Origin of the sequence: Crocosphaera watsonii WH 8501 (assembly GCF_000167195.1) — a bacterium.
GTDB lineage: Bacteria > Cyanobacteriota > Cyanobacteriia > Cyanobacteriales > Microcystaceae > Crocosphaera > Crocosphaera watsonii.
Window position 1 is genome coordinate 461,119 of the sequence record NZ_AADV02000002.1, and the last position, 230,686, is coordinate 691,804.

The 230,686-nt window shown below is 36.8% G+C and carries 191 protein-coding genes and 25 pseudogenes (2 of these 216 running past the window's edge); 102 read left to right on the top strand and 114 right to left on the bottom strand.

Annotation, left to right across the window (positions count from 1 at the left end):
- The 5 genes from CWATDRAFT_RS05850 to CWATDRAFT_RS05870 all read right to left on the bottom strand — a co-directional run.
- A protein-coding gene (locus tag CWATDRAFT_RS05850; RefSeq protein WP_007304139.1) for an ABC transporter ATP-binding protein crosses the window boundary here: on the bottom strand, positions 1-585 show its 5' end (the start). It extends 1,230 nt beyond the left edge of the window; only the first 585 of its 1,815 coding nucleotides appear in the window; the start codon lies at positions 583-585; its stop codon lies off the left edge, out of view.
- 252 nt (positions 586-837) lie between these two features.
- Complete coding sequence (locus CWATDRAFT_RS05855; RefSeq protein ID WP_007304140.1) at positions 838-1,179, bottom strand: hypothetical protein; 342 nt, start codon at positions 1,177-1,179, stop codon at positions 838-840.
- Between the two features lie 172 nt (positions 1,180-1,351).
- Complete coding sequence (locus CWATDRAFT_RS05860) at positions 1,352-1,870, bottom strand: Spy/CpxP family protein refolding chaperone (RefSeq protein ID WP_007304141.1); 519 nt, start codon at positions 1,868-1,870, stop codon at positions 1,352-1,354.
- A gap of 41 nt (positions 1,871-1,911) precedes the next feature.
- Positions 1,912-2,316 carry a hypothetical protein gene (locus tag CWATDRAFT_RS05865; protein ID WP_007304142.1) on the bottom strand — a complete coding sequence of 135 codons (405 nt, stop codon included), beginning with the start codon at positions 2,314-2,316 and terminating at the stop codon, positions 1,912-1,914.
- On the bottom strand, positions 2,316-2,888 hold the full coding sequence (locus tag CWATDRAFT_RS05870; RefSeq protein WP_007304143.1) for a sigma-70 family RNA polymerase sigma factor: 573 nt from the start codon (positions 2,886-2,888) through the stop codon (positions 2,316-2,318). The genes CWATDRAFT_RS05865 and CWATDRAFT_RS05870 overlap by 1 nt, the downstream gene beginning before the upstream one ends.
- 130 nt (positions 2,889-3,018) lie before the next feature.
- On the opposite strand from CWATDRAFT_RS05870, the gene recJ reads away from it, so the two are divergent.
- From recJ to CWATDRAFT_RS05890, 4 genes are all read left to right on the top strand, one after another.
- A complete protein-coding gene (gene recJ, locus CWATDRAFT_RS05875; RefSeq protein ID WP_007304144.1) occupies positions 3,019-5,364 on the top strand; it encodes a single-stranded-DNA-specific exonuclease RecJ in 2,346 nt (781 codons plus the stop codon).
- A gap of 277 nt (positions 5,365-5,641) precedes the next feature.
- Positions 5,642-6,217, top strand: coding sequence for a L,D-transpeptidase (locus CWATDRAFT_RS05880; RefSeq protein ID WP_007304145.1), 576 nt, complete (start codon positions 5,642-5,644; stop codon positions 6,215-6,217).
- A 178-nt stretch (positions 6,218-6,395) separates the two neighbouring features.
- Positions 6,396-7,094, top strand: coding sequence for a Mo-dependent nitrogenase C-terminal domain-containing protein (locus CWATDRAFT_RS05885; protein WP_007304146.1), 699 nt, complete (start codon positions 6,396-6,398; stop codon positions 7,092-7,094).
- Between the two features lie 212 nt (positions 7,095-7,306).
- On the top strand, positions 7,307-8,737 hold the full coding sequence (locus tag CWATDRAFT_RS05890) for a cryptochrome/photolyase family protein (RefSeq protein WP_035829368.1): 1,431 nt from the start codon (positions 7,307-7,309) through the stop codon (positions 8,735-8,737).
- A gap of 39 nt (positions 8,738-8,776) precedes the next feature.
- On the opposite strand, the pseudogene CWATDRAFT_RS05895 reads toward CWATDRAFT_RS05890, so the two are convergent.
- From CWATDRAFT_RS05895 to carB, 8 genes and pseudogenes are all read right to left on the bottom strand, one after another.
- Positions 8,777-9,604 (bottom strand): annotated as a pseudogene (locus tag CWATDRAFT_RS05895) (IS5-like element ISCwa2 family transposase); the annotation flags it as partial.
- 297 nt (positions 9,605-9,901) lie between these two features.
- Positions 9,902-11,398 (bottom strand): annotated as a pseudogene (locus tag CWATDRAFT_RS05900) (IS66-like element ISCwa4 family transposase).
- Between the two features lie 65 nt (positions 11,399-11,463).
- Positions 11,464-12,435 carry an AlbA family DNA-binding domain-containing protein gene (locus CWATDRAFT_RS05905; RefSeq protein ID WP_007304151.1) on the bottom strand — a complete coding sequence of 324 codons (972 nt, stop codon included), beginning with the start codon at positions 12,433-12,435 and terminating at the stop codon, positions 11,464-11,466.
- 108 nt (positions 12,436-12,543) lie between these two features.
- Positions 12,544-13,038 (bottom strand): AAA family ATPase, encoded by a 495-nt coding sequence (locus CWATDRAFT_RS05910; protein ID WP_007304152.1) that lies wholly within the window; start codon positions 13,036-13,038, stop codon positions 12,544-12,546.
- A complete protein-coding gene (locus tag CWATDRAFT_RS05915; RefSeq protein WP_042711211.1) occupies positions 13,028-13,237 on the bottom strand; it encodes a hypothetical protein in 210 nt (69 codons plus the stop codon). The genes CWATDRAFT_RS05910 and CWATDRAFT_RS05915 overlap by 11 nt, the downstream gene beginning before the upstream one ends.
- 2 nt (positions 13,238-13,239) lie before the next feature.
- Positions 13,240-13,431, bottom strand: coding sequence for a DUF6887 family protein (locus tag CWATDRAFT_RS05920; protein ID WP_007309546.1), 192 nt, complete (start codon positions 13,429-13,431; stop codon positions 13,240-13,242).
- Positions 13,428-13,607 (bottom strand): annotated as a pseudogene (locus CWATDRAFT_RS41655) (DUF6888 family protein). Before CWATDRAFT_RS41655 ends, CWATDRAFT_RS05920 begins: the two are co-directional and overlap by 4 nt.
- Before the next feature lie 74 nt (positions 13,608-13,681).
- Complete coding sequence (gene carB / locus CWATDRAFT_RS05925) at positions 13,682-16,927, bottom strand: carbamoyl-phosphate synthase large subunit (protein WP_007304153.1); 3,246 nt, start codon at positions 16,925-16,927, stop codon at positions 13,682-13,684.
- A gap of 283 nt (positions 16,928-17,210) precedes the next feature.
- Between carB and CWATDRAFT_RS05930 the strand changes: the two genes are divergently transcribed.
- The 7 genes from CWATDRAFT_RS05930 to CWATDRAFT_RS05960 all read left to right on the top strand — a co-directional run bounded on the left by CWATDRAFT_RS05930 (position 17,211) and on the right by CWATDRAFT_RS05960 (position 20,379).
- On the top strand, positions 17,211-17,429 hold the full coding sequence (locus CWATDRAFT_RS05930) for a transferase hexapeptide repeat containing protein (RefSeq protein ID WP_042711212.1): 219 nt from the start codon (positions 17,211-17,213) through the stop codon (positions 17,427-17,429).
- Positions 17,426-17,854, top strand: a complete 429-nt coding sequence (locus CWATDRAFT_RS05935) for a type II toxin-antitoxin system VapC family toxin (protein WP_007304154.1) — start codon at positions 17,426-17,428, stop codon at positions 17,852-17,854. The genes CWATDRAFT_RS05930 and CWATDRAFT_RS05935 overlap by 4 nt, the downstream gene beginning before the upstream one ends.
- A 133-nt stretch (positions 17,855-17,987) precedes the next feature.
- Positions 17,988-18,458 (top strand): DUF29 domain-containing protein, encoded by a 471-nt coding sequence (locus CWATDRAFT_RS05940; protein ID WP_007304155.1) that lies wholly within the window; start codon positions 17,988-17,990, stop codon positions 18,456-18,458.
- A 19-nt stretch (positions 18,459-18,477) separates the two neighbouring features.
- Positions 18,478-19,275, top strand: coding sequence for a DUF2934 domain-containing protein (locus tag CWATDRAFT_RS05945; RefSeq protein WP_007304156.1), 798 nt, complete (start codon positions 18,478-18,480; stop codon positions 19,273-19,275).
- Complete coding sequence (locus CWATDRAFT_RS33000) at positions 19,160-19,729, top strand: pentapeptide repeat-containing protein (RefSeq protein ID WP_071892162.1); 570 nt, start codon at positions 19,160-19,162, stop codon at positions 19,727-19,729. The genes CWATDRAFT_RS05945 and CWATDRAFT_RS33000 overlap by 116 nt, the downstream gene beginning before the upstream one ends.
- Positions 19,730-19,883: 154 nt before the next feature.
- Positions 19,884-20,102 (top strand): hypothetical protein, encoded by a 219-nt coding sequence (locus CWATDRAFT_RS05955; protein WP_007304157.1) that lies wholly within the window; start codon positions 19,884-19,886, stop codon positions 20,100-20,102.
- Positions 20,095-20,379: a type II toxin-antitoxin system RelE/ParE family toxin gene (locus tag CWATDRAFT_RS05960; protein WP_007304158.1), complete on the top strand. Its 285-nt coding sequence runs from the start codon at positions 20,095-20,097 to the stop codon at positions 20,377-20,379. Before CWATDRAFT_RS05955 ends, CWATDRAFT_RS05960 begins: the two co-directional genes overlap by 8 nt.
- Positions 20,380-20,484: 105 nt before the next feature.
- On the opposite strand, the gene CWATDRAFT_RS05965 is transcribed toward CWATDRAFT_RS05960, so the two are convergent.
- From CWATDRAFT_RS05965 to CWATDRAFT_RS05975, 3 genes are all read right to left on the bottom strand, one after another.
- On the bottom strand, positions 20,485-20,736 hold the full coding sequence (locus CWATDRAFT_RS05965; RefSeq protein WP_007304159.1) for a ParE family toxin-like protein: 252 nt from the start codon (positions 20,734-20,736) through the stop codon (positions 20,485-20,487).
- Positions 20,733-20,939, bottom strand: coding sequence for a hypothetical protein (locus tag CWATDRAFT_RS05970; protein WP_007304160.1), 207 nt, complete (start codon positions 20,937-20,939; stop codon positions 20,733-20,735). Before CWATDRAFT_RS05970 ends, CWATDRAFT_RS05965 begins: the two co-directional genes overlap by 4 nt.
- 95 nt (positions 20,940-21,034) lie before the next feature.
- Entirely contained in the window at positions 21,035-21,256 is a 222-nt protein-coding gene (locus CWATDRAFT_RS05975; RefSeq protein ID WP_007304161.1) for a hypothetical protein, read from the bottom strand.
- 239 nt (positions 21,257-21,495) lie between these two features.
- Between CWATDRAFT_RS05975 and CWATDRAFT_RS05980 the strand changes: the two genes are divergently transcribed.
- The 5 genes from CWATDRAFT_RS05980 to CWATDRAFT_RS05995 all read left to right on the top strand — a co-directional run bounded on the left by CWATDRAFT_RS05980 (position 21,496) and on the right by CWATDRAFT_RS05995 (position 23,463).
- Positions 21,496-21,759, top strand: a complete 264-nt coding sequence (locus CWATDRAFT_RS05980; protein ID WP_007304162.1) for a type II toxin-antitoxin system Phd/YefM family antitoxin — start codon at positions 21,496-21,498, stop codon at positions 21,757-21,759.
- On the top strand, positions 21,760-22,095 hold the full coding sequence (locus CWATDRAFT_RS05985) for a type II toxin-antitoxin system RelE family toxin (RefSeq protein ID WP_007304163.1): 336 nt from the start codon (positions 21,760-21,762) through the stop codon (positions 22,093-22,095).
- A gap of 228 nt (positions 22,096-22,323) precedes the next feature.
- Positions 22,324-22,527 carry a type II toxin-antitoxin system HicB family antitoxin gene (locus CWATDRAFT_RS05990; RefSeq protein WP_007304164.1) on the top strand — a complete coding sequence of 68 codons (204 nt, stop codon included), beginning with the start codon at positions 22,324-22,326 and terminating at the stop codon, positions 22,525-22,527.
- An 87-nt stretch (positions 22,528-22,614) separates the two neighbouring features.
- Positions 22,615-22,734 carry a type II toxin-antitoxin system HicA family toxin gene (locus tag CWATDRAFT_RS41660; RefSeq protein WP_412093204.1) on the top strand — a complete coding sequence of 40 codons (120 nt, stop codon included), beginning with the start codon at positions 22,615-22,617 and terminating at the stop codon, positions 22,732-22,734.
- Positions 22,735-22,899: 165 nt separating this feature from the next.
- Entirely contained in the window at positions 22,900-23,463 is a 564-nt protein-coding gene (locus tag CWATDRAFT_RS05995; protein WP_007304165.1) for a Uma2 family endonuclease, read from the top strand.
- Positions 23,464-23,503: 40 nt separating this feature from the next.
- On the opposite strand, the pseudogene CWATDRAFT_RS06000 reads toward CWATDRAFT_RS05995, so the two are convergent.
- Positions 23,504-23,919, bottom strand: a pseudogene (locus CWATDRAFT_RS06000) (universal stress protein).
- A gap of 559 nt (positions 23,920-24,478) precedes the next feature.
- On the opposite strand from CWATDRAFT_RS06000, the gene CWATDRAFT_RS06010 reads away from it, so the two are divergent.
- The 5 genes from CWATDRAFT_RS06010 to CWATDRAFT_RS06025 all read left to right on the top strand — a co-directional run bounded on the left by CWATDRAFT_RS06010 (position 24,479) and on the right by CWATDRAFT_RS06025 (position 28,188).
- A complete protein-coding gene (locus CWATDRAFT_RS06010) occupies positions 24,479-25,681 on the top strand; it encodes a phosphoglycerate kinase (RefSeq protein WP_007304168.1) in 1,203 nt (400 codons plus the stop codon).
- A gap of 146 nt (positions 25,682-25,827) precedes the next feature.
- The gene (locus tag CWATDRAFT_RS06015; RefSeq protein ID WP_007304169.1) at positions 25,828-26,652 is read left to right on the top strand and encodes a carbohydrate ABC transporter permease; all 825 of its coding nucleotides are present in this window, start codon (positions 25,828-25,830) and stop codon (positions 26,650-26,652) included.
- 201 nt (positions 26,653-26,853) lie between these two features.
- Entirely contained in the window at positions 26,854-26,997 is a 144-nt protein-coding gene (locus tag CWATDRAFT_RS38275; RefSeq protein ID WP_007304170.1) for a hypothetical protein, read from the top strand.
- An 11-nt stretch (positions 26,998-27,008) separates the two neighbouring features.
- Positions 27,009-27,470: a type II 3-dehydroquinate dehydratase gene (gene aroQ, locus CWATDRAFT_RS06020; protein WP_007304171.1), complete on the top strand. Its 462-nt coding sequence runs from the start codon at positions 27,009-27,011 to the stop codon at positions 27,468-27,470.
- A 19-nt stretch (positions 27,471-27,489) separates the two neighbouring features.
- Positions 27,490-28,188 (top strand): LapA family protein, encoded by a 699-nt coding sequence (locus tag CWATDRAFT_RS06025; RefSeq protein ID WP_007304172.1) that lies wholly within the window; start codon positions 27,490-27,492, stop codon positions 28,186-28,188.
- A 9-nt stretch (positions 28,189-28,197) separates the two neighbouring features.
- Here the strand turns inward: CWATDRAFT_RS06025 and CWATDRAFT_RS06030 are convergent, their stop codons facing one another.
- Positions 28,198-30,723, bottom strand: a complete 2,526-nt coding sequence (locus CWATDRAFT_RS06030) for a mannose-1-phosphate guanyltransferase (protein WP_007304173.1) — start codon at positions 30,721-30,723, stop codon at positions 28,198-28,200.
- 159 nt (positions 30,724-30,882) lie between these two features.
- On the opposite strand from CWATDRAFT_RS06030, the gene CWATDRAFT_RS06035 reads away from it, so the two are divergent.
- The 3 genes from CWATDRAFT_RS06035 (at position 30,883) to CWATDRAFT_RS06045 (ending at position 33,883) form a co-directional block, all read left to right on the top strand.
- Positions 30,883-31,656 (top strand): ABC transporter ATP-binding protein, encoded by a 774-nt coding sequence (locus tag CWATDRAFT_RS06035; protein WP_007304174.1) that lies wholly within the window; start codon positions 30,883-30,885, stop codon positions 31,654-31,656.
- 125 nt (positions 31,657-31,781) lie between these two features.
- The gene (locus CWATDRAFT_RS06040; RefSeq protein ID WP_007304175.1) at positions 31,782-33,497 is read left to right on the top strand and encodes an ABC1 kinase family protein; all 1,716 of its coding nucleotides are present in this window, start codon (positions 31,782-31,784) and stop codon (positions 33,495-33,497) included.
- Between the two features lie 23 nt (positions 33,498-33,520).
- Complete coding sequence (locus tag CWATDRAFT_RS06045; RefSeq protein ID WP_007304176.1) at positions 33,521-33,883, top strand: hypothetical protein; 363 nt, start codon at positions 33,521-33,523, stop codon at positions 33,881-33,883.
- A 53-nt stretch (positions 33,884-33,936) separates the two neighbouring features.
- Here the strand turns inward: CWATDRAFT_RS06045 and CWATDRAFT_RS06050 are convergent, their stop codons facing one another.
- A complete protein-coding gene (locus tag CWATDRAFT_RS06050) occupies positions 33,937-34,278 on the bottom strand; it encodes a histidine triad nucleotide-binding protein (RefSeq protein ID WP_007304177.1) in 342 nt (113 codons plus the stop codon).
- Positions 34,279-34,420: 142 nt separating this feature from the next.
- Here CWATDRAFT_RS06050 and CWATDRAFT_RS38280 point away from each other — a divergent pair, with 142 nt between their 5' ends.
- The 6 genes from CWATDRAFT_RS38280 (at position 34,421) to CWATDRAFT_RS06075 (ending at position 40,202) form a co-directional block, all read left to right on the top strand.
- Positions 34,421-34,567: a hypothetical protein gene (locus CWATDRAFT_RS38280; RefSeq protein WP_007309568.1), complete on the top strand. Its 147-nt coding sequence runs from the start codon at positions 34,421-34,423 to the stop codon at positions 34,565-34,567.
- A gap of 111 nt (positions 34,568-34,678) precedes the next feature.
- Positions 34,679-37,705 (top strand): exonuclease subunit SbcC, encoded by a 3,027-nt coding sequence (gene sbcC / locus CWATDRAFT_RS06055; protein WP_007304178.1) that lies wholly within the window; start codon positions 34,679-34,681, stop codon positions 37,703-37,705.
- An 82-nt stretch (positions 37,706-37,787) separates the two neighbouring features.
- Positions 37,788-38,363: a Uma2 family endonuclease gene (locus CWATDRAFT_RS06060; protein WP_007304179.1), complete on the top strand. Its 576-nt coding sequence runs from the start codon at positions 37,788-37,790 to the stop codon at positions 38,361-38,363.
- 36 nt (positions 38,364-38,399) lie between these two features.
- The gene (locus tag CWATDRAFT_RS06065; RefSeq protein WP_007304180.1) at positions 38,400-38,975 is read left to right on the top strand and encodes a Uma2 family endonuclease; all 576 of its coding nucleotides are present in this window, start codon (positions 38,400-38,402) and stop codon (positions 38,973-38,975) included.
- 36 nt (positions 38,976-39,011) lie between these two features.
- A complete protein-coding gene (locus tag CWATDRAFT_RS06070; RefSeq protein ID WP_007304181.1) occupies positions 39,012-39,587 on the top strand; it encodes a Uma2 family endonuclease in 576 nt (191 codons plus the stop codon).
- A gap of 36 nt (positions 39,588-39,623) precedes the next feature.
- Entirely contained in the window at positions 39,624-40,202 is a 579-nt protein-coding gene (locus CWATDRAFT_RS06075) for a Uma2 family endonuclease (RefSeq protein ID WP_007304182.1), read from the top strand.
- A gap of 81 nt (positions 40,203-40,283) precedes the next feature.
- Here the strand turns inward: CWATDRAFT_RS06075 and CWATDRAFT_RS06080 are convergent, their stop codons facing one another.
- From CWATDRAFT_RS06080 to CWATDRAFT_RS06095, 3 genes and pseudogenes are all read right to left on the bottom strand, one after another.
- The gene (locus tag CWATDRAFT_RS06080; protein WP_007304183.1) at positions 40,284-40,487 is read right to left on the bottom strand and encodes a DUF433 domain-containing protein; all 204 of its coding nucleotides are present in this window, start codon (positions 40,485-40,487) and stop codon (positions 40,284-40,286) included.
- A gap of 531 nt (positions 40,488-41,018) precedes the next feature.
- Positions 41,019-41,660: pseudogene (locus tag CWATDRAFT_RS06090) on the bottom strand (transposase).
- 64 nt (positions 41,661-41,724) lie between these two features.
- Positions 41,725-42,306, bottom strand: a pseudogene (locus CWATDRAFT_RS06095) (helix-turn-helix domain-containing protein).
- A gap of 66 nt (positions 42,307-42,372) precedes the next feature.
- Between CWATDRAFT_RS06095 and CWATDRAFT_RS37055 the strand changes: the two are divergent.
- Together CWATDRAFT_RS37055 and CWATDRAFT_RS06105 are read left to right on the top strand one after the other, a co-directional pair.
- On the top strand, positions 42,373-42,660 hold the full coding sequence (locus tag CWATDRAFT_RS37055; protein WP_007304185.1) for a hypothetical protein: 288 nt from the start codon (positions 42,373-42,375) through the stop codon (positions 42,658-42,660).
- A gap of 377 nt (positions 42,661-43,037) precedes the next feature.
- Entirely contained in the window at positions 43,038-43,622 is a 585-nt protein-coding gene (locus tag CWATDRAFT_RS06105) for a PEP-CTERM sorting domain-containing protein (RefSeq protein WP_232287020.1), read from the top strand.
- A 206-nt stretch (positions 43,623-43,828) separates the two neighbouring features.
- Here CWATDRAFT_RS06105 and CWATDRAFT_RS06110 read toward each other — a convergent pair whose 3' ends face one another.
- Entirely contained in the window at positions 43,829-44,524 is a 696-nt protein-coding gene (locus CWATDRAFT_RS06110) for an aldehyde oxygenase (deformylating) (RefSeq protein WP_007304187.1), read from the bottom strand.
- 182 nt (positions 44,525-44,706) lie between these two features.
- Here CWATDRAFT_RS06110 and CWATDRAFT_RS06115 point away from each other — a divergent pair, with 182 nt between their 5' ends.
- On the top strand, positions 44,707-45,552 hold the full coding sequence (locus CWATDRAFT_RS06115; protein ID WP_007304188.1) for an alpha/beta fold hydrolase: 846 nt from the start codon (positions 44,707-44,709) through the stop codon (positions 45,550-45,552).
- Between the two features lie 44 nt (positions 45,553-45,596).
- Here the strand turns inward: CWATDRAFT_RS06115 and CWATDRAFT_RS06120 are convergent, their stop codons facing one another.
- Positions 45,597-46,442: an Hpt domain-containing protein gene (locus CWATDRAFT_RS06120; protein ID WP_007304189.1), complete on the bottom strand. Its 846-nt coding sequence runs from the start codon at positions 46,440-46,442 to the stop codon at positions 45,597-45,599.
- A 180-nt stretch (positions 46,443-46,622) separates the two neighbouring features.
- On the opposite strand from CWATDRAFT_RS06120, the gene CWATDRAFT_RS06125 reads away from it, so the two are divergent.
- On the top strand, positions 46,623-48,248 hold the full coding sequence (locus CWATDRAFT_RS06125; protein WP_007304190.1) for an IS1634-like element ISCwa1 family transposase: 1,626 nt from the start codon (positions 46,623-46,625) through the stop codon (positions 48,246-48,248).
- Positions 48,249-48,394: 146 nt separating this feature from the next.
- Here the strand turns inward: CWATDRAFT_RS06125 and CWATDRAFT_RS06130 are convergent, their stop codons facing one another.
- The gene (locus tag CWATDRAFT_RS06130) at positions 48,395-49,075 is read right to left on the bottom strand and encodes an amino acid ABC transporter substrate-binding protein (RefSeq protein ID WP_198138934.1); all 681 of its coding nucleotides are present in this window, start codon (positions 49,073-49,075) and stop codon (positions 48,395-48,397) included.
- A 452-nt stretch (positions 49,076-49,527) separates the two neighbouring features.
- Between CWATDRAFT_RS06130 and metG the strand changes: the two genes are divergently transcribed.
- Together metG and CWATDRAFT_RS06140 are read left to right on the top strand one after the other, a co-directional pair.
- On the top strand, positions 49,528-51,135 hold the full coding sequence (metG, locus tag CWATDRAFT_RS06135; protein ID WP_007304192.1) for a methionine--tRNA ligase: 1,608 nt from the start codon (positions 49,528-49,530) through the stop codon (positions 51,133-51,135).
- A gap of 133 nt (positions 51,136-51,268) precedes the next feature.
- Positions 51,269-51,870 (top strand): annotated as a pseudogene (locus CWATDRAFT_RS06140) (LabA-like NYN domain-containing protein).
- A gap of 27 nt (positions 51,871-51,897) precedes the next feature.
- Here the strand turns inward: CWATDRAFT_RS06140 and CWATDRAFT_RS06145 are convergent.
- Positions 51,898-53,433: a bifunctional ADP-dependent NAD(P)H-hydrate dehydratase/NAD(P)H-hydrate epimerase gene (locus CWATDRAFT_RS06145; protein ID WP_007304195.1), complete on the bottom strand. Its 1,536-nt coding sequence runs from the start codon at positions 53,431-53,433 to the stop codon at positions 51,898-51,900.
- A 145-nt stretch (positions 53,434-53,578) separates the two neighbouring features.
- Between CWATDRAFT_RS06145 and CWATDRAFT_RS06150 the strand changes: the two genes are divergently transcribed.
- Complete coding sequence (locus CWATDRAFT_RS06150; protein WP_007304196.1) at positions 53,579-53,818, top strand: hypothetical protein; 240 nt, start codon at positions 53,579-53,581, stop codon at positions 53,816-53,818.
- Positions 53,799-54,080, top strand: a complete 282-nt coding sequence (locus CWATDRAFT_RS06155) for a type II toxin-antitoxin system RelE/ParE family toxin (RefSeq protein WP_007304197.1) — start codon at positions 53,799-53,801, stop codon at positions 54,078-54,080. The genes CWATDRAFT_RS06150 and CWATDRAFT_RS06155 overlap by 20 nt, the downstream gene beginning before the upstream one ends.
- Before the next feature lie 711 nt (positions 54,081-54,791).
- Here CWATDRAFT_RS06155 and CWATDRAFT_RS06165 read toward each other — a convergent pair.
- From CWATDRAFT_RS06165 to CWATDRAFT_RS06175, 3 genes are all read right to left on the bottom strand, one after another.
- The gene (locus CWATDRAFT_RS06165) at positions 54,792-55,433 is read right to left on the bottom strand and encodes a transposase (protein WP_007304198.1); all 642 of its coding nucleotides are present in this window, start codon (positions 55,431-55,433) and stop codon (positions 54,792-54,794) included.
- Between the two features lie 64 nt (positions 55,434-55,497).
- Positions 55,498-56,079 (bottom strand): helix-turn-helix domain-containing protein, encoded by a 582-nt coding sequence (locus tag CWATDRAFT_RS06170; RefSeq protein ID WP_007303150.1) that lies wholly within the window; start codon positions 56,077-56,079, stop codon positions 55,498-55,500.
- A gap of 215 nt (positions 56,080-56,294) precedes the next feature.
- The gene (locus CWATDRAFT_RS06175) at positions 56,295-57,821 is read right to left on the bottom strand and encodes an IS5-like element ISCwa2 family transposase (RefSeq protein ID WP_007304199.1); all 1,527 of its coding nucleotides are present in this window, start codon (positions 57,819-57,821) and stop codon (positions 56,295-56,297) included.
- Between the two features lie 243 nt (positions 57,822-58,064).
- Between CWATDRAFT_RS06175 and CWATDRAFT_RS06180 the strand changes: the two are divergent.
- The 4 genes and pseudogenes from CWATDRAFT_RS06180 (at position 58,065) to CWATDRAFT_RS06195 (ending at position 63,278) form a co-directional block, all read left to right on the top strand.
- Positions 58,065-59,689, top strand: a pseudogene (locus CWATDRAFT_RS06180) (IS1634-like element ISCwa1 family transposase).
- 395 nt (positions 59,690-60,084) lie between these two features.
- Positions 60,085-61,569 carry an IS1380-like element ISCwa5 family transposase gene (locus tag CWATDRAFT_RS06185; RefSeq protein WP_007303318.1) on the top strand — a complete coding sequence of 495 codons (1,485 nt, stop codon included), beginning with the start codon at positions 60,085-60,087 and terminating at the stop codon, positions 61,567-61,569.
- 421 nt (positions 61,570-61,990) lie between these two features.
- The gene (locus CWATDRAFT_RS06190) at positions 61,991-62,572 is read left to right on the top strand and encodes a helix-turn-helix domain-containing protein (protein WP_007304202.1); all 582 of its coding nucleotides are present in this window, start codon (positions 61,991-61,993) and stop codon (positions 62,570-62,572) included.
- A 64-nt stretch (positions 62,573-62,636) separates the two neighbouring features.
- The gene (locus CWATDRAFT_RS06195; RefSeq protein ID WP_007304203.1) at positions 62,637-63,278 is read left to right on the top strand and encodes a transposase; all 642 of its coding nucleotides are present in this window, start codon (positions 62,637-62,639) and stop codon (positions 63,276-63,278) included.
- A 49-nt stretch (positions 63,279-63,327) separates the two neighbouring features.
- Here the strand turns inward: CWATDRAFT_RS06195 and CWATDRAFT_RS06200 are convergent, their stop codons facing one another.
- The 3 genes from CWATDRAFT_RS06200 to CWATDRAFT_RS06210 all read right to left on the bottom strand — a co-directional run bounded on the left by CWATDRAFT_RS06200 (position 63,328) and on the right by CWATDRAFT_RS06210 (position 64,906).
- Positions 63,328-63,753, bottom strand: a complete 426-nt coding sequence (locus tag CWATDRAFT_RS06200) for a MerR family transcriptional regulator (RefSeq protein ID WP_007304204.1) — start codon at positions 63,751-63,753, stop codon at positions 63,328-63,330.
- 124 nt (positions 63,754-63,877) lie between these two features.
- On the bottom strand, positions 63,878-64,093 hold the full coding sequence (locus tag CWATDRAFT_RS06205; RefSeq protein ID WP_007310759.1) for a hypothetical protein: 216 nt from the start codon (positions 64,091-64,093) through the stop codon (positions 63,878-63,880).
- 36 nt (positions 64,094-64,129) lie between these two features.
- Complete coding sequence (locus CWATDRAFT_RS06210; protein ID WP_007304205.1) at positions 64,130-64,906, bottom strand: hypothetical protein; 777 nt, start codon at positions 64,904-64,906, stop codon at positions 64,130-64,132.
- Between the two features lie 152 nt (positions 64,907-65,058).
- Here CWATDRAFT_RS06210 and CWATDRAFT_RS37060 point away from each other — a divergent pair, with 152 nt between their 5' ends.
- The 4 genes and pseudogenes from CWATDRAFT_RS37060 (at position 65,059) to CWATDRAFT_RS06230 (ending at position 68,375) form a co-directional block, all read left to right on the top strand.
- On the top strand, positions 65,059-65,238 hold the full coding sequence (locus tag CWATDRAFT_RS37060) for a hypothetical protein (RefSeq protein WP_042711219.1): 180 nt from the start codon (positions 65,059-65,061) through the stop codon (positions 65,236-65,238).
- A gap of 8 nt (positions 65,239-65,246) precedes the next feature.
- Positions 65,247-65,828 carry a helix-turn-helix domain-containing protein gene (locus CWATDRAFT_RS06220; RefSeq protein WP_007304206.1) on the top strand — a complete coding sequence of 194 codons (582 nt, stop codon included), beginning with the start codon at positions 65,247-65,249 and terminating at the stop codon, positions 65,826-65,828.
- 64 nt (positions 65,829-65,892) lie between these two features.
- Positions 65,893-66,534: pseudogene (locus tag CWATDRAFT_RS06225) on the top strand (transposase).
- A 314-nt stretch (positions 66,535-66,848) separates the two neighbouring features.
- Entirely contained in the window at positions 66,849-68,375 is a 1,527-nt protein-coding gene (locus tag CWATDRAFT_RS06230; RefSeq protein ID WP_007304207.1) for an IS5-like element ISCwa2 family transposase, read from the top strand.
- 368 nt (positions 68,376-68,743) lie between these two features.
- Here the strand turns inward: CWATDRAFT_RS06230 and CWATDRAFT_RS06235 are convergent, their stop codons facing one another.
- The 6 genes from CWATDRAFT_RS06235 to CWATDRAFT_RS06260 all read right to left on the bottom strand — a co-directional run bounded on the left by CWATDRAFT_RS06235 (position 68,744) and on the right by CWATDRAFT_RS06260 (position 73,679).
- On the bottom strand, positions 68,744-69,049 hold the full coding sequence (locus CWATDRAFT_RS06235) for a hypothetical protein (protein WP_007304208.1): 306 nt from the start codon (positions 69,047-69,049) through the stop codon (positions 68,744-68,746).
- A 54-nt stretch (positions 69,050-69,103) separates the two neighbouring features.
- Positions 69,104-69,553: a chromophore lyase CpcT/CpeT gene (locus CWATDRAFT_RS06240; protein ID WP_007304209.1), complete on the bottom strand. Its 450-nt coding sequence runs from the start codon at positions 69,551-69,553 to the stop codon at positions 69,104-69,106.
- Positions 69,554-69,583: 30 nt separating this feature from the next.
- Positions 69,584-70,123, bottom strand: a complete 540-nt coding sequence (locus tag CWATDRAFT_RS06245; RefSeq protein WP_007304210.1) for a phycobiliprotein lyase — start codon at positions 70,121-70,123, stop codon at positions 69,584-69,586.
- 442 nt (positions 70,124-70,565) lie between these two features.
- Entirely contained in the window at positions 70,566-71,333 is a 768-nt protein-coding gene (locus CWATDRAFT_RS06250) for a phycobilisome rod-core linker polypeptide (RefSeq protein ID WP_007304211.1), read from the bottom strand.
- Positions 71,334-71,520: 187 nt separating this feature from the next.
- Entirely contained in the window at positions 71,521-72,396 is an 876-nt protein-coding gene (locus CWATDRAFT_RS06255) for a phycobilisome linker polypeptide (RefSeq protein WP_007304212.1), read from the bottom strand.
- Between the two features lie 254 nt (positions 72,397-72,650).
- Positions 72,651-73,679, bottom strand: coding sequence for an IS701 family transposase (locus CWATDRAFT_RS06260; protein WP_071892168.1), 1,029 nt, complete (start codon positions 73,677-73,679; stop codon positions 72,651-72,653).
- Between the two features lie 119 nt (positions 73,680-73,798).
- Here CWATDRAFT_RS06260 and CWATDRAFT_RS33040 point away from each other — a divergent pair, with 119 nt between their 5' ends.
- The gene (locus CWATDRAFT_RS33040) at positions 73,799-74,824 is read left to right on the top strand and encodes an IS701 family transposase (RefSeq protein WP_071892171.1); all 1,026 of its coding nucleotides are present in this window, start codon (positions 73,799-73,801) and stop codon (positions 74,822-74,824) included.
- Between the two features lie 145 nt (positions 74,825-74,969).
- Here CWATDRAFT_RS33040 and CWATDRAFT_RS33045 read toward each other — a convergent pair.
- Positions 74,970-75,400, bottom strand: a pseudogene (locus CWATDRAFT_RS33045) (transposase); the annotation flags it as partial.
- 139 nt (positions 75,401-75,539) lie between these two features.
- Between CWATDRAFT_RS33045 and CWATDRAFT_RS06270 the strand changes: the two are divergent.
- A complete protein-coding gene (locus CWATDRAFT_RS06270) occupies positions 75,540-77,165 on the top strand; it encodes an IS1634-like element ISCwa1 family transposase (protein WP_007304215.1) in 1,626 nt (541 codons plus the stop codon).
- Positions 77,166-77,446: 281 nt separating this feature from the next.
- On the top strand, positions 77,447-77,761 hold the full coding sequence (locus CWATDRAFT_RS06275; protein WP_007304216.1) for a hypothetical protein: 315 nt from the start codon (positions 77,447-77,449) through the stop codon (positions 77,759-77,761).
- On the opposite strand, the gene CWATDRAFT_RS06280 is transcribed toward CWATDRAFT_RS06275, so the two are convergent.
- Complete coding sequence (locus CWATDRAFT_RS06280; RefSeq protein WP_007303384.1) at positions 77,745-78,386, bottom strand: transposase; 642 nt, start codon at positions 78,384-78,386, stop codon at positions 77,745-77,747. The genes CWATDRAFT_RS06275 and CWATDRAFT_RS06280 overlap by 17 nt on opposite strands.
- A gap of 64 nt (positions 78,387-78,450) precedes the next feature.
- Positions 78,451-79,032: a helix-turn-helix domain-containing protein gene (locus CWATDRAFT_RS06285; RefSeq protein WP_007304217.1), complete on the bottom strand. Its 582-nt coding sequence runs from the start codon at positions 79,030-79,032 to the stop codon at positions 78,451-78,453.
- A gap of 4 nt (positions 79,033-79,036) precedes the next feature.
- On the opposite strand from CWATDRAFT_RS06285, the gene CWATDRAFT_RS06290 reads away from it, so the two are divergent.
- A complete protein-coding gene (locus CWATDRAFT_RS06290) occupies positions 79,037-80,497 on the top strand; it encodes a tetratricopeptide repeat protein (protein WP_198138950.1) in 1,461 nt (486 codons plus the stop codon).
- 13 nt (positions 80,498-80,510) lie between these two features.
- On the opposite strand, the gene CWATDRAFT_RS06295 is transcribed toward CWATDRAFT_RS06290, so the two are convergent.
- Positions 80,511-85,223, bottom strand: coding sequence for a type I polyketide synthase (locus tag CWATDRAFT_RS06295; RefSeq protein ID WP_007304219.1), 4,713 nt, complete (start codon positions 85,221-85,223; stop codon positions 80,511-80,513).
- Between the two features lie 14 nt (positions 85,224-85,237).
- Positions 85,238-88,597 (bottom strand): non-ribosomal peptide synthetase, encoded by a 3,360-nt coding sequence (locus CWATDRAFT_RS06300; protein WP_007304220.1) that lies wholly within the window; start codon positions 88,595-88,597, stop codon positions 85,238-85,240.
- Between the two features lie 152 nt (positions 88,598-88,749).
- Between CWATDRAFT_RS06300 and CWATDRAFT_RS06305 the strand changes: the two genes are divergently transcribed.
- From CWATDRAFT_RS06305 to CWATDRAFT_RS06325, 6 genes are all read left to right on the top strand, one after another.
- Positions 88,750-92,763, top strand: coding sequence for an AMP-binding protein (locus tag CWATDRAFT_RS06305; protein WP_007304221.1), 4,014 nt, complete (start codon positions 88,750-88,752; stop codon positions 92,761-92,763).
- 107 nt (positions 92,764-92,870) lie between these two features.
- Positions 92,871-100,679 carry a type I polyketide synthase gene (locus CWATDRAFT_RS06310; RefSeq protein WP_007304222.1) on the top strand — a complete coding sequence of 2,603 codons (7,809 nt, stop codon included), beginning with the start codon at positions 92,871-92,873 and terminating at the stop codon, positions 100,677-100,679.
- Positions 100,679-104,731, top strand: coding sequence for a type I polyketide synthase (locus tag CWATDRAFT_RS39410; RefSeq protein WP_007304223.1), 4,053 nt, complete (start codon positions 100,679-100,681; stop codon positions 104,729-104,731). Before CWATDRAFT_RS06310 ends, CWATDRAFT_RS39410 begins: the two co-directional genes overlap by 1 nt.
- Entirely contained in the window at positions 104,683-108,561 is a 3,879-nt protein-coding gene (locus tag CWATDRAFT_RS39415; RefSeq protein ID WP_007304224.1) for an SDR family NAD(P)-dependent oxidoreductase, read from the top strand. Before CWATDRAFT_RS39410 ends, CWATDRAFT_RS39415 begins: the two co-directional genes overlap by 49 nt.
- The gene (locus tag CWATDRAFT_RS06320) at positions 108,554-113,179 is read left to right on the top strand and encodes a type I polyketide synthase (RefSeq protein ID WP_007304225.1); all 4,626 of its coding nucleotides are present in this window, start codon (positions 108,554-108,556) and stop codon (positions 113,177-113,179) included. The genes CWATDRAFT_RS39415 and CWATDRAFT_RS06320 overlap by 8 nt, the downstream gene beginning before the upstream one ends.
- Positions 113,180-113,239: 60 nt before the next feature.
- Positions 113,240-114,277 (top strand): LLM class flavin-dependent oxidoreductase, encoded by a 1,038-nt coding sequence (locus CWATDRAFT_RS06325; RefSeq protein ID WP_007304226.1) that lies wholly within the window; start codon positions 113,240-113,242, stop codon positions 114,275-114,277.
- Positions 114,278-114,392: 115 nt separating this feature from the next.
- On the opposite strand, the gene CWATDRAFT_RS06330 is transcribed toward CWATDRAFT_RS06325, so the two are convergent.
- The 8 genes and pseudogenes from CWATDRAFT_RS06330 to CWATDRAFT_RS06365 form a co-directional block, all read right to left on the bottom strand.
- Entirely contained in the window at positions 114,393-114,857 is a 465-nt protein-coding gene (locus tag CWATDRAFT_RS06330) for a hypothetical protein (protein WP_007304227.1), read from the bottom strand.
- A 15-nt stretch (positions 114,858-114,872) separates the two neighbouring features.
- Positions 114,873-115,544: a vWA domain-containing protein gene (locus tag CWATDRAFT_RS06335; protein WP_007304228.1), complete on the bottom strand. Its 672-nt coding sequence runs from the start codon at positions 115,542-115,544 to the stop codon at positions 114,873-114,875.
- A pseudogene (locus tag CWATDRAFT_RS37065) lies at positions 115,526-115,843 on the bottom strand (transposase); the annotation flags it as partial. The gene CWATDRAFT_RS06335 and the pseudogene CWATDRAFT_RS37065, both read right to left, overlap by 19 nt.
- A 232-nt stretch (positions 115,844-116,075) precedes the next feature.
- A complete protein-coding gene (locus CWATDRAFT_RS06345) occupies positions 116,076-117,581 on the bottom strand; it encodes a hypothetical protein (protein ID WP_232287021.1) in 1,506 nt (501 codons plus the stop codon).
- A gap of 198 nt (positions 117,582-117,779) precedes the next feature.
- Positions 117,780-118,421, bottom strand: coding sequence for a transposase (locus tag CWATDRAFT_RS06350; protein ID WP_007303371.1), 642 nt, complete (start codon positions 118,419-118,421; stop codon positions 117,780-117,782).
- Between the two features lie 64 nt (positions 118,422-118,485).
- Positions 118,486-119,067: a helix-turn-helix domain-containing protein gene (locus CWATDRAFT_RS06355; protein ID WP_007304231.1), complete on the bottom strand. Its 582-nt coding sequence runs from the start codon at positions 119,065-119,067 to the stop codon at positions 118,486-118,488.
- A gap of 8 nt (positions 119,068-119,075) precedes the next feature.
- On the bottom strand, positions 119,076-119,816 hold the full coding sequence (locus CWATDRAFT_RS06360) for an RNA-guided endonuclease InsQ/TnpB family protein (protein WP_007304232.1): 741 nt from the start codon (positions 119,814-119,816) through the stop codon (positions 119,076-119,078).
- A 187-nt stretch (positions 119,817-120,003) separates the two neighbouring features.
- The gene (locus CWATDRAFT_RS06365) at positions 120,004-120,399 is read right to left on the bottom strand and encodes a hypothetical protein (protein ID WP_007303072.1); all 396 of its coding nucleotides are present in this window, start codon (positions 120,397-120,399) and stop codon (positions 120,004-120,006) included.
- Between the two features lie 79 nt (positions 120,400-120,478).
- On the opposite strand from CWATDRAFT_RS06365, the gene CWATDRAFT_RS06370 reads away from it, so the two are divergent.
- Both CWATDRAFT_RS06370 and CWATDRAFT_RS06375 read left to right on the top strand, forming a co-directional pair.
- Positions 120,479-121,918 carry an NF041680 family putative transposase gene (locus CWATDRAFT_RS06370; protein WP_007304233.1) on the top strand — a complete coding sequence of 480 codons (1,440 nt, stop codon included), beginning with the start codon at positions 120,479-120,481 and terminating at the stop codon, positions 121,916-121,918.
- A gap of 141 nt (positions 121,919-122,059) precedes the next feature.
- Positions 122,060-122,302: a globin domain-containing protein gene (locus CWATDRAFT_RS06375; protein WP_007304234.1), complete on the top strand. Its 243-nt coding sequence runs from the start codon at positions 122,060-122,062 to the stop codon at positions 122,300-122,302.
- 64 nt (positions 122,303-122,366) lie between these two features.
- On the opposite strand, the pseudogene CWATDRAFT_RS06380 reads toward CWATDRAFT_RS06375, so the two are convergent.
- Positions 122,367-122,913, bottom strand: a pseudogene (locus CWATDRAFT_RS06380) (Uma2 family endonuclease).
- 556 nt (positions 122,914-123,469) lie between these two features.
- Between CWATDRAFT_RS06380 and CWATDRAFT_RS06385 the strand changes: the two are divergent.
- Positions 123,470-124,402, top strand: a complete 933-nt coding sequence (locus tag CWATDRAFT_RS06385; RefSeq protein WP_007304236.1) for an SDR family oxidoreductase — start codon at positions 123,470-123,472, stop codon at positions 124,400-124,402.
- 10 nt (positions 124,403-124,412) lie between these two features.
- Here the strand turns inward: CWATDRAFT_RS06385 and CWATDRAFT_RS06390 are convergent, their stop codons facing one another.
- A complete protein-coding gene (locus CWATDRAFT_RS06390; RefSeq protein WP_007304237.1) occupies positions 124,413-125,201 on the bottom strand; it encodes a DUF3598 family protein in 789 nt (262 codons plus the stop codon).
- Between the two features lie 98 nt (positions 125,202-125,299).
- Here CWATDRAFT_RS06390 and CWATDRAFT_RS06395 point away from each other — a divergent pair, with 98 nt between their 5' ends.
- Positions 125,300-126,136, top strand: a complete 837-nt coding sequence (locus CWATDRAFT_RS06395) for an SDR family NAD(P)-dependent oxidoreductase (RefSeq protein WP_007304238.1) — start codon at positions 125,300-125,302, stop codon at positions 126,134-126,136.
- 10 nt (positions 126,137-126,146) lie between these two features.
- Here the strand turns inward: CWATDRAFT_RS06395 and CWATDRAFT_RS06400 are convergent, their stop codons facing one another.
- Together CWATDRAFT_RS06400 and CWATDRAFT_RS38285 are read right to left on the bottom strand one after the other, a co-directional pair.
- Positions 126,147-126,926, bottom strand: a complete 780-nt coding sequence (locus CWATDRAFT_RS06400) for a hypothetical protein (protein WP_198138935.1) — start codon at positions 126,924-126,926, stop codon at positions 126,147-126,149.
- 17 nt (positions 126,927-126,943) lie between these two features.
- The gene (locus CWATDRAFT_RS38285) at positions 126,944-127,174 is read right to left on the bottom strand and encodes a hypothetical protein (protein ID WP_050018336.1); all 231 of its coding nucleotides are present in this window, start codon (positions 127,172-127,174) and stop codon (positions 126,944-126,946) included.
- Positions 127,175-127,239: 65 nt separating this feature from the next.
- On the opposite strand from CWATDRAFT_RS38285, the gene CWATDRAFT_RS06405 reads away from it, so the two are divergent.
- Together CWATDRAFT_RS06405 and CWATDRAFT_RS06410 are read left to right on the top strand one after the other, a co-directional pair.
- On the top strand, positions 127,240-127,977 hold the full coding sequence (locus tag CWATDRAFT_RS06405) for a DUF3598 family protein (RefSeq protein WP_007304240.1): 738 nt from the start codon (positions 127,240-127,242) through the stop codon (positions 127,975-127,977).
- Positions 127,978-128,016: 39 nt separating this feature from the next.
- Entirely contained in the window at positions 128,017-128,820 is an 804-nt protein-coding gene (locus tag CWATDRAFT_RS06410; protein WP_007304241.1) for an SAM-dependent methyltransferase, read from the top strand.
- 214 nt (positions 128,821-129,034) lie between these two features.
- Here CWATDRAFT_RS06410 and CWATDRAFT_RS06415 read toward each other — a convergent pair whose 3' ends face one another.
- The 3 genes from CWATDRAFT_RS06415 to CWATDRAFT_RS06425 form a co-directional block, all read right to left on the bottom strand.
- On the bottom strand, positions 129,035-130,681 hold the full coding sequence (locus CWATDRAFT_RS06415; protein ID WP_007304242.1) for an alpha/beta hydrolase: 1,647 nt from the start codon (positions 130,679-130,681) through the stop codon (positions 129,035-129,037).
- 122 nt (positions 130,682-130,803) lie between these two features.
- The gene (locus tag CWATDRAFT_RS06420; protein WP_007304243.1) at positions 130,804-131,922 is read right to left on the bottom strand and encodes an acyl-CoA dehydrogenase family protein; all 1,119 of its coding nucleotides are present in this window, start codon (positions 131,920-131,922) and stop codon (positions 130,804-130,806) included.
- A gap of 115 nt (positions 131,923-132,037) precedes the next feature.
- On the bottom strand, positions 132,038-133,384 hold the full coding sequence (locus CWATDRAFT_RS06425) for an amidase (RefSeq protein WP_007304244.1): 1,347 nt from the start codon (positions 133,382-133,384) through the stop codon (positions 132,038-132,040).
- A gap of 108 nt (positions 133,385-133,492) precedes the next feature.
- Here CWATDRAFT_RS06425 and CWATDRAFT_RS06430 point away from each other — a divergent pair, with 108 nt between their 5' ends.
- A complete protein-coding gene (locus CWATDRAFT_RS06430) occupies positions 133,493-134,725 on the top strand; it encodes an aminotransferase class I/II-fold pyridoxal phosphate-dependent enzyme (RefSeq protein ID WP_007304245.1) in 1,233 nt (410 codons plus the stop codon).
- Between the two features lie 42 nt (positions 134,726-134,767).
- On the opposite strand, the gene CWATDRAFT_RS06435 is transcribed toward CWATDRAFT_RS06430, so the two are convergent.
- The 3 genes from CWATDRAFT_RS06435 to CWATDRAFT_RS06445 all read right to left on the bottom strand — a co-directional run bounded on the left by CWATDRAFT_RS06435 (position 134,768) and on the right by CWATDRAFT_RS06445 (position 138,009).
- Complete coding sequence (locus CWATDRAFT_RS06435; protein WP_007304246.1) at positions 134,768-135,286, bottom strand: pentapeptide repeat-containing protein; 519 nt, start codon at positions 135,284-135,286, stop codon at positions 134,768-134,770.
- Positions 135,270-136,775, bottom strand: a complete 1,506-nt coding sequence (locus CWATDRAFT_RS06440) for an LCP family protein (protein WP_042711224.1) — start codon at positions 136,773-136,775, stop codon at positions 135,270-135,272. Before CWATDRAFT_RS06440 ends, CWATDRAFT_RS06435 begins: the two co-directional genes overlap by 17 nt.
- Before the next feature lie 85 nt (positions 136,776-136,860).
- The gene (locus CWATDRAFT_RS06445) at positions 136,861-138,009 is read right to left on the bottom strand and encodes a Na/Pi symporter (protein WP_007304248.1); all 1,149 of its coding nucleotides are present in this window, start codon (positions 138,007-138,009) and stop codon (positions 136,861-136,863) included.
- Between the two features lie 106 nt (positions 138,010-138,115).
- Here CWATDRAFT_RS06445 and CWATDRAFT_RS06450 point away from each other — a divergent pair, with 106 nt between their 5' ends.
- Positions 138,116-138,376 carry a TIGR02450 family Trp-rich protein gene (locus tag CWATDRAFT_RS06450; protein ID WP_007304249.1) on the top strand — a complete coding sequence of 87 codons (261 nt, stop codon included), beginning with the start codon at positions 138,116-138,118 and terminating at the stop codon, positions 138,374-138,376.
- Positions 138,377-138,387: 11 nt separating this feature from the next.
- Here CWATDRAFT_RS06450 and CWATDRAFT_RS06455 read toward each other — a convergent pair whose 3' ends face one another.
- Positions 138,388-139,032 (bottom strand): FkbM family methyltransferase, encoded by a 645-nt coding sequence (locus tag CWATDRAFT_RS06455; RefSeq protein WP_007309624.1) that lies wholly within the window; start codon positions 139,030-139,032, stop codon positions 138,388-138,390.
- 163 nt (positions 139,033-139,195) lie between these two features.
- Positions 139,196-140,023 (bottom strand): FkbM family methyltransferase, encoded by an 828-nt coding sequence (locus CWATDRAFT_RS06460; RefSeq protein WP_007304251.1) that lies wholly within the window; start codon positions 140,021-140,023, stop codon positions 139,196-139,198.
- A 235-nt stretch (positions 140,024-140,258) separates the two neighbouring features.
- Between CWATDRAFT_RS06460 and menD the strand changes: the two genes are divergently transcribed.
- Together menD and CWATDRAFT_RS06470 are read left to right on the top strand one after the other, a co-directional pair.
- Positions 140,259-142,007 (top strand): 2-succinyl-5-enolpyruvyl-6-hydroxy-3-cyclohexene-1-carboxylic-acid synthase, encoded by a 1,749-nt coding sequence (menD, locus tag CWATDRAFT_RS06465; protein ID WP_007304252.1) that lies wholly within the window; start codon positions 140,259-140,261, stop codon positions 142,005-142,007.
- A gap of 43 nt (positions 142,008-142,050) precedes the next feature.
- On the top strand, positions 142,051-143,262 hold the full coding sequence (locus CWATDRAFT_RS06470) for a M20 metallopeptidase family protein (RefSeq protein WP_007304253.1): 1,212 nt from the start codon (positions 142,051-142,053) through the stop codon (positions 143,260-143,262).
- A 551-nt stretch (positions 143,263-143,813) separates the two neighbouring features.
- Here CWATDRAFT_RS06470 and CWATDRAFT_RS06475 read toward each other — a convergent pair.
- Together CWATDRAFT_RS06475 and CWATDRAFT_RS06480 are read right to left on the bottom strand one after the other, a co-directional pair.
- Positions 143,814-145,439: pseudogene (locus tag CWATDRAFT_RS06475) on the bottom strand (IS1634-like element ISCwa1 family transposase).
- A 126-nt stretch (positions 145,440-145,565) separates the two neighbouring features.
- Positions 145,566-145,766 (bottom strand): annotated as a pseudogene (locus CWATDRAFT_RS06480) (hypothetical protein); the annotation flags it as partial.
- A gap of 79 nt (positions 145,767-145,845) precedes the next feature.
- On the opposite strand from CWATDRAFT_RS06480, the pseudogene CWATDRAFT_RS38290 reads away from it, so the two are divergent.
- Positions 145,846-147,284, top strand: a pseudogene (locus CWATDRAFT_RS38290) (NF041680 family putative transposase).
- A gap of 532 nt (positions 147,285-147,816) precedes the next feature.
- Here the strand turns inward: CWATDRAFT_RS38290 and CWATDRAFT_RS06490 are convergent.
- Positions 147,817-149,466 (bottom strand): nucleoside recognition domain-containing protein, encoded by a 1,650-nt coding sequence (locus tag CWATDRAFT_RS06490; protein ID WP_007304259.1) that lies wholly within the window; start codon positions 149,464-149,466, stop codon positions 147,817-147,819.
- A gap of 100 nt (positions 149,467-149,566) precedes the next feature.
- Here CWATDRAFT_RS06490 and CWATDRAFT_RS06495 point away from each other — a divergent pair, with 100 nt between their 5' ends.
- Positions 149,567-150,157, top strand: a complete 591-nt coding sequence (locus CWATDRAFT_RS06495) for an HXXEE domain-containing protein (RefSeq protein ID WP_007304260.1) — start codon at positions 149,567-149,569, stop codon at positions 150,155-150,157.
- 39 nt (positions 150,158-150,196) lie between these two features.
- Here CWATDRAFT_RS06495 and CWATDRAFT_RS06500 read toward each other — a convergent pair whose 3' ends face one another.
- On the bottom strand, positions 150,197-151,318 hold the full coding sequence (locus CWATDRAFT_RS06500) for an NAD(P)/FAD-dependent oxidoreductase (RefSeq protein WP_007304261.1): 1,122 nt from the start codon (positions 151,316-151,318) through the stop codon (positions 150,197-150,199).
- Between the two features lie 156 nt (positions 151,319-151,474).
- Between CWATDRAFT_RS06500 and CWATDRAFT_RS06505 the strand changes: the two genes are divergently transcribed.
- Positions 151,475-152,524: a CobW family GTP-binding protein gene (locus CWATDRAFT_RS06505; protein WP_007304262.1), complete on the top strand. Its 1,050-nt coding sequence runs from the start codon at positions 151,475-151,477 to the stop codon at positions 152,522-152,524.
- A 192-nt stretch (positions 152,525-152,716) separates the two neighbouring features.
- Positions 152,717-152,866 carry a metallothionein gene (locus CWATDRAFT_RS33060; protein ID WP_412093205.1) on the top strand — a complete coding sequence of 50 codons (150 nt, stop codon included), beginning with the start codon at positions 152,717-152,719 and terminating at the stop codon, positions 152,864-152,866.
- A 29-nt stretch (positions 152,867-152,895) separates the two neighbouring features.
- On the opposite strand, the gene CWATDRAFT_RS06510 is transcribed toward CWATDRAFT_RS33060, so the two are convergent.
- Together CWATDRAFT_RS06510 and CWATDRAFT_RS42110 are read right to left on the bottom strand one after the other, a co-directional pair.
- Positions 152,896-153,411: a hypothetical protein gene (locus CWATDRAFT_RS06510; protein ID WP_007304263.1), complete on the bottom strand. Its 516-nt coding sequence runs from the start codon at positions 153,409-153,411 to the stop codon at positions 152,896-152,898.
- A gap of 258 nt (positions 153,412-153,669) precedes the next feature.
- Positions 153,670-154,302: a group II intron maturase-specific domain-containing protein gene (locus CWATDRAFT_RS42110; RefSeq protein ID WP_459538828.1), complete on the bottom strand. Its 633-nt coding sequence runs from the start codon at positions 154,300-154,302 to the stop codon at positions 153,670-153,672.
- A gap of 224 nt (positions 154,303-154,526) precedes the next feature.
- Here CWATDRAFT_RS42110 and CWATDRAFT_RS06520 point away from each other — a divergent pair.
- A pseudogene (locus tag CWATDRAFT_RS06520) lies at positions 154,527-154,733 on the top strand (DUF4079 domain-containing protein); the annotation flags it as partial.
- Positions 154,734-154,799: 66 nt separating this feature from the next.
- On the opposite strand, the gene rpoD reads toward CWATDRAFT_RS06520, so the two are convergent.
- From rpoD to hetL, 4 genes are all read right to left on the bottom strand, one after another.
- On the bottom strand, positions 154,800-156,083 hold the full coding sequence (gene rpoD, locus CWATDRAFT_RS06525; protein WP_268742207.1) for an RNA polymerase sigma factor RpoD: 1,284 nt from the start codon (positions 156,081-156,083) through the stop codon (positions 154,800-154,802).
- Positions 156,084-156,620: 537 nt separating this feature from the next.
- A complete protein-coding gene (locus CWATDRAFT_RS06530) occupies positions 156,621-157,136 on the bottom strand; it encodes a DUF2752 domain-containing protein (protein WP_007304267.1) in 516 nt (171 codons plus the stop codon).
- Between the two features lie 233 nt (positions 157,137-157,369).
- Entirely contained in the window at positions 157,370-157,738 is a 369-nt protein-coding gene (locus CWATDRAFT_RS41310) for a DUF5684 domain-containing protein (RefSeq protein WP_042711225.1), read from the bottom strand.
- Positions 157,739-157,859: 121 nt separating this feature from the next.
- The gene (gene hetL / locus CWATDRAFT_RS06545; RefSeq protein ID WP_042711285.1) at positions 157,860-158,573 is read right to left on the bottom strand and encodes a heterocyst differentiation pentapeptide repeat protein HetL; all 714 of its coding nucleotides are present in this window, start codon (positions 158,571-158,573) and stop codon (positions 157,860-157,862) included.
- A gap of 172 nt (positions 158,574-158,745) precedes the next feature.
- Between hetL and CWATDRAFT_RS06550 the strand changes: the two genes are divergently transcribed.
- Both CWATDRAFT_RS06550 and CWATDRAFT_RS06555 read left to right on the top strand, forming a co-directional pair.
- The gene (locus tag CWATDRAFT_RS06550) at positions 158,746-159,153 is read left to right on the top strand and encodes an ArsR/SmtB family transcription factor (RefSeq protein WP_007304269.1); all 408 of its coding nucleotides are present in this window, start codon (positions 158,746-158,748) and stop codon (positions 159,151-159,153) included.
- Positions 159,154-159,316: 163 nt separating this feature from the next.
- Positions 159,317-159,610, top strand: a complete 294-nt coding sequence (locus CWATDRAFT_RS06555; RefSeq protein WP_007304270.1) for a hypothetical protein — start codon at positions 159,317-159,319, stop codon at positions 159,608-159,610.
- 22 nt (positions 159,611-159,632) lie between these two features.
- On the opposite strand, the pseudogene CWATDRAFT_RS39430 reads toward CWATDRAFT_RS06555, so the two are convergent.
- Together CWATDRAFT_RS39430 and CWATDRAFT_RS06560 are read right to left on the bottom strand one after the other, a co-directional pair.
- A pseudogene (locus CWATDRAFT_RS39430) lies at positions 159,633-159,734 on the bottom strand (Uma2 family endonuclease); the annotation flags it as partial.
- Positions 159,735-159,868: 134 nt separating this feature from the next.
- Complete coding sequence (locus CWATDRAFT_RS06560) at positions 159,869-160,264, bottom strand: hypothetical protein (protein WP_007303072.1); 396 nt, start codon at positions 160,262-160,264, stop codon at positions 159,869-159,871.
- Positions 160,265-160,343: 79 nt separating this feature from the next.
- Here CWATDRAFT_RS06560 and CWATDRAFT_RS06565 point away from each other — a divergent pair, with 79 nt between their 5' ends.
- A complete protein-coding gene (locus CWATDRAFT_RS06565; protein WP_007304271.1) occupies positions 160,344-161,783 on the top strand; it encodes an NF041680 family putative transposase in 1,440 nt (479 codons plus the stop codon).
- Positions 161,784-162,023: 240 nt separating this feature from the next.
- Positions 162,024-162,230, top strand: coding sequence for a hypothetical protein (locus tag CWATDRAFT_RS31595; protein WP_007304272.1), 207 nt, complete (start codon positions 162,024-162,026; stop codon positions 162,228-162,230).
- A gap of 155 nt (positions 162,231-162,385) precedes the next feature.
- Here the strand turns inward: CWATDRAFT_RS31595 and CWATDRAFT_RS06575 are convergent, their stop codons facing one another.
- The 4 genes from CWATDRAFT_RS06575 to CWATDRAFT_RS06590 all read right to left on the bottom strand — a co-directional run bounded on the left by CWATDRAFT_RS06575 (position 162,386) and on the right by CWATDRAFT_RS06590 (position 165,012).
- Complete coding sequence (locus tag CWATDRAFT_RS06575; RefSeq protein WP_007304273.1) at positions 162,386-163,246, bottom strand: NifU family protein; 861 nt, start codon at positions 163,244-163,246, stop codon at positions 162,386-162,388.
- Positions 163,247-163,466: 220 nt separating this feature from the next.
- Positions 163,467-163,691, bottom strand: a complete 225-nt coding sequence (locus tag CWATDRAFT_RS06580) for a hypothetical protein (RefSeq protein WP_007309638.1) — start codon at positions 163,689-163,691, stop codon at positions 163,467-163,469.
- A 12-nt stretch (positions 163,692-163,703) separates the two neighbouring features.
- On the bottom strand, positions 163,704-163,973 hold the full coding sequence (locus CWATDRAFT_RS06585; protein ID WP_007304275.1) for a hypothetical protein: 270 nt from the start codon (positions 163,971-163,973) through the stop codon (positions 163,704-163,706).
- Between the two features lie 61 nt (positions 163,974-164,034).
- Entirely contained in the window at positions 164,035-165,012 is a 978-nt protein-coding gene (locus CWATDRAFT_RS06590) for a tetratricopeptide repeat protein (RefSeq protein ID WP_007304276.1), read from the bottom strand.
- Between the two features lie 651 nt (positions 165,013-165,663).
- On the opposite strand from CWATDRAFT_RS06590, the gene CWATDRAFT_RS06595 reads away from it, so the two are divergent.
- The 3 genes from CWATDRAFT_RS06595 to argC all read left to right on the top strand — a co-directional run bounded on the left by CWATDRAFT_RS06595 (position 165,664) and on the right by argC (position 168,475).
- Positions 165,664-166,713, top strand: a complete 1,050-nt coding sequence (locus CWATDRAFT_RS06595; protein WP_007304277.1) for a Rieske 2Fe-2S domain-containing protein — start codon at positions 165,664-165,666, stop codon at positions 166,711-166,713.
- Between the two features lie 55 nt (positions 166,714-166,768).
- Positions 166,769-167,266 (top strand): DUF427 domain-containing protein, encoded by a 498-nt coding sequence (locus CWATDRAFT_RS06600; RefSeq protein ID WP_007304278.1) that lies wholly within the window; start codon positions 166,769-166,771, stop codon positions 167,264-167,266.
- Positions 167,267-167,416: 150 nt separating this feature from the next.
- A complete protein-coding gene (gene argC / locus CWATDRAFT_RS06605) occupies positions 167,417-168,475 on the top strand; it encodes an N-acetyl-gamma-glutamyl-phosphate reductase (protein WP_007304279.1) in 1,059 nt (352 codons plus the stop codon).
- A gap of 23 nt (positions 168,476-168,498) precedes the next feature.
- On the opposite strand, the gene CWATDRAFT_RS06610 is transcribed toward argC, so the two are convergent.
- From CWATDRAFT_RS06610 to CWATDRAFT_RS06620, 3 genes are all read right to left on the bottom strand, one after another.
- Entirely contained in the window at positions 168,499-168,987 is a 489-nt protein-coding gene (locus CWATDRAFT_RS06610) for a crossover junction endodeoxyribonuclease RuvC (RefSeq protein WP_007304280.1), read from the bottom strand.
- Positions 168,988-169,070: 83 nt separating this feature from the next.
- Positions 169,071-169,625 (bottom strand): NUDIX hydrolase, encoded by a 555-nt coding sequence (locus CWATDRAFT_RS06615; RefSeq protein WP_007304281.1) that lies wholly within the window; start codon positions 169,623-169,625, stop codon positions 169,071-169,073.
- 20 nt (positions 169,626-169,645) lie between these two features.
- The gene (locus tag CWATDRAFT_RS06620) at positions 169,646-170,314 is read right to left on the bottom strand and encodes a Fe2+-dependent dioxygenase (RefSeq protein ID WP_007304282.1); all 669 of its coding nucleotides are present in this window, start codon (positions 170,312-170,314) and stop codon (positions 169,646-169,648) included.
- Between the two features lie 143 nt (positions 170,315-170,457).
- Here CWATDRAFT_RS06620 and CWATDRAFT_RS36585 point away from each other — a divergent pair, with 143 nt between their 5' ends.
- Positions 170,458-170,724, top strand: a complete 267-nt coding sequence (locus tag CWATDRAFT_RS36585; protein ID WP_007304283.1) for a hypothetical protein — start codon at positions 170,458-170,460, stop codon at positions 170,722-170,724.
- Between the two features lie 172 nt (positions 170,725-170,896).
- Here the strand turns inward: CWATDRAFT_RS36585 and CWATDRAFT_RS39435 are convergent, their stop codons facing one another.
- From CWATDRAFT_RS39435 to CWATDRAFT_RS06645, 4 genes and pseudogenes are all read right to left on the bottom strand, one after another.
- Positions 170,897-171,133 carry a hypothetical protein gene (locus CWATDRAFT_RS39435; RefSeq protein WP_021833289.1) on the bottom strand — a complete coding sequence of 79 codons (237 nt, stop codon included), beginning with the start codon at positions 171,131-171,133 and terminating at the stop codon, positions 170,897-170,899.
- Positions 171,134-171,390: 257 nt separating this feature from the next.
- Positions 171,391-172,888: pseudogene (locus tag CWATDRAFT_RS06635) on the bottom strand (TM0106 family RecB-like putative nuclease).
- Between the two features lie 18 nt (positions 172,889-172,906).
- A complete protein-coding gene (locus CWATDRAFT_RS06640; RefSeq protein ID WP_007304286.1) occupies positions 172,907-174,784 on the bottom strand; it encodes a phosphodiester glycosidase family protein in 1,878 nt (625 codons plus the stop codon).
- A gap of 80 nt (positions 174,785-174,864) precedes the next feature.
- The gene (locus tag CWATDRAFT_RS06645) at positions 174,865-175,794 is read right to left on the bottom strand and encodes a LysR family transcriptional regulator (RefSeq protein WP_007304287.1); all 930 of its coding nucleotides are present in this window, start codon (positions 175,792-175,794) and stop codon (positions 174,865-174,867) included.
- Positions 175,795-176,000: 206 nt separating this feature from the next.
- Between CWATDRAFT_RS06645 and CWATDRAFT_RS06650 the strand changes: the two genes are divergently transcribed.
- Entirely contained in the window at positions 176,001-176,210 is a 210-nt protein-coding gene (locus CWATDRAFT_RS06650) for a hypothetical protein (RefSeq protein WP_021830211.1), read from the top strand.
- Positions 176,211-176,242: 32 nt separating this feature from the next.
- On the opposite strand, the gene CWATDRAFT_RS06655 is transcribed toward CWATDRAFT_RS06650, so the two are convergent.
- A complete protein-coding gene (locus tag CWATDRAFT_RS06655; protein WP_007304288.1) occupies positions 176,243-176,575 on the bottom strand; it encodes a hypothetical protein in 333 nt (110 codons plus the stop codon).
- A 152-nt stretch (positions 176,576-176,727) separates the two neighbouring features.
- Between CWATDRAFT_RS06655 and CWATDRAFT_RS06660 the strand changes: the two genes are divergently transcribed.
- From CWATDRAFT_RS06660 to CWATDRAFT_RS06670, 3 genes are all read left to right on the top strand, one after another.
- Entirely contained in the window at positions 176,728-177,522 is a 795-nt protein-coding gene (locus tag CWATDRAFT_RS06660) for a M15 family metallopeptidase (protein ID WP_007304289.1), read from the top strand.
- A 17-nt stretch (positions 177,523-177,539) separates the two neighbouring features.
- Positions 177,540-178,400, top strand: coding sequence for an SWIM zinc finger family protein (locus CWATDRAFT_RS06665; RefSeq protein ID WP_007304290.1), 861 nt, complete (start codon positions 177,540-177,542; stop codon positions 178,398-178,400).
- A gap of 139 nt (positions 178,401-178,539) precedes the next feature.
- Positions 178,540-180,066, top strand: coding sequence for an IS5-like element ISCwa2 family transposase (locus CWATDRAFT_RS06670; RefSeq protein ID WP_007304291.1), 1,527 nt, complete (start codon positions 178,540-178,542; stop codon positions 180,064-180,066).
- On the opposite strand, the gene CWATDRAFT_RS33070 is transcribed toward CWATDRAFT_RS06670, so the two are convergent.
- The 4 genes from CWATDRAFT_RS33070 to CWATDRAFT_RS06690 all read right to left on the bottom strand — a co-directional run bounded on the left by CWATDRAFT_RS33070 (position 180,026) and on the right by CWATDRAFT_RS06690 (position 184,577).
- Complete coding sequence (locus CWATDRAFT_RS33070) at positions 180,026-180,310, bottom strand: DUF6883 domain-containing protein (RefSeq protein ID WP_232287024.1); 285 nt, start codon at positions 180,308-180,310, stop codon at positions 180,026-180,028. The genes CWATDRAFT_RS06670 and CWATDRAFT_RS33070 overlap by 41 nt on opposite strands.
- Before the next feature lie 600 nt (positions 180,311-180,910).
- On the bottom strand, positions 180,911-181,243 hold the full coding sequence (locus tag CWATDRAFT_RS06680) for a hypothetical protein (protein ID WP_007304292.1): 333 nt from the start codon (positions 181,241-181,243) through the stop codon (positions 180,911-180,913).
- A 75-nt stretch (positions 181,244-181,318) separates the two neighbouring features.
- Complete coding sequence (gene acs, locus CWATDRAFT_RS06685) at positions 181,319-183,298, bottom strand: acetate--CoA ligase (protein ID WP_007304293.1); 1,980 nt, start codon at positions 183,296-183,298, stop codon at positions 181,319-181,321.
- A gap of 349 nt (positions 183,299-183,647) precedes the next feature.
- On the bottom strand, positions 183,648-184,577 hold the full coding sequence (locus CWATDRAFT_RS06690; protein ID WP_007304294.1) for a 2-keto-4-pentenoate hydratase: 930 nt from the start codon (positions 184,575-184,577) through the stop codon (positions 183,648-183,650).
- Between the two features lie 222 nt (positions 184,578-184,799).
- On the opposite strand from CWATDRAFT_RS06690, the gene CWATDRAFT_RS06695 reads away from it, so the two are divergent.
- On the top strand, positions 184,800-187,286 hold the full coding sequence (locus tag CWATDRAFT_RS06695; protein WP_007304295.1) for a phospholipid carrier-dependent glycosyltransferase: 2,487 nt from the start codon (positions 184,800-184,802) through the stop codon (positions 187,284-187,286).
- 35 nt (positions 187,287-187,321) lie between these two features.
- Here CWATDRAFT_RS06695 and CWATDRAFT_RS06700 read toward each other — a convergent pair whose 3' ends face one another.
- Positions 187,322-188,308, bottom strand: coding sequence for a glycosyltransferase (locus tag CWATDRAFT_RS06700; protein ID WP_007304296.1), 987 nt, complete (start codon positions 188,306-188,308; stop codon positions 187,322-187,324).
- Between the two features lie 229 nt (positions 188,309-188,537).
- On the opposite strand from CWATDRAFT_RS06700, the gene CWATDRAFT_RS06705 reads away from it, so the two are divergent.
- On the top strand, positions 188,538-189,392 hold the full coding sequence (locus CWATDRAFT_RS06705) for a lysophospholipid acyltransferase family protein (protein ID WP_007304297.1): 855 nt from the start codon (positions 188,538-188,540) through the stop codon (positions 189,390-189,392).
- Here the strand turns inward: CWATDRAFT_RS06705 and CWATDRAFT_RS06710 are convergent.
- The 3 genes and pseudogenes from CWATDRAFT_RS06710 to CWATDRAFT_RS06720 all read right to left on the bottom strand — a co-directional run bounded on the left by CWATDRAFT_RS06710 (position 189,384) and on the right by CWATDRAFT_RS06720 (position 193,091).
- Positions 189,384-190,202: a hypothetical protein gene (locus CWATDRAFT_RS06710; RefSeq protein ID WP_007304298.1), complete on the bottom strand. Its 819-nt coding sequence runs from the start codon at positions 190,200-190,202 to the stop codon at positions 189,384-189,386. The two genes, CWATDRAFT_RS06705 and CWATDRAFT_RS06710, sit on opposite strands and share 9 nt — an antisense overlap.
- Positions 190,165-191,691 (bottom strand): annotated as a pseudogene (locus CWATDRAFT_RS33075) (IS5-like element ISCwa2 family transposase). The gene CWATDRAFT_RS06710 and the pseudogene CWATDRAFT_RS33075 overlap by 38 nt, the downstream one beginning before the upstream one ends.
- A 485-nt stretch (positions 191,692-192,176) precedes the next feature.
- Positions 192,177-193,091, bottom strand: a complete 915-nt coding sequence (locus CWATDRAFT_RS06720; protein WP_081450921.1) for a histone deacetylase family protein — start codon at positions 193,089-193,091, stop codon at positions 192,177-192,179.
- Between the two features lie 112 nt (positions 193,092-193,203).
- Here CWATDRAFT_RS06720 and CWATDRAFT_RS06725 point away from each other — a divergent pair, with 112 nt between their 5' ends.
- Complete coding sequence (locus tag CWATDRAFT_RS06725; RefSeq protein ID WP_198138936.1) at positions 193,204-194,049, top strand: hypothetical protein; 846 nt, start codon at positions 193,204-193,206, stop codon at positions 194,047-194,049.
- A 100-nt stretch (positions 194,050-194,149) separates the two neighbouring features.
- On the opposite strand, the gene CWATDRAFT_RS06730 is transcribed toward CWATDRAFT_RS06725, so the two are convergent.
- Positions 194,150-194,545, bottom strand: coding sequence for a hypothetical protein (locus CWATDRAFT_RS06730; RefSeq protein WP_007303072.1), 396 nt, complete (start codon positions 194,543-194,545; stop codon positions 194,150-194,152).
- 79 nt (positions 194,546-194,624) lie between these two features.
- On the opposite strand from CWATDRAFT_RS06730, the pseudogene CWATDRAFT_RS39440 reads away from it, so the two are divergent.
- Positions 194,625-196,063, top strand: a pseudogene (locus tag CWATDRAFT_RS39440) (NF041680 family putative transposase).
- 77 nt (positions 196,064-196,140) lie between these two features.
- Here CWATDRAFT_RS39440 and CWATDRAFT_RS06740 read toward each other — a convergent pair.
- Entirely contained in the window at positions 196,141-197,184 is a 1,044-nt protein-coding gene (locus CWATDRAFT_RS06740) for a hypothetical protein (protein WP_007304304.1), read from the bottom strand.
- 273 nt (positions 197,185-197,457) lie between these two features.
- Here CWATDRAFT_RS06740 and CWATDRAFT_RS06745 point away from each other — a divergent pair, with 273 nt between their 5' ends.
- The gene (locus CWATDRAFT_RS06745; protein ID WP_081450922.1) at positions 197,458-197,715 is read left to right on the top strand and encodes a helix-turn-helix domain-containing protein; all 258 of its coding nucleotides are present in this window, start codon (positions 197,458-197,460) and stop codon (positions 197,713-197,715) included.
- A gap of 291 nt (positions 197,716-198,006) precedes the next feature.
- On the opposite strand, the pseudogene CWATDRAFT_RS33080 reads toward CWATDRAFT_RS06745, so the two are convergent.
- Positions 198,007-199,491: pseudogene (locus CWATDRAFT_RS33080) on the bottom strand (IS1380-like element ISCwa5 family transposase).
- A gap of 154 nt (positions 199,492-199,645) precedes the next feature.
- A complete protein-coding gene (locus CWATDRAFT_RS37075; RefSeq protein ID WP_007304307.1) occupies positions 199,646-200,059 on the bottom strand; it encodes a hypothetical protein in 414 nt (137 codons plus the stop codon).
- Between the two features lie 388 nt (positions 200,060-200,447).
- Between CWATDRAFT_RS37075 and CWATDRAFT_RS06765 the strand changes: the two genes are divergently transcribed.
- Entirely contained in the window at positions 200,448-202,148 is a 1,701-nt protein-coding gene (locus CWATDRAFT_RS06765; RefSeq protein ID WP_007304308.1) for an IS200/IS605 family accessory protein TnpB-related protein, read from the top strand.
- 80 nt (positions 202,149-202,228) lie between these two features.
- Positions 202,229-203,362: a small ribosomal subunit biogenesis GTPase RsgA gene (gene rsgA / locus CWATDRAFT_RS06770; protein WP_007304309.1), complete on the top strand. Its 1,134-nt coding sequence runs from the start codon at positions 202,229-202,231 to the stop codon at positions 203,360-203,362.
- 58 nt (positions 203,363-203,420) lie between these two features.
- Here the strand turns inward: rsgA and CWATDRAFT_RS06775 are convergent, their stop codons facing one another.
- Positions 203,421-203,957: a peroxiredoxin gene (locus CWATDRAFT_RS06775; protein ID WP_007304310.1), complete on the bottom strand. Its 537-nt coding sequence runs from the start codon at positions 203,955-203,957 to the stop codon at positions 203,421-203,423.
- A 250-nt stretch (positions 203,958-204,207) separates the two neighbouring features.
- Here CWATDRAFT_RS06775 and CWATDRAFT_RS06780 point away from each other — a divergent pair, with 250 nt between their 5' ends.
- The 5 genes from CWATDRAFT_RS06780 (at position 204,208) to CWATDRAFT_RS06800 (ending at position 211,020) form a co-directional block, all read left to right on the top strand.
- Positions 204,208-204,405, top strand: a complete 198-nt coding sequence (locus CWATDRAFT_RS06780; protein ID WP_007304311.1) for a hypothetical protein — start codon at positions 204,208-204,210, stop codon at positions 204,403-204,405.
- Between the two features lie 734 nt (positions 204,406-205,139).
- Positions 205,140-205,508 carry a response regulator gene (locus tag CWATDRAFT_RS06785; protein ID WP_007304312.1) on the top strand — a complete coding sequence of 123 codons (369 nt, stop codon included), beginning with the start codon at positions 205,140-205,142 and terminating at the stop codon, positions 205,506-205,508.
- A gap of 8 nt (positions 205,509-205,516) precedes the next feature.
- Positions 205,517-205,981, top strand: coding sequence for a chemotaxis protein CheW (locus CWATDRAFT_RS06790; RefSeq protein ID WP_007304313.1), 465 nt, complete (start codon positions 205,517-205,519; stop codon positions 205,979-205,981).
- A 77-nt stretch (positions 205,982-206,058) separates the two neighbouring features.
- Positions 206,059-208,635: a methyl-accepting chemotaxis protein gene (locus CWATDRAFT_RS06795; RefSeq protein WP_007304314.1), complete on the top strand. Its 2,577-nt coding sequence runs from the start codon at positions 206,059-206,061 to the stop codon at positions 208,633-208,635.
- 39 nt (positions 208,636-208,674) lie between these two features.
- Positions 208,675-211,020, top strand: a complete 2,346-nt coding sequence (locus CWATDRAFT_RS06800) for a hybrid sensor histidine kinase/response regulator (RefSeq protein ID WP_007304315.1) — start codon at positions 208,675-208,677, stop codon at positions 211,018-211,020.
- A gap of 7 nt (positions 211,021-211,027) precedes the next feature.
- Here the strand turns inward: CWATDRAFT_RS06800 and CWATDRAFT_RS06805 are convergent, their stop codons facing one another.
- Positions 211,028-211,489, bottom strand: coding sequence for an SRPBCC family protein (locus CWATDRAFT_RS06805; RefSeq protein WP_042711226.1), 462 nt, complete (start codon positions 211,487-211,489; stop codon positions 211,028-211,030).
- Positions 211,490-211,562: 73 nt separating this feature from the next.
- On the opposite strand from CWATDRAFT_RS06805, the gene CWATDRAFT_RS06810 reads away from it, so the two are divergent.
- Positions 211,563-211,769, top strand: a complete 207-nt coding sequence (locus CWATDRAFT_RS06810) for an alcohol dehydrogenase catalytic domain-containing protein (protein ID WP_042711227.1) — start codon at positions 211,563-211,565, stop codon at positions 211,767-211,769.
- 119 nt (positions 211,770-211,888) lie between these two features.
- On the opposite strand, the gene CWATDRAFT_RS06815 is transcribed toward CWATDRAFT_RS06810, so the two are convergent.
- Positions 211,889-212,284, bottom strand: a complete 396-nt coding sequence (locus CWATDRAFT_RS06815; protein WP_007303072.1) for a hypothetical protein — start codon at positions 212,282-212,284, stop codon at positions 211,889-211,891.
- Between the two features lie 79 nt (positions 212,285-212,363).
- Between CWATDRAFT_RS06815 and CWATDRAFT_RS06820 the strand changes: the two genes are divergently transcribed.
- A complete protein-coding gene (locus tag CWATDRAFT_RS06820) occupies positions 212,364-213,803 on the top strand; it encodes an NF041680 family putative transposase (RefSeq protein WP_007304317.1) in 1,440 nt (479 codons plus the stop codon).
- Positions 213,804-214,400: 597 nt separating this feature from the next.
- Here the strand turns inward: CWATDRAFT_RS06820 and CWATDRAFT_RS41315 are convergent.
- Positions 214,401-214,664: pseudogene (locus CWATDRAFT_RS41315) on the bottom strand (DUF433 domain-containing protein); the annotation flags it as partial.
- Positions 214,665-214,880: 216 nt separating this feature from the next.
- On the opposite strand from CWATDRAFT_RS41315, the gene CWATDRAFT_RS06830 reads away from it, so the two are divergent.
- A complete protein-coding gene (locus CWATDRAFT_RS06830; protein ID WP_042711229.1) occupies positions 214,881-215,105 on the top strand; it encodes a hypothetical protein in 225 nt (74 codons plus the stop codon).
- Here the strand turns inward: CWATDRAFT_RS06830 and CWATDRAFT_RS06835 are convergent.
- From CWATDRAFT_RS06835 to petG, 10 genes and pseudogenes are all read right to left on the bottom strand, one after another.
- Positions 215,089-215,730, bottom strand: a pseudogene (locus tag CWATDRAFT_RS06835) (transposase). The gene CWATDRAFT_RS06830 and the pseudogene CWATDRAFT_RS06835 sit on opposite strands and share 17 nt — an antisense overlap.
- Before the next feature lie 64 nt (positions 215,731-215,794).
- Complete coding sequence (locus tag CWATDRAFT_RS06840; RefSeq protein WP_007304320.1) at positions 215,795-216,376, bottom strand: helix-turn-helix domain-containing protein; 582 nt, start codon at positions 216,374-216,376, stop codon at positions 215,795-215,797.
- A 1,093-nt stretch (positions 216,377-217,469) separates the two neighbouring features.
- Positions 217,470-218,492, bottom strand: a complete 1,023-nt coding sequence (locus tag CWATDRAFT_RS06850) for a D-alanine--D-alanine ligase family protein (RefSeq protein ID WP_007304321.1) — start codon at positions 218,490-218,492, stop codon at positions 217,470-217,472.
- Between the two features lie 79 nt (positions 218,493-218,571).
- Positions 218,572-220,026 carry a sodium/proline symporter gene (locus CWATDRAFT_RS06855; RefSeq protein WP_007304322.1) on the bottom strand — a complete coding sequence of 485 codons (1,455 nt, stop codon included), beginning with the start codon at positions 220,024-220,026 and terminating at the stop codon, positions 218,572-218,574.
- A gap of 94 nt (positions 220,027-220,120) precedes the next feature.
- The gene (locus CWATDRAFT_RS06860) at positions 220,121-221,446 is read right to left on the bottom strand and encodes an ATP-grasp domain-containing protein (RefSeq protein WP_007304323.1); all 1,326 of its coding nucleotides are present in this window, start codon (positions 221,444-221,446) and stop codon (positions 220,121-220,123) included.
- A 171-nt stretch (positions 221,447-221,617) separates the two neighbouring features.
- Positions 221,618-222,451 carry an O-methyltransferase gene (locus CWATDRAFT_RS06865; protein WP_007311102.1) on the bottom strand — a complete coding sequence of 278 codons (834 nt, stop codon included), beginning with the start codon at positions 222,449-222,451 and terminating at the stop codon, positions 221,618-221,620.
- 11 nt (positions 222,452-222,462) lie between these two features.
- Positions 222,463-223,785 carry a sedoheptulose 7-phosphate cyclase gene (locus CWATDRAFT_RS06870; RefSeq protein WP_007304325.1) on the bottom strand — a complete coding sequence of 441 codons (1,323 nt, stop codon included), beginning with the start codon at positions 223,783-223,785 and terminating at the stop codon, positions 222,463-222,465.
- Between the two features lie 217 nt (positions 223,786-224,002).
- Positions 224,003-225,529, bottom strand: a pseudogene (locus CWATDRAFT_RS33090) (IS5-like element ISCwa2 family transposase).
- A gap of 448 nt (positions 225,530-225,977) precedes the next feature.
- The gene (guaA, locus tag CWATDRAFT_RS06885; RefSeq protein WP_007309693.1) at positions 225,978-227,606 is read right to left on the bottom strand and encodes a glutamine-hydrolyzing GMP synthase; all 1,629 of its coding nucleotides are present in this window, start codon (positions 227,604-227,606) and stop codon (positions 225,978-225,980) included.
- A gap of 291 nt (positions 227,607-227,897) precedes the next feature.
- Positions 227,898-228,014 carry a cytochrome b6-f complex subunit V gene (gene petG / locus CWATDRAFT_RS06890; RefSeq protein WP_008278251.1) on the bottom strand — a complete coding sequence of 39 codons (117 nt, stop codon included), beginning with the start codon at positions 228,012-228,014 and terminating at the stop codon, positions 227,898-227,900.
- Positions 228,015-228,462: 448 nt separating this feature from the next.
- On the opposite strand from petG, the gene CWATDRAFT_RS06895 reads away from it, so the two are divergent.
- The 4 genes and pseudogenes from CWATDRAFT_RS06895 (at position 228,463) to CWATDRAFT_RS42120 (ending at position 230,145) form a co-directional block, all read left to right on the top strand.
- Positions 228,463-228,837 carry a c-type cytochrome gene (locus CWATDRAFT_RS06895; RefSeq protein ID WP_021831887.1) on the top strand — a complete coding sequence of 125 codons (375 nt, stop codon included), beginning with the start codon at positions 228,463-228,465 and terminating at the stop codon, positions 228,835-228,837.
- A 44-nt stretch (positions 228,838-228,881) separates the two neighbouring features.
- Positions 228,882-229,076: an Ig-like domain-containing protein gene (locus tag CWATDRAFT_RS41665; RefSeq protein ID WP_156183546.1), complete on the top strand. Its 195-nt coding sequence runs from the start codon at positions 228,882-228,884 to the stop codon at positions 229,074-229,076.
- A gap of 10 nt (positions 229,077-229,086) precedes the next feature.
- Positions 229,087-229,233, top strand: a pseudogene (locus CWATDRAFT_RS42115) (cadherin-like domain-containing protein); the annotation flags it as partial.
- Between the two features lie 552 nt (positions 229,234-229,785).
- Positions 229,786-230,145, top strand: coding sequence for a calcium-binding protein (locus CWATDRAFT_RS42120; RefSeq protein ID WP_007304330.1), 360 nt, complete (start codon positions 229,786-229,788; stop codon positions 230,143-230,145).
- Positions 230,146-230,172: 27 nt separating this feature from the next.
- Here the strand turns inward: CWATDRAFT_RS42120 and CWATDRAFT_RS06905 are convergent, their stop codons facing one another.
- On the bottom strand, positions 230,173-230,686 hold the final stretch of the coding sequence (locus CWATDRAFT_RS06905) for a PIN/TRAM domain-containing protein (RefSeq protein WP_007304331.1). 569 nt of this gene lie beyond the right edge of the window; 514 of the gene's 1,083 nt are visible here — the last part of the coding sequence; the start codon falls outside the window, past its right edge; its stop codon occupies positions 230,173-230,175.

A 230,686-nucleotide genomic window follows, 5' to 3' on the forward strand; every position in this document is an offset into this window, starting at 1 on the left:
ACTAAATCCTAAAATAAGAGTAAAAGAAATTATGAAGATAACAGAAATTTTCCAATCTATTAACAATATTATTACAAAAATACCCAAAACTCTTATAAATTTAGGTATCAACTGTCCAGCGATTTCTGGATAAGTCCATAGCTGGTTTTCTACTCCTTTAGAAATACGATTAGTAATCCTTCCAGGATTATACTCATCATAAAAAGATAAAGGTAGAGTAAGTATTTTTCTTACTGTATTTTTTAACTGTTCCCGACGAACTTTTAAGGCAATTTCCCAGTGAAACCAATCGGTTAACCAGGGTTGAATGGGGGAACGCACTACCGTCACTAAACAGATAATTCCTAATAAAACCCCTAAAGAAAATACTCGATTATTAGGAATATTGGTAACATTAGCTAGAAAATTAACTAAATTTGCTAAGATATTATCGATAGGTTGATAGGAGAGAAGATTAATAATTTGTCCCGTAACATAAGGAACCATTAAATCAAGTATTTCCAATGCTCCAGACAGCAAGATTGTCAAAAGAGCAATTTTTCTATAATTACGGTAGGATTTGAGCAAATCTTGCCAAAAATTCATTTTTTTACTATATTAGTTTATCTTGTAAAAGATATTATTAATGGGTTATTTTTTGTAGGTTAACACAATTTAAGGTTAATTTACCAGGATGAATTATTGATATTTAGAGTTAATTGTAGTTAAAGTATAGCGTTTCTCGGACTCATGAGGTACACCTAATATCGCGCCTCCGAACTCCGAACTCCGAACTCCGAACTCCGAACTCCTAAAACTAGAAAACTCTCTACCTCACAAGTATGAGAAGTGCTATATCTACCTTTCTAATTGATTCATCCGCTTTTCTAAGCCCATGACTCTTTCTTTTAATTCTATAACTAGGGTAGATAATCTTTCAAATAAGGGGTCGCTTCTGCCAATAATTTCACCATCAACTATTTGAGGTGAAGAGTTCAATGGAGGACTATTATTGTTATTATTGGAGCCTTGTCTAAGGTTAGTAACTGCACTTTCTAAGCGACTGACTCTAGCTTGTAAGCGATTAATCTCTCCTCGTAAACGATTTTCAACACTAGCTGAAACTGGATTAATTTGTTGAATGAAAATAACAATTAGTAAGATTATTATAACTAATAAAAGTTGAGTTGTTTTCAGCATTTTTCCCCGTTTTCTACTTAAGAGATATCTCTCCTTTATTCTTTATTGACAATAATTAGGTCTAAAACTCCGCCTTTTAATAGAATCACACAACCTATTAAGGTGGGCGATGCCCACCCTACTTTTCTCCTCCTGGGAGGGGCGGGGGTGGTTAGGGCGAGGGTAGGTAAGGTTAAGGCATTACCCCAGAATTAGGACGATTTCCACCTCTTCCTTGACGACGTTGCTGTAAAAACTGAGCAAGTTTTTGACGTTGCTCTGCTGTTAAAATCTTTCTCATTTCTAACATACTTTCAAAACGTATGTTTCCCATTTGTTGACGAAGATTAGCTATTTCTTGATGCTTACTTCTCAACTGATCTTCTGATGCGTTTCCTTGCATCATTCGATTTAATTCTTGAGCCTTTCCTTGCATTTGTTGTGCTAATGATTGCATTTGAGGGCGATATTTTTTGCGAATCTCACCTAGTTGCTGCATCTGCTGATCACTAAGATTTAATGCTCGTTGAAATTGTTCTGCTCTTGCTCTTCTTCCGGGTTTACCGTCTTCTTCTTCTTCTTGAGCCAAAATTTTTGTTTCAGCAAGTAAGACAGATGAAGAAGGTTCGTGAGAAGAACTAGCTAAGGCCATAGTTCCCCCAACACCAAGGGTTAAAACAGTTACAATTAAGGCAAATTCTCTGTAAATCATGGTTACTCTTACTGGTTACTAATAGATTAAATTGCAAAAAATCAAGGCTGTGAGATTAAATATTGATTACCAATATTATCAGCAGAAATCCATTGATAATAAACGGACTGATTGGAATTTTCCCAAGGAGATGTATTAATAGTTTCTTCCCAGGTACTGATCATAAAAATTTCTGTTTCTGCTGTTTCGATAGTTTCAGATTGATGAACAAATTGTTCATATTCAGAGGGTTTGATAAGATTATAAGCTCCCCAGATACCTAAGATACTTGTTGTAATAATACTGGGAACTAACCATCTTAATCGACTATACTTACGATGTTGAGATTCATGAGAAACCCTCAGATAAATTTGTTTTTCTAAGTCGGAGTCTGCTGGAGGAGGTAAGGGACGATATTGTTGCAGAAAGGAGATTAATTCTCGATCATCTTTAGGGAATTGAGACATTATAAAGCTCCTTGTTCTTTCAAAAACTTACGCATTTGTTTTCGGGCATAAAATAAACGAGATTTGACGGTACCAATGGATAATTCTAGGATCTTAGCAACTTCTTTTTGGGGAACATCTTCCAAGTCGTGTAACACTAAAACAGCACGATGTTCTAAACTTAATGATTGTAAACCTTGTTGGACTAAATCTTGATAATGAAGTCGCATCAAATCTGGTGTATCTTGCGGACGAGATGGCATAATATTCAATATTGTACCATCATCGTTCACAGATAAGTTCTGGGCAAATTTTCGCCGTTTATCTGTGGCAACATTCCAAGTTATACGATACACCCAAGTGGAAAAAGAAGAAGGTTCTTTTAGTTTTGGTAAACCTTTCCACACTCTAAGAAATACCTCTTGTACTAAGTCATCAAGCATTTCACTCCCACATAATTGATAGAGAGTGGCTCTTATCCGTTGTTGATAGCGTCGGTACAATTCCTGGAAGGAAAGAGTATCCCCTTCTTGGCACCGAAGCACTAATTTTGTTTCTGTTGCATTGGCAGGGTTGTCTGCTAACACGCTCATGGTCGCTTTATGACTTAATTCGTGGGTTTAGACTGGAGGCGGTATCAAAAGGTTCAAATGAATTCTTGATGGTATAATAATAACAATAATGGTCAAAATACTCTTAATTTTTCATTAAAAGTAGTTATTAATGGATATAAATCGATACCAGTGGCAAGTTTTACCGATTATTTCTTTACCTTCTTGGTTGGTTGATATTGTTAACAAATATTGTGCTAATTCTCAAGGTACTTATGCTGCTCAACTATTATGGCAGAGGGGTATTAAAACCAAAGAAAAGTTACAAGGTTTTCTAGATAGCGATTATTATCAACCTTTGAGTCCCTGGGAATTTGGTTATGAGATGAAATTAGCCATAAAACGCCTCAAGTTTGCTATGGATAATCAACAAAAAGTAACCATTTGGGGTGATTTCGATGCGGATGGAATTACAGCAACTAGTGTTTTATGGGAGGGACTGGGACAATTTTTTATACCACATCTACAACTTAATTATTACATTCCCAATCGCTCTAAAGAGTCCCACGGTTTAAATATTCCGGGAATTAAAAAATTAGCAGAAGAAGGAACAATATTGATTGTGACTTGTGACACCGGAAGCACTAATTTAGAGGAGATAAATTATGCTAATTCTTTAGGAATTGATATTATTATTACAGATCATCATACTTTACCCGATGAACGCCCTAATGTGATCTCTATTATTAATCCTCGCTATTTTTCTGAGGAGCATCCTTTATTTTCTTTATCTGGTGTTGCCGTAGCTTATAAATTAGTTGAAGCTTTGTATTTAAGCTTTCCAGAAACCCCCAAAAGTCCTTTAGAAAATTTATTAGATTTAGTTGCAATTGGTTTAATTGCTGATTTAGTAGAATTAAAAGGAGATTGTCGTTATTTAGCACAGCAGGGGTTAAAAAAGCTACAACAACAGTTAACTAATACCACTCGTCCAGGGGTTGCCTTTTTACTGAAACTATGTAAAAGAAGCGGCGATCGCCCGACGGATATTTCTTTTGGTATTGGACCTAGAATTAATGCAATCAGTCGCATTCAAGGAGACGCTCATTTTGCGGTAGAATTATTAACCAGTAAAGATGATAAACTATGTAATAAGCTGGCTTTAGAGACAGAATTAGCTAATACTCGCCGTAAGTCTTTACAAAAGGATATTAAGAAAGATGTAGAAAAAAAATTACAAGCGTTAGACTTATCAACTACTCAAGTTATTGTTTTAGAAGATCCCCAATGGCAAAGTGGAGTTTTAGGATTAGTTGCAGGACAAATTGCTCAAGAATACGGTCGTCCCACTATTTTATTAACTACGGCTGAAACAGAAGATATGAGTGCAAATGATATTAAATTGGCTAGAGGTTCCGCCCGTTCTGTTCATAATATTGATTTATATAAATTGGTTGCTTCTCAACAATATTTATTGCATCGTTTTGGGGGTCATCCTTTTGCAGCAGGGTTGAGTTTACCTGTTGAAAATTTATCTTTATTTAGAGAAAGTATTAATCAACAACTGAGACAAGAAATTATTGATATTAATACATTAAGTTCCACTATTACAGCAGATTTAGTAGTAACCGTTTCTCAACTAGGTCAAACTTTATTCAGGGAATTAAAACTATTAGAACCCTACGGAATGGGGAACCCTATTCCTAGATTATTGATTCAAAATTGTTGGTTTGAAGGTTTGGGAAATAGGAACATTAAAGATGCTAAAAATAATAAGATTCAATATATAAAAACCAAGTTTAATATTTATGATCGTTCCGTTGAGCAGGGTTTTCCTGGTATTTGGTGGGAACATTATCAAGAAGAATTACCCCAAGGTCAAGATAAGCTATGTGATGCTATTGTGGAACTGGATTATAATACCTACGGACAAGGTAGGTATGAGGTGCGTTTAATCGAACTTAGAGAAAGTTTAAAGGTTGCAGAAAATCAGCCCCTACAAACAACTCAAATTAGTTTAATAGACTACAGAAATCAAGATAAAGTTACGGAAATAGACTTAGAAATAGAACAATTGAATACTTGTCCTATTAGCTGGCATAAATTACAAAAGAAGTACCAAGAAAGTTTAAAGAATCAACACGACTTAGCTTTAACTTATGGTTATGATCAGGAATTTAAGTCCTCAGAAATTATCAAAAAATTAATCGGTATTGCTAAATATATTAACCGTACTCAGAAAGAGATAAGAAAAGAACAATTAAAAGAAAAATTATTGTTAAGCGATCGCACCCTGAATTTAGCCTTAGAATTTTTAGGGAAAATCGGCTTTTTAATCACTGATAATTCCGAAACCATTGAAATTAAAAACATAACCGATCAATCAGAAGATTATAATCTCTCAAAAAGAAAGTTTTTAGACACCCTTAAAGAAGAACATTTTAAAAGAAAATATTTTACTAAAATTCCCATAGAAACCTTACAAAAATTACTAATTTATGAAAATTTGAACCCATAAAATTGAGTTAATCAACAAATCAGTAAACCGTCACCCCGTCACCCCATCACCCCGTCACCTTTTTCAGACCTTGACAATTTTTAAATTTATTTTAAGATTGTACGGGAAACAAAAAACTTTATAAAACAACTTTTTCACTCTTGACGAAAAACAAGTATTAAGAGAGTGCTAATTTTGGGGAACCATCTTTTAAAGCACTTCTAGAATACAGGTAAGTTATCTTACTCTTCTTCTTTTTTTACTTAAACATTCGTCGTTTTAACGCGAATTGACAACTATGAAATTAACTCTTTCTGTACTCACACTCACCCTTATTAGTGGCAGTTTACTCTTACCCATAGAAGGTATCAACAAACAAGCGATCGCCTCCGAGGGAACAACTCCTGAAACCCCTCCCACAGAATTACCAGTTACTTCTCCTGTAGAAGAAGCTGCTATTCCCACTGCTCCAGAAAACAACCAAACCCTGGCCACACACGTAGTTCTTAACCTAAAAGAACGTCGGGTTTATGTTTATCAAGATGATCAAGTTATTGCCAACTATCGAGTTGCCATTGGTCGGCCTGGATGGGAAACCCCCAAAGGCAACTTTTCTGTGATTCAAATGGTAGAAGATCCCCAATGGAAAAACCCCTGGAATGGTCGAGTTAGCGCACCTGGTCCCAATAGTCCTTTAGGAGAACGTTGGATTGGTTTTTCGAGAGAAGGGGGTAAATATATCGGATTTCACGGAACCCCTGGAGAACACGTCATGGGACAAGCGGTTTCTCATGGTTGCGTTAGAATGCGCAACCGAGACGTTAAAGAGTTGTATGAATTAGTACAAAACGGAATTCCCGTGATTGTTCAATAAATTATCAGGGTTAGTCAGAGAAAAAGCTAAACTTAAAGAAGGGAACATAAAATTTCTGGGGGTCAAAAAAACAAACACAAATATAGATAGAAATCATTAGTGTTTGCCTTTTCTTTCCTCAGAAGCAATACGTTCCCCGTGGCTAACCTAAACATAAAAAGTTGACGATAAAATTCTTATGGCAAGTCTAGCGCAATCTCCATACACAAAAAAACAAATTTCGGCTTGGTTGAGAGGTTTATTGACCATTGCTTGGTGTGATGGGGACTATGACCCCCAAGAACAAAAGTTAATTGCAGATTTAACCAAAGATTTAGCTATCGATGATCAAGAAACCTCTATCTACAAATCCATCGAACCAGAGGAATTGGCTGATATTTTAGGGGATGACCCCACAACAGGGGAAAACTTTTTGAGGACTGCGGTTTTAGTGGCTATCGCCGACGGAATTTATTCTGCGCCGGAGGCTGAACTCTTATATCAATATAGCGATGCTTTAGGGCTAAAAATAGGGGCATTACACTCTTTAGAATATACTCTATGTAAACTCGATGAAGATCATCCCCAAGCCCAAGAAATGGGGAACTCAGCCCCTTTAGTGAGTCCTCCCCAGCCTCACCCAGATTTACTGCATCCTCTCAAAGATTGGTTAGACGGGATGGAGATTCACGATCCCAGTTTAGCCCGATTTATTTGTAAGATGATTCCCCCTCAATGTCCCTTTGAGAGAGATATTAAACTTTTTGGTCATAAAGTCGTTCATATTCCCCCTTTATGTAAGCTTAACCCTTTATACGAGCAGTTAGTTGGCTTAAGATTTCGGGCATTATCTTATTTAGCTGATGACTGCAAGGAAGATATTTCCGAGTTTATTTGAATCGAACCATATCTACCTTTGATGTTATCTTGAGATAACGCATTTATTGGCCCTGTTAATTCATTGTAGGGCGGTCTAAGTTGTAGATGCAAGATATCACTCGTAGGGTGGGTAATGTCTCAACAGACTTTAAAATAGTCAACAGTTGGGTTGTTATTTTGCCCACCTTGTTAATTGTTAATTGTACATTGTTGAACTATAATCTTTCTTCTATGACTAATAGTGTAATTTTTTGGCATCGTCGTGACTTAAGAGTATCCGATAATATTGGACTTTCTAAAGCTTATCAACACAGTTCTAAATTAGTCGGTTTATTCTGTTTAGACACAGATATTTTAAATCAAGATAATGTTGCACCTGCGAGAATAACTTATATGTTAGGGTGTTTACAAGACTTACGAGAAAGTTATCAACAGTTAGGTGGTCAATTATTAATTTTTCAAGGAAACCCCACACAAATTATACCTCAAGTTGCCGATGCTTTAAAGGTTGATTGTGTTTTCTGGAATAATGACGTTGAACCCTACAGCAAAAAACGGGATAATCAAGTTATTGAAGCTTTACAAGAAAGAGGTATTCATTCACAAACCTATTGGGATCAATTATTACACGCACCAGGAGATATTCTCACTAAAAGTAATAATGCTCCCTATAAAGTTTATACCCCTTTTTGGCGTAGTTGGCTCAAAGAAGAAAAAGCTAATATTGCTCAAGCTCTTGGAAAATTAGAAAGTTTAAGCGAAGAAGAAATAAATACAGTTAAAAACTTAGGAATAATTGATTTACCCACAGCCAAGGACTTAGGTTATAGTTGGGATGCACCCTTGATTTTAGAACCTGGAGAAACAGCAGCTAAAGAACAACTTAATTACTTCTGTGATAGTTTGATTTATAATTATCAAGAACAAAGAAATTATCCTGGTATTAATGGAACTTCTACCCTGAGTCCGGCTTTCAAATTTGGTGTGATCGGTATTCGTGAGGTTTGGCAAGCAACCCTTTCAGCTTATGAAAATACCTATAGTGATGAAGCAAGGGAAAATATACAAACTTGGCAACAAGAAATTGCTTGGCGAGAATTTTATCAACATTGTATGTACTTTTTCCCTGAGTTAGCAACTGGACCCTATAGACAAGAATTTAAAGACTTTTCTTGGGATAATAATGAACAACATTTTCAAGCTTGGTGCGAAGGAAAAACGGGTTATCCTATAGTTGATGCTGCTATGAGACAGTTAAACGAAACCGGATGGATGCACAACCGATGTCGCATGATTGTTGCTAGTTTTTTGACTAAAGATTTAATTATAAATTGGCAATGGGGAGAAAAATATTTTATGCAAAAATTGATCGATGGAGACTTATCTGCTAATAATGGAGGGTGGCAATGGAGTGCATCGAGTGGTATGGACCCGAAACCTTTGCGCATATTTAACCCTGCTAGTCAAGCACAAAAATATGACCCTGATGGGGAGTACATTCGTTTATGGGTTCCTGAAATAAGTTCTCTTGATACAGAATATTTAGTAACCGGAAAAATACCACCTTTAGAAGCGCATAGTTGTGGTTATCTTCAACCTATTGTCGATCATAAACAGCAACAACGAGAGTTTAAAGAACGATATAAACAGATTAAAAATTAGTTAGTTAATTAGGGTTTGCTGAAAAAGTTTCTCCAAAATTTATGCCACTTTTGACCAAGAATTTTCTGACAAATCAATAAGTTTTAGTACATAAAAATTGTTTAAAGTATAATCAAAATTAATGAAAGGCGGTTTGATGAGTTCCCCTGTTCTATTATTAGTAAATAAGGACAAAAAAAGCGACAAAAACTGCCTCAGAAGTTTAGAAAGATTGACAACTAAAAATGTAATAGCAATAGATGTAATGGAGGTTTCAGGGAGTTTTGTCATCACGAGATTTAGGCTAAATCTTCGTTTAGCTTGTCCAAACTTTCCCTCAATAGCATTACGGAAGCATTCATCGGAGTGGGCTTGTTTCTTTTCTTCTTCACTGACATTTTTCGGAGGTCTTCCTAACTTCGGACCACTGATTCTTATCCCTCTTTCCTTACACCAATTTCTGTTTTCCCTAGTTCGATAAATTTTATCTACATGGACGGATTCGGGATAATAGCCAAACGTTTCTTTATACTTTTCTACTTGTTCTTTTAAATGACAAGATTCATTGAAGTTTTCCCAACTTATTTTGTCTAGAAACACATAGTTATCTACACAGCTTACTGAGAGTTTAGCTCCAAACTCTATTGGTTTTCCTGCTTTTCCCCTCACTATTGGACGAATATGCGGTTGAGTTAAACTTACAATTCTTTGAGGAACACTCTGGGTCTTATTCTCCCACATTGACTGTTGTTGTTCATAAACTTTTTTGACAGTCTCTAGACAATTTTTCTGTCTTTTACTCAGATTTTCCAGGGAAGCCCCAGCTTGAATTAAGTCTTCTATATTTCCTAAATTTTTCTTAAGGTATTTTAACTGTTTCGTAACTGCTCACCGCAACAAAAAAGTCTTATTGAAAAGCACTACAAACAACATCAGTTGAGTCAACAAAAATATAAGCCCTGTGATTTAGCGTAAAATTTAAGCTAATTTATTACGGCTATTTTAATGACTAACATTCCCAGAATCAAGTCTTTTAAAAACCTCAAATAAAAACAACAATATGAGAAAAAAAAGAATAGTAAGATAGTTTTTTGTTAGCGGAGATTATCCGCTAACCTTGTTTATTTTTGTGCAGAGAGATAGGGGGATCAAGAAAAATCTATCCCCCATCGGCTCCGGAGCCTTTTACATCTCTAATCCTGGGGGACTCCGACCAGCTAATGAAAATAATTCGCATAATTGGACAATGGCATTTTGCCCCTGTAATCTCATGGTCTCTAAAAAACTGAACATTTGGGTGACTAACTCTGCACCCCAGTCGCTTCTTGCTCCCCCACTTACTTTGCGGTGAATGACAATGGGACGTAAAGCTCTCTCAGCATCATTATTATCTGGTTTGACTTCAGGATAAGTTAGAAAGGTGAACCACTCTTCCCAATGACGTTTGAGACGGTTAATCAATCTTTGTGCATCATAAGGCTATCCTTTTTTGGGAGTTGCTTTAAAAATCTTTTGCAGTGAGTTCTCGACTTCTGTTCTTTTGGAGCCTAAGTCTTCAAGGGTTAAATTTCGAGCATGATAATGACGATAATGGATACGGGCGGTTGCTAAAACTTGCTGTACATCGGCAGCAAATTCTCGATTCGCTTGAAAACGACTGGTTTTAAGGGACTCTAACTCTCGTTCTAAATGTGCCAGACATTTCTGTTTGGCCATCGCACTTTGTCTAAAGTAGGCACTATAGCAGTCACTGGTGAGGATGCCCTTAAAATCTGCTCCTAACAATTTCTCGACTTCTGCGGAGCTTCTAGTGGGAGCCAACATCAACACACAGACCTCATTTGATGTGGCTACCCAAACCCAATACTTGATGCCATCGATGCAATAACTGGTTTCGTCAACACATCGGATTCCTGGCTGCTGGATGTACTTTAACCACTGTTGGGTCAAGGGTTCTAAACTTTCTTGAAACCATTTGTGCATTTTGGCAAGGCTCCCTTGAGAAATGGGAATGCCAAAGACATACTCTATAAAATGTTCCTGTTTACGCCATGTAAGATTACCCCCATAGCCAAGCCAGCCCACGATGCTACTTAATCGCGCCCCATAACGGAATCCTTCTTTAACTCCCAATGGAACAGGACTGTAATCTGACCATCCACAACTAGGACATTTATAGAATCCGCGACGATATTCCCTGATTTCTATGGGTTGGTCTACTACTTCAGCCACTTGCTGGACTTTTTCGGGAACTACTTCATCTCGTTCCACTGAACCCCCACAAACAGGACAGTTTTCTAGTTCTAAAGGGACTATCTTATCGGGCTGACCAAAACCATTACGGGTCTTCCCTAGGTGGTCATATTTTGGTCCGCGTTTAAATCCTTTTTTGCGTTTCTTTTTGTCAGAAGGCTTTTTTAGTTGGTCTGATGATGGGGGGACTGAACTGTTTTTTGAGTTACGGTTTTTTAGCTTATCTCTCTCTTCTTTCAATTTTTCAATTTCTTGCTGTTGTGTAGAGATTTGTTGTTGTTGCTGGTCAATCAGTCTTTGTTGAAGAGATAACTGTTGTTGTGCCTTGACTAGCCACTCAATCATGAAGACATTGTTCGCCAACTGTTCATCGGCGATAGCTCTAACTAGCTTTGAATCAATGGTAGCATTTGTGGTCATAACCCCCACTATACATAAAAATCCCCGATTTTACCTTTATGTTGTCAAGACAGATTCTTTATTGCGGTGAGCAATTACGTGAAATCATTCATTAAACTGGACAACTTTAGATATCTTTTAAGTCCTTGAATCAGAGTATTTTCATAACATTGATAGATAAAATAAGAATTTTTTTGGGGTGAAAAACTAGAAAAATCAGTGCTTATAGCTTCGATAATACGATTTCTAAATATTTGAGTATATGAAATGTAAGAGTTGTTCTCATAACTCTCGTTAAATATTAAATATCCCTCTAAATTGTATTTACGTTTAAAACCGCTATAATTTTCATAATCTAAGGGTGTAAATAATGAGGTATACTCACAATTATTCTGACGATAAATTTTGTCAATATCACTAATACTTATTGAAGAACTCAAATCAAAAGCATTCAAAGGAATTAAATGTAAAACTAATTGTGCATCTTTTTCTAAAATTATTGGAGTTTCTTCAGCAATAATCATACTGAGACGTTCCCGACGAAAATCACGAATTCTATCGATCAAACCTTGAGAAACTGTAAATGATGTTCTAATTTCATCTACATCTAACTGATATTTACCTCCCGAATTACGAGAATAGAAACGGGACGAATTCTTATAAGTTACCATGTGAGGTAAAGCAAAACTGCGAGGAATATCAATGATGATTACATAATTATTATTTCTTAGCTGAATAGGTTGTATTCTTATCCCAGGAATACGAGGAGAAATACCATCACGAAGTATATTATCAAGACGTAAAATTTCCTTATCGATATCATTAGTTTCTATACCATCTATTTTAATAGCAATACCTTTATCTTCTGTAATTCCAAAAATTAAATTTCCACCAGACGCATTAGCAAAAGATGAAACATCATACAAGAATTCTTTTTTCTCAGCATCGCTATTTCCTGATAATTTCTCTTTATAATCTAATGTTTTTGCTTCTGCTACCCCATTATCAATTAATTCTTGTAAATCACTTTCAGTAATTTTATCTAAAGATTTTCCATTTAATAACATCTTAATATTCCTAGTATAGTCACTATCTAAATAATAACAAATACATTTAAAATTGTTTTGTGTCAGCTACAGCAGCAGCAATAACATCATCAGTTACCCCATGTTTTCTTAAACTCTTAATGAATGAGAAAAACGTTCTATAATATCATCTAGATTTAATATTTCATCAGTGAGTAAATGTAACCATCTTCTAGCTGATATTCTTTCTAGATTAGGGATTACTTCATCAATTATACTAATTGGAAAGCTTCTATCAGAACCTAAATATTTGGCTTTTGATTTATATTCAAAAGACTCAATCTTGTTATTTGTGCCGTTTTTTAATAGAGAGAAACGGAAAGATTTTCTCATTACATCTTCTATCTGTTTAGGTAAGATAACAAGATGTGTATAATCATCAAAAAATATAGTTAATTTTTCAAAAGGAATTGCTCTTAGTTCTGAATACTTTGAATTAAAAAATCCATTAACAAGTCTTAATACTGTAGTTTTTCCTACGCCATTTTTACCATGAAGGATAGTAATACGATCTGACATATTTAGAGATATTTCATGATCAAAAATCCCAAACAGTTTATTAACAATTATTTTTTCAATTCTCATGTTTTTGTTCCCTATCTATCTTATTTTTACTTGTTTTCTTCTCTTGAGTTTTGGCACTAACTTTAGTAGCTTTTGACCAAAATTCTAGATCGGTTTCAGGTGCATCAGAAAAGTTGATTTCACCATCATAAATTGCTCGTATTTGTACTAATTCTTCATCGGAAGGTTGATAAGGATTTGATAATTTACGAATAACCATAATTATTTTTCTTTTAAATGATTAGTAACAACTTGATCAATTTCTTGGGGAGAAAGAGAATTAGAATATACTTGAGTAGAAGGATTAGATTTTAAACGATCTACATAAATATAAAACGCCTCTTTGTCCTCTTGATGAGTAATAACATATTGACGTAATTGATCTTTGCTCATGTTATTAAAATCTGGTTTCATGTTAAAAACTCCCAATCTCCATTACGATTAATTAATATCTGAATATCATTACCTGCCAAAATAAATAATTAACCGTCTCTTTCATCAAGACGTACTAAATAAATTGGCTGATAAGTATTGGTTAAGGACTGACATAAATAAATACATTTTTGTCCTTGTTCATTGGTGGGTAAAATTTTATCTTACCTCCTATACTTGATGATAGCTTAATGATATAACAAAAAGGTGGGCATTGCCCACCCTACGAATGTTAGGAAATATAGTCTTGCAACGCTTTAACTTCCAAGGGTTCTGTTTGTAAAGAACGAATGGCTGCAACAGTTGCTTTTGCCCCTGCTATAGTGGTAATAATGGGTAATTTATAGTCTAAAGCAGTGCGACGAATGCGACGACCATCGGCGTGTGAATCTTCTCCACTGGGGGTATTAATAATAAATTGAATCTGTTTATTTTTGATCCAATCTATCACATGGGGACGACCTTCGTGGAGTTTTAAAACTACTTCTACCCCTTCTATTCCGTTCTCTTCTAAAACTTTTTGTGTCCCAGATGTTGCCACTACTTTAAATCCTAAATCAACTAAATCTTTCACCACGGGAACCGTTGAAATTTTGTCCCGATCGCTCATAGAAACAAAGACAGTTCCTTCGGTAGCTAAATCAACCCCGGCTGCAATTTCTGCCTTAGCAAACGCCTTACCAAAGTCCTCATCTATTCCCATTACTTCACCCGTAGAACGCATTTCGGGACCTAACAAAGTATCTGCACCGGGGAATTTTTGGAAGGGTAAAACCGCTTCTTTGACAGCAATATGACGGGGAACAAATTCTTCGGTTATTCCCAACTCTTCTAAGGTTTTTCCTGACATTACCAAAGAAGCAATTTTTGCTAAAGGACGGCCAGTTGCTTTGGAAACATAGGGAACCGTTCGAGACGCGCGGGGGTTCGCTTCTAAAATGTAAACTTGTTCCCCTTGAACCGCATATTGAATATTCATTAAACCGACAACTTTTAAACTATTCGCAAGCTGAGTTGTCCAAGTACGAATAGTCTCGATAGCATTGCTTGAAAGAGTGGTAAAAGGAACCGAACAAGCAGAGTCTCCAGAGTGTACCCCTGCTTGTTCAATATGTTCCATAATGCCACCAATAACCACTTTTCCAGTAGCATCACACAATGCGTCTACATCCACTTCGATCGCATTTTGAAGGAACTTATCAATTAAAATAGGGTGATCCGGTTCAACCTGTACTGCATAAGTCATATACCGTTCCAACTCTTCATCAGAATAAACGATCTCCATCGCGCGTCCTCCCAATACATAGGAAGGACGTACTACCACAGGATAACCAATACGAGAAGAAACCACCGCAGACTCTTCATAACTGCGCGCAATACCATTAGGAGGTTGTTTAATATTGAGATCATTGAGTATCTTTTCAAACCGTTCCCGATCTTCTGCTGTGTCGATAGAGTCGGGAGAGGTTCCCCATATTTTAGTTTGTACGGGACATTCGGGACTATCGAGGTATGTCTGCAAGGGGACAGCTAACTTTAAGGGAGTTTGTCCACCAAACTGAATAATAACCCCCACCGGGTTCTCGGTTTCGATGATGTTTAAAACATCTTCTTTGGTCAATGGTTCAAAATATAAGCGATCGCTAGTATCATAATCCGTAGAAACGGTTTCCGGGTTAGAGTTAACCATGATGGTTTCAAACCCTGCGTCACTGAGGGAAAAAGACGCATGACAACAACAGTAGTCAAACTCGATCCCTTGGCCGATGCGGTTGGGGCCTCCTCCTAAGATCATCACCTTCTTTTTCTCAGTAACAGTCACTTCTGTTTCTTCGGGTTCGTAGGTGGAATAATAATAAGGGGTATACGCTTCAAACTCAGCAGCGCAAGTATCCACTACTTTATAAACAGGAATGATCCCTAAACCCTTACGATAGTTTCTTACCTCATCTTCTGTGGTTTTCGTAGCAAAAGCTATCTGGCGATCGCTGAACCCTTTTTGTTTAATAGCGCGCAGATCAGACGCTGTAATATCATTTAAGTTGGTTTGTTTGAGAACTTTTTCCGTTTCGATGATGTCCTGTAACTTATCCAAAAACCAGATATCTATTGCTGTCAACTCATGAATTTCTTCTGGTGTCATGCCTAATCTCATGGCATGATAGATACTGTAAACTCGTTCCGGGTTGGGAGTGCGTAAGTTAGAGCGAACTTGGGATAGAGAGGGTAAGGTTTCTGTGCGATCGCAGCCAAACCCATAGCGTCCGGTTTCTAGGGATCTTAAAGCTTTTTGGAAGGACTCTTGAAAAGTGCGTCCGATGGCCATTGCTTCCCCCACAGACTTCATCTGGGTAGTTAAAATAGCTTGGGAACCAGGAAACTTTTCAAAGGCAAAACGAGGTATCTTTGTTACCACATAGTCAATGGTGGGTTCAAAGGATGCGGGGGTTTGTTTCGTTATATCGTTGTTTATTTCATTGAGGGTGTAACCCACTGCTAACTTAGCGGCAAACTTAGCAATAGGGAACCCTGTCGCTTTCGATGCTAAGGCAGAAGATCGAGAGACACGGGGGTTCATTTCGATGACGATCACATCCCCATTAAGAGGGTTAACAGAGAACTGAATGTTAGATCCACCGGTTTCTACACCAATCTCTCTTATAATAGCTTGGGAATAGTCTCTTAATCTTTGATACTCTTTATCCGTCAAAGTTTGCGCAGGTGCAACGGTTATAGAGTCCCCAGTATGTACCCCCATAGGGTCAAAGTTTTCGATGGAACAGATAATGACCACATTATCCGCTAAGTCTCGCATTACTTCTAGTTCGTATTCCTTCCACCCTAATAGAGACTTTTCCACTAAAATTTGAGATACAGGGGACGCATCGATACCAAACTGCGCCATTTCCTCAAATTCTTCTTGGTTATAAGCAATACCTCCTCCTGTCCCTCCTAAAGTGAAAGCAGGACGTATAATCAAGGGGTAAGATCCTATTTCTTCGCCGATCGCTTTAGCTTCTTTGAGGGTACTAGCGATACCAGAAGGGCAGACAGGAACTCCGATCTTGTTCATTGCTTCTTTAAACAAGTCCCGATCTTCTGCCTTTTTAATAGCGGGTAATTTTGCCCCGATCAGTTCTACATTATACTTATCCAAAACGCCATTTTTTGCCAACGCTACGGCAACATTAAGGGCAGTTTGTCCTCCCATTGTAGGTAATAACGCATCGGGACGTTCTTTGGCAATCACCTTTTCTACCATATCCGGGGTGAGGGGTTCGATATAGGTGCGATTGGCCATTCCTGGATCGGTCATAATAGAAGCAGGGTTAGAGTTGACCAATACTACCTCATAGCCTTCTTCTCGTAGTGCTTTACAGGCTTGAGTACCAGAATAGTCGAATTCGCAAGCTTGGCCAATAACAATGGGGCCTGCACCCAAAATTAAGATTTTCTTTAGGTCTTCACGGCGTGGCATAAGCGTTCTTGTAGAGTTAGATAGAATAAACCGAACTTATTTTATAGTCTGTCCTTCCCTTTCTTCTTGTAATCTAATCCTTTATTTAGGTTTAAGGGTTTTGGGATTGTAGGGAGATAAGATAAATACATTACTGTCTACAACCAGTCTGAATAGTATAATTTGAGCAAAACTTAAATTATTTACACGAATTAGGATTATAAATGAACAATCAAGTGAATTATAATAAAATTACCTTGACTGAACCTTATCTCTGTAAAATCTAACATCATCAATCAATATTATGCTAAACGAAACCAATCTAGAAAAAAGATTAATCGATATTGAACAAGCGATCGCTGATATACAAACTAAGATTAATGAGCAACCATTATCTAATAACTGGTTAGAAAAGATAACAGGCTCAATTTCTGATGAATCTGCTTTTTTAGAAGCATTAGAATATGGGGAAAAATGGCGTAAATCTGAAAAATTAACGGATGAAATAGATGAGGAAAAATGAGATATTTATTAGACACTGATCATATTAGCTTTTTACAGCGAAGATCAGGAACAGAGTATATAAAATTGCTGACTCGAATTAATCAATATCCTGTGGATGAGTTTGCTTTTTCTATTATTAGTTTCCATGAACAAGTAATAAGCGTTCATAGTTTTATTAATCGTGCTAAATCAACCACTGATGTTGTTAGAGGTTATAACTTACTATCAGAAGTTATTCAAGGATTTTCCAATGCTCATATTTTATCTTTTGATACCCAAGCAGCAGAAACTTTTATTCAATTAAGAAAACAAAAAGTTAGAATCGCCACAATGGATCTAAGAATTGCTTCAATTGCACTGTCAAAAGAATTAATATTATTAACTCGTAATGTTCGTGATTTCCAACAAGTTCCTAAGCTAGTAATAGAAGATTGGACAATTTAATATTAATTCAAAAATAAACGGAACGTATTTCATTTTATCATAATCTGAATTATTTATTTTTCCATCTCATGATTCTGCTTTCATTATATGATAAGTGAATTATAATAAGATTACCTTCACTTAACTTCTGTCTATGAATACTAATCCTCTAAACCCCCTAATTACTCAAAAACAACTCTATGATCAAGATTTTTGTTTATGGATAGAACAAACTATTAAACATATAAAAGAACAAGAGTTTGATAAAATTGACTGGGATAATGTTATTGAGGAATTAGATAGTTTGGGTAAGTCCGAGAAACGAGAACTAAAAAATCGCTTAGTTGTTTTATTAGAACACCTATTAAAGCTTGCTTATTGGGAAACTGAAAGAGAGTACAATCAAAGAAATTGTAAAGGAACTATTAGAGAACAAAGAAGACAAATTTTATTATTGCTTGAAGATAGTCCCAGTTTAAAAAACTTATTTTATGATAGTCTTCCTAAATGTTACAGTGATGCAAGAAAAATTGTTCTAGATAAGACTAATCTATATGATAATATTATTCCTATAGAGATTGCTTTTCCCGTTGAAGATATTTTAAATTATGACTATTTACCATAAATTATTAGAGGAGTAAACAGTGAATTGGTTTAGAGATAGATTCAATAATTTTCGTTTAACAGGTTCACAAAATAACAATAGTTTAGAACAAGAAATTGAGCAACGAGCTTATGAACTTTGGGAACAAGCAGGAAGAGAAGAAGGAAGCTTTGATTATTATTACCAAAAAGCAAAACTAGAACGAGAAATTAAACCAACTGCTTATTTACTTTGGGAACAAGCAGGAAACCCTAAAGGAAAATTTCACAAATATTTGCAGCAAGCAGAAAGAGAAATAGAAATTAGATTAATGACTTATTTTCTTTGGAAACAAGATGGACAACCAGAAGATAAATATGATTATTATGAAGACTATTATTGGGAAGAAGCAAAACAAAAAGTTAAGTTTAAACGATTGTCAATTGTATATAAACCTTTTTATTTTGTTGTTGGCAAACCTTACTATTTTCTAGAGAGGAAAATCTTAGAACCAGGGTTAGCATGGACAGATAAACAAGCTTTTTTTGATATTATAGGAAGGTTAGGGAATTTAGCTATTGTTATTGGTGTTATTAGTTTTATTTTTACAGAAGATTACCGTCGCAATGCTGAAGTTTTTTCTGCTTGGCAAACTATTACGAGTGCTGAGGGACAATCAGGAAGTGGAGGAAGAATTGAAGCTTTAGAATTTCTCAATTCTCGACCTTTAAAATTACCATTAATTGGGTTTACTAAAGAATATTGGTACTGGGATAAATGGAGTAATCAATGTAAAAAAAACATGGCGTTTAGGTTATCGGTTTCCACGACAAAGTTTAAGCGGTTTATCTGCACCTAATAAAGCTTATCTTACAGCAATTAATTTATGTGGTGCTAATTTATCGAGAGCTAATCTACAAGATGCTTTTTTATGGAGAGCTAATCTACAAAATGCTAATTTATGGGGAGCTAATCTACAAGATGCTGGTTTATCGAGAGCTAATCTACAAGATGCTAATTTATCGAGAGCTAATCTCAAAAATGCTGATTTAATAGGAGCTAATCTCAAAAATGCTGATTTAATAGGAGCTAATCTATCAGGGGCAATTTATGCCGATTCAAAATCAAATTTTATATTACAAATAGGCTTAACTGATTCTATGTCTACATTAATACTAAAGTGTTCAACGGATAGTTGCATAACAACTTTCTCTGATGATTTTGATCCCAAAAAAGCAGGAATGATTTTAATTAGAAATAAGAAAGATTATGAAAAATGGAAAAACTTTCGTCAAAAAAAATCACCTTATTAAAGTAGTTTTGGCAAAATTTAATAAGTTAACAATCTTATCTGAAATAATATTAATTTGCCCACTAAATAAGCTATATGTAAAAAATATGAAAGACAGGTATTTTTATGTTATTATAAGAGTGATAACGAATTGATTTAACAAAGGAAAAAATAGAATGTCACAAACTATTCAATTTCATCAAATTTTAGAAATGATTGATAGTCTTTCTCTTGATGAACAAGATGATTTAATCAATATTATTCGACATAGACAAATTGAAAAAAGACGGGAAGAAATTGCCAAAAATATCGTTCAAGCTCGTCAAGACTATCAACAAGGAAAAGTATTTCGAGGCAACATTGATGATATTATTACAGAATTAAACAATGACTAAATTAATTATAAGCCCATCCTTTAAAAGAGCTTTTAAAAATATTATCAAGAAAAAGCCAGAGTTAAAATATAAAATTGAATCTAAACTAAGGTTACTGTCTGATAATCCCTATAATCCTATATTGCGCACCCATAAACTAAAAGGAAAATTATCAGGGGCTTGGGCTTGTACTGTTGAATATGATTGTCGTATTGTGTTTTGTTTTGAACAAAATCAAGAAACCTTAGAAGAAGAAATCAATTTAATCGATATTGGAACCCATGATGAAGTTTATTAATAGTAGAGTAGGGTGCGTAAATAATTTTAGGGCATGGGCTTAATAATATTAATCCCCTACAAATGTTGTAAATTTATATACTTTAAAAGTTAATAATAAAATACACTAAACAATTTTATCATATTCAGCATGATGTCCAATCCAAAACCAAGCTAACTCATCCTTATCTTGAACTGCGATTGCTCTATAATGAATTCCGATCCGAACTGACCAAAATTGACCAACTTTTTTAAAATGTAGTGAGGGATAATAGGGATCTTGTTTTAGCTTTTCATAACATTTATCTGCTAGTTTTTGTATATGGGGTGGTAACTGTCGATAATAATACCAAAAATCAGAAGTTGCACGATGTTTCACAAATCTCTACACTTCCCTTCTCTTAACTCTTTTAAAGCTTTTTCTGCTAGTTTATCAAGTTTACCTTCTGTAACATCTTTTTCAAATTTTCGATCCCATTCTTGTGCATCAAATTCAGCAAACCAAGTCCGAAAATTAGCTAGATCGTGATCAGAAAGTTCCCTAACAGCTTGTTTAATTTCCGTTAATTTTGTTTCTCCCATAAATTTTTAGTCTTTAATCTCTAATTATATTAGTAATGATTGTAGCAAAGTCTTTTGAAAAATGCTTTAATCGCAACAAAATATTAACAATTCGTTTAGTCTTTATCATTGAGAATCGATTCTAAAATTTCTGGATTCATTCCATTAGCGATCGCTTGTTTACTTGCTTCTTCCATTACTTCTAGTAAAGGTTTGGGACGGATAGCTTTTTTTAGCATTACATTGAGAAACATTGAGATTTTTTGCTGTTTTTCAGGTTCAGTTTCTCGATAAGCTTTAGCAATTTCATTATCAACTTCAATGGTTATTTTTGACATTATAATTTAGCGATTTAATTTGACACGAATCTACTCTATTGTATCATAAGATGATATATTACAGAATCAAAAAATTAGTAAATTCGATATCTCCGTAAAATGTAACATCATCAATTAATATTATGTTAAACGAAACCAATCTAGAAAAGAGATTAACCAATATTGAATAGGCGATCACAACTTCAGACAAATTTTATAATAAAATGCTAGACTAAGATTAAAGTAACATTATTTTAAATATGGCTAAATACATAACCCTTAACCAAGCACAGAAAAAATTATCTCAATTACCTGATGAAATCATTGACGAACCCATGATTATTACCGATAAAGATAAACCTGTAATAATAGCTATGAGTCCATCACAATTAGATTCTTTGTTAGAGACTATTGAAATTTTGTCAGATCAAGAATTTTGTCAACAATTAAAAATAGGAATAGAAGAATTGAATAGAGGTGAAACATTTAGTTTAGAAGAAGTTAAAGATGAATTAGGATTATAAATGAGCAATAATTTAGAGTATCGAATATTATTGACCAAGCAAGCAAAACAGCTATTAAAAGCAATTAAAGATCGTCGAGAACAAAGCTTGATTTTCAAACGTTTAGAAAAGCTAAAATCTGAACCAGAAAAACAAGGTAAAGCACTAACCAATGAACTAAAAGGATATCGTAGTATTCGTGCAGTTGGACAAAGATATAGAATTGTTTATCAAATTAATGACCAAAATATAACAGTTATAATTGTTGCTATTGGGAGACGTAAGCAAGGAGACAAAAATGATGTTTACGAAGTTATGAGAAGTTTATTATCAGAGATTTCACAAGAAGAAGAATAGTTTTTGTATATGGGGTGGTAACTGTCGATAATAATACCAAAAATCAGAAGTTGCATGATGTTTCACAAATCTCTACACTTCCCTTTATCTTAGTAATAATTGTAGCAAAATCTTTTGAAAAATGCTCTAAAATATCCTAATTACAACAAAATATTAAAAATTAGTTTAGACCTTGTGATTTTCTGTTATACTCAGTTTGGATTATAATTAATAACAAAAAATCACCTTATGAAAGTAAAAGTTATTATCCATGAAGCAGAAGAAGGAGGTTTTTGCGCAGAAGTTCCTGCACTTCCAGGTTGTGCAACCCAAGGAGATACTTTCGAGGAATTATTACAAAACCTTTATGAAGCAATAGAAGGTTATCTATCCGTCGATATTGAAACCATTAAAACTGATGATAAGACTCGTATTCTTGATATTGCTGTATAATTTATGAAGTCTATTTCTGGTAAAAAATTTGCTAAGATTCTAGAACGGAATGGTTGGATAAAAGTTAGAGTCTAAGTAAGTCATCATATCTATGCGAACCCCAAGAAAATCAATAAAATTTCTCTTCCTATTTATGGAAATAAAGACCTAAAACTTGGCTTGTTAAAACATTTTATGAAACAAGCAGAACTAACAGAAGAAGATTAAAGATCAACTAAATAATTTTATCCTATTTAGCATTATTTACAATCCAAAACCAAGCTAAATAATCATCATTTAGGTTACTTTTTATTTTTTTATGTTACAATTAAGGATGATTTGATGTAGTAAATAAATAAAGGTTTAGTAACTGTGGTTATAGCACCTCAAATAATGTCATTAGAAGACTATTTTAACTACGAAGACGAGACGGAGAATCGTTATGAACTAGAAAATGGAGAATTATTAACTATGCCTCCTGAGAGTGACTTAAATCTTCGTATCGCTTCATTGTCATTTGCTTATTTTGCTATCCAAGGAATTCCCTCTTATCGTTTAAGAATAGGGACAGAAATCGTAGTCACAGGAAGTAAAGCAACCGTCCGTTTACCAGACTTAATGGTACTATCAGAAGAGTTAGTAATAGCATTACAATCTGCAAGTCGTTCAACAATTACAATGGATATGCCACCTCCTCAGTTAGTGATAGAAGTGGTATCACCAGGGAAAAAAAATAGAGATAGAGATTATCGTTATAAGCGATCGCAATATCAAGCTAGAGGAATCTCTGAATATTGGATTGTTGATCCCATTGAACAAAAAATCACTATATTTAACTTAGTAGAAGGATTATATGAAGAAAGAATATTTAAAGAAGATCAGGCGATCGCTTCACAATTATTATCAGAACTAAATTTAACATCTCAGCTAACAGTAGGCAAAGTTTTATCTCAATAATTAACAATGGACAATTGATAATTGCCCATTGAAAAGAAGATTAAGGAATAATTAGAATGGGACAAGGAGCCAAATTAATCACTAAATTAGTAACACTTTCAGAAGATCCTTCCGCTGTCAAACCGAGTCCCCGTGATCCCATGACAATTAATTCCACATTGGTTTCATCGGCCACATCACAAATAATAAAACGGGGTTTTCCTTCCTTTTCAATAACTTCTGCTTCGATCCCTTGCTCAGCAACCAAAGCTTGGGCCCCTTGTAATAATTGAGCCACTGCTTCAAGTAGAAGTCATGATTCCTCCTTGAGAAACCCCTTCACCATCGGGGTTTTTTTCAACTACCGACAACAAAATTTAAACGACTGTCATAAGTCTTGACTAGATTAATAACTGTTTCAGCCGCTTCACGGGTTTCTCGACTTTGATCCACCGGAAACAAAATTGTTTTAAACATAACTTAATTCCTCTTTTGGAAAGCAATTCAGGTACAATCAGCAACACCATGCGATCATCTGCTCCCATCTCAATACTACTCGAATAAGCTTAAAAACTTTAGGAAATGGGAAGGGTGGGGAGGGTGGGAAACCTGGGAAGCAATATTAATATTTTGCTCCCCAGTCACCCAGTCACTCAGTCACCCAGTCACCCAGTCACCCAGTCATCCAGTCACCCAGTCACCCAGTCACCCCAGTCTCCCAGTCCCCCAGTCTCCCAGTCCCCCAGTCTCCCCCATCCTCATTTTGCTCTCTCAGAGGTTACCCGCATTTCTCACAAATTCTGCGATCGCTAAACTTCAAACCATTATGTAGTCTGAGTTTAACCTTGATTTGAGGGGCGAGTAAAAAATAACAGTGTGCCATTTTAAGCGATCGCTTGAAAAATAAGCCACATCTAACCTCTAGCTGATTACTGATCAGTTTGTGAGAAATGCGGGGTTAGGGGTGTTGTGTTTAGGTACAAGCTGATTTAATCTTTTTTTAGCATCTCTAAGCAATCATTGGAGGATATTAACTGTGTCTAAGAAAACGATCGCCAATTTATCAGCAGCGGATCTCGCTGGAAAACGAGTATTAGTAAGGGTTGATTTTAACGTTCCTTTCGACAACGGAAGCATCACCGATGACACCCGTATTCGTGCAGCTTTACCCACCATCAAAGAATTGATCAGCAATGGGGCAAAAGTTATCCTCTGTAGCCACATGGGTCGTCCCAAGGGTAAAGTAGTTGATAGCATGAGTTTAACGCCGGTTGCAGCCCGTTTAGGGGAGTTATTAGGGCAAAAAGTCACCATGTGTGATGATTGTGTTGGAGAGTCCGTTACAGCCGCCATTGGTGGGCTAGAAAATGGTCAAGTTGCTCTACTGGAAAATCTCCGTTTCCACTCAGAAGAAGAAGGTAACGATCCCGAATTTGCCAAGCAGTTAGCAGCTAACGCCGATTTATACGTTAACGATGCCTTTGGAACTGCTCACCGCGCCCACGCTTCTACTGAAGGGGTGACACACTATTTAAGTCCTAGTGTTGCTGGTTATTTGATTGAGAAAGAACTGCAATATTTACAAGCTGCGATCGAAAACCCCCAACGTCCTTTAGTGGCTATTATCGGTGGTTCTAAAGTTTCTAGTAAAATTGGTGTAATTGAAACCCTACTGGAAAAATGCGATAAGCTCATCATTGGCGGTGGCATGATTTTCACCTTTTATAAAGCCCGTGGCTTAAATGTTGGTAAGTCTTTGGTAGAAGACGATAAGTTAGAATTAGCTAAGTCTCTCGAAGCCAAAGCCAAAGAGAAAGGTGTGGATTTCTTGTTACCTTCTGATGTAGTTTTAGCCGATAACTTTGCCCCTGATGCTAATGCTAAAACTACCAGTATTGACAACATTGAAGACGGTTGGATGGGCTTAGATATTGGCCCTGATTCCATTAAACTGTTCCAAGACGCTTTATCTGATTGTAAAGCAGTCATTTGGAATGGTCCGATGGGAGTATTTGAATTCGATAAATTTGCTGCTGGGACCGAAGCGATCGCCCGTACCTTAGCTGAGTTAACCGGCACAGGAACCACTACTATTATCGGCGGTGGTGACTCTGTTGCTGCTGTTGAAAAAGTTGGTGTGGCTGAGAAAATGAGCCACATTTCTACTGGTGGTGGTGCTAGTTTAGAACTGTTAGAAAGTAAAGTTTTACCTGGTATTGCTGCCTTAGACGAAGCGTGAACTACCCCAACTAAGCTCCGTTTCTAATATCAAAAGGTAGGGGCGAACGGCCGTTCGCCCCTACTTGATTTAGACAAACATGACAAGTCTGAGAACTAGGGACCTAACCACGGAAACCTTGTACTTAGAAACAGGGTCTTTAAAACATGATCAAGCAAACAACCGTAAAACAAAAGTTTTTACTCTACTTAATTTTGAGTGCGATCGCAGTAGCCATGCTTTTTCCCTTACTATGGTTATTGAGTACCGCCTTAAAATCCCCCACAGAAGATATTTTTACCCATTGGTTGCCCACCCAACCCACCTGGAATAATTTCCGTGTCGTCTGGCAAACCTATCCTTTCGGACAATATCTCTGGAATAGTACAATTATTGCCGTTTTAACCGTCTGCTTAAACCTACTATTTTGTTCCTTAGCAGCTTATCCTTTAGCTAGACTTGACTTTCGGGGAAGGGATAGCATTTTTGCCGGGGTGATCGCCACCATCATGATTCCTTTTCAAATTGTCATGATTCCCTTATATATTCTCACCGTGCAGTTAGGTTTACGTAATACCTATTTAGGGGTAATTTTTCCCAGTTTAGCCTCAGCTTTTGGCATTTTTCTCCTACGTCAAGCGTTTCAAGGGGTTCCCAAAGAATTAGAAGAAGCAGCAAGAATAGATGCTTGTTCAGAGTTGGGGATCTGGTGGCATATTATGCTACCGTCGATCCGTCCTGCTTTAGTCACTTTAGCTATTTTCGTCTTTATTGGTTCCTGGAGTGATTTTTTATGGCCTTTAATAGTCTTAGATCGCCCCGAATACTATACCTTGCCTTTAGGGGTGGCTAAACTTGCCAGTGCCTTAGATTTAGACTGGCGAATGATTGCTGCTGGCTCAATTATCTCTATTATTCCTGTGATTTTCTTATTTGTCTTTTTGCAACGCTATATTATTCCCACAGAAACAGGAAGCGGTGTCAAAGGGTAACGAAGATAATATTAAGCCTAATTGCCCATCTTTCAAAATTTTATGTTATGCTTTATATAAATATAAACTCGTTTATTGCCCAAGTTTGTCCTTATCCTTAACAGTACCAAAATCTGTAGACTAAATAAAAACCCAACGGTGCGTTAAACAGTTGACAAACAATTCAAGGGAAGCAACTATATCACAGGAGCCTTCTGCCTGATGGACTATTTAGAAAAAGTTCTAGAAAAGCTTAAAGAATTAGCACAAGAGCTAATCGAAACCTTACTAGGCCCTCAAGCCGAAACCGAACCAGAACTTATCCCCATTCCAGTTAACGACCCACAGCGTCGCCGTAATGGATAAGTAGGCTTGGTGTGTTAACTCAGTCTTCCGAAAAGCTAAGTATCCTGGTAGTTCACGGACCGAACCTGAATATGTTAGGTGTTCGTGAACCAGGAACCTACGGTAATGTCACCTTAGAAACTATCAACTGTCTTCTCGGCGAGAAGGCGGAATATTTAGGCTGTAGCTTATCTATAGTACAATCCAACCAGGAAGGGGACTTAGTGGATGCTATTCAAGCCGCCTTGGGTCAACATCAAGGAATACTTATTAATGCCGCAGCTTATACTCATACTAGCGTTGCTATTCGGGACGCTCTATCTGCGGTGAAAATACCAACGGTAGAGGTTCATTTAAGTAACATTTATCAAAGAGAAAGCTTTCGCCATCATTCTTATATTGCTCCGGTTGCAGTAGGACAGATTAGCGGTTTTGGATCTAATAGTTATCTCTTAGGACTAGATGCTTTACATCATTATCTTAACCAAACATAGCCATCTTGAAAGATAATGGTTGAATAAAGCAGTAGGAATTGCTATGTGGTTAATTGTATTAGGATTGATGTTAATCGGAACAGTGATTAATGTGTTGCAAAATCAGCAACCCATTACCCTTTATTTTTTGGGAACTGATAGCAACACCGCTTTATTTTCACTGCAACTGCCATTGGGTATTTGGGTAGTTTTATTTACCCTAGCAGGAATCATTACCAGTGCCTTGATTCAATTTTTGAGGCGATCGCCTGTTGCTTTTTCATCCAAACCACCTCGTAACCGTCGTCCTCCTACTCCAGAACTCCCTGAAACCCCATATTCTAGGCCCGAACCTCAAAAATCTGATTGGGAAACCTCTCCACCGCCAGAATGGGAAAATAGCACAGAAGAAGAGGAAGATGAGTGGGATATTGAAGAACCTCCCACAGAAAACACCATTCCCCGTCAACCCTCTAGCATTAAAGATACAGACTCAGAGTTTGAGGTGAAAAAGCCCCCCAAGGCTGTATCTCAAGAAGGAACAGTATACTCCTATACCTATAGAGAATTAAGCGATCGCATCTCGTCTCAACCATCTCCAGACTCTCCTAAACCGAAAAAACAGCCCTCATCTTCTCAACCGAGTCGGGATGTTTATGACGCTCAGTATCGTATTATCACCCCTCCCTATAAACCCTCTCAAGATCCTAATGATGAAGATGAGGAAAATTGGGTTTGATTGACACTGCTACATACTATTCAAATTGTCTTGCTCATGTTCTATAAATTTTTGTACTTTATGACGATACTCTCTAAGAGTAACATCTACCCATTCTCGATCATCGCTATTAGCGACAATATGAACAAAAGCGTCTCCTGCGTCGGGTAAAATTAAGACCCAGTTATCATTTTGGGGATTAATAATTTTGACCCCATCGATTAATTCGAGTTGTTCATGATGATGAATTTCTACTAAATAACGCATTAAAGCCCCTTTAATCTTCCAAGGACAGCGTAAAACGTAGGATTTATGACAAATACGAGGTAATTCTGCCTGAATTTGTACCAGCGATCGCCCTTGAGTAGCCAACATTTCCAATAATTTCGCTAAACTAAACATGGCATCGAACCCAGGATGTAACTGGGGAAAGATAAAGCCGGTGTCTCCACTTCCCCCCAAAGAAACGTTAGAATTAGCTTGTGCCGCTTCCATCAAGGCAGTGGGGTTAGATTTAGTGCGAATCACTCTACCATCGTGACGACGGGCAATTTGTTCAACCGCGCTGGATGCTTCCACTGGAACCACCACAATACTACGGGGATAAGCAGTAAAAATAGTATTCACCATCAAAGCCGTTAACCATTCTCCTCGGATGGGTAAGCCAGATTCATCTACTAGGATAAACTGTTCTCCATTAGCAGAAACCTGGGCCCCTAAATTCGCTTTTACGGCTTCAACCACCTGGCCCAGTTGATGGAGTAAGGACTCTCGTTCCTCAGTGGGAACCGAAGTTTGACGGAGACTAGCGTTGAGGACAATGGCATCACAGCCAAATTTAGTGAGAAGTTGCGGTAAAATCGCTCCTGACACCCCATAAGCGTAGTCAATGACAATTTTGGGTTCACTGTTACTAATGCTGTCAAGATCCAGTTGGGTTTCAAAAGTTTGGCGATAGGTTTCAATGATTTGTGCAGGATAGGCCATAATGCCAATATCAGCAATACCAACCCGTCGTAAATCTTCTTTAAAATAAGCCCCTTCAATTTTCTTTTCTTGGGACTTAGAAATATTAATACCTTCGTCGTCAAAAAATTCGATTAAAATGTGATCCATGCGATCGGGATGGGCCCGTAAATGAACCCCACCGGATACCCCTAACTTGGGGGTCATGGTACGGGAAATAGGTATAGCCGTGGCTTCGAGGTTTTGGATATCGATACCCACCGACATCAACCCAGAAATCAAGGAACGACTAATCATGCGAGAAAAACCCCGTTGATCCCTTGACACCACCACTTGTGATCCTGCTTTGAGGGTTGATCCATAAGCGGCACCCAATTTCACAGCAAATTCCGGGGTAATATCGATATTAGCCAATCCTGTCACACCCCGTTGACCAAACAAATTGCGATTGGCTGTGCTACCCCAAATTAGGTTAATATTCAAGATGGCTCCCGATTCGATGCGTTTACTCGGCCAAACTCGTACATTCGAGCTAATTTGTGCTTCTTCTCCCACAATAGACAAAGGTCCAATAATTGCCCCTTCTAATACTTGGGCCCGACGGTCAAGACGGGTTCCTCTAGCAATAACACAGGCGGCTAAGTAGGATTCATCGCCAATGGTAACACCATTCCAAATAATCGGTCGTTTTAAGTCAGAAACTGCTCCGATGGTGACGTTATCACCGATGACACAGCCTTGTTCAATCACCACCCCAGAGCCAATCCGACAGTTATCACCAATCAGTGCAGGAGGTTCAATTCTGGCCGTGGGATCAATATAAGTATTTTGTCCCAACCAGATCCCAGGAGACTCTTCAGTATAGGCAAAATAAAGTTTAACTTTTTTTTCTAAAGCATCGTACTGCGCTTCTCGATAAGCATCTAGATGTCCGACATCGCACCAGTATCCTTCGGCAATATAACCATACATGGGTTCTCCTTTGGCAAGGAGAAGGGGAAATAAATCCTTGGAAAAGTCGCTTTCTTGCTTTAGTGGAAGGTATTCAAGCACCTCCGGTTCTAAAATGTAGGTACCTGTGTTAACTGTGTCGGAAAAAATTTCGCTGGAGGAGGGTTTTTCTAGAAAACGACTAATTTTTTGCTCTTGGTCCGTGATAACCACCCCAAACTCCATAGGGTTAGGGACACGGGTAAGGACGAGGGTGGCCTTAGATTTTTTTTGACGATGAAAGGCGATCGCAGCTTGGAGGTCAAAATCGGTGATACTATCGCCACTAATGACCAAAAAGGTGTTCTGTAGCAGATCCTCAACGTTTTTTACACAACCTGCGGTTCCTAGTGGTTGTTCATCCTCCACAGCGTAGGTTATTTCCACTCCAAACTCTCTGCCATCTTGAAAATAATCCCGCATGACATCGGGAAGATAATATAAAGTGGCGATAATTTCTGTTATGTTATTTCGTCTCAGTAAATTAATAATATGTTCTGCAATGGGGCGATTTAATATCGGTACCATCGGTTTAGGTAAATCGCAGGTCAATGGACGTAGCCGAGTTCCCGATCCACCAGCCATTAGCACTGCACGCATAAATCCTCCTCAATGGTTTATTTTGGTGACTTTTTTTGACAATTTCAGCTAAAATCTTTCTCCTCTACCATAGCTTATTTTCAAAGGAATTCCTGCTCTGACTGAAGCAGTTGCATGGACTATACTTAATATAAAGTACATATATTGGTTAGACAGATCATGATCGGCGATAGTCCCTCTTTAAGCGAAAATTTACATCCAACCCATCAATCTGATTCTGACCATTCCATAATTGTTAGTCTAGAAGAAATTACAAAAATCTATGGAAGTGAGAATACCAAAGTCAAAGCCTTAGACAACATTGAGCTAACTATCGAAAAGGGAGAATACTGCACTATTACGGGAGCGTCAGGCTCAGGAAAGTCAACGATGATGAATATCATTGGTTGTCTTGACCGCCCCTCTTCTGGACAATATCATTTGGATGGGATAGATGTGTCTCAACTGCCTGATTCCCACCTAGCCGGTATCCGTAACCGTAAAATTGGTTTTGTTTTTCAACAATTCCACCTTTTACCGCAAATGACTGCCTTGGAAAACGTTATTCTGCCAATGATTTATGCTGAGGTGTCTCCATCCGAACGGCGGAAACGCGCCCTAGAAGCTTTGGAAAGGGTAGGTTTAGGTAATAGAGTTAACAACAGGCCCAATCAACTTTCAGGGGGACAACAACAACGGGTGGCCATCGCCAGAGCGATCGTCAATGAGCCTGTGCTGCTCCTGGCTGATGAACCTACGGGAGCCTTAGACTCCAAAACCACTGAGGAAGTTTTAGACATTTTTGAAAGCCTCTATCAAGCAGGTATTACTGTGGTAGTTGTTACCCACGAGTCAGCAGTAGCTCGCCATTCTCGTCGAGTTATTTGGTTTCGGGATGGTAAAGTAATTCATAGCAATCTTAACCCCCAAGAATTACATTCGGTTATCGATTAAGAAATGTTGCGGAAAAGAGAAAAATCAGGGATAATATAGCTTTAAGATAGTCATATTTTTTTTATATCAAACTAAAATTTCATTTTTTCCTTACTTTTGAGTTCAGAGGCAATTAGTAGACGCTTGTGACTTCGCAAACAACCGAATCTCATTACCCCAGTCCCAACATTCAACAGCAAAAACGCTATGATGCTGCTGAGATCGCCCGTTATTATCGTTCACGTCCTTGGGAAGTGATCCAACGAGCCGCAACTATTATTTGGTCTTTCGGCTGGTTTTTGCTCCATCTACAATGGGATAACTGGTTCAATCCCGATCAAGACAACAAACAAAAATGCGCCACCAAACTAAGGCTGATTTTGACCTGTTTAGGACCAACTTTCATTAAAGTTGGACAGGCATTATCAACCCGTCCTGACCTAATTCGTCCTGATTTTCTAGAAGAACTGATTAAACTCCAGGACCAACTGCCACCTTTCGATAACAAAATTGCTTTTTCTATTATAGAGAAATCTCTAGGTATTAGCATCACTCAAGCCTATCGAGAAATTTCCCCCGATCCCGTAGCAGCAGCCAGTTTAGGACAGGTTTACCGCGCAGTGCTACACACAGGGGAAGAAGTGGCGGTTAAAGTACAACGACCCAAACTCAGACCCATTTTAACCCGTGACCTTTTCCTAATGCGTTGGGCAGCTTGTCAGTTTGGTCGCTTCTTACCCCTAAATTTAGGTCACGATTTAACCCTGATTATTGACGAATTTGGGGTTAAATTGTTTGAAGAAATCGACTACGTTAACGAAGGCAGAAACGCCGAGAAATTTGCGGCCAACTTCCGAGAAGATGATGACGTTAAAGTTCCGGTTATTTACTGGTCTTACAGTAGCGATCGCATCTTAACCTTAGAGTGGATACAGGGTTACAAATTGACAGATCCCGACAAAATTATCGCAGCAGGATTAGACCCCTATGCGATCGTGAGAATTGGTGTAACATCTGGGTTAAGACAACTGTTGGAACACGGATTTTTCCATGCTGATCCCCACCCTGGCAACCTATTTGCTACCCTCGATGGGCGCATGGCCTTTATTGATTTTGGCATGATGGATCAGTTAGAGGAAAATACCAAAGAAACCATTGCCAGTTCCGTTGTGCAGTTAATCAATCAAGATTATAATGCCTTAGCGAGAGATTTTGTACAGTTAGGTTTTTTGACCCCTGATACCGATATTGACCCCATTATTCCGGCATTAGAAAGGGTTCTAGGCAATGCGATCGGTCAAAGTGTGGGAGATTTTAACTTCAAAACCATCACCGACGATTTTTCGGAATTGATGTATGAATATCCCTTCCGAGTTCCGGCCAAATTTGCCCTAATTATTCGCTCACTAATTACCCAGGAAGGATTAGCCCTCAGTCTTGATTCTGAGTTCAAAATTGTGGAGGTGGCCTATCCTTATGTTGCCAGACGGTTACTAACCGGAGAATCGGCACAACTGAGAAGACGACTCTTAGAAGTGTTGTTCAAAGATGAGAAGTTCCAGTGGCAACGATTAGAAAACATGATCAATATTGCCCGTTCTGATGGACAATTTGATCTCTTGCCAACGGCACAATTAGGATTACAATATTTGTTATCTGATGAAGGAAGATATTTACGTCATCAATTATTGTTAGCCTTGACAGAAGACGATCGCTTACACACCGAAGAAGTACAACGTATTTGGGCGTTAATTAGTGACGATCTTCAACCCCAACAATTATTTGGTGTTGCTGTGAAGGCGTTTCAACAATTCTCTAGTGTAGGAGTTGCTGCCATTCTTCCCAAAGCCGATTTCAATTAACCTATTATTCATTCAGGTTTTTCATGTACTATTTACCTCAGCCTCCTTATTTCCTAATCTTTGCCGGTTTATTCATCGGTCTCACCTGTGGTTTAGCCTTTGAAGCTACCCTAAAGTCTCAAGTTAAAGCCATGTTGAATAAGCCAGCCGATCAAATGCTGAAAGGTTCTGGATTACAGTTACCTTTTTTTGGTATTTGTGTTGGTATTTGCGTATTTCTCTCTTCGGGATTAGAGATTTTTATTCTTAACCGTTGGCTATCTTATGGCCTGTCTTTACCCATGACTATTTTTATTGCTGCTTTAGTATGGATTCAACTAGCAAGCGTATTAAAACAGTTAAAAGAAGGCGGCTCAAAAGCGATTGACTTAGACGCTTTTTATTAATTAATTCGACTTATAAGATAGGTAGGGGTCAACGGCCGTTGACCCCTACTTTTTTAACCAGGGGGCCAGGATAAGGAACGACCTCCTAAAATATGTAAATGAAGATGATCCACAGTCTGTCCTCCATCATTTCCATTGTTAATAACCACGCGGTAACCATTGTTTAACCCTGCTTGTTGGGCAACTTTTTTCACAGTGACTAAAAGATGTCCTAAGAGGTTTTGATCATCTTCTTGCGCTTCTTCTAGTTTCGGGATAGGTTTTTTAGGGATAACTAAAATATGGGTGGGAGCTTGAGGGTTAACATCAGTAAAAGCTAAGCATAAATCATCCTCATAGACGATATTGGCTGGTATTTCTCGCCGAATAATCTTACCAAAGATTGTATCAGTCATTGTCTCATTCAATCACTAACAATTCTCTTATTTTATCATTTAGGGGCTTCCTCTCAAGCGATCGCATAACCTTATTCTGTATCTGGATCAAGTCAGGGACTATAATAGATAATTAAATAGTTTAACAGGAGAAGAATCAAACATGAATCAAGGTAAAATTGTTGCTGTTATTACCGGCGTAATTTCTATCTTTCTAGCAGTTGCTTATTTAGTTATCGTTCAATTACTGGACTTTCGAGGTGAAATGATTCCGGCACCAACCTTAGAGATGATCTTCAATCTTTTGTAAATTATCAATAATTGTAACAGTTTGCAGACATCCTCTAGGAGTTCTCAAACTTTTCTCGTTACACTGGATAACTATATCTGCGCACCTTCGCTTTTTTACGAATTTTTTGCTATGATTCCTTTGCAACTTACCCTAAAAAACTTTTTGAGTTATAGAGATATAATCCTTGATTTTCGGGGGTTACATACTGCTTGTATTTGTGGGGCAAATGGTGCAGGAAAATCATCATTATTAGAAGCGATAACTTGGGTTATTTGGGGAAAAAGTCGAACCGCTACGGATGAAGATATAATTCACACTACGGCAGACTATGTTAGGGTTGATTTCGAGTTTATTTGTTATGAACAAAGTTATAAGATTATTCGTAGTCGTCAAAGAGGTAAAAGTAATACTTTAGACTTTCAAATTAATAGTGGTGATGAGTTTATTTCTTTGAGTGGTAAAGGGGTTAGGGCGACTCAGGATATTATTATTGCTACCTTGAAATTAGATTATGATACTTTTATTAATTCAGCCTATTTACGTCAAGGAAGGGCTGATGAATTTATGTTACGGGGGGCAACAGATAGAAAAAAAGTTTTGGCAGAATTATTAAAATTAGAACAGTATCAACATTTAGCAGAAAAAGCCAAAGATTTATCGAAACAATATAAAGGGCAATCTGAACAACTCAAATTAAACTTAGATAGAGTTAAACAACAGATAGAAGAAAGAAAGAATATTAATAATCAGCAAAAATTTATTAATCAAGAAATTGACAAAATACAAAAATCACAACAAACAGATCAAGAAAAATTACAAACAATTAAACAAAAAAATAGTCATCGTCAAGCTTGGTTAGAACAATTTACATGGCATCAAAATAAACAAGATAATTTAGAGAAAGAAGCACATAAATTAGATAAAGAATCGGCTGAATTAGTTCATAAGATTAATAAGTCAGAAACTCTGATTAATCAAGAACAGGAAATTACTGAAAAATACGAAGAGTTATTAATATTACAAAAACAAGAAGAAACCTTATCCTATCAATTCCAAGTTTCACAGGAACTTCAACAGGAAAAACAAAAAATAGAACAAGAAATTTTCAGAAAAAATAATCAGTTACAATTACAAATTCGCCAAGAAAAAAACCGTTTAGAACAGTTAGAAGACAATGAAAAAGACTTACAAAAAATAATTGCTCAATCTGAGGAAATTAAGGAAGCAGTAGGAAAGTTAAATGATCATCGTAAACGTTTGAAAGAATTAGATAAACTACAACATAAAGTTACCCCCTTGTTGAAACAAAAACAAACTTTAGAAACAGAATTAGAAAAAATAAAAGCTAATTTAGAAGCAAAATTGGAACAATTTGAAAGTTTAGACACTCAGTATCATCAAGAATTGAAGAAAATTCCTGAAAGACGGCAACATCTTTTAGAGTTAGATGATAAGATACAAGAAATTGACAATCAAAAAGTTTATCAGCAAAGGGTTAAAGAAAAAGCTCAAGAAAGAAAATTGACACAAGAAAAATTAATAGTTAATAAACGCAACAATACAGAAAAAATAGAAGAATTACAGCAAAAAATAAACCTATTAAATAATCCAGACTCTGCTTGTCCTTTATGTGAGCAAGAATTAGATGAAAATCGCCGTAATAATGTTGTTGATAAGACTTATCAGCAACAGCAGAAACTGCAAGAACAGATTTGGTTTTTACAAGAGGAACTATCTGTTATTAAGCGGGATATTAAATCATTAAATATTGAAGATAAACAATTAGAAAATAAGCTGAAAAATTTGGGAAGTATTCAACAAGAATTTTCCCGAATAGAAGCACAACTTGATCAAGCAGGAGAGGTAAAAATTAAGTCAAAAAAACTACAAAAAGAAAAAGAATCTATTGAAAACTTAATCGCAACAGAAACCTATGGTATGGATATACAAAATGATATTAAAATCATTAATAAAAGACTAGAAGAACTGAATTATGATGAACAAAGTCATGGGTTAGCTAGGGGGGAAGTTGATCGGTTAAGATGGGCAGAAATTAAACAAGCTAGAATAGAAGATGCTATTCGTAATCAAAAGAAAATAGCTCAACAAAAATCAGAAATTATCACTAAAATTGAACAGTTAGAAAAGGAGATAACAAAACTAGAAACAGATTCAGAATTAAAACATAAAAGTAATAATATAGAAAATAAATTAAAGAGTTTAAACTATGATAGAGCTTATCATCAAAGAATTTCTAGTTATATTCGCAAATCTCAATCTTGTGTAGTTGATTACCAAAAATTGCAAGATATCAAACAACAATATCCTCAATTAAAAGAACAGTTAGAAGCTGTTAAATTGAAGATTAATAATAATCAAGAAGAACGAAAAGATACAGACAAGTTTATACAACAATTATCAACTCAATTAGAAACAATTGAAGATCATACAGAAGAGATTGAAAGATTAGAAACAAAACTAAAAGAACAAAGACAAATATTAGATAATTTACTCGCTGAAAAAGGAAGAATAGAACAATCTTTATCTCAACTGGAAAGCTTAAAAAAAGACCAAGAAGAACAAAAAGAACAATATAATCAGGTTCGTAAACAATATAGAGTTTATACAGAATTAACCAAAGCTTTCAGTAAAAACGGCATTCAATTATTAATGATAGAAAATGTTTTACCACAATTAGAAGCAGAAACAAATCAAATCCTATCACGATTAACAGGTAATCAATTTCATATTAGATTTGTGACACAACGTGCAGGAAAAAGTGGCAGTTCTAGGAAAAAATCTGCCAAGATGATCGATACATTAGATATTATTATTTCTGATACAAAAGGCAGTCGTGCTTATGAAACTTACTCAGGAGGTGAAGCTTTTAGGATTAACTTTTCTGTGCGTTTAGCATTAGCTAAATTATTGGCACAACGTGCCGGAACTACATTACAAATGTTAATTATTGACGAAGGTTTTGGAACCCAAGATACAGAGGGATGTGAACGTTTAATTGCAGCCATTAATGCTATTTCTTCTGACTTTTCTTGTATTTTAGCTGTCACCCATATGCCCCGATTTCAAGAAGCTTTTCAACATCGTATTGAAGTATATAAAACTAATCAAGGATCAAAAATAAATTTAGTTAGTTAGGTATCTTAAATATCTAATAGTGTTAAATTGATGATTTATTTGGTAAAATAAAATTAGAGCTTAATTATTGAGGTAAAAAAATATGATTAATCCTCTAGAAATCAACTGTGATTCTTTGCAGATGACAGATGAGCAATTTTTTCAACTGTGTCAAGACAATCGTGATTTAAGGTTTGAAAGAAATAGTAATGGAGATATATTAATTATGCCACCAACTGGAGGAGAAACAAGCAACCGTAATATTGAAATCTCTTATCAAGTTCAAGCATGGAGTCGCCAAAGTAAATTAGGGATTGCTTTTGATTCATCAGCAGGGTTTACACTCCCAAATAAGGCAGATAGATCCCCTGATGCGTCTTGGATACCTCTAGAAAAATGGAATAATTTAACTCCTCAACAGCGTCAAAAATTCTTACCTTTATGTCCTGATTTTGTCATTGAATTACGTTCTCCTAGTGATAGTTTAAAGACGTTACAAAATAAGATGAAAGAGTATCTAGAAAATGGGACAAAGTTAGGATGGTTAATTAATCCAAAAGCTAAACAAGTAGAAATTTATCGACAAGGAAAAGAAGTAGAAATATTAGATAATCCCACAACATTATCAGGGGAAGATGTATTACCTGATTTTGTGTTAGATTTAGAATTAATTTGGTAGAATAAAATTAGAGCTTAATTATTGAGGTAAAAAAATATGATTAATCCTCTAGAAATAAACTGCGATTCTTTGCAGATGACAGATGAACAATTTTTTCAACTCTGTCAAGATAATCGTGATTTAAGGTTTGAAAGAAATAGCAATGGAGATATATTAATTATGTCACCAACTGGAGGAGAAACAGGTAATCGAAATAGTTCAATAAATTATCAACTTTACGCCTGGAATCTTCAAAATAAATTAGGTATTACTTTTGATTCATCTACAGGTTTTAAGTTACCAAATAAGGCAGATAGATCCCCTGATGCGTCTTGGATACCTCTAAAAAAATGGAATAATTTAACTCCTCAACAGCGTCAAAAATTCTTACCTTTATGTCCTGATTTTGTCATTGAATTACGTTCTCCTAGTGATAGTTTAAAGACGTTACAAAATAAGATGAAAGAGTATCTAGAAAATGGGACAAAGTTAGGATGGTTAATTAATCCAAAAGCTAAACAAGTAGAAATTTATCGACAAGGAAAAGAAGTAGAAATATTAGATAATCCCACAACATTATCAGGGGAAGATGTATTACCTGATTTTGTGTTAGATTTAGAATTAATTTGGTAGAATAAAATTAGAGCTTAATTATTGAGGTAAAAAAATATGATTAATCCTCTAGAAATAAACTGTGATTCTTTGCAGATGACAGATGAACAATTTTTTCAACTCTGTCAAGATAATCGTGATTTAAGGTTTGAAAGAAATAGTAATGGAGATATATTAATTATGCCACCCACTGGAGGAGAAACAGGACATCGAAATCTAAAAATTATACAAAAACTTGCTAATTGGACAGATACAAATCAGAGAGGGATTGCATTTGATTCATCCACAGGTTTTAAGCTATCAAATGGTTCGGATAGATCCCCTGATGCGTCTTGGATACCTCTAGAAAAATGGAATAATTTAACTCCTCAACAGCGTCAAAAGTTCTTACCTTTATGTCCTGATTTTGTTATTGAATTACGTTCTCCTAGTGATAGTTTAAAGACGTTACAAAATAAGATGAAAGAGTATTTAGAAAATGGGACAAAGTTAGGATGGTTAATTAATCCAAAAGCTAAACAAGTAGAAATTTATCGACAAGGAAAAGAAGTTGAAATATTAGATAATCCTACAACATTATCAGGGGAAGATCTGCTACCTGATTTTGTGTTAGATTTAGAATTAATTTGGTAAAATGAGATTAGAGCTTAATTATTGAGGTAAAAAAATATGATTAATCCTCTAGAAATAAACTGTGATTCTTTGCAGATGACAGATGAACAATTTTTTCAACTCTGTCAAGATAATCGTGATTTAAGTTTTGAAAGAAATAGCAATGGAGATATATTAATTATGCCACCCACAGGAGGAAAAACAAGCAACAGAAATAGTTCAATCAATTATCAACTTTACGCCTGGAATCTTAAAAATAAATTAGGTGTTACTTTTGATTCTTCTGGAGGTTTTACATTACCAAATAAGGCAGATAGATCCCCTGATGCGTCTTGGATACCTCTAGAAAAATGGAATAATTTAACCCCTCAACAACGTCAAAAGTTCTTACCTTTATGTCCTGATTTTGTTATTGAATTACGTTCTCCTAGTGATAGTTTAAAGACGTTACAAAATAAGATGAAAGAGTATCTAGAAAATGGCACAAAGTTAGGATGGTTAATTAATCCAAAAGCTAAACAAGTAGAAATTTATAGACAAGGAAAAGAAGTAGAAATATTAGATAATCCCACAACTTTATCAGGGGAAGATATATTACCTAATTTTGTCTTAGATTTAGAATCAATTTGGTTGTAAAAATATTAATTTTTACAACCAAACCTTGACATTATAAATAATTCCGTAGGGCTTTAACAGTGTTAAACAGATCTTGATATATTATGCTGCTAATAATAAACAAGCTTGAATATCTTCAGCTTCTAAGTCAGGAAAATCAGCTAATATTTCTGATACTTCTACATTCAAAGCTAACATTTCTAAGATATCTGTTACCCTAATTCTCATACAACGAATACAAGGTTTTCCTCCACATTGTTGAGGTTTATAAGTAATTCTATTTAATAATTCTTGTTGTTGATTCATTGTAATATCTACCGTAGGGTGGGTTAGACGGGGATAATATAAATTATAACCAGTATTTAACTATCCGTCTTAACCCACCAATATACATAAATATTGTAGGTTTTTAACACTGTGTTTTACCCATCCTCTCATAATAACAATCTAGCTTAATCATAAAGGATTGGGCATAATATTATTATGCCCCTACAAGGTTTATAATTCAATTAAATATTGTTCTTTTCTACGGTATTCAGCAATTATTTTTTTTTGCGTTCTTTGAAATCGAATTAGTATTGATATCAGGAGAAAAATAGAACATACTAATGCGAATACTAACAGTAACACTGGGATAGCATCCACATTAATTTTGTTTGTAGTCCGGATTGAGTTAAGATATAGACTTAAGCCTCCTAGTGATGCACCAGATACTATTGTTAGTAAAATAGTAAGGTCTATGATCATCCGATTAAATCCTTTTTTTACCATTGCCAAAATTATTCTAGAAATTCCTAAATAAATTACTAGTGCAGCTTAGCAAAAATAATCCACCAGTCACTTATGATCTTTAAAGCCCTTAAATTTCCAAACGAACGGCTTAGCAAAATGTTGATTAAAGTAATCAATAAAATTGAGAATTTTTTGGGATAGTTCTTCAGTTGAACGGACAGTAATTCTTTTGAGTAAACGCCTGACTAAGATCTAAAACCAACACTCAATTTGATTAAGCCACGATGTATGTTTGGGAATATAAACAAAGCGAATTCGATGAGATTCATCTGATAAAAAATCTGCTCTGCTGTCCATAGATTGCAAAATCCCCTCCTTTCCTTTTCTCCCCAAATCAATAGTAATTCCACAGCTTTCTGCTACTAATTTGACTAAGCTTTCCGATTTATGAGTGTTGAGTTTATCTACAATAAAAATCCATTCTGCTTTTTCATCAATCTTAATCGTTCTCTGGATATGTTCAGAAAAATCTTGTTCTGTTCTTGTCGGTCCAATAGAGGGACTAACAACTTTTCCTCTTGCCACATCCCAGTTCGCAATCAAGCTTAAAGTTCCGTGTCTTTCATATTCAAATTCGATTTTTTCTACTTGTTTAGGCTTGATTCTTTTGTTCGGAAATAATCTCTCAAGAGCTTGAATCCCTGTCATTTCATCTGTACTAATTAAATGAATTCCTTGTTCTAACAAAGTTTTAGCTTCTTGATGAAGTTCACAGATATATTTGACTTGCTTTTTAAATTTTAAGGGATCATCAATTTTGGCATTTAACCAGTAACGAACGAGATGTGGTTGTAATGTCGCTTCCTTTTAAAAAACGCCCCACACTACGGGGGGAAATCTTTTCGACAATTCCTCTTTTTATGGCTTCATCCGCCAACTCTGAAGGTGTCCAATGGCTCACTGGTCTGTCTGATTTTTCACATTCTTCACAAGCGATCTCTACAATCTGGACTACTTGTTCGACCGTAAAGGATTTTGTTGTTCCAGGTCTTGGGCGATCGCTTAAAATTCCTTTGATCAAGACCATTAATGCTTTCTCCGTTACCTGTTGTTCTTCGGCGGCACTCAGTTTTTCTCTCTCCTCAAACCATCGCGATCGCCACTGACGCACTTGTACTCGGTCTAATTCTAATCTTCGACTAATCGAACTATTGCTCTCTCCTGATGCTGCGGCTAAGATTAGCTTGGCTCGTCTAACAAGGCGATAGGGGTTTGTTGTCCCTCTCACTATTTGTTGGAGTACTGTTTTCTATAGGTTGGAGAGGTTAATTGGCAATGCTTTTATCATGGACATCAACTTCGAGATTCTTCCGTTAGTTTCATTGAAACACATTGTCGTGGCTAGTCACGAAAATTTCTGTAAAAATCTGGTAGATTACTTTCGCCAAGCTGCACTAGTATGTTCAGACCACAACCTAAACAGAAAAGAAGGACCCCAGAATGGATCAACGCAGGAACCGGATTAATAGGAATAGCGATAACAATAGTTGCCCTCATCGTATCAATGCAAGGGAACCTTACCAAGCTAAGGGCTGACAGCGAGATGATTAAGCAAGATATTAGTGAAATCAAGGGGCAAATATATCCTCGAACCGAAGCAGAAGCACAATTTAACGCACTTCAAAACGAGTTCCAATCAGGCGATCGCCTACTAGAAGAGAAGATTAAACACCTTGAACAGCCATAGACCGAAACTCGTATTACACGAGTCTGTCATAGATTCGTGTCTATATACTACAAACCAGAAAGCAGAAAAACCATATTACAACCCCAAAAACATAAGTACAAATATCTATCTAAAATCTAAAGCGTTTATTAAGGTGCGAATATTAGCCCCTGAAACGTATTCTATATCAGCACTTCCCTACTCTTCCCTCATCTTCCCACTTAAGTCTTTGTGATCTCAATCCCAATAAATCTTACAAAGAATTCGGAGCGCCTCTTGCTTCATCCCTTAATACCGGTGTGGTAGGGGGTCAACGGGAGATGCTCGTTGTTTCTCCTGGACTTGCTGGAAATCCTGGTTTTGACCTGATATCTGACGCGGGTGCTAATCCTGGCGTATTGACCTATGATTCTGGTCCTCTTTCTAGCAACATTGCTACTTCCATTGTGCGCTGGGATGGAACCCAAGCAAATGCAATGTTGGAAGATATCTCACTCGATTTTGATCTTGATGATGGTATCGGAGACCCTGGGTTTGATGCAACCGGCATGGGTATGAACAATGCCTTTATCTGGGAGGGATTTGACTTAGATGTTGCTGACGGGGGCGGATCAACTTTCCTCAAAATGAGAGCTTATAGTGGGACTTCAGCCACAGAGCTTGTCTCGGAGTTGATTCTTGAACTTAATGAAGATACCATCGCTGACTTGTTGATCTTTAGGTTTGATGATTTTGACAGCATTGCGACGACGATCGCTCCAGGGGATGCCATGTTGATGGGGGCAGACTTTACTGCTTTAACCGCTATTGAATTCGAGATTATGGCTCCAGGAACCACAGACGTTACCTTAAACTTGCTAGAATCTGGTGATGCCGGAGGTAATCCTAGTGGTCCTCAGGATGTTCCTGAACCTGGTATGGTTATGGCTTTGGCTACTCTTGGCTTAACTGGTTTATTAGCTAAAAGAAAAAAAGCTAACTAGGATTTTTTGTAAGTAGAGAGTTAATTATTAATTCTCTACTTTTTTTTCATAAACATTCTACAGAAATATAGAGATTCCTCGTTCCTCGGAATGACAATTTAGAAAGATAAATTATCTATTGATAAGAATATGGGATAAGACCTAGCAATAGCTGAGTTTTATCCCATATTTTTCAAAGAGTTTTTATCCTTGAATCTTGTACTGTTTTAAACAGCAGCTAATCCATGAGCGGACATTTTCATGATCTCACGAGTAGAGAAACCAATATTACCTAAAGCTTCTCCATAGCTAATCATAAAGTCTTCCACTAAAGCCTCTTTTTCCATTCCTAGAATTTCGGCATCGTCTTCGACTTCGTTGAGCATTTGCCAAACAATGGGTAAATTTTCTTTATTGGCTTGTTCTAGTTCTGCTTTAGAGGCTTCAAAATTCTCTTTTAACCAAACTTCCCCAAAGTTGAGGTGACTGTATTCATCTTTGACTACATTTTCCGTGATTTTACGAGCAAAGGGATCAGCCACGGGAATATAGATATTATAAGCAGCGATCGCAAAAGCTTCGATAATCAAAGATTGAATCAATAAACAAGTCACAATTTTGCCTTCGGCCTTAGCAGTTTGAAAGTTGCCATGAAGTTGGGAGAAAAATCGTTCAGCATAGTCCATATCTGGAGTAACCTTCAGATTTTTGCCACAAGCTTGAAAGCCTTTTTTATGACGGTTTTCCATCTTAGAGAGACGAATTAACTCATCCTTGTCTCCTGGAAGAAGTTCGCCCATATCAATGTAATTTTCGTAGGCTTCTTGTTCTCCTTCAATGACAATAGCGTTGATGCGACTGTAAGCATCTTTATAAGTTTCGCTGTTAAAATCAAGTTCTGAGCGTACGGCAAGCTCTTGCATAAGCTATTTTATCTCCTTTGTTTTATGAACTAAGTTCGTGATTAAATGGGTTTCCCTAATTAGGTTAACGCAACTGACGATGTTAAGTATCGGTCAAGGGTTAGTAACCTTCGGCTATTGTCCATCTTATAAGTTCTCCTCTAAATGTATACACTTTAGGCAGAAAAGACAATTCAACAGATATGATCACAGAACACACAATCACGATTGGTTCCTTAGAATGGTTTTATCGGGAAGTTACCCCCAATAACCCCAACAATAAACCCCCAGTGGTTTTGCTTCATGGTTTGCCCAGTCATAGTTATATTTGGCGCAGGGTGATGGATAATTTAGGAGAGCAGGGGTTTCGGGCCATGGCCCCTGACTGGATCGGTTCGGGGTTTTCTGCTAAACCAGATAAAAGGGACTTCCCCTATACCTCAGATGCTTATGAGAAGGCGTTAGGTGAGTTTCTCGCAGGGTTAAAACTAGATCAGGTATCTTTAGTTGTGCAAGGGTTTTTGGCTTCTGTAGCCATCCAATACGCTTTTAACCATAGCCATACCATCCATCGCTTAATTGTCCTCAATACCCCTTTATCCCCTGAGATTAAACTCCCTTGGTTAATGCAGCAATGGACTATTCCCTTTGTGGGGGATATGGTGACTCAAGATCCCTTATTGGTGGATCGTACCCTGGAAAAAGGCAGTGGTTTTGTCATCGAAGACCAAGATTTAGATATTTTTCGAAAACCCTATCTAAAAAGTTCCGCGGTGGGACGAGCTTTGTTAACCACCACGAAAAATCTCAAACTATCTCAAACCATGAAAGACATAGAAAAGGGGTTTTCTGCTTGGGATGTTCCCACCTTGATGCTTTGGGGTATGGCCGATCCCTGGTTATCGGCGGATATTCCTGAAAAATTGACAGCTAACGCTTCTAATATTGAGATGGTGAAATTAGATGAGGCGAAACATTATCCTCAAGAACACTGGCCCAAAGAAGTTAGCGAAGAAATTATTACTTTTTTGCGTCGTCAAGTTGTATAAAATTACTGTCAGGTGGGCAATGCCCACCCTACTTCTGACTTCTGCTATAAAGCTTGAGCTAAATTAGATAACTGTTGACTATTTAAAACTTTACGTAACGTCTCGGCAATATGATGGGGATCTAAACTAACTAAAATATAGGGTAATTGAGCTTCAGCTAATTGTTCTAAAGCGTCACCAGTATTGACTTTGTTTTCTTGTTTTAGTTCAATATAATCGCTATTTTGTTTTAATTCTTTAATAATAACAGGGGCAAGAGTAGCGTAGGAATGTTGAGGGTTGCCAATAGCTGATGAGGCAGTTTGGGTTAAATCTTGCCAACTTTTAACCTTTGGGAAAAGTTGACCTAACTGACCACATAATTTTTGGAGACTTTGGCGACTTTTTGTGTTTGCTTTTTTCTGAAACAGGGATAACATTTCGGTCAATAATGCTCTTACCTGAGCAAAAACATCTTCATTACTAGAACTGTCTTCGTTATCCAGAATTTTGGTCAAATAGGCTTGAAGTTCTTTAAAAAAAGGTTCTGCTTCCTCAACAATTTTATTCGCTTCCTCTGGGTTGAGTCCAAAAGTTCCTTGGAGTTTTTCAATTAGACTCTGTAAAACATCGTATCCCTTTAAGAATAAAGATTCTAACTTTTGATCCGTAGTAATCTTATTTTCTCTGAGAATTTTAAAAGAATCTTCTAAGCGGTGAGCAATTTTTTGAATACTACTATAACCTAACATGGCGGCTCCCCCTTTAATTGAATGTGCCGCCCGAAACATCTCGTTAAGTCGTTCTTGATCTTCTACCACAGCAGATAGTTCTAACAGTCCCGTTTCCAGGGTTTCTAGATGTTCTTTGGCTTCCTCAATGAAATAACCCAGTATTTTTTGTTGATCCACAATAGTTCCCCCCTATGAGCCTTGAGCGTATAATGTTATATCCCAGATTCCGCACTTCAAAAAGTAGCATTAAATACTACAAGCCTGGGGTTAATAATTAAGTATAATTGCTTAAGCCCTTGAAGACAAAAAAGTGGGATAATTGTTTAAGTTGTTTCCTCTGTAAAAAAAGAGCGAAAAATGTCTTATTTAGAAGAAATACAAGTTAAAAATTTAGACCATTTAGGGATAGTAGCTGGTTTAATTGATGAAATAGGAATAGTCAAAATAATTAATAATAAATTAGGAATAGATGTTAGAGAAAAAATCTCAGCAGGTACAGTAGTTAAGTCTATTTTAATCAATGGACTAGGATTTGTTTCAAGACCTCTATATTTATTCAGTCAGTTTTTTCAAGATAAAGCTATTGAGAAATTGTTAGGAGAAAGAATTAAACCTGATTACCTTAATGATGATAAAATTGGGAGAGTAATGGATGAATTATATAAATATGGACTAAATGATATTTTTATTGAAGTAGTTTTAGAAGTAATTAAAAAATTTAAAATAGACCTTAAATACTCCCATTTAGATTCCACATCATTTCATTTAGATGGAGAATATAAAAGGGAAGAAGATAAAGAGAAACAGGAAGAAGAAAAAATTATTAAAGAAAGACCAATTTTTATTAAGAAAGGATATTCTCGGGATCATAGACCAGACTTAAAACAATGTGTCTTGGATTTAATAACAAGCCAAGATGGAGATATTCCATTATTTGTGAGAGTAGGAGATGGAAATGAATCTGATAAATCTGTATTTGGAAAAGTTTTAGTAGAATTCAAAAAGCAAATAAAGTTTGATAGTATCATGGTTTGTGATAGTGCTTTATATGGTCAAGAAAATCTCCAACTAATCCAACATTTAAAATGGATAACGAGAGTTCCAATGACCATAAAAAAAGCAAAAGAATTAGTGCAAAATATAGAGGTGGAAGAAGTAAAAGATGAAGATAAAGAAAAAAGAAGTGACCTAAATTTAGAAAGTTATACCTGGAAAGAAGAAATTGTTACTTATGGTGGAATCAAGCAAACTTGGTTAATAGTCTTGAGTGAAAAAAGACAGAAAAGTGATTTGGAAAAACTAGAAAAACAACTTTCCCAAGAAGAGAAGAAATCCCAAAAATTTCTTAAAGAAATACAATCTGAAGAATTTGAACATCCTCAAGCTGCTCGATATAAATTAAAAGCTATTAATAAAAAATTGAGATTGTTGGAAATAAAAGAAGTTGAACTGACTGAAACTTACTCGAAAAAAAAGGAAAAGATTTATAAAATGATTAGTCTGATCATCAAAAAAGATGAAGAGATAAGTAGAAAGACTAAAGAAGCAGGAAAATTTATTTTAGCAACTAACTTAGTAGAGGAAAATAAATTAGAAGCTAGTGAAATTCTGATAACTTATAAAAACCAGCAATCTACGGAAAGAGGATTTCGATTTTTGAAAGATCCCTTATTTTTTACTGATAGTTTCTTCGTTGAAAAACCAGAAAGAATAGAAACAATGTTATTTTTAATGTCTTTGTGTTTGTTGATTTATAACTTGGGGCAAAGAGAATTAAGAAATTGTTTAAAAAGAGTCAAAAAAGGAATAAATAATCAAGTAGGGAAAGTAACATTGCGTCCGACTTTGAGGTGGATATTTCAATGTTTTCAAGGTATTCATTATGTGATTTTAAACGGAGTTGAACAAATTGTCAATTTAACAGAAGAAAGGCGTTTTATATTGAGTTTATTACCTGCATCTTGTCAAAGATATTATCTATAAATTGAATTGGATAAAGCAAAAATAATAAAAGAATAAGAGTCTAATGATATCAAATGAGAAGAGGAAACTCTCCTTCGTTTGTGCTGAGTCTTGCTAAGTTTTCAATGAGTATAAATCTTCTTAATTTGATTATTTTTCCTAAAAATTTAATGAAAAGAGAAATATTCTTGCCCAGGTATGATTTTCGGACTTTTTAAAACTATGTATTTTTTTATACTACATTTTGAAGTGCGGAATCTGGGTTTCAAAGCTTCGAGAAGAATACCATCACCAGCATAACCATCGATAACCCCTTGTTGGAGTTTCGCAAAGCCATCGCTGCGACTGTTGACTACAATTACTTGTAAGTCTGGGGCAAGGGTTTTGAGAACTGCTTCATTAGTGGTATTAGCTTCCAAACCGATCCTTTTTGTTTTCAGTTCCTCCACAGAATCAATGGTGACTCCTTTTTTGACCAGAACTTGTGTTCCTGTGACAAAATAGCTGATAGAAAAATCAATATATCTTTCTCGGTTCCAGGTAAAGGAAGTCGGACCGCAAGAAATATCTACCTTTCTATCTCGAACATGATCTAAAAAGTTTTGAGTGTCAACTTCAACTAATTCAAGTTTTATGGGTTTGTCTAGGGCGGTTTCCACCTGACTTTGAATGACTCTCATAATATCGATACTATAGCCGACCCATTCCCCTTTTTCGTTAACATAACCAAAGGGTTTCGCGTCTTTCCAAGCCCCCGCACGAATAGTTCCTGTTCGCTCAATACGTTGTAAAATAGGTTCGGCGACCGATTTTAATGGCACTGCGACTAAGGCCAGAGAAAGCATCATTCCTAGAATTTTTTTCATCTTTTTTTTCCAGTTAGGATTGCCTAAAATATCCGATCTTTTAATTTTTATGAGTTCTTTTTTCGGGAGAAATTTAACGGCAGTTTACATGATTGCATTTTTAAGATACACCAAAAATCAATAAAATTCATCCTACGATACCATAAAACATTATTTGCAAGATATCTATACGCTTTGTGCATTGCTGCTCTTTTTTGAAAAAAGATGACACAATAATAAGTTTTTAATGAGAATTGTAACTATAACTTACTATTGCTTAAGATGTCTTAACATAGGGTTCTTAAGATTCTTTTTATTGGAATAAGGGATATAATTGGGTTAATGATTAAACAATGATACGCAAAAAAAATAACCAGAATTAATCCTTAGCAAACATTATCCCCAGTTAGAGGGGACTTTAAGGATAGTCTTGATTAAAAGCCCCTTAATTTATAATGACCTCAAAAACAACAAAGCCTAAAAAATTTGCTTTAACCACGCCCTTATATTATGTTAACGGAGTTCCCCATATTGGTAGTGCGTACACCACCATTATCGCCGATGTCATTGCTCGCCATAAAAGATTAATAGGTGATGAGGTTCTTTTAATCACGGGAACCGATGAACATGGGCAGAAAATACAGCGAACCGCCGAAGAAAAAGGACTAGCACCCCAAAAGCACTGTGATGAGATAGTGAGCAGTTTTGAGGAATTATGGCAGAAGCTAGAAATTCAATACGATCGCTTTAGTCGTACCACTGCCAGTAAACATGAAGTAATTGTTAAGGAATTTTTCGAGAGAGTTTGGGAGAACGGGGATATTTACTTAGCCCAACAACAAGGATGGTATTGTGTTGCTTGCGAAGAATTTAAAGAAAAACGAGAATTATTAGAAGATGGTTGTTGTCCCATTCATACTAACAAAAAAGCAGAATGGCGAGACGAAGAAAACTATTTCTTTAAACTGTCTAAATATCAAACAAAATTAGAGGAACTCTACGAAAAAAATCCTCAATTTATCCAACCAGAGAGCCGCCGCAACGAAATTCTCAACTTTGTTAATCAAGGTTTACAAGACTTTTCCATATCTCGCGTCAATTTGGAGTGGGGTTTTCCCATCCCCAAAGATCCTAGTCATACCATTTATGTGTGGTTTGATGCCCTTTTAGGCTATGTGACGGCCTTACTCGAACCAGAGGCCGAACCTACTCTAAATAATGCCTTATCGACTTGGTGGCCGATCAATTTGCATTTAATTGGTAAAGATATTTTACGCTTCCATGCTATCTATTGGCCAGCTATGTTAATGTCAGCAGAATTGCCTTTGCCAGATAAAGTTTTTGGTCATGGTTTTTTGACAAAAGATGGGCAAAAAATGGGCAAAACCCTGGGAAACACATTAGATCCCTTTGCATTAGTGGATAAATATGGTGCTGATGCAGTGCGCTACTATTTCTTAAAAGAGATAGAATGTGGAAAAGATGGAGACTTTAACGAGACTCGTTTTGTTAATATCCTTAACGCCGATCTCGCTAACGATTTAGGGAATTTGCTCAACCGAACCTTAGGAATGACCAAAAAATACTGTAAAGGTTCATTACCGGAGCTTACAGCAGCAGAATTACCCCAAGAACATCCCCTAAAAACCATAGGCTTAACTCTAGGGGAAAAGGTAATAAAAGCCTATGAAACCCTCAAATTTAACGAGGGATGTGAGGAGATTTTAACCTTGATCCGAGCAGGGAATAAATTCATCGATGAACAGGCCCCTTGGCGTTTGTTTAAAGAAGGAAAACAGGCCGAAGTAGAACAGATTTTGTATGGAGTGTTAGAATCAGTGCGTCTTGCTGCTTATTTATTAGCTCCTATTATTCCTAATCTCAGTAGCAAAATCTATGAACAACTTGGTTTTTCTGTGGACTTTAATCAAAGCGATCGCCTAAATCAAGTTATTCCTTTTACTCACCATAGCCAATGGGGCAAGCTAGCGGTTAATCAAAACCTAAGCAAACCGCAGCCCATTTTTGCTAAACTCGATCTTCCCTCAGAGGAGAACCCTTAACAATTGAAAAAATTAACATTTTTTCTATTTTTGTATTGAAAACAACCACTATTTTACGATGAAATACAAACCCGAACTCACTAATAATTTTCATAGTCCGTCCTTTTTTGACGAGCAACGAGGCATAACAACAATGTATGATGATTTTGACGATGATTCGATTTTCTCCCCGGAACAAGTCTTAGAAAATCGAGGAAGAGTGGCCATTTTTATCGATGGTTCTAATCTCTTCTACGCTGCATTACAATTAGGTATAGAAATCGATTATACGAAGCTCCTTTGTCGTTAACAGAGGGTTCTCGCCTTCTCAGAGCCTTTTTCTACACAGGGATGGATCGCACCAACGAAAAACAACAAGGGTTCTTATTGTGGATGAGACGCAACGGTTATCGCGTCATTGCCAAAGACTTAGTGCAACTGCCCGATGGCTCGAAAAAAGCTAATTTGGACGTAGAAATAGCCGTGGACTTGATGGCCCTAGTGGGTTCCTACGACACAGCCATTATTGTCAGTGGAGACGGAGACTTAGCTTATGCGGCGGACTCGGTTAGTTATCGTGGGGCCCGCATCGAAGTTGTTAGTTTGCGCTCAATGACCAGTGATAGTTTAATTAATGTTGCTGATCGCTACATTGATCTAGATCAAATAAAAGAGGATATTCAAAAAACCCGAAAGCCTAACATATCCTATAACAGTTACTCCGGCGTGGGAATGCTTGAACAAAATAAACCTTAGTCGAGATAATAAGATCTAATATCTTTTCTAAAAAATAGTATGAAGATATTGGCTAAGAGTTCCGGCATCAACTCCTAACTCGCTGCGCTCTTTGGCCGCTAAAATAGCAGCTTGAGCGTGCCACCAGGCAGCCGTTGCCACCATCGCCTCTAGAGTGTGATTGGTGGTTTTGTTTTGGGCTAATAGTCCCCCGATCAAACCAGTCAACACATCCCCACTGCCCCCTCTAGCTAAGGCCGGGGTACTTTCGGGAATTATCCAAATTTTGCCTTGAGGGTTGGCAATAATGGTTCTGGCTCCTTTTAACAAAATAATCGCTCCGCTTTGACTAGCGGCCTGTTTAGTGGCGCTTATTCTATCCTTTTCGGGGTTATGGATATCAGGAAAAAGACGCTTAAACTCCCCTAGATGGGGGGTCAAAACCGTAGCATTTTGCCGTTTAGATAAACGGTTTACCGTTCCCAGTTGGGCCAGGATGTTAAGTGCATCGGCATCTAAAACTAGGGGACATTTTGCTTCTAATACCCTAGTTACCACCTCCGTTGCTTCTCTGGTTAACCCTGGACCACAGGCAATGATATCATAGGAAGCGAAGTCTGTTGCAAGTGGGGGTAATGAGGCAATCACCCCCTTTTCTGACACAGGACAGTCAATCACCAAACCATCAGGAATTTTACCAACTAGCAGAGGTTTCAGGGACTCAGGCACCGCAACGGATAACATCCCCACACCGCTTGCTTTAGCCCCATTACTGCTCAAAATACTCGCCCCTGCGTAGCGATGGGAACCGGCAATGAGCAGTAAATGGCCTTGTTGATATTTATGGGTAAGTTGGGGACGGGGTAAGGGTAAAAACCCTAGTGCTAGGGTTTTGTGCAAAAGTTGTAGGGGAATGGGTTGGGGAATAGTTGAAAAGATATCTTTTAAGGGAATACCAAAATCGATTTTTTCAGCTATACCGGTGTAAGCTAAAGCTTGATCCTGAAAATAAACTGGTTTCCACAACCCCAAACAGAGACTATGAGTTGCTTTAACTGCTGTACCTAGCACTTCTCCGGTATCGGTGTGTAACCCAGAGGGAATATCAACACTCACCACAGGGATCGACCATTGATTGAGACGATCTACATCTATTGCTAGATTACCAGACAGCGGTCGCTTGAGTCCAAAACCAAATAAACCATCAATAATTAATTGACAATGGTTCAAAGATTCGAGATCGTTATGGTAAGGAATGCCCAAACTATGGGCATAGTTAGCGTGTTGTTGGGTTAACTCTTTTAGTTTGGTGAAGGGACAATAGACACAGACATCATAACCCTGTAGATGTAATTCCCTGGCAATAACCAAAGCATCTCCCCCATTATGACCCGGGCCGACTAATACCCCAACTTTGTCAACAGTATGGAGAGGATAAAGCTGTTGAATACGTTGGGAGGTTAACAGTGCCGCTTTTTCCATTAAAGCAGCTACTGGCATACCCCCCGCAAAAATTTTACCCTCAATGTTGGCCATTTGTTCGGTGGTAACAACAATAGAATTAAGTTCTTGTCTGGGTTCCATAAGTTTTCTGTAATATGGTGATTCCTATTATTAATTTATGTATCAATTAAGTTCTAGATTAGGAAAAAAGTTAAGCAAAAATTAATTTTCTTAGAAGAAAAGAATTTTTATAATACTCAATAGATAAACAATAATCTCTAAGAAAATGGCCACAGCTTACTTTCAAAATCTAATTGAATCCATTGAAACCTTGTCAATTGAGGATCAAGATTATTTGTTTGATTTAATCCGCAAAAGACGCATCGAAAAAAGACGCTCAGAAATTGCTGATAATGCTCAAGCTATTTTAACTGATTTACAAGAGGGAAAAGCTAAAATTGGCACAGTGGATGATTTAATTGCAGATTTGTTAGAGGAGGAGGATGATGAGAGTAGTTTGGAATAGTCATTTTAGACGAGCTTTTAAGAAATTGATTAAAAAGACTCCTGAACTACAAAATAAAATTACGAGTGTTTTAAGCTTATTAGCTAAAGATCCTTTTACTCCGTCTTTAAAGTCTCATAAATTAACGGGGAAATTAAATGATTTGTGGTCTTGTTCTGTTAGTTATGATTGTCGTATTATTTTTATCTTTTCTCAGGATGAAGACTCAGAAGAATCTTTAATTATCCTAGTGGATATTGGCTCACATGACGAAGTTTATTAATTTTAATTTTAATTATAATCAAATAGCTATTGATCATTGAATGTTTTGTCTTTAGAATTGATTAGCTGCATTACCTTTCGTTAACGTACCCTAGAGACTTGGATAATATAGGTTGGTTTGAGCAAAGAAACCCAACCTACAAAATCAGTGGTTTCACAATAGGGAAAAGGCGACACTCTAAGGTCACTCAATCACAATATCTTTGAAGCGAACATAAGCATCACAGCTATAGCCACAGAAACTAACAACCACCCCAGAAAAGTATCCTACACCTTGGGGGATACCCGTTGTAGGTTGTGATAACTTTCACTCCTATTCCCTGAGGTAGTACCAGGGTATGAAATTTATTTGTTTCCCCTCCACCTCCGACGCGGACAGTTGGCAGATACCTTGATCCATCAGGACCATATGCTGGGGATGCGTCATAATTTGGACTTTGGACAAAAAAAGTCCAATCATAATGTGACCCATAGACACTAATATCCTCGTCTTTATTAACCGCAGTCAATAATGTTTCGCAAGAGACTACGCTGGAGAAAACGCGACTGCATCTGAGTAACTTCCCTCTAATACGATAGCCGCTGCGACGAGATAGATATTCGTCAATTGCTGACGGACTCAGTCCAGTATTATTACCTTGCGAAGTTCCAGGTTGTATCAACTCACCGCAGACATTGCCACTAGTGCAGCTTAGCAAAAATAATCCACCAGTCACTTATGATCTTTAAAGCCCTTAAATTTCCAAACGAACGGCTTAGCAAAATGTTGATTAAAGTAATCAATAAAATTGAGAATTTTTTGGGATAGTTCTTCAGTTGAACGGACAGTAATTCTTTTGAGTAAACGCCGGACTAAGATCGAAAACCAACACTCAATTTGATTAAGCCACGATGTATGTTTGGGAATATAAACAAAGCGAATTCGATGAGATTCATCTGATAAAAAATCTGCTCTGCTGTCCATAGATTGCAAAATTCCCTCCTTTCCTTTTCTCCCCAAATCAATAGTAATTCCACAGCTTTCTGCTACTAATTTGACTAAGCTTTCCGATTTATGAGTGTTGAGTTGATCTACAATAAAAATCCATTCTGCTTTTTCATCAAACTTAATCATTCTCTGGATATGTTCAGAAAAATCTTGTTCTGTTCTTGTCGGTCCAATAGAGGGACTAACAACTTTTCCTCTTGCCACATCCCAGTTCGCAATCAAGCTTAAAGTTCCGTGTCTTTCATATTCAAATTCGATTTTTTCTACTTGTTTAGGCTTGATTCTTTTGTTCGGAAATAATCTCTCAAGAGCTTGAATTCCTGTCATTTCATCTGTACTAATTAAATGAATTCCTTGTTCTAACAAAGTTTTAGCTTCTTGATGAAGTTCACAGATATATTTGACTTGCTTTTTAAATTTTAAGGGATCATCAATTTTGGCATTTAACCAGTAACGAACGAGATGTGGTTGTAATGTCGCTTCTTTTTAAAAAACGCCCCACACTACGGGGGGAAATCTTTTCGACAATTCCTCTTTTTATGGCTTCATCCGCCAACTCTGAAGGTGTCCAATGGCTCACTGGTCTGTCTGATTTTTCACATTCTTCACAAGCGATCGCTACAATCTGGACTACTTGTTCGACCGTAAAGGATTTTGTTGTTCCAGGTCTTGGGCGATCGCTTAAAATTCCTTTGATCAAGACCATTAATGCTTTCTCCGTTACCTGTTGTTCTTCGGCGGCACTCAGTTTTTCTCTCTCCTCAAACCATCGCGATCGCCACTGACGCACTTGTACTCGGTCTAATTCTAATCTTCGACTAATCGAACTATTGCTCTCTCCTGATGCTGCGGCTAAGATTAGCTTGGCTCGTCTAACAAGGCGATAGGGGTTTGTTGTCCCTCTCACTATTTGTTGGAGTACTGTTTTCTGTAGGTTGGAGAGGTTAATTGGCAATGCTTTTATCATGGACATCAACTTCGAGATTCTTCCGTTAGTTTCATTGAAACACATTGTCGTGGCTAGTCACGAAAGTTTCTGTAAAAATCTGGTGGATTACTTTCGCCAAGCTGCACTAGCTATCTTCAACAAATTAATATAAACCCGTTTCCAATATTACCTTATCGTAAATATCTATCATATTAATCGGTATTTGTGTTCTGATTCGAGAGATTAGTATAATGAAATCTGAATCTAACTAGGGTTTGCTGAAAAAGTTTCTCCAAAATTTATGCCACTTTTGACCAAGAATTTTCTGACAAATCAATAAGTTTTAGTACATAAAAATTGTTTAAAGTATAATCAAAATTAATGAAAGGCGGTTTGATGAGTTCCCCTGTTCTATTATTAGTAAATAAGGACAAAAAAAGCGACAAAAACTGCCTCAGAAGTTTAGAAAGATTGACAACTAAAAATGTAATAGCAATAGATGTAATGGAGGTTTCAGGGAGTTTTGTCATCACGAGATTTAGGCTAAATCTTCGTTTAGCTTGTCCAAACTTTCCCTCAATAGCATTACGGAAGCATTCATCGGAGTGGGCTTGTTTCTTTTCTTCTTCACTGACATTTTTCGGAGGTCTTCCTAACTTCGGACCACTGATTCTTATCCCTCTTTCCTTACACCAATTTCTGTTTTCCCTAGTTCGATAAATTTTATCTACATGGACGGATTCGGGATAATAGCCAAACGTTTCTTTATACTTTTCTACTTGTTCTTTTAAATGACAAGATTCATTGAAGTTTTCCCAACTTATTTTGTCTAGAAACACATAGTTATCTACACAGCTTACTGAGAGTTTAGCTCCAAACTCTATTGGTTTTCCTGCTTTTCCCCTCACTATTGGACGAATATGCCGTTGAGTTAAACTTACAATTCTTTGAGGAACACTCTGGGTCTTATTCTCCCACATTGACTGTTGTTGTTCATAAACTTTTTTGATAGTCTCTAGACAATTTTTCTGTCTTTTACTCAGATTTTCCAGGGAAGCCCCAGCTTGAATTAAGTCTTCTATATTTCCTAAATTTTTCTTAAGGTATTTTAACTGTTTCCCGATAGCTTTTCTTCTTTCTTGATAAGATACTTTTCGTTTTTTAGCTACTTTTAAGTATTCCTTTCTAGCAATTTTTCTAGAAGTTCTCGGCTTTTTTCTCAATTTTACTCTTAATGGTTTATAAAGATTATCTATTATTCTTTCTGTCTCAATTCTGGCTTGATTTAATATGCCTAAATCCGTTGGGTATTTGATGTCTGCTGGCGCACAAGTCGCATCTAAAATTAGTTTACCTTTATTTTTTATTTTTTCTCCTTTTTCTTGGAGACAATCCTTTTTTTTTACTTCTTTATCACTCTTGTCTATTTCTCTTTTTACTATTTTTTTATTGATTTTGTTTATCAATTCTCCATCAATTCTTTTCCTAAAATGAACTAGCATTGAAGATTCCAGTGGTGGCTCTTGTTGATAACAATTTAAACCTATAAAGTATTGTAGATAGGGATTTTCTCTAATCTTTTCTATAGTTTCTCTATCACTTGTTCCTAATTTTTCCTTAATAATTAATGTCCCTAATGCCATTCTAAATAGTTTGGCTGGCGCACCTTTTTCTGCTGAAAAAAGTTTAGCATATTCTTCCTCAAAATCATCCCAAGGTATCAACTCTGCCATGATTACCCAACGATTATTGGGGGACAATTTGCCCTCGAAAGGTAATTCAAATTTTTCTGGGGGCGGTAAAGGTTGCTCCTCTTTTCGATACATTTGTTCTTGACCAACAACTGGGAGGTGTTTCTACCAATTATAGCGGTTTGTAGCCGACAAAGCTGATCTTTTTTGCGATCGCGAATATGGGTGTAACCTTTTAACCCAGATTCCGCACTTCAAAAAGTAGTATTAAATACTACAAGCCTGGGGTTAATAATTAAGTATAATTGCTTAAGCTCTTGAAGACAAAAAAGTGGGGTAATTGCTTAAGTTGTTTCCTCTGTAAAAAAAGAGCGAAAAATGTCTTATTTAGAAGAAATACAAGTTAAAAATTTAGACCATTTAGGGATAGTAGCTGGTTTAATTGATGAAATAGGAATAGTCAAAATAATTAATAATAAATTAGGAATAGATGTTAGAGAAAAAATCTCAGCAGGTACAGTGGTTAAGTCTATTTTAATCAATGGACTAGGATTTGTTTCAAGACCTCTATATTTATTCAGTCAGTTTTTTCAAGATAAAGCCATTGAGAAATTGTTAGGAGAAAGAATTAAACCTGATTACCTTAATGATGATAAAATTGGGAGAGTAATGGATGAATTATATAAATATGGACTAAATGATATTTTTATTGAAGTAGTTTTAGAAGTAATTAAAAAATTTAAAATAGACCTTAAATACTCCCATTTAGATTCCACATCATTTCATTTAGATGGAGAATATAAAAGGGAAGAAGATAAAGAGAAACAGGAAGAAGAAAAAATTATTAAAGAAAGACCAATTTTTATTAAGAAAGGATATTCTCGGGATCATAGACCAGACTTAAAACAATGTGTCTTGGATTTAATAACAAGCCAAGATGGAGATATTCCATTATTTGTGAGAGTAGGAGATGGAAATGAATCTGATAAAGCTGTATTTGGAAAAGTTTTAGTAGAATTCAAAAAGCAAATAAAGTTTGATAGTATCATGGTTTGTGATAGTGCTTTATATGGTCAAGAAAATCTCCAACTAATCCAACATTTAAAATGGATAACGAGAGTTCCAATGACCATAAAAAAAGCAAAAGAATTAGTGCAAAATATAGAGGTGGAAGAAGTAAAAGATGAAGATAAAGAAAAAAGAAGTGACCTAAATTTAGAAAGTTATACCTGGAAAGAAGGAATTGTTACTTATGGTGGAATCAAGCAAACTTGGTTAATAGTCTTGAGTGAAAAAAGACAGAAAAGTGATTTGGAAAAACTAGAAAAACAACTTTCCCAAGAAGAGAAGAAATCCCAAAAATTTCTTAAAGAAATACAATCTGAAGAATTTGAACATCCTCAAGCTGCTCGATATAAATTAAAAGCTATTAATAAAAAATTGAGATTGTTGGAAATAAAAGAAGTTGAACTGATTGAAACTTACTCGAAAAAAAAGGAAAAGATTTATAAAATGATTAGTCTGATCATCAAAAAAGATGAAGAGATAAGTAGAAAGACTAAAGAAGCAGGAAAATTTATTTTAGCAACTAACTTAGTAGAGGAAAATAAATTAGAAGCTAGTGAAATTCTGATAACTTATAAAAACCAGCAATCTACGGAAAGAGGATTTCGATTTTTGAAAGATCCCTTATTTTTTACTGATAGTTTCTTCGTTGAAAAACCAGAAAGAATAGAAACAATGTTATTTTAATGTCTTTGTGTTTGTTGATTTATAACTTGGGGCAAAGAGAATTAAGAAATTGTTTAAAAAGAGTCAAAAAAGGAATAAATAATCAAGTAGGGAAAGTAACATTGCGTCCGACTTTGAGGTGGATATTTCAATGTTTTCAAGGTATTCATTATGTGATTTTAAACGGAGTTAAACGAATTGTCAATTTAACAGAAGAAAGGCGTTTTATATTGAGTTTATTACCTGCATCTTGTCAAAGATATTATCTATAAATTGAATTGGATAAAGCAAAAATAATAAAAGAATAAGAGTCTAATGATATCAAATGAGAAGAGGAAACTCTCCTTTGTTTGTGCTGAGTCTTGCTAAGTTTTCAATGAGTATAAATCTTCTTAATTTGATTATTTTTCCTAAAAATTTAATGAAAAGAGAAATATTCTTGCCCAGGTATGATTTTCGGACTTTTTAAAACTATGTATTTTTTTATGCTACATTTTGAAGTGCGGAATCTGGGTTAAAATCAACCCGAATTAGACAAAGATGAAAAGATAAATCAATCACTCATTTTTCAAAAAAAATTATTAATAAAATCTCTAATAGTACTAGATTGTTAGAATAAAATATGCTATAATTTAATTATTAAAGCAATTTACCTTAAACTAATTTAATGAGTCCCAGTCATCCCCGAACCCCTCGTCAAGTAATCAACTTTAGTAAACAGAAAGGAAAAGAAATAATCGCTAATTTTGATGGGGGACTAATCACTTCAGATGCGGGGATTGTCTGGATAGCTGAGTTGGATAAAAAACTGGGAATTACGGAGAAGTTTGGTAACTGTTTTCAAGATCATCGTCATCAATCTTATGTAGATCATTCCGTTCATGAGTTATTAGCACAAAGGCTTTATGGAATTATTTTAGGCTATGAAGATGTCAATGACCATGATAAATTACGTCACGATCCTGCCCTTAAGATCGCTTTAGAAAAGCTTAATGAACTTGAAGATAAAAAGGGATGGTTAGCTGGAAAAAGTACAATTAATAGATTGGAATATTGTCCTGAGACTATTCTCGACCAAAAAACGAGTCGTTATCATAAAATAGAACCCAACTTTGAAGCCATTGAAAAATCTTTTGTTGAATTTTGTTTAGAGTCTTATAAAAAACCTCCCTTAAGTATTATATTAGATATGGATGTCACGGATGACCAAGTACATGGTAATCAAGAAGGGGCATTTTTTAATAGTTATTATCACGGAGTATGTTATGCTCCTTTATATATTTTCTGTGGGCATCATTTATTAGTTGCTAAACTTCGTTCATCTAATGTAGATCCAGCCGATGGAGCCTTAGACGAATTACAAAGAATTATCGGACTAATTAGAGAAAAATGGTCAGAGACTCATATCCTAGTTAGGGGTGATAGTGCCTATGCCCGTGAAGAAATCTTCTATTTTTGTGAAAATCAGCCTTTAGTTGATTATGTTATAGCTATGGGAACAAATGGCGTTCTTAAGTTACGAGCGGATGATGTAATTGAAAAAGCCAAACATGAATATGAAAAAAAACTAGCTCCAATAACTGAATTAATGGATAGTTTATTTCAGAAAAAAGAAGATTTAGAAGAAGTTAAAAAATTAGTACCAATTTCTACTTGGTATCGCTCTATTCGTTATAAAACAGAAAAGTCATGGAGTTGTCAAAGAAGAGTAGTGACAAAAGTTTGTTATGGAAGTGATGGCTTAAAAATGCGCCATGTGGTGACATCTTTGCCCGCTTCAAAAATTCCACCCTCAAAACTTTATACAAAAAAATACTGTCCGAGAGGCGAGATGGAAAATCGGATTAAAGAACAACAATTAGACTTGTTAGCTGATAGAACTTCAACTCAAACATTTCAAAGTAATCAACTAAGATTATGGATACATTCCTGGGCCTATGTTCTCATAAATGCTTTTCGTCAACACTGTTTAAAAAAAACTTCATTGGCTAAAGCAACTGTGGGAAGAATACGTCTAAATCTTCTTAAGTTGGGAGCCAGAATAAAGATTAGTTGTAGAAGAATTATTATCGCTATAGCTAGTGCTTGTCCTTATCAAGATATTTTGTCTATTGCTAACAAAAGAATTAAAACTATTCCTAATACTGGATAAGTAGAATAAGTTGTTTTTCAAAAAAGATATCTATCATAAGTTGTTGACTGACTGATACTTTCATTTAGTCTTATTTATCGTGGAGAAAATCAAAAGTTAATATAATTATTCCCTCTTAAACTCAATTTTTGGATAATCAAAGTCAATTTTTTTATTCATCTATATTCAAAATTTCTATTAGTCCTAAAAATTATCATTTTTCATCTCTGGATTGGGCTTTCAAATTAATTTGTGAGAAATCCGGGATTAGAGAAGTATATTAAGAACAAAAAATCTCAAGCACAAACACTAGCTAGACCTTTTCGTGTAGCTAAAAACTTTGTTCAAAAGCTCTTTTTCGTTTTTTTGAGATTAAACTAGTGCAGCTTGGCGAAAGTAATCCACCAGATTTTTACAGAAACTTTCGTGACTAGCCACGACAATGTGTTTCAATGAAACTAACGGACGAATCTCGAAGTTGATGTCCATGATAAAAGCATTGCCAATTAACCTCTCCAACCTACAGAAAACAGTACTCCAACAAATAGTGAGAGGGACAACAAACCCCTATCGCCTTGTTAGACGAGCCAAGCTAATCTTAGCCGCAGCATCAGGAGAGAGCAATAGTTCGATTAGTCGAAGATTAGAATTAGACCGAGTACAAGTGCGTCAGTGGCGATCGCGATGGTTTGAGGAGAGAGAAAAACTGAGTGCCGCCGAAGAACAACAGGTAACGGAGAAAGCATTAATGGTCTTGATCAAAGGAATTTTAAGCGATCGCCCAAGACCTGGAACAACAAAATCCTTTACGGTCGAACAAGTAGTCCAGATTGTAGCGATCGCTTGTGAAGAATGTGAAAAATCAGACAGACCAGTGAGCCATTGGACACCTTCAGAGTGGGCGGATGAAGCCATAAAAAGAGGAATTGTCGAAAAGATTTCCCCCCGTAGTGTGGGGCGTTTTTTAAAAAGAAGCGACATTACAACCACATCTCGTTCGTTACTGGTTAAATGCCAAAATTGATGATCCCTTAAAATTTAAAAAGCAAGTCAAATATATCTGTGAACTTCATCAAGAAGCTAAAACTTTGTTAGAACAAGGAATTCATTTAATTAGTACAGATGAAATGACAGGGATTCAAGCTCTTGAGAGATTATTTCCGAACAAAAGAATCAAGCCTAAACAAGTAGAAAAAATCGAATTTGAATATGAAAGACACGGAACTTTAAGCTTGATTGCGAACTGGGATGTGGCAAGAGGAAAAGTTGTTAGTCCCTCTATTGGACCGACAAGAACAGAACAAGATTTTTCTGAACATATCCAGAGAACGATTAAGATTGATGAAAAAGCAGAATGGATTTTTATTGTAGATAAACTCAACACTCATAAATCGGAAAGCTTAGTCAAATTAGTAGCAGAAAGCTGTGAAATTACTATTGATTTGGGGAGAAAAGGAAAGGAGGGGATTTTGCAATCTATGGACAGCAGAGCAGATTTTTTATCAGATGAATCTCATCGAATTCGCTTTGTTTATATTCCCAAACATACATCGTGGCTTAATCAAATTGAGTGTTGGTTTTCGATCTTAGTCCGGCGTTTACTCAAAAGAATTACTGTCCGTTCAACTGAAGAACTATCCCAAAAAATTCTCAATTTTATTGATTACTTTAATCAACATTTTGCTAAGCCGTTCGTTTGGAAATTTAAGGGCTTTAAAGATCATAAGTGACTGGTGGATTATTTTTGCTAAGCTGCACTAGCTGTGTGAAGCTATTCATTTACAAAGGAATATCAGAATCAATCTCAAACCATAGTGTTGCGCCATAGTTTTTCTTGTGTTCTGGGTCATAAATCAGTCGACCAATTCCTGGAATTCTCACCTCATTACACAAGAAACTATGTCCCCCCATTTTCACGTCAATAACAGGGTGATGGGTCTTATTGTCGCGATTATATCTGAGTATAGTCTGAATAACATGGATATAGGTCATGATGTCTTGTTTCCGTATTCGCCAGCGACCTTTTGGACCTTTATTTTTACGGCTTATTTTCGGCATTCCACCGGAAGAGACAGGGATTTTCCAGCGACGACCCTCTTTAAAGGCTCCTTCGATACGACCATCTACAGCCAGTTTTCGCACACGCTGAACGGATAAGTGAAGTCGACAAGCTGCTTGAGTTGTTCCAATATAAGTTTCTGACATTGAGATATTTACTGTTGCGCTATAGTTAAAACCATTATATAGCCTTTGTTTGGAGTTTGGTATTGAACACACCCCATCTAAATCAAAGATTATAGTGAGACTGATAACTGATTGCTATATTTCCCTATTTCACTTCCAGCAAATCTACACCATCAATAAAAATTCCACAGCAACCTGAACTATATTCCCATTTAACTTTATAACTTCCATTATCTTGTATATATTGGCTGACATCGTTAATAATTAAAGCGATAACAAGACTAATTAAAGAGAAAAATACTAAATTATCCCTTGGTATCTGAATAATTTTTTGTGAAATATTATCAAATAAATTGTCCATAATTTTTCTAAATGATCAGTTTTTCTGAATTCTAAATTAATAAATAGCTGCTTCGGGTTTCATTATACCGATCGCCCTTAGTCCAGAAATCACACGAACCCCAATAAATGCCCCTACTAAGGAACGGACTAAATTTTCTAAGGGCATGATAGGAATTAACAAGATCCATACCTCCTCAGGCCAATTAAACATGATATAAGTAATCATTGCCTGACTGACATGATAAACCCCAGCAACTGTCCAACTACCAAAAAATAAACCCAACCAAACTAACCGTAAATTTTCACTATTAATCCATTTGGCAAATAAAATTCTTGTAGGTAATATAAACAATAATATCCCTGACCAATTAATAAAAGAACCCTTAACAATAACAGAAAGAGAAACTTGATTATTCATGGCGCGAGAAGTATAAATGTAAAAGGCCACTACAAAAAAAATACTCAGAAAAAACCACCAATATTTACGCTGTTTACCAATTACCATACAACCAGCAGCAAAACTGGCCACCATTGCCCCAAATATAGATACAGGAGGAATACCGGCCGTATGAGGGGCTAGAAATACCCCCATTAGGGTTCCAATACCACTAGCTAATGCACCCCCTACCGGTCCTAAAACCCATCCCAGGAGGGGAAATATACCTTGACTGAGGGGAAATATACCACCAGAGCCAATGGTAATAGAAAAAGGTATAAAAGCTAAGACTGTCACTACAGCAGACATAACGACAATATAATCTAAAGGGGTTCCATCAATAGAGGCACTTCCTAAAGATTTGACCTCTCTTTGTTGTCCAGAAGGTTCAATCATTATTATTTTTCTCTAAAAGTTGATTATTTTGATCGATTATATCATTGTTATCACAGTTATATGATATATAATGTAAATTCTTATAGTTTGATTTTTATCTTTCTAACGGTGATTTCCAAATCAATTTTATTAATTAATTGGCTCAACTGATAATGAAAAAATTTTATAGTGCTGTTAAATCAAGTTTAGCCTTACGAGTATTAATTGGATTTATTTTAGGTATATTAGCAGGTTTATTTTTTGGAGAAATGACCTCAGTTTTAGGAGTGGTCGGACTAGTGCAGCTTGGCGAAAGTAATCCACCAGATTTTTACAGAAACTTTCGTGACTAGCCACGACAATGTGTTTCAATGAAACTAACGGAAGAATCTCGAAGTTGATGTCCATGATAAAAGCATTGCCAATTAACCTCTCCAACCTACAGAAAACAGTACTCCAACAAATAGTGAGAGGGACAACAAACCCCTATCGCCTTGTTAGACGAGCCAAGCTAATCTTAGCCGCAGCATCAGGAGAGAGCAATAGTTCGATTAGTCGAAGATTAGAATTAGACCTAGTACAAGTGCGTCAGTGGCGATCGCGATGGTTTGAGGAGAGAGAAAAACTGAGTGCCGCCGAAGAACAACAGGTAACGGAGAAAGCATTAATGGTCTTGATCAAAGGAATTTTAAGCGATCGCCCAAGACCTGGAACAACAAAATCCTTTACGGTCGAACAAGTAGTCCAGATTGTAGAGATCGCTTGTGAAGAATGTGAAAAATCAGACAGACCAGTGAGCCATTGGACACCTTCAGAGTTGGCGGATGAAGCCATAAAAAGAGGAATTGTCGAAAAGATTTCCCCCCGTAGTGTGGGGCGTTTTTTAAAAAGAAGCGACATTACAACCACATCTCATTCGTTACTGGTTAAATGCCAAAATTGATGATCCCTTAAAATTTAAAAAGCAAGTCAAATATATCTGTGAACTTCATCAAGAAGCTAAAACTTTGTTAGAACAAGGAATTCATTTAATTAGTACAGATGAAATGACAGGGATTCAAGCTCTTGAGAGATTATTTCCGAACAAAAGAATCAAGCCTAAACAAGTAGAAAAAATCGAATTTGAATATGAAAGACACGGAACTTTAAGCTTGATTGCGAACTGGGATGTGGCAAGAGGAAAAGTTGTTAGTCCCTCTATTGGACCGACAAGAACAGAACAAGATTTTTCTGAACATATCCAGAGAACGATTAAGATTGATGAAAAAGCAGAATGGATTTTTATTGTAGATAAACTCAACACTCATAAATCGGAAAGCTTAGTCAAATTAGTAGCAGAAAGCTGTGGAATTACTATTGATTTGGGGAGAAAAGGAAAGGAGGGGATTTTGCAATCTATGGACAGCAGAGCAGATTTTTTATCAGATGAATCTCATCGAATTCGCTTTGTTTATATTCCCAAACATACATCGTGGCTTAATCAAATTGAGTGTTGGTTTTAGATCTTAGTCAGGCGTTTACTCAAAAGAATTACTGTCCGTTCAACTGAAGAACTATCCCAAAAAATTCTCAATTTTATTGATTACTTTAATCAACATTTTGCTAAGCCGTTCGTTTGGAAATTTAAGGGCTTTAAAGATCATAAGTGACTGGTGGATTATTTTTGCTAAGCGGCAGTAGTGCTTGTCCTTATCAAGATATTTTGTCTATTGCTAACAAAAGAATTAAAACTATTCCTAATGCTGGATAAGTAGAATAAGTTGTTTTTTAAAAAAGATATCTATCATAAGTTGTTGACTGACTGATACTTTCATTTAGTCTTATTTAGGGTTTGCTGAATAAAAGCAAAACCCTATTCTTTAAAAGGTTACACCCATATTCGCGATCGCAAAAAAGATCAGCTTTGTCGGCTACAAACCGCTATAATTGGTAGAAACACCTCCCAGTTGTTGGTCAAGAACAAATGTATCGAAAAGAGGAGCAACCTTTACCGCCCCCAGAAAAATTTGAATTACCTTTCGAGGGCAAATTGTCCCCCAATAATCGTTGGGTAATCATGGCAGAGTTGATACCTTGGGATGATTTTGAGGAAGAATATGCTAAACTTTTTTCAGCAGAAAAAGGTGCGCCAGCCAAACTATTTAGAATGGCATTAGGGACATTAATTATTAAGGAAAAATTAGGAACAAGTGATAGAGAAACTATAGAACAGATTAGAGAAAATCCCTATCTACAATACTTTATAGGTTTAAATTGTTATCAACAAGAGCCACCACTGGAATCTTCAATGCTAGTTCATTTTAGGAAAAGAATTGATGGAGAATTGATAAATAAAATCAATAAAAAAATAGTAAAAAGAGAAATAGACAAGAGTGATAAAGAAGTAAAAAAAAAGGATTGTCTCCAAGAAAAAGGAGAAAAAATAAAAAATAAAGGTAAACTAATTTTAGATGCGACTTGTGCGCCAGCAGACATCAAATACCCAACGGATTTAGGCATATTAAATCAAGCCAGAATTGAGACAGAAAGAATAATAGATAATCTTTATAAACCATTAAGAGTAAAATTGAGAAAAAAGCCGAGAACTTCTAGAAAAATTGCTAGAAAGGAATACTTAAAAGTAGCTAAAAAACGAAAAGTATCTTATCAAGAAAGAAGAAAAGCTATCGGGAAACAGTTAAAATACCTTAAGAAAAATTTAGGAAATATAGAAGACTTAATTCAAGCTGGGGCTTCCCTGGAAAATCTGAATAAAAGAGAGAAAAATTGTCTAGAGACTATCAAAAAAGTTTATGAACAACAACAGTCAATGTGGGAGAATAAGACCCAGAGTGTTCCTCAAAGAATTGTAAGTTTAACTCAACCGCATATTCGTCCAATAGTGAGGGGAAAAGCAGGAAAACCAATAGAGTTTGGAGCTAAACTCTCAGTAAGCTGTGTAGATAACTATGTGTTTCTAGACAAAATAAGTTGGGAAAACTTCAATGAATCTTGTCATTTAAAAGAACAAGTAGAAAAGTATAAAGAAACGTTTGGCTATTATCCCGAATCCGTCCATGTAGATAAAATTTATCGAACTAGGGAAAACAGAAATTGGTGTAAGGAAAGAGGGATAAGAATCAGTGGTCCGAAGTTAGGAAGACCTCCGAAAAATGTCAGTGAAGAAGAAAAGAAACAAGCCCACTCCGATGAATGCTTCCGTAATGCTATTGAGGGAAAGTTTGGACAAGCTAAACGAAGATTTAGCCTAAATCTCGTGATGACAAAACTCCCTGAAACCTCCATTACATCTATTGCTATTACATTTTTAGTTGTCAATATTTCTAAACTTCTGAGGCAGTTTTTGTCGCCTTTTTTGTCCTTATTTACTGATAGTAGAACAGGGGAACTCATCAAACCGCCTTTCATTAATTTTGATTATACTTTAAACAATTTTTGTGTACTGAAACTTATTGATTTGTCAGAAAATTCTTGGTCAAAAGTGGCATAAATTTTGGAGAAACTTTTTCAGCAAACCCTATTTATCGTGGAGAAAATCAAAAGTTAATATAATTATTCCCTCTTAAACTCAATTTTTGGATAATCAAAGTCAATTTTTTTATTCATCTATATTCAAAATTTCTATTAGTCCTAAAAATTATCATTTTTCATCTCTGGATTGGGCTTTCAAATTAATTTGTGAGAAATCCGGGTAAAGCATAACACTTCTTTGGGTCAATTAAATCTAAGAGATTGATGGGGAACATAGCGATCGCAAACAATAAAAATCCTTGAATGTGCTTTTATATAAAGATTATACTGGCTTGACTTCTTCTTCAACAACAGATCCCTGGAATCCATAAAGAGCCATTGATAATTCTAGGGATTTTCGGAAAATCGGGTATGAAAACTACCGTTTTTAAACCAGTATTGTTTCAATTCATGATGAGGGGTATGCAAACTTGCCTTGACTTGATAAAGAAGAATTTGTCGGTGATTTCCTAGCCAAACCCGCTTTTTGGGATCAACAGAAATTAAAGTTCCGCCCAAACTGATTACGCATTTTTCAAATCGTTCAATGGCGGAATAATCTAGGGTTTCAAAAATAAAAAAATTCCCCTCACAGATTAAGTGACGACTGCGAATCCAAGCTTGCATTTTTTTCCGAGCAACTGGAGGAAGCATAAGGAATAGGAACAGATTCGACAATTAACAATTAACAATTATAAGAGTGACCTTTTATGCAGAAGTTGAAACATCGGGAAGTTCTTGGGCGAAACTCTGGCGTTTTTCAAATCTCAACCGATCGGTTGTTGTCCCCCACACCTGTTCATGAGTATTAATATCTAATCCTCGTTCAATACAATCAGGGGTAATGGTTTTGAGAATGTCTCGTTCTCTTCCTGCTCCTGCATAGAGTATAGGCTCTTTGAGTCCATAATTCTCAACTATTACCTGTCCCTCTTTTTGGACAAATCGATGGACTCCTTGACGATAGGGACTCCAAAGATCATAGTCGTAAGCTTGCTCAGAATAAAAGCCAATCCCCTCAAAAAAATCCCAAGATAAAGGACGAAAAAATACCCGAATATGAGGGTAATCTTTGGGACTAGAAGCGGCTTGTTTTTGGTTACTAAAATCCCCTGCAAGCCAGTGCGCTAACTTTAGACTCAATTGTTCTTTAAGCATTTTTCCTATCTTAGAAATATAGTCAATAAATCATGATTTGGGGTCAAGAACGCGAGTTTCTGAGGAAAAAGAAGCAGTAACAACCCCTGACCCTTGACTTGTTTTAATCAAAGATACTCGTAGGCGAAAATTGGGATTGATAAACCAAATTTTTTCTTCAGCCATAGCACGATCATATGCTGTTGTTAACACAAATGTGCCATCTTCAGTAATTTGATACTGACCAACAGAAGGAATGGTTTCTGCATAACCCATATCTCGCAACAATCGTCCAACTTTGGGATTGTCTGGATCTGGTATAGGAACTAAAATAGTAGTCCCCTCAAAGGGTTCCTCTTTTTCATCCCAATCTGTTTCTCCTTCCCAACTCATGCGAAAAGGATGAGCAGCTAAAGCCGGGTCAATCTTGTACAATTGACACAGATCAATAACTTCCTTGTCTGACTCTTTGAGGGCAATAATATCAATGTTTGAAGTTACTTCTTCAAAGTGCCTGAAAGCTAGATGGTGGGCGCTGCGTTGAGAACGCCAACTTCCTAGGGACAGTTCAACAAATTTAGTAATATCCATCTTTATACCTCCAGGGTACTCCCTTTATAGCGGAGCTTAACAGCGAGGGGCAGGTCGTTCAACAAATAAACTGAGAAGAGCGAATCCTTGTTTTTAGTAAGCATAATTGTATCCGTCAAGGAGATGAATATGTGTTAGATATTTAGGGTTTGGGGACTCTCTTGTTTGAAATCCTCGGTGTTATAAATCAGATAACGGCAATATCTTGGTGGAAATTCATCCCCACCTAAAATGTCGGTATCCCTGATAGCATTTTTAGGTGGGGACTTATGCACGACATTTAAGTTAAATCAAGCCCCCGTTATACTGCCCTAAGCAGTTAACGGCGAGTTTGTGACTTATAGATGGGGACTGCGCAAAAAAGTTTGTTCAATAAAGAGAGCGAATTAAAAATTCGCTACCAAAACTTTTTAAGATCCGAGGAAAGATGACACCATATAGATTAAGCAACTTCAGTAATGCTGACAATCTTGCCACCTGCCCGATGAATCCGTTGAATTTGTGGACTCATACGGTCTCCAGGAACGATATACTCGGTGGTACTAATGCGACGAGGAGCATCAAACTTAGCCCCTTTAACCAATATTTTAAAGGTCTTGACTGTAGCATCTTTGGAGATTCCTAAACGTCCTCCCTTACTCGGTAGAACAATTTTTCCTCCTTGATTACTGGCCACTTCATCGACCAAACGAGAGCCTTTAAAGGCACTATCAACGCCAGCATAGCCTTGATAGAGGGATAAAGTGCGGTTATAACCCACTTGCTTGGAACCAACTTGGCTTTGCGCCCCTTGATAGTAAGGGACGATATTATCGCCGAATTTCTGCTGATACTCATCGCTATCAAGGTAAGAATCGATTTCCGCCTCATACCCAGACTCAATACAAAGGCGAATATGGCTCGACAGTTCCGCTTGGTCTTGGGGAGCGCGTCCCAATAAGTGCTTGAAGTTTACCTCAACAAAGCGATAGGGGGCGCAGGACTCAAAATAGCGACGGCGGTAAAATTCAGATTTGGCTACCTCCCGCACAAATTCTCGGACGATTAACTCCCCATTACATAGCCGCGATTCGGCACTGAGTTGGCGTTCGCTCTCCATAATGTGAGGATTGCCTAATACTTGCTTGTACACTCCCCGAATTACAATGGCTACCTCATCAAGACTTAAAGAGGGAGAAAGTTCTAAGGGGGTCTCTAAAATTACACTCATGGGAGTTCTCCTAGTTTCTTATTGGGTTGAAAATTCAAGGCCGGTTCAATAATTGATAAGTGAGTCTAGTGAAGTACCCCAACCTGCTGGAAGCAAGTTGGGGCTTCCAATAACAACTCAATTCTTTAATCGAATCATGTTCGATTTATCTAGACTGAACTGTGGTGTTCTCTAGTCTTTAACCAGATTAAACCGCAGTAATACTAGAAATCACACCCCCTTGTTTGTGGATGCGCTGGTATTCTTGAGAGAGTTTATTAAAAGGCACTAAATAAACTTTGTTACTCCGACGGAATTTGGAAACACGATTAACTTTACCGGGAGAGCGATAGCCAGTCACCTCGATGCGGTAAACTTTTCCTTCATCACTAGCTCCCACACCGTGACGGGTACGAGAACCAACGGGGGTATCTTGGAATGACCAACCTTCTCCAGCAACGCCACCAGAAGGAGGAATCACTGCTAGAGGGGTTTCTTGAATCACATATTTGTTGAGAACCGGTTCTTTCCCTGAAATACTTCCTTTCAGGTCGCTACTAGAGGCTCCCCGTAACATAGCAAACATATGGGTGAAGCCCACCATATTCCGTCCAGGTTGGGTTTTATAGCCTCGGTAATAAGGGACAAAAAATTCCCCATAGGCGTTCTGATATTCATCGCTGTCGAGGTAAGAATCGATTTCTGCTTCAAATCCTTGGGTGTCTAAGATGGTGCTGTGGGCTCTCATCTCTTCCAAACCATCGGGGGTGCGACCAAGAAAATGCTTAAAATTAAGTTCAATGAACCGATAGCGAGGGCAAGTTTCAAAAAAGCGAGTGCGGTAGAGATCAGATTTAGCTAAAGCACGTACAAACTCGCGGACACTCAATTCTCCCCGTTTAAATTGGGATTCAGGAATACTAGCTCGTTCGCTCTCCATCACATAGGCATTGCCTAAAATTTGACGGTAGACAGCGCGGATAACAGTCTCTACTTCTTCTTCTGAACGCCCTGGTATCAGTTCCAATGGGGGTGTCTCTTCAAACAAACTGACTCCTAATGGAGAGGCAGGTCCAAAAACCATTGATTAAGTCTCCTCTTGTTTTTATAGTTTATTTAGCTCTAGTTATATAACTTTTCGTGTTTTTTTTATCTAAATAAATGTAAAGATTAAATAATACGGCACAGTAATGGCGGTCTGACGGGGACTATTTCGGTAGTCTATAGGAGTTACGCATTGACAGATGGTTTACAATGTGCATAGTCCAAACAGAGAAAGCGATCGCTGTTAACAAAAAGCAAAAAACTTAGAAGTTTCGCATTGACAGAAAATAAAAATTATGCTGTCAAAGAATTAGTGGGAGATAATTGTTCTAAAATAAACTCCCGTGCCACTTTTAAAGAAAGCTCTCTTTGGAGAGAATACCAAGACTCTATAGTTGCTTTAATTCTCATCAGTTCCAATTGACAAAATGCTCTTAAAGAACAGAAAATATGAGTAACAATAGCTTTTGTCGTTCTTACTTGAAACTTAGATAATCCACACAATTGTTTTAAAGCTCTATGATAGCATTCTATTCCCCAATGAATAGTTTGTAACTCTCTAAAATCATCGCGCTTCCAATCCATAAGTTTAGATTCATCATATAGAAAAGTAGCATAATAACGACAACTTCCGTGTTTAAAAGTCCTCTTAAATATTTTTACTTTTCCGAATTCTTTGATAATTACTATCAATCCATTATTAGGAATTTCCAACTCCTCTACTCTTTGATATTTACCTCCTTCTACTTTTACTTGTCTATTTTTGGCTATTCCTACTTGAAAATTCAGTTCTTTTTCTCTAAAAAATCTTAAATTCTCTTTAGAAGAATACCAACAGTCTGTCGTTATAGTAGAAGGTTTTACCCCCCACTTGATTACTTCTACTATCATCTCTCTTAAGTAATCATTTTTTGTTTTATTATCTAGAGGATCATAAAGGCGATAATTAATAGGCATTGATTTTCCATCATAGTCAGTATAATACAAAGTAATTAAGTTAATTCCTTTGATGGCTTTTTGATGTTTTCCTGACCAATAATAGTTGATTAAATGAGCTTTTCCTACTTGAGAGTAGTGTTTTTCAATAACGGTATCATCCCCACTTAACACTCCTCCAATCAAATTAAGGTTTCCTTGAACTTCTCTAAATAAATCTATTGGTTCATATTGCTCTCTTAGTAAGAATCTATTGGTGCTATGACGAGAAATTTCTAAAATCTCAGCTAAACGGCAGCAACCTGTGTATTTTGGCTCTGAGAGCAAGAAGTATGTATATTGATCTAGATTACATTGGGCTGTTGATGGTTTACTCCGAAGTCTTATGATTTTTCTCCTTCATTAGCGATCACCTGAAAACATCATCTGCATATTTACGCTCTTTTGTCAATGCGAAACTCCTAAAACTGATAAAATAGAGAGGATTATAAGAACTGGAGGTAGATATCCGAACTATAACGAAGAAATCAACGGCTAAATGTCATTTAGAACTCTATACTTACTATTTAATTGCTGAATCCAAATATTCGGGTTGTAATCGTTTATCCGAGATATTTGAGGATTTATCTCATGATAGTGTTAACCGTTTTTTATTAAGAGAAAGCTATAAACCTGTTGATTTATTCAATGAATTTAAACAGCACATTGAACTGAGTGGGGGAACCTTAAGTATTGATGATACAGTCATTGAAAAACTTTATAGTAATCCTAAATTAAGTAAATTTATTGGTTATTTCTGGTCAGGAAATAAACATAAAACTATCAAAGGAATTAATTTAGTTACTTTATTATATACTGACCCTAATGGAATTTCAGTCCCTCTAAATTATCGACTTTATGATAAAGAAGATAATCTGTCTAAAAATGATTATTTTCGGATGATGCTATCGGAAGTTTTAGCTTGGGGACTGAGGCCAATTTATGTAACTGGTGATAGTTGGTATTCATCTAAAGAGAACCTTAAATTTTTAAAAAAACAAGAATTAGGTTTCATGATAGGAATAGCTAAAAATCGACAAGTATCAATCGTTAAAGGACAATATCAATCCGTTGAAAGCTTAGAAATAGAGGAAAATGGGACAATTGTTTACTTAAAAGAGTTTGGCGAAGTTAAAGTATTTAAGAAACATTTCAAAAACGGAATGCTTCGTTTTTATATTTTATTTGACAAAGAAAATAAAGACTTAAGAGGAACAGATAAAACTCTATTTACTTTGTTGAAAACAACTCATTGGATTATTGAATGTTACCATCGTGCGCTCAAACAATTATGTGGTATCAATAAATTTATAGTCAGAAAATCAGAAGCTATATTGACCCATTTCTTTAGTTCTTTACGGGCTTTTATTAAACTTGAATTAATGAGAGCTAATGAGTTAATTGATAATTGGTATCAACTCCAAAGAGAATTGTCTATTGACGTTAATCGGAATTTTATTTTAGAGCAAATAAATTTGAAATTATCAGCCTAATTTATAGATTAGTTATTGTTATTATTACGTCAATTTTAGTGACTCTAATAATTAGCGATCGTTGTCTCTCTTTAAAGCTACTCATATTTAAGTTAATTTGTCAATGCGTAACTCCTAGTGCAGCTTAGAAAAAATAATCCACCAGTCACTTATGATCTTTAAAGCCCTTAAATTTCCAAACGAACGGCTTAGCAAAATGTTGATTAAAGTAATCAATAAAATTGAGAATTTTTTGGGATAGTTCTTCAGTTGAACGGACAGTAATTCTTTTGAGTAAACGCCGGACTAAGATCGAAAACCAACACTCAATTTGATTAAGCCACGATGTATGTTTGGGAATATAAACAAAGCGAATTCGATGAGATTCATCTGAAAAAAATCTGCTCTGCTGTCCATAGATTGCAAAATCCCCTCCTTTCCTTTTCTCCCCAAATCAATAGTAATTCCACAGCTTTCTGCTACTAATTTGACTAAGCTTTCCGATTTATGAGTGTTGAGTTTATCTACAATAAAAATCCATTCTGCTTTTTCATCAATCTTAATCGTTCTCTGGATATGTTCAGAAAAATCTTGTTCCCCAGATTCCGCACTTCAAAAAGTAGCATTAAATACTACAAGCCTGGGGTTAATAATTAAGTATAATTGCTTAAGCTCTTGAAGACAAAAAAGTGGGATAATTGCTTAAGTTGTTTCCTCTGTAAAAAAAGAGCGAAAAATGTCTTATTTAGAAGAAATACAAGTTAAAAATTTAGACCATTTAGGGATAGTAGCTGGTTTAATTGATGAAATAGGAATAGTCAAAATAATTAATAATAAATTAGGAATAGATGTTAGAGAAAAAATCTCAGCAGGTACAGTAGTTAAGTCTATTTTAATCAATGGACTAGGATTTGTTTCAAGACCTCTATATTTATTCAGTCAGTTTTTTCAAGATAAAGCCATTGAGAAATTGTTAGGAGAAAGAATTAAACCTGATTACCTTAATGATGATAAAATTGGGAGAGTAATGGATGAATTATATAAATATGGACTAAATGATATTTTTATTGAAGTAGTTTTAGAAGTAATTAAAAAATTTAAAATAGACCTTAAATACTCCCATTTAGATTCCACATCATTTCATTTAGATGGAGAATATAAAAGGGAAGAAGATAAAGAGAAACAGGAAGAAGAAAAAATTATTAAAGAAAGACCAATTTTTATTAAGAAAGGATATTCTCGGGATCATAGACCAGACTTAAAACAATGTGTCTTGGATTTAATAACAAGCCAAGATGGAGATATTCCATTATTTGTGAGAGTAGGAGATGGAAATGAATCTGATAAAGCTGTATTTGGAAAAGTTTTAGTAGAATTCAAAAAGCAAATAAAGTTTGATAGTATCATGGTTTGTGATAGTGCTTTATATGGTCAAGAAAATCTCCAACTAATCCAACATTTAAAATGGATAACGAGAGTTCCAATGACCATAAAAAAAGCAAAAGAATTAGTGCAAAATATAGAGGTGGAAGAAGTAAAAGATGAAGGTAAAGAAAAAAGAAGTGACCTAAATTTAGAAAGTTATACCTGGAAAGAAGAAATTGTTACTTATGGTGGAATCAAGCAAACTTGGTTAATAGTCTTGAGTGAAAAAAGACAGAAAAGTGATTTGGAAAAACTAGAAAAACAACTTTCCCAAGAAGAGAAGAAATCCCAAAAATTTCTTAAAGAAATACAATCTGAAGAATTTGAACATCCTCAAGCTGCTCGATATAAATTAAAAGCTATTAATAAAAAATTGAGATTGTTGGAAATAAAAGAAGTTGAACTGATTGAAACTTACTCGAAAAAAAAGGAAAAGATTTATAAAATGATTAGTCTGATCATCAAAAAAAATGAAGAGATAAGTAGAAAGACTAAAGAAGCAGGAAAATTTATTTTAGCAACTAACTTAGTAGAGGAAAATAAATTAGAAGCTAGTGAAATTCTGATAACTTATAAAAACCAGCAATCTACGGAAAGAGGATTTCGATTTTTGAAAGATCCCTTATTTTTTACTGATAGTTTCTTCGTTGAAAAACCAGAAAGAATAGAAACAATGTTATTTTTAATGTCTTTGTGTTTGTTGATTTATAACTTGGGGCAAAGAGAATTAATAAATTGTTTAAAAAGAGTCAAAAAAGGAATAAATAATCAAGTAGGGAAAGTAACATTGCGTTCGACTTTAAGGTGGATATTTCAATGTTTTCAAGGTATTCATTATGTGATTTTAAACGGAGTTAAACAAATTGTCAATTTAACAGAAGAAAGGCGTTTTATATTGAGTTTATTACCTGCATCTTGTCAAAGATATTATCTATAAATTGAATTGGATAAAGCAAAAATAATAAAAGAATAAGAGTCTAATGATATCAAATGAGAAGAGGAAACTCTCCTTTGTTTGTGCTGAGTCTTGCTAAGTTTTCAATGAGTATAAATCTTCTTAATTTGATTATTTTTCCTAAAAATTTAATGAAAAGAGAAATATTCTTGCCCAGGTATGATTTTCGGACTTTTTAAAACTATGTATTTTTTTATACTACATTTTGAAGTGCGGAATCTGGGTTAGATAATATCAATCCGACGGAGCTTTTAAAAAGTTATGTGGCCTATTTTCTCAGTCGGGGAATTTCTCTTAGTAGTCCCGGGGCGGAAATTTTACCCTTTAATGGCTTAGTTTATCAATACCAGGGTTATCATCAAGATTTTCTTAATTTGTGGCGACAAATAGAAAAAAGAAAGGATTACTCACAATTATCTCTGAATGGGGATAATCATCAGTTTCAAGACTTTTTAGAAGGTGACTATGAGGTACAAGAATGCGCCCTTTGTCGTCTTCCTATTGCCACACCTACTAAACATATGTATGGCCTAGTGCAGCTTAGCAAAAATAATCCACCAGTCACTTATGATCTTTAAAGCCCTTAAATTTCCAAACGAACGGCTTAGCAAAATGTTGATTAAAGTAATCAATAAAATTGAGAATTTTTTGGGATAGTTCTTCAGTTGAACGGACAGTAATTCTTTTGAGTAAACGCCTGACTAAGATCGAAAACCAACACTCAATTTGATTAAGCCACGATGTATGTTTGGGAATATAAACAAAGCGAATTCGATGAGATTCATCTGATAAAAAATCTGCTCTGCTGTCCATAGATTGCAAAATCCCCTCCTTTCCTTTTCTCCCCAAATCAATAGTAATTTCACAGCTTTCTGCTACTAATTTGACTAAGCTTTCCGATTTATGAGTATTGAGTTGATCTACAATAAAAATCCATTCTGCTTTTTCATCAATCTTAATCGTTCTCTGGATATGTTCAGAAAAATCTTGTTCTGTTCTTGTCGGTCCAATAGAGGGACTAACAACTTTTCCTCTTGCCACATCCCAGTTCGCAATCAAGCTTAAAGTTCCGTGTCTTTCATATTCAAATTCGATTTTTTCTACTTGTTTAGGCTTGATTCTTTTGTTCGGAAATAATCTCTCAAGAGCTTGAATCCCTGTCATTTCATCTGTACTAATTAAATGAATTCCTTGTTCTAACAAAGTTTTAGCTTCTTGATGAAGTTCACAGATATATTTGACTTGCTTTTTAAATTTTAAGGGATCATCAATTTTGGCATTTAACCAGTAACGAACGAGATGTGGTTGTAATGTCGCTTCTTTTTAAAAAACGCCCCACACTACGGGGGGAAATCTTTTCGACAATTCCTCTTTTTATGGCTTCATCCGCCAACTCTGAAGGTGTCCAATGGCTCACTGGTCTGTCTGATTTTTCACATTCTTCACAAGCGATCGCTACAATCTGGACTACTTGTTCGACCGTAAAGGATTTTGTTGTTCCAGGTCTTGGGCGATCGCTTAAAATTCCTTTGATCAAGACCATTAATGCTTTCTCCGTTACCTGTTGTTCTTCGGCGGCACTCAGTTTTTCTCTCTCCTCAAACCATCGCGATCGCCACTGACGCACTTGTACTCGGTCTAATTCTAATCTTCGACTAATCGAACTATTGCTCTCTCCTGATGCTGCGGCTAAGATTAGCTTGGCTCGTCTAACAAGGCGATAGGGTTTTGTTGTCCCTCTCACTATTTGTTGGAGTACTGTTTTCTGTAGGTTGGAGAGGTTAATTGGCAATGCTTTTATCATGGACATCAACTTCGAGATTCTTCCGTTAGTTTCATTGAAACACATTGTCGTGGCTAGTCACGAAAGTTTCTGTAAAAATCTGGTGGATTACTTTCGCCAAGCTGCACTAGGCTTAGTAATTTGGTTCTGGACTAAAATCCCGCCTCTTTATGTTATCACCCTACTAATAATTCTTGCTATTTTGTTTATCACCACTGCTCAGATTAGGGTAATTAACCAGTGGTTTGGTCTCAATCAATCTACTATAATTAACATAAGAAGAATGGCTATTTGGCTATTTCTATATGCTTTTGCTTTGTTAATTTATTTATTGTTTGATAGTACCCATAGAAATCCATCAGGGTCGAACATTGAGATATCACCAAAATCGAACATTGAGATAGCAGAGAATTTGAAAAAACAAGGGAGGAAAATCCTAAGTGACAAGGGAAGATATGGACTTGATGAGGCAATACAAAAGTTTGAGGAAGCACAAAAGTATGCGAAACAAGATGGAGCAATTTCTTACTATATAGGATGGCTTAAAGACCTTAATTATTCTATTTTCAAAAAAGGAGAGTGCCAAAATCCCTCTGAGCGATATGCCGACACTCTTCGTTTATTTGACGAAAATCCGCAAAAAAATGATATTGAACACGAAATGGTTATAGAAAAAGGCCATTACTTTACCAATAAAGAGCATCGAAATGGCGGTCACGACAGGGCTATTGACATTTATAACAAATATATCCTTAAAAAAGATGACTATGACATTTCTAATCCAGTGACGTATCTTGCTTTAGTCAGTAGAGGTATGGCCAATTTTTGGAAAGGAAAGTATGAACTGTCGGGAGATGATTTTGAGAAGGCACTAGCAGAGGAACCATCTAATCAAGTCGTATACAATCGTGGTTCTGTTTATGCAATGTATGCGTATGCACGTGGAGATTATTCCGAGGCAATCACCTGGTACAAAGCAGCCATTTATGGTGGTGAAGTTCAACTTAAAAATGGGAAGATCATTAAAGTATCAGGGGAATCAGACCTTGATGAAGCACGAAGGGATCTCGGATTTGCCCTTTTATTGGATAAAAAGAGCAAAAGAGACCCCAAAGATCGTTATACAGAAGCTTTAGGGGAGTTTAACGAAGCCATAGAGATTAATAAAAATAATCATGACAACAATGGCGACTCCATAAATTACTATGCTTATGTGGGCAAAGGAATAGCTGAGTTTTTACTTAGGGATATTGAGACAGCGAAGCTCACTCTAGGGAAAGTTCCTGAAAATGATCTATATTCTGATATTGCTAAGAGATATCTGATGAAGATAGAACAATGTGAGTCGTCAGATCAAAGTAAGTGTGTTGATCACCTTAACGATGTTACTTTAAGCGACATGGTTACGCACCCAATTTTGACTGGAGATGGGATCTCGCGAATGTTTGGGAATGTTACTGTTCATGAAGAAGAACTAGATCCTGTGCTTTCACTTGAACATAAAGCTATGTACAAAGGTCCCTGTCCATAAAATGACAAAAATCTTACTCCTCTTTCAATTGCTCTTCAACCTCTTCGGGAGAAAGGCTTTGAATCTCAGCTAAGACCTCACTTATAGCTGCTAAATCTTCGCTTTCATCTTGATTTTGTTCAATAATTTCCGCAATACCGGCAATAGTTGGGGCTTCATATAACAAACTACCCATAGATAACTCTACTTGAAATGTCTCTTTCAGTCGAGAAAGTGCCTGAATAGCTAAGAGAGAATGCCCTCCCAGGTCAAAAAAGCTATCATTAACCCCAATAGGTTCAACACCGAGAATTTCTTGCCAAATATTAGCGATCGCCTCTTCCATATCGTTTCGTGGGGCAACATATTCATTGGCTAAGTTTGGTCTTTCGTATTGAGCAAGGTTTTGATTAACCTCTGTACCAGTTTCTGCTGTAGTTTTAGGGGATAATTTAACCTCAGTGCTTCCCTTCAGTCTTGCCTCAAGATCACCTTTAGAAACAATAATTTGCGAGGATAAACCAGAGGCTAAAACACGATCTATCACTGCCCTAACTTCTTCGGGAGTCAAGGCAAAAGGTACTAAACGACTGCCTAAACCCATAGCTCTCTGTTTATCTTCTTCCGATAAACAAGCATCCCAGTTAATACTAATCCAAGGGGTTTCACTAATTTGATTTTGCTGGTGTACAAAAGCATCTAGAAAACGGTTGGCTCCACTATAGGCACCCAAACCTAAACCCCCTAACACAGCCGATAAGGATGATTGTACTAAGACAAAATCTAGCTTTTTATCCTGCAAACTAGCTGCTAGGGGATAAAGTCCTTTGGCTTTGGTTTGAAAATTATACTCACTCTGCGATCGCTCTAATAATTGAATGGGGGCAGCCGATAAGGGGCTACTCATGGGGGTTGCGTAGAATACTCCATGAACCTCTTCAACTTGCCCCATAACCTCGTTTAAGTCGCTTTCAGGGCTAAAAATTAAACAGTTTACTCCTTGTGCTTCTAATTCCTGAATCTGACGAATTTCTTGAGCAACAGATTCTTTTATTTCATTTTGTGTCAAAATATTGACCCATTCCTCTTTTTGTGGTATTGAGTTATGAGCAACTAATAAAAGGGTTGTATCTTCCGTAGCGGCAACCTGTTGGGCGAATATTCTGCCTAAACTGTTGGTCAAGTCTCCTAAAATTAGGTAATTTCCGCCTTTTCGTAGTTTAATATTTGATTTTTTGGGTTCTTTTAAAGATATAGGTTTAAATGTTTGCTGCCAACGATAAATACCCCGATAAGCTACAATTAACTCTTTTTGAGGATCAAGAAATTCTGCTATGAGGCGATCGCCTATCTCCTGACTTCCCCTCCTGGGAGAGTCGGGGGTATCACTTGCCCCCCTTACTAAGGGGGGTTGGGGGGATCGGCTCTTGGAAGAGTAGAGTAAGTTCTCTCCTTCAATATCGATATTACGACAGCGAATTTGAGGATATTCTTGGTTAATCACCTGACATAACCCTAAAATTGGCATTTTTTCTGGTATTAAGGCTTCTTGCCCCATCAAATCATATAAACCATTGGTTACTATAAAAATTTCTGGAGAAGAAGAAGCATAAGTTTGTGCCAACCACAATAAACTATAAAAACCTTGCTCCTGATATACTGTAAATTCTGTTTTTTCTGGGTCAATGTTCCATAAATGAACAATAAAATCGGGCATTAACTGCCTTAAACCTAAATCCTCTGCTAAAGCTTGATAATATTCCTTTTTATCTGGATTAACGCTAAAACAACGATAGTCTGTCTCTGCAAACTCCTCCCCTGGAGTCACTGTTAACACCTCTTGTCCAGCTTTGGTTAAACTATCGGCAATATTAGCTCCAATACCTTGATTATCTAGGAAAATAAGCCAAGAAGAACCCTTTTTATCCATAGATTCCCAATCAATACCCAAAGGTGCCATATTTCGCTCCCAGGAAGGAACATAAAACCAATCCTCTAGGTCTTCATAAATAGCGATCGCATCTTCTTGGGGTTTATTAAACTGAGCATCAACCCAGTAGCGTTTACGTTCAAAGGGATAGGTAGGTAACGGGAGACGATAATGGGGTTGCTCTTCATAAAACCCAGACCAGTTGATAGGAACTCCTGCTTGCCAAAGTTTGCCCAAACTATGCAAAATAAAGGTAATATCAGACTGTTCCTCTTTAGGATGACGTAAAGAAGTTAAAATCACCTGTTCACTGTTTAAACCTAAGTTTTGTTGTGTCAAGGTACTTAAGGTTTTACCCGGTCCAACTTCTATAAAAATGCGTTGCGGTTCCTTAGATAATTCAAAAATACCATCAGCAAAACGAACAGTTTTCCGTAGATGGGTAGACCAATAATGGGGATCAGTAGCTTCTTTTTCCGTGAGCCAACTACCTGAAACGTTAGAAATAAAGAGTTTTTGGGGAGCATTTAGGGTAATATTGCTTATTTCTGCGCTAAACTCTTTTAATACAGGTTCCATCATCTCTGAATGGAAAGCATGGGAAGTATGAAGAAGACGACAAGCAATATTATTATTTTCGAGATCCTTTTGTAGTTGAGCGATGGCCGTTTCCGTCCCTGACACCACACATAACTGGGGAGCATTTACCGCAGCTAAACTGAGATCAGAAGTTAAATAGGTTTGTATTTCTGCTTCTCCTAGAGCAACAGATAACATAGCTCCAGCATCGCAGTTTTGCATTAATTTACCACGAATATAAACTATTTTTAGGGCATCTTCTAAAGAAAATACACCTGCTAAAGTTGCAGCCACATATTCCCCAATACTATGGCCAAGCATAACATCAGGTTCAATACCCCAACTCATCCACAGTTTAGCCAAAGCATATTCAATGACAAATAATGCAGGTTGAGCATACATTGTAGATTGTAAATTATAAGATTTTTTAACTATTGCCTGTTGCTCTCCCCCCTTAGTAAGGGGGGATGGGGGGGGATCTCCTGTTTCCTTTTCAGCAAAAATAATCTCCCGTAAGTCACATCCTAAATACTCTTGAAGCAAGTCACAACAATTATCTATTTCTTGTTTAAAAACGGTTTCGGTGTCATATAGCTCTTTCCCCATCCCGACATATTGACTACCTTGGCCTGAAAATAAAAAGGTTACGGGACGATAGGAGGAACTTGTAGAAGAATGGGTTAAAAAAGAAGATTCTAGCTGTTTTATTGCCTCTTCGTTATCCTTAGCAACAACAAAACCACGATAATCAAAATCTCTTCTTCCTACTTGCAAAGTATAAGCCACATCAGCTAAGTTAAGCTCTGGATATTGCTTTAAATGGTTAACTAAATTTTCCCTAGCCGTTTCTAAAGCTGTCGCTGTTTTAGCTGACAACAACAATAAACAACTGGTAACTGGTAACTGCTCACTGGTAACTGCTAACTGCTCACTGTTAACTACCTCTTCCAAAACAAGATGAACATTAGTCCCTCCAATACCAAAGGAACTAACCCCGGCCCGTCGAGGTGTACCGTTACTTTGCCACTCTGATAAAGAGTCACTGATATAAAAAGGACTATTAGCAAAATCGATCTGAGGGTTTGGCTGTTTAAAATACAAACTAGGGGGAATTTGTTTATTTTTGAGAGCTAACGTAGTTTTAATTAAACTAGCTATTCCTGCGGCCGTATCTAAATGTCCAATATTAGTTTTCACAGATCCCAAAGCACAAAACCCCGTTTTATCAGTACCAACCCGAAAAGCTTGGGTTAAGGCCGAAACCTCGATGGGATCACCTAATGCAGTTCCCGTACCGTGTGCCTCAACATAAGAAATGCTCTCCGGTTCAACCTCTGCTATATGTTGCGCATCTTTAATAACCTGTGCCTGACTATCGAGGGAAGGGGCAGTATAACTTACTTTTTGCGCCCCATCATTATTAATAGCCGAGCCTTTAATAACAGCGAGAATATTATCTTTTTCCTGTAAAGCATCTTCTAAACGCTTCAAAACAACTAAACCAACCCCATTACCACTGACTGTCCCTTTGGCCTCAGCATCAAAGGCACGACAATGACCATCTGGGGAATAAATACCCCCTTCTTGGTAAAGATAGCCCACCTGTTGAGAAATAGCTACCCCTCCAGCTAAGGCCATGTCACATTCTCCACTGAGTAAACTTTGACAAGCAAAATGAACAGCAACTAAAGAAGTAGAACAAGCGGTTTGTACATTGACGCTTGGGCCATCGAGATTTAATTTATAAGATACTCTTGTGGTTAAAAAGTCCTTATCACTGGCCAAAAATAATTGATAGGGATCTAGACTATTGTTATTTTTGGACTGACTGTAAACATTAAATAGATAACCATTCATTCCCGCGCCCCCAAATACTGCGATCGCCCCTGGATATTTTTGGGAGTCATAACCAGCATTTTCTAAAGCTGTCCAAGCACATTCTAAGAAAAGACGATGTTGGGGGTCTAATATTTCCGCTTCTCTAGCATTAAAGCCAAAAAATTCGGCATCAAATAGGTCTACGTCTTCTAGTTTAGCTGCTGACTTCACATAATTAGGCTTTTTCAATAATGCTTCATCAATGCCCCGTTTTAGTAACTCTTCCTCACTGTAAACGGTAATTGATTCTTTTCCTTGAGACAAATTATCCCAAAATGCGTCAACGGTATCAGCCCCAGGAAACCGTCCTGCCATGCCGATAATTGCAATTTCTAAACCATTATTGAGTGAATCAGTCATTTTCTTCGAGAATTTTAGGATTTTTTATTTTTCTGACGACGTTGTTGTAAGCGTTTTTTCCCTGCTGTTAGGCGTTCATTTCTGGACTCTGATGGTTCAACAACAGGCTGTTTTGACTTCTGACGTTCAAAATAGGTTGATAATTCACTAATTGTTGGATATTGAAACATTTCCACTAGAGAAATATCAGATGAAAAGGCTTCTCTTACTTTACTGTGTACTCTCACCATAGACAAAGAGTGACCACCCAGTTCAAAGAACGGATCATTAATTCCTATTGTCTCAACTTTTAGAACTTCTTGCCAAATTGTAGCAATAGTTCTTTCTATTTCGGTACGGGGACTAACATAAGTTTCTGTTAACTGTTGTCTATCTTTTGGCTCTGGTAAAGCGTTACGATCAATTTTCCCATTAGGAGTTAATGGTAAACTTTCTAACTCCACAAACCGAGAGGGAATCATGTAATTAGGTAATTTTTCCCCTAAAAACTCCCTTATTGGTGGGGTTTGGGGGGACGGGGAGAGGGGGGGACGGGGAGAGGGGGGGACGGGGAGAGGGGGGGACGGGGAGAGGGGGTGATCGGGAGTGTGAGCATCTTGCTCACTAACCTCTGTAGGGATACTTTGGGGGGACGGGGGGACGGGGTGATCGGGAGTTTGGGGAGAGACTATATAAGCTATTAAACTTTGTTCTTTGACAATAACAACTGCTTCTTTTATTTGGGGATGGGTTAATAATATTGTTTCTATTTCTCCTAATTCTAGACGAAAACCTCGCAATTTTACTTGATAGTCTATTCTTCCTAAATATTCTATCTCTCCATCTTCTCCATACCTCACTAAGTCTCCTGTTTTATATAATCTTTCTCCCCTCTTAGTAAGGGGGGTTGGGGGGATCGCAATAAACCTTTCTGCTGTTAACTCTGGGCGGTTTAAATATCCTCTAGCAACCCCCATTCCTCCAATATATAACTCTCCTGGAACTCCTATAGGAACTTGATTATAGTCTTTATCTAAAATATAAAATTGTGTATTATCAATAGGTTTTCCTAGCCTTACTTTATCTGAATTTACCTCATAAACCGATGACCAAATAGTGGTTTCAGTGGGTCCATATAAGTTCCAAACTTGTTGAGATTTTTCTTGTAACTGTTGAGCTAAAGTAATATCTAATGCTTCCCCACCGCAGAAAATAGTTAAGTCTTTTTTTCCTTTCCAACCCGAAGCAAGCAATAGTTTCCAGGTTGCAGGAGTTCCTTGCATTACTGTAACTTGATGGGTTTCTAACTGTTGCGCAAGAGTAACACCCTCAACAGCAATATTTCGAGAAACTAATATTAATTTAGCACCAACTATCAAAGGTAAATATAGTTCCAAAGCAGCAATATCAAAGGAAAGAGTAGTAACAGATAATAAGGTATCATTATCTGTTAAACCTGGCTTTTTACTCATAGATATTAAGAAATTACTTAAAGCACGGTGAGGTATTTGTACACCTTTAGGAATACCCGTTGAACCCGATGTATAAATAACATAAGCTAGATTTTCTCGATTGATTTTTAGATCAAGATTTGTATCTTTTTCTTGACTTATTTTTGATTGTATTTTACTTATATCTATAAACCAGTTTACAACCTGTTCCCTGTTCCCTATTCCCTGTTCCCTGTTCCCTATTAAATAATTAATTCCTGAATTTTCAACCATAAAATTAAGACGTTGTTCAGGATAATTAGTATCTAAAGGTAAATAGGCTCCACCTACTTTAAGAATAGCTAATAAACTAATTACCATTTCTAAAGATGGTTCTAAACAAATACCAACTAAAGTTTCAGGTTTAACCCCTAATTTTTGTAAATAATGAGCTAGTTGGTTAGCTTTTTTATTAAGTTGTTCATAAGTTAAAGATTCATCATCAAAAATCACAGCAGTATTATTAGGTGTTTTCTCAACTTGTCGTTCAAATAATTGATGAATTCTAAGATCATTATTTCCTTTTATTTCTTCTCTATTGCCTTCTATTAATAATTGTTTTTTCTCAGAGTTGGTTAATAAAGACACTTCCCACAACTGTTGCTCAGGGTTAAGAGAAATGTTAGTTAATAAAGTTTCTAAATGTCCTAATAAACGGTTAATACTAGACGAAGAAAAGCGATCACTGTCATATAAAAGTCTTAAAGTTAATTCTGGGGTTATAGCAGCATAAAGTGTCAAAGGGTAATTAGTTTGTTCTGTTGTTTGAATATTATTAATTTCCAAACCTTGTAAAGACTGTTTTAGAGTTGGTTCAATAGGATAATTTTCAAAAATAACTAAACTTTCAAACAAGGGTAAATCTCCAGGAACATCACTATGACGTTGAATTTCGAGGAGAGGTGTATATTCATATTGTTGTTGTTCAATTTGTTGATTTTGTAATTTTTTGAGCCAATAAATTAGAGATTGTTGGGGTTTAATTTTGACTCGTACAGGTAAGGTATTAATAAATAAACCAACCATTGATTCTGCATTGATAAGAGCAGGTGGACGACCGGAAACCGTTGCCCCAAAAACCATATCTGACTCCCCACTATAGCGACTCAGTAATAAGGAAAATGACCCTTGGATGAATGTATTTAGGGTAAGTTGTTGTTGTTTGGCTAATTTTTGTAATTTAGAGGTAAGTTCTGGGGATAGTTTTCTCTCTTGCTCATTGTATCGAGGAGAAGCTTTACGAAAGCTTTCCTTTGAGTTACCAATACCCAAAGGAGTTGGGGAAATAAAACCTTTGAGGGTGTTTTGCCAATAGTTTTCCGCCTCTAAGCTATCTCTTTTTTGTAGCCAAGCGATATAGTCCCGATAAGGGGTAGGTGTCCCGATATTTATGGTTTTTCCTAAAGATAATGCTTGATAATAAGTCAAAAATTCTTTAAAAATAGAGCTAACTGACCAACCATCCAACAAAAGATGATGATATAACCAAATAACTTGATAATGCTCCTCTGCTAATTTAATCAATATTACTCTCATTAACGGAGCAGAAGACAGGTTTAAACCTTGTTGTCGTTGCCTTTGTAATAACTCAGTTAATTTTTCCGATTGTTGAGTAAGAGGAATAGTTGTCCAGTCTAGTTGTTCAACAGGTATATTTACTCGTCTTCCCACCACTTGTAGGGGTTTTTCTAAGTTTTCCCAGACAAATGCCGTGCGAAAAATGGAATGACGCTCGCCTAACTTTTGCCAAACTTTCTCAAAAACGACAGAGCTTAATGAACCAGTGATCTCATAGGTTATTTGGACAAGATAAGCCCCAGACTCAGGGGATAATAGGCTATGAAACAACATTCCCTGCTGCATGGGGGATAAGGGGTAAATAGCTTCAACAGTTTTAGCGTTCATTATTCCTTGTCAGTTAGGTATATTAACAATTTGAGAAAAATCTCCTCAAGTTAATTTTAATTAAGTTAAGATTAATAACGTAGGGTTGTTTTCAACCTTAACTTTAACTTGTGCAATTTTTACACAATCCCTCTAACCTGATCGTTATACGAATGTTCCCAACCGACTCAACAGTTGTCAACCTCTTACAACACAGAGCAAGCAACCACGCACAAAAACTCAGTTATACCTTTTTAACCAGTGGAGAAACCGAGGAAATAGCACTAAGTTATTCAAACTTGGAATCTCAAGCCAAAACCATCGCGGCACAGTTACAAAACTTAAATATGCAGGGGGAGCGAGCCTTACTCCTATATCCTTCTGGACTCGAGTTTATAGCAGCCTTTTTCGGATGTCTATACGCAGGAGTTGTGGCGGTGCCTGTTTATCCTCCCCAGGGAAAGCAGCCTTTATCTAGACTGGAAGCGATCGCTAAAAATGCTCAAGCTAAAATTATACTGACAACCAGTAACTATAAAGCCGAAATTAAACAATATTTTTCACAAATAAGTAAATTTGACGATTTAACCTATTTAACTACCGATAATCTAGATAGTAGTCTAGGTTTTGACTGGAAAAAACCCAATATTAACAGTAATACCCTGGCCTTTCTTCAATATACATCTGGTTCGACGGGAAACCCCAAAGGAGTGATGGTAAGTCATGGAAACTTACTAAAAAATTCCGCTAATATTTATCAAGCATTTAATCACAACAGCGATAGTCACGGGGTTATCTGGTTGCCACCCTATCATGATATGGGATTAATAGGAGGCATTATACAACCTCTCTATGGGGGTTTCCCAGTAACTTTAATGTCCCCGAGTAGTTTTATCAGAAAACCCATCCGCTGGTTAAAGGCTATTTCCCGTTATCAAGCTACCACAAGCGGGGGACCGAATTTTGCTTATCAACGGTGTTTAGAAACCATTACCCCCCAACAAAAAGCTGAACTAGACTTGAGTAGTTGGCAAGTGGCTTTTACTGGGGCTGAGGCCATCGCTACTCAAACCTTAGAAGAGTTTGCCGAAGCATTTGCCTGTTGTGGGTTTCAAAGAGAAGCCTTTTATCCTTGTTATGGCTTAGCTGAAGCTACTTTATTTGTCACAGGTAAGGTAATGGAGGCAGAAGGAACCGAAAGGCAGGAGATGATCCCCCCAACCCCCCTTACCAAGGGGGGCAAGCTACCCACCCAAACCTTCCAGGAGGGTAATGTGGGAGTTTTGGAGAGGTTGTCTCCCATATCTCTACAGGAAACTTGTGAGTTAAGAGAGCCTAAAATTATTAAAGTTGATAGTAAGGAACTACAAAAAAATAAAGTAGTTCTCACAAGTGAAGAAACAATTAAAACTCAAAAAATTGTTAGTTGTGGTCGACCTGCCATAGACGAAAATATTATTATTGTTGACCCTGAAACTGCCTTACCCTGTCCCCCTGAAACAGTGGGAGAAATCTGGGTTTCCGGGGCCAGTATAGCTCAGGGTTATTGGCAAGATGAAGACGCAACAGAGAAGGCGTTTAATGCTTATTTACCTGATAATAAAAAACCATTTTTACGAACAGGAGACTTAGGTTTTCTACACCAAGGGGAATTATTTGTTACAGGTAGGATAAAAGATATTATTATTATTCGTGGTCGGAATTATTATCCCCAAGATATAGAAAATACTGTAAAAAACTGTCATCCGGCCTTACGTGATCATAGTTGTGTAGCCACCAGCATAACCTCTGAAGAAGGGGAAAAATTAGTAATTATTGGGGAGATTAAACGCAAGCTTGAACAAAAAATTAATTTTCAAGAAATTGTTAACACAATTCGTTCTCATGTTTCTCGAAAACATGGCATTCAAACCAATAAAATAGTTTTGGTAAAACAAGGTAGTATTCCCAAAACATCAAGCGGTAAAATTCAACGCCTAGCTGGTAAAAAAGCTTATTTAGAAAACAATATATCTATAATTTTTCAGGAAGATAGTTCTGAAAAAAATACAAAAGAATCTCAAGAAAAGACAATGAGTCATTCCATAGAGTTGAATAAAACGCAAAAGAGAAAAGATAAAAAATTGTCCGAACTAATCTCATGGTTAAGAAACTACGCCAACGAAAATATTAATTCTCGTTTAATAGATGAACGTCGTTGTATTCCCCCTCATATTGTGCTTGATTTTGGCAATCAAGGACTACTAGGAATGCAGGTTCCCCTGGAATACGGAGGCTTAGGGCTAAATAATGGGGAAACCATGAATGTGATGGAGCAATTAGGAGCAATTGACACAACATTGTCCCTATTTGTCGGCTTAAACAACGTTTTAGGAATTCGTCCCCTACTAAATTTTGGTAGTCCCTCCTTAAGAGAAGAACTATTACCCAGGTTAGCCACAGGAAGAGAACTAGCAGCCTTTGCCTTAACCGAACCCAGTGCCGGATCAAACCCTCAGGCCATCGCCTCTTCTGCCATTCCCCAGTCCCCAGAACAATGGATAATAAACGGGACTAAAATATGGAGTGGTTCGGCGGCTTGGGCTGGAATCATTAACGTTTTTGTGCAGGAAAAAGACTCACAAGGAAATTTTCAAGGAATAAGCGGTTTTACGGTTAAAAGAGGAACTCCAGGACTAAAACAAGGCCCCGAAGCTTTAACTATGGGAATGCGAGGAATGGTACAAAATACCGTTTATTTCAATGATGTTGCTGTTGATGCCTCCCAAAAACTGGGAAATACAGGGGAAGGCATGAAAGTAGCTCAATATGCCATGATGTATGGAAGGTTAACCATCGCTGCGGCCAGTGTAGGTGGGATGAAACGTTGCGCTCAGTTATGGCACCGTTATAGTTCCCGTCGTCAAATTTCTACGGGGCGTTTATTAGAAAATCCTTTGGTTTTAGCCCGTTTAAATGGATTAACCGCAGCTATTACCACTATAGAGACCCTAGTTACCAGTATTACTACATGGTTAGACCAAGGGCAAGAGGTTCCTGTTGAAGCTTATGCTGTGTGTAAAATGGCCGCCCCCGAATTTTACTGGGAAGCAGCAGATAACTTAGTACAGTTTCTTGGGGGTCGAGGGTACATTGAAAGCAATATGGCACCGCAAATATTACGAGATGCCAGAATTTTAAGGATTTTTGAGGGGCCAACGGAAACTTTAACCGCTTTTCTGGGATCAAGAGTCATTTATCAACCAGAATCTTTCAAAACATTTCTCTGTGATACTTTAAGTATGCCTGAGATTTACGAAAGGTTCGAGCAAACAGTTCAGCAAATTCAAGATTACAGACAATCTCCCTTTACAGAGGAAACAAAAACCAAAAATTGGACAGCCATATTATGTGGCGAAGTGGCTATGTGGGGAGTCTTGTTGGCAGTTTTAGAAGCAAAAGCCATGTCAAGCACCTCCGAGTCGTTAAATCGGGCGATCGCCTGGACAAAAGAACATTTTCAACAAAAAATTGCCCAAGGTTTTGCCCAAACCCCTGATGAACTGGTGATTAGTAGTGCTAATAAGACAACAGAATTAATCAGTGATTATGAAAATGCGATCGGTAACTTAGAGCAAACTCTAGCAGGAGAAGATCGCGAAGTAGATGAGTTTTTGAGACTCGGAGACTCGGAGACTCGGAGACTGGGAGACTGGGAGACTGGGAGACTCGGAGACTCGGAGACTGGGAGACTGGGAGACTGGGAGACTAGGCGGAACATTGAAAATTGGTTAATGAACTGGTTAGAGGAAAAATTGAACTTATCTCCTCAAAATATTGATCCAAAGCAAGCATTTGCTGATTATGGTATCGATTCGGTTATGGCTGTGGAATTAGCTCAAGATTTACAGGAATGGCTAGGTTATACACAACAATTAGAAGCTAGTTTAGCTTGGAATTTTCCCACTATTAAATCCCTAGCGCAATACTTAAGCACCATTGAATCTGAGGATGAAATAGTTGAGGAAAAATTCGCCGTGAATGACAGCAAAATTGCCCTTAACGGACAATCACAGGGAACTTCTTCCACAGAAAACCCTGAGATAATTTCAGATATCAGCAACTACTCAGAAGATGAAATACAAACCGCCATTAACCAAGAAATGGCAGAATTAGAGAGTTTATTGAAGGGAGGTTATCCATCTTGAAACAACAGCTTTCCGATGCCCAGAGGATGCTTCTGGCACTCAAACAAGCCCGTTTACAACTAGAAGCCCTTGAACGCCAAAAAAACGAACCCATCGCTATTATTGGCATGGACTGTCGTTTTCCAGGGAATGCCAACAGTCCCGAAGCTTACTGGGAACTATTGCGCAATGGTATTGATGCCATTACAGATATCCCAAGCGATCGCTGGGATGTGGAAAGTTATTATGACTCAGATCCTGAAATTCCAGGAAAAATGTACAGCCGTTACGGTGGGTTTATCGAAGGGGTAGACCAGTTCGATCCCCAATTTTTCGGCATTTCTCCCCGTGAAGCCCTAAGTCTTGATCCTCAGCAAAGATTACTCCTAGAAGTTAGTTATAGGGCATTAGAAAGAGCCGGGCAACCCTTAGACTCCTTACAAGGGAGCAAAACAGGGGTATTTATGGGAATTTGTTTCGATGACTATTCGAGATTTACCCTTAACTCTGGAGATCCCACTCTCATCGATGCTTACAGCAGTTTAGGCAACACTCGTAGTATTGCTGTGGGACGCATTGCCTATGTATTGGGGCTAACTGGACCAGTTATCCAGTTAGATACAACTTGTTCCTCCTCCTTATTAGCAGTACATTTAGCCGCTCAAAGCCTACGTACAGGAGAATCTAATCTGGCCTTAGCTGGAGGGGTTAACTTGATGCTTTCCCCCGAAGTTAGCATCGGTTTTTCTAAATTAAAAGCCCTCGCCCCCGATGGACGTTGTAAAACCTTTGATGAAAAAGCTGATGGTTATGTAAGAGGGGAAGGCTGTGGTATTGTCGTCTTGAAGAGGTTATCCGATGCGATCGCCGATGGGGATAAGATTTTAGGGACTGTTTTTGGTTCAGCAGTCAATCATGATGGGCAAAGTAACGGTTTAACTGCCCCCAACGGTTCCGCACAAGAAACAGTTATCCGTCAGGCAATAGAAAATGCTAAAGTTGACCCCACCCAGATCCAATATGTAGAAGCTCACGGGACAGGTACATCTTTGGGTGATCCTATCGAAGTATTAGCCTTGAGTAAAGTATTAGGAAAAAACAGAGAACAGGATAACCCGATTAATATTGGCTCAGTAAAAACAAATTTTGGTCATCTAGAATCTGCTGCTGGGGTAGCAAGTTTAATCAAAGTTATTTTATCACTGCAACATCAGGAAATCCCCCCACATCTACATTTTAAAAACCCTAACCCTTATATTCCCTGGGAAAAACTACCCATAAATGTTCCTACAAAATTAACACCTTGGCCCGCTAAAAAAGGTCGTCGTTTAGCCGGGGTTAGTTCCTTTGGCATGAGTGGGACGAATGTTCATCTTATTCTTGGGGAAAGTCCAAAAGTTGAGGAAAATATTGAAACACAAAATGTTGAATCTTCCTTACATTTATTAACTCTATCAGCTAAAACAGAAACCGCCTTACAAGCACAAATAGAACAATATAAAACTTATTTAAACACTCATCAAAATATTCCTTTTGCTGATATTTGTTACAGTGCCAATAAACGGCGATCGCATCACAATTATCGTTTCAGTATTGTAGCCAGTTCCACATTAGAAGCAGCAGAAAAACTAAATAATTCCCTATATCCAAATAGCCCCCCCTTAACAAGGGGCAGTTCCGGGGGATCTCCTTTCTATAGCCCCCCCTTAACAAGGGGAGGTTGGGGGGGATCTTCTCCTCCTATTGCTTTCTTATTTACGGGACAAGGTTCTCAATATGTAGGAATGGGACAACAACTTTATCAAACTCAACCTACTTTTAAAACAACTGTTGATCACTGTTGCGATATTCTTCAGTCTTATTTAGGATGGGATCTTAAAGAGGTTATTTTTAGTGAACAGGGAACAGGGAACGGGGAACAGGAGACGGGGAGACTTGGAGACGGGGAGACTTGTTATAATCTAGATTCAACAATTAATACTCAACCTGCTTTATTTGTTATTGAATATGCTTTAGCAAAGCTATGGCTATCTTGGGGTATTCAACCTAACATTATGATGGGTCATAGTATTGGGGAATATGTAGCAGCAACTTTAGCTGGTGTATTTAGTTTAGAAGATGCTTTAAAACTGATTACTGCTAGAGGAAGATTGATGCAAAAACTTCCTCAAAATGGCTCAATGATTGCTGTTTTTACGGACTTAGAAACTGTAGAAAAAAAGATTAGTAATTATAAAAATCAAGTTTCAATTGCTGCTATTAATCATCACAAAAATATTATTATTTCTGGTAATAATACAGCTATAAAAGAAATTATAGGTAAGTTAGAATCTCAGGGTATAAAAAGCCAAGTTTTAAATGTTTCTCATGCTTTCCATTCTCCCATGATAGAACCCATGTTAAGAGAGTTTGAAGCTATTGCTAAACAGATAAATTATTCACCACCTAAACTAAAATTAGTTTCCACTGTCACAGGAACAGTGATGAGCGATGAAATAGCAACACCTAAGTATTGGTGTCGTCAGATTGTAGAAGCAGTAAAATTTTCACAGGGAATGGAATATTTAGTAGAACAAGATATCAAAATATTTCTGGAAATCGGTGCAAAACCAACTTTATCAAATATTGGACAAATAGTTATTGAAAATAGCAATAAAGATCAAGATTTTTCCTTCTTAGCTAGTTTGCATCCGAAACAGGAAAATTGGCAAACAATTTTATTTACTTTAGGGCAACTATATGTTAATGGTTTTTCAATTAATTGGGAAGAATTTTATAAATATAGTCAAATAAATTATATTAATAATCTGCCAACTTATCCCTTTCAAAAACAACGTTTTTGGCTAGAAAAGAAAGTAAATAGAAGTTTTCTTAATCAACAAAAGCAGCAACATCCTTTATTGGGACAAAAAATAAATTTAGCTGGTTCAAAAAACATCTATTTTGAAAATCAAATAAGTGAAAATATACCTATTTTTTTGAGAGAGCATCGAGTATTTGATACAGCTATTTTGCCATTGGCAGGATTTTTAGAAATAGCTTTAACAGCAGGTATTAATATATTTAAGACTCAGGAATGTTATCTGGAAGATGTTGTTATTCAACAAGGATTAATTTTACCACCTGATACTATTAAAACTATTCAAATTAATCTTGTTTCAGAAACAACGAATAATTACAGTTTTGAAATTTATAGTTTAAATAATGAACAAGATCAAGACAATGATTGGATATTACATAGTAGTGGTCAATTAAAACAAAAACAGATAGTAACATCAACTATTAATTTAGAAGAAGAAAAAGAGAGATTTTCTCAAGGTTTACAGATAGATGATTATTACCAGAAATGTCAGGAAAGAGGTATTAACTATGGTAAACGTTTTCAAGGAATTAAACATATTTATAAACTAGAAAGAGAAGCATTAGCTTATATTGAACTCCCCCTGGAAATAATTAATAGTTCTGCTTATCAAATACATCCTATATTATTAGATAATTGTCTGCAAGTTACTGGCATAGTTTTAATAGAAGAAAACTCATTAGAGACTTATTTACCTGTTGCTTTGGAAAGTTTTGTTTCAGACAATAAGCAAGATATCAATAGTTCAAAAATATATACATATGCAAAACTAAATACAGAGAAAAATAGTATTGATTTAAAACTATTGAGCGAAAATGGAGAAGCGATCGCTGATATAAAAGGACTAAAATTAAGGAAAGCTAGTCCAGAAACTTTATTAGGAAAGGAAGAGAATGATAGCTTAGAAAACTGGTTGTATGGGGTTAAATGGAACAAGCAACCCCTAACAGCAAATATTTTATTAAACCCTCAAAAGATTGAAAGTTATCTTGAACCTAAACTACAAAATTTAAAAGACAAATCTGATGTTATTGAGTATCAAGAACTTTTATCTGAGTTAGAAACTATTAGTTTTAACTATATATTAGAAGCATTTTTAAAACTAGGCTTTAAATTTGAACTAGAAACCCGTTTTACTAATTCTCAGTTACAAGAAAAATTGGGAATTTTACCAACTTATAAGAGGTTATGCGATCGCCTACTAAATATCCTTGCTGAAGAAGGTATTTTAAGAAAAATAGGGGAAGAATGGCAAGTTATTAAGGTTTTTGAGGGAACAGGGAACAGGGAACGGGGAACAGGAAAATCACCTGATAGTTCTGCTGAACTAACTTTGTTACAGCGTTGCGGTTCCCAACTTGCGGAGGTGTTACGGGGAGACTGTGATCCGGTGCAACTATTGTTCCCGGATGGAGACTTAACCCTGACAACACAACTGTATCAGGAGTCTACAGGGGCGAAAATGATGAATAACCTGGTAAAACAGGTTATATTAACAGCATTAAGCAATAAAACCCCAGAGAGTCCCCTAAAAATTCTAGAGATAGGTGCAGGTACAGGGGGAACTACAGCTTATGTACTTCCTGAACTAGATCAGTTGTCAACTGAGTATGTTTTTACAGATGTTTCTTCATTATTCACCGAAAAAGCTCGTCAACAGTTTCAAGCTTATTCATTCGTTGATTATCGTGTTTTAGATATAGAAAAAGACCCAACAACTCAAGGCTTTCTCCTACAACATTATGACATCATCCTTGCTGCTAACGTAGTACACGCTACCCAAGACTTACAGCAAACCCTTACCCATATCAGACAGTTACTAACGTCTCAGGGAATGTTAGTCTTATTAGAAGGAACTCGCCCCCTACGTTGGCTAGACCTTATTTTTGGCTTAACAGAAGGTTGGTGGAGGTTTACAGATACCGACTTACGGCCAACCTATCCCTTAATATCCCCTTCTCAGTGGCAGCAACTCTTAGAAAAAAATGGTTTTGTTGAGTCTATTGTTTTGTCCCCCGACTCTAACCCTGATAGTTTCCTTTCCCAACAAGGGGTTATGGTGGCCAGAAATGCAGAAGATATTAATACTGAGGCAAAAAATTGGTTAATTTTAGGCGATCGCCAAGGGATAGCGAGTCATCTAGTGCAAACATTGGAAAGCAAAGGAGAAAACTGTATTGTTGCCTACTCTGACAGTCACTATCAACAGATAGGAGCAAAAGACTATCAGGTTAACCCCCAAAATGAGCAAGATATATCGAGATTATTAGAAAAAAAACAATTTGACCAGATTATCTACCTTTGGGGTTTAGATGATCCATCGGAAGAAGATTTAACTATAGATACCTTAGAAACTGGATCAGAAAATCATTGTCGTAGTATTTTACAGTTGATCCAAAATTCCTATAACAAACCTCCTCGCTTCTGGTTAGTGACAAAAGGAGTTATGGCAACAGATAAAAATGATCCTGTTGTCAGTATTACTCAATCATCCTTATGGGGGCTAGGAAAAGCGATCTCCTTAGAACATCCTGAGTTTAACAGTGTCTGTGTTGATTTAGAGATTAATACAGAATTAAAACAACAGGTTAAGGTCTTATTAGAGGAAATTAACGCAAATTCTCCAGAAAATCAAATAGCATTTAGTAAAAACACTCGTCATGTAGCAAGGTTAGTTCCCCAAAAACTTTCTACAGCGACAACACAACCCCGTCAGTTAACTATTAGCCAACGGGGAACCCTAGAAAACTTACAATGGCAACCCCTAAACCGTCATTCCCTCAAGTCAGGAGAAGTAGAGATCCGTGTTAAAGCAACAGGTTTAAACTTTAGGGATGTACTCAACGCCTTAGACTTGTATCCAGGGGATGCAGGCCCCTTGGGATGTGAATGTGTAGGGGAGGTTATCAGTAAAGGGGAAGATGTTGAACTTATGAACATTGGCCAGGAAGTTATGGCGATCGCTTCTGGAAGTTTTAGGGACTATGTAATAGTTGACGCAGGGATGGTAACTCCTAAACCTGACAGTTTAACGATAGAAGAAGCAGCTACCATTCCCGTTACCTTTCTAACGGCATACTATACCTTACATCACCTAGCCAAGATAAAAAAAGGCGATCGCGTATTAATTCACGCCGCAGCTGGAGGGGTGGGACAAGCAGCTATTCAAATAGCCCAAAAAGTAGGTGCTGAAGTCTTTGCTACGGCCAGTGTTGGTAAATGGAATACCCTGAGACAGTTAGGGGTAAGTCATATTATGAACTCTCGGACATTGGACTTTGCAGAAGAAATTTTGACTATTACAGAAGATGAAGGGGTGGATATTGTCCTAAATTCTCTTTCAGGGGAGTTTATTTCCAAAAGTTTCGCTATTTTAAAAGATAACGGGCGTTTTGTTGAGATTGGTAAAAGTTTGAAGTTAGAAGGCAAATATCCTACCCAACCATCTCAGGAGGAGATCCCCCCAACCCCCCTTGGTAAGGGGAGCCAGCTACCTACCCAACTCTCCCAGGAGGGGAAAGCAGAGGGGTTAGATATTCATTCTCAACTAAAACCTGATGCTGCTTATTTCCAAGTGGATATGTTTAAAGTGTGTCAAGAGGAACCAGAGTTAGTTCAGTCGATGTTGTGTCATTTGAGGGAACAGTTGCAAACAGGTAACTTTCAACCTCTCTCTTATCAAGTTTTTCCCAGAGAAGACGCTATTTCCGCCTTCCGTTATATGCAGCAAGCTAAACATACAGGAAAAGTTATTGTTTCTTATTCTGATAGGGAACTGGGAGACTGGGAGACTGGGAGACTGGGAGACTGGGAGACTGGGAGACTGGGAGAGTCGGAGACTGAGGGAAATGATCAGTCTTCGTTGAAATTTTCTGAAGATGGAACCTATCTTATAACTGGAGGACTAGGTGACTTAGGTTTATTAGTTGCTCAGTGGATGATAGAAAAAGGAGCCAAAAATATAGTTTTAATGGGTCGTAATGAGCCAAAATTAGAACAAAAACAGAAAATAAAAGCACTAGAAACTCTAGGAGGCAATATTACTATTGCTCAAGGAGATGTCTCCAACAAAGAACAACTAGCAACCATCTTAAAAGCCATCTCCCCGTCCCCCCATCTCCCCGTCCCCCCATCTCCCCGTCCCCCCCTCTCCCCCTCTCCCCTCTCTCCCCTAAAAGGGATCATTCACGCAGCCGGCGTATTAGACGATGGAGTTCTCAAACAACTTACCTGGGAACGGTTTAATAAGGTGATGTCCCCGAAAGTTCAAGGGGCCTGGAACCTACATAACTTAACCAAAGATAAACCCCTAGACTTTTTTGTTCTCTTTTCCTCCGCAGCTTCCTTACTAGGTTCTCCTGGACAAGCTAACCACGTCACTGCTAATACATTTCTAGATACCTTAGCCCATTATCGGCGATCGCAGGGACTACCGGCCTTAAGTATTAACTGGGGTTTGTGGTCAGATATTGGGGCTGCAGCCAAACGTCAAGTCAAACGTCAAGGAGTTGGAGCGATCGCACCTGATGAGGGAATCACCATTTTAGAGATGTTAATGAAAGACTCTTTAGCACAAGTAGGTGTTGTTCCCATCAAATGGGATGAATTTTTACAAATTGAACAAAATATACCATTTTTTAGCAACTTTAAGCAGCAAAAAGCGACATCAACCAATAGTAGTAGCAATTTTCTGCAACAATTAGAAGATATTCCCCCAGAAGAAAAAGAAAATTATTTAAGGGAGCATATTCGTGCAGAAATATCACAGGTTCTAGGTTTCAACCCTTCTGATGTCGATATGGAAATAGGCTTTTTTGATCTGGGAATGGACTCTTTAACTGCAATGGAGTTTAAAAACCGCTTACAAAACACCTTTGCTTGTACCTTCCCTTCAACCATAGCCTTTGACTATCCCACCGGAGACGCTTTAGTTAGTTATATAGCTACAGAAGTCCTCCAACTAACAGAAGAAACCATCGAACCATTAGAAGAAGATGATACAGAAAATCTATCTCAAGACGATATTGCTGACTTGTTAGCCCAAGAACTTTCAGAAATTCAAGGAGGTGACGAATAATGGCAGAAAATAAAGATTATGCAGCCCTAATGCAGAATGCTTTAAAAGAACTGCGACAAATGCGGGCTAAACTCAAACAGTTAGAAGAAAGTAAAAGTGAACCCCTAGCCATTATTGGTATGGGTTGCCGTTTTCCTGGCGCCGATAACCCCACTCAGTTCTGGCAGTTATTAAAACAGGGAAAAGATGCCATTACTTCTGTGCCTTCAGATCGCTGGAATGTCGATGAATACTACGATAGCGATCCCAAAACCGTCGGCAAAATATGTACCCGTTATGGGGGGTTTATTGGACAGTTACAGGAGTTCGATCCAGAATTTTTTGGCATTTCTCCCAGGGAAGCTATTAGTATAGATCCCCAACAACGTCTATTATTAGAAGTCAGTTGGGAAGCATTAGAAAATTCTGGTATTATCCCGAAAAACCTGGCAGGTACTCAAACAGGGGTGTTTATAGGCATAAGTAGTAATGATTATTCCCAGCAGTTGTTAACCCGTGAAGTGGATGATATCGATGCTTACTTAGCTACAGGAAACTCTCATAGTGTAGCCGCCGGACGACTTTCTTTTTTATTGGGTTTAACAGGCCCTAGTTTAGCCGTTGATACCGCTTGTTCATCTTCCCTAGTAGCAATACACCTCGCTTGTCAAAGCTTACGTAACCTGGAATGTAAAACAGCTATAGTAGGAGGAGTTAATCGCTTAATTTCCCCCGAATTTAGCATTAATTTCTCACAAGCGCAAATGTTAGCCCCCGATGGTCGTTGTAAGACCTTCGATGGCAGTGCAGATGGTTTTGTCAGATCCGAAGGTTGTGGGGTAGTTGTCTTAAAACGTCTCGAACAAGCTTTAGAAGATGGGGATAATATCTTAGCCGTCATTCGGGGTTCTGCGGTTAACCAAGATGGACGTAGTAGCGGTTTAACAGTGCCTAATGGTCCCTCTCAACAAACCGTGATCCGTCAAGCATTAGAAAACAGCAAGGTTGATGCTTCTGACATAAGTTATATTGAAGCACACGGCACAGGAACATCTCTCGGCGATCCCATTGAAATAGGGGCGTTAGGGGCTATTTTCAGCAAAACCCATTCCCCACAGCAACCCTTAATAGTGGGTTCGGTGAAAACCAATATTGGTCATTTAGAAGCGGCCGCAGGTATTGCCGGGTTAATTAAAGTTATCTTATCTTTGCAACATGAAGAAATACCCTCACATCTACATTTTCAAAACCCTAGTCCCCATATCAACTGGAATGAGTTGCCTATTACTGTTCCTAGTCAAGCTACACCCTGGAAACGTAGTGAAAACAAAAGGTTAGCCGGGTTAAGTTCTTTTGGGTTTGGTGGTACAAACGCTCATGTTATTTTAGGGGAAGCGTCGCCAAAGGTTGTTGAAACCCCAAAAGTTGACCGTCCCTTACATTTATTAACCCTATCAGCTAAGACAGAAACGGCTTTAAAAGCACAAATAGAACAATATAGAACCTATTTAAACAATCATCAAAATCTTTCTTTTGCTGATATTTGTTACAGTGCAAATAAGGGGCGATCGCCTTTTGATTACCGTTTTAGTATTGTAGCTGGTTCCACAACAGAAGCATTAGAAAAAATAGATAATACCCTATCGCCAAATAACCCGTCTTTGTCAAGGAAAGGTTGGGAGGGATCTTCTCCCAATAGCCCCCCTTTGGGAAAAGGAGGATCTTCTACAAATAGCCCCCCCTTAGTAAGGGGGGGTTGGGGGGGATCTTCTCCGGCCATTGCCTTTCTATTCACTGGACAAGGTTCGCAATATGTAGGAATGGGACAACAACTATATCAAACTCAACCCACTTTTAAAGCAACAGTTGATCATTGTTCTGATCTTCTTCAAGTTTATTTAGGATGGGATATTAAAGAGGTTATTTTTGGTAAAGAGGAAATAGACTATCCCCCCCAACCTCCCCTTAGTAAGGGGGGAGGGCAACAGGGAACAGGAGAAAATTCTTATAATCTAGATTCAACCATTAATACTCAACCTGCTTTATTTGTCATAGAATATGCTTTAGCAAAACTGTGGCTATCTTGGGGTATTAAACCTGATATGATGATGGGTCATAGTATTGGGGAATATGTAGCAGCAACTTTAGCTGGTGTATTTAGTTTAGAAGATGCTTTAAAACTGATTACTGCTAGGGGAAGGTTAATACAGGAACTTCCTGAAAATGGCTCAATGGTTGTTGTTTTTGCTCCTTTAGAAACAGTAGAAAAAGCAGTTGCTTCTTATCAAGATAAAGTTTCCATTGCTGCTATAAATCATCATCAAAACATAGTTATTTCTGGTGAAGGCGAAGCTATACAAGAGATTATTGAGCAACTAGAATTAAACGGTATTCAAAACCAAACATTAAAAGTTTCTCACCCTTTCCATTCTCCCATGATGGAACCCATGTTAAAAGCATTTGAAACTATTGCCAAACAGATAAAATATTCATCCCCTAAAATTAAAATAGTTTCCACTGTAACAGGAACGGTTATAACTGAGGAAATAGCCACACCCGAATACTGGTGTCATCAGATCAGAGAAACAGTAAGATTTTCACAAGCAATAGAATGTTTAATAGATAAAGATATTAAAATATTCCTCGAAATAGGAGCAAAACCAACTTTATTAAATATGGGAAAAACAGTTGTTGAAAATAGTAATAAAGCACAGAATATTTGCTGGTTAGCTAGTTTACATCCAAAGCAGGAAAATTGGCGAACAATGTTATTGACTTTGGGAGAATTATATGCTAAGAAATATGTTATTGATTGGGAGGAATTTGACAAAGATTATCCTAGAAACTATCTTAATAATTTACCAACCTATCCTTTTCAACGAGAAAAATATTGGTTTACATCATCATCAACAAAACCCAACAAAAATAAGCAAATAAAAGGACATCCTTTGCTCGGTAATCAATTAATTTTAGCAAAATCTGATACTATTTTATTTGAGAGTGAAATTAGTCAAGATGAACCTAATTTTTTACAAGATCATCGTGTCTTTGATAAGGTTATTCTTCCAGGTGCAGGATTTTTAGAAATGGCACTAAGCGCAGGAATTAAAGCTTTAAACACTCAAGCTATTATCCTAGAAAGTGTTGCTATTCAAAAGCCTTTGATATTGCAAGAGGATAGTGAGAAAAAAATCCAAACATTTTTAACACCAAAAGAAGATGAGAATACATATATATATGAAATATTTAGTCAAGAAGAGTCTAACTGGAAACTTCATGCAAAAGGACAATTTTTGTCAACTGAGAATAAGATAATAAAAGCTAACTTGAACGATATAAAAGAAGAATGTAATATCCTAGTAGATACGGTGGAATATTATCAAAAACTAGCTCAAAGAGGTGTTCATCTTGATACTAACTTTCAAGCTATAAAAAAACTGTGGAAAAATAAATCAGAAGAATCATTAGCAGAGATATCTTTACCAGAAAAAATACTTTCTCAAACTAACCCTTATACCATTCATCCTGTCTTGTTAGACGCTTGTTTTCAGGGGATAGGTATTACCTTATTAGAAGAAGATCAAAATATAACTTATCTTCCTATTGGTTTAGATAAATTTACTCTTTATGAAAACACTTCCCATACTCATTTATGGAGTCATGTTAAACTACGATCCCGTAAGTCTTCTATACAACATACTTTAATTGCAGATGTTGAAATTATAGAACCTCAAGGAACTATTATTGCTACTGTTGAAGGGATACAACTTAGCCCTGTTAGTCCCGAAACTTTGTTTGCTAGTTCACAGAATACTTACACAGACTGGCTTTATGGGATAGAGTGGCGACAAAAACAAATTTTCACAGCATCCTCTGAACACTTTCTCACCCCCCAGAAAATTAGCGATCGCCTGACTCCTCGTTTCACAGAATTAGTAAATAAGACTGAAATAACTTATTATCAGCAATTATTGCCAAAATTAGACCATTTAAGCCTAAATATATTATCCAAGCATTTCAGGGCATGGGCTGGAAGTTTACCGAAAATCAAAGCTTATCAAAACAGTCTCTAACCATTGCGAAAAAATATCAGAGATTAACAGATTATCTCCTTAAAAATCTCACAGAAGCAGGAATTTTAAACAAAATAGACGATCATTGGCAAGTAATTAAAACGTCAAACTCTGCAACCATTGAAAGGCAAAAACAAGAGTTATTAAAAGAATATCCCTTTGCCGAAATAGAATTAACATTACTCCATCGTTGCGCTTCTCAACTAGCACAAGTTTTACAAGGAAAATGCGATCCAGTGCAGCTACTATTTCCCCAAGGAGACTTAAGCACCGCTACCCAGTTGTATCAAGACTCTCCTGGGGCGAAGATGATGAATACTTTAGTACAAGAAACCCTTAGTGTTGCCCTGGAAACATTACCTCAAGGTAAAAAAGTTCGTATTTTAGAAATAGGAGCCGGAACCGGAGTAACAACGGCTTATTTATTACCTTATCTCGATTCAGCACAGACAGAATACTGTTTTAGTGATATATCGCCTATTTTTAGTGAAAAAGCGAAACAAAAATTTTCTGATTATTCCTTTATTAGTTACCAAACCTTAGATATTGAACAAGATCCTCAAAAACAAGGATTTTCAGCAGAATCTTACGATATTATCGTTGCTGCTAACGTTTTACACGCTACAGAAAACCTAGAAGAAACTATAAACCATGTTCATCAGTTATTAGCCCCGAAAGGGATGTTATTGTTGCTAGAAAATACCAGTGCTTTGCTGTGGTTGGATCTGATCTTTGGGTTAACAGAGGGATGGTGGAGGTTTAATGATGAAGTAAGGAATGATTATCCCTTGATATCTGCCCAAAAATGGCAAAAATTATTAATTGACAGAGAATTTGAACATACAGCTATTCTGAAACCAGAACAAAAGCAAGGGGAAACAGTCTCACAACAAAGCATTATTTTAGGACAGAAAAAAGCTTCTGCTCCGAAAAATTGGTTAATATTAGGAGATAAAGATGTTTTTGCCGAGAATTTAGTTAATTATTTACAAGAAAAAGGACAATATGCCATACTTAGTCAAGAAATAGATAATTTAGATGAATTTCAACACATTATCTATCTAGGAAGTTTAGACAGTCCCGAACCCTCTAACCTAACTACCCAAGACTTAGAAACAGCTTCTGAAATAGGCTGTACTAACGTTTTAACCCTTGTCCAAACCTTAGCAAACTCATCTACACCCCCCACACTGTCAATAGTAACCAGGGGTGCAGTATCCACAGAAACAGAGGATATTTTACCAGGGTTAACAGAAGCTTCATTATGGGGAATAGGAAAAGTTATTAATTTAGAGCATACTCAATTAAACTGTAGATGTATTGATCTTGATACTAAAATTGCTCCAGAAAAACAAATTCAAGCCCTATTAAGCGTCATTGAGTCAACAGAAAAAGAAACGCAAGTTGCTTTAAGAGATGATCAACTTCAGGTATCAAGGTTAGTACGTCATGGAAAAATTGAGCCATATAAACTAGAAATTCCTCAGAATGAAGCCTTTAAGTTAGATATTTCACAAAAAGGGACTCTCAGCAACTTAGAGCTTGTTCCAACGTCACGTATATCTCCTGAGCAGGGTGAAGTAGAGATTAAAGTAGGAGCAACCGGACTCAACTTCATCGACGTTTTAGACGGGTTAGGGTTACTACCATTTGAGAGAGAATGGTTTGGGGTTGAATGTGTCGGGGAAGTGGTGAGGGTTGGAGAAGGAGTCAATGAACTAAAAAAAGGCGATCGCGTTTTAGCGTTAGCCCCAGGTAGTTTTAGTCAGTATGTCACCATAACCACCCAGTTAGTTAGCCATTGCCCCAAAAACTTAACCATTGAAGAAGCAGCGACTATTCCAGCCAACTTTTTAACCGCTTACTATGCCTTACATCGTCTAGGGAAAATTAAAAAAGGCGATCGCATCCTCATTCATTCAGCAGCCGGGGGAACAGGGATGGCCGCCCTACAAATAGCTCAACAAGTAGGAGCAGAAGTATTTGCCACAGCTAGTCCCAATAAATGGGAGTTTCTCAAGTCTTTGGGGGTGAAAAACGTGATGAACTCTCGAACATTAGACTTTGCAGCAGAAATTTTGACTATTACCGAAGGGAAAGGGGTTGATGTGGTGTTTAACTCCCTCTCAGGAGAGTTTATTACAAAAAGCTTCTCTGTATTAGCTGATGAAGGGCGTTTTCTAGAAATAGGTAAACGAGATATTTGGACAAGGGAACAAGTTCATAAAGTTAAACCCAATGCCTCTTACTTTGCCATAGACTTACTTACTATTGCGCAACAGCAACCGCAACTTATTCAGTCGATGCTTACTGAGTTAAAACAAAAGTTTGAGGAAGATCGCTTAAAACCCTTACCTCGTAACGTCTTTCCCATAGAGCAAACTATTCAAGCTTTCCGTTATATGCAGAAAGGAAAGCATATTGGCAAAATAGTTGTTTCTTATAACCCAGAATTAAAAAATATTAGTAGTTCTGAGCAATTAAACAACATATCTGTAGGGGCGAACGGCCGTTCGCCTATACAAAAAATGCCTTTAGGTTTTTCTGAAGATGGAACCTATCTTATTACTGGAGGGTTAGGAGGTTTAGGTTTATTAGTAGCTCGCTGGATGATAGAAAAAGGAGCCAAAAATTTAGTATTGATGGCAAGAAGTAAAGCCAACTCCCAGCAAAAACAAGAAATACAAGCCTTAGAAGCTTTAGGAGGCAATATTACCGTTGCTCAAGGAGATGTCTCCAACAAAGAACAACTAGCAAACATCTTAGAAAACATCCAAACCACCACCCCCGTCCCCCCCTCTCCCCAACCTCCCCTCTCCCCGTCCCCCCCTCTCCCCGTCCCCCCCTCTCCCCAACCTCCCCTAAAGGGTATCATCCACGCTGCCGGAGTATTAGACGACGGAGTATTACTACAAATGAACTGGGAACGGTTTAATAAGGTAATGGCTCCCAAAGTACAAGGAGCTTGGAACCTTCATAACTTAACCAGAGATAAACCTTTAGACTTCTTTATCCTTTTCTCATCAGCCGCTTCCTTATTAGGTTCTCCCGGACAAGGAAACCACGTTGCGGCGAATACATTTCTTGATAGCTTAGCTCATTATCGGCGATCGCAGGGACTACCGGCCTTGAGTATTAACTGGGGTGTGTGGTCAGATATTGGGGCAGCAGCCAAACGCCAAGTAGACGCACAGATGAAAGCCCGAGGTATTGGGGCGATCGCTCCCCAACAAGGGTTAGATATCTTAGAAAAACTATTTACAGAAGAATCTACTCAAGTAGGGGTTGTTCCCATTAACTGGCCACAGTTTTTGTCTTCTGGGGCAACATCTCCCTACTTTGAAGACTTTGCCCAAACTAAGGAAACTAAACAAAGAGAAGCATCAGAGTTACGCCAACAATTAACCGATATTCTGCCACAAAATCGTCTTTCTTTCCTCGTTAACCACTTACAAGAGGAAGTTGCTCCCATTCTTGGACTGAAAACTAACCCCAACCCCCAACAAGGCTTTTTTGACCTGGGAATGGACTCTTTAATGGCAGTGGAAATGAAAAACCGTTTAGAAACAGGTTTAAGCGTAACCCTTCCCTCAACGGTTATTTTTGAATATCCCACCATTAACGCCTTAGCTGAATATTTAGTTGAGGAAATGTTTCCTTCTCAGTGGGAGTCAACAGGTGTTAAGACCAAAATAAACAACGAAGAAACTTCCCTTTCTCAAACCTTAGAAGAAGATATAAATGCTTCTCAAACCCTAGAGGAAGATAGTGCCATCGCCCAAGAATTAGAAGAATTAGAAAATTTATTAAAAAACAGAAACAATGACTGAATCATCAACCTCACAACGTATCCTAGCAGCCCTTAAAGAAGCTCGCAACGAACTCCAAGCCGTGGAACTGGCTCAAAATGAACCCATCGCCATAGTTGGTATGGCAGGAAGGTTTCCAGGGGCAAAAAATTTGGACGAATTTTGGCAAAATATCTGTAATGGGGTTAATTCTATCGATTTTCTCTCTCAATATGAGTTATTAGCCCATGGAGTTGACCCCGAAACCGTTAATGACCCCAACTATGTCAACGCCTATTCCAGTTTTGAGGGAATAGATAGCTTTGATGCGCCCTTTTTTGGCTATTCTCCTAGAGAAGCAGAAGTTATTGACCCCCAACATCGTGTGTTCCTGGAATGCGCCTGGGAAGCCCTAGAAAATGCAGGTTATGACCCCGAACGTTATGGGGGTGCGATCGGAGTATTTGGGGGCGCAGCACTCAATAGTTATCTGGTTAACTTGTATGGCAATAGTAACCTGAGACAGTCTCTAAATAAAACTCAGGTGGTGATCAGTAATGTCATGGGGTTAATGCCCACCAGGGTTTCCTATAAACTGAACCTAAAAGGGCCTAGTTGTGGGGTGCAAACAGGTTGTTCTACGTCCCTTGTCTCTGTTCATTTAGCCTGTCAAAGTTTACGAAGCCAAGAATGTGATATGGCCTTAGCTGGAGGGGTAACTATTGGTACAATGGGAAAATCAGGCTATCTTTACCAAGAAGATAGTATTGCTTCCCCCGACGGCTTTTGTCGTGCTTTTGATGCCAAGGGGCAAGGGACTGTGTTTGGTAATGGGGTGGGTATTGTAGTTTTGAAACGGTTATCTGTTGCCCTAGAAGCAGGAGATCATATTTATGCCCTTATTAAAGGTTCTGCTATCAATAACGATGGTTCGCAAAAAGTGGGACTAACTGCCCCTAGTGTTATAGGACAAGCAGAAGTTATCGAAAAAGCTCTTCAAAAAGCTAGAGTTGAACCAGAAACGGTTAATTATATCGAAACTCACGGCACAGGAACTCCTCTGGGTGATCCTATTGAAATGTCTGCTTTAACTAAGGTGTTTCGAGACAGTAAACAACAAGAAAAGTTTTGTGCGATCGCTTCTGTGAAAACTAATATCGGTCATTTAGATGCAGCAGCAGGTATTGCAGGTTTAATTAAAACTGTTTTAGCCCTAAAAAATCAGAAAATACCCCCTAGTCTTAATTTTAGACAGCCTAACCCCCAAATTGATTGGGATAATAATCCTTTTTATGTTAATACTCAACTAAAAGACTGGCAACGAAATGGCAACCCCCGTCGTGCTGGTGTTAGTTCCTTTGGTATGGGTGGAACTAATGCTCATGTTGTTTTAGAAGAGGCAGGGAGCAGTGAACAGTTAACTGTTAGCAGTTGTTTATTATTGTTGTCGGCTAAAACATCAACAGCTTTAGAAACCATAACTAAAAATTTAGCGGATCATTTAAAACAGCATCCAGATATTAACTTAGCTGATGCGGCCTATACTTTACAAATAGGTCGTCAAAGCATGGAATATCGTCATTTTGTCCTTTGTCAGGAAACAGAAGAAGCGATCGCCTCCTTAAAATCAGACCCTCAACCTATTCCTTTATTATCTTCTCCTAAAATAACCTTTCTATTTTCAGGACAAGGCAGTCAATATGTAGGGATGGGGAAAGAACTATACGACACTGAACCGGTTTTTAAACAAGAAGTAGATCGCTGCTGTGACTTGCTTCAAGAGCATTTAGAGTGTGACTTACGGGAGATTATTTTTGGACAAGGAGACGGGGAGACGAGGAGACAAGGAGACGGGGAGACGGGGAGACGGGGAGACGGGGAGACGGGGAGACTTGGAGAAAATTTACAATCTACAATATATGCTCAACCTGCATTATTTGTCATTGAATATGCTTTGACTCAACTGTGGATGTCTTGGGGTATCCAACCCAATGCTATGCTTGGTCACAGTATTGGGGAATATGTGGCAGCAACAATAGCAGGTGTCTTTTCTTTGCAAGATGCTCTCTATCTAGTGGCAATGCGAGGAAAACTGATGCAGGAATGTCCTCCTGGGGCAATGCTTTCTGTTTCTTTATCAGAAGAAAAGTTGAGCAGTTTATTAACAGAAGATTTAGTTATTTCCGCTATTAACGCCCCAAACTTATCTGTGGTATCAGGAACCATAGAAGCGATCGCAATATTAGAAAAACGTTTAACTAGCAAAAATATTGCCTGTCGTTCTCTCCATACTTCTCACGCCTTCCATTCTCCTTTGATGCAGCCTATTACTGGCAAGTTTAAGGACATAATACGGCAAATTTCTCTAAATTATCCTAAATTACCCTTTATTTCCAATTTAACAGGTACTTGGATAACTCCAGAGCAAGCTACTGATCCTGACTATTGGATACAACACCTTCTCCAACCTGTTCGTTTTCATGATGGCATCAAGGAACTATTGGAAACAAGCGATCGCCTTTTCTTGGAAATAGGGCCAGGACGAACTTTAAGCACTTTAAGCAAACAACAGCAAGCAGATATCCCTGTTTTCACCTCCCTACGTCATCCCCAAGAAACCATCTCAGATCAATCATTTATCCTTAATACAGTGGGTAAACTATGGCAAACTGGCGTAGAAATAGACTGGTTAGCCTTTTATCCCCATGAAAAACCCTCTCGCATTCCCTTACCTACTTATCCCTTTGAACGTCAACGTTATTGGGTGGATATATCTCCATCAGAACCAGTTACCCAAACAGAGGAAACCTCTCTAATAAAAAACCCCGATATGGCTGACTGGTTTTATGTTCCTGCTTGGAAACGAATACCATTACCAAAAAATAGTAAAATAGAGTCTCAAAATTGCTTAATATTAACAGATGAAAGTGAACTTTCTAATGCTTTAATTAGTAGTCTTCAAAAATCTAATCAAAATATTGTTACTGTAAGCATTGGAGACGAATTCACACAGATTGCTGAAAAACAATATATTATTAATCCTAAAAGTGCCGAAGATTATCAAAAGCTATGGAAAAGCTTACCTCAAAAACCTCACAAAATTCTTAATTTATGGTTAAATAAAAAAGTTGAAATATTTGAACAATGTCAAGACTTAGGCTTTTATAGTTTAGTCTATTTATCTCAAACTATTGGGCAACAGAAAGAAACAGTAACCATGACTGCGATCGCTGAGGGATTACATGATGTCATTGGCACAGAAACCTTAAACCCTGGTAAAGCAACTATTTTAGGAGCATCTAAAGTCATTTCTCAAGAGTTTCCTAATATTAATTGTCAAACTATTGATATAACTGCTCATAACATATCTATCAACTCTCTACTCACCGAACTATTAACCCCCACTGAGGATACAGTAGTTGCTTATCGAGGCCATCATCGTTGGGTACAAACCTTTGAACCTTTACCCCTTGCAGAAGCAGAGAAAGAGGCTATACCCTTGAAACAAAAAGGAATCTATCTTATTGCTGGCAATTTTGTCGAAGGGTTAGGATTAGTGTATGCTCAATGGTTAAAACAAACTATTAACGCCAAACTGGTACTTATTGGCCCCAAAAACTTACCCCCCCAAACAGAATGGGATCTGTGGTTAGCTACCCATAGTCCTCAAGAAGAGGTAACCCGTTGTGTGCGTCAAATGCAAGCATTAGGGACAGGTGGCACAGAATTCCTCTTTTTTAACGCTGATTTAAGCAATAAAGAGCAAGTAAAAGAAATTATAGACCAAACCATCGAAAAATTTGGGAAAATTGATGGAGTGATTCATGCAGGAACTATGGGCGATCGCTCCAGTTGTCCCCTTCCCCGTCTCACCCCAGAAGAATTCGATCGCCAGTGGAAAACGAAGATAAAAGGGTTATTGGTACTAGAAGAAGTATTACAAGGACACACCCTAGACTTTTACCTGTTACAGTCTTCTTTATCTTCTGTGGTGGGTGGTTTAGGGTTCGCTGCCTATGCTGCGGCCAATACATTCATGGATACTTTCGCCACCCAACGGAACCAAACAGGCTCGACCCCTTGGTATACTCTGAACTGGGATGCTTGTCAGTTAGACGAAGATGTATCCCCAGAGAAAACAGGGTTAGCCTTATTAGACTTAGCTATGACTCCCCAAGAGGTTTGGGACGTTTCGGGACGAATATTAGCCCATGCCTCCCATCCTCAGATTATCGTCTCCCCGGGTGACTTATCAACCCGTATGAACCAGGAGATCGTACCTCCAACATTTGCAGACAGAGAAGCCCTTTCTAGCTACCAAAGACCCAGTTTAAACACTCCTTACGAAGCCCCCCGTAATGACATAGAAGAACAGGTTGCAGAGGCATTACAAGAGCTATTAGGCATAGAAAAAGTCGGTATTAATGACAACTTTTTTGAGTTGGGGGGACACTCTTTATTAGCTATTCAAGCCATTTCTCGTCTAAGAGAGGAGTTTCAAGTGGAGTTACCCATGAGAAAGTTTCTTTTCGAGTCTCCTACCGTTGCTGGTATTGCTAAACTGATTGAAGAAAATCAACCTAGTGAGGATGAGCAACAGGAAATTGCTGATTTATTGGCAGAAGTGGAGAATATGTCCGATGAAGAGTTAGGACTTTAGAATTCTTTACTTTTTCGTTCTACAAGTTGACAATTTTAATTAAAATTAAGGAAAAAAACAATGGATTTTAGTTTATTTTACTTCGATGGCGATGGCTCAGTTGCTCAACCCAATAAATACCGTTTACTGCTGGAAAGTGCAAAATTTGCCGATCAAAATGGTTTTTCTGCTGTATGGATACCAGAACGCCATTTTCACGCCTTTGGGGGATTATATCCCAACCCCTCGGTGGTTAATGCTGCTTTAGCTATGGCTACCGAGAAGGTACAACTGCGAGCAGGTAGCGTGGTGTTACCGTTACACCATCCCGTTAGAATAGCCGAAGAATGGGCAGTGGTAGATAATTTATCTAATGGAAGAGTTGCGATCGCCTTTGCCTCGGGTTGGACAATGGATGAATTTATTCTTTCCCGTGATCTCCATACCCATCGTAAACAAACCATGTGGCGCGGTGTTAAAGCCCTACAACAGCTATGGAAAGGGGAAGGAGTAGAATATGCCGATGCTTCTGGAAGAGCCGTAGAAGCCAAAATTCTGCCCAAACCCATACAACCAGAGTTACCTATTTGGATTACTTGTCAGTCTCCAGAAACCTTTATAGAGGCGGGAAAAATGGGGGCAAATGTTTTAACCTCTTTATTAGGTGGCACTTTAGAAGAAGTTGCGCCAAAAATTAAGCTCTATCGTCAATATTTAGAAAAATCTGGTCATGATCCTGACAGTAAGAAAGTTACTTTAATGATACATACTTTTTTGGGTGAAGAAACAGAAACAGTTAAAGAGAAGGTGAGACAACCCTTTTGTAATTATCTGAAAACCCATTATGATTTACTGGAAAATTTAGCGAAAGGGATGGGGTTAGATGTGAGTTTAAAAAACTTTTCTGAAGATGATCTCGATAGTTTATTACTGTTTGGTGTGGAGGGTTTTATGAAGGGACGTTCATTAATTGGTACTCCTGAAACTTGTGTGCCTTTTATTGCCAAACTGGAAGAAATAGGCATTAATGAAGTGGCTTGTTTAATTGATTTTGTGCAGGATTTTGACACGGTAATGGAAAGCTTACCCTATTTACAGAAACTACATCAAGTTTGCTAAATGAGCTATCAATCTATAGCACTTCTCATACTTATGAGGTACACAGTTTTCTTCGGAGTTCGGAGGCGCGATATTAGGTGTACCTGATGAGTCCGAGAAACGCTATATTTTTGGTTTAACTTTGAAGTTCTTTTCTCCAGAGAAAATAAACAATAAACCATGATCCTATAAAGATTATTGATATTCCAAAAGCTCCTGCTACAATATTAGGAGGTGCGGTAATACCAATGACAGTAAAACGGTATTCTTTAGAGTTTGATTCAACAGGGTTAACGGAAGAAATCACTTGGTAAACTCTTCCTCTTTGGGGATTATGATGTTTATAAATGATTTCATATTCCCCTAAAATAGCTTGTAGAAAAAGCTTTAAGCTCTCTGTTATTTCTTTACTATTTCCTGCAATTCTAGATATTCCATTGGTGAGACTACTAATATTGTTAATAGCTTGTTCATCCAGATATTCTACTCGGGGAATGAGTTTGGTTTTATCGTTACCCCAATCAATATCCTTATTCCAGTTAACTGCTCGTCCCAACCCGTATTTTTGTCCTAGTTGTTTAGGGGTTAGTCCGTAACCCAATGTATGAATAGCTAATTAAGGATTCTTTTTTAATAGTGTTGCTATTTTATCGATCTGTTGTTGTTGTTTACCTCTTGCAATAGTTTCATCTTTATTAAAGGTGTCTGTGTAAAATCCATCAGTGAAAAGAATAATGGATAAACGAGGTTGATTATCTGTTGGTTCTCCTTCTCGATTTACCGGATAAAAACGCTCATCAGAATCATTCGTTAAAAACTCAACTGATTTATAAAGAGATTCATAAATATTCGTTGCTGTGCAGGGGGTTTTATTGGATAAATCCGTATTAAGAAATTTCGTTAGTTCAGTAGATTCTACATTTTGAAAATCATTAAGGTTATCTGGACTAACATTTACAAAAGGTTCTGAAAAGTTACAATTTCCTGTTTTAACTCGATTCCCAAAAGGAACGATAGAAACTTGTGTCTTTCCTTTCCATGTTTTCGCTTCTTCTACAAAGTTTTTTAAAGTATCTATTGCTGCATCATATTTTCTTTGACCTTTGGGAACTTTATTACAGTTTCCTTTACGGTTTAAATCGGTGGAACATTGCATACTTCCACTCATATCAAAAAGGACTATGATATAAGCATCATCGGGAACTGTATCTTGAGGTGATTTCCAGCGAAACTTTATATTAGGGTTTGCTGAAAAAGTTTCTCCAAAATTTATGCCACTTTTGACCAAGAATTTTCTGACAAATCAATAAGTTTTAGTACATAAAAATTGTTTAAAGTATAATCAAAATTAATGAAAGGCGGTTTGATGAGTTCCCCTGTTCTATTATTAGTAAATAAGGACAAAAAAAGCGACAAAAACTGCCTCAGAAGTTTAGAAAGATTGACAACTAAAAATGTAATAGCAATAGATGTAATGGAGGTTTCAGGGAGTTTTGTCATCACGAGATTTAGGCTAAATCTTCATTTAGCTTGTCCAAACTTTCCCTCAATAGCATTACGGAAGCATTCATCGGAGTGGGCTTGTTTCGCTGCCCTGGCGGTTTCAACTGCTTCTCTAACACTTCCTTCTGCCACTTGAAATAAACGATTAGAAATAGCATTTTGAAGCACAGCAGGAACTTTTGCTAGGGTTAGATTCATATAACCTGTAAATCGAGTAGACCACCAATTTTCGGGGGTTCCTTGGACAGCGATTCCGGTGCTAAATTCGTGAATTGTTATTATGGTCATTTGGCTTCATTTCGGGATCTGTAATTAGTTATTTACACTGATTAGGTGGATTGTTTAATATTATTCCTAAACCTTTAGCAATATCACATTTAAGATGGTTATAAGTAGCTCCATCTTTATCTATGAGACCATCAGGTTTTGTTGCTCCTTTACTTTTCTGATATGTTTTAATTCCTTCTAACCAAACTTTCCTATCTGAGTTGATATTTGTTGGATCTATTTGGTTTATCTGATCATAGTCTTTATTTCTTTGAGTTAACAGTTCTGAAATTTGATTGTTAAGACTAGTCTCATAGGTTATTGTATGTTTGGTTTTAAACTCAGTGACTAAAGCGTTTAAAGATTCAAGATTTTTGTTCCAATTTTGGACTTCTGTGGAGTCTGTTGGTAGTATTTGTTGTTGGTTAGTTAAGTCAACTCCATACTGATTACACTGAGTTACTTTTTTCTGATCAAACTCTAATTTTAGTTCATTAACTATATCACATCTCAACCTTTGGTCTGTATTTTCACCTGTCTTTATAATCCCATCTGCCTTAAGGTTTGTAGGAGTATCGTCACTACTCACTCTTGTTTGATATTCTTTAATTGCTGTAAACCATTTTGATTTTTCACCCGTTGCATTTTTTGTAAAAAATGCTAGTTGAAAATCTGATTCAGGGTTTTGCAGTATCTTAATAATTGCTTGTTCAACTGTATTTCTGTTGAAATTTTCCCTATTAACTTTTTCTCTGGGTTTACTATATTTAACAAAATCATTGACTATTTTATCCAAAGCAGGAACGGTAGTTGACATATACTGTTCTTTATCTTCTTTAGTTAATGCTGAGTCTGGATCTAATTGTCTATCAACCCAATTTTTGCTAATTTTAAAGGCATCTTGTCCGATCTTAATTGGTGAAAACTTAAGTCCATCGATCAAAATTATTGTTAAAACAAAAATGATAAGGTATCTAAGCAATACGACTTTACCTGTCTTTTTCTCATCCTCTTTAGGTGTATAAGGTTGAGACCAAAACTGATAAAATTTAATTAATAGCTTAATAATAGATATTATAGTTTTTTCCCACAATGCCAAACGTCTACTCAATTCTATTGTCGGTGAATCTGGAATTTTTATAAACTTATATTTTTTCTCATATTTGGCTTGAAATTTACATTTATTCCAAATTGAAGTAGGTACTTCACCTGTGGCCATCGTATGAAATAAAGCTGATAAAAAATAATTATTTCTATCTTCAAACAATTCTCCCACTTCTCCAAAAAAATCAGCTAAATAGGAATATTTGGAATTTTGGGGGGATCTACCATACCAAATTAATTTAACCATGTCGTCGGTGATAGATTTCCAATTATCCTGACCTAAAATTTGGAGATTTTGATAAGCATAACGTAATTCGTAGCTATCTTTGGGATGAGAATCATTATTAGTATTTGTCTGAATATAATTAAATGTACTCGTTCCTTGAGATAGAATCATTTCTTGCTGTTTATTGTTAGAACTTCCAGATTGTGGTATCTCGTCTTCTAACATTTTTTTTATATGGCTTTCAGACAACGATATATTAGAGTATTTGGGTTGAGAGTAAGCTTCAATTAACGTATTTCTAGCGGTCATATAATTCTTAGCAATCTGGACAATATCGTTGCATAGTTGACGATAATACTTTTGATAAACTGTCCGCCATAATCCATCATTATCTAGTGCAGCTTAGCAAAAATAATCCACCAGTCACTTATGATCTTTAAAGCCCTTAAATTTCCAAACGAACGGCTTAGCAAAATATTGATTAAAGTAATCAATAAAATTGAGAATTTTTTGGGATAGTTCTTCAGTTGAACGGACAGTAATTCTTTTGAGTAAACGCCGGACTAAGATCGAAAACCAACACTCAATTTGATTAAGCCACGATGTATGTTTGGGAATATAAACAAAGCGAATTCGATGAGATTCATCTGATAAAAAATCTGCTCTGCTGTCCATAGATTGCAAAATCCCCTCCTTTCCTTTTCTCCCCAAATCAATAGTAATTCCACAGCTTTCTGCTACTAATTTGACTAAGCTTTCCGATTTATGAGTGTTGAGTTGATCTACAATAAAAATCCATTCTGCTTTTTCATCAATCTTAATCGTTCTCTGGATATGTTCAGAAAAATCTTGTTCTGTTCTTGTCGGTCCAATAGAGGGACTAACAACTTTTCCTCTTGCCACATCCCAGTTCGCAATCAAGCTTAAAGTTCCGTGTCTTTCATATTCAAATTCGATTTTTTCTACTTGTTTAGGCTTGATTCTTTTGTTCGGAAATAATCTCTCAAGAGCTTGAATCCCTGTCATTTCATCTGTACTAATTAAATGAATTCCTTGTTCTAACAAAGTTTTAGCTTCTTGATGAAGTTCACAGATATATTTGACTTGCTTTTTAAATTTTAAGGGATCATCAATTTTGGCATTTAACCAGTAACGAACGAGATGTGGTTGTAATGTCGCTTCTTTTTAAAAAACGCCCCATACTACGGGGGGAAATCTTTTCGACAATTCCTCTTTTTATGGCTTCATCCGCCAACTCTGAAGGTGTCCAATGGCTCACTGGTCTGTCTGATTTTTCACATTCTTCACAAGCGATCTCTACAATCTGGACTACTTGTTCGACCGTAAAGGATTTTGTTGTTCCAGGTCTTGGGCGATCGCTTAAAATTCCTTTGATCAAGACCATTAATGCTTTCTCCGTTACCTGTTGTTCTTCGGCGGCACTCAGTTTTTCTCTCTCCTCAAACCATCGCGATCGCCACTGACGCACTTGTACTCGGTCTAATTCTAATCTTCGACTAATCGAACTATTGCTCTCTCCTGATGCTGCGGCTAAGATTAGCTTGGCTCGTCTAACAAGGCGATAGGGGTTTGTTGTCCCTCTCACTATTTGTTGGAGTACTGTTTTCTGTAGGTTGGAGAGGTTAATTGGCAATGCTTTTATCATGGACATCAACTTCGAGATTCTTCCGTTAGTTTCATTGAAACACATTGTCGTGGCTAGTCACGAAAGTTTCTGTAAAAATCTGGTGGATTACTTTCGCCAAGCTGCACTAGCACCTTATTCCTGTTTCTCCACTGTATCTTTCCTAGCTTGGTTTTCGCTTTTTTTATGGAAGATGGAGATTCAAAGGTGTTTCCGTCACTAAGAGTAGCAAAAGTTTTTATTCCTAAATCAATTCCTACTTTCTTATATCTGTGTTTCATCTCGGGTATATAAGATGCTGAAACGGCAAAACTTACATACCATTTTCCTGCTTCTCTTGAAATAGTAAAAGTCTGAGAAACACAATTATAAGGGATGGATTCTTTTAATCTGAAAGTTCCCAATGTAGGAATTTTTATCTTTTTTCCCTCCGTAACTAATACCTTACCATTAGAACTATCTACTGTAAAACTACAGTTATGTTTCTTCTTTTTGAAACGAGGTAATTCTGCTTTTATTTTAGGCTCTCTCCAACGAGAAAATGCTTTTTTCAAGTCTCTAAACGCATTCTGATAGATGCGAGATGAATATTTATTTGTCCATAAATATTCTGTCTGCTTTTTAGTAATGTTTGTAAAGACTTTCTTTATAGCATCTAACCGTTTTGAGTCACTGCCAGAAATTTCGGGAATATCCCAGGTGGATTTTAGTAAAGATAGTCCATGACTGTACACAAAGCGAGAGAAGCCAGCACAGCCAGCAAAAAAGCTCTTTTCTTTGTTATTCAGCTTTAATTCTCTTTTAATTGCGTACATAGATGGCCATCGTTTCTGTTATTTTCTATTATATCTGAATCCATGCTCTATTATTGGACTTTGGATAAAAAACAATTGTTAGCTTAAATTTTACGCTAAACATATCTCCAGAGCTAAAATAGAGAATTAAGGTGATTTTAAAAACTCTCTTTCCATCTTTTTAGGGGATTTTAAATATTAAATAGCTTCATTCAGTTTCGGTTCCAATATAGATATCTAAGTAGCTTTCAGTTAGAGATTGAATGACTCGTTCTAATTCATCAATGAGATTTCTTCTAGTGAGTTTTTCTACAGCATCAATATGAGCAGAACTTCCGGCTCGTCCTAAATATTTATATTTGGTTTTTTTCTCATTATTAGTGGCCATAGGAAAAATTGATTCAGCAGCCTGTAGTTTATAATACCAGTAGATTGTTCCCTTTCCATTAACCTGATAACGAATAATATGACAATTAGCTGGTGCTACTTCCCCTTCCCGTTCAATTTTCTTTATTTTCTGTTTAAGAGAGCGAATTAGACTCTTAATTTGTTTGGCTCTCAGGTGGACATCTTGACTGGTCTTAAGTTCGGAATGTGATGACATTAGCCTTAACTGTAACAAACAACCTCTTTTGATGTTAGCGTATATATTCCGCTAATTTATAAGGTAATAAATTTTAAAAATGACCAAAAATGAAACGGCTACGTCTGTCGAGGAATTCCTGGTGTGGAGGTCTAACCTCTTCCAAGGACTAAAAGCTAGAAAAGAAACTATTATAGAATTACTCGATGCCCTCTCCAGTAACCAACAAGCTCACTCAGTCGTTGAATTGTCTCTCAATCCTTTATTTAGAAGAGATTATAACAGTTTATATAGAGGAATTCAAGAGTTTTTACCCACTCAAACTGACCCTAATTATGAACAGAGAATTGAGACTTTATTTTCAGCGGTATCGAGAACAATTCCTCCCACTTCAAAACATTATAACTTATTTGGTATTGACACAACTCCCTGTCCACGACGGTTTGCCGAAACGTTAGCGGATAAAAGCTTTATTCATTACCCCAATCCAATTAAGGGAAATAAACCCATTAATATTGGACATTGTTATTCCGTTGTCTGCGCTTTACCTGACCAAATAGACACAGAAAAAGTCCCTTGGGCTGTCCCCTTATCAGGAGAGCGAGTCCCCTCTAAACATAAAGGAGTAAATCAAGGCAATCAACAACTAAAAAAAATCTGGCAAAGTTCTTTATTTTCTGATAGATTATCTGTCTTAGTGGCTGATAGTGACTACAGCCAAAAGGATTTTATTGGGGAACAAGTTAAGCATGAAGACGTAGTTACTATTACAAGAGTTAGAAGTGACCGAGTTTTTTATCGTCAATTTATTCGGGACCCAAATCAAGCCAAAACTTCGGGACATCCCCGTTGGTATGGGGATAAATTTGACCTTAAAGATAACCAAACTTGGACTGAACCTGATGAAGTTCATCATGTTCCCTTTACAACGAAAAAAGGTCGTCAATTAACAGTGACTATTTCGGGATGGAAACAGATGTTAATGAGAGGAACTAAAAACTATAAAATGAACAATCACCCCTTTACTTTACTCCAGATTGTTGTCAGAGATCAAGAAAGAAATAGTATTTGGAAACCTATGTGGCTTATTGTTATTGGTTCTCGGCGCGATGAGTTAAGTTTAGTTGATTGTTATCAGTGTTATCGACAACGTTATGACATGGAACATCTTTTTCGATTTGGTAAACAAAGATTATTGATGACATCTTATTTAACTCCCGATGTACATCATGAAGAAAATTGGTTTAAACTAACACTTCTTTCTTATGTAAATTTGTGGGCTGCCAGAAAATTATCTGTGGTTTTACCCCGTGATTGGGAACAGTATTTGAAGACTAATAAATCCATCAAAATCACCCCTAGTCTAGTTCAAAGAGACTTTTCAATAATAATTACGACCTTGGGGACTTTCGCCAAATTTCCCAAACGTCGAGGTTTTTCTTCCGGACGTATTAAAGGTTACAAAAAAGCCCCACGAACTCGTCATGATGTTATCAAGAAAGGGAGCAAAAAATCAACTGAAAACTTAAAAGCTCCTTAGTTTTCCTCAGAATCTATAGATTAGCCCTATTTGTCAGCCAATTTTATTGACTGATACAGAGCCGATATTTTGGGATTTTAGTTTAGCGTAAAATGTACGCTAACAAACTTTTTTTGTCCAAAGTCCAATGAATTAGAAAAGTTGGGTAATGCTGTTGAACAGATTGCCCATGCTCATGTTAATACCCGTGTTATTGCTGAACAATATCCAGTAATAGGGGAATGTTTATTGGCAGCAATGAAAGATATTTTAGGGGATGCTGCTACTCCAGAAGTTATGGAAGCTTGGACGGAAGCTTATAATAGTTTGGCAGATATCTTTATTACAAGAGAAAAAGAAATATATCGTCAACAAGATAAAAAGATGCAAGCTAAACTTAAATAATTATACCAGTTAGAGATATTCTTTTTATTTTTGTTAGGAAAAATACAAGAGATAATTAATTTCTTTAAAGTTCAAATATTTGCTTTAAAGTTAACTTTAATTCAGGGAAAAGAGAAGATTTTATTTCTTGTTCTTGTGTAAACTCTGCTACTTCATAAAATCCAGAAACTAACAACAAAATTGATACTTTTTTTGTTTTTGGATCAATTATCCAATATTCAGGAATCTCTCTTACTGCATATTCAGATCGCTTATAATGATAGTCATCATCGGGATTATTAGAACTAACTATTTCTACTGCTAAAAGGGGAGGAGACTCTAAAACTGCTGTGGACATCTCTCTAATTTCTTGACACTGGGTTTCTGATAAAATAACTAAATCGGGTATTCTTGATTTATTCTTTGCTGTTCTTACCCCAACAGTTCCAGGCATTACTTTCCATTGCTGTTTGATTTTATCGATTTCTTGGTCTAAAATGTTAAAAACAAAGTGCAAAATTAAACCATGGAGTCCACTCCCTATTGATATAAGTTTCATACTTATTATCTGTGCCATCATCATAAGTTAGATATTCCTCAAAAGAATAGATTTTAGTCGCTAATTGAAGCATTTTTGCTCTTCTCCCCTTAATAATAAAGTCAAGGTGGGCAATGACAAATTAAACCTTAATGCACTCATATTATAAAGATTGCCCACCCTACAACTTACATTTTTAAAATCGATAAAGCTTACTATATAAACGGCTTTTTGTCAAGCTCACTTTATAATTCTTATTTATAGTTTATCAGTTCTAGTAAAAAAAGTTGCTTCAAGTAGTTACTTTGAATGCGATCGCAACAACTTCTAAAAATTAAAACCCAGACAGGAACTAGGTTTCAAGGCTTAAGGATATTTTTGGCTACACCACTTCTAACATATACCTCCACTATCATAAAACGAAATTAACCAAAAGTCAAGAATCTGGCAAATTTGGGCAAAATCAGGAAAAACAAAAATTATGTTAACGTTTGTAAAGACCGCTTTGTGATAAGTATATTAAATATATAATAGCTTATTTTATCAGCTTATCTTAATTTAATTACCAAAACTAGCAGATCATTGATTTTAATCTTTGCTACACTGAAAAAGTCTTGTTATATTAAGAAAAAATACAAAAAATTCTCAGAATGCAAACTATAGATAAGCAAAATCTCAAACCTAATAATAACATATCTTCTCTATCTTCTACCTCTATTGGTGAACAAAAAAAAGAGAAAATAGGTAAAAAAGTAGCAATCATTGGTTGTGGTTATGTAGGGAAAGCTGTGGCCAGTTATTGGTACCAACAGGGTTATATTGTCACAGGAACAACCACCAGAGAAGAGAAAATTTCGGACTTAGAAAATATCACTCATAATCCTGTTGTTGTCAGGGGTGATAACTTAGAAGCCATAGAAAAAGTTGTAGAAGATCAAGAGACAATTTTAGTCAGTATTGCCCCTATTAGCGATCGCCAAGTCAGCGCAGAAGTTTATGCACAAACTTATATACCCACAGCGAAAAATTTAGTTACTGTATTAAACAATAATTCAACTGTTAAACAGGTTATTTATCTTACCAGTGGTTCCGTTTATGGAGACAAAAAAGGGGAATGGGTAGATGAAACTTCACCTTTAGATACTGAGAGTGATTATGGCAAAGTTTTAGTGGAAGCAGAAAACATTATTTTAGGTTTAAAACGAGAAGATATTAAGGTTTGTTTGTTACGTTTAGGAGGTATTTATGGACCAGGTAGAAAGTTAAATAAAAGACTAGGAAGAATGGCTGGTAAAACCTTACCAGGAAATGGAGAGAATTATGTTGCTTGGATACATTTAGAGGATATCGTTAAGGGAATTGAATTTGTACAAGAAAAAGGATGTCATGGAGTTTATAATTTGGTTAATGATATGAAATTGAACAGCAAAGAGTTGTGTGATTTAATCTGCGATCGCCAACAATTAGAACGAGTTTATTGGGACGATAGTAAACCTTCCTTTAGTTCCCTAAATGCTAGGGTTGATAACAGTAAAATTAAACAAGAGGGATATCAGTTTATTTATGCTGATACCTTAATTTAGAGGTTAATAATTATTGTTTCAACCCATACTTTTCAAAGGTTAAAGATTGAAACTTTCCAGTTGCATCATAACTGGAAATTAATTGGTGCATTTCGTTGTCATTAATTAACCAATTAACCACACAATCAAAAGAAGTCCCCACAGTTACTTTTTCGGGACAGCTAATAGAAACACCATCGGGTAAATAGAACAATTGATGTCCTTCCCTATCCCAACGAAATTGAGTAGAAATAGGTTCAGAAATTTCTAAATCAGAAGTAATGGTTATAGATGTTCCTGTCCAATTTTTTTCTAGATTTCGTTGGGATAATTGTTCTAAATCTGTTGACCAATAGGAAGAAGGATAAGCAGTCGAATCTTCTCGAATATTAGCAGTTCTAAATAAGTTTCCTTGGTCATCATAAACGATACCAACACTATGTCTGAGACTTTGGTATCTAAAAAATAACTCCATTGCAAAATAGGTTTCTGATTTTAACTGAGTTGTTGCCCAAATAGAATGACCAGAAGGAAAGAAATAACCCCGCATGAACTCAGCTTGAGGATGAAACATCCCATCAAATAAACTATTTTCTCTCTCATTAAAATTCCACCTTTGTTCTTTAACATCATCTTCAGCATAAATATATTGATTTAGCTGATAAATTTCTGTCTTGTCAGCATTACCTTCAAAATGTCTCAGACTACGAAATGATTCTTGTATCCCTCCTGTTGGTGTATATCTTGTCCAAATACCATACCAATCATACAAATGTTGATCGGTAAAATTTTTCCAATTTTTTTCTTTCAGACCCACCATTTTACTTCCTCAAAAAACTTGAATTATCTGATCAATTCTGTATATAATATATCCTCAAGGACATAATAAATCCATATTTACCAAAAAATATAAGAATTATGATAAAGAAAGTAGCAATTGTTACCGGAGGAACTCGTGGTATTGGTTTGGGTATTTCTCAACAACTGGCCACAGAAGGATATCATCTGATTCTAGGGTTTAATAGTAATGAAACGGCAGCAGAGGAAGCAAAGAAAACATTAGAAGCTGAATACAAAATCAAGGTATATACTGTCAAAGGAGATGTGGCCGAAGCAGAAACCGTAGATAAATTTTTTGCTTGTTTAGAAAGCAACTTTGAAGGTAAATTAACGGCATTGGTTCATAATGCAGGGTTATATTTAGGAACGACTACTACTCCTGCATCAGAAGAGGCCAAAGCAGCAGCAGATCAACAAAGTAAATTATTAGCAGATGGTAATTTTACCAGTTTAGCTCAATATGAATATTATCAGAACGTTTATCCTAAATGCTTTATTCGTTGTGTAGAAAAAGCCGTTAATTATATGGAAGATGGGAATGGTTATATTGTCGCTACTTCTTCCCCAGGATGTAATATGAATCAAACCCCAAAACTCGCTTATATTTTGCCGGGAACAGGGAAAACAGTGGTGGAATTTTTAACTAGATATTACGCCAAAACATTAGCAGCAAGACAGATTACTGTTAATGTAGTTATTCCTGGGTTTACTAAGACAGAAGCTTGGAATAGTGTAACCGAAAAATTTGGTGGAGTTGATAGTGAAATGATGCAGCAAACCATTAAAAATACGCCCATGCAACGCTGGTGTTCTCCAACAGAAATCGGTCAATTAGTGGCCTTTTTATGTTCTCCAAAAGCTGCATTTATTACTGGGGTTGCTGTACCGATTGATGGGGGGTTACATTTACAGTAAATTGAGATATTTAACTTTGTAATAACGTCCAAAAATATCCATCAGGAGCAACAAAAGAAAAGCTTTTTTCTGCAAACTCATTAACAATGATTTCTGTAACTTCTGTTGCTTCACTATTACTAACTTTTTGATGATATGAGTCAATATCAGTAACTTTTAAAGTATATAAAGAGGTTCCTAAACAACCAGGACGAGAATAGGTCTGTTTGTTCTCTAAATTTCCTTCTAAACGTAACACTTCAAAATTACCTGAGTGAACTTGATTTTTTTCTTTCAAATCATAACCAGGAGCAGTAAAATAAGTGTTAAACATTCTTTCATCTGGATTTTCTTTTTTTACTTCCAGTATGTTACGAGAAGCGAGACTATATCCACTTTCAACATTATCCAAAGTACGAACTAACCCTAAGACTTGATCATAGAAATCTAACCTTTCACTCTCACAGTCAACAATGAGTCCAGCATGAACAAATTCAGATGCTTTAAAATAAGAATCTGGGTTAACAATACCAGAATTAGGCCGATGATAATCATGACGTTGAAAGATAACTTGTCGGGTTAAGGGTTGAATTAAAACCATTTCATGAACACAGGGGTTAGCTTGATAAAACGGGGTAAAATTTTCAGGACGATTAATTAAATTGCGTTGGGGAGGAACATAATATATCGGAAGTCCCAAAGCTTGTCCATCTTCTGCATGATTAGCAACATTAAACACATCTAAACATAAAGAAGTTCCCCAACGACTTCCTACTACTTTTAAAGGACTTAATCCTAATCCTTCGTTCACAGGGTTATCCCAAATCATCAGACGCAATAAACTTCTATCTGTGACCTTATTCTGAAGACGCAGAGAACGAACATTAGACGAACATTAGAGTCAACCCCATACAACTTTTTAGCTGCTTCTCTATCCAGGTTTCCAGAGAGATTAACCGTAAACCCAAACTTGTCCCAATAATTGATTACATTGCTTTCATCTGCTGCTGTGATACCGATGGCAATTTCATATAATCCGCTAATGGATGGATTTGTCATTGATTAATACCTAAAAAATCTATATCCACTATAATATAGTCAACAATTTTTATCTGAACAGTGTTATGAATCTACAACTTAAAAATTGGAATAATTTCTGTAACTATCATACTGGAGATTGGAAAGGAAGCAAAAAACGCTATTCTCCAGAGGGGAAAGTGATTAGAACTTGGGATGTTATTACTCATCTTCATGTGAATCAAGATCAAAGTGAAATAACCCACCAGGATGAATTATTTTATAGTGATGGAACCAATGAGGTTAAGAACTATGGTATCTATAAAAAACCTCAAACCAGTGCTTTATTCCTAGATAGTACCTTTTGTTGGGGTTCTAAAATAGTGAAACCTGATGCAATTTTTATTTTTGAATTTGGGTTTCGACATAAAGATAAACGAGTGCTTTGTTATTTTAGATATGATGAAACTGGAAAATTGGAATATAGTTCCACCGGAATCGAATATTTGAACAATAAAGATACTCAACAAAACATAAACAACTATCCTGAACTTAAAAAAGCAGATCAAACCTGGATAGGAAGTTTACAAAAAATGACACCTAATCAGGTAATTTCTGAACCAATAAAAACTAATTGGAAATCAATCAAGGAATTGAATAAAGATTATCTAATACAAGACCTTGGTGAGAATATTATTGCCACTTGTCCCAAAACAGTGGAGCAAAATAAATCATTTTTAATTGGAGTTGATTGGCAAATTAATGATGAATTACTCAAACGAGGAATTGTGTATTATGAAGCATATGAGTTGAGTTATTTTACTGTTGAAAATTTTTCTCTGTAAATTAATTGAATTTTAAAATATCAAAAAAAAGAAGTTATCATGTCTGAAATAAAAAAATTTGTTCCTTTTACTTCGTTATTAATTGCTGCTGAACGTGCAATAGAAACAGAACGAGAAAATTCCCTATTTAAAGATCCCTATGCGAGAAAATTAGCAGGAGAAGAAGCGTTTTTAGCATTAGATCCTAAAAAAAATATTGTTACAAAAGAAAAAGGAAGACCCTATATACCAGTTCGTACTCGTTTCTTTGATGATTTTTTAATTAAGTCAGCTTCTCAGTGTAATCAAATCATTCTTTTGGGTGCAGGAATGGATACTAGAGCATTGCGTTTAAATTGGCCAGAAAATACTCATATTTATGAAATTGATCAACCAGAAGTTTTAGATTATAAAAATACTATACTTCAAGATGTTACTCCTAATAATAATTGTCATAGTATTAAAGCTGATTTACGATTTCCTTGGATTCATTTACTATTAGAATCAGGATATTGTCAGGAGCAACCTTCTATTTGGTTATTGGAAGGTTTGTTATATTACTTAACTGAAATCGAGGTTAATCAACTCCTAAAAACAACTTCTGATGTGAGTGCTAAAAACAGTTATATAGCTGCTGACTTACTTAACCGAAAATCATTAGAAGGTGATACTAAAATTAGACAACATTGGTGTTCTGGTTTTGATGAACCAGAAACCCTATTTGCTGATCATGGTTGGACAGCATCAGTAGTTCAACCTGGAGATGAAAATGCTCATTTTGGAAGGTATATAAAGAAATTACCTCCCCGTCATGTTCCTGATGTTAAACGGGTCTTTTTTGTAACTGCAAAGAAACAATCATAGTTGTATTTTTTCAATAAAAGGTAAAGTGTAGGAAGAATGTTAATCTTTTCAGAGTTATCCCTATCCTACCTGAGTTCGATATAAGTCAATTTGTAGAAAACTGACTCAAATCAGAAGTATCAAACCCTAATTCTCTCGCAAAAAAAATCATAACTCCGAAACCCGAACTCCTAACTCCGCGTCTCACGTCTATCCTATACTCTGACTTTAGTTGCTACAATTTCTTTAACCAATTAATAACATCATTCGCTGCTTGTTGTTCAAAGTTTGCAAAATTATGTCCACATCCCTCATACCAAATAATATCCGTAAGGGGTGAATTGATTGCTGCTGCTTTGAGGGTATCAAGACGTTGTCGATCATTGAAAAAATCTTGACTACCACAAAGCATTAAAATGGGAATCGTTACCTCAGAAATGGTCTTTAAATTAGCGGTATCTGCATCAGGGCCCCACCAAGATAACCAAGCATTCGGACGATGAGGAGAAAGCATTTTATCATAGGGTGGTTTCCCAATTAAACCTAGATTTTCTTGACCATTCTCTACGGCTTTTTGTGCTTGTTCTAATAAACTATTATAGCTATCAGAACCCAAATGCTTAGTTAACCAAGTTGCAGCATCTTGAGTCGGGGCAAAATGAACCATGGCCTTTATATTCGGAGCAGGATGTTGAACACAATAGCGCATAATACTATTACTCCCTAAACTTTGCCCAGATAAAATAATGTGCGTATAGCCTCGTTTTAAGATAAATTGAACAAAAAGATGAATATCTTCTACATCCATTTCTGCTGCTGATTCTAGACTACCACCATAACCACTTCTGTGTAATTCAATCACTAAAGTTGCTATCTTATTGTTAAGATAAACTTCAGCCATTTGTGAGGTTAAAGGTTCCGTAATGGGGGTTCCTGTTTTTCCTCTAACATGAATCATAATTGTCTTATTTTCCTGACATCTATCATCTTCCCAAAGTAACCCAATTAAAGAACGATTATCAGATGTTTTAACAGAAATAATCTCATTAATCGGTATCATTTCTGTTACATCTAACTGAAACTTAGCTGTCTTATCAACTTCTAATTGATTGAGCCAAGAATCAACAACTGTTTCCACTGTTTCCTTTTCATCTAGATTAATAATGCTTGTATTGATCTTGTTTAAAATTATTTCTTGTAAGGGAGAAATAGCTAAAACAGGGGTTGATATTTCAGCCAATAAATCAGATATTTTTGTTTCAGCATTAGGACTCCACCAAGATAACCAAGACTCATAAGATTGATACATTAATAAAGATTCTTCGGCAATATAAGGAACTTTAAAATCAACCCATAACCCTTCGTTTCCTTCTATGACTTCAGGTGCAGATTTTTCTAATATCGCTTCATATCTTGTTTCCCCTATCTTATTTTTAAGCCAATTATTTAAACTATGGAAGGGACGAATTAACACAATTCCTTTTATATCATTATCCTCTTTAGTTAATTGATATTTTAGTACACCTAAAGCACCAATTCCTTCACCCATAAGAATAATATTATGACAACCATTACCTTTTAAATATTGTATTCCTCGATCAATATCATCAACATCATTATCAGGAATAGCCATCATTTGACCTTCTACTCCCCGACGATATATCCCTAAACTGATAAAAACATAGCCTTGATTTGCTAATTCTTTACCTAGAGAACAAATTGATGCAGTGTAAGGATATTTATTCCAGTCATGTAAATAGATAATTGCTGGTTTTTCTGTGTAAAAAACTTTAGGATAAAATACAATTGAACAAGGAATTCTTTTGCTCAAAGGTTTGCTCAACTCATCTTTAGATAGTTGTAATAAAGAAGTGTTAATCATTGTTAAATAGCCTCTGTATTAATTCCTAGATCAATTAGTTTCTGTGCTAATTTATCAGCCCTTATTTTTTTGTTGGGCTGTTTCTTCAAGTGATCGGAGGTGTGGGAGGTGTAGACAGTATTTTAATTGTAAACCATTTGTTCTAAAGTTGCTTTCATGATGTCAGTTGTTTGGCCAAAAACCGTAAACACTAATGCTTCTTTATATACCCTTTGAGCAGCATGATTATAATAATTTGCAGCCCCACTAGAAACAATTACTGCTGCATTAGCACATCGTTGGGCTAAGTTAATTGCCCAAACTCTCAATTTTAAATCATCCTCAAAGGAACGAGAATTTATAGTTATGGCTGTTTGTATTTTTTCCTGACAGTAATTTAATTCTTCATTCAGATGATTAAACCCTTCATTAATAAAATCTAATTGCTTAGTCTGAGCTACTTTTTTAACAATATCTAGACCCGCTTTCGCACAACCTAAAACTAAGAAACTAGGAAAAAGAACGATTTTTTTATCATTTTCATGAATAGCCCCTTCTTTAGCCATAGAAACAACATTTTCTGAAGGTAAAAACCAATTTTTAAAGGTACCAGTTACCGTATTAGTTGATTGCATTGCTCCTAATTTCATGGGTTCACTAACCAGAAATTCACCCCCTGCATCTTGATGACTATTTTGAAAAGGAACCATAGCTCTAATTGTCTGACCATCAGGAAGACTTGCCCCTAATAAAAAAGCATCAAAAAAACCAAATCCAGTAATCCAAGGGACAGTTCCATTAATTTCATATCCCCCATTCATAGGAGTTGCTGTAATCATTGGTTTTCCTTTACGCCGTAATTGAGAAAACCCTAAACCACATAATAATTTTCCTTCTACAATTTTTGATAAATATTGCTCTTTTAATGCCTCATTATTACTGTAAACTATAGATGCAACTGCCCCTTGATGTTGGACTTGTAAAAAGGCTAATGCCCCTGAATATTGAGAAATTAATTGTTGAAAATGATAAAAAGTTTCCGTATCTGCTTCTAATCCGCCCCAAGCTTTAGGTACTTTTATAGATAATAATGATCTCTTTATTAGTCCTTGTAAAGCTTCATTCAGTGCTTCAGAAGATTGATTAATCTCGGATGCAACAGGAGCAACAAATTCTTTTAAATATGATTCTGTTATTGCTAAAATATTATTGTCTATATTTTTAATACTACTATCTTTTTGCGTTTCTTTAAGTAAAGACATGAGAAATTATTGTTGGGTTAAGATTTTAAATTTTTATCTTATAACAGACAAGAATATTTATCAGTGTAATCCTATACTTTTTGGGTGATTCTCAAACCAGATACTTATTCGTTTTTTAAAATGCTATCTTTATAATTTCACTTAGTTTTTTAGCAATATTTAAAAGCGTCATATCAGCCCCTCGTTTTCCTACTAATTGAACACCAATGGGTAAACCTTGGGATGATAGCTGTAAGGGTAGCACAACCACAGGATGACCTGTCAAGTTGAACAAGATTGTATAAGCACCAATTGCTCTAAGATAGGGGTATTTTTCCCCTTCTATTTCTATGTCACTACCAGAAGGACAATGAGGAAAAGCAGGAATAGGAACAACCGGTATTAACCAAACATCAAAGTTATCAAAAAACTGCTCTATCTTATCAATAAAAATCTGCCGTTTTTCCAAAGCCATTTTATAATCTGGATATTTATCTTGTTGAGAAAAGTCTCTAAATTCGTAACTCAAAATTGTTTGATATATTTCCCAAGCTTGACTACAATCAAGATTAGAAGGAGAAGTATTTTCAACATGACATCCTAAGTCAGTTAAGCATAACCCTAAGCTTTCTAAAGCATGGTTAGTTTCTGAGCAACTGGGAATATCTCCAATCCCTTTTATCCAAGCAAAACGCAAAGATGTTAAAGATTTAATGGGGTCAATTATTTCAGTAAATTCTCTTACCCATGATTGTTGAATATCAACCCCCTCTATGATAGATAAACATAACAGTAAATCATCAATACAGTGAGCTAAAGGTCCTACATTTTGTAGATGTTTAATAGTTTGAGGATTACCCGGTAATTCAGGAATATGACCAAAAGTTGACACCCTATGTTCTGTGGGTTTTAAGGCACAAATTCCACAAAAATGAGCCGGAACACGAAGGGAACCTCCTAAGTCACTTCCTATCTCTAAAGGGGATAATCTAGCAGCGATCGCAGCTGCTCCTCCTCCTGTACTTCCTCCTGGAGTATAATCTAAATTCCAAGGGTTATTTGTCCTACCAAATAAAGGACTATTGGTTTGAAAATCTACTGTTAATTTAGGTGTATTTGTCTTCCCTAAAATAATAGCTCCTGCTGCTTTTAATTTAGCAACAACAGTTGCATCTTTTTTGGGAATATAATTAGCTAAAGGTTCATAACTACAGGTTGTTTTCAGTCCCTGAGTTTCTAGACTATCTTTAATGGTTATGGGAACACCGTGTAAAGGTCCCATAAGCTCACCTTTGGCTAAAGTTTCATCCGCCTTTTTTCCTTGTTGATAAACTTGCTCTGTATCTAAAGTGACAATGGCGTTTAGTCGAGGATTATATTGAGAAATACGCTCTAAATAAGCTGTGACCACTTCTTGACAAGAAACATGGCGTTCACGAATTCTTTTTGCTAAAATATGAGCAGGTAAAAATGTTAAATTCATTATTTAGATGTGTTTTTTGGAACTGTTGACTAACTTGAAACCAATTTTAAGATACAGATAGATAAAAAAATAGAAACATCACTTTTTATACTTTATTAAAGCAAAGAAATGAATCAAGAAAACGCTTTTCTTCCCCATGTTATTGCCCCTAAACTACTCAAGATTATTGAATCTCAAACTCCTATAGGTAAATTTTATAAGAAAGCAACTTATATGAGTCTGAAAAATGAGCCTGGCAGTCTTGATTTTACCATAGGAGACTCCCATGAAATGCCTTTACATGGCTTTGTAGAAGCCCTACAAAAGAATGCTATCCCACAGAAAATAGGATGGTACGGCTATAAAGTAAGTTTACCTGAAACCAAAAAAATTGTCTCAGAAGCATTGAAAAAACATCGAGGTATATCTATTGTCCCTGATGATATTTTTATGACCAATGGTACAATTGTCGGTTTAGCAATCTGTTTAAAAATGTTAGCTGAAGAAGATGATGAAGTTATTCTTAATCTTCCTCCCTGGTTTGGATATCGTAAGATGATACAATCAGTAGGAGCTAATCCTATAGGTATTCCAGTCAAACCTCAAACCTTTGATTTGGATTTAGAAAAAATAGCTGATTCTATTACAGAAAAAACTCGCGCCATTTTAATTAATTCGCCCCATAATCCCACTGGGAAAATTTTCTCTGCAAGTACCTTTGAAAAATTAGCAAATATATTAACTGAAGCTTCTAAACGTTATGGTAAACCAATATATTTAATTTCCGATGAAACCTTTAGCCGTATTATCTTTGATAACCAAGAGTGTCTGAGTCCAACCCAATTTTATCCTTATTCTTTTTTAGTTTATGGTTATAGCAAAACTTGGATGGCACCAGGGCAAAGAATAGGTTATATTGCTCTCCCTGAAACTATGCCCAACCGTCCCGAAATAAGAAGCTTAATTGGTCAATTACAAGGTTTATATTTTGGTTGGTGTTTTCCCAGTGCTTTGATGCAATACGCATTAGAAGACTTAGAAAAGTTAGACCTGAACCTTGATAAATTACAAGCAAAAAGGGATCGTATGGTAACAGAATTACAGAATATGGGTTATGAAGTTAATATCCCTCAAGGAACCTTCTTTTTATTAGTTAAATCTCCTTGGGAAGATGATGGTGCTTTTGCCGAATTATTAGCCACTAATTATCAAGTATTTGTGTTCCCTGGAACTCCCCAAGAAATTCCAGGATATTTTCGTCTTTCTTTAACAGCTAATGATGAAATGATCACCCAAGCACTACCAAAATTTAAGGCAGCTAGAGAAGAAGCATTGAAAATTGAATCAAAAACGGGATCTTGATCTTCTTTTTTCTAATTTTTGCTACTTAATGGTTAGACTTCGTTACCGACATCCTAAACTATCTCTAGTAGAAACCCCTGTAACCGGGTTAACCCCTTCTGCTCGTTCGCACATTAAAGAGACTTGATAGCGATCGATCACTGCATCTGTAAAGTCGGCCCCCGTGATCACAGCATCATAAAAACGGGTACGAGTGGCGATAGCATCTATTAAAATAGCGTCAGTGAGATCCGCAAAATCTAAGGTCACGCGATCGAGTAAAGATGAAGTCAAATTAGCCCCCTTTAAATTCGCTTTTAACAGTGTTGCTTCCGTAAAAATGGCATAGGAAAGGTTTGACCCCTCAAAATTGGCTTCTCGCATATCTGCGGCGGCGAATACACCCTTTTCTAAGTCCTTATGGGAGAAGTCTTGCTGCTGCAATTCTCCATAGGTGTAGTTGACCGTGTTATCTTGAGCAATAACAGGACGAGCATCTAGTAAAATCCAAATTGTGGCCACTAAAACTAGAGCAATTAAAGTTAAAAAGCGAAAAAACAAGGCTTTAATTAGTTTCATCATCACCGACTACAGTTGAAGGTTTCTTCAGGAAACTATCTCCCAAGATCATATCTTTAGCATCTAAACCAATGCGAAGAGTTAATTGAGAGTCTAAGTCTCCTGTAGAAGATGCTTCTACTCTACCCATTCCTAAAGTTGTTTGCAAGAAATTAGCTGCTTCAAAGTCCCCTTTCTGCACTACAATTTCTGTGTCTCGCAATAATTGGGGTGAGTCTTTGATGGTATATACATTACGGATGTTTTGTTCTGCTAAGTATTCCCGAACTTGGTTGAGTAGGCCAGGATCATCCGTAGCATTCTGTAGAGCAATTCTAACACGGTTAGGGGAACGACGAGGAGCAGACTGCCATTGGGGAGTCACCCCGAAATATTGTTCCATAACTTGATCCTTTCCCCTTCTTGACATAACCCAATAACTACGGTTATCAAATTCTTCTTCTTGGCTAAAGCGACCGGGTAACATCACCATTTGTACTTTATCTCGCTCTATTTGTCTCCCAAAATTCACTAAGGCCAGCATTTCTTCCCAAGTGAGGTTAGTATCGATATGTTTTTCTACTAACCCCATCGCTTGAGGAATACGGGGTATAATAGTTGGGCTAGTTAGACGTTGACGTAGGGACTTGAGCAGTATTTGTTGTCTTTGTACTCGGCCAATGTCTCCATAAGCATCTTTACGGAAACGGGCAAAATGTTCGGCCTGTTCCCCATTCAAAATTTGTCTCCCTGCTGGTAAGTCAATTTTCAGGTTTTGGGTTTTGTCTTCATATTCCATGTGATAGGGGACAAACACCTCTATCCCTCCCACTAGATCCACTAATTCGGTAAACGCATCGGTAGTAACTCGAATATAGCGATCGACGGGTACATCATTCAAGGTTTTGCTCAGGGTTCTAGCAGCTAAACTGGCACCACCATGAACATTCGCATCATTAATCTTCCTGTAACCAACCCCTGGAATATTAACCCGACTATCTCTGGGTATCGAAAGCATCTTAACGGACTTATCCGCAGGATCGAAGCGCAAAATTAAAATGGTATCACTGCGGCCTCCAAACCCTTCTAAACTTCCTGGAGGAGCATCTAGCACCCTATCCACCCCTAATACCAGAAGATTGATGGGACGAGATAAATTATATTGTAACAGTGTATTATCAGCGACGGGTTCGCTTTTCTCCTCCTGTTGGGTTTCAGTGGTATCTGTCCAAGGGTTGGTTATCTTTTGGGTTAGGGGTAGAATCTTGTCTGAAAGGGGGCTAAATAAGGTCATAGTTGCCCCTAAGGTGGCTGAACAAACAGCAGTACCACCAAAGATCATCCCCCATAATAACCCCCTAAAAAGAGGATTAAATCCCTTAGTTTTACTTTGTTTCTGGGCATTACTCTGGGTTGCCTTTCTACTACGGGGTTTGGGAAATTTATACTTAGAATGCCCCTGTTTTTGTCTAAAACCAGAAGTCTTAGACACTCTGTTGACACTACTGGCCATATTCACCTCAACACACCACCTTACTCTTGTTTAGAAGTCTCTTTATGTTAAGATGTTCCCTGTTTGTTCAGTTACCAGTTACCAGTTAGGGGTTATTAAAACTAATATTTAAGATTAATATCGGTAATACAAAGAAAACAATTATTAGATAAACTAAAGCTAGATAGGTTTTTTCACTGGCAACATGGGCTAAAGTTTTAGCCCCGACAATGGGTATTTTTCTTAAGAAAGGAATTCCATAAATAAGAATAACACCAGAGCAATTATATAAGAAATGAACTAGGGCTATTTCTAAAGCAGCGATCGCATTTTCCTTAACAGCAGTTGCTGCTAATAATGCTGTAATACAAGTACCAATATTCGCACCTAAGATAAAGGGATAGATTTTTTCTAAACTCAATAAACCAACTCCTGCTAAGGGAACCATTAAACTGGTAGTAGTAGAAGAAGATTGCACTAACATAGTTACCATTGTTCCTAAAAGAATGCTGAAAACTGCATTTTTACCCATAGCAGTGTTCAAGATTCCTTTTGCTTGATTGATTAGCAAACTTTTGAGGATCTTACCTATGTATAAAATAGAAACAAAAATCAGAACTATTCCGATTGTAATTAAAGCAATACCATCAAAGGGTTGTGGTAAATTTACTGTTACTTGTTTCATCAATTTAAGCACGGGAACAGTAATAAATTCAACAAAATTAAATCCGGTTAAATCAGGGGTTTCCGTTCCTTTCAAAAATTGAGCCAAAAACAAAGCTGTTTTTTCTAGAAAATGTGTGGTTATTTCTAAGGGTAAAAAAATCAGGACAGCGAGAAGATTAAAAAAGTCATGAATAGTAGCAGCAGCAAAAGCCTTTCTAAACTCTTCTTTGTTACCAATATGACCTAAACTAACAATAGTATTTGTAATAGTTGTACCAAGATTTGAACCCATAACCATAGGAACAGCAATGCTTACAGGGAGTCCCCCAGCTACTAAACCCACTATAATAGATGTAACTGTACTCGATGATTGAATTAAAGCAGTTGCCATAATTCCTACAATTAAACCAGCAAAAGGATTAGTAGCAAAAGTAAATAATTCTTCCGCTCTTTCCCCCACACTTAGTTTAAAACCTGAACTAATTAAAGTAACAGCAACAATAAGGAAATAAACTAAGATAATAACCCCTAACCACTTGAGAAAATTATTATTTTTACCTGTTATTTTGTCATTAATGGGTTGAATCATGATATAATTAGAGTGGTGTTATTTAATTAAGGAATATCTTTAATTATAAGACCCCGTCGTTGACGATGGGGTTTAGATGAAAAATGATTTTTGAGGTACTAAGAAAATGGCCAAAAAACAAAAATTTCCTCACCTATTGGGTTCAAAATGGACAGCAAAACAAAAAACATGGGGATGGCGACATTTTCAAGTAGTTAACCGCAAAAATCAAGGTAAGTTTGTCTTTGCTGAAATGGTAGCTTCTTGTGATGAAAATGTACGTTTTTGGATCAATGCAAAACAATTTAAAGATCGTTCTTTATGGCAACCTGGATGGCAAACCTTGGAAGAAATGAACGAACCAGAAGAAGGATTAGATATTCTTTAAATAGAGTTATTTTAATTTTGTTTATTTTCTTGTTTTTCCTTGACATAAAAAGCATCTCCCCAAGATGGGTGAAATGGGGTTACTGTTGCCACACGCTGAAAGCCTTTATTGTTCAAAAATTCATCAATTTGCTCAATTATTGCACAGCCTTCATACAGTTCTTGATAATTGACTTCCGTATTAATTGCTTCAATATATTTTAACGTATTGATTGCACCTTGAAAAGCCAGAAGTTCGGCACCTTGAATATCAATATTAATCATATTAAAATCAGATGGCTCAAGATTTTGTTCATTAAGTAGCTGATCAAGTGTCTTGGACTGAATTTTTATTTGACGGGACTCTACAATAAATGGGTAAATTTGTTTGACTTTTTTCAACGGTAAGAGAGAACTACTTTGATCGAATGAAGTCACATATAAAACTGTTTCTCCATTAAAGTTATTGATTGCACAATTGACGGCTATAGCATTAGAAAAATCCTTGATAGTTTCTTTTAATCTTTCAAAAACAACGGGGTTTGCTTCAATAAACAAAATATTTTGAAACCCCATCTTTTGATATAAGTCAATTTCTTGACCTTCATGTGCGCCAATATGAATGACACCACGGGTTTCTAAAGAGTGTTTATGACAAAGATGCTCAAGATCGAGCATTAGAGTATTATTTATAGGTAGTCCAATTAAAGAGCGAACCACCCTATTAACGATCTTGACCAGGGTTAAGAAAAATAAAATGGGGAAGAATAATAACCGAGTTATATTTTCTGAGGAATATCGACTCATTATTTTTTCTATCATGAGTATTTTGACTAGATATCTAACTAGATACTTTTAGGACAAGTGGTTTGATCAATCGACTAATAAAACCATCGTAGTAGGAAGCGCATATTTTACTCATGTCAACTTCTTTCGGGTGAAAATTACGACAGGAAATAATATTCCCATAAATGGCATTTGACTGAAAAATCCTATCAAGATTGAGATCGGATGCTTGTAAGTCAAAGATTAGCTCTTTTGCATTCGGGGCAAAATCAATGATAATACTAAAGTCATAACCACAATTCTTTAGGATAGATAGACAATCCTTGGTTGCATTGAGGAACTGGGATGACCATCCAGCTTGGTTACTCTGTCTATTCCCTCCACCTCCATACTCAAACATAATGACCTTTGGCAATGAGGATTCTGGTAATTCGGTCAACTGTTTAATAACCACAGATTCCCAGCCTTCAATATCTAGTTTAAGACAGGTGATTTCTGGGACTGCAAGCTGATCTAACAAATTAGCTAAGGTGATGGATGGAACTGGTTTTGCATTCTTTGAAGATCCAAACCAGTTCGGGTCTAAGGAGCTAAAATTACGGTTTAAAAACCCAGCAAATTTGCCCATATACAAGTTTTGGATATCGTTAGTATCGGAAAGACAAGATTCAATTAAGTTAATGTCATGAGTCTGGCATATCTTAAGTAATTTATCGTTAGGGAGAGGTTCTACAGCAACAGTCTCAAATCCACAACGAGCAAATACCTCACAATAGAAGGCAAAAGTTCCTACACCAACATCTATACACATTCCTGTTTTCTTTTTATCGATCTCTAGGATAATTTGTTCTAGTAAATCTTGACAACAGGTTTCAACATTCATAAACTAAGTTTTTTGTTGAGACTACGCCATTTAGTTTATCGGTTGGGATTCATCCCCATCTAAAATATAGATATTTTTTTAATAATTTATAGATAGGGACTTCTGCCAACATTTTGTTAAACCTTTAACTGTTGCTACATCAACTTTATAATCAAGATAATCTTCTAAGTCTTGTGTAGTAAACGCTATGGTGCTATTTTTACTCTCAGACAAATAATTACCCGGTTAATAAAGGATGCAGCTTGATTTTCGTAATATTAATACTTTATGGTCTTCTGTTATTGTAGAGACTTTATCTCGTTTAGGACTAACCACGGCAGTTATTTGTCCGGGATCTCGTTCAACTCCTTTAACCCTTGCTTTTGCTCGTCATCCTCATATTGAAACTATCCCCATTTTAGATGAGCGATCGGCTGCTTTTTTTGCTTTAGGAATAGCCAAACGTACCCATCTTCCTACTGCTTTAATTTGTACTTCGGGTACAGCAGGAGCAAATTTTTATCCGGCAGTTATTGAAGCGAAAGAAAGTCAAGTTCCTTTATTAATTTTTACGGGCGATCGCCCTCCAGAATTAAGAAACTGTCATGCAGGACAAACTATTGATCAAGTTAAATTGTACAGTAATTATTGCCGTTGGTACACAGAATTATCTTTACCTTCTCTAGACATAAAAATGTTGTCTTATCTCAGACAAACTATTATTACTGCTTGGGATCATACCTTAGTCCCTTATCGGGGGGTTGTTCATCTAAACTGCCCGTTTCGTGAACCTTTAGCCCCTATTGTTACTCCTGAGATTAATACTTTATCTTCTACAATAAATTTTGATGTTTTTTTTACAAATATTTATCAAGGAGATAAAAAAATATTAGTTAAATATGATTTATCTAATTACTTAGAATATTGGCTTTCTCAATCCAAAGGAATTATTATTGCTGGTGTCTTTAATACAAATAATCCTGATTTATACTGCAAGCAAATTTTTTCTTTATCCAAACTCTTGAAATATCCAATTTTAGCAGAGGCATTATGTCCTTTAAGAAATTATGCTCAAGATTTACCTAATTTAATCAATACTTATGATATTCTGCTTCGTAATGATAAACTAGCCGATGAATTGCGTCCTGATGTAGTTATTCAAATTGGAGAATTTCCCACCAGTAAGCAATTAAGAGGATGGGTAGAGGATAGTAAAGTAGAATATTTTGTGATTGATAATCGTCCTGATAATCTTAATCCTCTTCATAATAATACTCATTATATTAGGGCTAATATTCATGATTTAGATATGGAGTATGAGCCAGATAAACTAGCTGAAAAACTAGATATTTCTTATCTAGTTAGATGGAAAACAGACAATGATATAATTAATCAAAAAATAATAGCCTACTTTGAAAGTGAGGAGGAATTACTAGAAGCAAAAATATCTTTTATTCTTTCTAAAAAACTACCAGAAAAAACCCCTATCTTTATCGCTAATAGTATGCCCGTGCGTTATGCTGAATTTTTCTGGATGCCGAATGAACGTCAATTAATGCCTTATTTTAATCGAGGAGCAAACGGAATTGAAGGAACATTATCTACTGCTTTAGGAATAGCTTATCAAGGCAAAAGTAGTGTACTATTGACAGGAGATTTAGCTCTTTTACACGATACAAATGGTTGGTTAATTAATAAACACTTTCAAGGTCATTTAACCATAATTTTAATTAATAATAATGGGGGTGGAATCTTTGAAATATTACCAATTGCTCAAGAAGATTCTTTTTTTGAAGAATATTTTGCGACTCCCCAAAATGTCGATTTTTCTCAATTGTGTACAACTTATAATGTTGAACATATTTTAATCAAAAATTGGACACAACTAGAACAATTATTAAGTCCCTTGCCATCAACAGGAATCCGTGTGTTAGAATTAAAAACCGACCGAAAAAGAGATGCCCTTTGGCTACAAAATAATCTAGCAAAATTATCAAAAAATTAGGCATTGTGCCTGTCACAAGCTAAAAGCTTGTTCCACGATTAACATGATTTCTACCTTTCCTCAAACAAATTCAGTTCATTTCTCACAGATTCGTCTAGAAATTCGTACCCTTCAGGCTCAATTAGTAGAATGGAGGCGTTATCTACATCAGCGTCCAGAATTGGGCTTTCAAGAAGAAATTACCGCCGATTTTATCCATCAAACCCTCACAAAAATTGGCATTCCCCATGAAACAGGTATCGCTAAAACGGGAATTGTGGCCACCATTGAAAGTTTTCATCCTGGGCCTGTCTTAGCTATTCGTGCTGATATAGACGCTTTGCCTATCTATGAGGAAAACGAGGTTCCTTACCGTTCCCTCCACGAAGGGACCATGCACGCTTGTGGACACGATGGCCACACAACGATCGCATTAGGGACTGCTTATTATTTGTGGAAACATCGTCGAAACTTCAAAGGAACCGTGAAAATTATTTTTCAGCCGGCAGAAGAAAGTCCAGGGGGTGCTAAACCGATGATAGAAGCAGGAGTATTAAAAAATCCTGATGTAGATAGCATTATCGGGCTACATTTGTGGAATAATCTACCTCTGGGAACTATAGGGGTTCGTAGTGGTCCATTAATGGCTGCCGTTGAGTGTTTTCGTCTCAACATTTTTGGGAAAGGCGGCCATGGAGCTATGCCTCATCAAACCGTTGATTCTGTGGTGGTTAGCGCACAGATTATTAATGCCTTACAGTCTATTGTTTCTCGTAACATTAATCCTATTGATTCTGGGGTAGTAACTGTGGGAGAGTTACACGCAGGAACGGCTTTAAATGTTATTGCTGATACGGCTAGAATGAGTGGCACAGTACGTTATTTTAATCCTGAGTTTGAGGGTTATTTTGCTCAAAGAATAGAAGATATTGTTAAAGGTATTTGTCAAGGGTACGGAGCCGACTATGAGTTAGATTATTGGCGATTATATCCTCCTGTGATTAATGATGAAAACATGGCTGATTTAGTTAAATCCGTGGCTTTAGAAGTGATAGAAACCCCTATAGGTATTGCCCCTGAATGTCAAACAATGGGAGGAGAAGATATGTCTTTCTTTTTAGAAGAAGTGCCAGGATGTTACTTTTTTCTGGGTTCGGCTAATGCTGAAAAAGGCTTAAATTATCCCCACCATCATCCTCGCTTTGATTTTGATGAAACTGTTTTGCCGTTAGGGGTAGAGATGTTTGTCCGTTGTGTAGAAAAATTTTGTGTTTAATTAGTTCCTGCCCTATCCCTACCCACCCCCACCCCTCCCAGGAGGGGAGCCAGAAAGGGAACTCATATTACTTGGATAAGCCAGAAAAGTTGATCAAATGGTATATCCTCAAAAATTATAACAGTTTTGAAATATTCAGAATTTCCTCTAGTATTCTTAATATAGCAATCAGTTATCAGTTGTGAGAATTAAGTGAATTATGATCCCCCCTAACCCCCCTTATTAAGGGGGGAACTGAAGGGGGTATCTCGAAGTTCTCATGAATCATTCCTGATTGCTATAGTTTTGATTTGAGACATATTTTTTTAACCCAGATTCCGCACTTCAAAATGTAGTATAAAAAAATACATAGTTTTAAAAAGTCCGAAAATCATACCTGGGCAAGAATATTTCTCTTTTCATTAAATTTTTAGGAAAAATAATCAAATTAAGAAGATTTATACTCATTGAAAACTTAGCAAGACTCAGCACAAACGAAGGAGATTTTCCTCTTCTCATTTGATATCATTAGACTCTTATTCTTTTATTATTTTTGCTTTATCCAATTCAATTTATAGATAATATCTTTGACAAGATGCAGGTAATAAACTCAATATAAAACGCCTTTCTTCTGTTAAATTGACAATTTGTTTAACTCCGTTTAAAATCACATAATGAATACCTTGAAAACATTGAAATATCCACCTCAAAGTCGGACGCAATGTTACTTTCCCTACTTGATTATTTATTCCTTTTTTGACTCTTTTTAAACAATTTCTTAATTCTCTTTGCCCCAAGTTATAAATCAACAAACACAAAGACATTAAAAATAACATTGTTTCTATTCTTTCTGGTTTTTCAACGAAGAAACTATCAGTAAAAAATAAGGGATCTTTCAAAAATCGAAATCCTCTTTCCGTAGATTGCTGGTTTTTATAAGTTATCAGAATTTCACTAGCTTCTAATTTATTTTCCTCTACTAAGTTAGTTGCTAAAATAAATTTTCCTGCTTCTTTAGTCTTTCTACTTATCTCTTCACCTTTTTTGATGATCAGACTAATCATTTTATAAATCTTTTCCTTTTTTTTCGAGTAAGTTTCAATCAGTTCAACTTCTTTTATTTCCAACAATCTCAATTTTTTATTAATAGCTTTTAATTTATATCGAGCAGCTTGAGGATGTTCAAATTCTTCAGATTGTATTTCTTTAAGAAATTTTTGGGATTTCTTCTCTTCTTGGGAAAGTTGTTTTTCTAGTTTTTCCAAATCACTTTTCTGTCTTTTTTCACTCAAGACTATTAACCAAGTTTGCTTGATTCCACCATAAGTAACAATTTCTTCTTTCCAGGTATAACTTTCTAAATTTAGGTCACTTCTTTTTTCTTTATCTTCATCTTTTACTTCTTCCACCTCTATATTTTGCACTAATTCTTTTGCTTTTTTTATGGTCATTGGAACTCTCGTTATCCATTTTAAATGTTGGATTAGTTGGAGATTTTCTTGACCATATAAAGCACTATCACAAACCATGATACTATCAAACTTTATTTGCTTTTTGAATTCTACTAAAACTTTTCCAAATACAGATTTATCAGATTCATTTCCATCTCCTACTCTCACAAATAATGGAATATCTCCATCTTGGCTTGTTATTAAATCCAAGACACATTGTTTTAAGTCTGGTCTATGATCCCGAGAATATCCTTTCTTAATAAAAATTGGTCTTTCTTTAATAATTTTTTCTTCTTCCTGTTTCTCTTTATCTTCTTCCCTTTTATATTCTCCATCTAAATGAAATGATGTGGAATCTAAATGGGATTATTTAAGGTCTATTTTTATTTTTTTAATTACTTCTAAAATTACTTCAATAAAAATATCATTTAGTCCATATTTATATAATTCATCCATTACTCTCCCAATTTTATCATCATTAAGGTAATCAGGTTTAATTCTTTCTCCTAACAATTTCTCAATGGCTTTATCTTGAAAAAACTGACTGAATAAATATAGAGGTCTTGAAACAAATCCTAGTCCATTGATTAAAATAGACTTAACTACTGTACCTGCTGAGATTTTTTCTCTAACATCTATTCCTAATTTATTATTAATTATTTTGACTATTCCTATTTCATCAATTAAACCAGCTACTATCCCTAAATGGTCTAAATTTTTAACTTGTATTTCTTCTAAATAAGACATTTTTCGCTCTTTTTTTACAGAGGAAACAACTTAAGCAATTATCCCACTTTTTTGTCTTCAAGAGCTTAAGCAATTATACTTAATTATTAACCCCAGGCTTGTAGTATTTAATGCTACTTTTTGAAGTGCGGAATCTGGGTTATAATGCCAGTAGATTGTTCCCTTTCCGTTAACCTGATAACGAATAATATGACAATTAGCTGGTGCTACTTTCCCTTCCCGTTCAATTTTCTTTATTTTCTGTTTAAGAGAGCGAATTAGACTCTTAATTTGTTTGGCTCTCAGGTGGACATCTTGACTGGTCTTAAGTTCGGAATGTGATGACATTAGCCTTAACTGTAACAAACAACCTTTTTTGATGTTAGCGTATATATTACGCTAATTTATAAGGTAATAAATTTTAAAAATGACCAAAAATGAAACGGCTACGTCTGTCGAGGAATTCCTGGTGTGGAGGTCTAACCTCTTCCAAGGACTAAAAGCTAGAAAAGAAACTATTATAGAATTACTCGATGCCCTCTCCAGTAACCAACAAGCTCACTCAGTCGTTGAATTGTCTCTCAATCCTTTATTTAGAAGAGATTATAACAGTTTATATAGAGGAATTCAAGAGTTTTACCCACTCAAACTGACCCTAATTATGAACAGAGAATTGAGACTTTATTTTCAGCGGTATCGAGAACAATTCCTCCCACTTCAAAACATTATAACTTATTTGGTATTGACACAACTCCCTGTCCACGACCGTTTGCCGAAACGTTAGCGGATAAAACCTTTATTCATTACCCCAATCCAATTAAGGGAAATAAACCCATTAATATTGGACATTGTTATTCCGTTGTCTGCGCTTTACCTGACCAAATAGACACAGAAAAAGTCCCTTGGGCTGTCCCCTTATCAGGAGAGCGAGTCCCCTCTAAACATAAAGGAGTAAATCAAGGCAATCAACAACTAAAAAAAATCTGGCAAAGTTCTTTATTTTCTGATAAATTATCTGTCTTAGTGGCTGATAGTGACTACAGCCAAAAGGATTTTATCGGGGAACAAGTTAAGCATGAAGACGTAGTTACTATTACAAGAGTTAGAAGTGACCGAGTTTTTTATCGTCAATTTATTCGGGACCCAAATCAAGCCAAAACTTCGGGACATCCCCGTTGGTATGGGGATAAATTTGACCTTAAAGATGACCAAACTTGGACTGAACCTGATGAAGTTCATCATGTTCCCTTTACAACGAAAAAAGGTCGTCAATTAACAGTGACTATTTCGGGATGGAAATAGATGTTAATGAGAGGAACTAAAAACTATAAAATGAACAATCACCCCTTTACTTTACTCCAGATTGTTGTCAGAGATCAAGAAAGAAATAGTATTTGGAAACCTATGTGGCTTATTGTTATTGGTTCTCGGCGCGATGAGTTAAGTTTAGTTGATTGTTATCAGTGTTATCGACAACGTTATGACATGGAACATCTTTTTCGATTTGGTAAACAAAGATTATTGATGACATCTTATTTAACTCCCGATGTACATCATGAAGAAAATTGGTTTAAACTAACACTTCTTTCTTATGTAAATTTGTGGGCTGCCAGAAAATTAGCTGTGGTTTTACCCCGTGATTGGGAACAGTATTTGAAGACTAATAAATCCATCAAAATCACCCCTAGTCTAGTTCAAAGAGACTTTTCAAGAATAATTACGACCTTGGGGACTTTCGCCAAATTTCCCAAACGTCGAGGTTTTTCTTCCGGACGTATTAAAGGTTACAAAAAAGCCCCACGAACTCGTCATGATGTTATCAAGAAAGGGAGCAAAAAATCAACTGAAAACTTAAAAGCTCCTTAGTTTTCCTCAGAATCTATAGATTAGCCCTATTTGTCAGCCAATTTTATTGACTGATACAGAGCCGATATTTTGGGATTTTAGTTTAGCGTAAAATATACGCTGACAAACTTTTTTTGTCCAAAGTCCAAGAATTTGAGAGCAAGGAATTAAAACCTTGTTCTACTTGTTATACTGAATTTCTGTCACTAAATAGGGGATTCCTATTGACTCAATTTTTCAATTTTGATAATCATTATCATAGTAAAAACAATTCCCTTTAGTCTAAAATATTATTGATTTCTGAAACTAGCCATTTTTTCTCTTTTTGAGTCAATAATAATCCTAAATATAAACTTCTTTTCTATTTCCTAAAGTTGGGTGATTATAATTAGACTTTAAAGTTATTTACGTTTTCTACTGGGTAAGTTGTCATCTGAACCTATTGACTGACTACGTAAACTAAAGGGGGGATCTTTAGGAGATCATGAATCATTACTGACTGCTATATATCCGTAGGGGTGAACGGCCGTTCACCCCTACAAGATAAACATCTTTAACTAATTAATAATCCACCCCAAGCAAGAAATAAAGAGAAAATAATCGCTGCGATCGCCTGTTTACCTAACAATAATAAGGCAAATCGAGAAGATTTTTCCTGCATAATGGTTAACAGAGTAACTAAACAAGGCAACAACACTCCTGCTAAATAAACCCCAGTCAAAACTTGTAATGGGGTCAACATAGCCAAGGTTTCTGGTTCCGCAAACAGCAATAATCCGTCTTTACGAATGGAAGCTAAAACAATAGGCAATGAAGCTTCAGGAGGTAGATTAAACCATCCCATTAAAGGATTGATAATATTAGCTAAAGTTGCAATCACTCCCAACCAATTCAATAGAGAAGCAATAATCGTAATAATTACAAAAATGGGAATCGCATTGAACAAAAATTGCTGAATAGTTGACTTAGCTTCGCGCCAAATAACCGACCAACGGGGAAATTCTAAAAATGCTCTTCCTTCAATTACCAGGGCATTTTGAGTCGACTTTGCTGTGGAAGAAGAAATGATGCGAGTATATATTAAAGTAGTTGCCGTTAGGTAAAGTAAGTAAGGAACTACTAAATAAGTTAAATTAGCAGCACTAAACACCCCTAAAGTTGCACCAAACTGATAGGAACAAGCCGAACCAAAAGCGATCGCTGAAATACAAGTTCCTCTAGAACAACTAGAACAGCTACGAGTGTTAATTACCGCAGGAACATTACAGCCAAACCCCATAATTACCCTTACTAAATCTCTTCCCGATAACCCGAACTTACGCAGTAAAGGATCAAGAGTAATCGTAATCCGTTCGACCAAACCACTAGCTTTATATGCACCCAAAAATAAAGCATAAAGAACTACTGTTGGCATTGCCCAAATAAACAGTAACGGCCCCATAGTTACCAGTCCATACTGCCCTATCAATATTTCTCTTAACCAGATCGGGAGTTGTGATAAAGGTTCAATAATTGAAGCGATCACCCCTTGCATTACCGGGTCTACTATAGTTGCAAAGGAGTTAGCCCCCCAAACAGCAATTATGGCAGGAATGAGTAATAAGGCGATCGCTACTAACCAGCCCAGGTTCCGATGTTCTAGCAGCGTCGGTTGGGGTTGAATGTGCCAACCGGCCCTTTGAGGAATCCATTCTATGGGAAAAGTATGAGATTGTCGTAGAGCCTCTACAATAAAGTTTTGCTGTTGTGCTGTCAGGTAGCGAGCATCTACAGTTAAAATGCTAAGGTTAGAGGTTTTGCTCCACTCACGGACCACTTTTTGATTGTGGGTAGTCGAGAATAGCTTATCCCAAAAAGTAATCACCACAATACCCCGTTTATCTGCTACCAAGGGTAATAAGTCTGCTAAATCTTGATCTACGTCAGTTGCCTTGACTACTAATAACACGGTGTCATTTTCTTGCAACTGTCTCAAAGCTTGCCTAGTTGTTACGGTGTCGGAACGATAAAGAATTCCAGGGGTATCAATAAAAGTATAGGCTTCAGATTGATAAGTTTCGCAAGCTATTGTAGAGCCACGAAAATTGTCACTATATGCAGATTTGCCCGTTAGAGAGGCAATTAGTTGGGACTTGCCTGTATTTTCTTTGCCAATGACAACAACACAATCCTGCTCTATTTTTGATGGCGTAAAAATATTCATTCTTCAATGTAAACACTATATCATGGTGATTAGATGGAAAAAATCCTTACAATCAATACTTGGGTAATAATGATTTTTACTATTCTTGATATAAGGAGTTATGACACAGAAAATTTATCACACACTTGTTGGTCAATTCGCCTCACTCCCCTTTCGTAAAATTATTTGGATTGTGCCTGTGGCATTTACTTTCCACGAGATGGAAGAGTGGAACATAATGCCCTGGCGGTTGGATCATTTCTCGAATGCGACTGTGATTTCAGATTTAGCATTGCGCACTTGGTTGGTGTTTATAACTTTGATCGGATTCCTGTGGACTGGAATTGCCTGTCTTCTGCCTACTGTTCGTGCAACTGGACTCATGGTTTTCCCCTTTTTCGTGATGATTCCCTTTTCCGTGATGATTCCCTTTTCAAACTCTTTGCAGCACGTATATTGGCAATTCACCTTTGAAGGCTATGCACCGGCCTTTCTTTCCTGTGCAATACTTAATATCCCATCAGTTTTACTGGTTTCCTGGCACGCTGGCCGCAACCGACTTGTCAATCCAATCTTCTTGGGAACATTGTTCGTCCTGGCAATACTGTATCTGCTGGGTACAATCCTTGAAAGCCAGAAAGAACCAGCATTTTTTCATGAGATTCTAACTTTTAGTGCCTGGCTAGCAGATCACCTATTTGGAGTTACTTGAACCCATTATTATAGATTGGGACTGCGATAACGATTTTGTTCAACAAACACAATCGTTATCGCAGCAAGAAAGGTCATCTAAAAACAAACCTTCTTTACGATAAACTTCCAAGGGAGTAGTGTCGATGTCCAGACGTTGGGCGATCGCATTAACTACCACAGCAAATCGTTGCCGAAATTTGTAAATAAAGCAAAAAATCAACTCCCCGTGACGTACCGAAGGCCCTACGACAAATAATCCTGGAGTTACGGTAGACTCATCTTCTTGAGTCAATGAGGCATAGCCGTTTGACCAATCAAACATAGGAGCAATCTGTTTTAAACTGGTATCAAAACCTGTACAGAGAATCGGTGCTGTAGAAGTAAACCACTTTTCATACTCACTCTCTACCACATATCCATTTTTCACAGCCTTAACTTCTTCGATCTGCTTGTCGCCAATTAGTTCCACTCGACCCATAGAATAAGCTATTTCTAGACGCATTAAGCTATAGGGAGACAAGGAAATACTGGGGTCTGGATCTAAGTTTGACCAGCTACTGTTGCGGTCTAATAACTTGACTTTTTTCCCTAATGCTGCTAGGTTTGAGGCTGCATCTACACCGCTTTCATAGCCCCCGATAACCACAAATTCATCTCCATCAAGATCGGACCAAGAACGTACTTGAGAATTATGAATACATAAATCTGCACCTGGAAAGGGGTTTAAATGAGGATATTGGAATTCTCCTGCTGCCCAAATTAGAAACTGCGATCGAAACTCACCTCTATTGGTTTGAATAACAAACCCCTTACATTGAGGTAAAGCTTCAATTTTTTCTACATTCGTCTCGGTTTTTATGGGAAGTTGAAAATACTCGACGACAGTCTCCAAATATAAGGCATAATCTTTCCCCGAAAGATGTTCCTTTCTAAACGTGAGGGCGGGAGAAGTGTTTAAAACTACTGAATTGAGATCAAGGAGTCCAAAACCATGACTGGGAAACGATGGCGTTATGAATCGCATTTCTTCTGGCCAACGACTAAAAGAAGCTCCCACTTCATGCCGTTCTAAAATAGCAAAGTTTTCAATTCCTAAATCTTTTAAGACTACCCCACAACCGATTCCAGCAGCCCCAGCGCCGACAATGATCACATCAAATTGGGGATTCTTGGTATTCATCAGCAGACAACCTCGAGATACTTTTTTCAAAGAATGATAACCATTATCATTTTAGCCTTTAATGAGTTAATATACAAACAGAATGTATATCAACCGATAGAATGAATCTACCTGTTGATTGCTTTCTTAATCCATAAGTTGACTACAGGAACAATTATGCAAATAGTGGACAAAAAGTCAGGAAATAATGACACAATGAATGCAACCAAACAGGGCTTACCTGTAACAGTTATTACCGGGTTTCTGGGAAGTGGAAAAACAACACTTCTTAACCATATTCTAACCAATCAAGAAGGAATAAAAACAGCAGTTTTAGTGAATGAGTTTGGAGAAATTGGCATTGATAATGAGTTAATTATTGGCACTGAAGATAATATAGTGGAACTCAACAATGGCTGCGTCTGTTGCACAATTAATGAAGATTTAGTCGAAGCGGTTCACAAAATTTTAGATCGTCCTGAGAAGGTAGATTATCTGATTGTTGAAACCACAGGTTTAGCAGATCCGCTCCCAGTTGCTTTAACGTTTTTGGGAACAGAATTAAGGGAGATGACTCGTCTAGATTCTATCGTTTCTATGGTAGATTGTGCTAATTTTAGCCTTGATTTATTCAACTCTGAAGCAGCATTGAGCCAGATTACTTATGGAGATATTATTGTTTTAAATAAGACTGATTTAGTAGATGAAGGTGAGGTTGATTCTTTAGAAAAGAGAATTAGAGATATTAGAGAGTCTGCTAGAATTTTGCGGACTAAGAAATCTCAAGTTTCCTTGCCTTTAATTCTGAGTGTGGGATTATTTGAATCTGATAAATATTTTGAGCATCAAGAAGTTGAAAATCACCATGATCACGACCACGATCATCATGATCATGACCACGATCATCACCATGATCACCATTCCCATCATTTAGAAAATGATGGTTTCACCTCTATTTCTTTTGAAAGCGATAAACCTTTTTCTATCCGAAAATTTCAATATTTTCTAGATAAACAACTCCCAAAAAATGTTTTTCGAGCTAAAGGTATTTTGTGGTTCGATGACACTGACAATCGCCACATTTTTCATCTCAGTGGTAAGCGGTTTAGTTTAGAAGAGGATCAATGGAAAGGGACTCCCAAAAATCAATTGGTTTTCATTGGACAAAATTTGGATGAGGATACACTATATCAACAGATCGAGCATTGTTTGTCCGTACAACCTTAAAATTCTCCAATACAAGATGGGAAGGCAAACTAGCGTACTATTCCCTCTCAGATCGGTGACTCGCCGATTTTCTTTTTGACAAACATTCTAACGTTCACTTGAATGTTGTGATCATTTGTGATAACATTCTAATATTGGTTTGAATAAATGAATGAAGGAAGGTAAACCATGAGTACAGCTACCATGACTCAAATGAAGTGCGCTTGCCCTTCTTGCCTGTGTATTGTGAATATCAGTGATGCTGTGGCAAACAATGGACAATATTACTGCTGTGATGCTTGTGCGAATGGACAGCCGAATTGTCCAGGTTGCTCCCATGATGGATGCAACTGTCAAGCCTAATTCGATTAAATTGAGGGTTTTTCTAAGATTTAATTGGCAAAACCCTTTTTCTCGCCATAGTAAACAGTTTTGAACTCCAAGCGGTCACGCAGTGCCTCGCCTTCGGCGAGACCGCTATTGGGACTATAAAGGGTATAAGTAGCCTTTCCGGGTTCTCTGCCCACATTTCCTACCCCTACAACCCTTCTTTTGGGTGCAGTCATAGTTTGCATGGGTTGCTGACTATCTAAAGTCATCACCGAACTATTTACCGAACCGCCTTGTAGTACATATTCAAATACTTGGCCGGAACGACCACAAAAAAGAGAATTGGCCTCTACTCTTTGTAAACGGTCGAGCATTTGCCAGGGTGGGGTTTCAGGGGTTAACTCATCGCTAACACCAACACTGCTGCCGTGAATTAACAAACAATCTAATTGAAGGAAGCCAAAATGACGGTTGCGTAACCATTGTACCGTTTCACGGGATACAGAATCCCAAAGAAGTTTTACGGTTTCCATCCCAAAGCGATCGATTAATTCTGTGGGTTCTGTTGTTGAACCCACAGCGTGTAAAGCAAAGCATTGTTCTTCCCACCAACCTACACATACTTGGGGTTGTAATTCTCCAGGTAAAGGGTTTTGAATTCGTTTAATTACCTTTTCGCTATTGGGGTTTGCTGCGATGAATTAGGGGTCGAAGTGGTAGTCACCTACCACGACTCCCAGTCCGAACCGTGCGTGAGACTTTCACCTCACACGGCTCTCGGCAATTAGTCCCTTGTCTAGGGTACTGTTAATACATCGTCTTTCCATTCATAGCCATTATAAGTGCCAATCATAGAGGTAGTCATTTTTGCTTTTGGCCTCATGACAGTGACGATGTAGAGCTTGAAGATTGTTGTATGTATCCAAACCACCTTTCGATTTAGGGATAATGTGGTCAACTTCTATCAAGTCTTCAGGTGTGAAGTGTTGCTTACATTGAGGGCATATACCTTTTTGTTTCTTTAAGAGTCTTGATACTCTAGCTGGTGTCCCGGTATATGTTCCCCGTCTTTTACTCCAGTAAGTCCAGTTTCCGTCATAAGGTGATGCGTCAGGTTTAACCAATTGATGTCTCTTTATTTCCGTTTCGGCATGATAGTAGAGGACTGCTTCTTCTGTTTGAAACGTCCATTTTCCGTACTTTCCGTATGAGAAATATTTTCTAAGGGCTTCATACAATGGTGTTTTTTTCTTTTTCCTGTTAACTGTCCAAGCTCTTAGCATATTCCATAGTACGTTGTTTTCGGATGCAAATGTTTCCTTACTTGCGACCGTTCGATAGTAGTTACACCATCCTAGTATTATGGGATTTAATCTTGCGATTAATGCTGCTTGTGGGGCTTTTTTATTGTCTTTAATGACCTCTTTTAAAGCCTCGTGGTGAGCTAGTATTGTTCGGTAATAACTAATTAAGTTATGTAAACTTTATTAGTTATTGCTTTGTTGGGTGTTGTTTTACCCATTCGACCTTCGTATTTACCCCTTTTAAAGAATGCGCTCTAGGCTTTGTTTTCTCTTCGGAGGGTGATTGGTCATTTAACCTTTGGATTACCTTTTAAAAGGCTCTTGAACGAGCTACACGCTGTATCCTTGTAATGTACTTGGATGTCAGCTTTCTAGCTCAACGAATCGCACTATCCCATTACTATTATGGAATAACTGCTGCTTTATTAATGATTTTTTCCTTAGCTATTGTGAAGGACATTTATAAAGATAAGTCAAACCGTTGGAGAAATGCTCATATTATCCTTAATTGTTTTGCCCTTTTATTATTTATGGGACAGGGTATCACAGGAGCTAGAGATTTACTGGAAATTGGCAAATATAAATTAGGAAGATGAGACGGGGTGTAGGGTTAACAATTAACAATTAATAATTGTGAACCCACCCCAGTCCCCGGTGTCTCCCTAGCGGATATATTCTTTGAGAATACTATTGCGGTTGGGATGACGTAACTTCCGTAACGCTTTGGCTTCGATTTGACGAATGCGCTCACGGGTAACGTTGAAAATCTGGCCGATTTCCTCTAGGGTTTTCATCCGTCCATCATCCAACCCATAACGTAACCGCAAAACATCTCTTTCCCGAGGACTTAAGGTATCGAGAACATTCTCTAAATCTTCCCGTAGCAGGTTCTTAGAAACTTCATCTTCTGGGGTTTCACCATCCGCTTCAATAAAATCCCCCAAACGGGAGTCTTCTTCCTTCCCGATGGGGGTTTCTAGGGATATGGGTAGTTGTGCTGATTTAGCGATGAAACGTAACTTCTCAATGGTCATTTCCATGCGAGTTGCAATTTCTTCCTCAGTGGGTTTGCGACGCATTTCTTGGGAGAGGAGTTTTGTCGTTTTCTTGATACGGGAAATAGTTTCGTAAAGATGAACCGGAAGGCGAATGGTGCGAGATTGATCGGCGATCGCTCTGGTAATGGCTTGACGAATCCACCAAGTGGCATAAGTAGAGAACTTATACCCCTTTTCATGGTCAAATTTTTCCGCCGCACGAATCAAACCTAAAGAACCTTCTTGAATCAAATCTTGGAAAGATAAACCACGATTCATGTATTTTTTGGCGATGGAAACCACCAAACGGAGATTAGAGTGAACCATTTTATCCTTGGCTCTGCGTCCGAGATATAAGCGACGCTTAAACTTCGGCAGATAAGCCTTGGACTGTTGTTTCCAAGTTTTTTCTAAGTCTGAGATGATTTCTGCCTTGTTCAGTTCAGCAACTATATCAGACCATTTTGGTTCTTTATTTTTTTGAGAGCAAAGCCTTTGCTCAATATTTTCCCATTGAAAAATTCTGTGGCCCCATTGATCGTCGTTGGGTTCTTGATCGAGTTCTTCCCATAATGCTTCTCTGATACGCTCTAGTTGCAGTAAATCAGCAATTTTTCGAGCCAGTTCGATTTCTTCTTCTGCTCTTAAAAGTCGAATGCGACCTATTTCTTGCAAATAAACCCGTATCGAATCCTCGGTGTAAGGTTTTTTCTTACTGGGATCCCGACGACGAGAAGCACTTATCTTTCGCGTTTTCTTGGTTTCTGGTTCAACAATATCATTGCTAGGTGTCTCCAAATCTTCGTCTATAAAGAACGATACTTCTATCTGAGATTCAGTAAGGGTTAATAGGTCGTTAGCCTGCGTCATGCCGTTTTCCTCTTGCTCCTTCGATGCAAAATTAGAAATGATTGTCAATTATCAGTTGAGTTAGTTGGGTAAGTCTTCGCCAACTGTTTTTGGGATAGAGTTAATTTTCCTCGGTAGTGCGAGATTAGAGGTATATCTGACTATGGGTGCTTGTTCACTCCATTGTCACCAAAACCTCACAATCCTCACTCAAGAAAATTAAATACCTATCCGATTGTAGCCTCGATTACTAAAAATCGGGGAGAGTTTTTGCTTTAATATCATCAAGATTGTGTGAATCTTGACTCAAGTTAGCCTAAATGCAGGGTCGAACAGTTTAACTTACCGTTTAAACCTTCTACTATTCTAGGCCGATTTTCCCCCAAACATTAGGTAATGATCAGTTTGGTTGATTAAGCAAAAGTGGTACTTTTGTTTTTTAGAGAGAGTGCAATTTAGTCCTTTTACTCATACGTTAGCAAAGTTTTTGAGCTATCGATCTCTTTAAACCTAACAAACAGCAATTAAATATCAAAGTTTGATGACTCCTTGAGCATCTCAGACCTTGTCGCTCACCGCTTTTAGTCTCATACAAATTCAATTGTCCATTAACACTGACCAGTTAGCGGTTGAAATCCACTGTATAATAGGAGAGTTAAGGAAAGATTGACCTAATTCTCCTGTTTGACCTAAGCTTTGTAGTCTGGTTCCATGATAACTAAATAAAACTAACAAAAAAAGAATCTGATAGTTTGAATTTTTAATTATTTTTATATAAGTATTTGATAAATCTTTATTTCTAATGATTTCTTGTATGAGATGGAACACTAAAGTTAAAAATATAATAAAAAGAACAGGTCCAAATAAGTGAAAATTGATAGCTTTTGAGATATTTACTCTCGCGATCGCCTGAAACGATCGGGTTAGTCCCCAACCAGGACAAGGTATCCCTAAATAAGACAATAATGGACATCCTGGTAAGGGGATTTTTAGCCCAAAATTAATTACATAGCTTACTAAAATTGGAATTAACAAAATTAATAATTGAATGATTTTTGCTGTTCTTTCTTGAGCCGATAAATGCTTAAATTTTGTTGGTTTTTTAAAGAGCATTTTCTAGAAAAAATTTTAGTGCCGACGACTAAATAAATCTTGACCAAAACAAGTTAAATAAATAACCAGTGTCATGAACTGTTGAAAAAAAACTAACTGAATAGTTTTTCTGAGAAAGTTAACTTCCGATTGAGAATAAGCAGCCATTGATCCCCCTGCTAAGACAGCAATAAGAATCAAAAAAATGATCTTTCTGTATTTCAATTTTATCATAAATAACCTAACTATAGTAATTAACCATAAGCGAAATATCCCAGTATTAAAACACTAAAGCAAGGCATTAGTAGTAATAACCAAGGGGATTTATTTATCTTTTTGCAAATATTTACCCAAGCAATAATTAATTTAATAATTGCAGCAATATTCACGCAAGGGATACAAGCTAATATTGTCCACAAGAGTGGATTTTCTTCATCTCCTGCTTGAAAATTTGCATAGGTTCCCAAAATAGGAATAAAAGCAAACCACGGGTTCTCAACCCCACATTTTTCATAAATCTTAAAACAGAAAAAAGCCCCTGCGAAATAGATAATAATAGAAATTATATTTGCTAATGCAGAAGAGCCATCGGAACCCGATGAAGATTGCGCTAAAATGAAGATTGCGCTAAAATTAAGGGTAACATTCTTTTAAATCTCTAATTAATCTTTGTAACCCCCACATAGTAAATGTAATTCATGGTTATATTCTGTAAAATTTATCTTCTCTAAAGATTCAAATAGATTAACCGTGAATATGGCCATTAGGCATAATTGCCCCCCGTAAATCAGCATTAGTTAAAATCGTTCCTGTTAAATCTGCATCCCTTAAATTACTATTAACTAAAATCGCATTACTAAGGTCAGCATAACTCAAATCAGCACCTTGCAAATTGGCTTTTGTTAAATCAGTGGGAAAGGGGGATCGATAGGGATCAGGTGTTAATTTTGCCCTGCATAATCTTGCCCCTGATAAATTTGTTTGATACAATAAGGCTGAACTTAAACTGGCATAACATAAGTCTGCTTGGCTTAAATTTGCCTGTCCTAAATTGGTTCTTCTCTCAGAAGTCGGGCGCAAATCTACTTCATATAAAATAGCCCGCAATAATACTGCCCCTGTTAAGTTGGCCCCACACAAACTAGCTTTGCTCAAATAAGCATCCGTTAGGTTAGCGTCAACCAGTTTTGCCCCACTTAGATCCCCATCTCTTAAGATGGCCTCAGATAAGTCTGCATCTCTCAAGTCAGTACCCCAGAGAATGGACTCACTTAAGTTAACTTTTTTAAAGTTGGCTTGACAAAAAATACTTTTTCCCAGCCGAGATTGTCGTAAATCTGCTCCTTGAAAATCTACAGCCGAAAGGTTAATATCAGTTAAATCTGCCTCTCTGAGAACGATATTATGAAATTTTCTGGCTCCTAAATTATATTTATTCAATAATTCTTTTAATTCCATCATTTATTTACCTGTTTATTCTCTTTTGATTGTAGTCTTAATCGGGTTGAAACTAGAGGTTCCTTTGACTTCATTTAATTTACAACTATTTAGGAATATGAGAATATAGCATTAATTAAGGTATAATTAAGAACTATAATATGTCCACATAGTTGGTTACCTAGATAACAATATGGCAAAAATGACCACCTCGAAATACCCCATAAAAGCGACATTCTTAAAAAACGAGGAGATTTGTAGCTTACCTCCTGCTGCTTTGGCCATGGTTGCTGATTTTTTTAAAGTCTTATCAGAAATGAGTCGCTTACAGATCATTTGTTCTTTAAAAAATGGGGGAAAAAATGTTTCTGAAATTATTGAAATTACCGAGTTGGGACAAGCAAATGTATCTAAACATTTAAAAGTATTAACCCAAGCAGGTATTGTGACTCGAACTCAAGAAGGGGTTAATGTTTTTTATGCGATCGCTAATCCTTTAGTTTTTTCTTTATGTGATCTTGTTTGTAATTCTATCGCTACACAATTAGAACAGCAAAATCAACAATTAGAATCCCTAAAAAGCTTTAAAAAGTTATTTTAGTTTTTCAATAATTGTACGTTACCAGATTTCACTTAAGTCTCAAATAAACTTTAGCACAGTATTTTATTCTGAGAATATTTGACCATGATTGAATATTTTTTTCTTTTGTAAACCCTTATATTATCTTATTTGTTTAATTATTAATACACTCAAATAAAAACAGATGAAACTAAATAAAATAAAATTAATCTTAGGAATTTCTGCTTTAACTATTGCCATCCCATCTTTTGTCTTATTTACCTATTATACTCTTTTAGATTGGTATTTTTTAGATAATGTTACTCAGGAAATTATGAAAAATAAGGATAAAATAAGTGAAAGAAAAATGAATTATTTATTATCTAGAGAATTATCTCATCGCATTAATGTCACTGCTACTGGAACTTGGACTTTAATGACTGCTATTATTGGTTTACAAGCTGTATCTTTAATCACTACTAATGATGATAAAAGTTAAATAAACTTTAAATCATTTACCCTCAAAAAATTTCACTTAAATCTAAAATAAACCCTGGTAAAACATCTTCTCCTGATAGGTTTTGAGGATGATTTAATATTTCTTTTTCTCGCCCTAATCTATATTGGACTTTGGATAAAAAACAATTGTTAGCGTAAATTTTACGCTAAACATATCTCCAGAGCTAAAATAGAGAATTAAGGTGATTTTAAAAACTCTCTTTCCATCTTTTTAGGGGATTTTAAATATTAAATAGCTTCATTCAGTTTCGGTTCCAATATAGATATCTAAGTAGCTTTCAGTTAGAGATTGAATGACTCGTTCTAATTCATCAATGAGATTTCTTCTAGTGAGTTTTTCTACAGCATCAATATGAGCAGAACTTCCGGCTCGTCCTAAATATTTATATTTGGTTTTTTTCTCATTATTAGTGGCCATAGGAAAAATTGATTCAGCAGCCTGTAGTTTATAATACCAGTAGATTGTTCCCTTTCCATTAACCTGATAACGAATAATATGACAATTAGCTGGTGCTACTTCCCCTTCCCGTTCAATTTTCTTTATTTTCTGTTTAAGAGAGCGAATTAGACTCTTAATTTGTTTGGCTCTCAGGTGGACATCTTGACTGGTCTTAAGTTCGGAATGTGATGACATTAGCCTTAACTGTAACAAACAACCTCTTTTGATGTTAGCGTATATATTCCGCTAATTTATAAGGTAATAAATTTTAAAAATGACCAAAAATGAAACGGCTACGTCTGTCGAGGAATTCCTGGTGTGGAGGTCTAACCTCTTCCAAGGACTAAAAGCTAGAAAAGAAACTATTATAGAATTACTCGATGCCCTCTCCAGTAACCAACAAGCTCACTCAGTCGTTGAATTGTCTCTCAATCCTTTATTTAGAAGAGATTATAACAGTTTATATAGAGGAATTCAAGAGTTTTTACCCACTCAAACTGACCCTAATTATGAACAGAGAATTGAGACTTTATTTTCAGCGGTATCGAGAACAATTCCTCCCACTTCAAAACATTATAACTTATTTGGTATTGACACAACTCCCTGTCCACGACGGTTTGCCGAAACGTTAGCGGATAAAACCTTTATTCATTACCCCAATCCAATTAAGGGAAATAAACCCATTAATATTGGACATTGTTATTCCGTTGTCTGCGCTTTACCTGACCAAATAGACACAGAAAAAGTCCCTTGGGCTGTCCCCTTATCAGGAGAGCGAGTCCCCTCTAAACATAAAGGAGTAAATCAAGGCAATCAACAACTAAAAAAAATCTGGCAAAGTTCTTTATTTTCTGATAAATTATCTGTCTTAGTGGCTGATAGTGACTACAGCCAAAAGGATTTTATTGGGGAACAAGTTAAGCATGAAGACGTAGTTACTATTACAAGAGTTAGAAGTGACCGAGTTTTTTATCGTCAATTTATTCGGGACCCAAATCAAGCCAAAACTTCGGGACATCCCCGTTGGTATGGGGATAAATTTGACCTTAAAGATGACCAAACTTGGACTGAACCTGATGAAGTTCATTATGTTCCCTTTACAACGAAAAAAGGTCGTCAATTAACAGTGACTATTTCGGGATGGAAACAGATGTTAATGAGAGGAACTAAAAACTATAAAATGAACAATCACCCCTTTACTTTACTCCAGATTGTTGTCAGAGATCAAGAAAGAAATAGTATTTGGAAACCTATGTGGCTTATTGTTATTGGTTCTCGGCGCGATGAGTTAAGTTTAGTTGATTGTTATCAGTGTTATCGACAACGTTATGACATGGAACATCTTTTTCGATTTGGTAAACAAAGATTATTGATGACATCTTATTTAACTCCCGATGTACATCATGAAGAAAATTGGTTTAAACTAACACTTCTTTCTTATGTAAATTTGTGGGCTGCCAGAAAATTAGCTGTGGTTTTACCCCGTGATTGGGAACAGTATTTGAAGACTAATAAATCCATCAAAATCACCCCTAGTCTAGTTCAAAGAGACTTTTCAAGAATAATTACGACCTTGGGGACTTTCGCCAAATTTCCCAAACGTCGAGGTTTTTCTTCCGGACGTATTAAAGGTTACAAAAAAGCCCCACGAACTCGTCATGATGTTATCAAGAAAGGGAGCAAAAAATCAACTGAAAACTTAAAAGCTCCTTAGTTTTCCTCAGAATCTATAGATTAGCCCTATTTGTCAGCCAATTTTATTGACTGATACAGAGCCGATATTTTGGGATTTTAGTTTAGCGTAAAATATACGCTAACAAACTTTTTTTATCCAAAGTCCAATCGGGACAATATCCATAGTTTTGATTTAGTTAATGCTTTTTATCACTTTTATCAAAACCCCAGAGTAGCAGAGGTTTATAACATTGGAGGTAGTCGTCATAGTAATTGTTCGATGTTAGAAGCTATCCAACATTGTGAAGCAATTAGTGATAAAAAACTCGATTGGAAGTATGTTGAAACAAATCGCATTGGGGATCATGTTTGGTGGATTAGTGATGTTCAAAAATTCAAAAATCACTATCCCAGTTGGGAATTAACCTATAATGTTATCGATATTCTTAAGGAAATTTATCAAGATAACATAGAAAGATGGGTATAAATTTCTTAAAAAATGCTACAAATAAAGAAAACATTAAGATTTATGGTCTTTTTATCTAAATGTCAGAAAATGTTGACAGAAAGGAAAATCATGGATAATGTATGAAGTTTAAAGTCGTTATTTTTAACTGGTAACTGCTAACTGGTAACTGATATTTAAGCGACTTTAATCAACACTTTTTCTCCACTTCGTTTCACAGGATAAGCTTCTAAAAACATTCCTGGAGATGTGAGACATTCTCCAGTTTCTAAGCGATACTTAAACCCATGATGTAAACAGGTTAAAACACCGTTTTCTACTTCTCCTGTATCCAATGGCATCGCTAAGTGCATACAACTGTTACGATAACCTTTGATTATGTTATTTTTTCTGACTAAAATTAACTTTAACCCTTCAACTTCTAAGGGTAAAATTCCTCCATTGGGAATCTCATCTACTCTAGCTAAGGCAACCCAACCAGCGTCTTGTGAAGTAGCAAAAGGACTATCAATTTTTTCTCCTGTATAAGTTACCGTATGATTAACAGAAATAACCTTGGTAATTTCAGGACAGTAGGTTTTTATCGCTTGTTCAACACCCTGTTTCATGGTTAAAGTAGAAGCAGGACAATTACTACAAGTTCCCACTAATTGAACTTCTACAGTATCCGGTAATTTGATGGCAACTAATTCTACGTCACCGTGATGACTTTTCAACCCTGGCCTGACGCTTTCTAATGCTTGTTCGATACGTTTTTCTAGGGGAGGTGTGGGGGGTTTAATTAAGTCGTGATAGCGCAGAATTCCATAAACTAATTCATCTTCTACTGCCTCACGTAAAGCAGGTAAGGCTTCTTTTTTAACAGTTTTAATGAGACGAGTTAAAGCTTCTTTGTGTAAGCTTTCAATAGCTTCTTTTAATCTTTCTACTACAACCTGTTGATTCTTATCCCATTGAATTACTATCTGTTCATAACGTCCAATTTCTGCAATTAGGTCTTCTAAACTTTGTCTTTTTTCTGTTGTTAATTGTGTCATTTTTTTATTATTATTTTAACTAAAAATATTCTGGGGAAGTAGGGTGGGCAAAGTTTAAAAAGATTATCATGTAATCAAGAAATTTTTTTTGCCCACCTTAAAACCATTAATTATAGCATTACGAATTATGGTCAGGACTTTATACAGATTAAGTCTTTACTAGGAATAACAATTATCAATTATCCACTGTCCATTTTCCATTATTTTTGTCCTGCTAAATTTACTTCATTTTCACATCTTTGAGTAAAAATGGCATCATCATTCCTGTTACTAGACTAGAAACGGTAATCACAAAAGCAAGATTTAAGCCCATCTCACCTAAGCCAACTAATAACAAAGATCCAATCAAAACCCCCAAAGTTAACTGACGATAAAAATAACCAGGGTTGCGGAATAATTTACCTTTAAAAAATAACTTTGCTGAGTACCAAGCTAAATCTAACATAATCAAAAACTCCTAGACAAATTTGAGAACAACTAAACCAATAGCAGCCACAGGAAGCACTCCTGCCGGACCGAATAAACCCCCTAAAATGGCTGCTAATTCATAGCCTAAATCTTTTCCAGCTAAAAGAATGCCACCGATCGCCCCGGCAATCATAGAAATAAAACCAGCAAAAAATAACCAAAAAATTCCTGTAATGATAGTAATTTCTCCCGTTACTACATTAGTCAAAAAATCCTGAATACTGGGATTATTGGCGACGTATGCGATCAAATCGTTCATAGATACAAGTCTCCTAATATTAACTAGAGTACAAACTTTTTCATCTCAATATTATGTAGCGTTATTGAGAAAATGCTGCTATTTCTCTGTCGATGTCTTGTAACATTTCTGTGACAATATTCACCCGTTCCCATTGTCCATAGTCCCCGAATATTTGTTTAGCTTCTTGATAGTAAGCTTGGGATTGTTTTAAATTATTGGGGTTTCCTGCTTCTGGGTGTTCAACATCATCCGGTAAGTTAAACAAAACATTGGCTTTATTAGCAATAGTATTTGCGTATTCCATGGGCGTATCTTGTCGGCTTCTTACCTTCAACGCCTCATCATAAGCTGCTAATGCTTTCAAATTATTGTCAATGGGATGGGTAGTATTAAGATACTGTAGGGCGTTGGCTAAATTATTTTGTAGCATGGCGTATTCACTAGGATGATCGATCAATGTCACCCATTTCAAGGCCGCCTCAAATGACTGTACTGCCATACCTTGACGCATTTTTTCCTGATCGGGACTCAATGGTAAAGACAGATAAGCGATCGCAATATTGTTCTGTAAAATAGCAAATTCTTGGGGATAACTTTCACCAGTGAACACTTTCGCTGCCTTTTGATAAGCTTGGATGGCCTCTTGCATGGTAGCCTGGCGGAAGTTAACCAAACCCTGTAACACCACCCCTAAGTTCATTTGCGTTTCTCCTATTTCTTCAGGGGAAGCGTGTTCTTCTAAAATAGGCAAAGCGGTTTCATAGGCGGTTTTAGCCTCTAATAATAATTCTGCTCCTTCACTGGGAATAGTCCTTAAAGCTGTCCCCATCCCCGATAAACATCTAGCTTTCAATAAAGGCAGATCAGGGGTGGCTAATTCTAAACCTCTGCGGTAAAGTAAAACAGCATCCTCTAGTTGTTGGCTATTTTTGGGTTTCTTTTGCAACCCGGCCGCCATTTCTATCAACATTTCCACTTTTTCCGCTAAAGTAGCTGTTTCAGACTCGATCGCAGCTAGGGCAGCCTTTACATTGGCATCACTAATAGTCGGTGTCACGGTATTAAATATAATTGATAAGTGTTCGCGAAAACAACTAACAAACCTTTGTATACTGGTTCATTAATTAGAGATTGTTTCTAGACTGTACAAGCAGGATGCTGATGTTACAGTTTTTTTATGATTATCTGTCCTACTCAACTCTATTTAAGCAATAGGTTCATGACTTGTTGATATTTCTTGCTTTTTTCTTAAGATTAGTCTCAGAAAACGTTGTTTTGATGGGAACCAAATAGGTTTGTCTAGGGCAAAGGTAGGTTTGATGAAGCAGTGGCACAAAATATCTAATCATTACGTCTATGAGTTTGAACGAAATTTTTCGCTCAGTCCCCATATTCGATCTTTGATTTAGGCTTGTGCTAAGCCGATGGGAAGTATGGGGTTAGCAAAAAGCAGGACTTGTGTTATCTTAAAAGGAACGAGCATATTTACAAGGTACGGTGAAGAATTTTATTCACATACAGGACCTTCTGCCCGACCTGCAATTATCTATATCGATTTATTGCTTTTACTGAGGAATTAGTAAGCCAAAGTCTTACAATTCGGTGTGGACACCACCTTTCTCGGTAACACCTTTAATCGGTGAAAAAGAATCCCCAACTATAATCTAAGATTTAGTTGGTGGAGTGTTCAAACAAGGGAGACTGCGCCATGACCACCCTATTGCGTAACTGTTGGTATGTTGCCTTACCTGGAAAAGACCTTAAGCCAGGCAAAATGGTGCATAGGAAAATGCTTGGTGAACCCGTTCTTATAGGACGACGTAAAGATGGACAAGTGTTCGCCATGCGTGATATTTGTCCCCATCGGGGTATCCCTCTACGGTATGGATGGATGGAGGGGGAAGATGTTTGTTGCTGTTATCATGGTTGGAGATTTAACACCGAAGATGGTGGTTGTCGGGAGATTCCGTCTCTAACAGAACACGATAATTTAGATATTAGTCGCATAAAAATTCCTACCTATGCCTGTCGGGAAGTACAAGGACATATTTGGGTTTATTTTGCAGAGGATAGCAAAAAAGAAGTAGATCCAGCGGATATTCCCCCTGTCCCTACCATTCCTGACTTTGGTAAAATCGGCCCAGGGGTTTCAGAAACTATCCATTTCGCCTGTCACATTGACCATGCTATCATCGGGCTGATGGACCCGGCTCACGGTCCCTATGTTCATAGTTCCTGGTGGTGGCGTAGCGGCCCTCGTAAGTTCCGTGTCAAGGAAAAACAATACGAACCGGTTTCCCAAGGGTTTCGTCTTGTTCCTTATGATATGCCTGTGAGTGCGCGACCTTACAAAATTCTGGGTGATAATGTTTCTATTGAAATCGTTTTTGAATTACCCAGTGTCAGGACAGAAATACTAAGAGGCGATCGCTATTCTGCTTGTTTATTAACTACGATCACCCCCATCGATGAAACGCAATGTATTGCTTTTCAGAGTATTTATTGGACAATTCCTTGGATGGGAGTGTTTAAACCTTTATTAAGTCTGTTAACCCGTAAATTCTTGGCACAGGATCGAGATGTGGTCATTCAACAACAAGAAGGTTTGGCTTATAATCCTTCTCTAATGTTAATTGATGATGCCGATACTCAAGCTAAATGGTATTTTCGCATTAAATACGAATATCAAAAAGCAATAGCGGAAAATCGACCCTTTAAAAATCCTATAGAACCAAAAATCCTACGTTGGAGAAGTTGAACTTTAAGATCAGTAAAAAACTATACATATACCTAATAAAAGTAATCATTTAACTATGTTTGGAACTCAAAAAATTGAACCAAAAGAAGGCCAAGAGTCCGTTTGGGATTATCCTCGGCCACCCCTTTTAGAACCTTGTAATAAACATATTAAAATTATCTTTAATGGTGTCACCATCGTTGATACAAAAAAAGCCTATCGTGTCTTAGAAACATCTCATCCTCCCTCTTATTATATTCCTCCCGAAGATATCAAAATGGAATATGTACAACCTAGCCAACAACAATCTTTTTGTGAATGGAAAGGAGCAGGAAGTTATTACACCCTAAGTGTTAAAGATAAACAAGTGGTTAATGTTGCTTGGTATTACCCCAACCCTACCCCAGAGTTTACCGCTATCAAGGATTATGTTGCCTTTTATCCTGATCCGATGGATGAATGTTTAGTGGATGGGGAAACCGTGACACCGCAACCAGGAAACTTTTACGGAGGATGGATCACTTCTGATATCGTCGGACCATTTAAGGGTGGGCCTGGAAGTTGGGGATGGTAAGTGTGGGAAGTGGGGAGTGGAGTGTGGGAAGTGGGGGAGTGTGGGGAGATGGGTTAACTTCACAAAAGCTTTTGATTCAACGCCTTGTTTTAAGATTACAATTCGGTCAATGCCGATATTATTGAGAAGTTGGATTAGGAATTGATAGATATGGGTGAGTCAGAAAAAATATCAGTGGGAATTATTGGTGCTTCGGGATATGGTGGAGTCCAATTAGTTAGACTATTACAAGAACATCCCTTGGTAGAAATTGTCTATTTAGGGGGTAAAGGGAGTGCTGGCCTTGCCTACTCTGAATTATATCCCCATTTAGGCCATGCAGTGGATCTAACCATTGAACCCATTGATGTCGAAGCGATCACTTCCCGTTGTCAGGTAGTATTTTTAGGATTACCTAATGGCCTTGCTTGTGATCTGGCTCCCCCACTGATTGAAAAAGGCTGCAAAGTATTAGACCTATCGGCTGATTATCGCTTCAAAAATCTAGAAACCTATAGCAATTGGTACAATAAAGACCGTAGCGACCTAGAAACTGCTAAAACCGCAGTTTACGGACTGCCTGAGCTATACCGTGATGAAATTAAATCCGCTTCTCTGATCGGCTGCCCAGGGTGTTATCCCACTGCCAGTTTAATGGCTTTATCTCCTTTACTCAAACAAGGGTTGATCTTGCCTGAAACCACCATCATTGATGCTAAGTCAGGAACATCCGGCGGAGGAAGACAAGCCAAAACCCATCTCTTACTAGCAGAAGCCGAAGGTTCATTCGGGGCTTATGGAGTAGCTAAACACCGTCATACCCCCGAAATTGAACAAATTTCTTCTGATTTAACAGGTCATGAAGTGAGAGTTCAGTTTACTCCTCATTTATTACCAATGGTTCGGGGAATTTTAGCCACGGTTTATGCCACCCTCAGAGATCCTGGGCTTGTCAGAGAGGATTTATTGACCATTTACAGTGCTTTTTATCGTTCCTCTCCTTTCGTGAAAATTTTGTCTAACGGGGTTTATCCGCAAACAAAGTGGGCTTGTTGGACGAATTTGTGTTACTTGGGTATCGAAACCGATCCCCGTACCGATCGCGTCATTGTTCTTTCTGCTATTGATAACTTGATCAAGGGACAAGCCGGACAAGCGGTACAATGTCTTAACATTATGATGGGATGGGAGGAAACTCTCGGTTTACCTCAACTGGCTTTTTATCCCTAAATTATCCCTAAATTAATATCTTCTTAGATATTGTTTCTCAAACCACATAATCCTGCGTAGGCAATGGCGATCGCATCTACACTATCATCTATTGGTAATGTCTCTAAATCAAACAAAGTTGCGACCATTTCTGCAACTTCTTTTTTGTTAGCTTTTCCGTCCCCTAAATGACATTTCCAACTGGCTTGATGGAGAAAAATTGCTTCAATTTTTGAATCTCGATAACAAACTAAATTAATTACTCCTAAAGCTTGCATAACTCCTCCTGCTGCTTTAATTGTACGGTTAAAAAAGGGCATTTCTATGGCAATACCTTGGGGCTTAAATTCTCTCAATAATTCACTTAAATCTGTTTCTATTTCTACCAGTCTTTGGGAAGTAGATAACTGTTTATTGGTTTCAATGGTTCCATAATCAATAATCAGAGGAAGTTCTTGCTCATTTTCTTGTAACATTGCCCAGCCAACTATTGCGAGTCCTGGATCAATTCCTAACCAATTTTGCTGAGACATTTATTTAGATTAATTCCTAGCTAAGACTAACAATAATACTATTAATGATATCGGCTACTAATACAGGCTAGAAGCCTGTGTTACTATGAAGGATTATTCATAAATTCTAATGCCATAAAAATGGTCGCAATAGTTCCTGCAACACAAATTTCTCCTGACATTATTTTCTGAATAACCTGAGCAGCAGGAACTAAAATTACTTCAATTTCTTCTGTAACGTCTAACTCTATTTTCCCTTTTTTCTCTACATTTAAACCTAAAAAGATGTGAATTTTATTATCATCTTTAACAGGATTGTCATAAATAGTTCTCATAAAGATGAACTCTTGAGCAATGTAGCCCGTTTCTTCTTCTAGTTCTCGTTTAGCTGCGGTCAAACTATCCTCTTTTTCAGGGTCAAAAGTTCCTGCTGGCAACTCCAATAAAATCTCTTGAACCCCATGACGATATTGACGAACAAAAACAATTTCCTTGTTGACAGTAATGGGTAAAATTAAAGCAATTTCAGGACGAACATTAACAAAATAATCATCAATAACTGTACCATCTGATAACTTTACTTGATCTTGTCTCACCCGACACCATTGATTATCAACAATAAAATCAGACTTAAGAATTTCCCACTTTTGAAGACTCATATTTTTGGTAATAGTTTTAGTTATTCAGCCCACTGACGTAATAGATTAGCATGGGTTTTGGCTAATAAATCAAATTCTGTCGATTTACCCTCTTTAGCAAAGATAGAACGACGTACCGTGTCAATATCAAACAAAATTTCTCGTTTGCTGGTATCTCGGATTAAACTTTGAATCCATCCCACAACCACAAATCTTGTACCTGTCTTAACCTCTGCAACTTGATGCAAAAAGGTGGAAGGATAGAAAATAATCGAGCCTGGGTTGAGCTTATAGTATAGTTTTGCCTCTGGTTTTTCAATGACCAACTCTCCTCCTTCATAACTTTCAGGAGAACTCAAGAATAAGGTAAAAGAGACATCCGAGCGGAAAAACTGCTTACCCCCCATCAAAGCGTTATCCGTATGACTGCCATAGTTCATATCTTGTTGATAGCGACTAAACCGTAGGGAATGAATATGTTTAGGCTGAATAGCTAGTTTGAATAATAAGTTACGCTCTAGGGCCTTAATAACCAAATTTTGTAGGGTTTTAGTCTCTGGAGAGGTTGTATCCAGTTGGCTGTTATGTTTTACTAATTTAGCGTGCCATCCTGCCGTAGTTTGACCATCAATAAACTTGCCTTTGGAGAGGGTTTCGGTGAGTTGGGTTAATTCTTCGGCGGTGATAATGTTGTCAACGGTCAAAATCATCTTTACTGTTGAGTCGTAGTTAGATTTTTTCCCATTATATCAACTTTTGAGCTATATGTAAGATAAATTCATTGGCAATTTCTGGCAGTCTTTTCTAGAATAGAGACCTTAGGTTAATATTTGATTAATTGAGGAAACCAACAATGAATTCTAAAGCTGTCCAACTATTAATTACCCTTGGTTTAGTAACTACTCTTGCTGCTTGTGGCGGCGGTGAAGTTGCTGAAGGCGGTGAAGGTGGTGAATCTGCTCCTGCAAGAGATGCCACAGAAGAAACTACCGATGCTGAACCCAAAGCTGACGAAGGCGGCGAAGGCGGCGAAGGCGGCGAAGGCGGCGAAGGCGGCGAAGGTGGCGAAGGCGGTGAAGGCGGTGAAGGCGGCGAAGGTGGTGAAGGTGGTGAAGGTTAATTCTTCTCCTCCTGCAAAACCTTAGCTAATACCAATTTCCAAAAGTATGGGATAACACTTCGACTACGCTCAGGGTTAACCCCCATTGCAAATTACAAAAGCTGTTGATTCATGATGAAAAAATCAGAAGAACCAACAGCTTTTTAAAGTTTAAAATTTAGACAAAAAGAAATTATTTGCTATTTATATTAACTTGAATTGCGCCGAGAATTGGCGTTTTAAATTTTAACAAAATAATCAGACTTAGGAGATGAATTAACCAATGAGAAATCACCAGTCCCCAGATAACACAAGCCAAAGCACTGCCACAAGCTAACACTCCAAAAATATCATTTCCTGTTCGTTGATACCAAATCACACTGCTTATGCAAGTGATTAAGAATAAAAGTGGGAAAATTGGGAGGATCATGGCAGTTACCTTTGAGTTATTAATCTGGGTCAGGTTCTTAAAAAATGATTTCTAAGGTCTCATTCCCATATCGTGTGTGTTGTATATCAGGATAACATTACCTTTCTCAAAATTGAGATTATATAAACCCTCTAAGGGGGATCTTGTAAAAAATCTTTGCATAACTTAAAACTTGATCCAACTAACTGCCTAAATAAAGCTTGTTTCATGAATAAATGTTGAGAATACAATCAGGTTTTAGGGATTTATGACTAGGTTCAAAATTCAATTTTGCTGAAGAACTCTTGTAACCAATTTTTGAGGTGAAGGGTAGCCAAACAATCGTCCTCATTATAACGTAAAATAGACTCGATAATACTGCGATCTCCTGTGGTTAACCATTGGTCATACCAACAAACGCATTGATCCCCACTGACTCCGGCATCACGCCAATTAAACCCTAACCAGTTGCCCAAGGACTTGAGAGAGTAGTTTTCAACAGGGAAAATTACGGAAGTGATTACAAAGTGATGAAGGTCTATTAAACGATTGACTAAATCTTCAACTTGAGGGTAGGGAGTTCCATATAAGTTTCCTAACCGTTTAATTGTGTCTTTTTCGTAGTCTGAAAAGTGAAAAATAGGAGCTTGATCATAACTATTGACAAACTCAAGAAATTGTTGCCAAATAATCCCTTCTTCTTCGGGAGTTTCTGCTAAAAAAGGATAAAATGTTTGGGTTTGGCTGAGACGATCGACCATGACAACCCCTAATAAATAATCTAAATTCCGTTCCGGTTCGGCTTCAATATCAAAATAGAGTTCAACTGTTTTCTCGGCAAGGCTCTCTAAAAGCTGATACTGGGGTTGAGGACGAGGAATGGGATTATTATTAACAATAGAGTAAGCCTGTTGTTGCAATTTTTCCCCTAATTCCCTGCCGAGCATTTCCTGGATGGTGTCTGAGTTGGCTTGAGCTAAGGACTCAGTGGTGATAATACCAATATCTTGTAAAGATCCATAGCGACTGGGAGTCACCCCTGGAACTAAAGAAAGATGCCCCTGATATTTAGCGATCGCATAACAGTGACTATGCCAATGACAAAGACTACAGCGTTGCCTGGAAATAAATAATTCTGGTTCTTGGGGCGTTGTCAGAGTTGTTACACATTCATTGATAATAAGCTCTAGCTTTGGTAACCCTTGGCACCGTATCCACCGAAAACTGTTTAAGGGGACGAATAATTAATTCTGGGGTTGGAGGAGAGGTTTCTTGAATAATAGCTAATAATTGGGCATAAAAAGTAGCCAACAGCTTATATTCTGGTTTCGCTTTGCGGCCTAGATGAATACTGACAGGATAATACAACCAGTTGCCAAATTTAGATTGTCCAGGTTGTTTAATTAATAAGTGAGGTTTTCCTAAATAATCATAACCAAAAGGCATGATCCTCAGAAAGTTCTCTTGCCACTCAAGGGATGTTGAGGTATTGTCATCAACCCATAATAATCCCTGATAAATACAATCAACTCCTTGCTCCATCAATGCTATGGTTGCTTGTGCTTTTTCTTTGAGACTTATTTGTGAAAATGGAAGTTTTTCATAATGGGGATAATAGTTATCTAAGACTAAGGCAATGTGACGTTTATTTTCTTGTCGCAGTTTGTCTAAAAAGTCTCTTTCTGGATCTTTTTGTTTTGGATCACCATGAATATTAAGAAAAGCACGGCGTGGACATCGTTTATAATCCAGTAGGAGAGAATCAGTAATCAGCATTGTTACTCTTAGTCTAACTTAGGGATTAACAAAAACCCCAATACCGTTGTGAACCCTTGCTGCTGTCACAGGAGAGCGATCGATCAACTGTCCACCCAAAACTAGGCCGGTGGAACTACCCCCGTCTAAATTAAGAGCATCCGTCGCCCCTAAACTTTGCATAATCTGAGCCATTTCATCGAGACTTGCGCCACTGCCCCCAACACGGGTATGAACGGCTACTAACATGATTGTACCGCGCTTAGTCACACCGATCGCACTCCGAGAAGCTTTTTGTTTCTGGAACCCTTTACTAAACTGTTCACTAACCGCATTTACAATAATTCTACGGTTACTAATTAATAACGGTCCAGCACCTAAAATATGGGACAATTGATTAAATTCAGTGGGTATAGTATTACTTTGTAAAGTTAGCTTTGTTCCTGGAGAAAGCAAACTAGAAGCCAGGGCATTTTTGCGAATCGTTAAGAGGTAGCCGTTTTTAGGGATAGGATAAGATTGACTTTTTGCTTTTCGAGCTTGTTGTTGATAAATAACTTGGTTATTTTCCACAACAATAATTATTTCGTTATCGCTAAGAGGTGTATAACTCTGACCCCATTCAGAGGTGTAACGAGACACTCCAGCTTTAATGTAGCCACTATTTAGAAAAGCAATGGGTATATTATTACCTGTCGCTGTAGTAATGGTTTCTCTTAGAGCCAAACGATTGAGATAAACTTGACCTTTATCGTCCCAACCGATGGCACCCCGTCCTAAAATGGGACTAGATAACCAGTTATTATCTTGACGAATGGCCCCAAGGGGAAGTTGATTATTGCGGTTAAAAAAGCCCCCATTAATAGCAGCAGCAGCCCGCCATTTTTGAGCAGTTGTTACTAGAGGTGCTGTTCCCGTTTGTCCATTAAAATTAGTGGTAATTGGTTTTAGGGAAATACGGGGCGATCGCTGGTCAATTTCTAACCAATTGACGGGAAAAGTTGTCTTCTTTCTCCCATTATTAATAGTCACCAGTTGTTGTCGCCAGATAATGCCTGGAGTCCAAACAATTTCTTTAGGAACCATGCCATCGGCACGGACATCAATAACAATACGATTAGGGTTAGATAAACTAAAAACATTTAGCCCGTGTGCCGTAGGTAAATCAACATGAACCTTAGTTAAATTTCCCGTATCTTCTAAAGAGAATAATGAGGATTCTGGAGTTTGAGAAACAGGAGTACCTAAATCGTCTTCATCGGTATTTACTAAAGGTTTAGGGGAAGAAGAAGCCCCGTAATTAGATAATTTAGTTGCAGAAGCTTTTCCCGAAATCATCACTACACCATGACCTTTTGCCTGACTAATTTGCCAAACCGTAGGACGATCAACCTCTAAAACAATACGTTTTCCCCAGGTTTGATTCCCTTGACGAATGTTATTAATTTGTGCTATTGGAAAGTTTAATTCTAAGGTATTATTATTAACTTGTAGTTGCCCACCAGCCAACTGAATCAGTTCTGTGATATCGAGATAGCGATAAGGAGCTATGAAACGAGCTAAAATAGGTAAAGGTTGATTAGAATTTGTCCCAAACCAACGAACAGGTTGTAAACTAGGATCATCGGTGCTTAGTAACTCTAATCCGAGTAAGTTCATCGCGCCAATATCACTAATTCCAATTCTAGTTTTATCCCCTTGTTGCCATTGAGTCCAAGGAATTTTATAGGTTTTTCCGTTAAGGATAATTGCTTGTCCTTGCTGGATGGAATTAGATGCTTCAACCGGTGCAATGGTTGCTGAAAGGTTAAGGTTAACCGCTTTTTCCGGTTGTGGGTTCCCTATAGCAAGATAGACACATAAGGTAGTAGTTAAGGAAATAGAAAAAAGACTCAAGGGATACCAGGGGAGTTTCATGGCTCGTCACACCTCGTTAATAAATTGGCAATATTGTATCATAATTCTCTTGAAACCTCCCCTTTTATTATTTCCAATTCTCACACTTTAGCTAATTTCTGTATAGTAGGAAGAGAAAATTTTGTACTTTCTTCTAAAAGATAATCAAGAAAAGCTTTGGTAATAACTGATAACTGTTTTCCCCCCAAATAAGCAACGTACCAACGACGTTTAATAGGAAAATTTTCTACATCTAAGACAGTTAGTTCACTATCAATTCCTTCAGATATTAATGTGTGTTGGGAAAGAACAGAAATACCTAAACTCCCAGCAATAGCTTGTTTAATAGCTTCATTACTACCTAATTCTAACCTTACATGAACAGAGACTTTATGTTTATCAAAAAGATTTTGTACAGCCCTTCTTGTTAGTGAACCCTGTTCCCTCATAATAAAGGGTTCCCCTTCTAAAGCGGTAATGGGAATATTCTGTTTATTGGCCAACGGATGAGTTTTTAAGGCGACTACCACTAATGGGTTATCAAGAAAAGCTTGAGTACATAAATCTAAGGCTTCTGGGGGATTACTAACGATGTAAAGATCGTCCTCATTTTCTAACATTCTCCGTTGAATTTGTTGATGATTCGTTACTTTTAGAGAAACATCTATTCCTGGATATTGTTGACAGAAAGACCCTAAAATACGAGGTATAAAATATTTAGCGGTGGTAATCACCCCTAAGCGTAATTGTCCTTGTCTAGTGCCTTTTAAGTCGGCCACTTTCATCTCAAAATTATCCAGTCTTTCAAAAATTTCCTGACAAGTTTTCAGTAATTCTTGTCCTGCTTCTGTGAGATAGAGACGTTTGCCAATTTGCTCGAATAAGGGAAGACCAATGGCTTTAGTAAGTTGTTTAATTTGACTGGAGACTGTGGGTTGAGTGATAAATAATTCTTCGGCCGCACGGGTAAAGCTGCCATGACGTGCTGTGGCTTCAAAGACCTTCAATTGGTGTAAGGTGGCTTGTATCAATGGTAATGCCCTCTGCTGTGCGATGTGAGTGATAATAGATTTTTAAGAATCCTCGCCCCCATCATAGACTAAATTCGATAGTAAATCAAGTTTGGGTTGAAATTAATCTATTAAATACACAAAACTTTGTAAAATCAATAACGGTTTTCTGAGGCGAGTTGTTGTAGTATTTTTCAAAATACTCATGTATCTAGTAATAAATACTTATGTCTAATACTAACTCAAAAACTTGTCCTGTCTGTGGTGTGAAAATTCTTGGAGGGGATAAAGTTGTCTTTTCATCAGGTCCGATGGGAACTCGGGGGCGTTTGTGGGCGAGGGTTTGTAATTATGCCAAACAGGTCGGATGTATTAACCAGGATCAAGAAGAGATCGGTCAAGTACATGAAAATGATTATTATAATCCCATGAAATAAGAAAAAGCAGGTCATCTTAGACCTGCTTTCGGTTAAATAATAACGTTCATTGGACTACCTGTTTTTGGTGGGGGATAAATACGAATTCTTGCTTGTTCTCCAAGTAGATGTAAATATTGACCAACGTTTTCTAAAGATTTCAGAATTTGCCAAGTTAAGCCATTTTTGGGACAAATCAAGACCAAAGTTAATCCATCGCGCCCAGTGGTTAAATTCCAGCCACATTTCGATAGTAAACGTTGGGTTTCTTCATCACAGGAATTATAAAATAAATCGCTAACCACATCATTGAGTTCCCAAGATAATTCGAGATCACTGGGAACCCAAGAGGGTAAGTCATCGGGAGGTAAAAAGGATGAATTCATAGTATTGTCAGGGATTTCTTATCTAATCTAAGTTTTGTATAATATATTACAGAAGTCAAGTCCGTAATATTGGGGAGATAGGGGAACGGGATCACGAACTTAACCTTCTAAAATATGAATAGGGTTGGACACTTTTGATTTCAAAGCTATCAATGAACGATAAACAAAAACAAAGATCACGGGAGGATATCCCCGAAGCATTGCGGGATAGTCCTGTTCCTCCTACTCCTACTTCTTCATCCCTAAACCCTAAATGGATGATAATCGGGTTAGCTGGGGTTATTATGATTGTGCTTGGTACATTAGGGATCATGCGTCTAGTTTCTTCCTTGTCACAGACTAATACTGTGTCTGTTGAACCTACTCCCTCCCCCAGTCCAACCCCTGAACCTGAAACGATTGAAAATATTTTAGGTCATTTGCCCTATGAAGAAGCTGATCCCAGTCAACTAAAAGCTATCACTAATGATGGCCGGATTAAACTGAGGAAAAAAGCTGCCGATAGCTTCTTGCAAATGCAGGGAGATGCGCGCGCAAGTGGTATTATTCTAACGGCAATTTCCGGGTTCAGAACGGTTCAACAACAGGAATATTTATTCTTTGAAATTAAACGTCAAAGAAATCAAGATACTCGCAAACGGGCTGAAGTTAGTGCGCCTCCAAGGTATAGTGAACACCATACAGGATATGCTATTGATATTGGAGATGGTAAGGTTCCTGCTACTAATTTAAGCGAGAATTTTGAACAAACTCCGGCTTTTCGATGGCTGGAAAATAACGCAGCTAAATATAGTTTTGAGTTGTCTTTTCCTCGCAATAACATTCAAGGTATTAGTTATGAACCTTGGCACTGGCGATATGTAGGGGATACCGACAGTTTAAAGACTTTTTATGAAGCTCAGCAATTGCAAAACAGACCTTCTTCTGAAGAAAATACAGTTAATTAAGGTGAGATTTAATCAAGATGACAAGAGCTAATGGATTGAACAATGATAGTAATTTAACTCAACAAGAGTGGTGGGTTATTCGGTGGTTAGAATTGTTAGATTCTTATCGGTTTAAAAAGCGGTTAGAAAGGGCAAGAAATTATGCAAGAGAAGGTCATGTATTAAGCATTGAGTTCTCTGGCTCTGAGGTATTAGCTAAGGTGCAAGGAACAGAAACAGAACCCTATCAGGTGTCTCTTTCTCTTGAACCTTTTACCGATGAGGATTGGAGTTTTATTCTTCAAAGTTTATCAGAAAAAGCAATTTTTTCTGCTCAATTATTATCTGGTAAAATGCCAGATGATATTGAAAGGGTTTTTACTGATAATGGTTTAAGTGTCTTTCCTTTTAGATTATCAGATGTTAATTCTAGTTGTACTTGTCCCGATAAAGCTAACCCTTGTAAACATATTGGGGCTATTTATTATCAGTTAGCTGAAAGATTTAGTGAAGATCCTTTTATTATTTTCCAGTTACGAGGTAGAAGTAAACATCAAATTTTGGAAGGGTTGAGAAATCTACGCCAGCAACAAATTAATCTGGAAGAAACTCCTTTAGATAATATTGAAGACACCGTTAATAATACTGAAGAAATAGAAGAAAAAAATACTCAAGAAAATCAGCCATTAGATGTTCAACAATTTTGGCAATATCAAGAATCTCTTGATCCTTCTCTAGTAGTTATTGTTCCTCCTACGGATAACAAAACAGTCTTAGATGTTTTGGGTAGAATACCTTTAGCTTATGAAGACGCAAAAATCGTTAAGGACCATTTACAGCAAGTCTATCAAACAGTCTCACAACAAGGGATGATGAAAGCTTTACAAAGAGATGAATAATTAGGGTTTGCTGAATAAAAGCAAAACCCTATTCTTTAAAAGGTTACACCCATATTCGCGATCGCAAAAAAGATCAGCTTTGTCGGCTACAAACCGCTATAATTGGTAGAAACACCTCCCAGTTGTTGGTCAAGAACAAATGTATCGAAAAGAGGAGCAACCTTTACCGCCCCCAGAAAAATTTGAATTACCTTTCGAGGGCAAATTGTCCCCCAATAATCGCTGGGTAATCATGGCAGAGTTGATACCTTGGGATGATTTTGAGGAAGAATATGCTAAACTTTTTTCAGCAGAAAAAGGTGCGCCAGCCAAACTATTTAGAATGGCATTAGGGACATTAATTATTAGGGAAAAATTAGGAACAAGTGATAGAGAAACTATAGAACAGATTAGAGAAAATCCCTATCTACAATACTTTATAGGTTTAAATTGTTATCAACAAGAGCCACCACTGGAATCTTCAATGCTAGTTCATTTTAGGAAAAGAATTGATGGAGAATTGATAAACAAAATCAATAAAAAAATAGTAAAAAGAGAAATAGACAAGAGTGATAAAGAAGTAAAAAAAAAGGATTGTCTCCAAGAAAAAGGAGAAAAAATAAAAAATAAAGGTAAACTAATTTTAGATGCGACTTGTGCGCCAGCAGACATCAAATACCCAACGGATTTAGGCATATTAAATCAAGCCAGAATTGAGACAGAAAGAATAATAGATAATCTTTATAAACCATTAAGAGTAAAATTGAGAAAAAAGCCGAGAACTTCTAGAAAAATTGCTAGAAAGGAATACTTAAAAGTAGCTAAAAAACGAAAAGTATCTTATCAAAAAAGAAGAAAAGCTATCGGGAAACAGTTAAAATACCTTAAGAAAAATTTAGGAAATATAGAAGACTTAATTCAAGCTGGGGCTTCCCTGGAAAATCTGAGTAAAAGACAGAAAAATTGTCTAGAGACTATCAAAAAAGTTTATGAACAACAACAGTCAATGTGGGAGAATAAGACCCAGAGTGTTCCTCAAAGAATTGTAAGTTTAACTCAACCGCATATTCGTCCAATAGTGAGGGGAAAAGCAGGAAAACCAATAGAGTTTGGAGCTAAACTCTCAGTAAGCTGTGTAGATAACTATGTGTTTCTAGACAAAATAAGTTGGGAAAACTTCAATGAATCTTGTCATTTAAAAGAACAAGTAGAAAAGTATAAAGAAACGTTTGGCTATTATCCCGAATCCGTCCATGTAGATAAAATTTATCGAACTAGGGAAAACAGAAATTGGTGTAAGGAAAGAGGGATAAGAATCAGTGGTCCGAAGTTAGGAAGACCTCCGAAAAATGTCAGTGAAGAAGAGAAGAAACAAGCCCACTCCGATGAATGCTTCCGTAATGCTATTGAGGGAAAGTTTGGACAAGCTAAACGAAGATTTAGCCTAAATCTCGTGATGACAAAACTCCCTGAAACCTCCATTACATCTATTGCTATTACATTTTTAGTTGTCAATCTTTCTAAACTTCTGAGGCAGTTTTTGTCGCTTTTTTTGTCCTTATTCACTAATAATAGAACAGGGGAACTCATCAAACCGCCTTTCATTAATTTTGATTATACTTTAAACAATTTTTATGTACTAAAACTTATTGATTTGTCAGAAAATTCTTGGTCAAAAGTGGCATAAATTTTGGAGAAACTTTTTCAGCAAACCCTAATTTAGCATCATGGGTTTTGATTACCTTGAAAATAATTTGACGTAATTCTTCAGCATTATCAGTGTTCATTCCTAAAATTGACGAAAATAAACGAGCTTTATGCTTCCCATGATCATGATCGGGGTTAAGACAGTAATCACGCAGTTTACCAATATCAACCTTAGCATTATCAACATAAGGCAGTAGATTAACGATAATAGTCTTCTCCTTCAAGAATAATAATTATCAATCTTACCGTAGGGTGGATTAGCGGTAGCGTAATCCACCATAAAATAGTTTAATATAATAACGAGAATTTGGTGCATTACATTTCATTAATGCACCCTACAAAAAGGCGATGGCAGTTACCGTAGGGTGGATTAGCGACAGCGTAATCCACAAAAAATAGTTTAATATAATAACAAGAAATTGTTGCATTACATTGCATTATAGCACCCGAAAAAAAGGCGAGCGCAATTACCGTAGGGTGGATTAGCGAGAGCGTAATCCACCAGAAAATAGGTGAGAATAATAACAATAACTTGGTGTATTAAATTTCATTAATGCACCCTACAAAAGAGCGATATAAGTTACCGTAGGGTGGATTAGCGAGAGCGTAATCCACCAGAAAATAGGTGAGAATAATAACAAGGTTTTGGTGCATTACATTTCATTAATGCACCCTACAAAAGAGCTAATGAACCCTTATATAATAGCTATAATTTCAACATCTAGGTCAATGTTTTCAACTGGTGCGTTATTTGGATTATGTGCATAAAGAATAAAATACTCTTCCGTTACAAAGCCAACTGTTAGGATTATTTCAGCACAATTTTAACCAGAAATATGTCCCACAATAGCAGCTTTAGGTTTAGAATCTAGGGGCGATTCTTTCCAATTAATTAATTTTTCCCAGGCTTTAGGATGGTTTTCACTTGAAGAAGGTTCTAACTTTTGTATAGAACCTTGATAAGTCTGAATCATCAATTTATGATTTCTATTTAATTGTTTTGTAACCCATAATAGCCAATATAAAATCAACAATATTCCTAAACCCAAAACAACAAATACAGCTTTTACATCCCCATAAAATGCGTTTGCTCCGTAAGATAGTAAAACAGTAATAAAACCTAAAATACCTGAGTATGTCTTTAATTCATTCAACATATTCTTTTAAAAGCTAAGGTAATTTAATTGTAAACGAATAAGGTGGACTCAAAAAAGCCCACCCTAAACTAACAATTAAACTTTCTCTCGCAACTTATCTAAAACACTAGGATCAACTACCGTAGACTTATCACCAACAATGTCTTGATCCGCTGCTATTTGACGTAAGAAACGTCGTACAATCTTACCCGATCGCGTCTTGGGAAGTGCTTCAGCAAACTGAATAGTACCCGGACGAGCGATCGCACCGATCTCACTGACAACGTGCTGCTTTAACTCCTTATTTAACTCATTACTGGGACTGTAATGATCTTCTAGGGTAACAAAAGCATAAATATCTTCCCCTTTGATCTCATGGGGAACTCCAACCACCGACGCTTCAGCAACCGCAGGATGAGACACTAAAGCAGACTCTAACTCCATCGATCCCAAACGGTGTCCAGAGACATTCATCACGTCATCTACCCGGCCCATAATCCAAAAATAGCCTTTTTCGTCCCGTCGCGCGCTATCACCAGCGAAATAGACTGGTTTACCTTCAACTTCAGGAATAGGGTCCCAATAGGTCTTCTGGAAGCGTTCGGGGTTATTATAGACGGTGCGTAACATACTGGGCCAAGGATGCTTAATAACCAAATATCCTCCGGTGTTATCGGGAACTGCATTACCGTTTTGGTCCACCACATCGGCTATAATGCCAGGGAATGGTCGTGTAGCTGATCCCGGTTGGGTGGGTGTTGCGCCGGGTAACGGGGTGATCATTACACCTCCGGTTTCGGTTTGCCACCAAGTATCCACAATAGGGCATTTTTCCCCACCAATAACGCGGTGATACCAGATCCAAGCTTCGGGGTTGATGGGTTCTCCTACTGTTCCCAATAAACGCAAAGAGGAGAGATCCCTTGCTTGTGGTAACTCTTCTCCCATTTTGATGAAAGCACGAATAGCAGTGGGTGCGGTATAAAAGACGTTGACTCCGTATTTTTCCACTACATCCCAGAAACAACCAGGGTTAGAGGGACGGGGAACTCCTTCGTACATCAAGGAGGTGGCACCGTTGGATAAGGGACCATAGACAATATAACTGTGTCCTGTGATCCAACCTACATCGGCAGTACACCAGTAAACATCGTTGTCTTTGAGATCAAAGATCCATTTTGTGGTCATGTGGGTGTAAAGGTTATAACCTCCGGTGGTGTGAACAACGCCTTTAGGTTTCCCTGTACTGCCACTGGTATAGAGGATGAAGAGGGGATCTTCGCTATCCATTACTTCTGCATCGCACTTAGGGGAGGCATCTTTTTGGAGATCGTGCCACCAATAGTCCCGTCCTGAGACCATGGTAATGTCTTGTTTGGTCCGTTGTATTACAATCACTTTTTGGACGCTAGAAGCACCATTTTCTAGGGCTTTATCCACTTCTGATTTTAGGGGAACGATCTTATCTTTGCGGAAACCTCCATCAGCAGTGACGACGACTTTGGCCTCTGCATCTTCTAAGCGATCGCGTAATGCTTCGGCACTAAACCCCCCAAAAACGACGCTATGGGGCGCACCTATTCTAGTACAGGCTAACATAGCGATCGCTGCTTCGGGAACCATAGGCATATAAATACCCACGCGATCGCCTTTTTCTACTCCCATATCTTTGAGGACATTGGCAAACTGACAAACTTCCCGATGGAGTTCCCCATAGGTTAGGGTACGAGAGTCTCCTGGTTCCCCTTCCCAGATAATAGCTGCTTTGTTACGTCGCCAAGTGGTAAGATGGCGATCGAGGCAGTTATAGGACATATTGATTTTGCCGTTGACAAACCATTTGGCAAAGGGTGGCTTCCAGTCTAGCACTTGATCCCATTTTTGAAACCAATGTAATTCTTGTTCTGCTAGTTCTGCCCAAAAGGTTTCGGGATCGCTTTTGGCTTTTTCGTACAGTTGCTCATAGTCTTGAAGACTTTTTATATGTGCGTTATTAGAAAAGTCCGCAGCAGGAGGAAAGACTCGGTCTTCATGTAAGATCGATTCAACGGTATTTTTTTCAGAGGATGCGACCATAATATAGACCTCAACCAAGGTTTATGTAATCTTTATAATTGTAAGTCGGAAGTGATTACTAGAAAAGGTTTTAAGGGATTTACAAAAATTAATAAAAAAATCTACTTTTTTATCTGACTCTTTATATTAAATAGATAAAGATTCTATTTTAAAACAACCCTTCATTTTAATTTTAATAGTTAAACCAAATTTTTAAAATCCGTAGGGTGGGCAAATGCTGAAGACAGAGGATGAGGACACTTAATAATTAATTTTGCCCACCTTCATCATGATCATCGTGGACAACCATTGACAACATTTTAATTTGCCGAAAAATTATCCCCTTCACTATTAAAGTGAAGGGTTGTAATCATTCAAAAGTAATAAATACTTCTATTACTTGATCTTTTTCCAAACCAGTGTACTGAGCATTAATAGTTTTTCCTATTTCTACTGGTATCAATGGAGTTATACTACCCAATGATAATAAATCGCCTTTTTTTAAGGTTTTTCTTTGAGCTTTTAATTGTTCTTTTATCCAGAAAACTACATTTAAGGGATCGCCTAATAAAGCATTACTGTTTCCTTGAGCAATAATTTCTCCTGACTCATCTATTAACTTAACCGAAATATCCTTAAGCGTATCTTTTTTAATATTTTCTCTATCTATAGTAATAACCTCACCAACAACTCCTAATCTCGCACCGGCATTAATTGCTATCAACATTTCAGCATTAACCTTGATATTTTTATCATAAACTAAATCAGGTAATTCGAGAAAAGGAATTACTGCATCTAAATATTTTAATGTGTCTTGAGGCGTGGTTACTTCGTTAATTTTTTTACTAGCAACTCTCACCATTAAATCCCCTTCTATCATCGGTTTAGCACCAAAATTAGCAGGAATTGTTATTCCTGAAGGTAATAGCATATTCTCTAATAATATTCCTAGTAGGGGTTCCTTAACTTTAAAAGTTTCTTGCGCTTTTTTATTGGTTAATGCTGCTTTATAACCAATTAATTCACCTTGAGAATAACTTAAGATATTGATTAATTTTTCTTGTATACTGTTTGCGTCTTCCCATGTCAAGTTATGGTTAAACTCTGTAATACTTTGCTTAGTTAAATAAGCATCAGCAATTTTTTTTGCAATATTTTCAATCTCCCTAAAAGATAAATTACTGAGTAAGATTGATAAATCATCTTGATTGTTTTCATCAATAGTCTGGGTTTGTGCTGTAACAGTTAAAAAAGGGAATAAAATAAGAGAAAAGACGAAAAATAATTTTATTTTTTTCATAGATAGCAGTCAATGATGATATGTAAAAAGTGAAAATATGTCAGGACATAATAGTATTATTTCCCTACGAATGCGTTTTTTTAGGGGTTTAACACTGAGGGTAGTCGAAGTGTTAAACGCAGAAAACTGATTGCTAGATAAGGTTTAAAGAACAATTATCCCTAAATTTTCGTCTATCATTGAGTATATTATAATTGAATGCCTTAATTATAACCATTACCTATGTTAGCTAAAAGATTTTCTTCTATTCACACCCCTGCATGGATAATTCTAGGATTAATATGGTTAGGAGGTAATTTATGCGATCGCTTATGGTTAATCTTAGATCATTCTCTTCCTGCTTGGGATCAAAGTAATCATTTAACTAAGTCTCTACAATATTTTTACAGTTTGAATTCTCCTGAAATTTTCAACGGAGAATGGTGGCGTAATTTTTGGATGATATCTACAAAATATCCTCCTTTCACTTATATTGTTGGTGCCTTTTTTCAGAAGATATTTGGCTTAGGCAACGATCAAGCCCTGCTCTCCAATCTATTATACAACGGAATTTTAATTGTTTCAATTTATTTCATCGGAAAAACTTTATTTAGTTCAGAAGTTGGGTTATGGAGTGCGGGGTTATCGATGTTATTTCCTCGTCTATATCAAACCCGTTTACAGTTTCTGATCGATACTCCCTCAATGACGTTAACCGTTGCTTGTTTTTGCTGTTTAACCTTCTGGAAAGTGGAAACAAATAGACAAAAACAATGGTTATGGACTATCCTTTTTGGATTAGGTTGGGGACTTGCTTTATTAAGCAAACAGAGTATTATGTTTTTCCTTTTTATTCCTTTACTTTACTTAGGTATTACTCATCTCTGGAGTAAAAAGTGGGAAAGAGTTTTACAATTATGGGTTAGTTTTCTTGTCTCTAGTTTACTATGGTTTCCCTGGTATCGAACTAACTGGATTTATTTATTTAGTACGGTACAAAATTCTAATGCTATTCCTGCTACTTTTGAAGGAGATCCACCCCTTAACACTCTCGCTGCTTGGACTTATTATTGGCAAGATTTACCCAAGGCGATCGGTTGGGTTTTATTATTAGTTTCTCTGGTGGGACTATTATTAAATTTCTTGGGAAGATTTCCTAAAAATAAAGAAAAAATTGACAGATCAAAACTTAGAGAAAGTATTAAATGGTTAGGGATTTATTTTGGTGGTTCTTATTTAATTTGTTCGGCAATCTTTAATAAAGATACACGCTATATCATGTCCTATTTGCCAATTTTGGCAGTATTTTTAAGCTATGGTTTAATCCAATGGCGAGGAAAATATAAAGCGGTGCGAGGGGTAACAGTAATCATAGCAATTTTAGTGATGATTACTAACTTATTTCCCATTCCTGGAACTGAAAATTTATCCTTACTTTTGAGTCCTGGAGTTAGTTTTCGTCCCTATTTAGGTCAAGAAATACCTGTGAAAAGTATTATTAAAACCGCACGAGAAACAAATCCTTATCAAATCGTTAATTTAGGAGTAATTGCTAATACTGATTCTATCAACCATAGTACTATAAATTATTATGGACAGTTAGCTGATTTTCAGGTTTACGGCAGAGAATTGGGAAATAAGCAGGATTACATTGACAAAGATAGTAAGTCTTTTGATTGGTTTCTCAGCAAAACAGGGGATAACGGTTTTGCTAGAGAAAATCAATTAAAATTTGCTGATACTTTAGATAATAATCCAAACTTTAGTATAGTTAAAAGTTGGCAAATGCCAGATCAAAGTTTAGTTAAACTATATCACCGTAACCAAATATCGTTTGAGGTTAAACCTCTTGAAAAAGCTATTAATAAAATTAGTTTAGATAAGATTATTTTTCCTGAAGAAGCTTCTGGTAATTTTCCTATTCCTATTACCTATGAATGGTCAGGAAATTGGTCAGATTTACAACAAGGATTAGTATTATTATCATGGTATCCTAAAGAAGCAGATCCTAATCAAGTTACTTGGATACATGATCATGGAATTGGAGCCGGAATGTTATGGGGTAACTTAGCTGAAAATAAAGGATTTAAAGTAACTGAAAACATGGCAATATTCCCAGGTAAAAATATAAAAGATGGTGAGTATATATTAAAAGCAATTTATCTAAATCGTAACACCAATGAAAGTTATTCAATTCCTGTTCCTGATGTAACTTTAAAAATTAATAATAGTCTCGAGCAAATTCCCGCTCCAGAATTAGATTTAAACACGCAATTAAGAGAAATTTCTGTTAATTTAGGTCAAGGAATACCAGGGTTAGATCCTATCTTTAAAAAAGTAGGCCGTCTGAATCAATATGATCCCATTCAAGACTATCTTAAACAGACAGAAATTGCCTTAAAATATCGCTTAAATAATGAGTCCGAAAATCATCAATTAAATTGGAATTATGGTTTAGTATTATCCCAAGTATTACAGGAAAATCCCCAAGGGGCGATCGCTGCTTTAAAACAACTAATTAAAATTGCTCCAGACAACCCCTATCATCATGCTTATCTTGCCTTTGTTTATCTTTACAACTGGCAACCCAAAGCAGCAGAAAATGCCCTAATACCTGCCCTTAAAATTGATCCAAATGTAGAAGAATTTAAAATTTTAAAAGCTATTTCTACAGTAATGCAAGGGAATTTAATCAAAGGATGGAGAATATTATCAATGGATAATCGATAATGGATAATGGCTCATTAATTAATATGGTTTGAATGTTACTTGCTAACAATTTTTTTCATCACTTTTCTGAGAAATAATCTAGCCATTTTTATCTTAGTCAAGTCATTAATATCTCCTAAAAATTGTTGCTTATGGTCAAAGAAGAAATTGATTTCTGATAAAATAATCTCTAATCGTTTAATAATATTATCACTACGATATTCTGCTAAAATATGGGAAGACAAGCTTAATTTTTGAGGTGAATTAATTGTTTTTAAAATACGTTTAACATCATACTCTGTTGAATAACCAGCAATTTTATAACAATTAAAACCTGGATCTAAATAATCAGAAAGTCCCCCATTAATACTAGAGAATACTTGACAACCACAAGCTAAAGCTTCCATAGGTTGTAGTCCAAAACCCTCACTAACTCGCTGTTGCGCCCAATATTCTGCTGAGTCATAAAGATAAACTTTAGAACGATTAAAAAGTTGAGATAAATCATCCACAAAACTATTAATAACTGTAACATTACATTGACTTTGTAAGGCAGGTATTAATTGTTTTAATAAATAATCAGATGATTTTCTTGCTTGTACTAAGACATCAATATCTCTAGTTAAATTCAAGTTGCTAAACTCATCAGAAATTTGATTAGGTAAATAGTAGATTAAAGAGTTAGGTGATTTTTGTCCCCAATAGCCCATGGTATTACGACTAACAGTTATAATAGGAACATGAGAAGGTAATCTAAACCCATAACCAGAACTATGGGCATGATAAACGACATTATAAAACTGTAATTTTTTAGCTAATTTAGGAACATCAAAACCCCAACTAATAACAAAAATTATGTCATCTAAATTGTTTTGTTTGAGAACATCGTCTAAATATAAATGATCTTTTTCTTTTTGCCGATAAGTAACAACCTGAGAAGTAACAACCTGCTTAGCTAACTCAAAAGCTTTTAATTCAGCAAAAAGCCCCCCACAAGCAAACTTTTTTCCTGTTCCTGGTACTAAAAAATAGAGTTTTCTCATAATTTATATAACGAATTATGCCCAAAAAGTAGACTAACACAACCTGAGTTGGGAGTCTTTGGTGACGGGGTGACGGGGTGACGGGGTGATGGGGTGATGGGAGGGTGTGGGGAGTGAAAAACTGATAACTGATAACTGATAACTGATAACTGATAACTGACTTCACCCCTAGAAAATCATCAGGATATTGTTGTAACATAAGTTTACAAAGCCTATCAGAAATAACTATATGAAATCCTCAAAAACCTCAGAGCAAGGACTGGGATGGTCCCTTGACGAACGAGATCCCAAATTTATAGAAGAGATGATGCCCTACTGGAAATGGTTTTATGACTACTATTTTCGGGTAAAAACTGACGGTTGGCATCATATTCCGCCCCAAGGACCAATTTTACTGGTTGGTTCCCATAATGGCGGTTTAGCATCTCCAGATACTTCCATGATGATGTACGACTGGTTTCGTCGCTTTGGCACCGAACGTTTATGCTATGGGTTAATGCACCAGTCTGCTTGGAAAATGAACTCTCCTGTAGTTGACTGGGCCATGAAGACTGGTGCAGTGCGAGCCCATCCTAGAAACGCTATTGCTGCACTGAGAAAGGGTGCTAGTGTTTTAGTCTATCCAGGAGGTGCAGAAGATGTATTTCGCCCTTACAGAGATCGCCATAAAATTGAATTAGCAGGGCGTAAAGGCTTTATTAAGCTGGCATTACGAGAAAATGTCACTATTATTCCCGTCATTTCTGTAGGGTCCCACGAAACCTTATTTGTGATCGGCGACTGTTACGAACAATTGAAAATCTTGCATGAGTGGGGAATACTTCGCTTGGATAAAGCTGATCCACAAATTTTCCCCATTTATCTTGGCTTACCTTGGGGTATTGCCATTGGACCAGCACCGAATATTCCCCTTCCTATACCGATGCACACCCGTGTTTGTCCCCCCATTGTCTTTGAGCGTTATGGTAGGGAAGCAGCCAACGATCGCGGTTATGTGGATACTTGTTACGATTTAGTGGTGACCAAAATGCAGCAAGCTTTGGATCAATTAGTGATTGATAGTAAAAAAGAATTTCTATGCTAATGCGCTTTCGCTCCCTGAATCACTCATAAACAGACAAGAGGAACCTGTCATGTCGATCATTTGATGGACAAATTGAAAATCAGGGATAGATTGTAAGCCAATAAAATCTATGTCTCCTTGGGGGGTTTGCTTAATACAATCGGGAAATTTTCCCACGATAATCAAGCTTTTAGCTGTTCTAGGAATTCGGCATAAATCTTTTAAACTATTGATATAATTTTCGGTCTCTTGTCTATCTTCTTCTTTATCAATAACTGAAATGATATTTAATTCCCCTTTCCAGGCTTTTGCTAAGCGTAAAGACATCAAAATAGCTAAATCTGTATTCCCTTTCTCTAACCGTTCCATGATGGGTAAATCATCTAGTTGAGGACGAATCCAGAGATTAATAACTTCCATTCTTCCTAACCCTGCACTGGGATGTAATCCTAAGAGCATAACGCCGACTTTTAGTTGCTTTGCTTCTTTAAAAACAGGTAATAATTGCTCCCAGTCACTGGGTTCATTGGGAAACCGTAAAAAAAGAATATTAGGGCGGAAAAATGCGCTTTGTAATGCTTGTAAAGCAGCAATAATTCCTTCGCTTTCTTGTTCCACCCTCATTACAGAAATAGTAGTTAATAGTTTATGGTGACGAAAAGAACTTGCTAGTTCTTGAAGCTGTAATGATAAGTCTCTTTCGTGACTATTCATAGAAATTCCTAAAAGTTGTAAAAAGCCTTCCGGTTGGGATAAATCTAATAAGGGTTTGCTGAAAAAGTTTCTCCAAAATTTATGCCACTTTTGACCAAGAATTTTCTGACAAATCAATAAGTTTTAGTACATAAAAATTGTTTAAAGTATAATCAAAATTAATGAAAGGCGGTTTGATGAGTTCCCCTGTTCTATTATTAGTAAATAAGGACAAAAAAAGCGACAAAAACTGCCTCAGAAGTTTAGAAAGATTGACAACTAAAAATGTAATAGCAATAGATGTAATGGAGGTTTCAGGGAGTTTTGTCATCACGAGATTTAGGCTAAATCTTCGTTTAGCTTGTCCAAACTTTCCCTCAATAGCATTACGGAAGCATTCATCGGAGTGGGCTTGTTTCTTTTCTTCTTCACTGACATTTTTCGGAGGTCTTCCTAACTTCGGACCACTGATTCTTATCCCTCTTTCCTTACACCAATTTCTGTTTTCCCTAGTTCGATAAATTTTATCTACATGGACGGATTCGGGATAATAGCCAAACGTTTCTTTATACTTTTCTACTTGTTCTTTTAAATGACAAGATTCATTGAAGTTTTCCCAACTTATTTTGTCTAGAAACACATAGTTATCTACACAGCTTACTGAGAGTTTAGCTCCAAACTCTATTGGTTTTCCTGCTTTTCCCCTCACTATTGGACGAATATGCGGTTGAGTTAAACTTACAATTCTTTGAGGAACACTCTGGGTCTTATTCTCCCACATTGACTGTTGTTGTTCATAAACTTTTTTGATAGTCTCTAGACAATTTTTCTGTCTTTTACTCAGATTTTCCAGGGAAGCCCCAGCTTGAATTAAGTCTTCTATATTTCCTAAATTTTTCTTAAGGTATTTTAACTGTTTCCCGATAGCTTTTCTTCTTTCTTGATAAGATACTTTTCGTTTTTTAGCTACTTTTAAGTATTCCTTTCTAGCAATTATTCTAGAAGTTCTCGGCTTTTTTCTCAATTTTACTCTTAATGGTTTATAAAGATTATCTATTATTCTTTCTGTCTCAATTCTGGCTTGATTTAATATGCCTAAATCCGTTGGGTATTTGATGTCTGCTGGCGTACAAGTCGCATCTAAAATTAGTTTACCTTTATTTTTTATTTTTTCTCCTTTTTCTTGGAGACAATCCTTTTTTTTTACTTCTTTATCACTCTTGTCTATTTCTCTTTTTACTATTTTTTTATTGATTTTGTTTATCAATTCTCCATCAATTCTTTTCCTAAAATGAACTAGCATTGAAGATTCCAGTGGTGGCTCTTGTTGATAACAATTTAAACCTATAAAGTATTGTAGATAGGGATTTTCTCTAATCTTTTCTATAGTTTCTCTATCACTTGTTCCTAATTTTCCCTTAATAATTAATGTCCCTAATGCCATTCTAAATAGTTTGGCTGGCGCACCTTTTTATGCTGAAAAAAGTTTAGCATATTCTTCCTCAAAATCATCCCAAGGTATCAACTCTGCCATGATTACCCAACGATTATTGGGGGACAATTTGCCCTCGAAAGGTAATTCAAATTTTTCTGGGGGCGGTAAAGGTTGCTCCTCTTTTCGATACATTTGTTCTTGACCAACAACTGGGAGGTGTTTCTACCAATTATAGCGGTTTGTAGCAGACAAAGCTGATCTTTTTTGCGATCGCGAATATGGGTGTAACCTTTTAAAGAATAGGGTTTTGCTTTTATTCAGCAAATCCTAATTAATACACTAATAGGTTGAGAAAACATACATAATACAGTGGAATTAAAAGGAAGCACCAATAAATTAAATTAATATTACCCAATTATATGAGATAACATATCACTTCAGAAAAGTATACAATTGAGGTAGATAAATTTATGTATTTTTAATTATCATGGCAAGACAAAATAAAGTTTTTTTACCTCCTAACCTACTCTGATTCCTACCTTAGCCATCAATACCTATGAGTTTAAGAAAATTATTGTGCATCACGTTTCTAACAAAAAATAATCTCTTGGGAATCAGTAAAGATACTGAAAATTAGTCTAAATATATTTTTTGATTTAGGGTTTTCTCGGGAAGAATTAAAAACAGGCTTGAATTGTAGCCAAAACGGAGTCAGACAAAGCTGATAAATCATAACCCCCTTCTAAGCCAAATAAAATAGAAGAGGTTATGGTTAACAATTGTTGGGTAAAAACAGCGTAATCATTGGGTTTAAGGTTAATAGAAGCTAAAGGGTCCGCTTGGTTGGCATCATAACCAGCACTAACAATTAATAAATCCCCTTTAAATGCTGCTAAAAAAGGAATAACCTGGTCAGAAAAGGCTAATTGATAGGATTTTAAGTCACTTCCTGGTGTCATAGGAATATTTAATATATTGTCATACTTTCCCGTTTCACTAGCCCGTCCGGTTCCAGGATAAGCGGGAAACTGATGCAAAGAACAATAGGCAATATTGGGGTTATCTTCAACGATGGCCTGGGTTCCGTTGCCATGATGGACATCCCAGTCCAAAATAGCCACCCTTTGCGCTCCCTTACACTGTAGCGCATAATTAGCAGCGATCGCAGCATTGGAAAATAAGCAAAACCCCATGCCTGTTTTCTGCACCGCATGATGGCCAGGGGGACGAGACAAAACAAAAGCCTGTTTTTGGGTTTGAGTGACAGTATCAACCCCATCTAACCAAGCATTCACCGCTAATAGAGCAACTTGATAACTTTGGGGAGAGATAACGGTATCTTCATCTAAAAGTCCCCCTCCATTGGTGGCGATCGCCTCAACTCGTTGGATATATTCGTTGATATGACTATTTCTGATGTAAGCTAGGGGATCTCGTTGGGCTAAAGTTGTTGGTTGTCGCCATTGTAAGCGATCGCTCCAAGAAACGGTTTTCAAAGCATTAACAATGGCCTCTAACCTTTGGGGTCTTTCGGGGTGAAAGCTGCCTGTATCGTGGTTGAGAAAGGTGTCAGAATAAATAAGAGGGAACAAGGTAAGTATGGGGAATGTGGGAAGATAATGCAAGTCGTTCATTCTCTAATAAGCAGGTTAACATTGTAGGGTAATGAATTGCCTGATAATCATGGTCAAAAAAGTCCCATCAATGTTACTGCTGAGCTATATAGCCCTAACTTTAGGAGGATGTGGTCTTTTTCAGGGATCTGAAGACTCTTCACAAGAGCCTCCTGCCGTACAACCCACCCAACCCCCTGAAGAAAAACCCCCTGAACCCAAAGCGTTTGAAGAGACTCCCCCTCCTAGCACCCCTCAACCTCCGGCAGCCGGAGGTTTAATTCCCTCAACCCCTCCCAATGAACGAAGAAAGGAAATTCAACCAGGACGAGATAACCCCTTTGCTGCCATTCCTGTTAAACCTGTGATTCGGGAAAAAACTGGCACTGGAGCTACCAATGTTGCTGATCCCGCAAAACTGTGTCAACTAGAAGGGGTTAAAACACCCCCTACTACCGTTGCTCAAGCTCCAAGTACAAACACTCCTGCTCCTGGGTCTGATGTGGAACTACCTCCCCTACTTGACCCTGTTTTACCCATCCCCAACGAAGCGAGGGCAGTTGTGGTGTCAGGGATCATGCAGCTTGATGGAACCCCAGTCGCTATTGTTAAAGCACCTAATGAAAATGTTGCTCGTCAAGTGACTGTCGGTGCAAGTCTTTCCAATGGACAAATAACGGTCAAAGCCATTAATGTTACGGGTCAAAAGCCCTATATTGTCCTAGAACAATACGGCTTAGAAATTCCTCGTGGAGTGGGAGAAGCAGCCGAAGAACCTGTGGCGGCTCCTACCCCAGAGCAACCTAGTGCCGATGGAACACCTCAACCAGTGGCAGCGGCAGATCAGCCTTCTCAACCGACACCTGGTCCCAATGGTTTTGGAACTGTGAGGGATCTAACCCTTTGGACTTTGGATAAAAAACAATCGTTAGCGTAAATTTTACGCTAAACATATCTCCAGAGCTAAAATAGAGAATTAAGGTGGTTTTAAAAACTCTCTTTCCATCTTTTTAGGGGATTTTAAATATAAAATAGCTTCATTCAGTTTCGGTTCCAATATAGATATCTAAGTAGCTTTCAGTTAGAGATTGAATGACTCGTTCTAATTCATCAATGAGATTTCTTCTAGTGAGTTTTTCTACAGCATCAATATGAGCAGAACTTCCGGCTCGTCCTAAATATTTATATTTGGTTTTTTTCTCATTATTAGTGGCCATAGGAAAAATTGATTCAGCAGCCTGTAGTTTATAATACCAGTAGATTGTTCCCTTTCCATTGACCTGATAACGAATAATATGACAATTAGCTGGTGCTACTTCTCCTTCCCGTTCAATTTTCTTTATTTTCTGTTTAAGAGAGCGAATTAGACTCTTAATTTGTTTGGCTCTCAGGTGGACATCTTGACTGGTCTTAAGTTCGGAATGTGATGACATTAGCCTTAACTGTAACAAACAACCTCTTTTGATGTTAGCGTATATATTCCGCTAATTTATAAGGTAATAAATTTTAAAAATGACCAAAAATGAAACGGCTACGTCTGTCGAGGAATTCCTGGTGTGGAGGTCTAACCTCTTCCAAGGACTAAAAGCTAGAAAAGAAACTATTATAGAATTACTCGATGCCCTCTCCAGTAACCAACAAGCTCACTCAGTCGTTGAATTGTCTCTCAATCCTTTATTTAGAAGAGATTATAACAGTTTATATAGAGGAATTCAAGAGTTTTTACCCACTCAAACTGACCCTAATTATGAACAGAGAATTGAGACTTTATTTTCAGCGGTATCGAGAACAATTCCTCCCACTTCAAAACATTATAACTTATTTGGTATTGACACAACTCCCTGTCCACGACCGTTTGCCGAAACGTTAGCAGATAAAACCTTTATTCATTACCCCAATCCAATTAAGGGAAATAAACCCATTAATATTGGACATTGTTATTCCGTTGTCTGCGCTTTACCTGACCAAATAGACACAGAAAAGTCCCTTGGGCTGTCCCCTTATCAGGAGAGCGAGTCCCCTCTAAACATAAAGGAGTAAATCAAGGCAATCAACAACTAAAAAAAATCTGGCAAAGTTCTTTATTTTCTGATAAATTATCTGTCTTAGTGGCTGATAGTGACTACAGCCAAAAGGATTTTATTGGGGAACAAGTTAAGCATGAAGACGTAGTTACTATTACAAGAGTTAGAAGTGACCGAGTTTTTTATCGTCAATTTATTCGGGACCCAAATCAAGCCAAAACTTCGGGACATCCCCGTTGGTATGGGGATAAATTTGACCTTAAAGATGACCAAACTTGGACTGAACCTGATGAAGTTCATCATGTTCCCTTTACAACGAAAAAAGGTCGTCAATTAACAGTGAATATTTCGGGATGGAAACAGATGTTAATGAGAGGAACTAAAAACTATAAAATGAAAAATCACCCCTTTACTTTACTCCAGATTGTTGTCAGAGATCAAGAAAGAAATAGTATTTGGAAACCTATGTGGCTTATTGTTATTGGTTCTCGGCGCGATGAGTTAAGTTTAGTTGATTGTTATCAGTGTTATCGACAACGTTATGACATGGAACATCTTTTTCGATTTGGTAAACAAAGATTATTGATGACATCTTATTTAACTCCCGATGTACATCATGAAGAAAATTGGTTTAAACTAACACTTCTTTCTTATGTAAATTTGTGGGCTGCCAGAAAATTAGCTGTGGTTTTACCCCGTGATTGGGAACAGTATTTGAAGACTAATAAATCCATCAAAATCACCCCTAGTCTAGTTCAAAGAGACTTTTCAAGAATAATTACGACCTTGGGGACTTTCGCCAAATTTCCCAAACGTCGAGGTTTTTCTTCCGGACGTATTAAAGGTTACAAAAAAGCCCCACGAACTCGTCATGATGTTATCAAGAAAGGGAGCAAAAAATCAACTGAAAACTTAAAAGCTCCTTAGTTTTCCTCAGAATCTATAGATTAGCCCTATTTGTCAGCCAATTTTATTGACTGATACAGAGCCGATATTTTGGGATTTTAGTTTAGCGTAAAATATACGCTAACAAACTTTTTTTGTCCAAAGTCCAATGCATAAGCGAAACTCCAAAAAATTAATTGTGTAAACCAGTTATCTGTACGGTCTTTTTCTTCAATCAATGCTTGCAAGTCATCTTGCCAAGCTTCTAGTTTTTCAGTAGGTACTTCCTCCACTTCATCATCTGCTAAATCATCGGTGTTTGGTTCGTAGTCTTCATCCTCCCACTCGTGTAAGATATCCTCAATAACATGATTAGGGTTTAATCCTTTCTGTCTAGCTTTCCATTGGAACTCCTCCCAAACTTGACTATTAACTTTGATCCATTTTTCCTCTTTTTCTTCCCTCACGGAAAACTGTGCTTTTAGGAGATCACCAGTAATTAGATGGGGTGGCACTGCGTCCACAATCATTGCCCAATTCTCTGTTAATTCTTCCCCCCAAAACTTGGTAAGGAAACGGCATTGATATTCGTTTTGAGGTAATACTTCAAAACCAGCACAGATAAGATCCTTCATTACCCTAACGGCCTTGATAAGCTTGTCGACATAATAACGATTACGGTGCAAGACATTCTCGCAGAATTGCTTCCAGGTTTTGTGATGGTATTTATAGAATCTTTTGACCTTAAACTGGAATGCCCATAAGCCAAACTTAACCCAACCAAACTGATGAGACTTTAATTGAGCTAGAGCATCCTCATAACCGTACTTATCGTCTCTGGTTAAGTCATCGGATTCCCCCCATTCTTGAAGGATAAACCGTTGCCAGTCTTCAACATCTTCTAGATCCTCATTCAACACCTCCATATCCTTAACGGCAGGAGTGTCTTGATTGTCATAGCCCCTATAATCAGAATCATCGTGATAATAATCTATGGGTTCGGGCTTCTGGTCTTCGTAACAAAGTCCTGGATCTATCTCGGTTCGGTGGTCACAGAGTCCACATTGGTGATAACCACGATCGATTAATTCATTGATAGTTTCTCTATCAATGAATAATCTCTCATCGCCACAATTTTCGCATTCAAATGGATAATAAAGCATGGATTAGAAAGGGCAAGAAGCATCCCCCGATATCTAGAGAAGTTAAATAATCTGAACAATCACAACTGATAATGAAAAAAGGAAAACGTTTATTTTAGTATAGGCATCCCCCTATGGCTGAGGTTGACATATAACTACAGTTGAAGTGATTCACCCTCTATGGACTGTTTAACTCTAGTCCCCTTGGTGGGTTGCTTCACTGTTGTTTATATAAGCCATCATAGTGGACTGATCATGAAGACTCAAGCCATTATGGTGGACTGTTGAGTTAAAATGGATGAAAACGTATGCACCACTAGGAAATCATTGAAAGACTTAATCAAGGAACACGGCTACACACAAAAATCTTTTGCTATAGCTTTAAATAGAGCTTATTCGACAGTAAAGTATTACATTGCTGGAGAAAAAACGCCTACGGCTACGGTGATAGTGGATATGTGTCGTTTGCTTGATGAGTCTCCGAAAACCGTGCTGAAATCTCTAGGGATCGATGTAACGGGTGTTCCCGACGATCACATTGATGATCAATAATCCTTAACCCCGGCCTCAAGGGAGGCCGGAGATAGTTTACTTTAATCCCGGATTTCTCACAAATTAATTTGAAAGCCCAATCCAGAGATGAAAAATGATAATTTTTAGGACTAATAGAAATTTTGAATATAGATGAATAAAAAAATTGACTTTGATTATCCAAAAATTGAGTTTAAGAGGGAATAATTATATTAACTTTTGATTTTCTCCACTATAAATAAGACTAAATGAAAGTATCAGTCAGTCAACAACTTATGATAGATATCTTTTTTAAAAAACAACTTATTCTACTTATCCAGTATTAGGAATAGTTTTAATTCTTTTGTTAGCAATAGACAAAATATCTTGATAAGGACAAGCACTAGCTATAGCGATAATAATTCTTCTACAACTAATCTTTATTCTGGCTCCCAACTTAAGAAGATTTAGACGTATTCTTCCCACAGTTGCTTTAGCCAATGAAGTTTTTTTTAAACAGTGTTGACGAAAAGCATTTATGAGAACATAAGCCCAGGAATGTATCCATAATCTTAGTTTATTACTTTGAAATGTTTGAGTTGAAGTTCTATCAGCTAACAAGTCTAATTGTTGTTCTTTAATCCGATTTTCCATCTCGCCTCTCGGACAGTATTTTTTTGTATAAAGTTTTGAGGGTGGAATTTTTGAAGCGGGCAAAGATGTCACCACATGGCGCATTTTTAAGCCATCACTTCCATAACAAACTTTTGTCACTACTCTTCTTTGACAACTCCATGACTTTTCTGTTTTATAACGAATAGAGCGATACTAAGTAGAAATTGGTACTAATTTTTTAACTTCTTCTAAATCTTCTTTTTTCTGAAATAAACTATCCATTAATTCAGTTATTGGAGCTAGTTTTTTTTCATATTCATGTTTGGCTTTTTCAATTACATCATCCGCTCGTAACTTAAGAACGCCATTTGTTCCCATAGCTATAACATAATCAACTAAAGGCTGATTTTCACAAAAATAGAAGATTTCTTCACGGGCATAGGCACTATCACCCCTAACTAGGATATGAGTCTCTGACCATTTTTCTCTAATTAGTCCGATAATTCTTTGTAATTCGTCTAAGGCTTCATCGGCTGGATCTACATTAGATGAACGAAGTTTAGCAACTAATAAATGATGCCCACAGAAAATATATAAAGGAGCATAACATACTCCGTGATAATAACTATTAAAAAATGCCCCTTCTTGATTACCATGTACTTGGTCATCCGTGACATCCATATCTAATATAATACTTAAGGGAGGTTTTTTATAAGACTCTAAAAAAAATTCGACAAAAGATTTTTCAATGGCTTCAAAGTTGGGTTCTATTTTATGATAACGACTCGTTTTTTGGTCGAGAATAGTCTCAGGACAATATTCCAATCTATTAATTGTACTTTTTCCAGCTAACCATCCCTTTTTATCTTCAAGTTCATTAAGCTTTTCTAAAGCGATCTTAAGGGCAGGATCGTGACGTAATTTATCATGGTCATTGACATCTTCATAGCCTAAAATAATTCCATAAAGCCTTTGTGCTAATAACTCATGAACGGAATGATCTACATAAAATTGATGACGATGATCTTGAAAACAGTTACCAAACTTCTCCGTAATTCCCAGTTTTTTATCCAACTCAGCTATCCAGACAATCCCCGCATCTGAAGTGATTAGTCCCCCATCAAAATTAGCGATTATTTCTTTTCCTTTCTGTTTACTAAAGTTGATTACTTGACGAGGGTTTCGGGGATGACTGGGACTCATTAAATCAGTTTAAGGTAAATTGCTTTAATAATTAAATTATAGCATATTTTATTCTAACAATCTAGTACTATTAGAGATTTTATTAATAATTTTTTTGGAAAAATGAGTGATTGATTTATCTTTTCATCTTTGTCTAATTCGGGTTGATTTTAACTTAAAATCTGACAACAGACTGTTGGTTGGGGAAATCTGCGATCGCTCTGTTCAAACCCACTTCCTGTAAGGCTTCTGTGTTTGGCGATCGCAGATTTTGTGAGAAATTCGGGTAGTTTACCCAACCCATAAACCGCCCTTTTTCGGGGTCATATTCTTCTAAATGAGTCACAACCCAATAAAAAGTACGATTAAGCGCATCGTCATAAATATTACTGGAATAGTTACCTTTTCCTCTAAGATAAGCTGACCGAGAAATACAACGAATTAATTGATCAAGCTTACGATTTTTCTGGGAAACTGATTGTTTCTTTAATGTTACAATCTCTAATACTAATACTTGTAAGTGTTTTTCTTCATTCAATGAAGATTGTGTGTGTGTGGTTAAGGAAGAGTGTAACGAAGTTTGTGCCATACCAATTTGTGTTAATGGTCTTCATCTAAGAAATCACTTCTTTTTTTTTAGTATGTCTCAAACCGTTAAATAACTTTACAAAAAATTGCTAAAAAATAAGATTTGCGTTGTTTCTACATATTTATTTATTTAAAATAATCTTAATTTGTATTATTTATGACTGTATTAATATCAATTAAAAATATAATTTAGGGATTATTTACCAAGAAAATCTTAAGAGGAGAGAGCAAGGAAGGGGTTGAAATGAAGTACACTGCTTCGTCTAGGTAGCTAAAACCTATCTACATCTTCTAAAATATTATAAGTATTAGTAGATTATAGGAGTCAGTCAGCGACTGAAAACGAAGATAATATGTTAGAATAATTAAACAGTAAATTCTTCCTGGTAATGGCTAAAAAGAGGTCTCTAAAAGCTAAATTAACACGGATAAGTCGGTCAAAACAAAAGACTGATAAACCCATTTATCAAAGGCTGATAGGGATTGAAAGTAAAATAGAATATCATCCATTTCTAGAAGATTGGGGTAATCAATATCAAAGTCTTTTACGCAGTGCTTTAAATGACAGACAAAAAGGAATATCCGAAATTAACATAGAGAAAAGTTACCAAAAAAAGTATAATATTCAATGGGGATGGGCTGATAGTTTAGCTACAAATGCTAGTTCGGTATTTGACCAATTAACCACCGGTAAAGAAAATCAAATCTCCTTTCTTGAAACGGATTTAAAAGCGGGATTTGCCAAAGCAGCAGAAAATTTAGAAACTCTAGAGAATGGGTATAAAAATCCTAGTCAGCAAAATCTAAGAAACTTTAATAAGAAATTATTAGGAGTTAAATCTAAGTTAAAAAGATTACAACGAAAGCAACAGCAACTCCTCAAGTTAAAACAAGAAGAAAGGTTACATATTTGTTGGGGTTCAAAGAAGTTATTTAAAGCTCAATATAATTTAGAAGAAAATGGGTATAGTAATCATGAAGAATGGTTAGAAGATTGGAGAAAAAAGCGAGGTGGTAATTTTTATAGTGTGGGAAAAGGTTCAGTCAATGGTAATAATCCTGTGACGAAAATCCATCATAAACAAGATGATATCTTTAGCGTTACCATTACAGTTCCTCGTTGTTATCAAGAGATTTATGGTCAGAAAATAACTTTAGAATTTGAAATCACTAAACAACGTAAACATGATTTATTGTATGCCTTAGAATCTAATAAACCCGTCACGGTTCAAATTTTTAGAAGAGAACATAAAGATAATCCATGGTATATTCATTTATCCACTTATGTCCAAGCGGTTCCTTATATTTCTCATAAAAGAAATGGTTGTTTAGGCATTGACTTAAATGCTGAATCCATTGACCTCGTTTATGTTAAAAAAGATAGAAATTTACATCACACCGATGGAAAGAAAACTTTATTTTCTTGGGAGATTCCTACTGGAACTACGGGACAAGTTGAGGCAAAATTAAGGGATATTGTGGCTGAAATTGTGAGGATAGGTGAGAGTTATCAATGTCCCATTGCTTGTGAAGATTTAGATTTTAGTAAAAAGAAAGCAACTTTAAGACATTCCTCTAAGAAATATAATCGGATGTTCAGTGGTTTTATTTATGATAAATTTAGAGCTTTCTTGGTAGCTAGGGCCGAAAAATATGGCATTGAAGTAATTTTCAAGAATCCTTTTGCCACTTCAGTGATTGGAATGGTGAAATATATGGCTAAATATGGGTTAAATTCAGCTTATGCGGCGGCGATGGTCATAGCCAGACGAGCATTAGGGTTCTCTGAAAGGATACCTCGTTCTAAGGAGCCAATAATAGGAGTTTGCATCTCCTCACCAGAGGATAAGGAGGTGCAATCATGGGGTCAATGGGGGAAAATCTGTAAACTTCTTCGTGAGCAGAAACTCTCCCGACACCAAATGTTTGAATCAGCGAAAGTCCTAGAGGCATTGCATGATGCAGTTTCCCGAACTAGAATGGGGAAATCTCCCCCCAGACAAGGAAGGAAAGTTAAATCTGCTTCAAAACCAGTAGTTTTTTCAAACAGTAAAATCCAAGGGGAGTCACCGATGCCCCAAAACTGTTAGTCTGACAAGAAATTGTTAGATATTAACAGGTTTTTAGTAGGTGTATAAACTAATCCATCATCTTATTACTTCTTGAATCTGTGCATGATCTAACCTCTTTACACCATTCCTCACCCACCACTGTGTCAAACATTATCGGAACAGTGGTAGCAGTACAAGCTAATTTTTATCAAGTTCGTTTAGATAGTCCCCTAAAAGACTATAATGATGCTGCCATCTCCCATTTATTGTGTACTCGACGCACTCGGTTAAAAAAAATTGGGCAAACCGTGATGGTAGGCGATCGCGTGATGGTTGAAGAACCGGACTATCAAGACGCTAGAGGGGCGATCGCTCAAGTTTTAGACCGCAAAACCCAGTTATCTCGGCCACCAGTGGCCAATGCAGAGCAAATGCTGTTGGTTTTTGCCTTAGATGAACCTTTATTAGAACCTTGGCAGTTAAGTCGCTTTTTGATCAAAGCTGAGTCCACAGAAATTCCCTTTTTATTGTGTCTTAATAAGGCTGATTTATTGACCTCTACCCAACAAAAAACGTGGGAGGAACGCCTAGAGAAATGGGGCTACAACCCCTTATTGATTAGTGTTAAGACGTTTCAAGGGTTAGAAGCTCTAAAAAACTGTTTAAAGGACAAAATTACTATTCTTGCTGGTCCTTCTGGTGTGGGAAAATCTAGTTTAATTAATACCTTAATTCCTCAAGTTAAACAACGGGTTAATCGTGTTTCAGGGAAGTTACAAAAAGGTCGTCATACCACTCGTCATGTGGAATTGTTCGAGTTACCCCAAGGGGGATTATTAGCTGATACCCCTGGATTTAATAAACCTAATTTAGATTGCTCTCCGAGTCAATTAATACACTATTTTCCTGAAGCTAGAAAACAGCTAGAACGGGGAACTTGTCAGTTTAGTAATTGTCTTCATCGGGGAGAACCTAACTGTGTTATTGAAGAAAAATGGGAACGATACGAACATTACTTAACTTTTTTAGAAGAAGCGATCGCCCAACAAGAAGCGACTCAACAAATGGCGGATCAAGAATCAACACTTAAAGTAAAAATCAAGACATCTGGAGAAGAATATTATGAACCCAAGTTAGAGACAAAAAAATATCGCCGAACTTCTCGGCGACAAAAGCATCAAAACTTACAAGATTTATATGATAATCAAAGTTTAGAAGAGTTAGAAGAATTTGAAGATGATTTAGACTTTTAAAAACCTTGTTTCTCTTAATGTCATTCTGAGGTATGAATAATCTCTTTAACTTTAACTACTAACTCTTCACTTCATCAAGATAAGCTAAAATTTCTTGACTATGAATTGCAGGTCTAACCCCTAAAAATCGCTCCTTTAAAATACCATCAGGATTGATTAAATAAGTATGACGCAAGGATATTCCTGTTAACAAAGAACCATAGGTTTTACTCACTTCTCCAGTGGTATCTGCTAATAAAGGAAACTTCAAACCTTCTGCATCGCAAAATTCTCGATGAGAGTCAACATCATCGACACTTACCCCTAAAATTTGGGTATTTATAGCCTCATATTTCGGTAAATCTTGCTGAAAACGACGGGCTTCTAAGGTACAACCTGGGGTAAAATCTTTAGGATAGAAATAGAGTACCACCCACTGTCCCCGATAGTCAGATAAAGAAATTTCACCGTCTCCTGTATTGGTGGGTAACGTGAAATTAGGTGCAGGTTCATTTAATGGTGGTTGGGGTCCCCCTAAAGCCAATGCAGGAGTCTGAGTCCCGAATAAAATAACGGCGATCGCTAAGAATATAGCTAAAATTTGACGGCGTAACATAACACTTGTGTACTTTTTTAAGGTTTGCTTTACATAAGTTTACAATTAAACCGAATATTTTGCAGAAGGGCAAACTTAAGTGAAAACCTAGTCAGAGTCAACACAAGAAAGCATTTTTAATGGAGACAAAGTTACAATATGTTGAGAAATGTGTACAATTTCATAGATACTCTCATAAGAGGGCAAGAGTCATGATAAATTCTATGGGGATAAGTTAATAAACCATTTAAAAGCCAGGAGGATTGTATTGATGATGGAAAAAGCCAATGCTATTGATTCTTTTTCTCAAGAAACCATGGGAGAATACGTTGCTCAATTACAACTACATATGACACTACAAGCTAAAAATTTAGTTCCTAATTTAACCCACAGTGGTACTCCTAGACAGCAGCTACTCCAGGAAACCCAGGCAAGGGTTGAAAAGTTGGCTTCTCGTCACGGAATTTAATTTTTAATGATAGTTTTGAGTAACCCTACCCTCCAGACGGATAGGGTATTTTAATGCGCTTTGATAAAAATATATAGCACTTCTCATACTTGTGAGGTACAGAGTTTTCTAGTGTTAGGAGTTCGGAGTTCGGAGTTCGGAGTTCGGAGTTCGGAGGCGCGATATTAGGTGTACATATTGAGTCCGAGAAACGCTATAAACAAATAGCTAAATCTACGGTAGCTAAACTAAACTTAAAAGTAGTTTAATTTTAGTTTAAGGATTAAATAATTTTAAGCAGTTATTATTGCAAGCATAAAAAAATAATTTTGTCAATTAGTATATGTATTTAAAATAAGATTTTTATTTATCTAAAATTTAGATATTTTCTATGAGGTAAAGAGTATATGAAAGTCCCTATTCTATAAGTGGGTTATCGCTTATCGTCTAATAGTGATTAGAATTATGAAAAAAAAGATCCCTAGAAGAGTTACTGACTTATATAATCTAATAATTGGACAGAATGGCTCGGGTTGTCTGAAAATAACAGATTCTCGATATAAATCTGTTACCTGGGAATTGTATTATCAAGACCATAATATTAATTATATAACTTTCTTGAGATTATCGAACGGCTAACAAAAAAAAATCAGTCAAATCATCATAAACATCTTCTGTAAAATACCCTCAATTCAGTTACTTAAAAATAAAAATGTTAATTATTAAAATCATTCCATATTAATGGAGGTACACCTATGAAAACCATTTTAGTTGTTGACGACACCAATGCCCAAAGAAAACTAATTTCTGCATTATTAACCCATGCAGGATTTGAAACAGCCAACGTAGAGAGTGCAAAATTAGCCTGGGAATGGTTAGAAAACAATGACTTTCCCGATTTAATTATTCTAGATATTATTATGCCCGAAGAAACAGGATTAGAACTATGCCGAAAAATTAGGGCTAACCCTAAGTGGAAAGATATTCCTATTGTTTTTTGTAGTTCAAAATCTGAAGAATTTGATCGGTTTTGGGCATTACATCAGGGAGGAAACGATTACATTACTAAACCCTTTGCTCCCAACGAACTAATTCATGCTGTTTCCAAATATATTACTGCTTAACCAAGAAAATGCAAAAAGATTATTTTAGTGTTGAACTGTCCCAATCAATTAATTTGGCTTTACCACTGGAAAATATGGGAACAGTGATACAAATTGAGCCAGAAAAAATATGCTTAGTTCCTGGAGTTTCCAATTATTTATTGGGGGTTATCAACCATCAAGTATCTTTACTATGGGTATTAGATACTGAGCAATTTTTTCAGATAGAATCTGATGGACATACCTGGAAACAATCCCTAACCGCTATTATCATGAAATCTTCTCTACCAGGAACACGGAAAAGAGTAGCTTTAGTTGTTAAAAAAATACAGGGAGTTTTGAATTTAAACACTGAGTCAGAACCGATCTTATCTAATTGTTTTTTATCCCCATTTCAATGTTTTCTCGATAAAATTGTCATTGATAATAACGCAGCTTTCGGTATTTTAGGCACAGACACTATCTTTAAAGTAATTCAAACTAAAGTTAATTAATATTTATTAATGATAACTACGAGCCTAAGAAAATACCTAATTAGCAATTACTCATATTATTAATAATCAGAAAAATAATGCTAGATTTCCCTAACCGTTCTTTAAATTCTCAAGAATCTTCCCAAGAAGATAGTTCCAATAATCCAATCCCAGAAAATATTGATAGTAACGATTGCTTAACTTTAATCGTAGAAGCGACTAATTCAGAAAAAGCTGGAGATATTAATAAGGCAATTTCAATCTATCGTCAAGTTATTCAAGCTGATAAAGAAGGAACCTACAAAGCTATTGCTCAAAAAGCCTTAGCTACTCTTGAAACTTTTACCAAAGAAAATTATCATGCTCAGAATAAAGATGAGATTCAATCAAGTATAGATGATAAGAAAATTCAATCACTTCCTCTGCACAAAAGATTATTAAAATGCTTTTATGATTTACCGATTCAAACTAAACAGTTAGCTGTTTTATTAACTTCAGAAGTTGGTTCTATTTTAACTTTAGTCGGTGTTGGTGCAGTTTTAATTGTTGCTAATGGTCGATTTCAATTAGTTAATCAAGCAAAATCAGAACTAAAAGTTGCTGAAATTAACTATAACCTGAAAATTGAACAAATGGAGTTGACATTTGATAGTCAGGCTAATAACTTAGGAATAATTGAAGCAGCAGAAACACAACAAGCAACCGGTCAAGTTTTGACAACTTTAGCCAATGAACTTCATAAGCAAAAACTAGAATTAGTTAAATTGGTTGATAAAGAAGGGATGATAATCGCTACGGGAAAAATAACGGTAAATAAAACATCTTTTGATCCCTATGGATTAGTTACAAAAGCACTTCAAACAGGAAAAAAAAGTAAATTTACTGAAATTATTTCTTATGGCGAGTTAGCTAAAGAAAATAGCTTTGCTGCTAAAATGTTGGCTCAAGATATAGATATTAATACTGAGGCAAAGCCTGAGTTTTTGAGCCGTTACACTATTACACCGATTCGTAATGGGACAGCTGAAATTGTTGGAGCCTTGATTTCTGGAGATGTAGTTAAACAGCCTATTGTTAATAATACACTAACTGCATTTAATAATGGTTATAGTGGCGTTTATTTATACAAAGAATCGGGGGATTTTAGCTTAGCAACAGCCCAATTACTTAATTCTCGGGGAGTTATTACCCAAAATCCTAATCTGCCAAATAATAAAATCTTAGAAAAAGCCATTGATGCTCAAGGAGAAGTAGTTACTAAGGTTATAAACATTAATAACAAACCCCATACAGTAGCAGCCAAAGCATTATTTAATTATGAAAATAAACCCATCGGAGTTCTATTAAGAGGAACCCCTCATAAGGCTTTAAATACATTAATATTACAAAGTCTCAGTCTTCAAGCTATTGCTGCATTATTGGCTATAGTGGCTAGTGTTATTTTAGCCAAACTACTAGGTCAAGCTATTCTTAAACCCCTTAATCAATTAAGAGAAATAACCACAGAATTTTCATCAGGAAATCGTCAGGTTAGAGCAGAAAAATTTGCCAATGATGAAATGGGAGAACTAGCAACAACTTTTAATATCATGGCTGATAGTATTGTGGCCTCGGAAGCAGAACTATCTTACTACGGGGAGCAACAAGAAAAAGAATCAGAAAATCAGAGAAAAGCTCGAGAAAATCTACAACAAGAAGTGATTAAAATGTTGTTAGATATTGAAGAAGCACAGCAGGGTAATTTAGCGGTTGAAGCTCAAGTTACAGATGGGGTTGTCGGCTCAGTAGCAGATGCTTTTAACATTACTATTCGTAGTCTTCGTGACTTAGTTTCTCAAGTTAAAAATGTTTCCTACGAAGTCAATGATTTAGTATTAGAAAAGGAAAAAGAATTTAAAAATCTTTCTCAGGCAGCTATTAATCAAGCTCAAGAAATTAACCAAGTTTTTGCAGGGGTTGCCGATATCAATAACTCGATTCAAAGCGTAGCTAACTCAACTCAAGAAGCAGCTAGTATTGCTAAATTAGCTCGTCAACAAGCCCAAGAAGGTGATATCGCAATGAATCAGACAGTTAATAGTATTCAAAAAATTCGCGGCTCCGTGGCCGGAACAGCTAAAAAACTGAAGAAATTGGCAGAATCTTCCCAAGAAATTTCGCAAATTGTGACAATTATCTCTTCAATTTCTGAGAAAACCAATGTGTTAGCTTTTAACGCCTCTATTGAAGCATCAAGAGCAGGGGAACACGGGCAAGGGTTTAAGACAGTTTCCGAAGAAGTTAGTCGTTTAGCCACCAAAGTAAATGAAGCCACCCAAGATATTCAATATCTTGTAGAAACCATACAAGAAGATACTTCTTTGGTATTAGAAGATATGGAAAAGAGTACCACAGAAGTTGTCACAGGGACGCAGTTAATTCGTCAAACCCAAGAAATTTTACAAGGTTTAGCTGTAACTAGCGAAAATATCGATGACTATCTACAACAGATTACTCAAAACACTGGGGAACAAACCCACGCTTCTCAACAAATTAATCAGAAAATACACGAAATTGCTGATATCTCTCAAAACACTTCATCAGAAGCAGAAAACGTTGTTAAATCTCTTCATGATTTAGTTGAAGAAATGAAGGTTTTACAGATATCTGTAGAGAAGTTCCGCTTACAAGCTTAGATTTTTTTATTGTTATTAAGATTACAAATTGAGGAAAATATGAAATTTGAACTAGATGAAATTACCCTTGCTGAAATGACGAAAGAAGCCCGTCAATGCTTTTTAGACGAAGATGCACCCGAATATATTTGCGTATTAAACACGGAGATAGAAAAAGGGTACGAAAATGCTAATTTTACTGAATTATTACGAGCGGCACATTCCTTAAAAGGCGGTGCAGGAATAGCTCAGTTATTTAGCATTATGGAATTGTCTCATAGTTTTGAGGACATTGTAGCAATTATCCAAAAACTGCCTAATTCTCGTACTGAAGAAGCTTGGGTTTTATTAGAGTTTATTGTTAATGAGATAACAATTTTATTACATCAGGCAGAGGGAGACGAAGAAATATTTGTTGATGCTAAATTATTAAAAAAATTAGCTGATTTTATTGATTCATATTCGGCTACAGCTACTAATATAATTCCTGAGAAAAAGCCTCAGAATATCGAGGTCAAATCAGAACCTGAGCCAGTAAATAATAGTATTAATTCGGCAAATTATCAAGAAGATTCTCTATCATCTTCTAATCTACGGATTTCTTTAGAAAGGTTAGAATTAATGACGAATGAGGTAGAAGAATTATTAGTTATTCGAGAAAGATTAAGGTTAAGACAACAACAACTATCTCAAGTAACCCGAAAAATACGCAGTATATCTCGTCAACTTGAACCGATTCAAGAACAAGTACAAAATTTTTATAATCAGTTAGCGATCGCTCCCGCTTCGATCGCACCCCAGAATCAACAAGAATTTGATAGTTTAGAATTAGATCGCTACACAGAAATTCATATTAGCTTACAAACATTTCAGGAATTAATGCTTCAATTTCAGGAAAATTATGCTGATTTAAAATTCATTAATCAAGACGTTTCTGATAATTTAGATGGACTTGAGACTAATGTTGATTCTCTTTATGGAAATGTAACCCAATCTCGATTAGTACCTTTTAGAACTATTGGTCAACGATTTTTCCCTCAAGTACAATCCTTAGCTTATCGATGTAATAAATCCGTTAATTTATTAATTGAGGGAGAAGAGGTATTAATTGATAAAATTTTGTTAGAACAATTACAAACTCCTTTATCCCATCTCATCAATAATGCTCTTTCCCACGGCATTGAATTACCATCAGAAAGATTAGCTCATCATAAACCAGAACAGGCTAATATTAAATTGTACGCTAGTATTGATAATCATCAATTAAAGATTCTTATCCAAGACGACGGACAAGGAATTGATTTATATAAAGTTTATCAAAAAGCAAAAGAAAAAGGGCTTATTTCTTCTAAATTAACCTTTGATAAGTTATCTCAAGAAGCGATTCTAGAATGGATTTTTCATCCAAACTTCTCTACTGTTGATATGGCTAGTGAACTCTCAGAAAGAGGAGTTGGCTTAGATATTGTTCGTAATAAGATACAAAAATTAAGAGGAACAATTGAAGTTAAAAGTGAGGACCAAAAAGGAACAACTTTTACTATTAATATTCCTCTCAATCTCAACTTTATGTCCCTATTGTTTATTCGCTGGCAAAATCGTCTTTTTGCTTTACCTACTTCTAGCGTTTTAGAAACAACTTCAGTATCAGAATTAGTCTGGGATCAAGTCGATGCTTCTCGGGTTAAGTGGAGAAATCAATGGATTCCTGTGCTACAGATATCTCAATTACTATCTGATAAAAATAGTTGTCATCTTTCTATTAAATCTAAAGTTGGACTAATTTTAGAAAGTTCTTCTCATCCCTTTTTAGTGATGGTAGATAACTTGCTCAGTGAAGAAAAATTGTTGGTTAAAGCCTTCGATGAAACCGTAATTCTCCCGACTTACTTACTAGGATGTACAATTTTAGGAGGAGGGGAAATTGTTCCTGTTATTTCGCCTCAAGCTTTTACTGTTTTCTCAGAGACAAAATCTAATTTATTATCCCAAGGAAATAGACTCAACTCCCTCAACAGAAAAGGAACAATTTTAGTTGCAGAAGACTCGGTTGCTACACGACGTTTACTAGCAAGAATTTTAGAAAAAGTCGGGTTTAATGTTATTCTCTGTCGTGATGGACAAGAAGCTGTAGAAAAATTAGAACTTCATCAGGGTGGAGTGGATCTAATTATTTCTGATGTAGAAATGCCCCGTCTTAATGGGTTTGAACTACTCGAAATAGTCCGTTCTCAACCACAGTATGCCCATATTCCTGTGATTATGGCAACATCTAGAACCGGCAAACGTCATCGAGAGCAGGGAACAGAATTAGGGGCTAATGCCTATTTAGGGAAGCCCATTCTTGCTAAAACTTTGCTCAAAACCATTGAATCTTTTTTGACAGTTGAGCAGCCAATTAATTAAAGAAGTTTTAACTGCATTCTAATCTATAAGTCTCTTCTGCCACCCGTTTTAATCTTCTTAATTGTGCTTTCATATCGTTTTTCGTCCAGGAAGCAGCAAATTGATTGAACCCCCAACTTACCAAGGGGTTAGGAACTTGAAATTCAAAACGATTAATTAGTTTCGTTCCTGCTTCAGTAGGTTGACATTCCCAGCGATCGCTTCCTTTAAAAAATCCAGTAAACTGCCAGACAATTAACCCAGGTTCCCGTTCAATTACATGACTAATTAAAGTAGGATTAACTAAAGGGATTTTAATAATAAAGCGACTTCTTCCCCCAATTTCTGTACTCCATTCTCGGATGGGTTCGCACTTCAAGGCCGGATTTAACCAACGGTGCATTAAGTCTAAATCCGTAATACGACGTTCAACCATTGTCGCACTGGCCTTAATGAGAATAGCTTGTTCAAAAATTTGGGTTGAGGACATAATTAAGTAAATATCAAGACAGTATCTTATAATTAATTTTACAATATCTAAATTAAAAACTAGCGATCCAATTATGAAAGGACTTTGGTTAGAAAAGCAGCAATTACAATTAAAAAGTGATCTTCCCATTCCTCAACCAACCACCGATGAAGCATTGGTTAAAGTGCTACAAGCTGGCATTTGTAACACTGATTTGGAGTTGCTACGGGGTTATTATCCTTATCAGGGAATTCTTGGCCACGAATTTGTTGGCGTTGTTGAACAATTGGACTTTGGATAAAAAACAATTGTTAGCGTAAATTTTACGCTAAACATATCTCCAGAGCTAAAATAGAGAATTAAGGTGATTTTAAAAACTCTCTTTCCATCTTTTTAGGGGATTTTAAATATTAAATAGCTTCATTCAGTTTCGGTTCCAATATAGATATCTAAGTAGCTTTCAGTTAGAGATTGAATGACTCGTTCTAATTCATCAATGAGATTTCTTCTAGTGAGTTTTTCTACAGCATCAATATGAGCAGAACTTCCGGCTCGTCCTAAATATTTATATTTGGTTTTTTTCTCATTATTAGTGGCCATAGGAAAAATTGATTCAGCAGCCTGTAGTTTGTAATACCAGTAGATTGTTCCCTTTCCATTAACCTGATAACGAATAATATGACAATTAGCTGGTGCTACTTCCCCTTCCCGTTCAATTTTCTTTATTTTCTGTTTAAGAGAGCGAATTAGACTCTTAATTTGTTTGGCTCTCAGGTGGACATCTTGACTGGTCTTAAGTTCGGAATGTGATGACATTAGCCTTAACTGTAACAAACAACCTCTTTTGATGTTAGCTTATATATTCCGCTAATTTATAAGGTAATAAATTTTAAAAATGACCAAAAATGAAACGGCTACGTCTGTCGAGGAATTCCTGGTGTGGAGGTCTAACCTCTTCCAAGGACTAAAAGCTAGAAAAGAAACTATTATAGAATTACTCGATGCCCTCTCCAGTAACCAACAAGCTCACTCAGTCGTTGAATTGTCTCTCAATCCTTTATTTAGAAGAGATTATAACAGTTTATATAGAGGAATTCAAGAGTTTTTACCCACTCAAACTGACCCTAATTATGAACAGAGAATTGAGACTTTATTTTCAGCGGTATCGAGAACAATTCCTCCCACTTCAAAACATTATAACTTATTTGGTATTGACACAACTCCCTGTCCACGACGGTTTGCCGAAACGTTAGCGGATAAAACCTTTATTCATTACCCCAATCCAATTAAGGGAAATAAACCCATTAATATTGGACATTGTTATTCCGTTGTCTGCGCTTTACCTGACCAAATAGACACAGAAAAAGTCCCTTGGGCTGTCCCCTTATCAGGAGAGCGAGTCCCCTCTAAACATAAAGGAGTAAATCAAGGCAATCAACAACTAAAAAAAATCTGGCAAAGTTCTTTATTTTCTGATAAATTATCTGTCTTAGTGGCTGATAGTGACTACAGCCAAAAGGATTTTATTGGGGAACAAGTTAAGCATGAAGACGTAGTTACTATTACAAGAGTTAGAAGTGACCGAGTTTTTTATCGTCAATTTATTCGGGACCCAAATCAAGCCAAAACTTCGGGACATCCCCGTTGGTATGGGGATAAATTTGACCTTAAAGATGACCAAACTTGGACTGAACCTGATGAAGTTCATCATGTTCCCTTTACAACGAAAAAAGGTCGTCAATTAACAGTGACTATTTCGGGATGGAAACAGATGTTAATGAGAGGAACTAAAAACTATAAAATGAACAATCACCCCTTTACTTTACTCCAGATTGTTGTCAGAGATCAAGAAAGAAATAGTATTTGGAAACCTATGTGGCTTATTGTTATTGGTTCTCGGCGCGATGAGTTAAGTTTAGTTGATTGTTATCAGTGTTATCGACAACGTTATGACATGGAACATCTTTTTCGATTTGGTAAACAAAGATTATTGATGACATCTTATTTAACTCCCGATGTACATCATGAAGAAAATTGGTTTAAACTAACACTTCTTTCTTATGTAAATTTGTGGGCTGCCAGAAAATTAGCTGTGGTTTTACCCCGTGATTGGGAACAGTATTTGAAGACTAATAAATCCATCAAAATCACCCCTAGTCTAGTTCAAAGAGACTTTTCAAGAATAATTACGACCTTGGGGACTTTCGCCAAATTTCCCAAACGTCGAGGTTTTTCTTCCGGACGTATTAAAGGTTACAAAAAAGCCCCACGAACTCGTCATGATGTTATCAAGAAAGGGAGCAAAAAATCAACTGAAAACTTAAAAGCTCCTTAGTTTTCCTCAGAATCTATAGATTAGCCCTATTTGTCAGCCAATTTTATTGACTGATACAGAGCCGATATTTTGGGATTTTAGTTTAGCGTAAAATATACGCTAACAAACTTTTTTTGTCAAAAGTCCAATAAGTAACTAGATGAGAATATATTTCAGTTTAGTCTCTATTATATAGGTATTAGTAGGCTTTTGTTCCTCAAGTCAACCTAAAACAGCGATCGCACTAAGACTAACCAGCTAATTCAAAAGACTCTCATATTCGTTGTGATCACCGATCCAAATCCAGTAATAATCATTTCCTTTTAAAGGTATCGCCAATTAGAATTGTAGGTGTTAACATTACCGTTGTACTATGAGCTATCACGATATTCTTGAGCAAGATTACTTTTAACCGTCCCATCATCTGCAAAAATAGCAATAATAATGTTGGTATCGAGCAAATATCTACCACTCATCGACATCTACCTGTTGACAACCCTCTTTGATCGCTTCATTCATTAAATCAAGGTCATCGGAAGTTATCGAACCGGCAAAACGTAGTAACTGCTGCCCTGGTGTTCCTTGAATTTCAGCTTTTACTAACGTTTGAGTGAACTGCGGAGGGATTAACTCATCAGCAACTTGATTAAGCTCAATATATTTATTCATTTCTACTTGATGATCTAAATAATAGCTAAGAGCATCAAAAACTTGCGACAAAATAAGGTGAGACAAACGCTGAGGAATCTCTTCAGGAGAAACGCCAATACGCCACATTTCCACGATCGCACGAACAGGAGTCCTTGTACCTTTGATAATAGGTTCACCACTGAGAATTTCGCTGTTTCTTACAATATGACAGTGTTCTGTTAATTGAAGCATGGAGTTTTCCTATAGCTATTCCATACTTATTTTAGCCAAACATAGGTATTTGTTGGGTTTCGTTCCTTAACCCAACCTACAAAAGCGATCGCACGAGGTAGCTCTTTAGAAAAAATGAGAGAAAAATGAAAATAAGCTAAAAAATTCACTGTTGAGAATCTTTCCTAATTAAAATGAAGTCATTGTAAGTGGCTCTTAATACAACAGACTCGATTTATGGAATTACCGATTGAAATTATAAAATCTTTATTTGCTCTGCCATTTCCTGCTGGGCTTTCACTCGCAGGGATTGTACTTATGATAATAGCTGCATTTGGCGGGTTTGGATCGTGGATTGATTTAGATCAAGAAGGCAAAAAAAATGTAAATTTTTTAGTTTTTTTTCTATTGTCACTAGTGCAGCTTAGCAAAAATAATCCACCAGTCACTTATGATCTTTAAAGCCCTTAAATTTCCAAACGAACGGCTTAGCAAAATGTTGATTAAAGTAATCAATAAAATTGAGAATTTTTTGGGATAGTTCTTCAGTTGAACGGACAGTAATTCTTTTGAGTAAACGCCTGACTAAGATCTAAAACCAACACTCAATTTGATTAAGCTACGATGTATGTTTGGGAATATAAACAAAGCGAATTCGATGAGATTCATCTGATAAAAAATCTGCTCTGCTGTCCATAGATTGCAAAATCCCCTCCTTTCCCTTTCTCCCCAAATCAATAGTAATTCCACAGCTTTCTGCTACTAATTTGACTAAGCTTACCGATTTATGAGTGTTGAGTTTATCTACAATAAAAATCCATTCTGCTTTTTCATCAATCTTAATCGTTCTCTGGATATGTTCAGAAAAATCTTGTTCTGTTCTTGTCGGTCCAATAGAGGGACTAACAACTTTTCCTCTTGCCACATCCCAGTTCGCAATCAAGCTTAAAGTTCCGTGTCTTTCATATTCAAATTCGATTTTTTCTACTTGTTTAGGCTTGATTCTTTTGTTCGGAAATAATCTCTCAAGAGCTTGAATCCCTGTCATTTCATCTGTACTAATTAAATGAATTCCTTGTTCTAACAAAGTTTTAGCTTCTTGATGAAGTTCACAGATATATTTGACTTGCTTTTTAAATTTTAAGGGATCATCAATTTTGGCATTTAACCAGTAACGAACGAGATGTGGTTGTAATGTCGCTTCTTTTAAAAAAACGCCCCACACTACGGGGGGAAATCTTTTCGACAATTCCTCTTTTTATGGCTTCATCCGCCAACTCTGAAGGTGTCCAATGGCTCACTGGTCTGTCTGATTTTTCACATTCTTCACAAGCGATCGCTACAATCTGGACTACTTGTTCGACCGTAAAGGATTTTGTTGTTCCAGGTCTTGGGCGATCGCTTAAAATTCCTTTGATCAAGACCATTAATGCTTTCTCCGTTACCTGTTGTTCTTCGGCGGCACTCAGTTTTTCTCTCTCCTCAAACCATCGCGATCGCCACTGACGCACTTGTACTCGGTCTAATTCTAATCTTCGACTAATCGAACTATTGCTCTCTCCTGATGCTGCGGCTAAGATTAGCTTGGCTCGTCTAACAAGGCGATAGGGGTTTGTTGTCCCTCTCACTATTTGTTGGAGTACTGTTTTCTGTAGGTTGGAGAGGTTAATTGGCAATGCTTTTATCATGGACATCAACTTCGAGATTCTTCCGTTAGTTTCATTGAAACACATTGTCGTGGCTAGTCACGAAAGTTTCTGTAAAAATCTGGTGGATTACTTTCGCCAAGCTGCACTAGGATGATCAGATTTTACAGAAGCAAGAGAAATACTCCTGCTAAAATTAAAGTAAGTAACAATTTAAGGGGGAACAATCTTGTTATGACAAGACAAAACTATTCCCTCGACGCAGGGAAAGGTTATTTTTCCTGCGTTTTCTGATCAAACACGGTTTTTAATTGGATTGACTAGCCCACGTATTAATGTATATTCATTTATTAATTTTTGTCAAACAATTTATAGATTTTTTGTCTTTTTTTCTTGGCTTAAATTATCATTATCTTTCTCTTAACCTTTTAATAATTACTGTCATCTAATTGAGAAATATTAGCAACTTTTATGTTTTTTTCTTGGCTTAAATTATTATTATTGTTTTCTTAACCTTTTAATAATTAAGCTTTTATTATTGATTATAAAAAAACAACATCCAGAACACGATCGCTCTCTAGTCGTCGTGTACGGGATGGAATTTTGACTATGACTATGATAACATTTTCTGAGAATGCGATCGCCGTCAATTAATGTGCGGACCCGTTACCATCATAATTATCAGAGTCATAGTATCCGTTTCTGGTACCGAAAAAGAGACAAGATACTGAAAATAAGACAGTTAATACCACTAGAATTGATTTAACATCCATAATTGATTGGCTCCTCACTTGAGTTGTTTAACCATCATTACACAATATCTCTATTTAGGGGATAGGGTGAAGATTTCTACTAAAAAACTTAATGTTTCCTAAACTTGGGAGTTTTGAGGGTAGGAAATTGATATTATTTACGATTAATTCATAATAGTTCATTATTGTATGCGTTCACAAGATGAAATTTATGATGCTATTAATGGATTTTCCTGTTTATCTCCTTCTAATCCTTTTCTGAAATTCTTCTTGAATTAATCTATCAATAAGTCTGTAGGGTGCATTAGGCAAACTATAATTTTTCGGTTGATTCCTCTACTTTTTTCTGCCGTAATGCACAATTTGTAGTGTTTATTGGTGTATTACGCTACGCTAATACACCCTACAATTATCAATACCCTACGGTTTTAAATCATCGCTTCTTTAATGACTATTTCTAATAACTCATCTAGAGAAATACCCTTTGCTTGTGCCATCATTGAGATTACACTTTTAGGGGAAAAAGAACAGTATAAACCGGCTTCTAAAAACCAGGGTTGTCCTTGGGGATCGATACGAAAATCAAACAAACTATAATGACGACAACCTAACGCTTGATGACACTGTTTAGCTATTTCTTGCACTCGTCTGGTGGCTGGATCTTTTATATCAACTATCCAAGCTTTTTTCTTATCTTTGGCAGCATAGGTTAACTCTCCTGTATCATCCCTTTTTAGTTTGTCTTCATAGTTACGAATAGGATTATTTTCTTGATTAACTGCATATTCTTCTAAGGGTAAACTAATTAATTCTCCATCTTTAACAATGGTGCCACATCTCACTTCTCTTCCTAGTTCGATATATTCTTCTACTAATACCTCATCTGCATATTGAAAAGCTTTTTCTAACCCTGCCTGATACTCATCCATTGTTCTAACCAATGTTATTCCTAAAGAGTTATCAGCGTTTGCAGGTTTAATAACAACAGGTGGCCGTAGGTTGGGGGTGTCACTATTGCGCAATAGTTCCCCGTAAGGTACTTTAACCCCTGTTGCACGAACGATGGCCTTAGCTTTGGCCTTGTGTGCAGTTAGGGCCATCAACTCGGCTTTATTGCCCAAATAAGGGATCTTCAAAAGGTCAAATAATGCCCGATATTGAGTCATTCCAGGAAGACAAAACATCTGAGGTAAAACTAAGTCGATATTTTGTTCTGTGATCCACTGTATAGCTTGAGATAAGGATAAAGGTGTGGCTGCATTAATATCTTCTCTGCTCAAAGATGTAGGAAAACGCCATAAGCGATCTGGAGTCACATAAGCAATAGAAAAACGATAGTGAGAAGGGTTGGCCGTTGCTTCAACACACTCTTTACCGTAAAGACGGGATAAGTCGCAATAAAACTCATTTTCTGCCGAACCAACTAAATGAAGAATATGAAATATAGACATGGTTAAATCTCCCGATGAATAATGGATAATGGACAATGGATAGTGGATAATTAATTAATTAGCCTAAAAACAATTATTTCTATTCCCTGTTGCCCTTCCCCCCTTGGGGGGATGAGGGGGGGTTTGCCTGTTCCCCGAAAAACAATCTATAAACCCCATAGACGGCTATTCCTGCAACCATACCGGGTAACACTTCATAGATGGCACCGGATAGGTTAAGAAGTAACTTCCAAGTCAAAGCAGTTGTTATGCCGATGATCATCATGGCGATCGCAGTTGCTGTATTAACAGGTTGTTGCCAGACTTTCACCAGTAATAATGGCCCCAAACCGGAGGCTAAGATAGACCACGAAAAAGTAACTAAAGCGAAGACATTGTTATCTCCAGCGAGGGCGATGACTAAAACAATAGCAGTTACACTCAGGGTTCCTATTTTGGCAAAATTATAGGACTTAGACATCTGGGGAAAAATATCTTGTGTTAAGGCCGCTGAACAAGATAGTATTTGGGAGTCGGCGGTGGACATGGTTGCAGAAAAAAGTCCTGCTAAGATCAAACCTACTAAGAAAACAGGTAATAACTCCAAAGAGAGATAAGGTAAAGCCAACTCAGGATCACCGGATGAACCCAACTCTGGCAGTAAAACCCTTGCAGTTAAGCCAATACCCAAGGCAGAGAAAGAGTTTGTTAACCCTAAACTGGTTTTTAGGTTTCTGGCAAAACCGAGGTTTTTGGCTGAGTCGATGGCCATGGCCCTAACCATAATATGGGGTTGCCCAACAACCCCAAACCCTGCAACCATCCAACCGATCAGAAAAGGTATAAACCCTAAAGGTAAAGACTGAGAGCTAAAACTGACTAAATTTGGGTCAATACTGTCTAAAGATTGCCATAAGCTGGATAAACCACCACATTTAATCACTGCTACTACTAATAAAAGTAACAAGGAACCCAACATTAATATTCCTTGTAGGGCATCTGTCCATATAGATGCACGAATACCCCCAGAAAAGCAATAGATGACCACAATAATAGCACCGATGATGATCCCTAAGTTATAATTCCAGCCAAAGACGCTATTCAAGGCTTTACTACCAGCCACCAGTTGGGCTGCGGCGTAGGAACCAAGAAAAGCTAGGGTTATAAGGGCAGAAATTAGGGAAATAAGGCGATATCCTTTTATATTTTGGGCTAAGAAAGCCGAAACAGTGTCCGATGCTGTTGCTTCAGACTGTTCTCGTAGGGGTTTAAAAACCAACCACCAAGCGAGATAATCGCCGATCGCCCAACCTATGGTTAACCAGATAGTGGAAATCCCCATTTTATAGGCAAAACCAACCTGTCCGATGAATAATAAGCCACTTTGCCCGGTTGCCATAGCTGAAAGAGCGGTTAACCAAGGGTTAACGCTACGACTGGCCAATAAATAGTCAGTTGTGGTAGCTTTTTTCTGGGTTGCAGAATAGGTTCCTACCCCTGTAAATAACAGCAAAAAAAAGATAAATGTGATGATAATGCCAATTTGATCGACCATAGTGATTGTTCACAATTAGTAGTCTGCGTTGGTTGTGAGTTTAAATCCAAGGGCTATAGGGCTGATGACTGGTGACTGGTAACTGGTAACTGTTTTAATCTCCACCTATCTCAACTAATTTTCCAATATTGAAGTCAATTTTTACCCAGTTCTTAAACCTGCGTAAATTTTGCATCAAGAGTATGCTAATTTGCCAATGAGGGTTCATTAAAAATGGTAAGGGATCGTTAAGTTGAAAAATAGCGTCTGTTCCTGTAGTAATTTTCTTGATCCAAGCTTGAAAATCTCTGAAAGAACGAATGCCAGTTAAACGCCAAACTTCGTGATATAGCCAATAGGTGGGTTTACTATTGGTTAATGGTGTAATGGGTTTTTTCCCTTCTTTTCCATCATTTATATAAGCATCAGCAACACCGATATGATTATAAAACATAGTGATCGCTGAGTGAGTTCTGGGGTTACATTCAATGGGATAAACAGTACCATCTTCCGACTGAATAAAATCGAAAGAAATTTGTCCACTGAGGTTTAATTCTTTAACAAATGTTTCTACCCAACTGTAAATTTCTGGTTTTTCAATATGTTCATAATTTACCTGAAAAGGAGAAGATTCTGAACAACAATGTAGTCTAATTTTTCCTTTTCTTACTGTACTGTGGGTACAATATTCTTTTCCTGTAATAAATTCTTGCATTGCCCAAGGTTTGTCTTTACTAATGGGCAAATTTTTAATATAATCTTCCATTCCTTCAAAGGGAAGTTTTGTCATATCTAAGCGAGATACAGAGTCATATTGAATACTTTTGAGAAGATACTTTCTTCCTTGATTATTTTTGAAGTCAAAATCAAGAATTTGTTGAGGATCGGTTATTAGAAAAGCTTGGGGTGCAGATAAACCTAATAACTGGGCTTGTTGGCACAATTCAAACTTATCGTCTAACATCTTAGTAATGTTAGGTTTAAAGTGCATAATTTCGCAATGCTCGGCTAATAAGTCACCGGCAACCGAGTCATAATAACTAGCAACAGGACTAGAAACAGGAATAAAAATATCGATGTTTTCTTTTTGAACAATATTTAATAATCCTTGACAGTATCCTGCCTGATCTTTTTCTGGTGCAGGAACCGTATAAAAAGCCTTTACGGCTCTAGAAAAGCGTGATCCAGATAACCAATACTTATCCGTTTCGACTAAAATAACCTCATGTCCAGCATTATAAAAACAACGGGCAAGCTGTAAACATTTTGTCATTTTTGCCCCTGTTAAAAGGACTTTTTTCGGATTTTTTGCAACCTTTCTACTGGCAAAAGGTGTCATTATCCAACGAATAATCAAAGAAAGAAAAACAATAGTCAAATTAATCGGGAAAGCAATTAAAAGTAGTCCCAATGTAGCGATAGTTTTCAATAATGCCATCATTAGTTTAGCTAAGATTCTATGATAAAGAGTTAGGTAGATGCAATTAATAAATCACATCTATAGCTAACTGTATGTAACACAGGCATCCTGCCTGTACAGTCTAAAAGGCTATGTTACTACTTGCATATGTAACACAGGCATCCTGTCTGTACAGTCCAGAAGGCTATGTTACTACTTGCGTCGAATAAGGGTTAAACCATCCCGAAGGGGTAATAATACCTGTTCCACACGGTCATCATCCGCCACAAAACGGTTAAACTGGGCGATCGCTTCACCGTTAGCTGTCCGTTGTTGCTCTGGTAAATAGGGTTGTCCCTGTAATAAGGTGTTATCCACGCAAATAATGCCCCCAGGAGCTAATAAATTGCTCTCTAACAGCAGCTTAAAGTAGTCGATGTACCCACCCTTATCGGCATCAATAAACACCAAATCAAAGCATTCTTGAGTCTCTGCTAACCCTTGCATGGTTTCCAATGCCGGAGCTACTTTGATGTCTATTTTGCTGCCATGAGGAGACTCATCAAAACAAGAGCGAGCAAAGTCAGCCACATATTGATCAACTTCACAAGCGATAATGCAACCATCCTCTGGCAACGCTTCGGCCATGGCCAAAGCAGAATATCCGGTGAACATTCCCACTTCCAGGATACGTTTTGCCCCCATCATAGAAACAAATATTTTTAAGGTTTGTCCCTCGATGTGACCGGATAACATTTCTTGTTCCAACTGACGAACGGTTTCCCCGTCTGAAAATCGCTTACTCCAGTCCTCTTGTGCCGTTTTTTGGGCTAAGTTGGCTAAAGCTGCTGATTCTTCGGTGGTAGTCTCATCTAGATAGGGATCAAGTCCCCCTGCTAAGGCTTCTACCTCTTGTAAAGCGTTCAATAAGGAAGCAGATACTTCTTCATTTTCGGCCAATTTACGGACATTTTCTAATTTTTCTACTAGAATGCCTAAAGGTGTGACAGGTCTAGCCACCGGTGGAGTGGTTAATAACTGACTCATGGTTAATCCTCCTATGCTAAACCGAGATCGCTGAGATACATTTCCTTGCCTTCTCCCCCAGATGGTAAGGAAACACATATTTCTTTATGGTGTTGGACAGCTTTTTCTAACAACCCAGAGGAAACCTCTTGAGCGTAGTCACATTCTCCAATAGTTGTGGGTAAAGGGGCCCAAAGTCCACCTTCTCCCCGTTTGCGGCGCATATTTTTCTGTCCTTCTAACATGATGTCCATGTCTTCTAGGATGGAATGATACACAGATAAACCCATAGAGGTACAAAGGGAAATAATGCGATCGCGATCTTCTGCGGATAACCAACCCATTTCTGTAGCTAAACTTGCACCAAAAGCCATACCGATAGATACTGCGTGACCGTGCATTAACTTAGCTGCTGGTTCAAAACGAGGACTCCAGGTGTGTCCGTAAGCATGGGGACGATCCTGATAGGTTTCAAACATATTGGTCCCTTCGTGCTTCATATAGGAGAATAAAGCGCGATAAATCACCTCATCGGCAATCTCAGAAAGTTCTGCATCGCCTCCTAAAGTAGCAAAATGGGTCTCTACTAAACGGGCCCCATATTGTTCCATCAATTCAAACAAAACGGGATCATCAGTAACCGCCATTTTGATAATTTCAGACATCCCGTGACGCACATGACCGGTTTCTAGGGTACGGAAAAATGTACGATCCACCAAAGTTAAAACTGGGGGATGATACACACCCATACTATTCTTGAACTGACTGCCGTTGGTACAAGTACGAGGAGAAGGGCCTGCATCGATGGCAGCAATAACTGTTGTTCCGATCATGACGTAAGGGGTGCGTCTGTGTTGCAGCGCGCAAGCTAAACCAGCTACATCACTTAATACACCACCACCCATGACTAATACTGGTTCGTTACGGGAAACATCGGAACCATCTTTGCCCAAATAAGAAAGGATTTTATTGACGGTTGCGGGGGTTTTATCGGACTCCCAAGCACGACAAGGGTATAATTCTAAAGAAATTTCGTGATACTCAAAATATTTACGGATTGCTTCGCCATACAGTTCATCAATGGTGAGATCCACAATGGCAACACAACGGCCAAGACTACTATAAATTTCGGCTAAAGTTGGGTTTTCTGGGCTTAATATGTCGTTAACTAACTTAACAGTTGCTTTCAGGTTATAACTCGCTGATACTTCAAAAGAACGATTATCTCCACTAGCAACAATCTCACCGTGTCCGGTATACCATTCAGAAGTACGGTATTTTACGGGGTGATTGAACTGAATAATCTGATTAGACTCAGAAGCAGTCTTATCGTTCAACGGTTTTGCTTGAACCATAGGTATCCTTGCTTATGCGTGTATAGTTTATATGAAATTGATGAAAACGTTGCCTTTCCTGGGATCAGGAACTACGAACCTTTTGTAACGTTCGTTACATAAGCAGTGTAACAAAATGTTAACCAAATGTATACTTTTTTAAGAAAAAGATTTTTTATCTCATGATGAGTATAAATACCTTCTTAGGTAGGGTTTGCTGAAAAAGTTTCTCCAAAATTTATGCCACTTTTGACCAAGAATTTTCTGACAAATCAATAAGTTTTAGTACATAAAAATTGTTTAAAGTATAATCAAAATTAATGAAAGGCGGTTCGATGAGTTCCCCTGTTCTATTATTAGTAAATAAGGACAAAAAAAGCGACAAAAACTGCCTCAGAAGTTTAGAAAGATTGACAACTAAAAATGTAATAGCAATAGATGTAATGGAGGTTTCAGGGAGTTTTGTCATCACGAGATTTAGGCTAAATCTTCGTTTAGCTTGTCCAAACTTTCCCTCAATAGCATTACGGAAGCATTCATCGGAGTGGGCTTGTTTCTTTTCTTCTTCACTGACATTTTTCGGAGGTCTTCCTAACTTCGGACCACTGATTCTTATCCCTCTTTCCTTACACCAATTTCTGTTTTCCCTAGTTCGATAAATTTTATCTACATGGACGGATTCGGGATAATAGCCAAACGTTTCTTTATACTTTTCTACTTGTTCTTTAAAATGACAAGATTCATTGAAGTTTTCCCAACTTATTTTGTCTAGAAACACATAGTTATCTACACAGCTTACTGAGAGTTTAGCTCCAAACTCTATTGGTTTTCCTGCTTTTCCCCTCACTATTGGACGAATATGCGGTTGAGTTAAACTTACAATTCTTTGAGGAACACTCTGGGTCTTATTCTCCCACATTGACTGTTGTTGTTCATAAACTTTTTTGATAGTCTCTAGACAATTTTTCTGTCTTTTACTCAGATTTTCCAGGGAAGCCCCAGCTTGAATTAAGTCTTCTATATTTCCTAAATTTTTCTTAAGGTATTTTAACTGTTTCCCGATAGCTTTTCTTCTTTCTTGATAAGATACTTTTCGTTTTTTAGCTACTTTTAAGTATTCCTTTCTAGCAATTTTTCTAGAAGTTCTCGGCTTTTTTCTCAATTTTACTCTTAATGGTTTATAAAGATTATCTATTATTCTTTCTGTCTCAATTCTGGCTTGATTTAATATGCCTAAATCCGTTGGGTATTTGATGTCTGCTGGCGCACAAGTCGCATCTAAAATTAGTTTACCTTTATTTTTTATTTTTTCTCCTTTTTATTGGAGACAATCCTTTTTTTTTACTTCTTTATCACTCTTGTCTATTTCTCTTTTTACTATTTTTTTATTGATTTTGTTTATCAATTCTCCATCAATTCTTTTCCTAAAATGAACTAGCATTGAAGATTCCAGTGGTGGCTCTTGTTGATAACAATTTAAACCTATAAAGTATTGTAGATAGGGATTTTCTCTAATCTGTTCTATAGTTTCTCTATCACTTGTTCCTAATTTTTCCTTAATAATTAATGTCCCTAATGCCATTCTAAATAGTTTGGCTGGCGCACCTTTTTCTGCTGAAAAAAGTTTAGCATATTCTTCCTCAAAATCATCCCAAGGTATCAACTCTGCCATGATTACCCAACGATTATTGGGGGACAATTTGCCCTCGAAAGGTAATTCAAATTTTTCTGGGGGCGGTAAAGGTTGCTCCTCTTTTCGATACATTTGTTCTTGACCAACAACTGGGAGGTGTTTCTACCAATTATAGCGGTTTGTAGCCGACAAAGCTGATCTTTTTTGCGATCGCGAATATGGGTGTAACCTTTTAAAGAATAGGGTTTTGCTTTTATTCAGCAAACCCTAATTAATACTGTTGTAAATACTCACAGTCCAATGGTACAATAATTTTCGTCTTTGTCAAGATTAAATACAATCGTAGATTAACACAGCAGTTTAAGAAGCGGATTTGGTATCAGGTTTCAGTTGAGAGAAAATTAGAAGTAGGATTTAACAGTTTTAAATCCCTACAAGGAGATATTTGTAGGGACATAATATTATTATGTCCTCATCGGTTCTCATATATCATGATTGTGATTGCTATCGTAGCCAAAATTAGGAATAAGGGGTTTAGCATTACTAAACCCCTACAAAATACCTATTTAGTATTTAGCTATTATTCCCATTCAATGGTTCCTGGGGGTTTAGAGGTGATATCATAGACCACACGGTTAACCCCTTTCACCTCGTTTACAATGCGGTTAGAAATGATTTCTAACAAATCATAAGGAACTTTAGCCCAGTCAGCAGTCATCCCGTCTTCACTGGTGATTAAACGCAGTACAATGGGATGAGCATAAGTACGTTGATCTCCCATCACACCGACGCTACGAACCGGTAAAAGAACAGCAAAAGCTTGCCAAAAATCATGGTACATCCCCTGTTTAGCGATTTCGTCCCGTACCACAAAATCAGCGTCCCGTAGGATATTTAACCGTTCCGAGGTCACTTCCCCGATAATACGAATAGCTAAACCAGGCCCAGGAAAAGGATGACGGCGAACAATTTCTTCAGGTAAACCAATAGAACGCCCAACTTTCCGAACCTCGTCTTTAAATAGCTTCCGTAAAGGTTCTACTAACTTAAAACGAAGATCCTTGGGTAATCCTCCCACATTATGATGACTTTTAATCTTAACGGCAACCCGTTCCCCTGTTTTCGGGTCTACATTAGTATCAGCAGACTCGATCACATCCGGGTAAAGGGTTCCTTGAGCTAAATAATCAAAAGGTCCAAGACGTTTAGACTCTTCTTCAAACACTTGGATAAACTCATGACCAATGAGACGGCGTTTTTTCTCTGGGTCCGTTATCCCTTCGAGTTTATTTAAAAAGCGATCGCGCGCGTGGACGTATTCTACGGGAATATGAAACTGTCGATCAAAGATATCCATCAACCGTTCCGGTTCCCCTTTACGCATGAACCCTTGATCAATAAACATACAGGTTAACTTATCCCCAATGGCCTGATGTAACAAAAATGCCAGGGTTGAGGAGTCCACACCACCAGATAGGGCTAATAATACCCTTTTATCCCCCACTTTAGCGCGAATCTCACGTATAGTCTCATCCACAAAAGCTTCTGTGGTCCAAGTGGGTTCACATTCACAAATATGATAGACAAAATTACGAATTAGGGCGATCCCATCCACCGAGTGAACCACCTCGGGATGAAATTGTACCCCAAACAGTTTCTTCTCATGGTTAGCAATAGCAGCACATACAGTATTCTCAGTATGGGCTAAAATAGAGAAACCTTCGGGAAGACGGGTACAAGAGTCTCCATGACTCATCCACATGGTTGAACCGTCTTCTACATTGGTTAATAAGTCTGTGGGGTCATCGATACACAGGGAAGCTTTACCATACTCTCCCCTTGTCGCTTTTTCTACTTGTCCCCCCAGTTGTTTAACCATCAACTGCATTCCGTAGCAAACCCCTAACACGGGAATACCTAACTGCCAAATCTCAGGATCACATTGAGGGGCGCGATCGTCATATACTGAGTTGGGACCTCCTGAGAGGATAATTCCTTTGGGGTTAAGTTGGCGTAATTTTTCGACCGTTGTGCGATAGGATAAAACTTCAGAATAAACTTGGGTTTCTCGAATGCGGCGGGCAATTAATTCTGAATATTGAGAACCAAAGTCAAGAATAACAATCATTTGGCGATCGAGACTTTTATCAAGGTTGTTGCTGGGTAAAGTCTCTGGTGTATTGGAGAGGTAAGGGGTTTGAGTAGTCACGTTTTAAGGATGAAAAAAGTAAAGCTGATGCAAAGATTATAGTTTAACCAGATGTGGGGAAGAATTCCAAGATATCTAACTCAAGATACCACAACTATAAATTGTGCCGTATAAGAGCAAAGTGGGACTTGTCCTGTGGAGGCAACGGGCAATGATACGGAAAACTCTAGAGAAAAATGAAACTGTTCGTCAGTTAAGTGGTACTTGGAAGCCCCAACTTAAGCACGAAGCAAGTCGGGGTACTTCACTAGATTATCTTAGCATTAGCATCAAGTTGCTTCCACACTTAACTTAATCTAAGTTCAGTTGGTTGCCACGCTTATATTGTAAATAAGCAGCAACGAATAAACCAGCTAAAGTAATGGGAATAAGACCTAAAACAATCCCTAAAAGTAAAGGTTCAATCATGGGGGTTTCTCCTCTTTGAGACAAATGATAATTATCCTATGGTACTGGAGAATGTTGTCTTAATCCTAGACCCGCATTTCTCACAAATTCTGCGATCGCTAAACTTCAAACCATTATGTAGTCTGAGTTTAACCTTGATTTGAGGGGCGAGTAAAAAATAACAGTGTGCCATTTTAAGCGATCGCTTGAAAAATAAGCCACATCTAACCTCTAGCTGATTACTGATCAGTTTGTGAGAAATGCGGGTAGAGTGGCACAAACTTTTTTCTCTACCTTCATATTGTGGTGATGGACATTACTGGCTACTTGTCAAGTTTTTATAAAAAAAATTAATATTATGAGCAAAATCCCCAGAAAATTGTTACATTAGTTGATAGGACTAACTTTTTACTCTCAAAAAATTGCAAAGTGTAAAGAGAAGGACAACACAATTCCCCCTGAAATCATCGTGACTGAACAGTTAATCCAACCCAAGGATGCTATCCAAAGAGTAATACTAAGCCTTCTAGGCATAATTTTTCTGGCTATTGTGGTAGTAGTCGGTTGGTATTTCCATCAAATTTCTGATCCTTATATGGGTGAAGTGTTATCCCTTCAAGGAGACGTTACCAGGGGACAAGCTATGTTTGAGATTAATTGTGCTGGTTGTCATGGGTTAAATGCAGATGGTATTGTCGGCCCCAGTTTACACCATGTACAACAACATAAATCGAAAATTAGTTTAATTAAACAAGTGACTAGCGGCAAAACACCACCTATGCCGAAATTTCAACCAAACCCCCAGGAAATGGCAGATTTGTTAATTTATTTAGAAGGTTTGTAAGTTTCAGAGGAGGATCAACCTTAAAAAATACTTGATTTACTGAAGTGGATAATGGCGATGGGACTATCACTTATACACCTAACAGTAACTTTAACGGAAAGGATAGTTTTTCCTATACTATTTCGGATTTCCAAGGAGCAAGTAATACTGCAACGGTTGATTTAACTATTAATTCCATTAATGACGCTCCGATCGCAACAAATGATGTAGTCACAAGTTTCCTGAATAACTCGACATAACTCGACAGTTATTAACGTCTTAGAAAACGATAGTGATGTTGATGGAGATACCCTAACTCTTACACAATTCACTGATACCTCTAATGGGATTCTTACTAATAACAATAATGGCACTTTTACTTATACTCCCGATCAAGGATTTATTGGGACAGACAGTTTTACTTATACTGTCACTGATGGACAAAAAACCTCAACAGCAACGGCTCAGATAACGGTATCTGGTATTGTTCAAGATGGCAATTTCAGTGCCATTAATGGAGATTTTACAAGGAATTCTGGCACAACCCTTAGTAGTCATGCTGGACAAGGTTGGATTCAACCTCGTGGACATAAATGGAGTAAAGATACTGTCAAGGAATGGGCTTATGCTGATAATTCTGGTGCTTTAGGGTTAACTCAAGTTATTGCTAGTAATAACATAACTCAAGGCTTACAAACTATTAGTTTTGATGGAGTTAATATAGGGACTGATAATACCCTAAGACTACAAGTTTATGGTATTGACTTTGGATCGGGATATGAATATATTGCCCTGCGTTTCGTCACAGGGGGAGTTAGTGATCCTGACACCGAATTTCAAGCCATTGATAATGTTTTTATTGGTAATTCAGCCAATTCTTCTGTTCCCGTTGAGGGAACCATTACACAAGTAAACACTATTACAGGAACCGACGGTCAAGATATTCTTGATGGTACTAGCGAAGATGACTTGATTGAAGGTAATGATGGTAACGACACTTTGACTGGGAATGCTGGTAACGATGACCTCAGAGGTGGTATTGGGGACGACATTCTTAGAGGTGGTGCTGGGGACGATAACCTCAGAGGTGGTTCTGGGAATGACATCTTTAACTTTAGTGCTAATCAAGGACGCGATCGCATTTGGGACTTTGAGTTGGGGGATAAAATTCGCCTCAAAGATATTAATCCTCAGTCCCTTGAGTTAATTGAACTCAACGGCAACACTTTCCTTGATTTAGGTAACAATCAAGGGATCGAGTTACTGGGTGTCTTACCTGATGTCCTTAAGATTAATGTCTTAGCTAATGTTATTGAATTAATTTTGTAGAGACGCTTAGAAAAAACGTCTCTACCCCTATGAAGAGGCAATCACAGATTGGGGTTTAGCAAAAATCATCCGGCCCGCAGAGGTTTGCAAGGCAGAAGTGACAATCACCCCTAACTCTTCCCCAATGTGTTCTTTGCCTTCTTCAACCACCACCATCGTTCCATCTTCGAGATAACCTACCCCTTGGGTGGGTTCTTTCCCTAGTTTGAGAATTTTGAGGTCAATGGTATCTCCAGGTAAATAAATGGGACGAATGGCTTGAGCAATATCATTAACATTGAGAATGGTAACCTTTTGTAAGTTGGCCACTTTACTCAAGTTATAGTCATTGGTTAAAAGGGTTCCATTGATTTCTTGAGCAAGATGAACTAACTTAGCATCAACTGTGGGTATATCTTCGTAGTCAGCAGAATGAATTACAATGCGTTTCGGGAAAGAATCCTGCATTCTGTTTAAAATATCCAACCCCCTTCGTCCCCTGACTCTTTTTTGATCGTTGCTACCGTCGGCTAACTGTTGTAACTCTTGTAGCACAAATTGG

What these genes read in the sequence shown, in the direction of transcription:
- CWATDRAFT_RS06310 (WP_007304222.1), top strand. Translation starts at nt 92,871, where the DNA reads ATGGACTGTCGTTTTCCAGGGAATGCCAACAGTCCCGAAGCTTACTGG.
- CWATDRAFT_RS06320 (WP_007304225.1), top strand. Translation starts at nt 108,554, where the DNA reads ATGACTGAATCATCAACCTCACAACGTATCCTAGCAGCCCTTAAAGAA.
- CWATDRAFT_RS05930 (WP_042711212.1), top strand. Translation starts at nt 17,211, where the DNA reads ATGCTAAACGAAACCAATCTAGAAAAAAGATTAATCGATATTGAACAA.
- CWATDRAFT_RS06150 (WP_007304196.1), top strand. Translation starts at nt 53,579, where the DNA reads ATGGCCACAGCTTACTTTCAAAATCTAATTGAATCCATTGAAACCTTG.
- CWATDRAFT_RS05855 (WP_007304140.1), bottom strand. Translation starts at nt 1,179, where the DNA reads ATGCTGAAAACAACTCAACTTTTATTAGTTATAATAATCTTACTAATT.
- CWATDRAFT_RS05960 (WP_007304158.1), top strand. Translation starts at nt 20,095, where the DNA reads ATGACTAAATTAATTATAAGCCCATCCTTTAAAAGAGCTTTTAAAAAT.
- CWATDRAFT_RS06640 (WP_007304286.1), bottom strand. Translation starts at nt 174,784, where the DNA reads ATGAAACTCCCCTGGTATCCCTTGAGTCTTTTTTCTATTTCCTTAACT.
- CWATDRAFT_RS06865 (WP_007311102.1), bottom strand. Translation starts at nt 222,451, where the DNA reads ATGAGTCAGTTATTAACCACTCCACCGGTGGCTAGACCTGTCACACCT.
- CWATDRAFT_RS05885 (WP_007304146.1), top strand. Translation starts at nt 6,396, where the DNA reads ATGGCAAGTCTAGCGCAATCTCCATACACAAAAAAACAAATTTCGGCT.
- CWATDRAFT_RS05985 (WP_007304163.1), top strand. Translation starts at nt 21,760, where the DNA reads ATGAGCAATAATTTAGAGTATCGAATATTATTGACCAAGCAAGCAAAA.
- CWATDRAFT_RS06190 (WP_007304202.1), top strand. Translation starts at nt 61,991, where the DNA reads ATGTGTTTCAATGAAACTAACGGACGAATCTCGAAGTTGATGTCCATG.
- CWATDRAFT_RS06230 (WP_007304207.1), top strand. Translation starts at nt 66,849, where the DNA reads ATGTATCGAAAAGAGGAGCAACCTTTACCGCCCCCAGAAAAATTTGAA.
- CWATDRAFT_RS38275 (WP_007304170.1), top strand. Translation starts at nt 26,854, where the DNA reads ATGGACTATTTAGAAAAAGTTCTAGAAAAGCTTAAAGAATTAGCACAA.
- CWATDRAFT_RS33060 (WP_412093205.1), top strand. Translation starts at nt 152,717, where the DNA reads ATGAAGTGCGCTTGCCCTTCTTGCCTGTGTATTGTGAATATCAGTGAT.
- CWATDRAFT_RS06175 (WP_007304199.1), bottom strand. Translation starts at nt 57,821, where the DNA reads ATGTATCGAAAAGAGGAGCAACCTTTACCGCCCCCAGAAAAATTTGAA.
- CWATDRAFT_RS06780 (WP_007304311.1), top strand. Translation starts at nt 204,208, where the DNA reads ATGATGGAAAAAGCCAATGCTATTGATTCTTTTTCTCAAGAAACCATG.
- CWATDRAFT_RS06045 (WP_007304176.1), top strand. Translation starts at nt 33,521, where the DNA reads ATGTACTATTTACCTCAGCCTCCTTATTTCCTAATCTTTGCCGGTTTA.
- recJ (WP_007304144.1), top strand. Translation starts at nt 3,019, where the DNA reads ATGGATATAAATCGATACCAGTGGCAAGTTTTACCGATTATTTCTTTA.
- CWATDRAFT_RS06455 (WP_007309624.1), bottom strand. Translation starts at nt 139,032, where the DNA reads ATGCTCGATCTTGAGCATCTTTGTCATAAACACTCTTTAGAAACCCGT.
- CWATDRAFT_RS06705 (WP_007304297.1), top strand. Translation starts at nt 188,538, where the DNA reads ATGAAATCCTCAAAAACCTCAGAGCAAGGACTGGGATGGTCCCTTGAC.
- CWATDRAFT_RS06185 (WP_007303318.1), top strand. Translation starts at nt 60,085, where the DNA reads ATGAGTCCCAGTCATCCCCGAACCCCTCGTCAAGTAATCAACTTTAGT.
- CWATDRAFT_RS06210 (WP_007304205.1), bottom strand. Translation starts at nt 64,906, where the DNA reads ATGATTGAACCTTCTGGACAACAAAGAGAGGTCAAATCTTTAGGAAGT.
- CWATDRAFT_RS05940 (WP_007304155.1), top strand. Translation starts at nt 17,988, where the DNA reads ATGAATACTAATCCTCTAAACCCCCTAATTACTCAAAAACAACTCTAT.
- CWATDRAFT_RS06805 (WP_042711226.1), bottom strand. Translation starts at nt 211,489, where the DNA reads ATGTCCTCAACCCAAATTTTTGAACAAGCTATTCTCATTAAGGCCAGT.
- metG (WP_007304192.1), top strand. Translation starts at nt 49,528, where the DNA reads ATGACCTCAAAAACAACAAAGCCTAAAAAATTTGCTTTAACCACGCCC.
- CWATDRAFT_RS06435 (WP_007304246.1), bottom strand. Translation starts at nt 135,286, where the DNA reads ATGATGAAACTAATTAAAGCCTTGTTTTTTCGCTTTTTAACTTTAATT.
- CWATDRAFT_RS38285 (WP_050018336.1), bottom strand. Translation starts at nt 127,174, where the DNA reads ATGACAAATCCATCCATTAGCGGATTATATGAAATTGCCATCGGTATC.
- CWATDRAFT_RS06425 (WP_007304244.1), bottom strand. Translation starts at nt 133,384, where the DNA reads ATGAATTTAACATTTTTACCTGCTCATATTTTAGCAAAAAGAATTCGT.
- CWATDRAFT_RS06600 (WP_007304278.1), top strand. Translation starts at nt 166,769, where the DNA reads ATGTTTGGAACTCAAAAAATTGAACCAAAAGAAGGCCAAGAGTCCGTT.
- CWATDRAFT_RS06125 (WP_007304190.1), top strand. Translation starts at nt 46,623, where the DNA reads ATGTCTTATTTAGAAGAAATACAAGTTAAAAATTTAGACCATTTAGGG.
- CWATDRAFT_RS39410 (WP_007304223.1), top strand. Translation starts at nt 100,679, where the DNA reads ATGGCAGAAAATAAAGATTATGCAGCCCTAATGCAGAATGCTTTAAAA.
- CWATDRAFT_RS06440 (WP_042711224.1), bottom strand. Translation starts at nt 136,775, where the DNA reads ATGGCCAGTAGTGTCAACAGAGTGTCTAAGACTTCTGGTTTTAGACAA.
- CWATDRAFT_RS06495 (WP_007304260.1), top strand. Translation starts at nt 149,567, where the DNA reads ATGACACAGAAAATTTATCACACACTTGTTGGTCAATTCGCCTCACTC.
- CWATDRAFT_RS06300 (WP_007304220.1), bottom strand. Translation starts at nt 88,597, where the DNA reads ATGAACGCTAAAACTGTTGAAGCTATTTACCCCTTATCCCCCATGCAG.
- CWATDRAFT_RS06015 (WP_007304169.1), top strand. Translation starts at nt 25,828, where the DNA reads ATGATCAAGCAAACAACCGTAAAACAAAAGTTTTTACTCTACTTAATT.
- CWATDRAFT_RS06655 (WP_007304288.1), bottom strand. Translation starts at nt 176,575, where the DNA reads ATGAATTCATCCTTTTTACCTCCCGATGACTTACCCTCTTGGGTTCCC.
- CWATDRAFT_RS06690 (WP_007304294.1), bottom strand. Translation starts at nt 184,577, where the DNA reads ATGAAAAAAATAAAATTATTTTTCGTCTTTTCTCTTATTTTATTCCCT.
- CWATDRAFT_RS06060 (WP_007304179.1), top strand. Translation starts at nt 37,788, where the DNA reads ATGATTAATCCTCTAGAAATCAACTGTGATTCTTTGCAGATGACAGAT.
- CWATDRAFT_RS06830 (WP_042711229.1), top strand. Translation starts at nt 214,881, where the DNA reads ATGGAATTACCGATTGAAATTATAAAATCTTTATTTGCTCTGCCATTT.
- CWATDRAFT_RS06220 (WP_007304206.1), top strand. Translation starts at nt 65,247, where the DNA reads ATGTGTTTCAATGAAACTAACGGAAGAATCTCGAAGTTGATGTCCATG.
- CWATDRAFT_RS06840 (WP_007304320.1), bottom strand. Translation starts at nt 216,376, where the DNA reads ATGTGTTTCAATGAAACTAACGGAAGAATCTCGAAGTTGATGTCCATG.
- CWATDRAFT_RS06385 (WP_007304236.1), top strand. Translation starts at nt 123,470, where the DNA reads ATGCAAACTATAGATAAGCAAAATCTCAAACCTAATAATAACATATCT.
- CWATDRAFT_RS06270 (WP_007304215.1), top strand. Translation starts at nt 75,540, where the DNA reads ATGTCTTATTTAGAAGAAATACAAGTTAAAAATTTAGACCATTTAGGG.
- CWATDRAFT_RS05870 (WP_007304143.1), bottom strand. Translation starts at nt 2,888, where the DNA reads ATGAGCGTGTTAGCAGACAACCCTGCCAATGCAACAGAAACAAAATTA.
- CWATDRAFT_RS06550 (WP_007304269.1), top strand. Translation starts at nt 158,746, where the DNA reads ATGGCAAAAATGACCACCTCGAAATACCCCATAAAAGCGACATTCTTA.
- CWATDRAFT_RS06610 (WP_007304280.1), bottom strand. Translation starts at nt 168,987, where the DNA reads ATGTCTCAGCAAAATTGGTTAGGAATTGATCCAGGACTCGCAATAGTT.
- CWATDRAFT_RS06615 (WP_007304281.1), bottom strand. Translation starts at nt 169,625, where the DNA reads ATGAGTCTTCAAAAGTGGGAAATTCTTAAGTCTGATTTTATTGTTGAT.
- CWATDRAFT_RS06070 (WP_007304181.1), top strand. Translation starts at nt 39,012, where the DNA reads ATGATTAATCCTCTAGAAATAAACTGTGATTCTTTGCAGATGACAGAT.
- CWATDRAFT_RS06155 (WP_007304197.1), top strand. Translation starts at nt 53,799, where the DNA reads ATGAGAGTAGTTTGGAATAGTCATTTTAGACGAGCTTTTAAGAAATTG.
- CWATDRAFT_RS05955 (WP_007304157.1), top strand. Translation starts at nt 19,884, where the DNA reads ATGTCACAAACTATTCAATTTCATCAAATTTTAGAAATGATTGATAGT.
- CWATDRAFT_RS06650 (WP_021830211.1), top strand. Translation starts at nt 176,001, where the DNA reads ATGTCTAATACTAACTCAAAAACTTGTCCTGTCTGTGGTGTGAAAATT.
- CWATDRAFT_RS06065 (WP_007304180.1), top strand. Translation starts at nt 38,400, where the DNA reads ATGATTAATCCTCTAGAAATAAACTGCGATTCTTTGCAGATGACAGAT.
- CWATDRAFT_RS05920 (WP_007309546.1), bottom strand. Translation starts at nt 13,431, where the DNA reads ATGAAACCAGATTTTAATAACATGAGCAAAGATCAATTACGTCAATAT.
- CWATDRAFT_RS06850 (WP_007304321.1), bottom strand. Translation starts at nt 218,492, where the DNA reads ATGTCTATATTTCATATTCTTCATTTAGTTGGTTCGGCAGAAAATGAG.
- carB (WP_007304153.1), bottom strand. Translation starts at nt 16,927, where the DNA reads ATGCCACGCCGTGAAGACCTAAAGAAAATCTTAATTTTGGGTGCAGGC.
- CWATDRAFT_RS37060 (WP_042711219.1), top strand. Translation starts at nt 65,059, where the DNA reads ATGAAAAAATTTTATAGTGCTGTTAAATCAAGTTTAGCCTTACGAGTA.
- CWATDRAFT_RS05910 (WP_007304152.1), bottom strand. Translation starts at nt 13,038, where the DNA reads ATGAGAATTGAAAAAATAATTGTTAATAAACTGTTTGGGATTTTTGAT.
- CWATDRAFT_RS06585 (WP_007304275.1), bottom strand. Translation starts at nt 163,973, where the DNA reads ATGAACGATTTGATCGCATACGTCGCCAATAATCCCAGTATTCAGGAT.
- CWATDRAFT_RS05865 (WP_007304142.1), bottom strand. Translation starts at nt 2,316, where the DNA reads ATGTCTCAATTCCCTAAAGATGATCGAGAATTAATCTCCTTTCTGCAA.
- CWATDRAFT_RS06620 (WP_007304282.1), bottom strand. Translation starts at nt 170,314, where the DNA reads ATGATTTTGACCGTTGACAACATTATCACCGCCGAAGAATTAACCCAA.
- menD (WP_007304252.1), top strand. Translation starts at nt 140,259, where the DNA reads ATGCAGCTTGATTTTCGTAATATTAATACTTTATGGTCTTCTGTTATT.
- CWATDRAFT_RS06670 (WP_007304291.1), top strand. Translation starts at nt 178,540, where the DNA reads ATGTATCGAAAAGAGGAGCAACCTTTACCGCCCCCAGAAAAATTTGAA.
- CWATDRAFT_RS06420 (WP_007304243.1), bottom strand. Translation starts at nt 131,922, where the DNA reads ATGTCTTTACTTAAAGAAACGCAAAAAGATAGTAGTATTAAAAATATA.
- CWATDRAFT_RS06410 (WP_007304241.1), top strand. Translation starts at nt 128,017, where the DNA reads ATGTCTGAAATAAAAAAATTTGTTCCTTTTACTTCGTTATTAATTGCT.
- CWATDRAFT_RS06860 (WP_007304323.1), bottom strand. Translation starts at nt 221,446, where the DNA reads ATGATGGCATTATTGAAAACTATCGCTACATTGGGACTACTTTTAATT.
- CWATDRAFT_RS06730 (WP_007303072.1), bottom strand. Translation starts at nt 194,545, where the DNA reads ATGTCATCACATTCCGAACTTAAGACCAGTCAAGATGTCCACCTGAGA.
- CWATDRAFT_RS06810 (WP_042711227.1), top strand. Translation starts at nt 211,563, where the DNA reads ATGAAAGGACTTTGGTTAGAAAAGCAGCAATTACAATTAAAAAGTGAT.
- CWATDRAFT_RS06700 (WP_007304296.1), bottom strand. Translation starts at nt 188,308, where the DNA reads ATGAGAAAACTCTATTTTTTAGTACCAGGAACAGGAAAAAAGTTTGCT.
- CWATDRAFT_RS06170 (WP_007303150.1), bottom strand. Translation starts at nt 56,079, where the DNA reads ATGTGTTTCAATGAAACTAACGGAAGAATCTCGAAGTTGATGTCCATG.
- CWATDRAFT_RS06490 (WP_007304259.1), bottom strand. Translation starts at nt 149,466, where the DNA reads ATGAATATTTTTACGCCATCAAAAATAGAGCAGGATTGTGTTGTTGTC.
- CWATDRAFT_RS06365 (WP_007303072.1), bottom strand. Translation starts at nt 120,399, where the DNA reads ATGTCATCACATTCCGAACTTAAGACCAGTCAAGATGTCCACCTGAGA.
- CWATDRAFT_RS06745 (WP_081450922.1), top strand. Translation starts at nt 197,458, where the DNA reads ATGGATGAAAACGTATGCACCACTAGGAAATCATTGAAAGACTTAATC.
- CWATDRAFT_RS06035 (WP_007304174.1), top strand. Translation starts at nt 30,883, where the DNA reads ATGATCGGCGATAGTCCCTCTTTAAGCGAAAATTTACATCCAACCCAT.
- petG (WP_008278251.1), bottom strand. Translation starts at nt 228,014, where the DNA reads ATGATTGAACCTTTACTTTTAGGGATTGTTTTAGGTCTTATTCCCATT.
- CWATDRAFT_RS06245 (WP_007304210.1), bottom strand. Translation starts at nt 70,123, where the DNA reads ATGGATATTACTAAATTTGTTGAACTGTCCCTAGGAAGTTGGCGTTCT.
- CWATDRAFT_RS06870 (WP_007304325.1), bottom strand. Translation starts at nt 223,785, where the DNA reads ATGGTTCAAGCAAAACCGTTGAACGATAAGACTGCTTCTGAGTCTAAT.
- CWATDRAFT_RS06680 (WP_007304292.1), bottom strand. Translation starts at nt 181,243, where the DNA reads ATGTTGAATGAATTAAAGACATACTCAGGTATTTTAGGTTTTATTACT.
- CWATDRAFT_RS06110 (WP_007304187.1), bottom strand. Translation starts at nt 44,524, where the DNA reads ATGCAAGAGCTTGCCGTACGCTCAGAACTTGATTTTAACAGCGAAACT.
- CWATDRAFT_RS39415 (WP_007304224.1), top strand. Translation starts at nt 104,683, where the DNA reads ATGGGCTGGAAGTTTACCGAAAATCAAAGCTTATCAAAACAGTCTCTA.
- CWATDRAFT_RS06855 (WP_007304322.1), bottom strand. Translation starts at nt 220,026, where the DNA reads ATGGTCGATCAAATTGGCATTATCATCACATTTATCTTTTTTTTGCTG.
- CWATDRAFT_RS06255 (WP_007304212.1), bottom strand. Translation starts at nt 72,396, where the DNA reads ATGGTTTTTGGACCTGCCTCTCCATTAGGAGTCAGTTTGTTTGAAGAG.
- CWATDRAFT_RS05880 (WP_007304145.1), top strand. Translation starts at nt 5,642, where the DNA reads ATGAAATTAACTCTTTCTGTACTCACACTCACCCTTATTAGTGGCAGT.
- CWATDRAFT_RS06050 (WP_007304177.1), bottom strand. Translation starts at nt 34,278, where the DNA reads ATGACTGATACAATCTTTGGTAAGATTATTCGGCGAGAAATACCAGCC.
- CWATDRAFT_RS39435 (WP_021833289.1), bottom strand. Translation starts at nt 171,133, where the DNA reads ATGATCCTCCCAATTTTCCCACTTTTATTCTTAATCACTTGCATAAGC.
- CWATDRAFT_RS06395 (WP_007304238.1), top strand. Translation starts at nt 125,300, where the DNA reads ATGATAAAGAAAGTAGCAATTGTTACCGGAGGAACTCGTGGTATTGGT.
- CWATDRAFT_RS06075 (WP_007304182.1), top strand. Translation starts at nt 39,624, where the DNA reads ATGATTAATCCTCTAGAAATAAACTGTGATTCTTTGCAGATGACAGAT.
- CWATDRAFT_RS36585 (WP_007304283.1), top strand. Translation starts at nt 170,458, where the DNA reads ATGAATTCTAAAGCTGTCCAACTATTAATTACCCTTGGTTTAGTAACT.
- CWATDRAFT_RS06115 (WP_007304188.1), top strand. Translation starts at nt 44,707, where the DNA reads ATGATCACAGAACACACAATCACGATTGGTTCCTTAGAATGGTTTTAT.
- CWATDRAFT_RS05860 (WP_007304141.1), bottom strand. Translation starts at nt 1,870, where the DNA reads ATGATTTACAGAGAATTTGCCTTAATTGTAACTGTTTTAACCCTTGGT.
- CWATDRAFT_RS06790 (WP_007304313.1), top strand. Translation starts at nt 205,517, where the DNA reads ATGCAAAAAGATTATTTTAGTGTTGAACTGTCCCAATCAATTAATTTG.
- CWATDRAFT_RS37075 (WP_007304307.1), bottom strand. Translation starts at nt 200,059, where the DNA reads ATGGCACAAACTTCGTTACACTCTTCCTTAACCACACACACACAATCT.
- CWATDRAFT_RS06815 (WP_007303072.1), bottom strand. Translation starts at nt 212,284, where the DNA reads ATGTCATCACATTCCGAACTTAAGACCAGTCAAGATGTCCACCTGAGA.
- CWATDRAFT_RS06325 (WP_007304226.1), top strand. Translation starts at nt 113,240, where the DNA reads ATGGATTTTAGTTTATTTTACTTCGATGGCGATGGCTCAGTTGCTCAA.
- CWATDRAFT_RS06560 (WP_007303072.1), bottom strand. Translation starts at nt 160,264, where the DNA reads ATGTCATCACATTCCGAACTTAAGACCAGTCAAGATGTCCACCTGAGA.
- CWATDRAFT_RS06740 (WP_007304304.1), bottom strand. Translation starts at nt 197,184, where the DNA reads ATGCTTTATTATCCATTTGAATGCGAAAATTGTGGCGATGAGAGATTA.
- CWATDRAFT_RS06595 (WP_007304277.1), top strand. Translation starts at nt 165,664, where the DNA reads ATGACCACCCTATTGCGTAACTGTTGGTATGTTGCCTTACCTGGAAAA.
- CWATDRAFT_RS06370 (WP_007304233.1), top strand. Translation starts at nt 120,479, where the DNA reads ATGACCAAAAATGAAACGGCTACGTCTGTCGAGGAATTCCTGGTGTGG.
- CWATDRAFT_RS05995 (WP_007304165.1), top strand. Translation starts at nt 22,900, where the DNA reads ATGTCATTAGAAGACTATTTTAACTACGAAGACGAGACGGAGAATCGT.
- CWATDRAFT_RS06665 (WP_007304290.1), top strand. Translation starts at nt 177,540, where the DNA reads ATGACAAGAGCTAATGGATTGAACAATGATAGTAATTTAACTCAACAA.
- CWATDRAFT_RS06080 (WP_007304183.1), bottom strand. Translation starts at nt 40,487, where the DNA reads ATGAATCAACAACAAGAATTATTAAATAGAATTACTTATAAACCTCAA.
- CWATDRAFT_RS06295 (WP_007304219.1), bottom strand. Translation starts at nt 85,223, where the DNA reads ATGACTGATTCACTCAATAATGGTTTAGAAATTGCAATTATCGGCATG.
- CWATDRAFT_RS06030 (WP_007304173.1), bottom strand. Translation starts at nt 30,723, where the DNA reads ATGCGTGCAGTGCTAATGGCTGGTGGATCGGGAACTCGGCTACGTCCA.
- CWATDRAFT_RS05980 (WP_007304162.1), top strand. Translation starts at nt 21,496, where the DNA reads ATGGCTAAATACATAACCCTTAACCAAGCACAGAAAAAATTATCTCAA.
- CWATDRAFT_RS06695 (WP_007304295.1), top strand. Translation starts at nt 184,800, where the DNA reads ATGTTAGCTAAAAGATTTTCTTCTATTCACACCCCTGCATGGATAATT.
- CWATDRAFT_RS06565 (WP_007304271.1), top strand. Translation starts at nt 160,344, where the DNA reads ATGACCAAAAATGAAACGGCTACGTCTGTCGAGGAATTCCTGGTGTGG.
- CWATDRAFT_RS06205 (WP_007310759.1), bottom strand. Translation starts at nt 64,093, where the DNA reads ATGGACAATTTATTTGATAATATTTCACAAAAAATTATTCAGATACCA.
- CWATDRAFT_RS05915 (WP_042711211.1), bottom strand. Translation starts at nt 13,237, where the DNA reads ATGGTTATTCGTAAATTATCAAATCCTTATCAACCTTCCGATGAAGAA.
- CWATDRAFT_RS06430 (WP_007304245.1), top strand. Translation starts at nt 133,493, where the DNA reads ATGAATCAAGAAAACGCTTTTCTTCCCCATGTTATTGCCCCTAAACTA.
- CWATDRAFT_RS06345 (WP_232287021.1), bottom strand. Translation starts at nt 117,581, where the DNA reads ATGTTAGAAGACGAGATACCACAATCTGGAAGTTCTAACAATAAACAG.
- acs (WP_007304293.1), bottom strand. Translation starts at nt 183,298, where the DNA reads ATGGTCGCATCCTCTGAAAAAAATACCGTTGAATCGATCTTACATGAA.
- CWATDRAFT_RS06250 (WP_007304211.1), bottom strand. Translation starts at nt 71,333, where the DNA reads ATGAGTGTAATTTTAGAGACCCCCTTAGAACTTTCTCCCTCTTTAAGT.
- CWATDRAFT_RS05970 (WP_007304160.1), bottom strand. Translation starts at nt 20,939, where the DNA reads ATGGGAGAAACAAAATTAACGGAAATTAAACAAGCTGTTAGGGAACTT.
- CWATDRAFT_RS05990 (WP_007304164.1), top strand. Translation starts at nt 22,324, where the DNA reads ATGAAAGTAAAAGTTATTATCCATGAAGCAGAAGAAGGAGGTTTTTGC.
- CWATDRAFT_RS06450 (WP_007304249.1), top strand. Translation starts at nt 138,116, where the DNA reads ATGGCCAAAAAACAAAAATTTCCTCACCTATTGGGTTCAAAATGGACA.
- CWATDRAFT_RS06725 (WP_198138936.1), top strand. Translation starts at nt 193,204, where the DNA reads ATGTTACTGCTGAGCTATATAGCCCTAACTTTAGGAGGATGTGGTCTT.
- CWATDRAFT_RS06445 (WP_007304248.1), bottom strand. Translation starts at nt 138,009, where the DNA reads ATGATTCAACCCATTAATGACAAAATAACAGGTAAAAATAATAATTTT.
- CWATDRAFT_RS06200 (WP_007304204.1), bottom strand. Translation starts at nt 63,753, where the DNA reads ATGTCAGAAACTTATATTGGAACAACTCAAGCAGCTTGTCGACTTCAC.
- CWATDRAFT_RS05975 (WP_007304161.1), bottom strand. Translation starts at nt 21,256, where the DNA reads ATGTCAAAAATAACCATTGAAGTTGATAATGAAATTGCTAAAGCTTAT.
- CWATDRAFT_RS06530 (WP_007304267.1), bottom strand. Translation starts at nt 157,136, where the DNA reads ATGCTCTTTAAAAAACCAACAAAATTTAAGCATTTATCGGCTCAAGAA.
- CWATDRAFT_RS06305 (WP_007304221.1), top strand. Translation starts at nt 88,750, where the DNA reads ATGTTCCCAACCGACTCAACAGTTGTCAACCTCTTACAACACAGAGCA.
- CWATDRAFT_RS37055 (WP_007304185.1), top strand. Translation starts at nt 42,373, where the DNA reads ATGTTCAGACCACAACCTAAACAGAAAAGAAGGACCCCAGAATGGATC.
- CWATDRAFT_RS06285 (WP_007304217.1), bottom strand. Translation starts at nt 79,032, where the DNA reads ATGTGTTTCAATGAAACTAACGGAAGAATCTCGAAGTTGATGTCCATG.
- CWATDRAFT_RS06505 (WP_007304262.1), top strand. Translation starts at nt 151,475, where the DNA reads ATGCAAATAGTGGACAAAAAGTCAGGAAATAATGACACAATGAATGCA.
- CWATDRAFT_RS06765 (WP_007304308.1), top strand. Translation starts at nt 200,448, where the DNA reads ATGGCTAAAAAGAGGTCTCTAAAAGCTAAATTAACACGGATAAGTCGG.
- CWATDRAFT_RS06555 (WP_007304270.1), top strand. Translation starts at nt 159,317, where the DNA reads ATGAAACTAAATAAAATAAAATTAATCTTAGGAATTTCTGCTTTAACT.
- CWATDRAFT_RS06800 (WP_007304315.1), top strand. Translation starts at nt 208,675, where the DNA reads ATGAAATTTGAACTAGATGAAATTACCCTTGCTGAAATGACGAAAGAA.
- CWATDRAFT_RS31595 (WP_007304272.1), top strand. Translation starts at nt 162,024, where the DNA reads ATGTTAGAAGCTATCCAACATTGTGAAGCAATTAGTGATAAAAAACTC.
- CWATDRAFT_RS06820 (WP_007304317.1), top strand. Translation starts at nt 212,364, where the DNA reads ATGACCAAAAATGAAACGGCTACGTCTGTCGAGGAATTCCTGGTGTGG.
- CWATDRAFT_RS06580 (WP_007309638.1), bottom strand. Translation starts at nt 163,691, where the DNA reads ATGTTAGATTTAGCTTGGTACTCAGCAAAGTTATTTTTTAAAGGTAAA.
- CWATDRAFT_RS06235 (WP_007304208.1), bottom strand. Translation starts at nt 69,049, where the DNA reads ATGCTTCCTCCAGTTGCTCGGAAAAAAATGCAAGCTTGGATTCGCAGT.
- hetL (WP_042711285.1), bottom strand. Translation starts at nt 158,573, where the DNA reads ATGGAATTAAAAGAATTATTGAATAAATATAATTTAGGAGCCAGAAAA.
- CWATDRAFT_RS06795 (WP_007304314.1), top strand. Translation starts at nt 206,059, where the DNA reads ATGCTAGATTTCCCTAACCGTTCTTTAAATTCTCAAGAATCTTCCCAA.
- sbcC (WP_007304178.1), top strand. Translation starts at nt 34,679, where the DNA reads ATGATTCCTTTGCAACTTACCCTAAAAAACTTTTTGAGTTATAGAGAT.
- argC (WP_007304279.1), top strand. Translation starts at nt 167,417, where the DNA reads ATGGGTGAGTCAGAAAAAATATCAGTGGGAATTATTGGTGCTTCGGGA.
- CWATDRAFT_RS05935 (WP_007304154.1), top strand. Translation starts at nt 17,426, where the DNA reads ATGAGATATTTATTAGACACTGATCATATTAGCTTTTTACAGCGAAGA.
- CWATDRAFT_RS06575 (WP_007304273.1), bottom strand. Translation starts at nt 163,246, where the DNA reads ATGACACAATTAACAACAGAAAAAAGACAAAGTTTAGAAGACCTAATT.
- CWATDRAFT_RS06145 (WP_007304195.1), bottom strand. Translation starts at nt 53,433, where the DNA reads ATGGAACCCAGACAAGAACTTAATTCTATTGTTGTTACCACCGAACAA.
- CWATDRAFT_RS06130 (WP_198138934.1), bottom strand. Translation starts at nt 49,075, where the DNA reads ATGATGCTTTCTCTGGCCTTAGTCGCAGTGCCATTAAAATCGGTCGCC.
- CWATDRAFT_RS06500 (WP_007304261.1), bottom strand. Translation starts at nt 151,318, where the DNA reads ATGAATACCAAGAATCCCCAATTTGATGTGATCATTGTCGGCGCTGGG.
- CWATDRAFT_RS06785 (WP_007304312.1), top strand. Translation starts at nt 205,140, where the DNA reads ATGAAAACCATTTTAGTTGTTGACGACACCAATGCCCAAAGAAAACTA.
- CWATDRAFT_RS06240 (WP_007304209.1), bottom strand. Translation starts at nt 69,553, where the DNA reads ATGCTTAAAGAACAATTGAGTCTAAAGTTAGCGCACTGGCTTGCAGGG.
- CWATDRAFT_RS06390 (WP_007304237.1), bottom strand. Translation starts at nt 125,201, where the DNA reads ATGGTGGGTCTGAAAGAAAAAAATTGGAAAAATTTTACCGATCAACAT.
- CWATDRAFT_RS38280 (WP_007309568.1), top strand. Translation starts at nt 34,421, where the DNA reads ATGAATCAAGGTAAAATTGTTGCTGTTATTACCGGCGTAATTTCTATC.
- CWATDRAFT_RS06460 (WP_007304251.1), bottom strand. Translation starts at nt 140,023, where the DNA reads ATGAATGTTGAAACCTGTTGTCAAGATTTACTAGAACAAATTATCCTA.
- CWATDRAFT_RS06660 (WP_007304289.1), top strand. Translation starts at nt 176,728, where the DNA reads ATGAACGATAAACAAAAACAAAGATCACGGGAGGATATCCCCGAAGCA.
- CWATDRAFT_RS06470 (WP_007304253.1), top strand. Translation starts at nt 142,051, where the DNA reads ATGATTTCTACCTTTCCTCAAACAAATTCAGTTCATTTCTCACAGATT.
- CWATDRAFT_RS05890 (WP_035829368.1), top strand. Translation starts at nt 7,307, where the DNA reads ATGACTAATAGTGTAATTTTTTGGCATCGTCGTGACTTAAGAGTATCC.
- CWATDRAFT_RS06360 (WP_007304232.1), bottom strand. Translation starts at nt 119,816, where the DNA reads ATGTACGCAATTAAAAGAGAATTAAAGCTGAATAACAAAGAAAAGAGC.
- CWATDRAFT_RS06355 (WP_007304231.1), bottom strand. Translation starts at nt 119,067, where the DNA reads ATGTGTTTCAATGAAACTAACGGAAGAATCTCGAAGTTGATGTCCATG.
- CWATDRAFT_RS06415 (WP_007304242.1), bottom strand. Translation starts at nt 130,681, where the DNA reads ATGATTAACACTTCTTTATTACAACTATCTAAAGATGAGTTGAGCAAA.
- CWATDRAFT_RS06405 (WP_007304240.1), top strand. Translation starts at nt 127,240, where the DNA reads ATGAATCTACAACTTAAAAATTGGAATAATTTCTGTAACTATCATACT.
- CWATDRAFT_RS05905 (WP_007304151.1), bottom strand. Translation starts at nt 12,435, where the DNA reads ATGTTATTAAATGGAAAATCTTTAGATAAAATTACTGAAAGTGATTTA.
- CWATDRAFT_RS06775 (WP_007304310.1), bottom strand. Translation starts at nt 203,957, where the DNA reads ATGTTACGCCGTCAAATTTTAGCTATATTCTTAGCGATCGCCGTTATT.